Annotated in this window: 224 protein-coding genes and 5 tRNA genes (2 of these 229 only partly in view); 105 read left to right on the forward strand and 124 right to left on the reverse strand. The window is 60.7% G+C overall.

From position 1 onward, the window contains the following. Window positions 1-404, reverse strand: the beginning of a protein-coding gene (locus tag D1820_RS05125) for a LysM peptidoglycan-binding domain-containing protein (protein WP_118068092.1). Its footprint begins 1,282 nt before the window's first position; 404 of the gene's 1,686 nt are visible here — the first part of the coding sequence; the start codon lies at window positions 402-404; its stop codon lies beyond the left edge, outside the window. Window positions 405-569: 165 nt separating this feature from the next. Between D1820_RS05125 and D1820_RS05130 the strand changes: the two genes are divergently transcribed. Beyond that, window positions 570-1,112: a TIGR00730 family Rossman fold protein gene (locus D1820_RS05130; RefSeq protein WP_118068093.1), complete on the forward strand. Its 543-nt coding sequence runs from the start codon at window positions 570-572 to the stop codon at window positions 1,110-1,112. A gap of 110 nt (window positions 1,113-1,222) precedes the next feature. On the opposite strand, the gene D1820_RS05135 is transcribed toward D1820_RS05130, so the two are convergent. The 9 genes from D1820_RS05135 to D1820_RS05175 form a co-directional block, all read right to left on the reverse strand. Continuing rightward, window positions 1,223-1,675, reverse strand: a complete 453-nt coding sequence (locus tag D1820_RS05135) for a host attachment family protein (protein ID WP_024096933.1) — start codon at window positions 1,673-1,675, stop codon at window positions 1,223-1,225. Next, complete coding sequence (locus tag D1820_RS05140) at window positions 1,675-1,875, reverse strand: hypothetical protein (RefSeq protein WP_014880275.1); 201 nt, start codon at window positions 1,873-1,875, stop codon at window positions 1,675-1,677. Before D1820_RS05140 ends, D1820_RS05135 begins: the two co-directional genes overlap by 1 nt. Before the next feature lie 142 nt (window positions 1,876-2,017). Continuing rightward, a complete protein-coding gene (locus D1820_RS05145; RefSeq protein ID WP_096871535.1) occupies window positions 2,018-2,617 on the reverse strand; it encodes a superoxide dismutase in 600 nt (199 codons plus the stop codon). Between the two features lie 175 nt (window positions 2,618-2,792). Further along, entirely contained in the window at window positions 2,793-3,215 is a 423-nt protein-coding gene (locus tag D1820_RS05150; RefSeq protein ID WP_118068094.1) for a hypothetical protein, read from the reverse strand. 110 nt (window positions 3,216-3,325) lie between these two features. Beyond that, the gene (locus D1820_RS05155) at window positions 3,326-3,781 is read right to left on the reverse strand and encodes a hypothetical protein (RefSeq protein WP_118068095.1); all 456 of its coding nucleotides are present in this window, start codon (window positions 3,779-3,781) and stop codon (window positions 3,326-3,328) included. Window positions 3,782-3,959: 178 nt separating this feature from the next. Beyond that, the gene (locus D1820_RS05160) at window positions 3,960-4,532 is read right to left on the reverse strand and encodes a sarcosine oxidase subunit gamma (RefSeq protein WP_118068096.1); all 573 of its coding nucleotides are present in this window, start codon (window positions 4,530-4,532) and stop codon (window positions 3,960-3,962) included. Next, window positions 4,525-7,557, reverse strand: a complete 3,033-nt coding sequence (locus D1820_RS05165) for a sarcosine oxidase subunit alpha family protein (RefSeq protein ID WP_118068097.1) — start codon at window positions 7,555-7,557, stop codon at window positions 4,525-4,527. Before D1820_RS05165 ends, D1820_RS05160 begins: the two co-directional genes overlap by 8 nt. Before the next feature lie 58 nt (window positions 7,558-7,615). Further along, on the reverse strand, window positions 7,616-7,945 hold the full coding sequence (locus tag D1820_RS05170) for a sarcosine oxidase subunit delta (protein ID WP_040170784.1): 330 nt from the start codon (window positions 7,943-7,945) through the stop codon (window positions 7,616-7,618). 85 nt (window positions 7,946-8,030) lie between these two features. Then, window positions 8,031-9,275 (reverse strand): sarcosine oxidase subunit beta family protein, encoded by a 1,245-nt coding sequence (locus D1820_RS05175; protein ID WP_024096925.1) that lies wholly within the window; start codon window positions 9,273-9,275, stop codon window positions 8,031-8,033. 232 nt (window positions 9,276-9,507) lie between these two features. On the opposite strand from D1820_RS05175, the gene ccmI reads away from it, so the two are divergent. Genes ccmI through D1820_RS05190 form a run of 3 tightly spaced genes read left to right on the forward strand, consistent with a single transcriptional unit; the run spans window position 9,508 to window position 11,473 of the window. Beyond that, window positions 9,508-10,764, forward strand: coding sequence for a c-type cytochrome biogenesis protein CcmI (ccmI, locus tag D1820_RS05180; RefSeq protein WP_118068098.1), 1,257 nt, complete (start codon window positions 9,508-9,510; stop codon window positions 10,762-10,764). Further along, complete coding sequence (gene ruvX / locus D1820_RS05185; RefSeq protein WP_096789307.1) at window positions 10,761-11,234, forward strand: Holliday junction resolvase RuvX; 474 nt, start codon at window positions 10,761-10,763, stop codon at window positions 11,232-11,234. Before ccmI ends, ruvX begins: the two co-directional genes overlap by 4 nt. Window positions 11,235-11,239: 5 nt before the next feature. Then, window positions 11,240-11,473: a DUF1289 domain-containing protein gene (locus tag D1820_RS05190; protein WP_102849262.1), complete on the forward strand. Its 234-nt coding sequence runs from the start codon at window positions 11,240-11,242 to the stop codon at window positions 11,471-11,473. Between the two features lie 188 nt (window positions 11,474-11,661). Here D1820_RS05190 and D1820_RS19270 read toward each other — a convergent pair whose 3' ends face one another. The 5 genes from D1820_RS19270 to D1820_RS05220 all read right to left on the reverse strand — a co-directional run bounded on the left by D1820_RS19270 (window position 11,662) and on the right by D1820_RS05220 (window position 16,181). Beyond that, on the reverse strand, window positions 11,662-12,327 hold the full coding sequence (locus D1820_RS19270; RefSeq protein WP_118068099.1) for an HNH endonuclease: 666 nt from the start codon (window positions 12,325-12,327) through the stop codon (window positions 11,662-11,664). 39 nt (window positions 12,328-12,366) lie between these two features. Then, window positions 12,367-13,158 (reverse strand): hypothetical protein, encoded by a 792-nt coding sequence (locus tag D1820_RS05200; protein ID WP_205521397.1) that lies wholly within the window; start codon window positions 13,156-13,158, stop codon window positions 12,367-12,369. Between the two features lie 18 nt (window positions 13,159-13,176). Continuing rightward, a complete protein-coding gene (locus tag D1820_RS05205; protein ID WP_118068100.1) occupies window positions 13,177-14,043 on the reverse strand; it encodes a sulfite exporter TauE/SafE family protein in 867 nt (288 codons plus the stop codon). A gap of 212 nt (window positions 14,044-14,255) precedes the next feature. Further along, window positions 14,256-15,287, reverse strand: coding sequence for a tRNA dihydrouridine(20/20a) synthase DusA (dusA, locus tag D1820_RS05215; protein ID WP_118068102.1), 1,032 nt, complete (start codon window positions 15,285-15,287; stop codon window positions 14,256-14,258). Window positions 15,288-15,449: 162 nt separating this feature from the next. Next, window positions 15,450-16,181 carry a Crp/Fnr family transcriptional regulator gene (locus tag D1820_RS05220; RefSeq protein WP_118068103.1) on the reverse strand — a complete coding sequence of 244 codons (732 nt, stop codon included), beginning with the start codon at window positions 16,179-16,181 and terminating at the stop codon, window positions 15,450-15,452. An 89-nt stretch (window positions 16,182-16,270) separates the two neighbouring features. Here D1820_RS05220 and D1820_RS05225 point away from each other — a divergent pair, with 89 nt between their 5' ends. Next, on the forward strand, window positions 16,271-16,738 hold the full coding sequence (locus tag D1820_RS05225; RefSeq protein ID WP_254683357.1) for a hypothetical protein: 468 nt from the start codon (window positions 16,271-16,273) through the stop codon (window positions 16,736-16,738). 20 nt (window positions 16,739-16,758) lie between these two features. Beyond that, the gene (locus D1820_RS05230; protein WP_096871567.1) at window positions 16,759-16,932 is read left to right on the forward strand and encodes a DUF1328 domain-containing protein; all 174 of its coding nucleotides are present in this window, start codon (window positions 16,759-16,761) and stop codon (window positions 16,930-16,932) included. A gap of 221 nt (window positions 16,933-17,153) precedes the next feature. Here the strand turns inward: D1820_RS05230 and D1820_RS05235 are convergent, their stop codons facing one another. Together D1820_RS05235 and D1820_RS05240 are read right to left on the reverse strand one after the other, a co-directional pair. Beyond that, window positions 17,154-19,799 carry a PAS domain-containing hybrid sensor histidine kinase/response regulator gene (locus D1820_RS05235; protein WP_254683358.1) on the reverse strand — a complete coding sequence of 882 codons (2,646 nt, stop codon included), beginning with the start codon at window positions 19,797-19,799 and terminating at the stop codon, window positions 17,154-17,156. A gap of 50 nt (window positions 19,800-19,849) precedes the next feature. Beyond that, window positions 19,850-20,482, reverse strand: coding sequence for a molybdopterin-dependent oxidoreductase (locus tag D1820_RS05240; protein WP_118068106.1), 633 nt, complete (start codon window positions 20,480-20,482; stop codon window positions 19,850-19,852). Between the two features lie 302 nt (window positions 20,483-20,784). Here D1820_RS05240 and D1820_RS05245 point away from each other — a divergent pair, with 302 nt between their 5' ends. Beyond that, a complete protein-coding gene (locus D1820_RS05245) occupies window positions 20,785-21,399 on the forward strand; it encodes a response regulator transcription factor (protein WP_102896808.1) in 615 nt (204 codons plus the stop codon). A gap of 143 nt (window positions 21,400-21,542) precedes the next feature. Here D1820_RS05245 and D1820_RS19170 read toward each other — a convergent pair whose 3' ends face one another. Genes D1820_RS19170 through D1820_RS05260 form a run of 3 tightly spaced genes read right to left on the reverse strand, consistent with a single transcriptional unit; the run spans window position 21,543 to window position 24,153 of the window. Continuing rightward, complete coding sequence (locus D1820_RS19170) at window positions 21,543-21,710, reverse strand: DUF2474 family protein (protein WP_205521398.1); 168 nt, start codon at window positions 21,708-21,710, stop codon at window positions 21,543-21,545. After that, complete coding sequence (gene cydB, locus D1820_RS05255) at window positions 21,710-22,714, reverse strand: cytochrome d ubiquinol oxidase subunit II (protein WP_118068107.1); 1,005 nt, start codon at window positions 22,712-22,714, stop codon at window positions 21,710-21,712. The genes D1820_RS19170 and cydB overlap by 1 nt, the downstream gene beginning before the upstream one ends. 14 nt (window positions 22,715-22,728) lie before the next feature. Further along, window positions 22,729-24,153: a cytochrome ubiquinol oxidase subunit I gene (locus D1820_RS05260; RefSeq protein WP_118068108.1), complete on the reverse strand. Its 1,425-nt coding sequence runs from the start codon at window positions 24,151-24,153 to the stop codon at window positions 22,729-22,731. A gap of 276 nt (window positions 24,154-24,429) precedes the next feature. On the opposite strand from D1820_RS05260, the gene D1820_RS05265 reads away from it, so the two are divergent. From D1820_RS05265 to D1820_RS05275, 3 genes are all read left to right on the forward strand, one after another. Next, window positions 24,430-25,107, forward strand: coding sequence for a Crp/Fnr family transcriptional regulator (locus D1820_RS05265; RefSeq protein WP_371311712.1), 678 nt, complete (start codon window positions 24,430-24,432; stop codon window positions 25,105-25,107). A 106-nt stretch (window positions 25,108-25,213) separates the two neighbouring features. After that, window positions 25,214-25,426, forward strand: a complete 213-nt coding sequence (locus D1820_RS05270) for a DUF2892 domain-containing protein (RefSeq protein WP_102896804.1) — start codon at window positions 25,214-25,216, stop codon at window positions 25,424-25,426. Window positions 25,427-25,547: 121 nt separating this feature from the next. Further along, complete coding sequence (locus D1820_RS05275) at window positions 25,548-27,302, forward strand: SulP family inorganic anion transporter (protein WP_118068110.1); 1,755 nt, start codon at window positions 25,548-25,550, stop codon at window positions 27,300-27,302. Between the two features lie 91 nt (window positions 27,303-27,393). On the opposite strand, the gene D1820_RS05280 is transcribed toward D1820_RS05275, so the two are convergent. After that, entirely contained in the window at window positions 27,394-28,746 is a 1,353-nt protein-coding gene (locus D1820_RS05280; RefSeq protein WP_118068111.1) for an alginate biosynthesis protein, read from the reverse strand. A 239-nt stretch (window positions 28,747-28,985) separates the two neighbouring features. Between D1820_RS05280 and D1820_RS05285 the strand changes: the two genes are divergently transcribed. The 3 genes from D1820_RS05285 to D1820_RS05295 all read left to right on the forward strand — a co-directional run bounded on the left by D1820_RS05285 (window position 28,986) and on the right by D1820_RS05295 (window position 30,072). Further along, window positions 28,986-29,315, forward strand: coding sequence for a TfoX/Sxy family protein (locus D1820_RS05285; protein ID WP_118068112.1), 330 nt, complete (start codon window positions 28,986-28,988; stop codon window positions 29,313-29,315). A gap of 69 nt (window positions 29,316-29,384) precedes the next feature. Then, the gene (locus D1820_RS05290; protein WP_118068113.1) at window positions 29,385-29,555 is read left to right on the forward strand and encodes a YqaE/Pmp3 family membrane protein; all 171 of its coding nucleotides are present in this window, start codon (window positions 29,385-29,387) and stop codon (window positions 29,553-29,555) included. Beyond that, on the forward strand, window positions 29,548-30,072 hold the full coding sequence (locus tag D1820_RS05295; RefSeq protein ID WP_118068114.1) for a DUF4112 domain-containing protein: 525 nt from the start codon (window positions 29,548-29,550) through the stop codon (window positions 30,070-30,072). Before D1820_RS05290 ends, D1820_RS05295 begins: the two co-directional genes overlap by 8 nt. Before the next feature lie 104 nt (window positions 30,073-30,176). On the opposite strand, the gene ndk is transcribed toward D1820_RS05295, so the two are convergent. After that, complete coding sequence (gene ndk / locus D1820_RS05300; RefSeq protein ID WP_014874960.1) at window positions 30,177-30,599, reverse strand: nucleoside-diphosphate kinase; 423 nt, start codon at window positions 30,597-30,599, stop codon at window positions 30,177-30,179. 243 nt (window positions 30,600-30,842) lie between these two features. Between ndk and D1820_RS05305 the strand changes: the two genes are divergently transcribed. The 3 genes from D1820_RS05305 (at window position 30,843) to D1820_RS05315 (ending at window position 33,965) form a co-directional block, all read left to right on the forward strand. After that, window positions 30,843-32,696: an ABC-F family ATP-binding cassette domain-containing protein gene (locus D1820_RS05305; RefSeq protein ID WP_040170744.1), complete on the forward strand. Its 1,854-nt coding sequence runs from the start codon at window positions 30,843-30,845 to the stop codon at window positions 32,694-32,696. Further along, entirely contained in the window at window positions 32,696-33,316 is a 621-nt protein-coding gene (locus tag D1820_RS05310; RefSeq protein ID WP_024096902.1) for a MarC family protein, read from the forward strand. Before D1820_RS05305 ends, D1820_RS05310 begins: the two co-directional genes overlap by 1 nt. A gap of 67 nt (window positions 33,317-33,383) precedes the next feature. Further along, complete coding sequence (locus D1820_RS05315; protein ID WP_118068115.1) at window positions 33,384-33,965, forward strand: TIGR02281 family clan AA aspartic protease; 582 nt, start codon at window positions 33,384-33,386, stop codon at window positions 33,963-33,965. 20 nt (window positions 33,966-33,985) lie between these two features. Here the strand turns inward: D1820_RS05315 and D1820_RS05320 are convergent, their stop codons facing one another. Then, complete coding sequence (locus D1820_RS05320; protein WP_118068116.1) at window positions 33,986-34,459, reverse strand: DNA polymerase III subunit chi; 474 nt, start codon at window positions 34,457-34,459, stop codon at window positions 33,986-33,988. 34 nt (window positions 34,460-34,493) lie between these two features. After that, complete coding sequence (locus D1820_RS05325) at window positions 34,494-35,969, reverse strand: leucyl aminopeptidase (RefSeq protein ID WP_118068117.1); 1,476 nt, start codon at window positions 35,967-35,969, stop codon at window positions 34,494-34,496. A gap of 248 nt (window positions 35,970-36,217) precedes the next feature. Between D1820_RS05325 and lptF the strand changes: the two genes are divergently transcribed. The 6 genes from lptF (at window position 36,218) to rsmA (ending at window position 43,852) form a co-directional block, all read left to right on the forward strand. Next, entirely contained in the window at window positions 36,218-37,369 is a 1,152-nt protein-coding gene (gene lptF, locus D1820_RS05330) for an LPS export ABC transporter permease LptF (RefSeq protein ID WP_118068118.1), read from the forward strand. Then, a complete protein-coding gene (gene lptG / locus D1820_RS05335) occupies window positions 37,366-38,469 on the forward strand; it encodes an LPS export ABC transporter permease LptG (RefSeq protein ID WP_118068119.1) in 1,104 nt (367 codons plus the stop codon). Before lptF ends, lptG begins: the two co-directional genes overlap by 4 nt. Then, entirely contained in the window at window positions 38,453-40,660 is a 2,208-nt protein-coding gene (locus tag D1820_RS05340; RefSeq protein WP_371311713.1) for an LPS-assembly protein LptD, read from the forward strand. Before lptG ends, D1820_RS05340 begins: the two co-directional genes overlap by 17 nt. Next, entirely contained in the window at window positions 40,645-41,910 is a 1,266-nt protein-coding gene (locus tag D1820_RS05345) for a peptidylprolyl isomerase (RefSeq protein WP_118068121.1), read from the forward strand. Before D1820_RS05340 ends, D1820_RS05345 begins: the two co-directional genes overlap by 16 nt. Further along, a complete protein-coding gene (pdxA, locus tag D1820_RS05350) occupies window positions 41,907-42,884 on the forward strand; it encodes a 4-hydroxythreonine-4-phosphate dehydrogenase PdxA (protein ID WP_118068122.1) in 978 nt (325 codons plus the stop codon). Before D1820_RS05345 ends, pdxA begins: the two co-directional genes overlap by 4 nt. Window positions 42,885-43,006: 122 nt before the next feature. After that, window positions 43,007-43,852: a 16S rRNA (adenine(1518)-N(6)/adenine(1519)-N(6))-dimethyltransferase RsmA gene (rsmA, locus tag D1820_RS05355; RefSeq protein WP_102896791.1), complete on the forward strand. Its 846-nt coding sequence runs from the start codon at window positions 43,007-43,009 to the stop codon at window positions 43,850-43,852. Window positions 43,853-43,988: 136 nt separating this feature from the next. On the opposite strand, the gene D1820_RS05360 is transcribed toward rsmA, so the two are convergent. The 3 genes from D1820_RS05360 to prfA form a co-directional block, all read right to left on the reverse strand. Continuing rightward, window positions 43,989-44,723: a DUF4167 domain-containing protein gene (locus D1820_RS05360; protein ID WP_118068123.1), complete on the reverse strand. Its 735-nt coding sequence runs from the start codon at window positions 44,721-44,723 to the stop codon at window positions 43,989-43,991. Between the two features lie 224 nt (window positions 44,724-44,947). Then, window positions 44,948-45,805 (reverse strand): peptide chain release factor N(5)-glutamine methyltransferase, encoded by an 858-nt coding sequence (prmC, locus tag D1820_RS05365; RefSeq protein WP_118068124.1) that lies wholly within the window; start codon window positions 45,803-45,805, stop codon window positions 44,948-44,950. Then, window positions 45,802-46,857 (reverse strand): peptide chain release factor 1, encoded by a 1,056-nt coding sequence (gene prfA / locus D1820_RS05370; RefSeq protein WP_027247113.1) that lies wholly within the window; start codon window positions 46,855-46,857, stop codon window positions 45,802-45,804. Before prfA ends, prmC begins: the two co-directional genes overlap by 4 nt. Window positions 46,858-47,024: 167 nt before the next feature. Between prfA and D1820_RS05375 the strand changes: the two genes are divergently transcribed. Further along, window positions 47,025-47,318, forward strand: a complete 294-nt coding sequence (locus D1820_RS05375) for a hypothetical protein (RefSeq protein ID WP_231739507.1) — start codon at window positions 47,025-47,027, stop codon at window positions 47,316-47,318. Window positions 47,319-47,360: 42 nt separating this feature from the next. On the opposite strand, the gene D1820_RS05380 is transcribed toward D1820_RS05375, so the two are convergent. From D1820_RS05380 to D1820_RS05395, 4 genes are read right to left on the reverse strand one after another with little or no spacing between them, the layout of a single operon-like run. Beyond that, the gene (locus tag D1820_RS05380; protein WP_014874976.1) at window positions 47,361-47,783 is read right to left on the reverse strand and encodes a DUF1499 domain-containing protein; all 423 of its coding nucleotides are present in this window, start codon (window positions 47,781-47,783) and stop codon (window positions 47,361-47,363) included. Between the two features lie 44 nt (window positions 47,784-47,827). Then, window positions 47,828-48,775, reverse strand: coding sequence for an agmatinase (gene speB, locus D1820_RS05385; RefSeq protein ID WP_118068125.1), 948 nt, complete (start codon window positions 48,773-48,775; stop codon window positions 47,828-47,830). Then, a complete protein-coding gene (gene speB, locus D1820_RS05390) occupies window positions 48,768-49,736 on the reverse strand; it encodes an agmatinase (protein ID WP_118068126.1) in 969 nt (322 codons plus the stop codon). The genes speB (D1820_RS05385) and speB (D1820_RS05390) overlap by 8 nt, the downstream gene beginning before the upstream one ends. Window positions 49,737-49,795: 59 nt before the next feature. Then, window positions 49,796-50,989: a M20 aminoacylase family protein gene (locus D1820_RS05395; RefSeq protein WP_118068127.1), complete on the reverse strand. Its 1,194-nt coding sequence runs from the start codon at window positions 50,987-50,989 to the stop codon at window positions 49,796-49,798. A 64-nt stretch (window positions 50,990-51,053) separates the two neighbouring features. Here D1820_RS05395 and mazG point away from each other — a divergent pair, with 64 nt between their 5' ends. The 3 genes from mazG (at window position 51,054) to D1820_RS05410 (ending at window position 53,799) form a co-directional block, all read left to right on the forward strand. Continuing rightward, on the forward strand, window positions 51,054-51,890 hold the full coding sequence (mazG, locus tag D1820_RS05400; RefSeq protein WP_118068128.1) for a nucleoside triphosphate pyrophosphohydrolase: 837 nt from the start codon (window positions 51,054-51,056) through the stop codon (window positions 51,888-51,890). A gap of 46 nt (window positions 51,891-51,936) precedes the next feature. Beyond that, complete coding sequence (locus tag D1820_RS05405) at window positions 51,937-52,629, forward strand: M48 family metallopeptidase (RefSeq protein ID WP_118068129.1); 693 nt, start codon at window positions 51,937-51,939, stop codon at window positions 52,627-52,629. Between the two features lie 174 nt (window positions 52,630-52,803). Next, window positions 52,804-53,799, forward strand: coding sequence for an LLM class flavin-dependent oxidoreductase (locus D1820_RS05410; RefSeq protein ID WP_118068130.1), 996 nt, complete (start codon window positions 52,804-52,806; stop codon window positions 53,797-53,799). A 10-nt stretch (window positions 53,800-53,809) separates the two neighbouring features. Here the strand turns inward: D1820_RS05410 and D1820_RS05415 are convergent, their stop codons facing one another. The 4 genes from D1820_RS05415 to D1820_RS05430 form a co-directional block, all read right to left on the reverse strand. Continuing rightward, the gene (locus tag D1820_RS05415; RefSeq protein WP_118068131.1) at window positions 53,810-54,352 is read right to left on the reverse strand and encodes an RSP_2648 family PIN domain-containing protein; all 543 of its coding nucleotides are present in this window, start codon (window positions 54,350-54,352) and stop codon (window positions 53,810-53,812) included. Between the two features lie 21 nt (window positions 54,353-54,373). Then, window positions 54,374-55,588, reverse strand: coding sequence for an RSP_2647 family RNA methyltransferase (locus tag D1820_RS05420; RefSeq protein ID WP_118068132.1), 1,215 nt, complete (start codon window positions 55,586-55,588; stop codon window positions 54,374-54,376). Between the two features lie 120 nt (window positions 55,589-55,708). Further along, on the reverse strand, window positions 55,709-55,999 hold the full coding sequence (locus D1820_RS05425) for a hypothetical protein (protein ID WP_118068133.1): 291 nt from the start codon (window positions 55,997-55,999) through the stop codon (window positions 55,709-55,711). Next, a complete protein-coding gene (locus tag D1820_RS05430; RefSeq protein ID WP_118068134.1) occupies window positions 55,989-58,805 on the reverse strand; it encodes a glutamine-synthetase adenylyltransferase in 2,817 nt (938 codons plus the stop codon). Before D1820_RS05430 ends, D1820_RS05425 begins: the two co-directional genes overlap by 11 nt. Window positions 58,806-59,780: 975 nt before the next feature. Here D1820_RS05430 and D1820_RS05435 point away from each other — a divergent pair. The 4 genes from D1820_RS05435 (at window position 59,781) to D1820_RS05450 (ending at window position 63,209) form a co-directional block, all read left to right on the forward strand. Continuing rightward, the gene (locus D1820_RS05435; RefSeq protein WP_254683360.1) at window positions 59,781-60,260 is read left to right on the forward strand and encodes a DUF2867 domain-containing protein; all 480 of its coding nucleotides are present in this window, start codon (window positions 59,781-59,783) and stop codon (window positions 60,258-60,260) included. A gap of 4 nt (window positions 60,261-60,264) precedes the next feature. Next, on the forward strand, window positions 60,265-60,858 hold the full coding sequence (locus tag D1820_RS05440; protein WP_162894071.1) for a TetR/AcrR family transcriptional regulator: 594 nt from the start codon (window positions 60,265-60,267) through the stop codon (window positions 60,856-60,858). Between the two features lies 1 nt (window position 60,859). Beyond that, a complete protein-coding gene (locus tag D1820_RS05445) occupies window positions 60,860-61,279 on the forward strand; it encodes a hypothetical protein (RefSeq protein WP_118068136.1) in 420 nt (139 codons plus the stop codon). Window positions 61,280-61,718: 439 nt separating this feature from the next. Continuing rightward, entirely contained in the window at window positions 61,719-63,209 is a 1,491-nt protein-coding gene (locus D1820_RS05450) for a hypothetical protein (RefSeq protein WP_162894072.1), read from the forward strand. 778 nt (window positions 63,210-63,987) lie between these two features. On the opposite strand, the gene D1820_RS05455 is transcribed toward D1820_RS05450, so the two are convergent. The 5 genes from D1820_RS05455 to D1820_RS19075 are packed head-to-tail and all read right to left on the reverse strand — an operon-like array spanning window position 63,988 to window position 68,175. Next, the gene (locus tag D1820_RS05455) at window positions 63,988-64,914 is read right to left on the reverse strand and encodes an electron transfer flavoprotein subunit alpha/FixB family protein (protein WP_118068138.1); all 927 of its coding nucleotides are present in this window, start codon (window positions 64,912-64,914) and stop codon (window positions 63,988-63,990) included. After that, window positions 64,914-65,672, reverse strand: a complete 759-nt coding sequence (locus D1820_RS05460) for an electron transfer flavoprotein subunit beta/FixA family protein (protein ID WP_118068139.1) — start codon at window positions 65,670-65,672, stop codon at window positions 64,914-64,916. The genes D1820_RS05455 and D1820_RS05460 overlap by 1 nt, the downstream gene beginning before the upstream one ends. Before the next feature lie 32 nt (window positions 65,673-65,704). Then, on the reverse strand, window positions 65,705-66,550 hold the full coding sequence (gene proC / locus D1820_RS05465; RefSeq protein WP_162894073.1) for a pyrroline-5-carboxylate reductase: 846 nt from the start codon (window positions 66,548-66,550) through the stop codon (window positions 65,705-65,707). Beyond that, window positions 66,537-67,904 carry an FAD-binding oxidoreductase gene (locus D1820_RS05470; protein WP_118068141.1) on the reverse strand — a complete coding sequence of 456 codons (1,368 nt, stop codon included), beginning with the start codon at window positions 67,902-67,904 and terminating at the stop codon, window positions 66,537-66,539. Before D1820_RS05470 ends, proC begins: the two co-directional genes overlap by 14 nt. A 7-nt stretch (window positions 67,905-67,911) precedes the next feature. Further along, a complete protein-coding gene (locus D1820_RS19075; protein ID WP_162894074.1) occupies window positions 67,912-68,175 on the reverse strand; it encodes a hypothetical protein in 264 nt (87 codons plus the stop codon). Between the two features lie 23 nt (window positions 68,176-68,198). Between D1820_RS19075 and D1820_RS05475 the strand changes: the two genes are divergently transcribed. The 5 genes from D1820_RS05475 to D1820_RS05495 all read left to right on the forward strand — a co-directional run bounded on the left by D1820_RS05475 (window position 68,199) and on the right by D1820_RS05495 (window position 73,674). Beyond that, the gene (locus tag D1820_RS05475; protein ID WP_118068142.1) at window positions 68,199-68,861 is read left to right on the forward strand and encodes a GntR family transcriptional regulator; all 663 of its coding nucleotides are present in this window, start codon (window positions 68,199-68,201) and stop codon (window positions 68,859-68,861) included. A 50-nt stretch (window positions 68,862-68,911) separates the two neighbouring features. After that, window positions 68,912-69,892 carry a TAXI family TRAP transporter solute-binding subunit gene (locus D1820_RS05480; RefSeq protein ID WP_118068143.1) on the forward strand — a complete coding sequence of 327 codons (981 nt, stop codon included), beginning with the start codon at window positions 68,912-68,914 and terminating at the stop codon, window positions 69,890-69,892. A 67-nt stretch (window positions 69,893-69,959) separates the two neighbouring features. Then, window positions 69,960-72,554, forward strand: a complete 2,595-nt coding sequence (locus tag D1820_RS05485) for a TRAP transporter permease (RefSeq protein ID WP_118068144.1) — start codon at window positions 69,960-69,962, stop codon at window positions 72,552-72,554. Beyond that, window positions 72,547-72,972 (forward strand): universal stress protein, encoded by a 426-nt coding sequence (locus D1820_RS05490; RefSeq protein ID WP_118068145.1) that lies wholly within the window; start codon window positions 72,547-72,549, stop codon window positions 72,970-72,972. Before D1820_RS05485 ends, D1820_RS05490 begins: the two co-directional genes overlap by 8 nt. 54 nt (window positions 72,973-73,026) lie before the next feature. Further along, complete coding sequence (locus tag D1820_RS05495) at window positions 73,027-73,674, forward strand: GntR family transcriptional regulator (RefSeq protein ID WP_118068146.1); 648 nt, start codon at window positions 73,027-73,029, stop codon at window positions 73,672-73,674. Between the two features lie 1,505 nt (window positions 73,675-75,179). Here D1820_RS05495 and D1820_RS05500 read toward each other — a convergent pair. From D1820_RS05500 to D1820_RS05510, 3 genes are all read right to left on the reverse strand, one after another. Next, window positions 75,180-75,995 carry a hypothetical protein gene (locus D1820_RS05500; RefSeq protein WP_162894075.1) on the reverse strand — a complete coding sequence of 272 codons (816 nt, stop codon included), beginning with the start codon at window positions 75,993-75,995 and terminating at the stop codon, window positions 75,180-75,182. Between the two features lie 142 nt (window positions 75,996-76,137). Next, window positions 76,138-77,241, reverse strand: coding sequence for a DUF262 domain-containing protein (locus D1820_RS05505; RefSeq protein ID WP_118068148.1), 1,104 nt, complete (start codon window positions 77,239-77,241; stop codon window positions 76,138-76,140). Between the two features lies 1 nt (window position 77,242). Continuing rightward, entirely contained in the window at window positions 77,243-77,779 is a 537-nt protein-coding gene (locus D1820_RS05510; protein WP_118068149.1) for a hypothetical protein, read from the reverse strand. A gap of 811 nt (window positions 77,780-78,590) precedes the next feature. Here D1820_RS05510 and D1820_RS05515 point away from each other — a divergent pair. The 3 genes from D1820_RS05515 to D1820_RS05525 all read left to right on the forward strand — a co-directional run bounded on the left by D1820_RS05515 (window position 78,591) and on the right by D1820_RS05525 (window position 80,016). After that, the gene (locus tag D1820_RS05515; RefSeq protein WP_118068150.1) at window positions 78,591-78,848 is read left to right on the forward strand and encodes a YjhX family toxin; all 258 of its coding nucleotides are present in this window, start codon (window positions 78,591-78,593) and stop codon (window positions 78,846-78,848) included. Window positions 78,849-78,872: 24 nt separating this feature from the next. Continuing rightward, complete coding sequence (locus tag D1820_RS05520; protein ID WP_118068151.1) at window positions 78,873-79,379, forward strand: GNAT family N-acetyltransferase; 507 nt, start codon at window positions 78,873-78,875, stop codon at window positions 79,377-79,379. Window positions 79,380-79,494: 115 nt separating this feature from the next. Continuing rightward, window positions 79,495-80,016 (forward strand): GNAT family N-acetyltransferase, encoded by a 522-nt coding sequence (locus D1820_RS05525; RefSeq protein ID WP_118068152.1) that lies wholly within the window; start codon window positions 79,495-79,497, stop codon window positions 80,014-80,016. A 500-nt stretch (window positions 80,017-80,516) separates the two neighbouring features. On the opposite strand, the gene D1820_RS05530 is transcribed toward D1820_RS05525, so the two are convergent. Then, the gene (locus D1820_RS05530; protein ID WP_096706382.1) at window positions 80,517-81,092 is read right to left on the reverse strand and encodes an acyl-homoserine-lactone synthase; all 576 of its coding nucleotides are present in this window, start codon (window positions 81,090-81,092) and stop codon (window positions 80,517-80,519) included. Window positions 81,093-81,415: 323 nt separating this feature from the next. On the opposite strand from D1820_RS05530, the gene D1820_RS05535 reads away from it, so the two are divergent. From D1820_RS05535 to D1820_RS05550, 4 genes are all read left to right on the forward strand, one after another. Continuing rightward, window positions 81,416-81,886, forward strand: coding sequence for a DUF2852 domain-containing protein (locus D1820_RS05535; RefSeq protein ID WP_118068153.1), 471 nt, complete (start codon window positions 81,416-81,418; stop codon window positions 81,884-81,886). A gap of 125 nt (window positions 81,887-82,011) precedes the next feature. Next, window positions 82,012-82,443 (forward strand): RDD family protein, encoded by a 432-nt coding sequence (locus D1820_RS05540; RefSeq protein WP_118068154.1) that lies wholly within the window; start codon window positions 82,012-82,014, stop codon window positions 82,441-82,443. Window positions 82,444-82,669: 226 nt separating this feature from the next. After that, window positions 82,670-83,491, forward strand: coding sequence for an arginyltransferase (locus D1820_RS05545; RefSeq protein WP_096873151.1), 822 nt, complete (start codon window positions 82,670-82,672; stop codon window positions 83,489-83,491). 4 nt (window positions 83,492-83,495) lie between these two features. Next, a complete protein-coding gene (locus D1820_RS05550) occupies window positions 83,496-83,879 on the forward strand; it encodes a VOC family protein (protein ID WP_118068155.1) in 384 nt (127 codons plus the stop codon). Window positions 83,880-84,029: 150 nt separating this feature from the next. Here the strand turns inward: D1820_RS05550 and D1820_RS05555 are convergent, their stop codons facing one another. The 3 genes from D1820_RS05555 to D1820_RS05565 form a co-directional block, all read right to left on the reverse strand. Beyond that, window positions 84,030-86,387 carry a TRAP transporter large permease subunit gene (locus D1820_RS05555; RefSeq protein ID WP_118068156.1) on the reverse strand — a complete coding sequence of 786 codons (2,358 nt, stop codon included), beginning with the start codon at window positions 86,385-86,387 and terminating at the stop codon, window positions 84,030-84,032. Window positions 86,388-86,403: 16 nt separating this feature from the next. Next, entirely contained in the window at window positions 86,404-87,330 is a 927-nt protein-coding gene (locus D1820_RS05560; protein ID WP_096871608.1) for a TRAP transporter small permease subunit, read from the reverse strand. 181 nt (window positions 87,331-87,511) lie between these two features. Next, entirely contained in the window at window positions 87,512-88,594 is a 1,083-nt protein-coding gene (locus tag D1820_RS05565; protein ID WP_102896772.1) for a TRAP transporter substrate-binding protein, read from the reverse strand. Between the two features lie 252 nt (window positions 88,595-88,846). Here D1820_RS05565 and D1820_RS05570 point away from each other — a divergent pair, with 252 nt between their 5' ends. The 4 genes from D1820_RS05570 to ilvN all read left to right on the forward strand — a co-directional run bounded on the left by D1820_RS05570 (window position 88,847) and on the right by ilvN (window position 93,844). Next, window positions 88,847-90,280 carry a cache domain-containing protein gene (locus D1820_RS05570; protein WP_118068157.1) on the forward strand — a complete coding sequence of 478 codons (1,434 nt, stop codon included), beginning with the start codon at window positions 88,847-88,849 and terminating at the stop codon, window positions 90,278-90,280. 76 nt (window positions 90,281-90,356) lie between these two features. After that, window positions 90,357-91,001 (forward strand): response regulator transcription factor, encoded by a 645-nt coding sequence (locus D1820_RS05575; RefSeq protein ID WP_102896771.1) that lies wholly within the window; start codon window positions 90,357-90,359, stop codon window positions 90,999-91,001. A 464-nt stretch (window positions 91,002-91,465) separates the two neighbouring features. Then, entirely contained in the window at window positions 91,466-93,217 is a 1,752-nt protein-coding gene (locus D1820_RS05580) for an acetolactate synthase 3 large subunit (RefSeq protein WP_118068158.1), read from the forward strand. 66 nt (window positions 93,218-93,283) lie between these two features. Continuing rightward, a complete protein-coding gene (gene ilvN, locus D1820_RS05585) occupies window positions 93,284-93,844 on the forward strand; it encodes an acetolactate synthase small subunit (protein WP_040170609.1) in 561 nt (186 codons plus the stop codon). Window positions 93,845-93,983: 139 nt separating this feature from the next. Here ilvN and D1820_RS05590 read toward each other — a convergent pair whose 3' ends face one another. Continuing rightward, a complete protein-coding gene (locus D1820_RS05590) occupies window positions 93,984-94,463 on the reverse strand; it encodes a hypothetical protein (protein WP_118068159.1) in 480 nt (159 codons plus the stop codon). A 219-nt stretch (window positions 94,464-94,682) separates the two neighbouring features. On the opposite strand from D1820_RS05590, the gene D1820_RS05595 reads away from it, so the two are divergent. Beyond that, window positions 94,683-95,489, forward strand: a complete 807-nt coding sequence (locus D1820_RS05595; protein ID WP_118068160.1) for a helix-turn-helix domain-containing protein — start codon at window positions 94,683-94,685, stop codon at window positions 95,487-95,489. An 18-nt stretch (window positions 95,490-95,507) separates the two neighbouring features. Here the strand turns inward: D1820_RS05595 and D1820_RS05600 are convergent, their stop codons facing one another. The 6 genes from D1820_RS05600 to D1820_RS05625 all read right to left on the reverse strand — a co-directional run bounded on the left by D1820_RS05600 (window position 95,508) and on the right by D1820_RS05625 (window position 104,546). Beyond that, window positions 95,508-96,278: a DUF2189 domain-containing protein gene (locus D1820_RS05600; protein ID WP_118068161.1), complete on the reverse strand. Its 771-nt coding sequence runs from the start codon at window positions 96,276-96,278 to the stop codon at window positions 95,508-95,510. Window positions 96,279-96,301: 23 nt separating this feature from the next. Continuing rightward, on the reverse strand, window positions 96,302-97,726 hold the full coding sequence (locus D1820_RS05605; RefSeq protein WP_118068162.1) for an amidase: 1,425 nt from the start codon (window positions 97,724-97,726) through the stop codon (window positions 96,302-96,304). Window positions 97,727-97,868: 142 nt separating this feature from the next. Beyond that, window positions 97,869-98,993 (reverse strand): peptide chain release factor 2, encoded by a 1,125-nt coding sequence (gene prfB / locus D1820_RS05610; protein ID WP_040179317.1) that lies wholly within the window; start codon window positions 98,991-98,993, stop codon window positions 97,869-97,871. A gap of 178 nt (window positions 98,994-99,171) precedes the next feature. Beyond that, window positions 99,172-101,673, reverse strand: coding sequence for a penicillin-binding protein 1A (locus tag D1820_RS05615; protein ID WP_118068163.1), 2,502 nt, complete (start codon window positions 101,671-101,673; stop codon window positions 99,172-99,174). A gap of 224 nt (window positions 101,674-101,897) precedes the next feature. Beyond that, the gene (locus D1820_RS05620) at window positions 101,898-103,208 is read right to left on the reverse strand and encodes an N-acetylmuramoyl-L-alanine amidase (protein ID WP_118068164.1); all 1,311 of its coding nucleotides are present in this window, start codon (window positions 103,206-103,208) and stop codon (window positions 101,898-101,900) included. Window positions 103,209-103,397: 189 nt separating this feature from the next. Further along, the gene (locus tag D1820_RS05625; protein WP_118068165.1) at window positions 103,398-104,546 is read right to left on the reverse strand and encodes a pyridoxal phosphate-dependent aminotransferase; all 1,149 of its coding nucleotides are present in this window, start codon (window positions 104,544-104,546) and stop codon (window positions 103,398-103,400) included. Here D1820_RS05625 and D1820_RS05630 point away from each other — a divergent pair. Together D1820_RS05630 and D1820_RS05635 are read left to right on the forward strand one after the other, a co-directional pair. Then, window positions 104,545-105,933, forward strand: a complete 1,389-nt coding sequence (locus tag D1820_RS05630; RefSeq protein ID WP_118068166.1) for a M48 family metalloprotease — start codon at window positions 104,545-104,547, stop codon at window positions 105,931-105,933. The genes D1820_RS05625 and D1820_RS05630 overlap by 2 nt on opposite strands. Continuing rightward, complete coding sequence (locus D1820_RS05635) at window positions 105,930-106,703, forward strand: DsbA family protein (protein ID WP_118068167.1); 774 nt, start codon at window positions 105,930-105,932, stop codon at window positions 106,701-106,703. The genes D1820_RS05630 and D1820_RS05635 overlap by 4 nt, the downstream gene beginning before the upstream one ends. Before the next feature lie 208 nt (window positions 106,704-106,911). Here D1820_RS05635 and ispG read toward each other — a convergent pair whose 3' ends face one another. The 3 genes from ispG to hemA all read right to left on the reverse strand — a co-directional run bounded on the left by ispG (window position 106,912) and on the right by hemA (window position 110,792). Continuing rightward, window positions 106,912-108,033, reverse strand: a complete 1,122-nt coding sequence (ispG, locus tag D1820_RS05640; protein WP_118070051.1) for a flavodoxin-dependent (E)-4-hydroxy-3-methylbut-2-enyl-diphosphate synthase — start codon at window positions 108,031-108,033, stop codon at window positions 106,912-106,914. Between the two features lie 180 nt (window positions 108,034-108,213). Continuing rightward, the gene (locus tag D1820_RS05645) at window positions 108,214-109,437 is read right to left on the reverse strand and encodes a helix-turn-helix domain-containing protein (protein WP_118068168.1); all 1,224 of its coding nucleotides are present in this window, start codon (window positions 109,435-109,437) and stop codon (window positions 108,214-108,216) included. Window positions 109,438-109,568: 131 nt separating this feature from the next. Next, the gene (gene hemA, locus D1820_RS05650; RefSeq protein WP_118070053.1) at window positions 109,569-110,792 is read right to left on the reverse strand and encodes a 5-aminolevulinate synthase; all 1,224 of its coding nucleotides are present in this window, start codon (window positions 110,790-110,792) and stop codon (window positions 109,569-109,571) included. Between the two features lie 313 nt (window positions 110,793-111,105). On the opposite strand from hemA, the gene D1820_RS05655 reads away from it, so the two are divergent. Next, a complete protein-coding gene (locus D1820_RS05655) occupies window positions 111,106-112,497 on the forward strand; it encodes a M20/M25/M40 family metallo-hydrolase (RefSeq protein ID WP_118068169.1) in 1,392 nt (463 codons plus the stop codon). Window positions 112,498-112,634: 137 nt separating this feature from the next. Here D1820_RS05655 and D1820_RS05660 read toward each other — a convergent pair. From D1820_RS05660 to D1820_RS05695, 8 genes are all read right to left on the reverse strand, one after another. Next, window positions 112,635-112,711 (reverse strand) — tRNA-Asp (locus D1820_RS05660). Window positions 112,712-112,799: 88 nt separating this feature from the next. After that, a tRNA-Asp gene (locus tag D1820_RS05665) sits at window positions 112,800-112,876 on the reverse strand. A 50-nt stretch (window positions 112,877-112,926) separates the two neighbouring features. Beyond that, a tRNA-Asp gene (locus D1820_RS05670) sits at window positions 112,927-113,003 on the reverse strand. Between the two features lie 287 nt (window positions 113,004-113,290). Beyond that, the gene (locus D1820_RS05675; RefSeq protein ID WP_118068170.1) at window positions 113,291-113,662 is read right to left on the reverse strand and encodes a hypothetical protein; all 372 of its coding nucleotides are present in this window, start codon (window positions 113,660-113,662) and stop codon (window positions 113,291-113,293) included. Between the two features lie 239 nt (window positions 113,663-113,901). Beyond that, window positions 113,902-113,977: transfer RNA gene (locus tag D1820_RS05680), tRNA-Val, on the reverse strand. 77 nt (window positions 113,978-114,054) lie between these two features. Beyond that, window positions 114,055-114,624, reverse strand: a complete 570-nt coding sequence (locus D1820_RS05685) for a histidine phosphatase family protein (protein WP_118068171.1) — start codon at window positions 114,622-114,624, stop codon at window positions 114,055-114,057. 133 nt (window positions 114,625-114,757) lie between these two features. Next, window positions 114,758-114,832, reverse strand: a tRNA-Val gene (locus D1820_RS05690). 121 nt (window positions 114,833-114,953) lie between these two features. Continuing rightward, window positions 114,954-115,409, reverse strand: coding sequence for an Lrp/AsnC family transcriptional regulator (locus D1820_RS05695; RefSeq protein WP_096871624.1), 456 nt, complete (start codon window positions 115,407-115,409; stop codon window positions 114,954-114,956). Between the two features lie 129 nt (window positions 115,410-115,538). Here D1820_RS05695 and D1820_RS05700 point away from each other — a divergent pair, with 129 nt between their 5' ends. Beyond that, window positions 115,539-116,594: a Glu/Leu/Phe/Val dehydrogenase dimerization domain-containing protein gene (locus D1820_RS05700; protein ID WP_096871625.1), complete on the forward strand. Its 1,056-nt coding sequence runs from the start codon at window positions 115,539-115,541 to the stop codon at window positions 116,592-116,594. A 247-nt stretch (window positions 116,595-116,841) separates the two neighbouring features. Next, window positions 116,842-117,114: a YrhK family protein gene (locus D1820_RS05705; protein WP_118070055.1), complete on the forward strand. Its 273-nt coding sequence runs from the start codon at window positions 116,842-116,844 to the stop codon at window positions 117,112-117,114. A gap of 194 nt (window positions 117,115-117,308) precedes the next feature. Here the strand turns inward: D1820_RS05705 and D1820_RS05710 are convergent, their stop codons facing one another. After that, the gene (locus tag D1820_RS05710) at window positions 117,309-118,331 is read right to left on the reverse strand and encodes a bifunctional GNAT family N-acetyltransferase/class I SAM-dependent methyltransferase (RefSeq protein WP_254683361.1); all 1,023 of its coding nucleotides are present in this window, start codon (window positions 118,329-118,331) and stop codon (window positions 117,309-117,311) included. A 110-nt stretch (window positions 118,332-118,441) separates the two neighbouring features. Here D1820_RS05710 and D1820_RS05715 point away from each other — a divergent pair, with 110 nt between their 5' ends. Both D1820_RS05715 and D1820_RS05720 read left to right on the forward strand, forming a co-directional pair. Then, on the forward strand, window positions 118,442-118,852 hold the full coding sequence (locus D1820_RS05715; RefSeq protein ID WP_254683362.1) for a MarR family winged helix-turn-helix transcriptional regulator: 411 nt from the start codon (window positions 118,442-118,444) through the stop codon (window positions 118,850-118,852). Between the two features lie 64 nt (window positions 118,853-118,916). Beyond that, complete coding sequence (locus D1820_RS05720; protein WP_118068174.1) at window positions 118,917-119,324, forward strand: hypothetical protein; 408 nt, start codon at window positions 118,917-118,919, stop codon at window positions 119,322-119,324. 205 nt (window positions 119,325-119,529) lie between these two features. Here D1820_RS05720 and lon read toward each other — a convergent pair whose 3' ends face one another. From lon to tgt, 5 genes are all read right to left on the reverse strand, one after another. After that, window positions 119,530-121,944: an endopeptidase La gene (gene lon / locus D1820_RS05725; protein ID WP_096871631.1), complete on the reverse strand. Its 2,415-nt coding sequence runs from the start codon at window positions 121,942-121,944 to the stop codon at window positions 119,530-119,532. 293 nt (window positions 121,945-122,237) lie between these two features. Then, window positions 122,238-122,390, reverse strand: a complete 153-nt coding sequence (locus D1820_RS19080) for a hypothetical protein (protein ID WP_155805565.1) — start codon at window positions 122,388-122,390, stop codon at window positions 122,238-122,240. Between the two features lie 275 nt (window positions 122,391-122,665). Beyond that, on the reverse strand, window positions 122,666-123,016 hold the full coding sequence (locus D1820_RS05735) for a hypothetical protein (protein ID WP_254683363.1): 351 nt from the start codon (window positions 123,014-123,016) through the stop codon (window positions 122,666-122,668). A gap of 98 nt (window positions 123,017-123,114) precedes the next feature. Further along, window positions 123,115-123,810 carry a hypothetical protein gene (locus D1820_RS05740; protein WP_145958077.1) on the reverse strand — a complete coding sequence of 232 codons (696 nt, stop codon included), beginning with the start codon at window positions 123,808-123,810 and terminating at the stop codon, window positions 123,115-123,117. Between the two features lie 74 nt (window positions 123,811-123,884). Continuing rightward, window positions 123,885-125,015 (reverse strand): tRNA guanosine(34) transglycosylase Tgt, encoded by a 1,131-nt coding sequence (gene tgt / locus D1820_RS05745; protein WP_118068177.1) that lies wholly within the window; start codon window positions 125,013-125,015, stop codon window positions 123,885-123,887. 363 nt (window positions 125,016-125,378) lie between these two features. On the opposite strand from tgt, the gene D1820_RS05750 reads away from it, so the two are divergent. Both D1820_RS05750 and D1820_RS05755 read left to right on the forward strand, forming a co-directional pair. Further along, entirely contained in the window at window positions 125,379-126,272 is an 894-nt protein-coding gene (locus tag D1820_RS05750) for an SPFH domain-containing protein (protein WP_040179935.1), read from the forward strand. Continuing rightward, window positions 126,269-126,547, forward strand: a complete 279-nt coding sequence (locus tag D1820_RS05755) for an NfeD family protein (RefSeq protein WP_040170575.1) — start codon at window positions 126,269-126,271, stop codon at window positions 126,545-126,547. Before D1820_RS05750 ends, D1820_RS05755 begins: the two co-directional genes overlap by 4 nt. A 91-nt stretch (window positions 126,548-126,638) precedes the next feature. Here D1820_RS05755 and D1820_RS05760 read toward each other — a convergent pair whose 3' ends face one another. Continuing rightward, complete coding sequence (locus D1820_RS05760) at window positions 126,639-127,313, reverse strand: DUF1826 domain-containing protein (RefSeq protein WP_118068178.1); 675 nt, start codon at window positions 127,311-127,313, stop codon at window positions 126,639-126,641. Beyond that, a complete protein-coding gene (locus tag D1820_RS05765; protein WP_118068179.1) occupies window positions 127,310-128,521 on the reverse strand; it encodes a GTP-binding protein in 1,212 nt (403 codons plus the stop codon). The genes D1820_RS05760 and D1820_RS05765 overlap by 4 nt, the downstream gene beginning before the upstream one ends. A 236-nt stretch (window positions 128,522-128,757) precedes the next feature. Between D1820_RS05765 and D1820_RS05770 the strand changes: the two genes are divergently transcribed. From D1820_RS05770 to tpiA, 4 genes are all read left to right on the forward strand, one after another. After that, window positions 128,758-129,120 carry an SUF system Fe-S cluster assembly protein gene (locus D1820_RS05770; protein ID WP_118068180.1) on the forward strand — a complete coding sequence of 121 codons (363 nt, stop codon included), beginning with the start codon at window positions 128,758-128,760 and terminating at the stop codon, window positions 129,118-129,120. A gap of 343 nt (window positions 129,121-129,463) precedes the next feature. After that, window positions 129,464-130,723 carry a glycerophosphodiester phosphodiesterase family protein gene (locus tag D1820_RS05775; protein WP_118068181.1) on the forward strand — a complete coding sequence of 420 codons (1,260 nt, stop codon included), beginning with the start codon at window positions 129,464-129,466 and terminating at the stop codon, window positions 130,721-130,723. Between the two features lie 69 nt (window positions 130,724-130,792). Further along, entirely contained in the window at window positions 130,793-131,152 is a 360-nt protein-coding gene (locus D1820_RS05780) for an iron-sulfur cluster assembly accessory protein (protein WP_118068182.1), read from the forward strand. A 263-nt stretch (window positions 131,153-131,415) separates the two neighbouring features. Beyond that, window positions 131,416-132,168 (forward strand): triose-phosphate isomerase, encoded by a 753-nt coding sequence (gene tpiA, locus D1820_RS05785; RefSeq protein ID WP_040179940.1) that lies wholly within the window; start codon window positions 131,416-131,418, stop codon window positions 132,166-132,168. A gap of 204 nt (window positions 132,169-132,372) precedes the next feature. Here tpiA and D1820_RS05790 read toward each other — a convergent pair whose 3' ends face one another. From D1820_RS05790 to D1820_RS05810, 5 genes are all read right to left on the reverse strand, one after another. After that, window positions 132,373-133,776, reverse strand: coding sequence for a TRAP transporter large permease (locus D1820_RS05790; protein ID WP_118068183.1), 1,404 nt, complete (start codon window positions 133,774-133,776; stop codon window positions 132,373-132,375). Continuing rightward, window positions 133,776-134,453 carry a TRAP transporter small permease gene (locus tag D1820_RS05795; protein ID WP_040170569.1) on the reverse strand — a complete coding sequence of 226 codons (678 nt, stop codon included), beginning with the start codon at window positions 134,451-134,453 and terminating at the stop codon, window positions 133,776-133,778. The genes D1820_RS05790 and D1820_RS05795 overlap by 1 nt, the downstream gene beginning before the upstream one ends. Before the next feature lie 108 nt (window positions 134,454-134,561). After that, window positions 134,562-135,563 (reverse strand): DctP family TRAP transporter solute-binding subunit, encoded by a 1,002-nt coding sequence (locus tag D1820_RS05800; RefSeq protein WP_118068184.1) that lies wholly within the window; start codon window positions 135,561-135,563, stop codon window positions 134,562-134,564. A gap of 695 nt (window positions 135,564-136,258) precedes the next feature. Further along, complete coding sequence (locus D1820_RS05805) at window positions 136,259-137,494, reverse strand: sigma-54 dependent transcriptional regulator (RefSeq protein WP_118068185.1); 1,236 nt, start codon at window positions 137,492-137,494, stop codon at window positions 136,259-136,261. Further along, a complete protein-coding gene (locus tag D1820_RS05810) occupies window positions 137,491-139,293 on the reverse strand; it encodes an ATP-binding protein (protein ID WP_118068186.1) in 1,803 nt (600 codons plus the stop codon). The genes D1820_RS05805 and D1820_RS05810 overlap by 4 nt, the downstream gene beginning before the upstream one ends. Window positions 139,294-139,354: 61 nt before the next feature. Here D1820_RS05810 and D1820_RS05815 point away from each other — a divergent pair, with 61 nt between their 5' ends. Then, complete coding sequence (locus D1820_RS05815; RefSeq protein WP_096871652.1) at window positions 139,355-140,539, forward strand: cytochrome P450; 1,185 nt, start codon at window positions 139,355-139,357, stop codon at window positions 140,537-140,539. Between the two features lie 42 nt (window positions 140,540-140,581). Here the strand turns inward: D1820_RS05815 and D1820_RS05820 are convergent, their stop codons facing one another. Continuing rightward, window positions 140,582-141,799 (reverse strand): MFS transporter, encoded by a 1,218-nt coding sequence (locus tag D1820_RS05820; protein ID WP_118068187.1) that lies wholly within the window; start codon window positions 141,797-141,799, stop codon window positions 140,582-140,584. A 185-nt stretch (window positions 141,800-141,984) separates the two neighbouring features. Next, on the reverse strand, window positions 141,985-142,464 hold the full coding sequence (locus D1820_RS05825) for an Lrp/AsnC family transcriptional regulator (RefSeq protein ID WP_024096785.1): 480 nt from the start codon (window positions 142,462-142,464) through the stop codon (window positions 141,985-141,987). 146 nt (window positions 142,465-142,610) lie between these two features. Between D1820_RS05825 and cobA the strand changes: the two genes are divergently transcribed. From cobA to D1820_RS05865, 8 genes are all read left to right on the forward strand, one after another. After that, complete coding sequence (gene cobA / locus D1820_RS05830; protein ID WP_118068188.1) at window positions 142,611-143,444, forward strand: uroporphyrinogen-III C-methyltransferase; 834 nt, start codon at window positions 142,611-142,613, stop codon at window positions 143,442-143,444. After that, window positions 143,444-143,752, forward strand: coding sequence for a DUF2849 domain-containing protein (locus D1820_RS05835; protein WP_024096783.1), 309 nt, complete (start codon window positions 143,444-143,446; stop codon window positions 143,750-143,752). The genes cobA and D1820_RS05835 overlap by 1 nt, the downstream gene beginning before the upstream one ends. Continuing rightward, complete coding sequence (locus D1820_RS05840) at window positions 143,745-145,409, forward strand: nitrite/sulfite reductase (RefSeq protein WP_118068189.1); 1,665 nt, start codon at window positions 143,745-143,747, stop codon at window positions 145,407-145,409. The genes D1820_RS05835 and D1820_RS05840 overlap by 8 nt, the downstream gene beginning before the upstream one ends. Before the next feature lie 4 nt (window positions 145,410-145,413). Further along, complete coding sequence (locus tag D1820_RS05845) at window positions 145,414-146,193, forward strand: phosphoadenylyl-sulfate reductase (RefSeq protein WP_118068190.1); 780 nt, start codon at window positions 145,414-145,416, stop codon at window positions 146,191-146,193. A gap of 3 nt (window positions 146,194-146,196) precedes the next feature. Beyond that, window positions 146,197-146,595 carry a DUF934 domain-containing protein gene (locus D1820_RS05850; protein ID WP_040170555.1) on the forward strand — a complete coding sequence of 133 codons (399 nt, stop codon included), beginning with the start codon at window positions 146,197-146,199 and terminating at the stop codon, window positions 146,593-146,595. A 148-nt stretch (window positions 146,596-146,743) separates the two neighbouring features. After that, complete coding sequence (locus D1820_RS05855; protein ID WP_118070057.1) at window positions 146,744-147,622, forward strand: ferredoxin--NADP reductase; 879 nt, start codon at window positions 146,744-146,746, stop codon at window positions 147,620-147,622. Window positions 147,623-147,848: 226 nt separating this feature from the next. After that, window positions 147,849-149,141 carry an MFS transporter gene (locus D1820_RS05860; protein ID WP_118068191.1) on the forward strand — a complete coding sequence of 431 codons (1,293 nt, stop codon included), beginning with the start codon at window positions 147,849-147,851 and terminating at the stop codon, window positions 149,139-149,141. A gap of 291 nt (window positions 149,142-149,432) precedes the next feature. Next, window positions 149,433-150,086, forward strand: coding sequence for a metal-binding protein ZinT (locus D1820_RS05865; protein WP_118068192.1), 654 nt, complete (start codon window positions 149,433-149,435; stop codon window positions 150,084-150,086). A gap of 82 nt (window positions 150,087-150,168) precedes the next feature. Here the strand turns inward: D1820_RS05865 and D1820_RS05870 are convergent, their stop codons facing one another. After that, a complete protein-coding gene (locus D1820_RS05870; protein ID WP_254683364.1) occupies window positions 150,169-150,960 on the reverse strand; it encodes a hypothetical protein in 792 nt (263 codons plus the stop codon). Between the two features lie 310 nt (window positions 150,961-151,270). Between D1820_RS05870 and infC the strand changes: the two genes are divergently transcribed. Together infC and D1820_RS19275 are read left to right on the forward strand one after the other, a co-directional pair. After that, window positions 151,271-151,819 carry a translation initiation factor IF-3 gene (gene infC / locus D1820_RS05875; RefSeq protein WP_040170869.1) on the forward strand — a complete coding sequence of 183 codons (549 nt, stop codon included), beginning with the start codon at window positions 151,271-151,273 and terminating at the stop codon, window positions 151,817-151,819. A 201-nt stretch (window positions 151,820-152,020) separates the two neighbouring features. Further along, the gene (locus D1820_RS19275) at window positions 152,021-152,662 is read left to right on the forward strand and encodes a methyl-accepting chemotaxis protein (RefSeq protein WP_254683151.1); all 642 of its coding nucleotides are present in this window, start codon (window positions 152,021-152,023) and stop codon (window positions 152,660-152,662) included. 67 nt (window positions 152,663-152,729) lie between these two features. Here the strand turns inward: D1820_RS19275 and D1820_RS05885 are convergent, their stop codons facing one another. From D1820_RS05885 to phaC, 8 genes are all read right to left on the reverse strand, one after another. Continuing rightward, window positions 152,730-153,518: a xanthine dehydrogenase family protein subunit M gene (locus D1820_RS05885; RefSeq protein ID WP_118068194.1), complete on the reverse strand. Its 789-nt coding sequence runs from the start codon at window positions 153,516-153,518 to the stop codon at window positions 152,730-152,732. Between the two features lie 86 nt (window positions 153,519-153,604). Further along, window positions 153,605-155,968, reverse strand: a complete 2,364-nt coding sequence (locus D1820_RS05890) for a xanthine dehydrogenase family protein molybdopterin-binding subunit (protein ID WP_118068195.1) — start codon at window positions 155,966-155,968, stop codon at window positions 153,605-153,607. Window positions 155,969-156,122: 154 nt separating this feature from the next. After that, window positions 156,123-156,608 (reverse strand): (2Fe-2S)-binding protein, encoded by a 486-nt coding sequence (locus tag D1820_RS05895; RefSeq protein ID WP_118068196.1) that lies wholly within the window; start codon window positions 156,606-156,608, stop codon window positions 156,123-156,125. A 118-nt stretch (window positions 156,609-156,726) separates the two neighbouring features. Further along, complete coding sequence (locus tag D1820_RS05900; protein ID WP_118068197.1) at window positions 156,727-157,731, reverse strand: molybdopterin-binding protein; 1,005 nt, start codon at window positions 157,729-157,731, stop codon at window positions 156,727-156,729. After that, on the reverse strand, window positions 157,728-158,738 hold the full coding sequence (locus D1820_RS05905) for an XdhC family protein (RefSeq protein WP_118070060.1): 1,011 nt from the start codon (window positions 158,736-158,738) through the stop codon (window positions 157,728-157,730). Before D1820_RS05905 ends, D1820_RS05900 begins: the two co-directional genes overlap by 4 nt. A gap of 209 nt (window positions 158,739-158,947) precedes the next feature. Continuing rightward, window positions 158,948-159,508: a polyhydroxyalkanoate synthesis repressor PhaR gene (gene phaR / locus D1820_RS05910; RefSeq protein ID WP_040170544.1), complete on the reverse strand. Its 561-nt coding sequence runs from the start codon at window positions 159,506-159,508 to the stop codon at window positions 158,948-158,950. A gap of 273 nt (window positions 159,509-159,781) precedes the next feature. Next, the gene (locus D1820_RS05915; protein WP_040170543.1) at window positions 159,782-160,225 is read right to left on the reverse strand and encodes a hypothetical protein; all 444 of its coding nucleotides are present in this window, start codon (window positions 160,223-160,225) and stop codon (window positions 159,782-159,784) included. A gap of 132 nt (window positions 160,226-160,357) precedes the next feature. Beyond that, a complete protein-coding gene (gene phaC / locus D1820_RS05920) occupies window positions 160,358-162,187 on the reverse strand; it encodes a class I poly(R)-hydroxyalkanoic acid synthase (protein WP_118068198.1) in 1,830 nt (609 codons plus the stop codon). A gap of 145 nt (window positions 162,188-162,332) precedes the next feature. Here phaC and phaZ point away from each other — a divergent pair, with 145 nt between their 5' ends. Together phaZ and D1820_RS05930 are read left to right on the forward strand one after the other, a co-directional pair. Beyond that, the gene (gene phaZ, locus D1820_RS05925) at window positions 162,333-163,607 is read left to right on the forward strand and encodes a polyhydroxyalkanoate depolymerase (RefSeq protein WP_040179960.1); all 1,275 of its coding nucleotides are present in this window, start codon (window positions 162,333-162,335) and stop codon (window positions 163,605-163,607) included. Between the two features lie 74 nt (window positions 163,608-163,681). Next, the gene (locus tag D1820_RS05930) at window positions 163,682-164,254 is read left to right on the forward strand and encodes a DUF6151 family protein (RefSeq protein ID WP_118068199.1); all 573 of its coding nucleotides are present in this window, start codon (window positions 163,682-163,684) and stop codon (window positions 164,252-164,254) included. Window positions 164,255-164,274: 20 nt separating this feature from the next. On the opposite strand, the gene D1820_RS05935 is transcribed toward D1820_RS05930, so the two are convergent. The 3 genes from D1820_RS05935 to D1820_RS05945 all read right to left on the reverse strand — a co-directional run bounded on the left by D1820_RS05935 (window position 164,275) and on the right by D1820_RS05945 (window position 166,485). Further along, window positions 164,275-165,150 carry an alpha/beta fold hydrolase gene (locus D1820_RS05935; RefSeq protein WP_118068200.1) on the reverse strand — a complete coding sequence of 292 codons (876 nt, stop codon included), beginning with the start codon at window positions 165,148-165,150 and terminating at the stop codon, window positions 164,275-164,277. 6 nt (window positions 165,151-165,156) lie between these two features. Next, window positions 165,157-165,600, reverse strand: coding sequence for a VOC family protein (locus tag D1820_RS05940; protein WP_118068201.1), 444 nt, complete (start codon window positions 165,598-165,600; stop codon window positions 165,157-165,159). Window positions 165,601-165,705: 105 nt separating this feature from the next. Next, the gene (locus D1820_RS05945) at window positions 165,706-166,485 is read right to left on the reverse strand and encodes an alpha/beta hydrolase (protein WP_118068202.1); all 780 of its coding nucleotides are present in this window, start codon (window positions 166,483-166,485) and stop codon (window positions 165,706-165,708) included. A gap of 241 nt (window positions 166,486-166,726) precedes the next feature. Here D1820_RS05945 and D1820_RS05950 point away from each other — a divergent pair, with 241 nt between their 5' ends. From D1820_RS05950 to D1820_RS05975, 6 genes are all read left to right on the forward strand, one after another. Continuing rightward, window positions 166,727-167,731, forward strand: coding sequence for a DUF4105 domain-containing protein (locus tag D1820_RS05950; RefSeq protein WP_118068203.1), 1,005 nt, complete (start codon window positions 166,727-166,729; stop codon window positions 167,729-167,731). A gap of 187 nt (window positions 167,732-167,918) precedes the next feature. After that, a complete protein-coding gene (thrS, locus tag D1820_RS05955) occupies window positions 167,919-169,865 on the forward strand; it encodes a threonine--tRNA ligase (RefSeq protein ID WP_118068204.1) in 1,947 nt (648 codons plus the stop codon). A 234-nt stretch (window positions 169,866-170,099) separates the two neighbouring features. Beyond that, entirely contained in the window at window positions 170,100-170,405 is a 306-nt protein-coding gene (locus tag D1820_RS05960) for a DUF2282 domain-containing protein (RefSeq protein ID WP_014875093.1), read from the forward strand. A gap of 68 nt (window positions 170,406-170,473) precedes the next feature. Beyond that, entirely contained in the window at window positions 170,474-171,322 is an 849-nt protein-coding gene (locus D1820_RS05965; RefSeq protein ID WP_118068205.1) for a DUF692 family multinuclear iron-containing protein, read from the forward strand. Beyond that, window positions 171,319-172,074 (forward strand): DNA-binding domain-containing protein, encoded by a 756-nt coding sequence (locus D1820_RS05970; protein ID WP_118068206.1) that lies wholly within the window; start codon window positions 171,319-171,321, stop codon window positions 172,072-172,074. Before D1820_RS05965 ends, D1820_RS05970 begins: the two co-directional genes overlap by 4 nt. 3 nt (window positions 172,075-172,077) lie before the next feature. Further along, on the forward strand, window positions 172,078-172,614 hold the full coding sequence (locus tag D1820_RS05975; RefSeq protein ID WP_118068207.1) for a DoxX family protein: 537 nt from the start codon (window positions 172,078-172,080) through the stop codon (window positions 172,612-172,614). 79 nt (window positions 172,615-172,693) lie between these two features. On the opposite strand, the gene D1820_RS05980 is transcribed toward D1820_RS05975, so the two are convergent. Together D1820_RS05980 and D1820_RS05985 are read right to left on the reverse strand one after the other, a co-directional pair. Continuing rightward, entirely contained in the window at window positions 172,694-173,062 is a 369-nt protein-coding gene (locus D1820_RS05980; RefSeq protein ID WP_118068208.1) for a hypothetical protein, read from the reverse strand. Between the two features lie 40 nt (window positions 173,063-173,102). Continuing rightward, entirely contained in the window at window positions 173,103-173,423 is a 321-nt protein-coding gene (locus D1820_RS05985; protein WP_118068209.1) for an arsenate reductase family protein, read from the reverse strand. 219 nt (window positions 173,424-173,642) lie between these two features. On the opposite strand from D1820_RS05985, the gene D1820_RS05990 reads away from it, so the two are divergent. Beyond that, window positions 173,643-173,849, forward strand: coding sequence for a cold-shock protein (locus tag D1820_RS05990; RefSeq protein WP_014875099.1), 207 nt, complete (start codon window positions 173,643-173,645; stop codon window positions 173,847-173,849). A 97-nt stretch (window positions 173,850-173,946) separates the two neighbouring features. On the opposite strand, the gene D1820_RS05995 is transcribed toward D1820_RS05990, so the two are convergent. From D1820_RS05995 to D1820_RS06015, 5 genes are read right to left on the reverse strand one after another with little or no spacing between them, the layout of a single operon-like run. Then, on the reverse strand, window positions 173,947-175,413 hold the full coding sequence (locus D1820_RS05995) for an aldehyde dehydrogenase (protein WP_118068210.1): 1,467 nt from the start codon (window positions 175,411-175,413) through the stop codon (window positions 173,947-173,949). A gap of 11 nt (window positions 175,414-175,424) precedes the next feature. Continuing rightward, complete coding sequence (locus tag D1820_RS06000) at window positions 175,425-176,462, reverse strand: LLM class flavin-dependent oxidoreductase (protein WP_118068211.1); 1,038 nt, start codon at window positions 176,460-176,462, stop codon at window positions 175,425-175,427. A 13-nt stretch (window positions 176,463-176,475) separates the two neighbouring features. Continuing rightward, complete coding sequence (locus tag D1820_RS06005) at window positions 176,476-177,399, reverse strand: flavin reductase (RefSeq protein ID WP_118068212.1); 924 nt, start codon at window positions 177,397-177,399, stop codon at window positions 176,476-176,478. Then, window positions 177,386-178,204: an alpha/beta fold hydrolase gene (locus D1820_RS06010; protein ID WP_118068213.1), complete on the reverse strand. Its 819-nt coding sequence runs from the start codon at window positions 178,202-178,204 to the stop codon at window positions 177,386-177,388. Before D1820_RS06010 ends, D1820_RS06005 begins: the two co-directional genes overlap by 14 nt. Continuing rightward, window positions 178,176-178,778 (reverse strand): amino acid synthesis family protein, encoded by a 603-nt coding sequence (locus D1820_RS06015; RefSeq protein ID WP_118068214.1) that lies wholly within the window; start codon window positions 178,776-178,778, stop codon window positions 178,176-178,178. The genes D1820_RS06010 and D1820_RS06015 overlap by 29 nt, the downstream gene beginning before the upstream one ends. Before the next feature lie 100 nt (window positions 178,779-178,878). Here D1820_RS06015 and D1820_RS06020 point away from each other — a divergent pair, with 100 nt between their 5' ends. The 5 genes from D1820_RS06020 (at window position 178,879) to D1820_RS06040 (ending at window position 182,405) form a co-directional block, all read left to right on the forward strand. Continuing rightward, entirely contained in the window at window positions 178,879-179,589 is a 711-nt protein-coding gene (locus D1820_RS06020; protein ID WP_118068215.1) for a GntR family transcriptional regulator, read from the forward strand. After that, window positions 179,582-179,875, forward strand: a complete 294-nt coding sequence (locus D1820_RS06025) for a DUF1330 domain-containing protein (RefSeq protein WP_096789392.1) — start codon at window positions 179,582-179,584, stop codon at window positions 179,873-179,875. Before D1820_RS06020 ends, D1820_RS06025 begins: the two co-directional genes overlap by 8 nt. A 12-nt stretch (window positions 179,876-179,887) precedes the next feature. Continuing rightward, the gene (locus D1820_RS06030; RefSeq protein WP_118068216.1) at window positions 179,888-180,310 is read left to right on the forward strand and encodes a carboxymuconolactone decarboxylase family protein; all 423 of its coding nucleotides are present in this window, start codon (window positions 179,888-179,890) and stop codon (window positions 180,308-180,310) included. 51 nt (window positions 180,311-180,361) lie between these two features. Next, a complete protein-coding gene (locus tag D1820_RS06035) occupies window positions 180,362-181,156 on the forward strand; it encodes an aspartate/glutamate racemase family protein (protein WP_118068217.1) in 795 nt (264 codons plus the stop codon). Between the two features lie 91 nt (window positions 181,157-181,247). Then, window positions 181,248-182,405 (forward strand): Xaa-Pro peptidase family protein, encoded by a 1,158-nt coding sequence (locus D1820_RS06040; protein ID WP_118068218.1) that lies wholly within the window; start codon window positions 181,248-181,250, stop codon window positions 182,403-182,405. Between the two features lie 84 nt (window positions 182,406-182,489). Here D1820_RS06040 and D1820_RS06045 read toward each other — a convergent pair whose 3' ends face one another. After that, window positions 182,490-182,966 (reverse strand): dihydrofolate reductase, encoded by a 477-nt coding sequence (locus tag D1820_RS06045; RefSeq protein ID WP_096871699.1) that lies wholly within the window; start codon window positions 182,964-182,966, stop codon window positions 182,490-182,492. A gap of 12 nt (window positions 182,967-182,978) precedes the next feature. Beyond that, window positions 182,979-183,812 (reverse strand): thymidylate synthase, encoded by an 834-nt coding sequence (locus D1820_RS06050; protein WP_118068219.1) that lies wholly within the window; start codon window positions 183,810-183,812, stop codon window positions 182,979-182,981. A gap of 313 nt (window positions 183,813-184,125) precedes the next feature. On the opposite strand from D1820_RS06050, the gene D1820_RS06055 reads away from it, so the two are divergent. The 3 genes from D1820_RS06055 (at window position 184,126) to D1820_RS06065 (ending at window position 187,054) form a co-directional block, all read left to right on the forward strand. Beyond that, window positions 184,126-185,064 (forward strand): thymidylate synthase, encoded by a 939-nt coding sequence (locus D1820_RS06055; RefSeq protein ID WP_118068220.1) that lies wholly within the window; start codon window positions 184,126-184,128, stop codon window positions 185,062-185,064. A 4-nt stretch (window positions 185,065-185,068) separates the two neighbouring features. Continuing rightward, a complete protein-coding gene (locus D1820_RS06060; protein WP_118068221.1) occupies window positions 185,069-186,493 on the forward strand; it encodes a hypothetical protein in 1,425 nt (474 codons plus the stop codon). A 132-nt stretch (window positions 186,494-186,625) separates the two neighbouring features. Then, window positions 186,626-187,054, forward strand: a complete 429-nt coding sequence (locus D1820_RS06065; RefSeq protein WP_096706279.1) for a VOC family protein — start codon at window positions 186,626-186,628, stop codon at window positions 187,052-187,054. 533 nt (window positions 187,055-187,587) lie between these two features. Here the strand turns inward: D1820_RS06065 and D1820_RS06070 are convergent. From D1820_RS06070 to D1820_RS06080, 3 genes are all read right to left on the reverse strand, one after another. Next, window positions 187,588-188,085: a MarR family winged helix-turn-helix transcriptional regulator gene (locus D1820_RS06070; RefSeq protein WP_175304819.1), complete on the reverse strand. Its 498-nt coding sequence runs from the start codon at window positions 188,083-188,085 to the stop codon at window positions 187,588-187,590. 73 nt (window positions 188,086-188,158) lie between these two features. Further along, window positions 188,159-188,419, reverse strand: coding sequence for a succinate dehydrogenase assembly factor 2 (locus D1820_RS06075; RefSeq protein WP_118068222.1), 261 nt, complete (start codon window positions 188,417-188,419; stop codon window positions 188,159-188,161). Next, window positions 188,416-188,811: a helix-turn-helix domain-containing protein gene (locus tag D1820_RS06080; RefSeq protein ID WP_024096736.1), complete on the reverse strand. Its 396-nt coding sequence runs from the start codon at window positions 188,809-188,811 to the stop codon at window positions 188,416-188,418. The genes D1820_RS06075 and D1820_RS06080 overlap by 4 nt, the downstream gene beginning before the upstream one ends. 109 nt (window positions 188,812-188,920) lie before the next feature. On the opposite strand from D1820_RS06080, the gene D1820_RS06085 reads away from it, so the two are divergent. The 4 genes from D1820_RS06085 to D1820_RS06100 all read left to right on the forward strand — a co-directional run bounded on the left by D1820_RS06085 (window position 188,921) and on the right by D1820_RS06100 (window position 192,230). Next, on the forward strand, window positions 188,921-190,123 hold the full coding sequence (locus D1820_RS06085) for a pyridoxal phosphate-dependent aminotransferase (RefSeq protein WP_118068223.1): 1,203 nt from the start codon (window positions 188,921-188,923) through the stop codon (window positions 190,121-190,123). 14 nt (window positions 190,124-190,137) lie between these two features. Beyond that, window positions 190,138-190,560, forward strand: a complete 423-nt coding sequence (locus D1820_RS06090) for a hypothetical protein (RefSeq protein WP_118068224.1) — start codon at window positions 190,138-190,140, stop codon at window positions 190,558-190,560. Window positions 190,561-190,809: 249 nt separating this feature from the next. Beyond that, complete coding sequence (locus D1820_RS06095) at window positions 190,810-191,676, forward strand: delta-class carbonic anhydrase (RefSeq protein ID WP_118070062.1); 867 nt, start codon at window positions 190,810-190,812, stop codon at window positions 191,674-191,676. 191 nt (window positions 191,677-191,867) lie between these two features. Continuing rightward, window positions 191,868-192,230: a GNAT family N-acetyltransferase gene (locus tag D1820_RS06100; RefSeq protein ID WP_162894076.1), complete on the forward strand. Its 363-nt coding sequence runs from the start codon at window positions 191,868-191,870 to the stop codon at window positions 192,228-192,230. A gap of 186 nt (window positions 192,231-192,416) precedes the next feature. Here the strand turns inward: D1820_RS06100 and D1820_RS06105 are convergent, their stop codons facing one another. Next, complete coding sequence (locus D1820_RS06105) at window positions 192,417-193,811, reverse strand: MATE family efflux transporter (RefSeq protein WP_118068226.1); 1,395 nt, start codon at window positions 193,809-193,811, stop codon at window positions 192,417-192,419. Between the two features lie 167 nt (window positions 193,812-193,978). Between D1820_RS06105 and D1820_RS06110 the strand changes: the two genes are divergently transcribed. Further along, window positions 193,979-194,713, forward strand: a complete 735-nt coding sequence (locus D1820_RS06110) for a DUF2461 domain-containing protein (protein ID WP_118068227.1) — start codon at window positions 193,979-193,981, stop codon at window positions 194,711-194,713. A gap of 39 nt (window positions 194,714-194,752) precedes the next feature. Here the strand turns inward: D1820_RS06110 and D1820_RS06115 are convergent, their stop codons facing one another. Then, window positions 194,753-195,361: a peroxidase-related enzyme gene (locus tag D1820_RS06115; RefSeq protein WP_014880444.1), complete on the reverse strand. Its 609-nt coding sequence runs from the start codon at window positions 195,359-195,361 to the stop codon at window positions 194,753-194,755. 102 nt (window positions 195,362-195,463) lie between these two features. Further along, window positions 195,464-196,882 (reverse strand): pyridoxal-dependent decarboxylase, encoded by a 1,419-nt coding sequence (locus D1820_RS06120; protein WP_118068228.1) that lies wholly within the window; start codon window positions 196,880-196,882, stop codon window positions 195,464-195,466. A 232-nt stretch (window positions 196,883-197,114) separates the two neighbouring features. On the opposite strand from D1820_RS06120, the gene parE reads away from it, so the two are divergent. From parE to D1820_RS06145, 5 genes are all read left to right on the forward strand, one after another. Beyond that, window positions 197,115-199,073, forward strand: coding sequence for a DNA topoisomerase IV subunit B (parE, locus tag D1820_RS06125; protein ID WP_118068229.1), 1,959 nt, complete (start codon window positions 197,115-197,117; stop codon window positions 199,071-199,073). A 154-nt stretch (window positions 199,074-199,227) separates the two neighbouring features. Next, on the forward strand, window positions 199,228-200,160 hold the full coding sequence (locus D1820_RS06130; protein WP_118068230.1) for an IS5 family transposase: 933 nt from the start codon (window positions 199,228-199,230) through the stop codon (window positions 200,158-200,160). 480 nt (window positions 200,161-200,640) lie between these two features. Beyond that, window positions 200,641-201,393 (forward strand): hypothetical protein, encoded by a 753-nt coding sequence (locus D1820_RS06135; RefSeq protein ID WP_118068231.1) that lies wholly within the window; start codon window positions 200,641-200,643, stop codon window positions 201,391-201,393. A gap of 103 nt (window positions 201,394-201,496) precedes the next feature. Continuing rightward, on the forward strand, window positions 201,497-203,578 hold the full coding sequence (locus D1820_RS06140) for a molybdopterin-dependent oxidoreductase (RefSeq protein ID WP_118068232.1): 2,082 nt from the start codon (window positions 201,497-201,499) through the stop codon (window positions 203,576-203,578). 62 nt (window positions 203,579-203,640) lie between these two features. Further along, on the forward strand, window positions 203,641-204,327 hold the full coding sequence (locus D1820_RS06145) for a hypothetical protein (RefSeq protein ID WP_118068233.1): 687 nt from the start codon (window positions 203,641-203,643) through the stop codon (window positions 204,325-204,327). Between the two features lie 10 nt (window positions 204,328-204,337). Here D1820_RS06145 and D1820_RS06150 read toward each other — a convergent pair whose 3' ends face one another. Further along, window positions 204,338-205,054, reverse strand: a complete 717-nt coding sequence (locus D1820_RS06150; protein WP_118068234.1) for an ABC transporter ATP-binding protein — start codon at window positions 205,052-205,054, stop codon at window positions 204,338-204,340. After that, window positions 205,047-206,339 carry a lipoprotein-releasing ABC transporter permease subunit gene (locus D1820_RS06155; protein ID WP_118068235.1) on the reverse strand — a complete coding sequence of 431 codons (1,293 nt, stop codon included), beginning with the start codon at window positions 206,337-206,339 and terminating at the stop codon, window positions 205,047-205,049. Before D1820_RS06155 ends, D1820_RS06150 begins: the two co-directional genes overlap by 8 nt. Window positions 206,340-206,587: 248 nt before the next feature. Between D1820_RS06155 and D1820_RS06160 the strand changes: the two genes are divergently transcribed. Next, window positions 206,588-207,076 (forward strand): HPP family protein, encoded by a 489-nt coding sequence (locus D1820_RS06160; RefSeq protein WP_118070064.1) that lies wholly within the window; start codon window positions 206,588-206,590, stop codon window positions 207,074-207,076. Window positions 207,077-207,135: 59 nt separating this feature from the next. On the opposite strand, the gene proS is transcribed toward D1820_RS06160, so the two are convergent. Beyond that, a complete protein-coding gene (proS, locus tag D1820_RS06165) occupies window positions 207,136-208,491 on the reverse strand; it encodes a proline--tRNA ligase (RefSeq protein ID WP_118068236.1) in 1,356 nt (451 codons plus the stop codon). 229 nt (window positions 208,492-208,720) lie between these two features. Between proS and D1820_RS06170 the strand changes: the two genes are divergently transcribed. From D1820_RS06170 to D1820_RS06180, 3 genes are read left to right on the forward strand one after another with little or no spacing between them, the layout of a single operon-like run. After that, window positions 208,721-209,788 carry an AI-2E family transporter gene (locus tag D1820_RS06170; RefSeq protein WP_040170467.1) on the forward strand — a complete coding sequence of 356 codons (1,068 nt, stop codon included), beginning with the start codon at window positions 208,721-208,723 and terminating at the stop codon, window positions 209,786-209,788. Window positions 209,789-209,796: 8 nt separating this feature from the next. Next, complete coding sequence (locus D1820_RS06175) at window positions 209,797-210,579, forward strand: chromosomal replication initiator DnaA (protein ID WP_118068237.1); 783 nt, start codon at window positions 209,797-209,799, stop codon at window positions 210,577-210,579. Between the two features lie 47 nt (window positions 210,580-210,626). Continuing rightward, a complete protein-coding gene (locus tag D1820_RS06180; protein WP_118068238.1) occupies window positions 210,627-212,186 on the forward strand; it encodes a Ppx/GppA family phosphatase in 1,560 nt (519 codons plus the stop codon). On the opposite strand, the gene D1820_RS06185 is transcribed toward D1820_RS06180, so the two are convergent. The 7 genes from D1820_RS06185 to D1820_RS06215 all read right to left on the reverse strand — a co-directional run bounded on the left by D1820_RS06185 (window position 212,183) and on the right by D1820_RS06215 (window position 218,767). Continuing rightward, window positions 212,183-212,623, reverse strand: coding sequence for a hypothetical protein (locus tag D1820_RS06185; protein ID WP_118068239.1), 441 nt, complete (start codon window positions 212,621-212,623; stop codon window positions 212,183-212,185). The genes D1820_RS06180 and D1820_RS06185 overlap by 4 nt on opposite strands. 121 nt (window positions 212,624-212,744) lie before the next feature. Beyond that, window positions 212,745-213,740 carry an endonuclease/exonuclease/phosphatase family protein gene (locus D1820_RS06190; RefSeq protein ID WP_118068240.1) on the reverse strand — a complete coding sequence of 332 codons (996 nt, stop codon included), beginning with the start codon at window positions 213,738-213,740 and terminating at the stop codon, window positions 212,745-212,747. Continuing rightward, a complete protein-coding gene (locus D1820_RS06195; protein WP_040180006.1) occupies window positions 213,721-214,419 on the reverse strand; it encodes a molecular chaperone DjiA in 699 nt (232 codons plus the stop codon). Before D1820_RS06195 ends, D1820_RS06190 begins: the two co-directional genes overlap by 20 nt. Window positions 214,420-214,428: 9 nt before the next feature. Continuing rightward, window positions 214,429-214,953, reverse strand: coding sequence for a GNAT family N-acetyltransferase (locus D1820_RS06200; RefSeq protein ID WP_118068241.1), 525 nt, complete (start codon window positions 214,951-214,953; stop codon window positions 214,429-214,431). Continuing rightward, window positions 214,950-215,540: a VOC family protein gene (locus D1820_RS06205; RefSeq protein WP_118068242.1), complete on the reverse strand. Its 591-nt coding sequence runs from the start codon at window positions 215,538-215,540 to the stop codon at window positions 214,950-214,952. The genes D1820_RS06200 and D1820_RS06205 overlap by 4 nt, the downstream gene beginning before the upstream one ends. A 133-nt stretch (window positions 215,541-215,673) precedes the next feature. Continuing rightward, window positions 215,674-217,797: a methylmalonyl-CoA mutase gene (gene scpA, locus D1820_RS06210; RefSeq protein WP_040170452.1), complete on the reverse strand. Its 2,124-nt coding sequence runs from the start codon at window positions 217,795-217,797 to the stop codon at window positions 215,674-215,676. Then, window positions 217,760-218,767, reverse strand: a complete 1,008-nt coding sequence (locus D1820_RS06215) for a hypothetical protein (protein ID WP_254683365.1) — start codon at window positions 218,765-218,767, stop codon at window positions 217,760-217,762. The genes scpA and D1820_RS06215 overlap by 38 nt, the downstream gene beginning before the upstream one ends. A 130-nt stretch (window positions 218,768-218,897) precedes the next feature. On the opposite strand from D1820_RS06215, the gene D1820_RS06220 reads away from it, so the two are divergent. Then, complete coding sequence (locus D1820_RS06220) at window positions 218,898-219,503, forward strand: DUF4174 domain-containing protein (protein WP_118068243.1); 606 nt, start codon at window positions 218,898-218,900, stop codon at window positions 219,501-219,503. Window positions 219,504-219,591: 88 nt separating this feature from the next. Here D1820_RS06220 and D1820_RS06225 read toward each other — a convergent pair whose 3' ends face one another. From D1820_RS06225 to D1820_RS06255, 7 genes are all read right to left on the reverse strand, one after another. After that, window positions 219,592-220,116, reverse strand: coding sequence for a hypothetical protein (locus D1820_RS06225; RefSeq protein ID WP_254683366.1), 525 nt, complete (start codon window positions 220,114-220,116; stop codon window positions 219,592-219,594). 9 nt (window positions 220,117-220,125) lie between these two features. After that, complete coding sequence (locus D1820_RS06230; RefSeq protein WP_118068245.1) at window positions 220,126-222,171, reverse strand: acetyl/propionyl/methylcrotonyl-CoA carboxylase subunit alpha; 2,046 nt, start codon at window positions 222,169-222,171, stop codon at window positions 220,126-220,128. Window positions 222,172-222,371: 200 nt separating this feature from the next. Then, entirely contained in the window at window positions 222,372-222,575 is a 204-nt protein-coding gene (locus D1820_RS06235) for a hypothetical protein (RefSeq protein WP_040170447.1), read from the reverse strand. 552 nt (window positions 222,576-223,127) lie between these two features. Continuing rightward, entirely contained in the window at window positions 223,128-223,484 is a 357-nt protein-coding gene (locus D1820_RS06245) for a hypothetical protein (RefSeq protein WP_118068247.1), read from the reverse strand. Window positions 223,485-223,553: 69 nt separating this feature from the next. Beyond that, on the reverse strand, window positions 223,554-223,694 hold the full coding sequence (locus D1820_RS19085) for a hypothetical protein (protein ID WP_014880466.1): 141 nt from the start codon (window positions 223,692-223,694) through the stop codon (window positions 223,554-223,556). A gap of 283 nt (window positions 223,695-223,977) precedes the next feature. Then, the gene (locus D1820_RS06250) at window positions 223,978-224,361 is read right to left on the reverse strand and encodes a DUF6497 family protein (protein ID WP_254683148.1); all 384 of its coding nucleotides are present in this window, start codon (window positions 224,359-224,361) and stop codon (window positions 223,978-223,980) included. A gap of 416 nt (window positions 224,362-224,777) precedes the next feature. Next, a complete protein-coding gene (locus D1820_RS06255) occupies window positions 224,778-226,310 on the reverse strand; it encodes an acyl-CoA carboxylase subunit beta (protein ID WP_118068248.1) in 1,533 nt (510 codons plus the stop codon). A 217-nt stretch (window positions 226,311-226,527) separates the two neighbouring features. On the opposite strand from D1820_RS06255, the gene D1820_RS06260 reads away from it, so the two are divergent. Continuing rightward, the gene (locus tag D1820_RS06260) at window positions 226,528-227,757 is read left to right on the forward strand and encodes a M10 family metallopeptidase (RefSeq protein WP_254683367.1); all 1,230 of its coding nucleotides are present in this window, start codon (window positions 226,528-226,530) and stop codon (window positions 227,755-227,757) included. Between the two features lie 47 nt (window positions 227,758-227,804). Then, on the forward strand, window positions 227,805-228,392 hold the 5' end (the start) of the coding sequence (locus D1820_RS06265; protein WP_118068250.1) for a multidrug effflux MFS transporter. The gene runs 624 nt beyond the window's last position; the window shows 588 of its 1,212 coding nt (coding positions 1-588); the start codon lies at window positions 227,805-227,807; the stop codon falls past the right edge of the window.

Here is a 228,392-nt window from a genome sequence, read left to right on the forward strand (position 1 = left end):
AACCGCGCCAGATCCATCTGCGGCGCATTCAGGGCCAGCGCCACCTCCTCGTCCTCTCCCGCATCCGTCACAGCCTGCGCTGAGGTATCACCGCTGGCCACGTCCTCCGCAATACCCTCGCCATCGGGTGCAGCGACGTCAGCGCTGTCTGCCTCTGCAGTCACAGCGGGGGTCTGCGCAACAGGGGCCTCATTGGCGGGGGCAGGTACGGCGCGCGCGCCATCGGAGCTGGCCGAAGGCGAAATAACCGCGCTGTCCCCCGTGCCCGCAGTGCTGCGCGGCGCCTCTGTCTGCTCCGAGGCGCCCCATTGCAGGAAAATCACCCCGCCCAGCACCACGACCACCGCCGCAACCCCGCCGATGGCGGTTGCGGACAACCCGCCTTTGCCCGTTACTTCCGTCATTCTCTTCCTTCCCTTCCGACCCTCGACAGACCCTTTCCGGGGCGCCGTCGCTGTCGATCCTGCGGGATGTGCCCCCCGCTTGCTTGAGCCAGCCATTCAATGCCGCTATCAGGGACCAAAGGACGACTTATTTCCCCTCCGAACACAACAAAAAAGGTGACTGCCATGCGTATTCATTCCGTCTGTGTGTATTGTGGATCGCGCGACGGGATCCGCCCGGCCTATGCCGATGCCGCCGAGGCGCTCGGAACCGGGCTTGCAACGCAGGGTCAGCGATTGGTCTACGGCGCCGGTGACGTCGGTCTGATGGGCCGGGTGGCACGTGCGGCGCAGGCCGCAGGCGGGCACACCTTCGGCGTCATCCCCGAGCATCTGGTCCGCCGCGAGGTCGCTAAGACAGATCTTAACACCTATGTGGTCACCGAAACCATGCATGAGCGCAAGAAAGTGATGCTCTATAATGCCGATGCGGTGGTGGTGCTGCCCGGTGGCGCCGGTTCGCTGGACGAGCTATTCGAAGCACTGACCTGGCGCCAGCTGGAACTGCATGGAAAGCCAATTCTGATCCTAAATATCGATGGCTACTGGGATCCGCTGAAGGCCTTGGTCGAGCATGTGGTGGCCGAAGGGTTTGCCGGCACGGAAACCACTGAGGCGCTCACCTGGGTCAGCACTGTTGAGGATGCGCTGGCGATCCTGCGCGGCTGACGCCCAGATCCTGCAGGATCGCAACAGGCGCCGCTGCGAGACGCAAAAAACGCGGCGCCTCACAGCACCGCGTTTTCTAAATTCATAGTTCGTCGCTCGCTTGGCACCGATCAGGCAGCCAGCTCCTGCTGCACAATCTTTTCAATCTCATCAATCGGGTGATTGGTCAGCGTCTTGGGAATTTCCGCCGTGACCAGATCCTGCACCTCCTTGTGCAGCTTGCCACGCAGATTGCCCAGGACCTGCGGCGAGGCCACCAGCACGATGTTCCCCAGCTTGCCCTTGTGCGCCCGCTCATAAAGCAGATCGGCAATGTCATCGGCAAACCGTTCCTTGGCCAATTCATGCCAGTCGGTATCATCCAGCGCCGAGCGCTGGCCAGGGCCACCGTCATGCATCCGACCGGGCCGATTGGCGGATTGGTCAATGTCTGACGGGTTATCCTGTTCTTCCTTGCGGCGCACCTCCAGATGCGGGTTCTGCGCATCGGTGGTGTTCTGCAGCAGCAATGCCTTCTCGCTGTCGGTCACCAGCACAAAGGTGCCGTGGTCAAGCTGTGCCATTATTGGTCCTCCTGCTCGTTGGATTTGGTCACCCGTGTCGCACCTGCCGGGCGTTCCATGGCGCGCTTTTCCTCATCCTCGGTCGCGACCTCGCGGGCCAATCGACCACCGGTGCGCCCGCCATGCGAAACACTGCCTTCAGCGCCAAGGATCTCCTTGGTTTCCTGACGGCCATCTTTTGATCTGACGCGGTCTGCCATGTCGGTCCTCCATCTATTGTGGGTTCACCAATACAACCGCTGAGCGTGGGGATTTGTTCCACTGGATCCCGCGATCCCGGTACAAAAAAAGGCCCCGTCCGATAGCGGACGAGGCCCAAATTCTAATGCTGCTGCGCTGCGATCACATGCGCGATGCAACGTTTTCCCAGTTGACCAGATTGTCGAGGAAGTTGGTCAGATAGGCCGGACGCTTGTTGCGGAAATCGATGTAATAGGAATGCTCCCACACGTCACAACCCAGCAGTGCCGTCTGACCAAAGCAAACGGGGTTCACGCCGTTTTCGGTCTTGGTCACCTTCAGGCCACCATCGGTGTCCTTGACCAGCCAGGCCCAGCCAGAGCCGAACTGACCTGCGCCGGCAGCGGAGAACTCGTCCTTGAACGTGTCAACCGAACCGAAGCTGTCGATCAGCGCCTTTTCCAGCTCACCCGGCATCTTGCTGTCGCCCGGGCCCATCATTTCCCAGAACTGATTGTGGTTCCACAGCTGGGAGATGTTGTTGAAGATACCGCTCTGGGCGACCGCACCCGCGTCATAGGTGCCCTTGATGATCTCTTCCATGGACTTGCCGTCCCACTCGGTGCCCGCGATCAGCTTGTTGCCGTTGTCGACATAAGCCTTGTGGTGCAGGTCGTGGTGATATTCCAGCGTTTCGGCGGACATGCCTTTGGATGCCAGCGCGTCATGGGCGTAAGGAAGATCGGGAAGTTCAAAAGCCATCTGGGCCCCCTGTAGTATCTGTTGCGTTTCTAGGCAGATACATGCGGCTGGTGTCCCCTTTGGTCAAGACCAAGCCGGGGAAACACCAAAAAATATCCGCAGCATTTTGCAAGACACCGCTGCCTGAGACCCTGCCACACGATCCGCTTAACTGCGCCATTGGCGCACCCTCACGTCAGTTCAGCTTGATGTTGCTGCGCTTGCAAGGACCGCTGCCGGAGGGGCGGTTATCTGCGCCATGCACACGAGCAGAAATCGACAACTTCATACGCGGCTCGTCCATGGTCGCGGAATATGTGACTTTGGTTGATCCTTGGCTCGAACCCAAGTTTTTCAGTGTCCACTTCAACTTCAACCGCTGCTTAGAGCGCTGATCATAAGGCACAATCATCGGGGTTTTCTGACGAGTGGCAATAATGCCATCCATCACGCCACTGACTTTTTCGTCGTGGTCTACAAAAACAAGAACGCGCGACGCGATCCAGCCGTGTTTTTCATAAGACTGAATGGTGCAATCATAGGTCACCGGCGCCGCTGCAACAGGCGCTGCAGCAAACAGGGCGCCGAGGACGGCGGCGGTTTTGATCAGTGTTTTCATTGGTAAAGCCTGCGCTCTCTTTTGGACGTATACAAAATCAGACACTCGCCTGACAGTTGCGCTCCAGATTGTCAACGGCTATCGTTACGGCGCAGTCGCGACATCATCAGCTAACTGGTCACCTGGACGCATTGGCCAATCCCGCGTGGCGGCTTTGCCCCGCTATCAAGGGAGATCACCTGCACTGAGAGTTTCTTGTTCTGGGTGTTGAACACGGCGCGATAATGGGTCTTCACCGCCTCGGCCCCGTTGCCGACAGAGGCACTGACCACCGTCCAACTGACCCGATAAGACACATCACTGATGCGAAAAAAACCTGCTTTCAACGGGCGTCCGGACAGCGCGCTGACATTGCCCGAATGCACGACTTCGGCGGTCCATTCATCGTGAAAATGCAAACTGATTTGCGGCGGGATCCAGCCCCGCCCGGACAGCGAGGTGACCGCGCAGGTATACATGCCCTCCAGCGCCATTGCCGGGGTCGCAAGACCGGCCCCAAGCGCAACCCCGGCCACAAGGCCAAGTGCCCGCACTCTTGGAACCAATAGGTCAACGACCTTGGACATTTCGACCTCCCACCAGCCAGGGCAGCATGGCACCGCCACACCGCATCTCGACACTTCCGATTTAGGGATAATCGCGACTCAAAGTTGGGAAACAACCAACAAAACCAAATAAAAAGTGCCCCCGGAAATCCAGGGACACTGTAACTGGCCGTAAAACTTGCCACAAGGCTAAATTGCCTTAACCAGTTAACACGCCTACCTTAGATTGTGGATGGGCCGCAGCGGACAGCAAGTTGTAGACATATCCCGCCACAGAGCGGAAGCAGACGATGTGAAATGCGCCGTCGTGGTCCAGCCAGAAGGCCGCTGCCACCTGTGCCATGCGGGTGCGGCGGAACTGACCGGGTGTGAAGGCCTCAGCCGACAGATCCACCGGGCAAATCTTTGCCAGAACCTCCCGCGCGCCGTCACCGGACAGGCGGAACACACCGCGCGCATCTGAGACGTTGACCGCCAGCGCGTGCTCGCCTTTCAGCGCCTCGGACAACTCGGCAACCTTCGCCTCAACCTCGGCGTAGGGCACCAGCAGCAGCAGCTCATCCGGGGACATCCACGCGACACCGCCCACATCGGTCAGTGACACCTGACCGCTGGCTGGAACATCCGCCCCGGTGGCGGCTTTAACCGCCGCCTTCAGGGTGTCAGATGCCAGATCGCCGCGCAGGGTAATCATCCCCTGCAGCCCGCTGTCCTCGATCTGCGCCAGACCGGAGAACTTGGCACCATTCATTGCGCTGACAGGATCAGACATTCTGCTTCTCCCCTTCCTTGTCGTAAAAGACCTGATCGACGATCTTGGCCTTGTAGATTGTCCCGTCGGTGCCGGGGAATTCGATCACCTCGCCCATCCGTTTGGGACCATGCTTGACCAGACCCATGGCAATGCCACGGCCCAGGTTCGACGAGTAATAGGTCGAGGTCACGCGCCCGATGGTGTTTTTCTGCCCATTGGCATTCACACCATTGCCCACCGCATAGGCGCCATCCGGCAGCACCGAGCCATCGGTTGTTTCCAGACCCACTAGCTGCCAGCGGTCGGGATCGGCCATATGGCTGCGGGTATGCGCCCGCTTGCCGAGGAAGTCCTCTTTCTTCTTCGACAGCGCCCAGTTCAGGCCCAGATCCTGCGGAATAACGGTTCCGTCGGTTTCATCACCAATCATGATGAAGCCCTTCTCGGCCCGCAGGATGTGCAGACATTCGGTGCCATAAGGCATCACCCCGAATTCCTTGCCCGCTTCCATCAATGCGGTCCAGAACGCCTGCCCGTCCGAGGCCGCAACCGCGATCTCATAGGACAGCTCACCCGAGAAGGAGATCCGGTAGGCCCGCGCCTTGAAGCCGCCGATCTCCCCGTCACGCCATTCCATGAAGGGCAGCGCCTCCTTGGAGAGGTCCATACCACCGCCCGCGTTTTCGTTCAGCTTTTCCAGCACCTTGCGGGCATTGGGGCCAACGACGGCAACCTGCGCCAGCTGTTCGGTGACATTGGCAACATAGACCTTCCAGTCCCACCATTCGGTCTGCAGCCATTCTTCCATATGACCATGGATCCGCTCGGCACCGCCGGTGGTGGTGTGGCAAAGCCAGGTGTCCTCATCAATGCGCGCAACCACGCCATCGTCGATCAGGAACCCGTTCTCCGAACACATCAGACCGTAGCGGCATTTGCCGACTTTCAGCGTCGACATCATGTTGGTGTACATCATGTCGAGGAACTTGCCCGCATCCGGCCCCTTGACGACCAGCTTACCCAGGGTCGAGGCATCCAGCAGGCCGAGGTTCTCGCGGGTGTTCTTCACCTCACGGTTCACCGCGTCATGCAGGCTCTCGCCAGAGCGGACGTAGGCGAAGGGACGGCGCCACTGGCCCACCGGTTCCCAATCCGCACCATTGCTGTCATGCCAGCCATACATCGGCGTCTTGCGCAGCGGCTGGAAAATCTCGCCGCGGGCCTCACCGCCAATCGACCCCATCGAAATCGGGTGATAGGGCGGACGGAAGGTGGTGGTGCCCACCTGCGGAATTTCGGACCCAAGCGCATCAGCAAGGATCGCCAAGCCGTTGATATTCGAGAGCTTCCCCTGATCGGTTGCCATGCCCAGCGTGGTGTAACGCTTGGTATGTTCGACGCTCTCGAAACCTTCGCGCGCGGCCAGCTGCACGTCCGACACTTTGACGTCGTTCTGATAGTCCAGCCAGGTCTTCATGCGCAGCTTGATGTCAGCCTTGGCAGGCATCAGCCACACCGGCTCCATCGCCTTTTCAACCGGCGCATCTCCGACCGGCGCGGCCACCGCTTTGACCTTGCGGCCAGCGGCCTTCGCCGCCGCTTCCCCTGCGGCCTGCGCATCGCTCAACGCCGCCGCCAGACCGGCCGCGCCATTGGCGGCACCTGCTGCGATGACAAACCCATTGCCATCCGCACCCAGCGGCGGACGCGAGGCATCGGGACGGAAATTCGCATGGGCCTGATCCCAGACCAGCTTACCACCGCAATGGGACCACAGGTGCACAACCGGCGACCAGCCACCGGACATCGCGACCGCATCGGCCTCGACCTCCTCCTGCGCGCCGCCTTCGCCGTTCTGGGCGCAGATCGCCACGGATGTGACGCGCTTGCCGCCCTTCACCTTGGCGATGGCCCGGCCACATTCAACGCGGATGCCCAACTGACGGACCTCTTCCATCAGGGCCCCGCCGCCGCTGTCGCGGGCATCCAGCACACGGACCACCTCAACACCCGCGCCATGCAGGGCAATTGCCGTGCGATAGGCGTCGTCATTGTTGGTGGCAACCACGACCTTCTGGCCCGGGGTCACCCCCCAGTTCACCGCATAATCGCGCATGGAGGCCGCCAGCATCACGCCCGGCACATCATTCCCGGCAAAGGACAGGGGCCGTTCAATGGCACCGGTCGCCGTCACAATCTGGCTTGCGCGGATCCGCCACAGACGATGGCGCGGACCACCTTGCCCCGGCGCGTGATCGGTCAGACGCTCATACCCCAGCGCATAGCCGTGATCATAGACGCCTGCCCCCATGCAGCGATCGCGCAGGGTGACATTGTCCATGGCGCGCAGCTCGGCGAGGGTTTTCTCAATCCAGGCGCCCGGCTCCATCCCGTCGATGGTGCCACCGTCAACCGGCGCACGACCACCCCAGTGATTGTTCTGCTCCAGCAACAACACTTTGGCACCGGAGCTGGCCGCCGCCTTGGCCGCCTGAAGACCGGCCACACCGCCACCAATCACCAGCACATCGGCGAAATAATAAAAGTGCTCGTAGGTGTCGGCGTCCTTCAGCTCCTTGTCCGGCGCTTTGCCCAGACCCGCAGAGTGGCGGATGATCGGCTCATAGACATGTTTCCACAGGGGACGCGGGTGGATGAACATCTTGTAATAGAAACCCGCAGGCAGGAAGCGTGCCAGCGCGTTGTTGGCCACACCCACGTCGAACTCAAGGCTCGGCCAGTGGTTCTGCGACTGCGCCGACAGGCCCGAGAACAGCTCGGTCGTGGTGGCGCGCTGATTGGGTTCGAACCGGTCGCCGGTGCCCAGCCCCACAAGCGCATTGGGCTCTTCGGGACCAGCTGCAACCAGACCACGCGGGCGGTGATATTTGAACGAGCGGCCAACCATCATCTGGTCATTGGCCAACAGGGCAGACGCCAGCGTGTCGCCTGCATAGCCCTTCATCCGCTTGCCGTTGAAGGTGAATTCGATCGGTTTGGAGCGGTCGATCAACCGGCCGTTTTTGGCAAGGCGCGTGCTCATGTGGCGGACCTTTCGCAAGAGAGGGCGACGAAAAGGGAGGTGACGTTCAGAGAGGCGATCATTTCAGATCCCGCCATGTCCAACCGGGGCGTTTGGCCGTGACCGCATCCAGGATCTCCTGCGGCGGTTCATAGGTCTGTGCCGAATAGGTGCCAAAGACCTCAAGCGTGGTGGTGCAGCGGGCAGCATGGAACCACTTGCCGCAGCCATTGGCATGGCGCCAGCGTTCAAAATGCACCCCCTTGGGGTTTTCGCGCATGAACAGATAGTCATGAAACTCTTCATCTGACGAACCGGGGCCGAAACGCTTCAGATGCGCCTCGCCGCCTGCGGCCAGTTCAGTTTCTTCGGCTTTGACGCCGCAATAGGGGCATTCAAGGATCAGCATTGTGCGGACCTCTCCAACTGGGGGCCAAGGATTTTCGAAAATCCTCGGCAAAATTCTTCCAAGAATTTTGCGACGGTGCGCGGCATCAGTGTGCCACACCCGCTGCGACGCTCTCGTCGATGAATTTGCCTTCCTTGAAGCGCATCATCGAAAACTCTTCGGCCAGCGGCGAATGACCTGTGGCCATCAGTTCCGCCATCGCCCAGCCGGAGCCCGGGATCGCCTTGAAGCCACCGGTGCCCCAGCCTGCGTTGACAAAGATATTGCCAACCGGCGTCTTGGAGATCAGCGGCGACCGGTCGCCGGTCACATCCACGATCCCGCCCCACTGGCGCAGCATCTTCAGACGGCTGACCATCGGGAAGGTCTCATTGAGGGCGCGCACGGTTTCCTCGATATGATGGAAGGACCCGCGCTGGGTGTAGTTGTTGAACCCGTCGGTGCCGCCGCCGATGACCATCTCGCCCTTGTCGGACTGGGACATGTAGCCATGCACGGTATTGGCCATCACGACCACATCCATGCAGGGTTTGATTGGCTCAGACACCAGCGCCTGCAGCGCCACGCTTTCCACCGGCAGACGGAAACCGGCCATTTCGGAGAGATGCGAACAATTGCCCGCAACCACCATGCCCAGCTTGTCGCAGTCGATAGCACCCTTGGTGGTGTCAACACCGACGACACGGCCGTTTTCATTGCGCACGCCAGTGACTTCGCACTGCTGGATGATGTCCATGCCCATGTTCGAACAGGCCCGCGCATAGCCCCAGGCCACCGCATCATGGCGCGCGGTGCCGCCGCGTTCCTGCCAGAGCCCGCCCAGAACCGGATAGCGCGGCCCTTCCAGATTGATGATCGGCACCAGTTCCTTCACCCGCGCAGGCTCAATCCATTCGGTCTGCACGCCCTGCAGCGCATTGGCATGGGCGGTGCGCTTGTAGCCGCGCACCTCATGCTCGGTCTGCGCCAACATGATCACGCCACGCGGGCTGAACATCACGTTGTAGTTGATGTCCTGGCTCATCGTCTCATAGAGCGAGCGCGATTTCTCATAGATCGCGGCGGAGGGATCCTGCAGGTAGTTGGAGCGGATGATAGTGGTGTTGCGCCCGGTGTTGCCGCCACCCAACCAGCCCTTTTCCAGAACCGCGACATTGGTGATGCCGTAGTTTTTTCCAAGGAAATAAGCCGTGGCCAGACCATGGCCACCGGCCCCGACGATGATCACATCATAGTGGCGTTTGGGTTCGGGAGAGCGCCAGGCGCGTTCCCATCCGGTGTGGTAGCGCAGCGCCTCACGCGCGACAGCAAAGGCAGAATAACGTTTCATGGGCGAATCCGTGGTTCGAGACTGTTAACGGGTATGCACCACAGACAAGGCTGACCTGCGCCGTTTATCGTCGCAATCATGCATGGTTGCGACATCCGGCGGCAAAGACACCACAGGCTCACCGCACCCTTTGCGTCCTCAACGCCCGCCACCGGGACAGCGCGCCGCAGCAGATAGGCCTTTTTTCCGCCCCCCAGCCCCTATACATGGGATTGAAACTGCGGGAGCCCCCATGACCTTCTGGATCGTTATCAGCCTCATCACGCTGGCCACCGCCACGCTGCTGTCCCTTGTGCTGCTGCGCGGACGCGACAGCGGCGAACCGGCCGCCGCCTATGACCTGCAGGTTTACCGCCAGCAACTGCGCGATGTGGACAAGGATCTGGCGCGCGGGGTGCTGCAGGCCAGCGATGCCGAGCGTATCCGCACCGAGATCTCCCGCCGTATCCTGAGCGCCGACGCCCAGGTTCAGGCCGCCGCCAGCGGCCACACCCAGCCCCGCACCCTGACCAGCGCTGCCGCCATCGCGCTGATCGGGCTGATCTGCGGTGGCACCTACCTGATCTATGCCAATCTCGGCGCGCCGGGTTACAGCGACCTTGGCCTGCAACTGCGCATTGACGCCGCCGCGGAACGCGCCGCCACCCGTCCCACGCAGGCTGAGGCAGAGGCCGACGCACCGGAACGCCCGGCCCGCGTGGTAGAGCCGGGTTACGCCACGCTGGTTGATCAGCTGCGCGACACCGCCAGCAAACGCGTTGATGATGCGCAGGGTCAGGCACTGCTGGCCCAGCATGAGGCCAACCTCGGCAATTTCGCCGCCGCCGCCAAGGCCAAGGCAAACTATATCCGCATCATGTCCGGCGATGTTGAGGCCCGCGATTTCGGCGAGCTGGCAGAGCTGCAGATCATGGCCGCCGGCGGCTATGTCTCCCCGGAGGCGGAGGACGCCCTGCGCACCACACTGACGCTTGATCGTTTTGATGGCGGCGCGCGCTATTACTGGGGGCTGATGATGGCCCAGATCGGCCGCCCTGATGTCGCTTATGAGGTCTGGAGCGAAACCCTCGCCATGGGACCGGAAGGCGCGCCCTGGGTCACCGCCATCAGCGCCCAGATTGAAGATATCGCCTATCGCGCCGGTGTTGAGTACACGCCAATCACCCCCGGCAGCGTGCCTGCACCGGGCCGCGCCCCCGCCGCCGCCGCGACAGGTCCCAGCGCCGATGATATCGCCGCCGCGGAAGACATGAGCGCCGAAGACCGCCAGCAGATGATCCGTGGCATGGTTGAGGGCCTCTCAGACCGGCTCGCCACCACCGGCGGCACGCCGCAGGAATGGGCGCGGCTGATCAGCGCCCTATCGGTGCTGCAACAGACCGATCGCGCGCAAGCCATCTACGCTGAGGCGCAAGAGGTCTTCGCCGAGGTGCCCGAGGCCCTTGCCACCATCACCGCCGCCGCCAAACAGGCAGGACTGACCCAATGATCTATGATGACTTTGAAACCTTCGCAGCGGCAGTCCCGAATTTCACCCCGATTGCCGGGCTGGATTTTGGCGATAAAACCGTGGGCGTCGCCATCTCGGACCGGATGGGCACCGTGGCGACACCGCTCGAAACCATCCGGCGCAAGAAATTCACGCTGGATGCAGAACGCCTGTTTGAGATCGTCAAGACCCGCGAGGTTGGCGCGCTGCTGTTGGGCCTGCCCCGCAATATGGATGGCACCGAAGGCCCGCGCTGTCAGAAAACCCGCGCCTTTGCCCGCAATTTGGCCAAGCTGACAGAGCTGCCGATCGGCTTCTGGGACGAACGGCTGAGCACGGTTGCCGCCGAAAGAGCGCTTTTGGAGGCGGATACGAGCAGAAAACGTCGCGCAGAGGTGATCGATCACGTCGCTGCGTCGTATATCCTACAGGGGGCGCTGGATCGCATGCGCCACATCAAGGCAGGATAAAGCTGATGAGCGACGAGATCTGGAAACGTGACGAGGTGCAATCGCCCTGCATTCAAATCTGTGTCGTCCACCCGGAGGCGCGGATCTGCACCGGCTGCTATCGCTCCATCGACGAAATCACCCGCTGGTCCAAGATGAGCAACGATGAACGCGCTGAGCTGCTGGAGACCCTGCCCGACCGCGCCAAGGAACTGACCAAGCGCCGCGGCGGCCGCAGCGCCCGCCTAAAACGCAGCTAACGCGGCGCGCGGCGGATGTTGCGCGGCAACGCATAGCTGGCTGAAGACCCTCGGATTCTGCAATCAGAATCCGCGCACGCCCTCGTAACCTTATGATAATCATGCGGAATATCCCCTGACCTATTGTTTCGCACGCGAAACATTCAGGCAGGATTGCTGACCTTTTTACTGCCGCAAGCGACGCCTTCTCACCAATATCTCCGCGTCGACCCAAAATGTTCCTGCCGGTGACAATTGGGGCAGAGAGCCACCATATTCTCTATCGTATCAGCACCACCTTCGCTCAGCCATGTCTTGTGGTGGACCTCAAGAAACCAGTCTCCACTCGGTGTCTGAAAGGTCTTTCTATTGCAGGCATCACAAACCCCGTTTGCCGCCTGCCTGACCCTGCGACTGAATTCAGAATTCCGCACAAAAACGGAGCGGGTGACTGAATTAACCTCAGCCTTTGCGCTCTCAGCAGCGACAGGATCCGCAAACGTATTACGCTGCTCAATCATCGACGGGGACCAGAACACCCGATGCGGATCGGCAAGCTCATCGACATTAAATCCGCGCATCCCGAGCCGTCTCTGCCGCTTCTCATCAAAGCGGATGATATCGAATCCAAACGATGAAAGCTCACTCTGATAGCGTTGTGAGGTAAAATCATTCGGGTCGATAATCATGTCCACAAAACGTAGAGCCATACGAACGACTGGCTTCAAATCCCACAGTTCAAACGCAATCGGGCAACGAATGTACGTATTCATTGACGGCGTATAAGTAACACCGCCCAGATCCCGCGACTTAAAACGCTCCAGCGCCTGTTGGATATGTCGCTGCCCAACGCCGTATTCCCGCAGTGAGGTCATCCAGTTCTCCTGTTGGTATGCTGCTTGCGCCACAGCTGCTTACCGCTCCGCCAGCCACTCATTGGTCCACTCCGCCATCTCAGGTCGGAAATAGGCGATCATCCGACCCTCCTCCGGTGCGCTGGCGCCCTCTGCCCAGGGCGCAACACCGTGCAGACACAGCCGGTGCATCAGATAGGCCTGCCCCGGTTTTGCTGACACCGTGACACGCGGACAGGTTTCAAACACCTGCTTGCGGGCGGCCGTATAGGCGTCGGTCACATCAACCTCGCCCCATTGCTCCGATGGGATGCCGTCAAAAGCTGCCGCAAAGGCACGGCGCATGATCACATGGCTGCCCTCCCAGATCACCAATGGGGAGGCATCCGCGCTGCTGTCATTCAGCGGCAGGCCAAGCACCCAGGCATGCGGTTCCTCCACCTTGCGGCGACGGGCATCGCCGAACATCTTAACCCCGTCCACATGGGCCGCATCCCGTTTGATCCGGTAGCGCAGCGCCGCCTCCCCCTCCCCGGGACGCGGTCGTGGATAGCCGGGAAAGACGGAGGACACCTGCCCGCGATGCAGATCCGGCAGACCGCCCAGATGCGCCGTGATAAAATCAAGCGCGGGGCCCGCCAGCTCCGGCCCACCGGGCAGCTGACCCTGCGCATCATTGGGCAGCGCATCCACGCCAATGAACCAGGTCCCCTCGCATTGCAGCCAGTCAGCATTGGCCGGATCCGCTAACGCCTGAACGCCCGCCTCATGGGCATGTCGCGCCCAGGCCAGGGTGGCCGCATCAGCTGGGAACTCACACCAGCCACGGGTTAAGAAGTCCTGCCAGCCCATTGCGAATCCCTAACAAAATCAAAAGCCGAGCGACTTGCGCAGCATGTTCAGCGCCACAAGGATCAGAAACACTGCAAACACCCGTTTCAACGGTTTCGGGTCCATCGCATGGGCCAGCTTCACCCCCCAAGGGGCAGTGATCAGCGTCATCGCAATCACCACCACAAAAGCAACCAGATTGACCGCCCCAACATTGAGCGGCGGACGCACAGCGGCCTCAACTGGCAGGAACAGGAACCCAATCACAGAAGGCACCGCGATGATCACACCAAAGCCCGCCGCCGTGGCTACCGCCCGGTGAATGGGTGTTGCATGCAGGCTCATCAGTGGCACCCCGAAACTGCCACCGCCAATGCCCATCAGCACCGACAGAAACCCCACCATGGGCGACAGGATCATGCGCCGGGCGCCCTTTGGCATCTCCTGCCCCAGCCGCCAGTCCGCGCGCCCAAAAGCCATGTAAAGCCCGATCACCAACGCCAGCACGCCAAACAGCGCCTGCAACGTGGTGGAGCGCAGCGAGGACGCCACCGTGACGCCAATGATGGCACCAATGGCAATCCCCGGCCCCCAGCCGCGCAGGATCTGCCAATCCACCGCACCCTTCTTATTGTGGCTCATCACTGAGCGCAGGGAGGTCACGATGATCGTCGCAAGCGAGGTCGCCAGACACATCTGCATCAGCTGATCACCGCCATAGCCAAGCGTCTGGAAGACATAGAAAAACGCAGGCACCAGAACAATACCGCCACCAACCCCCAGCAGACCCGCCAGAACACCGGCAACAGCCCCTGTCACGATCAGCAGGCCGGCCATCTGGGCCAGCACCGCAGGCGCGGGCAGCAGGGCAGCAGTGGTCACAAGACTGGTGGTCAGGGCTGACATTGACGGCTCTCCTTCATGGCGGTCGTGATCCCGGTCGGCACCTTGCCCTCCTGTGGGCTGTGCGCGGCGCGCAGATCCAAACCCTCCCCTACAGGGTGAGCGCAATTTTGTCTCAGGATTTCTTGCAGGTCAGCCGATTGCAGCAGTGACCCGTGGTCGCAGGGCATCGCAGACCTGATGCTTGATCAGCCCATATTCAGGCCTCTGCCGGATCAGGCCGCGATCCCGGTCACCTGCTCCAGCGCGGTTTCCACCAACCGAGTGTCCGCTCCCGGCCGACTTGCGCCCTCTGACAACACCCGCCGCCAGTTGCGCGCACCGGGGCGCCCGGCAAACAGCCCCAGCATATGCCGGGTGATCTGATGCAACCGGGCCCCCTGCACCATCTGATCGTCGATATAGGTCAGCATCTGCCCCACAACGGCGACCGGATCCGTGGCACTGCCGGTGCCATAAATCAGCGGATCCGCCTGTGACAGGATATCAGCAGGCTGGTGATAGGCCGCGCGGCCAATCATCACCCCATCAAGCCCACGCTCCAGATGTGGCAGCGCCTCATCGAGACTGGCCACGCCCCCGTTGAGCGAGATATGCAGCTGCGGAAACTCCGCCTTCATCTGATGCACGATGTCATAATCCAACGGCGGAATATCGCGGTTTTCCTTGGGGCTGAGCCCTTTCAGCCAGGCTTTGCGCGCATGGATCGTCACCCGCGGGCACCCGGCCTCTGCGATGGCGGAAATAAACCCCGGCAACACCTCCTGCGGGTCCTGATCATCGACGCCAATCCGGCACTTCACAGTGACCTCGACATCCACCTTGGCCCGCATGGCCGCGACACATTCTGCCACCAGATCCGGCGATTTCATCAGCACCGCGCCGAAGGCGCCTGACTGCACCCGGTCACTGGGGCAGCCGCAGTTGAGATTGATCTCATCATAGCCCGCCTCTGCCCCCAAACGCGCCGCCTCCGCCAGCTCAACCGGGTCCGATCCCCCCAGTTGCAGCGCAACGGGATGCTCCTGCGCAGAATGATCCAGCAAATGCAGCGCGCCCCCCCGCACCAAGGCAGGTGCCGTTACCATTTCCGTATACAGCAACGCCTCTTTGCTCAGCAGCCGGTGCAGATAGCGGCAATGGCGATCGGTCCAATCCATCATGGGTGCAATGGATAGGCGCGCCGCTTGGTGAAGGGCGCTGGTGCCAGCGGGTTGGGGAAACGGGGCGTTGGTCTGATCGGTCATGTCAGGGTTCTTTTCGTCAGGACTCGTCTGAACTGGGCTCTTCTCGTCGGGGGCTGGTCGCCGCAATTCGGCGCACCAGGCAGTCTGCGCGCCGCATATCATCAATTCCTGTGGGATTTCCAGCACCCTCCCCAAAACGCAGGCAACACCACGGATCTGTGGTCAGATCAAGGGGCGGCGTTCTGGGTTTTCCAGATCAATCAAGGCGCGTTCCGCAAGGGTGTCCAGATCGCTGATCGACAACTGACCGTTCTGCCAGTCCGCCAACCCCTCATCGCGCAGTGCCTTCAGCCGTTTGTTGGTATGCACCAGTGACAGGCCAAGCGCATCCGCCAGATCCTGCTGGCGGTAGGCCAGCGGCACGGTGTGCCCCTCCTCCAGCCCAACCGCGCGCAGGCGCAGGTAGATCCGCACCAAAGCCCAGGCAATGCGCTGCGAGGCATCGCGTTGTCCCAGGGATGCAATCGTCTCCCCCAGAAAATGCTCCTCCACAGCGGCGATCCAGGTCAGATCATAGGCGCGCGCGGGATTCTGTTCGAACAGACGAAAGATATCGGACCGGCGAAACACACAGAGCGTCATGCTGGTTGTCGCCTCAACCGAGTGTTTCATCTCGCCCATAAGACCCGCTTGCAGACCGATGAAATCGCCTGGAAAGATGAAATTGATCACCTGCCTGCGCCCGTTTTCAAGCGTGGTGTACCGGGTCCCCATCCCCTTGAGCACGGTGTAGACCTGCGGACTGTTTGAACCTTCCAGCAAAATAGTTGTTCCGGGATCGACCACCAATTCGCCGGTCTTGAAGCCTTGGGTAAAGGCCAGCTCGTCCTTGCTCATCTGGTTGAAAATATCGCGGTTTCGCAGGGGGCAATCCTGACAGTCGGTGGTCAACAATGCGCAATCCCCTTCGGCGGTATGTCATAGATTAATGCAAGCCTAGACCAGTTCGACGCAAGATGCACGAAACGAAAGGCCACTTCCCTATGCAAGACAATCCGCCGGTCACCTCGACCACAGCAAAAGACGCTGTCTACATTGTTGCGTCGAAGGATTATCTGACCACCTGCGATATCTCCGACACAATTTTTGAACTTCACACCGATGCGAAGGTGATCTGCCATCTGTCGATCGAGGCCGCGATGGCCGACATCTGTCATCACAGCACGCTTGCCGTGGTGTTTGCCGAGGCCGGGGTCGCGTTGGTCGACCAGCTGCAGCTGGATCAGATCGTCCCGGCGCGCGGTGGCAAACTGATTCTGATGGGCACAGCAGCGGAGGCTGAACTGGAGGCCGCAGAGATCGGCTCCTACCCTTGGCCGGTGCTGTGCCGCCCGTTTTCTGCCGCAGTGATCAAAAGCTGGCTGCCCCCCCGGCATACTGCGCCGAAGGCCACCGCAGGGAACAATTCGGGACCTGACGCGTTACCTCTGCATCTACGCATTGTAGACTAACCTTTTGAAGGAGAGAGAAAATGCTTGGTTGGGCACTTACATTTCTGGTCGTCGCACTGGTCGCGGGCCTGCTTGGTTTCGGTGGCATTGCAGGGGCGTCGGCCGGTATCGCAAAGATCCTGTTCATCATTTTCCTTGTCCTCTTTGTTGTGGCGATGGTCATGCGCGCGCTGAAGGGAAAACCGCCGGTGTAACCCGCTGCGCATCCTGATGTCCGATTGAACACTTGGCCCGTCATTGGCTCCCTATTGGGGCTGTGGCGGGCCATTGGCGTTTTTACTGCGCCTTGAGGAAGAGAAGTCCCTGACGAGCCATGGCTGCCCCCTTGCCCCCCGCCATGGTCGGTGGGCGGCTCCGGCCTGCATGAGTGAGATCCGACGAAGTCTGGCCTATTTGAGCTTCGATCGCCTGAGGATCAGCCCGCGGCCTTGCCCGGACGGGCTGCCGCGATCTCTCGGCTGGCCTGCTCCCACGCACGCGCGAGGTCCGCCAGATCCGGCGTGTCCGCAGCCTCGGCATGCTCAATGGTCAGCAGCGCCTCGCGCAGCTCAGTAAAGCCAAGCACAGCTGCCGATCCAGCCAGCCGGTGCGCCTCCTGCCGGTGGACCGCATCCAGAGTGTGCGCCGTGCCCAGATCGTCAAGGAACTGATCCACCTCTTGGCAATATCCCCCAAGGAACTGCGCGCCGCGTTCAGCGCCCAGAGCATGAAAAAACTGCGTGATATCCGATCCCTGATCCCCGGTGCCCGCATGTATCTGCGCCGGTGCTGCGGCGGCCGCCTGCTGTGACATTGCGGTCGCCGACGGCGCAGATCCCGACAGTGGCTGATGCGCTGCAGCGGGTTTGTTTTCGTCAGGTCGATCCCGACTGACGTGGCGCGATATCACCTCCGCCAGAGTTGATTTGCTGACCGGCTTGGTGACCACTTCGACCAGCCCGGCGTCACGTATCCTCGCGTGATCACGGGCGGCCACATGCGCGGTAAGTGCGACGATCTGCGTGCCCTCTGCCAGGCGCTGCTCGCGGATCTGGCGGGTGGCCTCGATCCCGTCCACCTCTGGCATGCTGATGTCCATGAAGATCAGATCAAACCGTTCGGCGCGCGCGGCCGCAACCCCCTCAGCCCCGCCGGGGGCCAGCACCACCTGATGGCCAAGATTGGTCAGCATCCGCTCCACCAAAAGCCGGTTGATTTCATTGTCCTCGACCACAAGGATCCGCACCGGCGTGTCCTCAGACCGGCTGATGTCCACGCTTTGCTGCGGTGCCGGGGCGGGCGGCGCGGTCAGCACCGGGGCCGACTCGGCGGGCGCCGCACCCACCGCCCCCCCGGCATGGGAGGCCGGCAGCGGCAACGAGATGGTGAACAGGCTGCCCTCCCCCAGCTCACTCTCGCAGGAGATATCCCCGCCAAGCGCCACAACAATGCGGCGGGTGATCGCAAGGCCAAGCCCCGTGCCCTCGCTGCTGCGCGCATAGCTTGCGTCCAGCCGGATGAAATCCTCAAAAATCCGGTCGAGATCACGTTCGGCAATGCCGGCGCCGGTGTCGGCGATGCTGATCTCCACGGTGTCGCCCTGCCCGAGGCGCTGCACATCAACCGACACGGCCCCATCTGTGGTGAATTGCAACGCGTTCTCGATCAGATTGACCAAGACCTTCTTCAGCGCGACCGGACGCCCCAGCACGTCTCCGCTGGCGCCAAGACTGCAATGCAGGCTCAGATCATTGCGACCACGTCGGGCGGTGCTCTGATGTGTGTCGATCAGTTCCTGGACCAGATCGCTGAGGTTGAAAATGCGCTGATTCTCATAGTCGACCCCGGTGTCCAACTGCGACAATTGCAGGACGTCATTGACATGGGCCATCAAGCGGTCGCCGGAGGTGCGGATCGCCGACAGATAGCCGCGCTGATCCGGCGACAGGGCGGTGCCGTCCAACAGCTCAACCGCGCCGAGGACACCGGTCAGCGGCGTTCGCATCTCATGGCTCATCACGGTGAGAAGATCGGCCTTCGCCCGCTCGCCTGCCAGGGCCTCATCGCGGGTGCGGGTCAGCTCTTCCTCGGCCGCGATCCGGTCGGAGATATCGCGCAGATAGCTGACAAAGACGGTTTCTTCGGCGGATTGGCTGGCGGTGATCGACAGTTCCACCGGGAAGATCTCACCCGATTTGCGCTTGGCCTGCAACTGCACACGGCCCTGGCCGACGACCTTGGGCGTGCCCCCAGCCAGATAGGCCTGCATGCCCTGCTCATGGGCGTCGCGCAGGTGGTCAGGGATGATCAGTTCCGCCATATCGGCTCCCGTCGCTTCCCCCTTTGAGTAGCCAAAAATGGTCTCTGCCGCGCCGTTCACCTCCTGAATGCGCCCATCATCGCCAACAACCAGGATGGCATCCAGGGAGGAGGTGATCATGGCGCGCATCCGCGCGACCGCAAAACGGGTGCGTTCGGCCAGACGTTTGCCGCGCTGATACAGCCGCCCCATCATCAATGCGGTCAGCCCCAGCGCCACGCAGAGCGCCAGCACAACCCAGGCCAGCCGGGACAGGATCGCAAAGAGGCTGAGGCGTTTTTCCTCAGTCGTGCGTGCATGTTCAACAAGCCCCGCAAGCGCCAGCACCCGTAGGTCATCGCGGTTTGCCCGCAGGATCTCGCTCACCTGCGGCAGGCCGAACAGCAATGCCTCATCCGGGCCGTCGATATAGGTGATCAAAGTGTCAATCCGCGCCATGACCCGTTGCAGGATCTGGGCGTTTTCCGGCGCCTCGCGCACGGATTTGAAGGTCTGGCTTTCGCGGATGATGGCCACGCGGCTGTAGAGGATATCGAATTCGCGGCGCACCTGCGACAGATCCTGCGCGTTGCGCGCTGACAGAACTGCATTCTCCAGCTTCAGCTGTTCAATTTCGGCCTGAGACAGGGTCCACTGCAGGCTGTCGGTTGCGGCGGTTGAGAGAACCTCCAGGCGCACCAGCACCTCGCGTCCCAGCCGAACGGACTGTACCGCGAGCAAGGCAAGAACCAAGCCCACGGTGATCAGGACGCTGCGCGACACCAAAGGGTTCTCCCTGAGCCGCACCTATGAAGGGCCTCTGTCTGTGCCGGTCATTGGCCTACTGTGATCTCCTCAAGCTGCCAGATGCTGCGGGAATAAACCGCCTCTGTACGATATGTGGGGTCGCTATCATAAGGATAGACAATCCACAAAGGCCCCTTGTCGCGCACCGACATGGACGACCCGTTGCGCTCATAGGCGACCATCGGGCCGCCATTGGTGGCGTCAGAGACGGGAATTTCGACGGCGTAGTCATTGATCGCCCGGGCCACGACGACCCCCGACTGCCCCTCGGCGACGCCGACATGGGCCAGCAGGGCGGCCAGGCTCACCCCGGTGAAGGCCTGCTCCCCCGAGGTCCAGATGGTCCGGGTATCAAATTGGGCCACCGGCAGGCTGCGCAGCTCCTCCATGGAGAATTCATGCCGCTGCATGTCGCCGCCATTGGCAGGTTTGATGGCCACTGTCAGCACGGCCGCATCCGATTGGGACGCCTGCACGGCGCCGGATGGCAGACCGCAAAGCACTGTAACGACTGCAAACAATGCCGCGATGTGAAGGTGCCAGTGTTTCATAGCGTCTATCCTTTTGCCCGTGCATCCCGGCGGGTCGAAGTGGTGTCCCTGCGGTGCTGCACATCCCTGATCTGGTCCCAACCTGTCACAAACCACCGCGCCGGGCATCTGTTCCTGCGGATAGACTGCTATTCTTTGGTATAGGATTCGTAACCAGAACTGCGATTTTTTGCCACCTGAGGACGATTTTACGTGCGGTTGCGCCCGCAGAAGGGCAAAATAGGAGCTGGCTTACGGGTTTGGAGTGGCGGATTTGACCCCCTTGCCCCAGCCGCTGCCCCGACCGCCGCCCGAACCGCCGCCACACCCACGGCCAAAACCCATGGCGTCCCAGATCAGGGGCGATTGACATTTTATCAACCAAATTACGGTTATCCTAACAACAAAGCCGGTACCTAGCAGGAGCTTACATGCGTATTCTTTTGGCGGACGATCACGACATGGTTCGCGAAACAATATCCGCCTATCTGAAATCAGAAGGCGGTGCCGCCGTGACCTCGACCATCGATCTGCCCGGCGCGCTGAGCGAAATTGAAGAGAACGGGCCTTATGATCTGGTCCTGCTGGATTACAATATGCCTGGCATGCAGGGGCTGGCCGGGTTGGGCACCGCGTTGAAGGCCAATGGTGGCAAGGGCGTTGCGATCATCTCCGGCAGTGCGCCCAGCCGCACCGCGCAGGAGGCGTTGGATGCCGGGGCCATCGGCTTCATCCCGAAAACCATGGGCGCGCAGTCGCTTCTGAATGCCGTCCGGTTCATGAGCGCCGGGGAAATCTACGTCCCGGTTGAGCTGATGCGCAAGGAGGCAGAGGCGCCTGTCCATCCGCTCGCTGACAAGCTGAGCCCGCGCGAAATTGAGGTGCTGGACGGGTTGTGCCGCGGTCTGTCGAACAAGGAAATCGCCCGCGAGCTGGAGTTGCAGGAGGTCACGATCAAGCTGCATGTCCGCACGCTCTGCCGCAAGCTTGAGGCCAAGAACCGCACCCAAGCCGCGCTGACGGCCAAGGAGGCGGGCCTTTTTTAGCCGCCAGCCGGCCTCTACCATATCTGGTAACAGTCGCTTCAATCATGAAAGCGCGCCCAGCCGGTGGCTGAGTGCGCTTTTTTATCGTGAATATACCGTCCGGCGCGGATGATAGGCGTATGAACCCGCTCCGGCTGCCGAAATCAGGGAACCACCGCCCAGCGGATGACATAGGCCACGCAGCCCAGTGCCGCGACGCTGGCAATCCAGATCGTCGCGAACCACAACAGCCGCCCCATGGGGCGCCGCGCACCCGGTTCCGGCTGGGGGGACTGGCGCTCACGACGGGGTTTCACGGGTTTTCCCTGCATCAGTGGTAGCCTTCGTCCGGATTGATTTTGCCGCGAAACACCCAATAGGCATAAGCGGTATAGCCCAGGATCAGCGGCACCAGCACCGCGGCGCCGACCAATGTGAACATCAGGCTTTCATCCGGCGCGGCAGCCTCTGCGATGGTCAGGCCCGGTGGTACGATGAACGGGTAGAAACTGATACCGATCCCGATGAAGCTGAGAACAAACAGCCCAAGTGCGGCGAGGAATGGCTGCGCATCCCGCGTGCCCTTCAGCCCCTGAAACAGCGCGTAGCTGCACAGCGCGATCAGTCCTGGCACCAATAGGCTGAACAGGCTGCCGGGCAGGTTAAACCAGCGGCGGAAATACTCCGGATCCTGAAACGGCGTCAGCAGGCTGACCAGCCCGATTGCAGCCAGCGTCGCCGCCGCAAGCCAACGGGCGTAGCCGCGCATCTGGCCTTGCAGCTCACCCTCGGTCTTCATATTGAGCCAGGTCGCGCCCAGCAGCGCATAGCCCGTCAGCACCGCCAACCCGGTGAGGACCGAGAACGGCGTCAGCCAGTCCCACCAGCCGCCTGCGTAGGCGCGGCCCTCGATCTCGATCCCCTGCACCAACGCGCCCAGCGCGATGCCCTGCATGGTGGCGGCCACCACGGAACCGCCGAAGAACGCGCTGTCCCAGACGCCGCGCCAGCGGGTGGTGCGCCAGCGGTATTCAAAGGCCACACCGCGAAACACCAGCGCCAGCAGCATCAGAGTGATGGGCATATAGAGTGCTGGCATGATCACCGCATAGGCGAGCGGAAAGACCGCAAACAGCCCGCCGCCGCCAAGGACCAGCCAGGTCTCATTGCCGTCCCAGACCGGCGCGATGGAGTTCATCATGGTGGCACGGTCGCGCTCGGAGGTGGCGAAGGGGAACAGGATGCCGACGCCAAGGTCGAACCCGTCGAGGACAACATAGGTCAGCACCGCAAAGGCGATGATCCCGGCCCAGATGAAGGATAGATCAAACAACATAGTAAGGACCTCTGTCAGTTGCCTTGCGGTGTGGGATCATCGGTGATGTCAGGGTCGACCTGCTGCGCCGGGGTGATGCCCGCCGCCCGCACCGGCCCGTCACGCAGACCAAGGTTGCGGGTCGCCGGTGCCTTGTTCATCATCCGCAGGATGTAGAAGGTTCCGGCCCCGAAGATGAAGAAATAGACAATCACAAACGCCGTCAGCGAGGCCGCGACCGCAGGTGCGGACACCGGCGCCAGACTGTCGGAGGTGCGCAGCAGACCATAGACCGTAAACGGCTGGCGCCCGACCTCGGTGGTGATCCAACCGGCCAGAACCGCAACGAACCCCATTGGCCCCATCGCAATCGAGGCGCGGTGCAGCCAGCGACTGTCATAGAGCTGCCCACGCAGACGCCCCCAGAGCGACCAGAGCCCAAGACCCGCCATCGCAAACCCAAGACCAACCATCACCCGGAAGCTCCAGAACACGATGGCCACCGGTGGTTCATCCTCGTCGGGGATCGTGTCCAGCCCGGCCAGCGGCGCGTTCAGATCATGTTTCAGGATCAGGCTTGAGAGTTTGGGGATCTCAATGGCGTAGTCGATTGTTTTTGTTTCGGCATTCGGCAGGCCAAACAGGATCAGCGGGGCGCCCTCGGGGTGGCTGTCATAGTGACCTTCCATTGCCATCACCTTGGCCGGTTGGTGCTCCAGCGTGTTCAGCCCGTGCATATCACCGGCAAAGATCTGGAGCGGGGCGACCACGATCAGCATCCACATCGCCATGGAAAACATCCGCCGGGCTGCCACATCGGTTTTGTCACGCAGCAAATGCAAGGCACCGACGCCGCCCACCACCAGCGCGGTGGTCAGGAACGCCGCCAGAACCATATGCACCAACCGGTAGGGGAAGGACGGGTTAAAGACGATCTGCCACCAATCCTCCGGCACAAACTGACCGACCTCATTGATGCTGTAGCCTGCGGGGGTCTGCATCCAGCTGTTCACGCTGAGGATCCATGTCGCCGACATCAACGTGCCAAAGGCCACCATGGCGGTGGCGAACATATGCAGCCGATCCCCTACGCGGGCACGGCCAAACAGCATGATGCCGAGGAACCCAGCCTCAAGGAAAAACGCAGACAGCACCTCATAGGCCATCAACGGCCCCAGCACCGGACCGGTCTTGTCCGAGAACACCGACCAATTGGTGCCAAACTGGTAGGACATCACGATGCCGGAGACGACCCCCATGCCAAAGGCGACTGCGAAGATCTTTTTCCAGTATTCAAACAGGGTGTAGTAGGTTTCATCCCGGGTGCGCAGCCACTGCGCGTTCAGCACGGCCAGATAGCTGGCCAAACCGATGGAGAATGCCGGGAAGATGATGTGAAACGAGACGGTGAACGCAAATTGCATACGTGCCAGTGTCTCGGCTGTCAGGCCATCAAACATATCTGGTCTCTTTCCTAGAACTCGGTGCCGCCCCTGACCGGTTAGGAGTGCGAACTGTGGTGGCGCGGCCTTCTTCTTGTGACAAAGCTAATACCGAAGCGCAGAATTGCAGGTGGCAGAAAGCCGCAGCGCGGCGACAGGTCTCAGGTTTTCCGAACCGCACCCATTTATGCTATTTCCTGAGAATGCCGTTGCACAGCCTGTTTCAAGGGCTTGGGGCAACAGCGACCCCTCGGGGTGAGGTGAAGGTGGCAGAATGGCGCAGGCAGGAACGGAATGACAGTTATGACCCCGGCAGAGCCCCTCTGGATTGATCGTTTCGCCGGATTGGCCAGGCTGGATGCGAAGACCAAGGCGCATATCCTCGCGGAGGCCGCGTTGGTGAAGGTCCCAAAGGGCGCGGTGATTTTCGGTCCCGGCAAGTCGCCCGAAAACATGCTGTTCCTCTTGGCCGGCACGGTTCGGGTGCAGCAGGTCTCTGAAAGTGGGCGCGAGATCCTTCTGTACCGGATCAACGCGGGCGAAAGCTGTGTGCTGACCACCGCCTGCCTGCTCGCCTATGAAGACTACGCGGCAGAAGGCATTGCCGAGACAGATGTGGCCGCCGCAGCCCTGCCCCGGTCGGTGTTTGACGCGCTGGTCGCCACCTCGGCAGAGTTCCGCAGTTTTGTCTTTTCGGCCTTCTCAAAGCGGATCACCGATTTGTTTCTCGTAATTGACGAGGTCGCGTTTCAGCGCGTTGACGTGCGGCTGGCGCAGGGGCTTTTGGATCTGGCCGGAGCAGATGATCACCTGGCGGTGACCCATCAGCAACTGGCCGTGGATCTGGGCACCGCCCGCGAGGTGGTGTCGCGCCAGATGCAGGAGTTTCAGCGCCGCGGCTGGGTGCAGCTGGCGCGTGGCAGTGTTGCCATAGTGAACCGCGAGGCCCTGCGGCAGCTGGCCGGACGCTGAGGCGCGCCGGTTTTGGTGATAGTTTTGCGTCAGGGTGACTTTGTCACAGACAGAGCGGGGCTATCTGCGGTTTCTGGCGAGAAGATATCGCCAAGGAGTAGATAAGATGACCAGAAACGTCGGCACCCTAGACCGGACAATGCGCCTGATGCTGGGCCTGGCCCTCATTGCCGCGCCCTTTGTCAGCGGATTTGCCATTTTTGCCGCAACCTGGGCCACGGTGTTGTCGGTGGTTGTCGGGGCGGTGATGCTACTGGTGGCGCTGACCCGCAGCTGTCCGGTCTACACGCTTCTGGGCCTGCGCAGCTGCAAGCTTTGATCCCGGTCCTGTTGTCCGGCTGGTCGCTTGACCACGGCGCCGCGCTGTCGTTCAAGGTGCTGCGCCGGATTAAGACACGCCCCGCTGCAAGACGGCTTGTTACACGCAAAGAAAGACCTGAATGCCCTCTCTCCTGACCCGCTATGTCCCGCTGTTGACCTGGGGGCGGGAGTATGACCGCCTGACCCTGACCAATGACCTGATCGCGGCGGTGATTGTCACCATTATGCTGATCCCGCAGTCGCTGGCCTATGCCTTGCTGGCGGGTTTGCCGCCTGAGGCCGGGTTATATGCGTCAATCGTGCCGATCCTGCTTTATGCGGTGTTTGGCACCAGCCGCGCATTGGCGGTGGGACCCGTCGCCGTGGTCTCCCTGATGACGGCCGCGAGCCTGAGTGAGATCGCCGCACAGGGCAGCATGGGCTACGCGGTTGCGGCCCTGTCGCTGGCCGCGCTGTCGGGGACGATCTTATTGGCGATGGGGCTGCTACGGCTGGGGTTTCTTGCGAATTTCCTGTCGCATCCGGTGATTGCCGGATTTATCACAGCCTCTGGCGTGCTGATCGCCACCAGTCAGATCAAGCATCTGCTGGGGATCCATGCGGATGGTCACACCCTGCCTGAATTGCTCCTGTCGCTGCTGGAGCATCTGCCGCAGCTCAACTGGCCAACTGCGCTGATCGGCGGTGGCGCAACCGCGTTTCTGTTCTGGGTGCGGCGCGGGCTGAACCCGGCCCTGCGTCGGCTCGGGGTCGGGACGCGCATGGCCGGTTTTCTGACCAAGGCCGGACCGGTTGCAGCGGTTGTCGTGACCACGCTGGCGGTCTGGGGACTGGGGCTGGCGCAGAGCGGCGTGAAGATTGTCGGCGCGGTGCCGCAGGCGCTGCCGCCCCTCACCCTGCCAGATCTGTCACAGGATCTGCTGGCGCAGCTGCTGCTGCCTGCGGTGCTGATTTCCGTCATTGGATTTGTGGAATCGATTTCCGTGGCTCAGACCCTTGCTGCGAAACGGCGCCAGCGGATCGAGCCGGATCAGGAACTGATCGGTCTGGGCGCCGCCAATCTCGGCGCGGCCTTCACCGGCGGGTTTCCGGTGACTGGCGGGTTTTCCCGGTCGGTGGTGAATTTTGACGCCGGAGCGGAAACCCCGGCAGCGGGTGCCTTTACAGCGGTCGGGCTGGCGATTGCCGCCGTGGCCCTGACACCGTTGATTTATTTTCTGCCCAAGGCGACCCTTGCCGCGACCATCATCACCGCCGTCTTGGGGTTGGTGGATTTCTCTATCCTGCGTAAGAGCTGGGACTATTCAAAGGCAGATTTCGCCGCCGTTCTGGCCACCATCGCGCTGACGCTGTTAATGGGGGTCGAGGCGGGTGTTTCCGCCGGTGTGGTGCTGTCGATAGGGCTGCATCTTTATAAGTCCTCCCGCCCGCATATCGCCGAAGTGGGTCGGGTGCCGGGCACCGAACACTTCCGCAATATCCTGCGCCATGAGGTGGAGACCTACCCCGGCCTGCTGACCCTGCGCGTCGATGAGAGCCTGTTTTTTGCCAATGCGCGGTTTCTGGAAGACTGCATTCACCGGCGGGTGGCGGATGATCCGCAGATTGATCATGTTGTGCTGCACTGCGCTGCGATCAATGACATCGACCTCAGCGCGCTGGACTCGCTGGAGGAGATCATGCACCGGCTGAGCGAGATGGGCGTGACGCTGCATCTGTCGGAGGTGAAGGGGCCGGTGATGGACCGGCTGCGGCGCGGGGCGCTGTTGGATCACCTCACCGGCAAGGTCTTCCTGAGCCAGCACGACGCGGTGGAGGCCTTGCGGCCTGCTGGAGGCGAGACACGTCTCTCCGCGCCGTCCCTCAGGGACTAGGCGCAGTCCCGGCCAAACGCAAACCGGGCCGCAAGATACTGCGGCCCGTGGTGTTTCAGGTGTGGCGTCTGTCGGTGATCCGGCTGCCCCCCTAGGCGACGCCCGACAGGACCCTGCGTTTTGCCATCCGGATGCTGCGGGTCGGCGCCACTTCGATCAGGTGCAGCGGGCGGATGCCGATATTGTCGATCCGCTGGATTTCACCACCGCTGGTCAGGCTTTGATCCCGCCAGATCATCTGCACCCGTTCCTGCGAGGAGATCATCGCGGATCCTTCGACCACCCGCCAATGGGTGCCGAGCGTTGCCACCGAAAGCGGCAGGCTTTGCCCTGGCAGCACAGTCAGATGTTTGACAATGTGCTGCGCGCCCATATCGAGGGTCTCGCTGTGGCCCCAAGTTTCAGTGCTGCTTTGGCTGGCAGCGGCGGGGCTGCCCCCGTCGCGCAGCTGATCGCTATACCAGCTGGCCAACGTCGCTGCGTCGCTGCTCTCGCGCATTGTGGCGGCGGGTCGTTCGGCAGGCGTCCTGCGGCTATGCGGCAGGGTCTTGCACCAGCCCGCCTCGCCCGAGACGCTGCCGGACAGCCAGGCCTCCCACTCGGCATCGCTGGCCACCTCAGGCTCAACCTGCCAAGCATCAAGTTCATCCCAGCCTGCATCCAGTTCGACAACCGAAAGACCATCGAGATGGCGCAGGACCGCGTTTTCAAAGGAGCTGCCACGGGCGAGGCGATAGTTCTCAGGATCCAGCGTCAGGATGTCGTCAACCTGATGGCCGCGGGCCACCGCCGTTTTGCCGGGCATCAGGATCCGGGCGGCGTGTTTCTTGTAAGCGGCCAGCAACGTGTCCAGCCGGGCAAGATAAATGCCGGTGTTCCAGAGTTTTGCGGCCGGCTGTTCACGCCAGCCATCAAAGGCCGGGCTGCGCTGGTCGAGGAACGTGCTCACCGGGGTTGCGGTCTCCGCCGTGAGGCGCTGCGCACACTCGATATAGCCATGGCTGCGGCAGGCGCGATCCGTCTGCACCCCCAGCATCACAATATCACCCTGCTGTGCCGCCTGAACCCCCTGCGCCAAAGCATCCTGAAGCTGATTGGAGTCATCAAAATCCTGATCCGCAGGCAAGATCAGAACCAGACTGTCAGCCGGTGCGCGCAGGCTGTGCAGCGCCGCGATCACCCCTGCGGCAGTTTTGGTGGCGCCGGGTTCCAGCAGCAACCGGCCCGAGAGGCCTGCGGCCTCCAACTGGGTGCGGGCCACCGCAGCGAAGCTGTCGCTGCTCAGCACCGTCGGCGCATGAAATTCTGGCGCGGCAACAGCCGACAAGACGGTTTGATAGCGGCTCTGAATACCGGCGGCCTCTTCAAAATGCATCGGCACCGTATCCGCGCTGCTGGCGATATCGGCATCTGTGGCTCCGGCGAGAACAATGGGAAAGATCATGCTGCAGTCCTTTCGGCGTATCCTGGCGGTTCTGGGATGACCCAGAGCGGGCGTGTTGATCTCACATTAGGGAATTCAGCAATCACGATCTTCTATCCAGTGGGTGTTTCCGGGCGCGAAAAAGGATAGCGCCGGTACAACCTTAGCGTTCGAGCTCTGTGCAATTCATCATAGAAATAGTTCAAATTTCCCTAAAATCCCATCGTGACAGCGGCGCGCCCGGCGGATATGTTCCCGGTATGTCCACACCTGTTTCCTCCATCCGCAATCTTGGCCCCGCGTTTGAGGCGGCCTGTACCAAGGCGGGCATCCCCTCTGCCGAGGCGCTGCGCGCGCTGGGGGCAGATGCGGCCTATACCCGACTGTTGGAGGCGGGCAACCGGCCGCATTTCATCGGCTACTACGTCTTGGTGATGGCCCTTCAGGGGCGGCCCTGGAATGATTGCAAAGGCGCGGAGAAAGCGGCCCTGCGCAAACGGTTTGATGCGCTGAAGGCAGGCAGCTTTGATGACCGCAGATCGGAATTCGAGCGTGCGCTCAATGAGATCGGGGTGATCGAGCGGCGGTGAGGCGTGGAACCATTCCCAAGCTGCGCGAGTTGTATCTGTAACAGCAACCACGCAATTGGGAGAGCTATCATGGATCTTATTCGCATTATCGCCGCCGTTATTCTGCCGCCGCTGGGTGTCTTTTTGCAGGTTGGTCTGGGCAAGCATTTCTGGTTCAACATTCTTCTGACGCTGCTGGGCTATATCCCCGGTATCGTTCACGCCGTCTGGGTGATCGCACGGGAACCCCAGCATGCCTAATATCGAAACCCCGCATGAGGAGCGCTTGCAGTCGCTTGAGCGGCTGGCGCATGGCATGGACCGCGCCTTCCGCGTGCCTGTCCTGGGCGCGCGGGTTGGCTGGGACAGCATCCTGGGCCTGGTGCCGGGCGTTGGCGACGCGATGGCGCTGGCGCCTGCGGGATACATCGTGCTGTCCGGCTACCGGATGGGGGCCTCAACCGGGACGTTGGCGCGGATGGTCGGTAACATTGGCGTTGATGCGGTGATCGGCACAATCCCCCTGGTGGGTGATCTGTTCGACGTCGGTTGGAAAGCCAATCTGCGCAACGTTGCCATCCTGAGGCGGCATCTTGAAAAAAAGACGATGGCGGGCGAGCCTTTGGCCAAACGGCTGGCCCGCAGGGGGTTCGACCATATCAACGCCCCAACCCGCAAGACATTGAAGGCCGCCCGTAACCTGCCGCAACGCCTGCACAGTCGCGGTAGCAAAGTATCGACGACCGGTGCGGGCGAAGCACGTCTGCGTCACAGTTGATCGATATCACGGATGGTCGCGCCGAAAGGCGCGTCATGAGAAAGGCCGCCCCGGATGCTCCGGCGCGGCCTTTAGTCTTGCTCACATACTGAAACAGCGGTGGCTTAGCCGACCAGCTCCAGACCGGAGAAGAAATACGCGATCTCAACCGCTGCGGTTTCCGGTGCGTCGGAACCGTGGACGGAGTTTTCGCCAACGGATTCAGCGAACTCAGCGCGGATGGTGCCGGCAGCAGCGTCGGCCGGGTTGGTGGCGCCCATGACTTCGCGGTTTTTCGCGATGGCGTTTTCGCCTTCCAGAACCTGCGCAACGATCGGCGCGGATGCCATGAATTCGCAGAGTTCGTCGTAGAACGGACGCTCGGCGTGCACTGCGTAGAACTCACCCGCTTGCGCTTTGGTCAGGTGGATGCGCTTTTGTGCGACGATGCGCAGACCTGCGTCTTCGAACTTGGCGTTGATTTTGCCGGTCAGGTTGCGACGGGTTGCATCGGGTTTGATGATCGAAAAGGTACGTTCCAGAGCCATTAGGCATACTCCTGCATATTGGGCCGCGGAAAGGACCTCCCGGGGCCGGAAACTTCGCGCGCCGCCTAACATGGCTTGCGCCTCATGGGAAGGGGGTTGTTGCACTCCCCCTGCCCGGTCGGGACCATCAGTTGGCCAAAGTCGCGACATATATGCCCGATCGCGCGCATCGCGGCGCGCTTTGACCCGTCAGACGTCCTGAGGCCAATTGACAGCACCGGGTCCCTGGGCCACACCGCCCCTATGTTACGTATCAGCGATATCTCCTATGCGGTCGAAGGCCGTCTTCTCTTCGATGGCGCCAGCGCCACGATCCCCACAGGCCATAAGGTCGGTTTGGTGGGCCGCAATGGCACCGGCAAAACCACCCTCTTTCGCCTCATCCGCAATGAGTTGTCGCTGGAATCCGGCAGCATCTCCCTGCCCAGTCGCTCACGCATTGGGGGCGTCGCACAGGAGGCCCCGGCCTCGGATGTGTCGCTGATCGAGACGGTTCTGGCAGCCGACACCGAGCGGGCGGAACTGCTGGCGGAGGCGGAGACGGCACAGGATCCAAACCGCATCGCCGAAATTCAGACGCGGCTCAGCGATATCGATGCCTGGTCGGCGGAGGCGCGCGCAGCCTCGATCCTGAAGGGTCTGGGGTTTGACTATGAGGCGCAGCAGCGCCCCTGTTCGGATTTCTCCGGTGGCTGGCGGATGCGGGTGGCGCTGGCAGCGGTGCTGTTTTCGCAGCCGGATCTGCTGCTGCTCGATGAGCCGACCAACTATCTGGACCTGGAAGGCGCGCTGTGGCTGGAGGCCTATCTGGTCAAATACCCGCACACCGTGATCATTATCAGCCATGATCGCGAGTTGCTGAACCGCTCCGTGAACGGGATCCTGCATCTGGAAGACCTCGGGCTGACGTTTTATTCCGGCAACTACGATCAGTTTGCCCGTCAGCGCGCCGCAAACCGCGCCAATCAGGCCGCACAGGCCAAGAAGCAAGACGCCCGCCGCGCGCATCTTCAGGCCTTTGTGGACCGGTTCAAAGCCAAGGCGAGCAAGGCCAAACAGGCCCAGAGTCGCGTGAAGATGCTGGAGAAGATGGAAACCATCCGCGCCCCCGAAGATGCGGCGCGCACGGTCTTCACCTTCCCCGAACCGGAAGAGCTGTCGCCGCCGATCATCGCCACCGAGGGCGCATCAGTCGGCTATGACGGCACCACAATCCTGAGCCGCTTGGACCTGCGCATCGATCAGGACGACCGGATTGCGCTTCTGGGCAAAAACGGTGAGGGCAAATCGACCCTGTCCAAAATGCTGTCGGGCCGTCTGGATGTGATGACCGGCAAGATGACCCAATCCAGCAAGCTGCGGATCGGTTTTTTTGCTCAGCATCAGGTGGATGAGCTGCATATTGACGAAACCCCCTTGCAGCATCTGCAACGCGAGCGCCCGAATGAGGGACAGGCCCGGCTGCGCGCGCGGCTTGCGGGCTTTGGTCTTGGGTCGGATCAGGCGGATACAGAGGTCGGGCGGCTTTCTGGTGGGCAAAAGGCGCGTCTGTCGCTGCTGCTGGCCACCCTGCCCGCGCCGCATCTGTTGATCCTCGATGAGCCGACCAACCACCTGGATATTGAAAGCCGCGAGGCGCTGGTGGAGGCGCTGACCGCTTATTCCGGTGCGGTCATTCTGGTCAGCCACGATATGCACCTCCTCAGCCTTGTGGCCGATCGGTTGTGGCTGGTTTCCGGCGGCACGGTGAAACCCTATGAGGGGGATCTGCCCTCCTACCGTGATCTGCTGCTGACACGCGACAAACCGGCGGGTAAATCCAAGACCAAAGCCGAAAAGCCCAAACGCCCCTCGCGCGACGCGCTTCTTGCCTTGCGCGCCGAAGTCCGCAAAGGTGAGGCACGGCTGGAGAAGGTCAGTGAAATGCGGGACAAGCTGGCCAAGAAGCTGGCCGATCCGGCCCTCTATGACGAAGAGCGCAAGGATGAGGCCGTGGTCTGGCAACGCAAATACGCCGAAGTGATGGAAGCGCAGGACCGGGCAGAGGATCTGTGGCTGAAGGCGGTGGAGAAGCTTGAGAAAGCGGAGGCGCTGTGATGGATACGGCCTTTCTGATCACTTCTTTTGTCACCCTTTTTGTGATCGTGGATCCGATTGGCCTGACCCCCATCTTTCTGGCGCTGACGCAAGGCATGACACCAGCGCAGCGCCGGGCGATTGCCCTGCGCTCTACTGTGACGGCGGCGATCTTGCTGGCGGTATTCGCTGCCTTTGGCGAGGCGGTGCTGGGATTTGCCGGGATCTCCATGGCCGCCTTTCGTATCGCGGGTGGCGTCTTGCTGTTCCTGACCGCCCTCGACATGCTGTTTGAACGCCGCAACAAGCGGCGCGAGGACCGCAGCGAGGAAGATGATTTCGACGATCCTTCTGTCTTTCCGCTGGCGATCCCGCTGATTGCCGGCCCCGGCTCCATCGCGACGGTGATCCTGCTGACCGGGCAGCAGCCGGGGTTTGCCGGGTTTGCCATGGTGATGGGCGTCGTGTTTGCGGTGCTGGGTATCCTGCTGGTCATGTGCCTGTTCTCCGGTCTGTTTGAGCGGCTTTTGGGCAAGACCGGCATTACTGTCGTCACCCGCCTGTTGGGGATGCTGCTGGCGGCGCTGTCAGTGCAGTTTGTTCTGGACGGTCTGCGCGCCTTTGGCTTTGCCGGGGGCTGACCCCTCGCAAGTGGCCGAATGCTCCCCATATTGAATAGGGACGCGACTACCCCTTAGGAGACAGACATTGGACGCAATCGACACCCCACGGCTGATTTATCTGCTTCTGCTTCTGGTGGCCGTTGGCTCCTGGGTGTTCGTGCAGAACCGGCAGGGGCTGGGCAAGACCGTGCAGCAGCTGGCGATCTGGGCGTTCATCTTTCTTGGGGTGATTGCGGGCTATGGCCTCTGGGAAGATATCCGCAGCACCGTTCAGCCGCAGCAGGTGGTGATGCGCGACGCGGGCCGTGTGGATGTGCCGCGCGCCCGCGACGGGCATTATTACCTGACCGTGGATGTGAACGATGTGCCGGTGCAGTTTCTGGTCGATACCGGCGCCAGCGCCGTGGTGCTGAACGAGGAAGACGCCCGACGGGTTGGCCTGAACCCTGATGATCTGGCCTATCTGGGACGCGCACGGACCGCCAATGGCGAGGTGCGCACCGCATTGGCCAAGGTTGAGAGCATGTCACTGGGCGGCATCACGGACCGCAATATCACCCTCTCGGTCAATGAGGGGCAGATGGATCAGTCGCTCTTGGGGATGGATTACCTGCAACGCTGGTCGAGTATCGAGATCCGCAACGGATCGCTGATCCTAACCCGCTGAGGTTGGGGCCAACCTGCGCCTTAATCGCCGCCCGCTGTTTTCTCGGCCTTTTTCTCCCAGCGCCCGCTCTCTTCGGACCAATATTGTGCGGAACAGCCCGCATCGGTGAGGGATTTCCACTGCACCCGCGCGCGGGCGACCGCGTCGGGGTTGGTGCCGTCAAAGAGGATGCAGACGCGCTCCAATGCGGTGACCTCCTCCGCCGCGACCTCGGCCCCATCCACCGCCATCAGGCAGCTGGTGCCGGGCACCGGCGTGGTCTCATGGCTGAGCAGGACAGGCTGAAGCGCGTCATGGGGGCCGCCGACCAGGCCGTGGGGGAGGAACTGATCCTCCGCCCCCAGCCACAGCCGTTCGTCCAGCCGCGTGACCCGCGGCAGGTCCACGCCGCGCACGACAATGCGCCAGCCGGCGCCAAGCGCCTTCTCAAGCAGCACCGGCAGCGTCTCCTCAAGAGACCGCCGGGTCAGATGATAGAAATAGGCCGCACCCATGGTTTACGTCTCTGCCTGCCCCACGCTGCCTGTTTCACTCCGCTTCGAACATGTTCTGAACCAGACGGCTCAGCGCCATGACGCCCCAGCCGGTGGCGCCTTTGGGCGCATAATCGGTATCACTTTTGACCGAGGCCACACCGGCGATATCGAGATGGATCCAGGGGGTGTCGTCCTGCACAAACCGTTGCAGGAACTGGGCTGCGGTGATGGACCCAGCGGCGCGGCCACCGATGTTCTTCATATCCGCGATGCGCGATTTCAGCAGATCATCATAGGCCTTGCCCAGCGGCAGGCGCCATGCGCCCTCGCCCTCAGCCTCGGCAGCCTTGAGGAAGGCATTGCAGAGCGCATCATCGTTGGAGAACACACCGGCGTTTTCATGGCCGAGACCAATGATGATCGCACCGGTCAGGGTGGCGAGGTCGATCATCCCGGCCGGTTTGAACCGCTCCTGCGCGTACCACATCACATCGCAGAGCACCAAGCGGCCCTCGGCGTCGGTGTTGATCACCTCAACCGTGTCGCCCTTCATGGATTTGATGACATCACCCGGACGGGTCGCGTTGCCCGACGGCATGTTTTCCACCAATCCGACAAGGCCAACCACATTGGCCTTCGCCTTGCGCAGGGCCAAGGCGCGCATGGTGCCTGCAACGACGCCGGCGCCGCCCATATCCATGGTCATATCTTCCATGCCCGCCGCAGGCTTCAGCGAGATGCCACCGGTGTCAAAGACAACGCCCTTGCCGACCAGCGCCAGCGGGGCGGCATCGTCGTCGCCGCCGTTCCACTGCATCACAACCACCTTGGAGGGGCTGTCCGAGCCCTGCCCGACCGAGAGCAGCGTCCGCATGCCCAGCTCTTCCAGCTGGGCCTCTTCCAGTACCTCAACCTTGAGCCCGAGGCTCTCCATCTCGGCAAGACGATCGGCAAATTCTGTTGTGGTCAGCACGTTTGCAGGCTCGTTGACCAGATCACGGGTCATGTGCACGCCCTCGGCCACGGCTGCCAGCGGGCCATAGCTCGCCTCGATATCGGCGGGGGATTTATGGGCGATGACCACTTCTGCCTCGGACGGATCCTTGTCGGCGGTTTTGTGATCGTCAAAACGGTAGTCGCGCAGTGCCATTCCCAGCGCCAGATCTGCGGCGCGCGGCATGGAGCCTGCCATCACTGTCACCGGCTTGCCGCCGCTGCGGGCGGCCAGTTTGGCCCCGGCCTTGCGCGCCTCGATGGTGCTGATCCGGCGCGGGGTCACAAGGATGTCCAGCGCCTCGGCCTTCATGCCTGCGGGCCAGGCCAGCGAGATGACATCGCCGGATTTGGCCTTCTCAAAGCTCTTGGCCTCGACCAGACGCGCCAGCGCGCCTTTGGTCAGCCGATTGGCCGTGCGCGCAGCCTGCCCCAATGTCCCTTCGGGGGTGATCTGAACCACCACGCGGCCCTCGATATCGGAGAGGGTCTTGGGATCAAATTCGACAAAACGTGTGGGGGTCAGCGGACGCATATTCGGGGCTCCTGTCAGGGTCAATTCTCAGGGTCAATTCCTCAATGCCCAACAGGTAGCCTGCCTGTGCGGCGATGACTAGGGTCAGATATATTTTAGCGCCGCGCCCGGCACAGATGGCGTGGAAGCCGCCGCATATCAGACCGCCACCGGCTGACTGTCGCGCGCGTTCAGAATGCAGTTTTCCCCGGCAATGAAATCCTCTAAGGTCACTTCAAAACAAGGGCAGTAGGATCTGGGGGGATCGCGTGTCACGATACGACAGATATGTGCTGTCCCAATACCTGCTGTTTTTTGGGTTCTTTGCCTTGATTCTGGTGGCCGTGTTCTGGATCAACCGCTCTGTGGTGCTGTTTGACCGGTTGATCGGTGACGGGCAGTCGGCGCTGGTTTTCCTCGAATTCACCGCGCTGGCGCTGCCGAATCTGGTGCGTATGGTGCTGCCGGTTGCGGCCTTCGCCGCCTCAGTCTGGGTGACCAACCGGCTCAATAGCGAGAGCGAGCTGACCGTGCTGCGCGCCACCGGCACCAGCCCCTGGCAGATGGCCAAACCGGCGCTGGTCTTTGGCCTCATCACGGCTGCGATGATGTCGATCCTCACCCATGTGCTGTTGCCGGCGTCCATTGCGACGCTGGAGCAACGCGAATCTGAGGTTGCCCGCAATGTGACTGCCAAGCTGCTGAGTGAGGGCGATTTCCTGCATCCGGCGCGGGGCGTGACATTCTATATCGGGCGGATTGATCCTGATGGCACGCTGAACGATGTGTTTCTGTCGGACCGCCGCAACCCCGCCGAAAGTGTGACCTACACCGGTGGCAAAGCCTATCTGGTGCGCGACGGTGAGAAAACCCATCTGGTGATGGTCGATGGCATGTCACAGCGTATCAATGCGGAAACGCAGCGGCTCTCCTCCACCATATTCTCCGATTTCTCCTATGATATCAGCAGCCTTGCCAACAAAGCTGAAGAAAAGACCCGCAATATCCGTGCGATCCCCAGCTTGGAATTGCTGCGCGACCGGGCCACGCTGATCACCGATGGCCCCTATAGTGCGGGGGCGCTAGCGGAGGAGCTGCACCTTCGGTTTGCGCGGGCGCTGGTCTGTGTGGCGGTTGTGATGATCGGGTTTGCGGCGCTGATGCTGGGCGGGTTCTCGCGATTTGGGGTCTGGCGGCAGGCCCTGCTGGCCTTTGTCTTGCTGATCTTCGTTGAGGGGCTGCGCGGCGTGGTGTCGGAACCGGTGCTGCAGAACGCGGATCTCTGGCCGTTGATTTACCTGCCAACGCTGATCGGGCTGCTGGTCGGGCTGGTCTTCCTGCAACTGGCGGCGAAGCCACTGGGGCCGATCCTGGCGCGGGGCCGTCACAGCCGCCAAAGCCGCAGGGAGCGCGCGACATGACCCTCGACTTCTATTACGCGCGCCGGTTTCTTCAATGGTTTGCAGTGATTTGCGGGGTTTTGTTAACCCTTGTGATGCTGATCGACCTGAACGAGCAGATCCGCCGGTTCGAGGCGCAGGATCTGTCGCTGGGCCAGTTGTTTGGCCTGACATTGCTGAACACGCCCGCCGCGCTGAGTGAGTTTCTGCCGCTGATCATGATCCTCACCACCATTGTGCTGTTCATCGGGCTGGCCCGCAGCAGCGAATTGGTGGTGACCCGCGCCATTGGCCGCTCCGGCATCCGGGCGCTGGCGGCGCCGGTCCTGTTGGCGGCTCTCATTGGTGTGCTGGCGGTCAGCACGCTGAACCCGATCGTGGCAGCGACCTCCAACCGCTACCGCGACTTGGCGGAGACCTATCGCAACGGCGGCCCGGCGGCGCTGTCGCTCACTGGTGAGGGGCTGTGGCTGCGTCAGGGCGGCGCGCAGGGGCAATCCGTCATTCACGCAACCGGCTATAGCGGCGATACCGAAGATATCACGCTCTATGATGTGACGATCCTGTCCTACGGACCGGAAGGACGCCCGATCCGTCAGACGCTGGCGGAAGAGGCCGCGCTGGATGGCGGTGACTGGGTTCTGACCAAGGCCAAGGTCTGGCCGCTGATTGTCGGGGTGAACCCGGAAACCAATGCCGAACGTCACTCCACCCTGCGCCTGTCGACCACGCTGACCTCGGAACGGATCCGCGATACGCTGGGCACCGCGACGGGGATCTCAGTCTACGATCTGCCTGCCACCATTCGCGAACTTTCGGAGGCGGGGTTTTCTACCAAACGCTATGAGGTCTGGTTGCAGGTCGAACTGGCGCGGCCCCTGTTCCTGATCGCCATGGCGCTGGTTGGCGCGGCCTTCACCATGCGCCACGCACGGTTTGGCGGCACGGGGCTGGCGGTGCTGACGGCGGTTCTGTTGGGCTTTGGGCTTTATTTCCTGCGCAATTTCGCGCAGATCCTGGGGGAGAATGGTCAGATCCCCGTGGCGCTGGCCGGCTGGGCACCGCCGGTGGCCGCTATCCTGCTGACGATGGGGTTACTTTTACATGCCGAGGACGGATAACATGCGCCGCGCCCTGCTGCTCTCGACGGTTTTGCCCTGGCTGGCGGTGACCCAGCTGGCCGCCACCGATGCGGCCCACGCCCAGAATGCGCGACCGGGTGCTGCCAGCACACAATCACCGGAGGCCCCGGCCATCCTTGTGGCCGATCAGCTGTTCATCACCCCGGACCGCACCCTGGTGGCAGAGGGCAATGTCGAGGCGTTTCAGGGCGATGTCAGATTGACAGCGCGAAAGATTACCTTTGACCAGACGCAAGGCGCCTTGCAGATCGAGGGCCCCATTCGCATCGACGAAGGCGGCGATATCACTATTCTGGCGGATGCCGCTGAGCTGGACCGCGACCTGCGCAACGGTCTGCTTGTCGGCGCGCGAATGGTGTTCCAGCAACAGCTGCAACTGGCCTCCTTGCAGATGACACGGGTCGGCGGGCGCTATACCCAGCTCTACAAAACCGCTGTCACTTCCTGCCATGTCTGCAACGACGGGCGGCCGCCGCTCTGGCAGATCCGGGCCGAGCGGATCACCCACGACCAGCAAGAACGCCAGCTCTATCTTGAGAACGCTCAGCTGCGGGTGCTGGACACGCCGATCTTCTATTTTCCCGGTATTCGCCTGCCGGATCCGACGTTGGAGCGCGCCAACGGATTTCTGATCCCGTCCATCCGCACCACCTCCAACCTCGGCACCGGGGTGAAGGTGCCGTATTTCCTGACCATCGGCCCCCACCGCGACCTGACACTATCGCCGTACCTTTCGTCCCGCACCCGGACGCTGGATATGCGGTATCGGCAGGCCTTCCGGCGCGGTGAGATTGAGATCAACGGCGCCTATACCCGCGACGAGCTGTACCGGGGCGAGGATCGCGGCTATGTCTTTGCCGAGGGGACATTTGATCTGCGCAATGAATTCAAGCTGCGCTTTGACCTCAAAACCGTGTCGGATGATGCCTATCTGGTGGACTACGGCCTGCAGGATCTGGACCGGCTGCGCTCCGAGGTGGTGGTGTCCAAAATACAGCGCGACAGCCTGTTCCGCGCCAGCGCAATTTCCTACAAGACCTTGCGGGATAGTGAAAATCAGGATCTGATCCCCTCCTCCATCGGCAATCTCTACTATGAGAAGCGGTTCTTTCCGACCCGGATCGGTGGCGAGTTGCGGCTGTCGCTGGAAACCCATGGTCACAACCGCACCTCCGATATCAAGGGCACTCTGACTGATCCCGGCGGCCGCGATGTAGGGCGCGCCACCGTTGATGTGGACTGGCAACGCAGCTGGCGCTTTGGCAGCGGGTTGGTGGCGGAATGGTCGCTGGGGGCTGCGGCGGATGCCTTCGCGGTTTATGATGATGACGTATTTGCCAATAATACCTCACGCTTCAGTCCGCGCAGTGCGCTGACCTTCCGCCTGCCGATGACCCGGCGCGAACAATCCGGCGCGACGCAATATCTGGAACCCATCCTGCAAATCGGCTGGACCGATACCGGCGATACGGCCGTGCCCAACGACGAGAGTAACTTTGTCGAATTTGATCGCGGCAACCTGCTGGAGCTGTCGCGGTTTCCAGCCACGGATGCGCGCGAGGATGGGGTGACCGTGGTTTACGGGCTGAACTGGGCGCGGTTCTCCCCCAGTGGCTGGCAGGCCTCGGCCACGATCGGTCAGGTGTTTCGTGACAGCGACGACGGCCGGTTCACCAAAAGCTCCGGCCTTGGCGGCACCTCATCCGACCTGTTGATGGCGGCGCAGCTGAAGCTGAACGACGATCTGGCGATCACCACGCGCGGGCTGCTCAACGGCTCGCTCAACTTCTCCAAGGCAGAGGTGCGCGGCGACTGGATGACCGACCGCAGCCGCCTCACCGGCACCTATATGTGGCTGGGCACTGACCCCGCAGAAGGCCGCTCCGAAGAGGTCTCCGAACTCTGGTTCGACGGCGCCTATGAGGTCACCCCCGGCTGGACCGCAAGTGCCAGTCTGCGCTACGACATCTCGGATGCCCGCGCCACCCGCGCCGGGCTGGGACTGGTCTATTCCAATGAATGCGTGACGGTCGATCTTTCGGTCAACCGGCGCTATACATCGACAACAAGTGTTGAGCCGACAACGGATTTCGGCTTTACCATCGCGTTAAACGGGTTTTCCGTGGACAGCGGCAGCAAGAAGTACAGGCGATCATGCAAAAACACCTGAGTTTCCGGCCCCAAGATGCGGCCCCTTTCGTTCAGCGCCTAACCCAGAGCGCAGCAGCCATTGCCTTGGCAACGGCAGTCATGTTTGGCCCCGCGCCAGCGGCGGCGCAGGGGTTGTTTGCCCCGGCTGTGACGGTAAACGATGCCGTGGTCACCAATTATGAGCTGCAGCAGCGCGCCCGCTTTCTGACGTTGCTGCGCGATCCGGGCGATCCGCAGAAAAAGGCCCGCGAAGATCTGATCCTTGATCGGCTGAAGCTGGATGTGCTGGCCCAGGCGGGGATTGAACCGACAGAAGAAGAGATCGTCGAAGGCATGACTGAGCTGGCCGGGCGCGCCAATCTCAGCCTGCAGGAATTCCTGAATGTGCTGGGTCAGAACGGCGTGGCACCTGAAACCCTGCGTGATTTCACACGCGTTGGCATTGCCTGGCGCGAATATATCGCCGCCCGCTATCTGGCGCAGGCCCGCCCGAGCGAGGAAGAAATTGACCGCGCCATGGGGCTGTCCGGCTCTGGCGGGGTTGAGGTGCTTCTGTCTGAGCTGATCATGCCGATCAACGCCCAGAACGCAGCCCAGGTTGAAGACATCGCCCAACAGGTGAGCCGGATCACCACCACCGGTGCCTTCTCGCAGGCGGCGCAGCAATATTCCGCAACGGCCACCCGGCAGAGCGGTGGTCGGCTGCCGTGGATGCCGCTGACCAATCTGCCACCGCAGTTGCAACAGGTGGTTCTGGGCCTGCGTCCGGGTGAGGTGACCGCCCCGCTGCCGCTGGATGGGGCCGTTGCGCTGTTCCAGCTGCGCGATCTGCGCGAAACCTCCGGTGCGGCGCCAAGTTATGCCGCCATCGAATATGCGGCCTATTACCTGCCCGGTGGCCGCACCCCCGAGGCGCTGGCCGCAGGCACCAAGGTCATCAACTCCGTCGACACCTGTGACGACCTCTACGGTGTGGCCAAGGATCAGGATCCCTCTGTGCTGGACCGCGAAACACTGGCCCCGGCGGAGATCCCGCAGGATATCGCCATTGAGCTGGCCAAGCTGGATCCCAATGAGACCTCGCTGGCGCTGACCCGCAACAATGGTCAGACCCTGATGCTGCTGATGCTCTGTGGCCGCACCGCTGCGGTGAACGCCGAAGCCAGCCGCGAAAGCGTCGGCAACGCGCTGACCCAGCAACGGCTCGGGGCCTTTGCTGACAGCCTGCTGGAGCAGCTGAAAGCTGATGCACGGATCAGCGACGAATGAGCCGCCCTGCCCGCCCCTTGCCCATCGCGCTTAGCTGTGGGGAACCGGCGGGCATTGGCCCGGAACTGGCGGTGAAGGCCTGGCAGGAGTTGCGCGAGACCTGCCCGTTCCTGTGGTTGGGGGATCCGGCCCACCTGCCCACGGGAACCGACTGGCAAGAGATCGACCAAGCGGCTGAGGCCGCCGATGTCAGCGCCAGCGCGATGCCCGTGCTGCGGGTCGACTTTGCCGCACCGGCCGTGCCCGGACAGCTCAACCCCGACAATGCCGCCGGCGTCATCCGCGCCATCGAGACCGGTGTCGCGCTGGTGCAGTCCGGTAAGGCCAGCGCGCTTTGTACCGCACCAATCCACAAAAAGGCGCTGATGGATGGGGCGCAGTTTCCCTTCCCCGGCCATACGGAATTCCTCGCCCATCTCGGCAATGTGCAGAATGTGGTCATGATGCTGGCCAGTCCGGCGCTGCGGGTGGTACCTGCAACCATCCATATCGCCCTATCGGAGGTGCCAAAGGTCCTAACCGCCGCGCGTCTGCGGGCCACGATTGAGATCACCGCCCAGGGGCTGCGCGACCAGTTTGGTCTGGCGCACCCGAGAATTGCGATTGCAGGTCTCAACCCTCATGCCGGCGAAGAGGGCGCCATGGGCCGTGAAGAGCTGGATTGGATGCGCGGGCTGATTGCCGATATGCAGGGCGGCGCCTACACGCTGTCCGGGCCACATCCCGCCGACACCATGTTTCATGCGGCGGCCCGCGCCCGCTATGACGCGGCGATCTGCATGTATCATGATCAGGCGCTGATCCCGATCAAGACGCTGGATTTTGATCGCGGCGTCAATGTTACGCTGGGGCTGCCCTTCATTCGCACCTCGCCGGACCACGGCACCGCCTGCGACATCGCCGGTCAGGGCATCGCCAACCCCTCCAGCCTGATTGAGGCGCTGCGGCTGGCGCAGTCCATGGCGCGCAGTTGACCCAGCGCACGGCCCAGCGACTGAACGCCGGCACTTGAAACTTCTTCTGGCCGGAAATATCCCCGCCGGAGGCATGAAAACTATGGCGCGTCCCTCGCGCCCCGTCCCAAGGTACCGATGATATGAGCGCTATCGACTCCCTTCCTCCCCTGCGTGAGGTGATCGAGACTCACCAGCTTCTGGCGCGCAAATCGCTGGGCCAGAACTTTCTTCTGGATCTGAACCTGACCGCCAAAATCGCGCGGCAGGCCGGTGATCTCAGCGAATGCGATGTGCTGGAAATCGGCCCCGGCCCCGGCGGTCTGACACGGGGCCTGCTGGCGGAGGGCGCGCGCCGCGTCTTGGCGGTGGAGAAGGACAGCCGCTGCATCCCCGCGCTGGCGGAGATTTCCGATGCCTATCCCGGACGGCTGCAGGTGATCGAAGGCGACGCGCTGGAGGTGAACCCCCTCACCCATCTGACGCCGCCGATCCGCATTGCCGCTAATCTGCCCTATAATGTCGGCACCGAGCTGCTGGTGCGCTGGCTGACGCCGAAGGCCTGGCCGCCGTTCTGGCAGAGCCTCACCCTGATGTTCCAGCGTGAGGTCGCGGAGCGGATTGTCGCGCAGCCCGGCAGCAAGGCCTATGGGCGTCTGGCGTTGCTGGCGCAGTGGCGCGCCGATGCGCGCATTGTGCTGTCCCTGCCGCCCGAGGCGTTCAGCCCGCCGCCCAAGGTCCATAGCGCTGTGGTGCATCTGAAAGCGCTTGAGGCGCCGCGCTATCCAGCAGATGCCGGAACCCTGAACAAGGTGGTCGCCGCAGCCTTCAACCAGCGCCGCAAGATGCTGCGCGCCAGCCTCAAGAGCGTGAGCCCCGATATCGAGGACCACCTGAAGGCCGTTGGCATTCCGCCAACCGAGCGCGCCGAGCAGGTCGGGCTGGAGGCCTTCTGCGCCTTGGCCCGCAGCCTGAAGCCTCTGGACTAAGTCGCCATAGGTTGATCTGGCTGCGATACCGACGCGCAGCAAGCAGGCCTAGTGGTCATTACAGATAAAAAACCCCGGCCTGTAATCAGGCCGGGGTTTTTTGTCTGTCTATTGCAATACGGTATTTCGCGCTGCGTTATTCTGCGGCCTCAGGCGCATCCTCGGCCGAGGGTTTCGGCTTGGGCTTGCGACGGGGCGCGGGTTTGCGCTCCGGGGCCGGGGCAGCCTCGCCCGCGTCTGCTGGCGCGCTCTCCGAACTGGCAGCTGCGGCGGTGTCGTCGCCTTTGGGGGCGTCCGCCTTCCCGGCTTCAACCTTGCCACCATCAGCCTTGCTGCCCTCTGGCTTGGGCTTGCGGCTGCGCGGCTTGCGGGCCTGCGGCTTTGGCGGCTTGCTGTCACCCTCTCCTGCAGCCTGATCGCGGCTCTCGGGGGTTTCTACCAGACCGCTGTCACCATTGCTGTCGCGCGGGTCCATCACTTCCGGCTGAGGGGCTGCTGCCGGATCATCGCTGCGGCTGCCCGCCTCGCGTTCCTGACGCTCCAGCCGCTCTGCGCGTTCGCGATCCCGCTCCGCCTGGCGCTCGCGGTTCTGCCGCTCCTGCTCTTCGCGGCGCGCATCGATTTCGCGTTGGGCCTCATTCAGCATGCGCAGGTAGTGTTCGGCGTGCTGTTGAAAATTCTCGGTGGCAACACGATCATTGCTCAACTGTGCATCGCGCGCCAGTTGATTGTATTTATCGATGATCTGTTGCGGCGTTCCGCGAACCTTGCCTTCGGGGCCGGAGCTGTCGAACACACGGTTGACAACATTTGCGCCTTGCGGGCGATTCCGGTTCGACTTGGAACGCGAACGTGATTTGGACGATCTCATATGCCTAACGTCAGCCTTGATTGTATTTGTCGTGGACCCACATCGGCGCGCCTCTGCGCCGGATCATCGACCATTTTGGGCTTGATGTCGCCGGGAGGTATTCTTGACCTCGCCCGGAGGCGACCTCTTTGAGTAATCATGTTACGCCCGTTCAGACAAGGGGTTAGGCGCTATTATCCGTGCTTTTTCTTACGAAACTGCAAATTCGGGCGATTTTCACGGGTTTAGGAGGCGTTTTCGTCACAGCCGCGGCCACAAACCACCCGGTCACGTCCGTCGAGATCCTGAATGATACGGACCTCTTTTAGCCCAGCCGACAACAGCAGATCGCTTACCGCAGCGCCCTGCGTGGGGCCAATTTCCAGAAACACCCGCCCCTGCGGCGCCAGATGCCCGCCAAGCTGCGCCGCAAGGATGCGATAGGCGCCAAGCCCGTCGCCGCCATCGGTGAGCGCCATCTCCGGCTCATGGCCGCGCACCTCGTCTGACAGGTCGGACATTTCATCCAACGCGATATAGGGCGGGTTGGAGACGATCAGATCAAACTGGCCGTCCACCGCCGAAAACCAATCTGATTGCAGAATTTCAGCGCGCGGCTCGACCCGGTGCAGCACCGCATTGGCACTGGCCTGCAGACAGGCGGCCTCGCTCAGGTCAACGCCGACACCGGTTGCGTCGGTCTGCTCTGCCAGCAGGGTGACCAGAATGCACCCCGATCCAAGGCCAAGGTCCAGAACTCGCGAGAAGGGTTCAGCCAGAGCCGCCTCGATCAGGCATTCGGTTTCCGGGCGAGGATCCAAAACATCGCCGGAGACCTTGAAACGTCGCCCGTAGAATTCGCGCTCACCAATCAGATGCGAGACCGGCACACGGATGGCACGCAGAGCGATCAGCTGCTCATACCGTTCGGCAATCTCCGGCGCGAGATCTTCAGGTGCAATCAAGGTGACACGGCTGGCCTCGATCCGGGCGGCGTGGGCAAGCAGGACGCGCGCATCGCGCGCCGGGTCGGGCACGCCGGCCGCGCGCAGTCGCGCAGCCGCAGCGGCCATCGCCTGAGCGGCTGTCTGCGGCGCGTTCATTGGCCCATCTCGGCCAGAAGCCGCGCCTGATCATCCGCCGTCAGCGCGTCGATGATTTCATCCAGATCGCCCTGCATGATCTGATCCAGTTTATAGAGCGTCAGATTGATGCGGTGATCCGACATCCGCCCCTGCGGAAAGTTATAGGTCCGGATCCGTTCGGAGCGATCCCCGGAACCGACCTGACTGGCGCGATCCGCTGAGCGTTCGCTGTCAATCCGCTGCCGTTCCAGATCATAGAGCCGCGTCCGCATCACCTGCATGGCAATCTCGCGGTTGCGGTGCTGGGATTTCTCAGAGCTGACAACGATGATGCCGGTCGGAATATGGGTGATCCGCACGGCAGAATCGGTGGTGTTCACATGCTGACCGCCGGCGCCGGAGGCCCGCATGGTGTCGATCCGCAGGTCGCCGGGATCAATGCGCAGATCCACATCTTCCGCCTCGGGCAACACGGCGACGGTAGCAGCGGAGGTGTGAATGCGGCCCCCGGATTCTGTCACGGGCACCCGTTGCACGCGGTGGACACCGGATTCATACTTCAGCCGGGCAAAGACGTTTTCGCCCTTCACATGGGCCACCACTTCTTTCAGCCCGCCCAATTCGGTGGTCTGCTCTTCAATGATCTCAAACCCCCAGCCCCGTGCCTCGGCGTAGCGCTGATACATGCGTAGGAGATCACCGGCAAAAAGGGCTGCCTCATCGCCGCCGGTGCCGGGGCGGATTTCCAGCATAGCCGGGCGCGCGTCCGCCTCATCGCGGGGCAGAAGCGCCAGTTGCAGCGCGTGTTCCGCCTCAGGCAGGGCGGCGCGCAGCTGCGGCAGCTCCTCTTCGGCCAGCTCTGCCATATCGGGATCAGCCAGCATCTGTTCGGCCTCATCCAGATCGGAGAGCAAGCGGCGATAGGCGGTGATCTGCTCCGCAACCGGGCGCAGATCGGAATATTCCTTGGCCAAAGCCGCGATATCCGCACCGGCAACACCCTCGGCCATTGCGGCCTCAAGATACTGGAACCGTTGCAAAATCTGTTCAAGGCGGTCTTCGGGGATCATGCGTGCAATGTCCGTGTTGATCTGTCTTTGGCGGAAAGCTGCCCTTGTGATATGCTAGGGTCATGCAACATGCCAGTCCTCATATCGTGGGAACGGGCCGCCTGCAGCGCTGCGCCCTTGCCGTTACTCCCCCGGAACACACTGTTGTGCCGCCGGGCCGGCAGCTGATGCGGCTTCTTGGTCTTGTGCTGCTGTCTTATGCTGCCGCGACCACGGTCCAAGCAGATGTTACCGCCCCGAACGGGCGCACGATCGACTGCTATTGCACCGACAAGAGCGGCAGCCGGATCGAACTGGGTGAATTTATCTGCCTTCAGGTTGATGGGCGCATGTTCACAGCGCAATGCCAGATGTCGCTGAATGTGCCGATGTGGCGCGAGGTGCAGAAAGGTTGCCTTGCAGCTGAGGCCGATCCGGCACCCGGCCTGTCGGTTGCGACCGCCCCCCTGCCCCGGATCTGACCCTGCTGACAATCGCTTTGCCGACCTACCCCTGCCCGCGAACTATTGCGGCGCGGGCTCCATCTGCGCGATCCAACTGTTGATCCGGTCGTTATTCGCGCCCAGATCAGAGCGGCCAAAACGCAGCCGCGCATAGACCTTCAGCAATTCGCCATGCTGCCGCGCCGTGGTGTAATCGGGAAACCCCAGAAACCGGGTGCGGGTCACATAGGTAACCATCGCATCCTCGACCGAGCCTGCCAGAACACGGGTGCGCGGTGCGTTGCTGGCGACCGCGTGAAACCGCTCCAGCCCGTCCTCGCCGCTGCGCAGCACCCGAAACACACCCCCGCGAAAGGTCTTGTCCTCGCTGAACTCCGGCTGCGTGTTCCAGTCCAGCGGGTCGCTGGGCGCCAGCCGGATAAAGCCGAGCACCACGACAAGCGCCGCAATGCTCAGCCAGACAAATATCATCACTCGACCCATATGGTCCGCTCTCCCTCGTGGCGGCTGCCACTGGACAGCCTGCCTTATTTTGTTGTCACACCCGGCAGCACACAGAGCAGCTCATACAGCAGATTGGCCGCTGTCAGCGCTGTATTGCCCGATGTGTCATAAGGCGGCGACACTTCAACCATGTCGCAACCCACAATGTTCAGCCCCCGCAAGGCGCGGATCAGCTCCAACGCCTGCGGTGTGGTCAGTCCGCCGATTTCCGGCGTGCCGGTGCCCGGCGCATAGGCCGGATCAAGACTATCAATATCATAGGACACATAGACCGGCCTATTGCCGATATCGCGACGAATTTCCGCACCCATGCCGTGCAGCGAGCGGTTCCACAATTCGCTGGCCGGGAAGTGCTGGAAGCCCCAGCGCTGCGCCTCCTTGAAGTCGTCCGCGCCATAGCCAGTGCCGCGCAGCCCGATCTGATAGGTCTTGTCGGCGACGATCAGACCCTCCTCATAGGCGCGGCGGAACACGGTGCCATGGGTTTCACGCTCGCCGAACATATCGTCGTTCACATCCGCATGGGCATCGACATGGACCAGCGCAACAGGTCCGTATTTTCCAGCAATGGCGCGCAGGATTGGCAGGGTGATCGAATGATCCCCGCCCATCGCGACAGGTGTCACCCCGCTGGACAGGATTGCACTATAGCTTTCCTGAATGATGCGCAGGCTGTCGGACAGAGAGAACGTATTGATCGCCAGATCGCCGATATCGCCAATGTTCAGGCTGTCAAACGGTGCCGCGCCGGAGGTCATGTTGTAGGGGCGGATCATCGCGCTTTCGGCGCGGATCTGCTTGGGGCCAAAGCGGGTGCCGGAGCGCCAGGAGGTGCCGATATCCATCGGCACACCCAGAATGGCCACATCCAGCCCGTCAAGCGACGTCGCCTGCGGCAGCCGCATAAAGGTGTTCGGACCGGAAAACCGCGCCAGATCATTGCCGCTGATCGGTTGATTGAAATCAGTCATTGTCTCTCATATTCCAGCCAAGAAGGCAGATAATTTCGGTCGCCACATGGGCGCCTGCGATGGCGGTGGCGCCGGTGGTGTCAAACGGAGGGGAAACCTCCACCACGTCGCCGCCTTTGATGTTGATGCCTGCAATCTCGCGCAGGATACGGGCCGCCTGCGCCGAGGTCAGCCCTCCCCAGACCGGCGTGCCGGTGCCCGGCGCATAGGCCGGATCGAGACAGTCGATATCGAAGGTCAGATAGGTCGGCCGGTCGCCAAGGATCGCCTTGATCCGCTTCGCGGTCTCAACCGGGCCGATCTCATGCACCGTGGGCGCATCGATGATGTTCACACCCAATGTGTCGTCATTGGTGGTGCGGATCCCGACCTGAACGGATGTTTTGGGGTCCACAAGGCCCATTTTCACCGCTTTGTAGAACATGGTCCCATGGTCGATCCGGTCCATATTGTCATCGGGCCAGGTGTCGGTATGGGCATCAAACTGCAGCAGCGAGATGGGACCGTATTTCTCTGCATAGGCCTTCAGGATCGGGAAGCTGATATAGTGATCCCCGCCCAAGACGACCGAGGCCGTATCGGTGGCTAGAATACCACGAATATGCTCCGTCAGCGCGGCAGGAAAGGCCGGAACATCGGCGTGGTCAAAGGCCAGATCGCCATAATCGGCGATGGCCAGCGTGCTGAGCGGGCTATGCGGCCAGCCATAGGGTTCATCCGGGCTTTGCAGCGCTGAGGCCTCGCGGATGGCGCGCGGACCCAGCCGTGTTCCAGGCCGGTTGGTGACCGCCTGATCAAACGGCACGCCGGTGACCGCGATGTCCACCCCGGTCAGATCCTTGGTATATTTGCGTCGCAGGAAAGAAGTTGCCCCACCAAAGGTGATCTCAAAGCTGAGACCTTTCATATCCTCACGCGTAAAGGCGTGATCGATCATGTGCTTTGCGTCTTCTAGCGCCATTCTGCGCCTCCTTGTGATGCACCTGCTGTTTGATCAAATAGCGGGTCACATTGTCCTTGTCACCCGTCGTTGGATGCCTGGGCCATGGGCTGTGCTCTCTCGACCAGACGGGCGAAAAACGACGCCCCAATCGGCGCGATCTCATCGTTGAAATCATACTTCGGATGATGCAGCCCGGCGCTGTCGCCCTGCCCCAGAAACAGATAGGCACCGGGGCGGGCCTGCAACATGTAGGAGAAATCCTCCGCCCCCATTTCGCGCCCGGCCTCGGCCTCCACATTCTCAGGACCCGCAACCTCGCCCGCAACGCTGGCCGCGAAACCCGTCTTGGACGCGTCATTGATGGTGGCGGGGTAGCCGACCTCGTAATCCAGCTCAGCCTCAACACCGTAGCTTGCAGCCTGACCGGCGACGATCTCCTTCATCCGCCGCATCACCATCTCCTGCACACGCGGATCAAAGGTGCGCACGGTGCCATTGATATAGGCGGTGTCGGGGATCACATTATCGACGGTGCCGGTGTGGATCTGGGTGACCGAGACCACAAGATCATCCAGCGCATAGTGGTTGCGCGACACAATCGTCTGGATCGCCTGCGCCATGCCACAGGCCGCCATCACCGGATCGCGGGTTTCATGCGGCATCGCCCCATGGCCCCCGACGCCCTGAATGTGGATGTGGAAGGTATCTACCGCCGCCATCAACGGCCCCGGCGTGGTGGCAAAGGCGCCCACAGGCAGGCCCGGTGCATTATGCAGCGCATAGACCTCGCCAATGTTGAACCGCTCCATGATGCCCTCTTCGACCATGATGCGGGCACCGCCGATGGCCTCCTCTGCGGGCTGGAAGATCAGCGCCACGCGGCCTTTGAAGTTGCGCGTCTCCGCGAGGTATTTTGCAGCCCCCAAGAGCATGGTGGTGTGACCATCGTGACCACAGGCGTGCATATTGCCCGCATGATCTGAGACATAGTCGACACCGCTTTCCTCAGGGATAGGCAATGCGTCCATGTCGGCGCGCAACCCGATGGTTGGCCCATCGCCTGCGTCACTGCCCTGCCCGTTGATGATCGCCACCATGCCGCTGGTGGCGATGCCCTCATGCAGCTCATCCACACCAAATTCGCGCAGCCGCTCAGCCACGAAGGCCGCTGTTTTCGGCAGGTCCAGCGCCAGTTCGGGGATCTGGTGCAGATGCCGACGCCAGGTCTTCATCTCGTCGGCGTAATCGGCAATTCGGTTCACAACCGGCATGGGGGTGGACTCCTTGGTCAGACTCGGGATTGATGCATCTGACACTGGAACAAGAGCCGCCGCAATGCCCGAAACCGATCTCATCCACAATGAAACCGCCGGCATCGAACGGCTGCTGGAAATCATGCGCCGTCTGCGCGATCCAAAGGGCGGCTGCCCCTGGGATATCGAGCAGGATTTTGCCAGCATCGCGCCCTATACCATTGAAGAGGCTTACGAAGTTGCCGATGCAATTGAGCGTGAGGCCTGGGATGAGCTGAAGGGTGAGCTGGGCGATCTGCTGTTTCAGTCAGTATTTCATGCCCAAATGGCCGCAGAGGCCGGGCATTTCACCTTTCAGGATGTGGTCACCACCATGTCCAACAAGATGGTTTCGCGTCACCCGCATGTCTTTGGCGATGAGAACCGCGAGAAATCCGCCGACCAGCAGAGTGCCGACTGGGAGGCGATCAAGGCGGCGGAACGTGCAGGCAAGGCGCAACAGGGCACGCTGGACGGTGTCGCGGTCGGCCTGCCTGCGCTTCTGCGGGCTTATAAGCTGCAAAAACGCGCCGCGCGGGTTGGGTTTGACTGGCCCTCGGCTGCCAATGTCATTGCCAAGATCGCGGAGGAATCCGCCGAACTTGTCGAGGCGCGCGACAGTTTGAGCCAGGCGGAGGTCGAGGAGGAATTCGGCGATCTGATGTTTGTGATGGCCAATCTCGGCCGCCATCTGGGGGTTGAGCCGGAGGCCGCATTGCGCGCCGCCAATGCCAAGTTCATCCGCCGGTTTGAGGGGGTGGAGGCGAAGCTCGCAGCCCGTGGCAAACGTCCTGAAGACAGCGATCTGGCCGAAATGGATGCGCTCTGGGATGAGGTGAAGGCCGAGAGCCGCGCCGCCAAATCCGCCCATGGCAGCTAACCACCACGCCTTGCCCCTGCCCTGTCACAGCCCCATATCCTGACTCATGTTGCGTTTGACCCCCATTCTTCTGGCCGTGATCTACGGGTTGGTGATGTATCGCCTGTCGGTCTGGCGCACCCATCGTGCCCTTGATCAGCAATCCACCGAACTGGCCGATGCCCGCCTGCGTCAGTTGACGGACCGGATGGCAGCGGCACTCGGCATCAATCATATCCCGGTCTATATCTATGAGGTCGACCCGGTGAACGGGCTGGCCGCGCCTGATGGGCGGATCTTCATCACGCGCGGGTTTTATCGCAAATACCGCAATGGCGAGGTCAGCGATGCCGAACTCGCCTCGGTCATCGCGCATGAGCTGGGGCATGTGGCGCTGGGACATGCGAAGAAACGGATGATCGATTTCTCCGGCCAGAACGCGCTGCGCACGGCGCTGATGCTGATCATTGGCCGTTTTGTGCCCTTTGTCGGGCCGTGGATCGCCAATGTGCTCACCTCGCTTCTGGCCGCCCGGCTGTCACGCAGCGATGAGTATGAGGCGGACGAATATGCCGCCGCGCTACTGACCAAATCCGGCATCGGCATCGCCCCGCAAAAAAGCCTGTTTCGCAAGCTGGAAGAGCTCACGCAGGCCCGCAGCGGGATGGCCCCGGCCTGGCTGATGAGCCACCCGAAGACCGAGGAGCGCATTGCCGCTCTCGACCGGCTGGAAGCGAAGTGGGACAGGCCCAATGCATGAGCTTCACCTGACAATAGCCTGAAAAGCATGGTTAACGACAGTTAACCAACTTCAGAAAATCCTCACCTCTTGCCAAGACGGTAAACCTTCCCCACATGGGAAGGTAACAGTTGTCCTCCCGTCCTTTGCCAGCGGCCTCCCCCTGCAACGGGATTGAAATTTACCGGAGCCCCCATGCGCTACTCTGTTCTTGATCTTGCTCCCGTGCCCGAAGGCCAGACCATTGCCCAGTCCCTGCGCAACAGCACCGAGCTGGCCCAGAAGGCTGAAAGCTGGGGCTACCACCGCTATTGGCTGGCCGAACATCACAATATGCCGGGCATCGCCAGCGCCGCGACGGCGGTGCTGATTGGCCATATCGCTAGCCAGACTCACTCCATCCGGGTCGGGGCTGGCGGCATCATGCTGCCAAACCACGCGCCCTACATGGTGGCGGAGGCCTTTGGGACCTTGGCAAGCCTGCACGGCGACCGGATTGATCTGGGAGTGGGTCGCGCGCCCGGAACCGATATGCAGACGGCGCGCGCCCTGCGCCGTGGCATGGCCCATGACCATGCCTCCGGTGACAGCTTCCCGCAGGATGTTATTGATCTGATGGGCTTCCTGGGGGCTGATGATCCGGGGCGCGCGGTGCGTGCCTTTCCCGGACAGGACACCCATGTGCCGGTCTGGATGCTTGGCTCCAGCCTTTACGGTGCGCAGCTGGCGGCGCATCTGGGGCTTCCTTACGCCTTTGCCTCGCATTTTGCGCCCGCCGCATTGGGGGAGGCGCTGGAGGTCTACCGCCGCCAATTCCAACCCTCTGCCAACCTGTCTGCGCCCCATGCCATGATGGCGATCAATGTCTTTGCCGCCGAGAGCAATGAACAGGGCACCCGCCTGCGCACGACGATGCAACAGGCCTTTGCCCGTTTGCGTCTGGGTAAGCCCGGCAAACTGCCTGCCCCCGTAGATGATATCACCGACCATATCCCGGCGCCGGTGCTTGCCGGCGTGAATGAGGCGCTGCGGATTTCCGCGACAGGCAGCAGGGACAGCGTGCGTGCGGAACTGTCGGCCATTCTTGAACGATACCGCCCGGATGAGGTGATCATCACCGGCCAAATCCATGACCATGCAGCGCGGCTCAGATCCTTTGAGATCGCTGCCGAAATCCTAAGCGAGGTCTGACCGCCCCGGCCTAGCTGGCCAGAGCCTTCGCCACGCGCGGCAGCCGGGCCTTTTTCAGCAGCGGACGCAGCTCCCATCCGCCACCGGAGAGCCGGTTGGCCTCTGCAAGAACGGACGCCGCGACCGCCGACAGGCCGTCGGGATCTTTCAGCCACAACTCATAAAGCAGCTGGTCCGGCCCGATCCGCTCCAGCCCTTCCTCCGCCAGCGTGTGGCGGGGGAAATCCTTGTTGTTGACTGTCACAATTGCATCCGCATGGCCGACGATCGCCGACGCCAGCACGTGGACATCAGCGCTGTCAGGCAGCCAGAGGCGTGCCTCCACCGCGGGTGTGGGGGGGATGGCCGCCCTTGGCCAGGCGGCGGAGATCAGCGCAATTTCAGCCCGCGCCTGCGGCTCACCCGTGGGGCCAATCTTGCGCGCCGCCCGCGCCCATTCTTCCAGGATGCGCGGCGACCACAGTGGCGTGAAATGGCCGATCCGGGCCGCGCCCAGCAGCATCTCCCGCATCACCGTCGGATAGAGCACGCAGGCATCCAAAAGCAGTTTCATCGCCAGAACACCCGCGCCAGATCAGTCGAGCCGGAAGAAAACGGCTTTCAGATAGCCACTTTCAGCCAGCTGAGGCAGCTGTGGATGATCCGCGCCAGCGTAGCCGGTGTGCAGCAGCTGGCTGCGACGACCACCCCGCCCGATCCCGCGCGCAGAGGCATTGCGGAAGCGGCTGAGATCTGCCGCATGGGAACAGGAACACAGGCCCAGATAGCCCCCCGGTGCCACCAGAGGCGCCGCCAGTTTCGCAATCCGCTCATAGGCACGCAGACCGGCTTCAAGTGCTTGTTTTGAGGGGGCAAAGGCGGGGGGATCACAAATCACCACGTCAAACTGCGCGCCCTCCTCAGCCAGCTGTGTCAGCACCTCAAAAGCATCGCCCTGCCGCGCCGCAAACCGGGCCGCGAAACCACTGGCCGCAGCGCCCTGCTCTGCCAGATCCAGCGCCGGGGCGGAGCCGTCAACGCAGGTAGCCTCAGCCGCACCGGCGGCCAGCATCGCCAGACCAAAGCCGCCGACATGGGAAAACACGTCAAGCACCTTGGCGCCGGGTTTGACCAGTTTCGCGGCAAAGGCGTGATTGTCGCGCTGGTCGTAGAACAGTCCGGTTTTCTGCCCGCCAGTCAGATCCGCCATATAGGTGGCGCCGTTCATCGTGACCTCAACTGCGGCCTCAGGCGCAGTGCCGCGCAGGGCGGTGCTGATGTCATCCAGCCCTTCCAGGCTGCGCGCCCGGCCAGAGGCGTTTTTCAAAACGGTTGTAACCCCGGTGACCATCACCAGCGCCTCAGTCAGCGCGTCCAGATGCGCCTCGGCCCAGGCCGCATTGGGCTGCACCACGCAGGTATCGCCGAAGCGGTCGATCACCACGCCGGGCAACCCGTCGGATTCGGCGTGGACCAGCCGATAAAATGGCGCGTCGTACAGCTGCTCGCGCAGCTCCAGCGCGCGGCGCAACCGGGCTTCGAACCAGGCCGCACTCAGCTCGGCGGCGGGGTCGCTGTCCAGCATCCGTGCAATGATCTTGCTCTCGGGATTGACCGCGACCAGACCCATCTGCGTCATGCCGTCATCTTCCAGCACCGCCAGCGTGCCGGGGGCCAGTTTGCGGGTGCGCCGGTCGGTGACCAGCTCATTGGCATAAACCCAAGGGAAGCCGTGGCGCAGAGCGCGGGCATTGGCTTTGGGTTTCAGTTTTACGCGGGCGCGCTCGGGCGCGGAGGGAGAAGCTGTCATAGGCCCCTCTTACTCCCAACCTCTGCCCGTTGAAAGAGCCTGTTGAATTAGGCACAGATCGTCTGCGTCACGCGGCCTTGCGGCGCGCGCTGCGGCCGACCCTGCGCGGCGCCCGTCCGGTTACCGCGCGCGCGACCGCCAGCCGCCGCGCCTGCGGGGCTTGGCAGCGCTCTCCAGCCCCTCGCGCAGCACCGCCGTCATCGGATGATCCGGGTGATCTGCGGCCACCTGCTCAAGCAGGGTCGACATGGCCTGACGGCTATCAACCCCGTCGGGCAGGCTCAGCGCCCAGTCCAGAAAAATGCTGCGGCATTCCCCACTCTGAATGCCATCGATGCAAAAACTCTCCCGGATCAGCCCCTTGGGATCGAGCTGGGCAAGCGTTAGGTATGGTGTCGCCTCAGTCGTCATGGCCAGTGGCCCCTTCTCTCTCCAATGCGGCGGCGATGATGTCACCGCAGCGCGCATAGCGCGCCGTCAAATCCGCTTCCAATGCTGCAAGATCCGCATAGCCCGTGCTGCGGCAGAGGAACAATGCGCCGCCCTCTCCCAGGGTCTGCGCATCAATGGCCTTGCCCGAAACCAATCGCGCTGCGGTCTGCACGGCCCAGAATAGGTCATAGCCGCGCTGCAATTCAGCTGCATCTGCGGCATCCAGCCAGCCACAGGCGACAGTGCCCTCCAGACCAGCGGCCACATCCTGTCCGGTTGCCGCGCTGAGCAAGACCCCTGCCTGAGCGATCAACTCGATGTCCATCATCCGCCCGGCGCCGGTCTTGGCGTCCCAGGGGCCGCTTGGTGCCTTGGCAGCGGCGAGCCGCGTCCGCATGCTGGCGACATCAGGAAGAACCGTTTCGCGGCGACGTGGGGCGGCCAGAAATGACAGGCGAAACGCGCCGATATCCTCTGCGAGACCATCAGCGGACGGCGACGGCGCCGCAGCCACCACGCGCGCGCGGGTCAGGGCCAGATGCTCCCAGACCCAGGCATCATTGCGTTGGTACTGGCAGAAGCTTTCCAGACTGGTTGCCACTGGCCCCTGCGTGCCCGAGGGCCGCAGCCGCATATCCACCTCATAAAGCTGGCCCTGCGACATGCGGGCCGTCAGGGCGGTGATCAGCGCCTGCGTCAGCCGCGCATAATAAGGCCGTGTGGCCAGCGGTCGTGGCCCGTCTGAGGCCTCTTCGTCACCGGGATCATAGATCACGATAACATCGAGATCCGACAGCGCATTGATCCGCCCCGCGCCCAGCGATCCCATTCCCAGAACCGCCGCACCGCGCCCCGGCGGGGTTCCGTGTTTCTGGGCAAACTGCTGCACCACCACCGGTGCCAGCCCGGCGATCACAACCTCTGCCAATTCGGCATATTGCGCCCCGGCTGTTGCGGCATCGATCAACCCGCGCAGGTGATGCACGCCGATGCGGAAATGCCATTCCTTGCACCAGCGCCGGGTCGCGTCCAGCTGCGTCTCATAGTCGTCTTCCTGTGCCAGCACCGCCGCCAGCAACTGCGACAGTTCCCCTCGCCCGGGCCAGTCGTCGAAGAAAGATCCACCGATTACGGCATCAAATACGCTGGAGTTGCGCGACAGATAGCTCGCCAGCGTGCCGGAGGTGCCGACAATATCAATCAGCAGATCAATCAGCTGCGGATTGGCCTCAAACAGCGAAAACAGCTGCACCCCTGCGGGCAGGCCTGCCAGAAACCCGTCCAGCGCCACCAGCGCCTCGGCCGGTTGGGCGGTGCGCGACAGCCGCGCCAGCAGTTCTGGTTTCAGCCGTTCAAAGATCTGCGCTCCCCGCGCTGAGCGCAGCGCCGGATAGGTGGGCCAGCGGGCAAGGATATCCCCATCCAGCGCGTCCGGCAGGGTGTCAGGCGCGGCCTCCGGCGGTGCATCCGGCGCAAAGAACCCCTCCGTCAACTCATGCACCTCCTGCAACCGCGCCTTGGTCTCCGCCAACAGCGCCGCCGGGTCACGATCCATCAGGCAGGCAATTCGAGCGATGCCATCCTCGGACTGTGGCATCCGATGGGTCTGGGCGTCATGCACCATCTGGATCCGGTGCTCCACCTCGCGATGGGCGATATAATGCGCGCCGAGCTGGTCGCAGACATCCTGTGGCACCCAATCCTTGGCCGCCAAAGCGCGCAACCCGTCCAGAGTGCCGCGCGGACGCAGGCTTTCATCACGCCCCCCCGCGATCAGCTGCCGGGTCTGGGTGAAAAACTCAATCTCACGAATGCCGCCCCGCCCCAGCTTCATATCATGGCCGGGCACTGTCAGCGGGCCGCCGGTGCCTTTGTTCTCACGGATCCGCAGGCGCATATCATGGGCGTCCTGAATGGCCGCAAAATCGAGATGCCGCCGCCAGACGAAGGGGCGCAGCGTCTGCAAGAAATCCGCGCCCGCTTGCAGATCACCGGCGCAGGGGCGCGCCTTGATATAGGCGGCCCGTTCCCAGGTGCGGCCAAGGCTCTCATAGTAACGCTCTGCCGCCTCCATCGCCATGGCGACCGGCGTCACCGATGGGTCAGGCCGCAGCCGCAGATCGGTGCGGAAGACATAGCCATCAGCGGTGCGTTCACTCAGTACCGTGCACATATTGCGCGTGGCCCGAACCATGCCCTGGCGTGCCTCATAGAAATCATCAGGATCAAACCGCGTTTCATCAAAGAGACAGATCATGTCGATGTCCGAGCTGTAGTTCAGCTCATAGGCGCCCATCTTTCCCATCGCCAAGAGAGTCAGCCCGCCGGCGGTTTCGACGTCCGCTTCGGTCAGCCCCGGCAATTTCTTCCGGCGGATCAGCGCAGCGATTTCAGCCTTGATGGCGACATCCGCGCAGAGCTCTGCAAACTGCGTCAACGCCGTGGTCACCTGCATAAGGTCCCAGGCCCCGGCCAGATCACATAGCCCGCTCAACAGCGCCAGTTGACGCTTGGCCCGCCGCAGCCCCGGTTTCAGCTGATCCGGCGCCAAGGCCCGGACATCTGCGAAGATCCCGGCAAGAGCAGCCTGTGGATCCGCCAGTGCGGGCGCCAGCCAATTCGCCTCGCGGCTGATCAGTTCTTTCAGATAGGGGCTGGATCCGGCCGCACCGGCCACCAGACGGGCCTGATCGCCCTGAAGTGCGGGCGCAAGTGCCAGCGCATCCTGTCCCAGATCTGCATCAAATGCCCGCGGAAGGCGCTGAATTTCAATCGACTGTCCCATCTCGTGACACTGCGATCAGATGCAGTCGCCGTCAATCGGCGAAACCACACCAAAGCGCTGCCATATTGCAGAAGGTGACGTAAGGTAAGGAATACCAGAATAGCCCTCTGATTAACGGTAAGTTAAGTCTGACCCTGCGGCTGCGCTCATGTTCCGGGGGCCTGTCAGACAGTTTTGTAGTAACGAGTGGTACGGTGATCAGCGGCACGCGGACGCCCATAACAGGGCGGCATCGGCCTGTCGCGCGCATCAGGTATATTTCACATCGTCTGACGGCAAAGCGCAGCCGTATGCCCTCCCCCGCTCGCTTTTCGCCAAAAGTCTCTGTTAGGATTTGAGCACCGGAGCCGTCCTGGCCCACAGGACAACTGACAGCTCGGACCATGTCAGAAGACACTTCATGTTGCAGTCACCGGCAGAGGCCGGGGAAACCGGATCAGCCAAGATAAGGTCTGAAAAACTGAGCTTTCGAGACGATACTAAGAGGACATACCAAGTTGGCGCGTGTCTTGCACAACCTGAAAACCGCGCTGATAGCGGTCGGATATCAAAACCAAGACAGCTCGAGTTGCAACTTTTCCGACACCACTTGCCTCAGCGTTGCCTGGGCTCATATGGCGGGCCTCACAAAGCGTGACCCGCGCCCCAGCAGGGACATTCGTTCCCGCTAAAGCTAAGGTCGGCGTTGAGCCCACTTTACCGGATGCTGCGCCATGCGCGAATGTCCGTTACCGTGAGAACGATCATAAACCTTCAACAACCGCTCGATTTTTTGGACAGGGTTATTGGCACCGTCAATCGGTGTGTTTTTGCCTGAGCCACAAGCGAGCGCTTTTGAACACGACCAGAGGGCTGCGGTAGGGAGGAAGTGAGTGTTGATAAGCTTGCTACGTCCCCGCAATCGTTGATTGACATAGCGCGTCGAAAACTATACTATAACGTATAGTAAAATTCGATTGCGGATAGGATGTCTCATTGCAATCTCGACCATCAATATTTTTTTGCGCTCCTTATCCTGAAGAATCCTATTTGAAAGCAGTCCACACGGAAGGTGATTTTATCGACTGCTATTCAAGTAGTGCCAACGTCAGCCCTCGGGATGCACTGGAAGAAATCATATTGTTCCCCGGGTGGGCTCGCGCACTTTTGGCGGTTCGCAGGCTGACAACAACACCGTTTGGCTTGTCACAAGACGGACCCGTTGATGACGACAAAATAGGCTCCTTTCCGGTCGTCCATGAGACAAGCCAGGAGATCGTGGCAGGGTTTGACGACAAACACCTGAACTTTAGGGTGGCAGTCTTTGCCGATGGCAAAACCGTCTCCCTGACGACATGGGTCCACCCTCACGGCTTACCCGGGCGCATCTATCTTTCACTAATAATGCCATTCCACATTATGATTGCTCGCGATGCCGTTCGGCGTGTTGCTAATAAGTTTCCGACAGGATCTTGATCCCATGAATGACAGCACAGCGCGGTTTTCCAAAACTGCATCCGGCAAAGTGTCAAAAGACAAGTGGCTTGAGGTTGGGTTGGCCGTACTCTCCGAAATTGGAGCAAATGGCCTGACCATTGAACGGCTTTGTGCCATGACCGAGCGGTCAAAAGGCTCGTTTTATTTTCACTTCAGCTCTATCGAGGTCTATAAACTCGACCTCCTGTCCTACTGGGAGGGCAAGGCAACCGTCGAAACCGAAAACGGCGTTGTCGCCCACGATGATCCGATTGATCAGCGTCTTGCGATGCCACGTCTGGCGGCAGCGCTCTCCAATAGAGTTGAAGTTGCGATACGGGCTTGGTCGCATCATGACGCCAAGGCCAAAGCTGAAATACGCAAGGTTGACGCGCGCCGGATCGCGTTTGTCGCGGGTGTCATAGCGCAGACTGACGGCGTTCCGCTTGAGATTGCACAGAGGTTGGCCACAATCGAATACGCAGCATTCTTGGGCTTTCAACATCTTCTTGACGACGCCAGCCAGTCCGAACGTCAGAACATGTATGAAAGCACCCTCTTTCTTATTTCCCCCCACCTTCGAAGACCCGGAGAATAGTATGAAAACCTTCCGATTGATCTGCATCGTTTCAGGGCTTGCGCAGGCCGCACTTTTCTATGCCCTGATCACCGATCCGGAAGCAATGATTGGTTCCTTCGGCGTATCGACCAACGAGGCCGTTGCCTTTGTTGGGCGCAGAGCCGCTGTGTTATTTCTGGGTCTGTCCGTGATATCTTTCTATTCAGCGGCCGCCGCAAAAACAGCATTCCCGACAGCTATTGTTTTGAGCATTTCTTGGTTTGGGATCGCAGCAACAGGCATCTTTGAGTATCAACGGGGCTATGTAGGCAATGCCGCGTTTCCAGCCATAGGAACGGAGCTTCTGTTGGGAACGCTACTTTTGGGGAGCGGTATCATGAGCAAGCTTTCTCGAAAAAGTCATACAAGAGATCTGATACCGGAGGGAGTAGACTCCTAGGGTAAAGCGTCTGCAAGGGGCAGGTGAACCGTTCGCCGGGCTGATGCTCAGAAATCCCTGATAGAATGACCTTCTGAGTGCGGCATTTAGCTGGTACGATTTCAATATCAATGTCCGCCCCACAAACGCACGCATCGGAAAAATTCCAATTCCCCTTTTAAATTCAGTGATGAAATCTTGCCAGCGTAGGATTCTGCCCCACAGGCGCCAACTTAAGCGGTTGAATGCCGAAATGGAGCCGCCATCATGGCTTTATGATTGTTTGCAGCCATTCGGGTCGAGCGCGGCTAAGGTGTTAAATTGAGCCCGAAGCGACGGGTGCTGCACAGCTTGCAAATGTCTGCTATCAGAAATGTAAGCGATCAAGCCAGCCATTTCTGAAGCTGGTCGCATCTGATTTGCAAATCATGATTGGCAGGGATTTGAGAGGTGAGAACGCGTGTATAAACAGCTTCCCTTATTGATGATTTTTCTGGGGGCGACCATGGCCAATGCAGAGGAGTTCTGTGTTGTACCCGTAGCGGGAAGCGAGGCAAAGCTACCTGTGGAATTTGAGCAGCCGTACCGGATTGCAACGTCGCCACGCACCATTCCGGGTTTTGATGGGATGATAGTCAAGGCGGCCAATCGCCAAGAATTATATGAGTTCAATGGCTCGAGCCTGTCTTTAGTGGAGGATGATTTTCCGCATGTCTGGGGATTTGCGTTCGACCACGGTATCCACGTCGGGCCAGATGGAGAGGCTTTCGGGTTTGGGTCTCATCCGCGAGTGATTTTCCACCTTGGCTCAAATGCTTCGAGTTGGGAACCTATAGAAGCCACTCAAGGCTATGAGCACGCATTTTTTGACCAAGGTGCTGGCGAGGTTTATTGGCAGGCAACTTCGTCATACCCACTGAAGCGGATAAAAGCCAGCGGTGCCAGTGAGGAAGTTGATCTTCCGGTGTTCAACGGTGACCAGACAGTCTCCGTCCGAACCATCGCTGAGATCAATGGTGCTTTGGCCCTGACGGGACCACGCGGCTCAACAGTGCGAGCAAGCAGTTCACTGTGGTTCCGACCGTTTGCCGGGGAGTGGACCAGAACCTTAATAGACTTACCTGAAGGGCATCGTCTGCTTCCCACATTTCAGTATGCGCAAGTTGAGGTCGGCAACGGTATTATTCGGATATTTCCCTCCAACACCGCCTTTGCACCGCTGATCTTCCGTTTCTTCGAAGGCGAATTGGATTTTGTTAATAGTCTCCCCGCGGGGACTTGGGAGTATCATGCAGCAGGTCAGAATTGGGTCGGCAGGATTGGACCGTGGTCTCAATCGACAAAGACGGGCTTTGATTTTTGGAAGGAAACACCTGAAACGCTGCCGCCACATTTCTTAGTGCTTGGCCCAGATAAAACGGAGGCGCAACTCATTCCAGGCCTCACTTCACAAAGTGACGTGGCTGGCGAAACAATTTTTTATCACCCTCGCCCAATAACCTTTTCCGGCGAAACTCCAGTGTTCGTGCACGCAGACGAGGGAGTTGTGCTTCTTGATGGCGTATCGTTATCTCAAATGCAGGTGTTGTCCTATGAGGAGATTGGTGACCATCCCACCGTTAAATCCTTAGGGGGGCTGAATATCATCCAGTCTGAGATTGGGTTATTTTTCCTGGATGACAACCTCTCGCTCCACAGAGTTGCTAACTTTCCGGTGAAAGCTCCGTGGCCACATGAAGTCCGAATTGACTATGTCGAACCTTGGCAAGCCTACCTTGTCATCGACAAACGATCAGGTGAGATCCACGTTTCAAAGGATATGGGACGCTTCACAACCATCGAGTCCGATGAGCGGATCACCGGTCTCATAGGGGTGTTGCCTGAACCGACTTCGGTCTTGGTCATCGGAGAGGATCAGCTCTATGCGGTAAAGCAAGACTGTGACCCCTAATGGGCTCTCTCACAGGTTTGCACCGAGATCTGTTCGGCAAACTTGAAAGCAGTCATTGGCACACATGCAGCGCAAGCCTGCTTCGTCCCGATCCCGTTCGTTCGATGATGGTTAGCGGCTGCACGTGCGGCGAAGGTCTGTTCCTGCCATCGCTCATGCAGCATTGGATCGCCGCCCGACTGCCAGACCCCGAGACTTTGCAAAGGTCACTAACTGCGCGTCGCTGACGTCTACACTGATCGCAGCATCGCCTGGATCAATTGGACAGGCTTGAAGGTCCGCTTTCGGGAGCCCTTTCGCACTCGCAGCGGCGCTTGCGCTGCGCCCTGCCTGAAGGTCGCGTTTGGGCTGGCTGCGGTGATCCCATGATAGGCGTAGGTACGGGATCTACTGCAACTTTGGTGCTGCAACGCCGTAAGTCGGTAGTGAGCCCACAAAGCCGGATGCTGCGTCGATCACCAAAGACTGCATAGCGGAGTGCAGCTGACATTCCCAAGTTTAGCGGCCGGAAGCTACCGGGCATTCAAAAAACAGGAGGAGAATGTCTTAATTAGAGCTCGGTTAGCAGATTGAGTGGTTTAACCTTGAGTTATGAAAGTGATTTTGAAGCAAGCGAATAAACGCTCCTAAGCTTGATACCTACACTTCAGACTGATCACATTGATCCAACTTGACTGACGTTGCCTGCCGCTATGCTACGAAGCAGCCAACTGGTTGAGCCCAATATCTAAAAGAGCTGGCGCAACGGCGTGCGCCAGCCAAGTCTCAGGGGAGGTTCTTATACTTTGTCGGTCAATTCCGGCATGGCCTGGAAGAGGTCGGCGACGAGACCGAAGTCTGCGACCTGGAAGATCGGGGCTTCTTCGTCTTTGTTGATCGCCACGATCACTTTGGAATCCTTCATGCCCGCCAAGTGCTGGATCGCGCCGGAGATGCCCACCGCGATATAAAGCTCTGGGGCAACAACCTTACCGGTTTGACCCACCTGAAAATCGTTGGCCGCATAGCCAGAATCCACCGCCGCACGAGACGCGCCAACAGCCGCGCCCAGCTTGTCAGCCAGCTTTTCGATCAGCGCGAAATCTTCTTCAGACCCAACGCCACGACCGCCAGACACAACAATGCCCGCAGAGGTCAGCTCTGGACGATCGCTTTCCGCAACCTTGTCCTCAACCCACTCAGACAGACCAGGGTTGCCTGCTGCAGAGATGCTCTCAACAGACGCAGAGCCGCCTTCGCCTGCCGCATCGAAGGTCGATGTGCGGAAGGTGATGACTTTCTTCGCATCAGAGGATTTCACGGTCTGGATGGCGTTGCCCGCATAGATCGGGCGCTCAAAGGTTGCGCCGTCCACAACAGCCGTTGCGTCAGAGATCACCATCACATCCAGCAGCGCTGCAACGCGCGGCAGGATGTTTTTTGCATCCGTGGTCGCCGGGGCCACAATGTGCTCATAGTCGCCCGCCAGAGACGCGATCAGCGCCGCGGTTGGTTCCGCCAGACGGTGGCCCAGAGAGGCGTCTTCCGCCACCAGAACCTTGGCGACACCGTCGATCTTTGCAGCCGCTTCGCCCGCCGCTGCCGCAGAAGCGCCCGCCGCCAGAACCGTCACATCACCCAGAGCTTGCGCTGCGGTAACCGCTTTTGCAGTTGCGTCCAGCGCCAGTTCGCCGCCGGTGACTTCAGCCAGAAGAAGTACAGCCATCAGACAGCCCCCGCTTCGTTGAGTTTCTCGATCAGCTCATCGACAGAGCCCACTTTGATGCCAGCCGCACGCTCTTCTGGTTCAGTGGTCTTAACGACCTCCAGACGCGGAGCGACATCAACGCCATAATCGGCTGCCGTTTTCTCATCCAAAGGCTTTTTCTTAGCCTTCATGATGTTGGGCAGGGAGGCATAGCGTGGCTCGTTCAGGCGCAGGTCGGCCGTGACAATCGCCGGCATTTTAACCGCGATGGTCTGCAGGCCGCCATCCACCTCGCGGGTGATCTTGGCGCTGTCGCCTTCGATGTCCACCTCAGAGGCAAAGGTCGCTTGCGACCAGCCCAGCAGGGCCGACAGCATCTGGCCGGTGGCGTTCATATCATTGTCGATGGCTTGCTTGCCGCAGAGCACCAAACCCGGCTGTTCTTCATCCACAACCGCTTTCAGGATTTTTGCAACGGCCAGCGGTTCGATGTCGGTGTTCACATCCTCTGCTGCCACCACCAGGATGGCCCGATCCGCGCCCATAGCTAGGGCGGTGCGCAGGGTTTCCTGAGCTTGCTTCACGCCGATGGAAACAGCCACAATTTCATCCGCTTTACCCGCTTCTTTCAAGCGGATCGCCTCTTCGACGGCAATTTCGTCGAATGGGTTCATGGACATTTTAACATTCGCGAGATCCACACCGCTCCCGTCCGCTTTCACACGAACCTTCACGTTGTAGTCAATCACGCGTTTGACAGGTACCAAGACCTTCATTTGGGATTTCCCTTTGGATTACACTGCCGCCGTCAGGCGAGCTCGATTGATCTTTGATGTGCTGCTTTCAACGTGTCAGCAGCGAGGGTTTTCAAGGTATCGTCACGGGTCATCGCCTGAAGACCCGCGTGTGTCGTGCCATTTGGACTCGTCACGGTTTCACGCAAATGGGTTGGGTCAGAGGTCTGCTCCAGCAGACGTCCTGCCGCAATCACCGTGCCAATCGCAAGATCGCGGGCGGCAACAGCGGAAAGCCCCATGTCTTTCGCCGCTTCGATCATGGCTTCGCAGAGCGCGAAATAATAAGCCGGCCCACTGCCCGAGAGGGCCGTGACAGTATGCATATCATCTTCGCGATCAAGCCAGGTGAAGACGCCGATTGAGGCAAAGAGCGTCTCAATCAGCGCTTTCTGATCTGATGAGACGCTTGGACTCGCATAGCCCGCGCTGACCGCATGTCCGACCATGGCCCCAATGTTTGGCATGATGCGCACTGCAGCAAGATCACTTGGCAGCGCGCCTTCAATGGTTTCAGTGGATACGCCTGCGGCCACAGAAGCCAAAACTGTTTGCGGACCGATATGGGCTTGAACGGACTGGATTGCGTCGACCACCATCTGGGGCTTAGTTGCAAAGACAACGGCGTCCGCGGTGACGTCAGCGGGAATGACGCTGGCCTCTTTATAATACGAGTAGGTTTTGCCGGGCAGTGGCGTTTCCACCAGGTCTTCCAAAGTGGGTTCAATATGCGGATCAATCGCAATCAGATTCACCGGCATTTTCAATTCGGTCAGCCAGCCGCTGAGCATGGCGCTCCCCATGCGACCGGCACCTATAAGCATAATGGTTTTCATGAGCTCACCCTCAGAGAATGCCACGGTTGCTGGCGCGAAGTTTCGTCATGAACACCTCGTCGTCATAGCGTTCCAATGAGAACTTCTGGGCATAGGCCGGAAGTTCACCGTCGGCGACCCACGCTGCAGTCAATTCGCCGGAGCCGGTTGCCGCCATTGTGCCATAGCCTGATAGGGCTGCGTTCATAAAGGCACCCTTTGGACCCATTGGTCCGATCAAAGGCCAGTTCTCTTCGGTCATAGTGTAATAGCCACCATAGTGATGCATGGTGCGAGGCAAGTTGTCGTAATAGGCCTTGAGCGATGGGTTCAAACGCGCCGCACCTCGCAGGACGATCTCTGGGAAGTTGTCCATCAACTCAGGTTGCCAACTTGCCCGGGTTGGTTCTTCGTTAAAGGCCCAGCCGAGCTTGAGCCAGGTGCCACCGTCTCCACCATCGGGGCGGCAATGGATGCATCCGGGCATGGCTTCGGCCAACCAGCGATACCCTGGCTCTCCAAGCAGCATTTCGCGTTCTTCTTCGGTCCAGTCGATATTCTGACCATCGAGATCGATGGAAAACGGCATATCGCGCGGGATCGCTTTTTCGCGGTCGGCAAATGCGATCTTTTGTTGGAATGTGCAGTGAACTGGCAGAGACACACCAAGCATTTCAGCGACCTCTTTCGCAAATGGCCCGGCCGCATTCACAATTTTGTCTGCATGGACTGTTTTCGTGTTTCCGCCACTTAGCTCAATTGCATAGCTATCCGTCTGATCAATCTGATCAACAGAACCGATGATGCGAACAACGCCAACTTCTTTGAGATATTCAAGCATATACATGCCGAGCTGCTGACCACTTATATCGCCACCACGGCGGATGTGGACAATGGCCTGAACGTCATGGGCATAAGATGGGAATGTCGCACGGATCAGATCTTGGTTCTGCAGAATATCAACGCCATCTGGAACGCCCTCCCAATCCGGTTTGATCGGGCGGTGATAGGTGGGTGCCTCTGCATCCGTGTGATAGCGCAGAAGCGTATTGGCAGATTCTCCGAGACCATCGTGGAGCTGAGATACCAGCTCATCGATATCTGTGCTTCGCGTGATCAGCGTATAGCCTCGGCGGTTCATATTGATGCGATTGCCGCTGTCGCGCGCCACACCTTCCAGCAAATCGATAGAACGGTTGGTGAAATCGACCATCTCTGGATGGGGCCACCAGTTACGGTAGTTCTCGCCGGATTGCGCAGATGTGAACTCCATGGGTTGGCCGCGGTCTAACAGGGCAATGTTTGTGATGCCGTGGTTCTTTGCCAAGTAATAGGCGGTGGAGATACCGATGATCCCGGTGCCTATGATCGCAACATCGAATTTGGATTGTGGTGACATGTGTCGATTACCGATTTTCTGGTTTAGCGATTCTATGAGGGTGCATTTTTGCGGTTGGTGTCTGCGCCAAGCATAAAATTAATGCCCAAACAGATGATGTCCAAAAAGTGAGTCGAAGCATTTTGAAGTGCGGCCCACTTTCATCAAAAATCTCGAACGTCTTGATAACTCTGTTCATTTCTTCACCAACATTGAGCTGCAATGCGCGGATTTTTCTTTCTACCCGCCCCTTTTCGTATCCCTTGTTGACAAAATGGTATACGTTTTGCAACAAGAGAATCCATTGGAGGGAAGATGACAGAAGATTTGCAAAGCGTTGCACAAAGAGCGGCCGCACCGATTTATCAGGCGTTGAAGGCGGCTATTCTTGCATCTGAATTGCCCGCAGGTAGTGCCCTGCGGCAAATCGAAATCGCCAAGCAATTCGGTGTTAGCAAGGTGCCTGTGCGCGAGGCCTTGCAAAAGCTCGAGGCCGAAGGCTTTGTTCTGTTACTCCCAAACAAAGGCGCTTTTGTTCGTGAGGTATCTGCTTCTGAAGTGCTCGATCTCTTGGATATAAGAGCAGCCCTTGAAGGTCAGGCGGTAGAAAATGCCGTGCCAAATATGATTGAGACGGACCTGTCCGCACTCAAGGCAAATCTGGCAGCTTATTCTGAAGCGCCCGACATTCCGGCCTGGAGCCAAATCAACTTACAGTTTCACCGGATGCTGTGTGAGCCCTGCGGCAACGCGCAATTGATGCTGATGCTGGAAGATATCCAGCTTAAAATTGGCCCCTTCCTACGCTTGATTGTGACCGAAGCCAGCGGCATGGAGCGACCTCGCAAGGATCACGTGCAGATCGTGGAGGCCTGCCTGCGCGGCGACGCCAAAGAAGCAGCCTTGCTCGCCCGCAAACATATTGAAGAAACAAAAAAAGAAGTGGCCGCGTTCATGCGCAGGCGACCGTCCCGTTAATCCAAAACCTAACCAATCTTAATCACTCATACGACCAAAGGGAGTTTGACATGAGTAAACTGACAAAAATCGCACTGATGACCGGTGTAGCGCTGTCCATGGCAGCCGGTGCATCTGCGCAGGATCGCAAATTCGTCAATATTGGCACAGCCGGTATCGGCGGCGGTTATTACCCAACCGGTGGCTTCATCTGTAACGTGCTGAACAAAAGCCGTAAATCACAGGGTCACAACGTCCGTTGTACTGTTGAATCCACTGGCGGCTCTGTTGCGAACCTGCGCTCTATCCAAGCGGGTGAACTGGATGTGGCGATTGTACAGTCTGACTGGCAATATCACTCCTTCAACGGCACTTCCAAATTTGAAGAAGCGGGTGCCAATGAAGATCTGCGCTTCCTCTTCTCTCTGCACATGGATACAGCGCACCTTGTGTCCCGCGCAGATGCAGGCACCAAGGACTTCCCTGATCTGAAGGGTAAAACTGTAAACATCGGTAACGCCGGTTCCGGTACAGAAGCGACCATGACCTTTGCGCTGTCTCGCTATGACGAAACACCAGAGGACTACTTTGGCCAGGCAACACGCCTGACATCTCGCGAGCAGGCACAGGCGCTGTGTGACGGCAAGATCGACGCCTTCTTCTACACAACCGGCATCACAGCGTCTTCGATCACCGAAGCGACCAATACCTGTGACGCGGCGATTGTGAACTGGAGCGACGACACCATTGACGGCATGATCGGAGAATTCCCATATTATGCAAAATCCATCATCCCAGCAGGCACTTATCGTGGCCAGGATGAGGAAGTCACAACTTGGGGTCTCTCTGCAACCCTGGTTGCAACCGCAGCAGCGGACGAAGAGGTGGTCTACAATATGGTGAAATCTGTGTTTGACAACTTCGAAGACTTCAAAGCGCAGTCGACACTTTACACCCACATCAGTCGTGAAGGGTCTTCTGTGAACGGGCGTTCCGTGCCTTACCACCCAGGTGCAGAGCGCTACTTCCGCGAAGTTGGCCTGATCAAGTAATCGAAACAAATATTCGGCGGTCGCAGTGATGCGGCCGCCGATGTGCATCTAACTTTCGGGAGTGAAGATGACCGACAAGACTCATCAAGAAGAACTGGACGATCTGATTGCCGAGAATGACACCGGCGCGCGTGATCCTTCGGGTCTTGCAAAGAAAATCGTGCTGGGTGTGGCGCTGCTTTGGCCGCTATACCAGCTTTATATGGCGTCTCCGCTTCCTTTCGTGACAGGCTTTGGTCTGATTGACGATAGCCAACAACGGGCCATTCACCTGGCCTTTGCGCTGTTCTTGGGCTTTATGACCTTCCCAGCCTATGTGAATGCACCACGGTCCTACATTCCAGCCTATGACTGGATTTTTGGCATTCTGGCGGCTTGTTGCTCTCTCTATATTTTGGTCTTCTATCGCGACGTGGTTAACAATGCTGGCGGTATTCGCACTTCGGCAGAAACCTTTGTTTCCATTGCAGGCATGATCTTGGTTATGGAGATCACCCGGCGGGTGCTTGGTATCTCGCTTGTAATTGTGGCGACGGTGTTCTCGATCTACGTCTTTGTCGGTCCGATGTTGCCCGAACTGATCTCGCACCGAGGGTTCAGCCTGAACCGCTATGTCGACCATATGTTCCTCACCACCGAAGGTGTCTTTGGCCTACCGCTTGGGGTTTCAAACAGCTTTATCTTCCTGTTCGTTCTGTTCGGGGCGCTGCTGGATAAAGGCGGCGCTGGGAACTTCTTTATCAAACTGTCGTTTTCCATGCTCGGCCACCTGCGCGGCGGACCGGCGAAAGCGGCTGTTGTGTCTTCTGGCCTAACCGGTCTGATTTCAGGCTCGGCGATAGCAAACGTTGTGACCACTGGCACCTTCACCATTCCGCTGATGAAACGGATCGGGTTCTCCGGTGAAAAAGCCGGGGCGATTGAAGTGTCCTCATCCATCAACGGTCAGATCATGCCACCTGTGATGGGGGCTGCGGCCTTCTTGATGACCGAATTTGTGGGCATCACCTACTTCGAAGTCGTCGTGCACGCCTTTGTGCCGGCCATCGTCAGCTATGTCGGCCTGTTCTACATCGTGCATTTGGAAGCGGTTAAGGCGAATATGCCAATGCTTGCAAAAGTGCGCGAGTCCTCCATGTTGCAGAAAATCTGGAGCTTCCTCTTCGGATTCGGCTCCGTCGCATTGGTGAGCGGTATCGTCTATGTCGTGGCAACAGGCCTAGGCATAGTTGCGGACAGCTGGGCCACTCCGATTGCCGGCGTGATCATGGCTGTTCTTTACATCTGGCTCCTGAAAATTGCTGCGCGCTACCCAGAGCTTGAAATCGACGATCCAAACGCGCCGCTCGTCGAAATTCCTCAATTGAAGCCAACCCTGATGGCGGGCCTGCACTTTGCGCTGCCAATCGGTGTTCTGATCTGGTGCCTGATGATCATGCGCCTATCACCCGGCCTTGCGGTCTCCTGGGCGATTGTTGTGATGGTCATCATCATGCTGACCCAGAAAGCAATCCTGTCTTACTTCCGTGGTCAAAAGTCATCTGGCTTTGGAGCTGAGATGAAAGAAGGCTTTGCTGACCTCATCGAAGGCTTCATTGCAGGCTCTCGTAACATGGTGGGCATTGCCGTTGCCATGGGCGCGGCTGGTATCATCGTTGGCGTGGTGTCCCTGACAGGTCTTGGCCTCTTGATGACAGAAATCATCAATGCGGTCGCAGGAGGCAACGTGATGATCATGCTACTGTTTACAGCCATCATGTGTATCATTCTGGGCATGGGCCTGCCGACCACCGCGAACTATATCGTTGTGGCAAGCGTCATGGCTCAGCCTCTAGTGACCTTGGCCGCTCAAAACGGTCTGGTGATCCCGCTCTTTGCCGTGCACCTCTTTGTGTTCTACTTCGGCCTTATGTCTGGCACGACCCCCCCTGTGGCCGTCGATAGTTTCGCGGGGGCTGCGGTGGCGCGCTCTGACCCGATGAAAACCTGTATTCAGGCGTTTTACTACTCGCTGCGGACAGCCATCCTGCCGTTCATCTTTGTCTTCAACCCAGAGATGCTTTTGATCGGCGTTGAAAACTGGTGGAGTGCCGCCCTGATCATTGTCTCATCGACGATTGCGATGTGCGCCTTTGCGGCGGCAACGCAGGGTTATTTCCTGGTGCGAAGTTTCAAACTCGAAAGCGCCTTGTTGATTGTCATCGCGCTCTCCCTGCTACGTCCGGCCTTCTGGCTCGACATGGTGCAACCGCCGTTCACAGCGGTTGACCCAAAGTCGATCTATGAGATCGTCGAAAGGGCCGAGGATGATGCGCAGATCCAAATGTATATGCGGGGTGAGAACTTCTCGGGTGACATCGTCGAACGGAAGGTGGCCATTCCATTGGGTAAAACCGGAGAGTCTGGTGAAGACCGCCTGCAGACCGCCACCGGTATTACCATGCGGATCGATCCAGAGGGTGTGTTTGTCGACAATGTGGGCTTCAACAGCCCGGCCCAGAAGTGGGGTGTGGACTTTGACTGGGAGGTTCTGGAACTGAACCAGCCAAACACCCGCCTGGCCAAGGAATGGTTCTATATTCCGGCCTTTGGCGCGCTGGCATTGCTGATGCTGTTCCAGATATCGCGTCGCCGTAATCAAGGAGAAGCACAAAATGTATAATCACATCCTTGTTCCGATCGACCTTGATCAACCTGAAGCGAGTGAGAAGGCGGTGAAAACCGCCGCTCAAATCGCGCGGGACTACGGGGCCACGCTGCATTTCCTGAATGTGGTGGTTCCGGTGGGTACGCTGGCGTCAACATTTTTCCCGGATGGCTTTCAGAAAAAAGTGACCAAGGCCGCGATGGACCGACTGCATGAGTATTCAAAGGCTCAAAATGTGGAAGACATCACTTTGCATCATGTGGTCGCTGAAGGCTCGATCTATGATCAGATTCTGAACATATCAGAACGTGTCGAATCCGACCTGATTGTCATGGCCTCGCACCGTCCAGAGCTGAGTGATTATTTGCTCGGTCCCAATGCCGCACGCGTAGTGCGACATGCGAAGTGTTCCGTCATGGTTGTGCGTGAGTGAGTGCCCATCGGCTGAGAGCTTTTGCAGTCAGAAAAGCTGGGCTATAGCTTAGCTATGACCGACATTTCAAACAGTAAAAGTTCCAGCCAACCCATCTACGACCGGCTCAAGGAAGAGATCACAACAGGTCTGCTCACTCCCGGTTTGGCGCTAAGGCAACCTGAACTGGCAAAACGATTTGGAGTCAGCAAAGTGCCGGTGCGCGAAGCACTTCTGAAGCTCGAGGCAGAGCGTTTTGTCGAGTTTCGTAAAAACCGCGGTGCCATTGTGCGTGAAGTTTCAGACGAGGAAATTCTGGATCTCATTGATATTCGTGTTGCACTTGAATGTCTTGCCGTTGAATTGGCCGTTCCTAACATGATCTTCGCCGATTTCGCGAGGGCTGAGGGGATTTTGCAATCCTATGCAACCCAGACTGATCCCAAAGCATGGAGCGAACACAACATCGCATTCCACCAATGCATCTACGAACCATGCCACAACGATCACTTATTGCGCATGATCTCGGACTTGAGAGCCCGACTGGGGCCTTATTCCAACAAACTCGTTTCGGTGGCATCAGGCATCGAACGCCCTCATCAAGAACATTTGGCTATCTTGGCAGCGTGTAAAGAAGGTAATGCGAAAGAGGCGGCAGCTTTAATGCGCAAACATATTGTGACGACGAAGAAGGTCGCTGCTGCGTATCTAAGGCGGAAATGAAACCGTCGACGGTTTGTCGACGGTTTGATGACCCGGCCGATGTATTAATAACGCTTGTTTATGTCGAGAATGTATCTTGGAAATAGCATTTTCTATTGCGCACCCGCCAAGGATATCCTGCATCGGTGCCGCACGCAGCGGAGCTTTGATTATAACCTAAGTCGAATTTGGCTGATCCCAGCCTATTACAACGCTGGTGGAAAATCGTTTTGAACGAAGGTTTCTGGACCTCCCTGCCATTAATGCAGATCGCAACGAATGCCCGAAATCCGTCTGACGTAGATATCTGGCATGTCTGCTTTGTGCTAGGGACCGGACATACGGAGGCAGAGGTGGAACGGCGGGTTTGTCCCGCCCCCTTCCATTCGATGATGGTTGGCGGCTGCACTCGCGGCGAAGGTCAGCTTTTCCTCGTGCGGCTGCGGCATTGATCGCTCGTCATGGCACCAGATCCACCGACTTTGCAAAGGTCGCTATCTGCGCAGTGCTGACGTTGGGGCTACAAAACTGCGCTTGCGAAGAACTTTGGCGAAGTGTGCAAGTCCGTCAGAATCAGTTCCAAGTTAAGGGCGTTGAATAAGATAGTCGTATTCGGTCATCTATTTGATTTTATGTAACTAATCGCGTTCTAGGAGCTGGCCCTTCCGATAGTGCGCTAATTCCAAGTTCGGCGAACCAACTTAGCGGTTGGAAACTTAACATAAGTGCCCTTATTGGGTTTTTACGGCGCTGCTGTGGTGGCGCCGCTTTGGTTGGGGAGCTGTGCCCTCACAGCCTTACAATAAAGGCCGACAGGGCAGGTGGGCGCGGCTGTGCGCTACGATGGGGGGCCTGGGCAGCATAGAGGCAGGTAGCCCCGGATAATTTGAAGCTTGAACTGTCTCAATTTTCGACATCAGCCCCAAATTCGCCCGATTTTCAAGTTGTGCAAGACAAGCGCCATTTTGGCCCGAGCCTTTAAAACCCTCTTGAAAACCCAATTTTCTATGCGTCATCCGGGTTCGTCCGGCTTCCTCCGGTTTCTTCCGGTTACTGCAATATCAAGTGTCTCCTAACATGGGGCTGCAATACTGCTCTTGCGAAGAACTTCGGCGAAGTGTGCAAGTCCGTCAGAACCAGTTCCAGGTTAAGGGCTGTGGATAAGACAGTTGTGTTTGATCATCTATTTGATTTTATATAGCTAATCCCGTTCTAGGAACTGACCCTTCCGATGGTGCGCTAGTTCCAAGTTCGGTGGACCACGTGGCGGTTAGAAACTTAACGTAAGGGCCCTCATTATGTGCGCCAGCTGCAAAGCATCAGCCAGCGCATTAAGGACACAGCGGTTCAATCTGCCTGGTGCGAAGCAGAACTTTGGGGCGAATAGCTGAACCGGGAAGATCGGGACAGAGCTACCTTTCGTTGCGTCAGCACTAAAGTCCGCATTTAATCCCCGCCATAAATACCCGACCAAAAACAGCCGATACTGACGAGAAACTTGCTCAGGCTTGAGCGTTGTGGATGGGTCAGTCTGAATTTGACGACAAGAACAAGACCAGCGGTTTAGCACGCTCGTCTTCCGTGAGGTAGATCAAGTCTCCAATATCCTCGAAACAGATATTCATGGAACTTGGGTTTGCGTCCACAGGGTAGACGCTTTCACAGAGCTCACTGAGCTCCTGATCGCCGCAGGTAAGGCCAAGATTCTCAATATCGGCTATGTATCTCTCGGTTGTCTCTGGGTCGGTTTCTGGGCCTTCGAACCGGCCTCCGAGAGCGTAGTAGTTACTTCGCGCAATTTCTGTGAGTGCTGATTTGATTGCCGGTTTCGGCTCAATCACCGTGCTAATGACAGTGACTTGGCGACATGCGTATCCGGCACCTTGGTGTTGGAACGCCATCCAATTCCTTGTGATTGGCAGTACTGGCACAACGTCCGTGAACGCCAGCATTGCGACGACGCCATGATCGACACTGTCTGACAGCTCGTCGAAATAGTTCCAAGTGAACACAGTCTTGAGGCGACCATCCCGCATCAAGTTTGGTCGCTTTGCCGCCTCAGTAAGCGTTGCCAGCAGTTTCGGATAATCCGCATATCGGTATGGACCACCATAGTCTGGTTTCAAACGGCACAGGCCGTCATCGCCCCGATACTCCTTCAACATGTTTTCTTCGACTAGCATTCGAACTGGATATCTCGAAACTTCGGTTATGTCGAATGCGCCAGAGCGGCCATTCGTCGTTAGCGCAGCATTCGCTACTTTGGGCTCGTAGCGGCCTTGCGGCGCCCGCGGCACCGGGTTGCGGGGATGCCGCACCTCGTCATCGCTGCCAGATGACATCAGCCAGCCCATTGCCGACATTGAGCAATGAGCCGCGCGGTTCTCCGCCCCCCCCCTGAAAATGCGTGGCCTTAACTTTGTTGAGCTATCCCCTAAAAAAACGAACTAGGAGATTTTCTTCAAGAGTTTTTGGTGCCGTTTTTCAGTTGAATTCGTTAATCGGGCGCTCACCGTCTGGCAGCTCAAGAATTCTTGAGATAGCCTTGTGTCGGTCAATTCTTTGCTTCCTATTATTCACCCCTTCGCGCGCAGACAGCGCGTACTCGTCAGGTAAATTTTGCGAGAACTCAACTAATTTTTCTGCGACATCAAGCGGGTTTCGATCTTCCAGTTCAAAAATATGCCAGGCGCAAATTACCATCAAGGAAAATGAATTTGACTTATTCCACCACATTGAGTCGCTAGGGATTTCAAGACTCAATATGAACTTACTTGCTCTATCGAGGCGACTGACTAGCTCATCTCGTTTGGCGAAATTGCTATCCCCTGCCTCTAGAAACTCTCGCGTTCGGTCGTTTCTGGTGAAAAATCCAGACGCAATAGTCGAAAGCAAATTTAGAGTGTACATCAAGTGAACCACTCGGGCAAGTTCCTGGGCAGTAAATATATCTTTTTTCAAGACTAGCGCCTGAAAGCTATCAACTTTCTTTCCCCGTGCCCAATCAATGAATTCAGGTGGTTGAAGCGGGTATGTGCCTAATGGATCCTCATCGTCTTCCTGATTGCCTGGGTCAATCTCGAGTAGACCACACGCAAATTTGGCAATGAGCATTAAGTCGACAGTAGCAAATTCTGTCGACATCTTCTCAATCGCAGAAAGTGCATAAAAAGTTCGATTTAGTCGCTGAAAAATATCAATTATTTGAGAGTCGCTAGCCTTAATCTCTAGATCGATAACGGGAACTTGATAGCGAAGGAAGTCCTCCCGTGCTTCGGGGGGTAAATCAGAAAACTTCTTGCCTTGAACGGACAGGTTACCTCGGACGTATTCTGTAATTGCGTTCATCCGCTGCTGGCCATCCACTATACAAGCCTGACTGCGCATGGTCTCGACATCAATCTCACCTTGAGCGATGAAAATTTGAGGGAAAGGCAATCCCAGTAAAATAGTTTCCACAAAATCCCTTTTATGGACTTCTCGCCAGACCAAGTTCCTTTGAAAGTAAGGGCTCATGATAAGCTTTTTTTCCTCGACCTCTGTCACGAGGTTGATCAGATCTCTTGAGCGTACATGATAGCGTAACACTTTAACTTCCTCCAATTTTTTCTAAAGCGAAGGTTTGCTTAAGTGCAAAAGCGTCATCGCTGTCATATATGCACGTGGTGATCCTGGAGAAATGCTCTAGGTAATCTCCAGACACATGATGTGCAATTCTCTTCAATTTTTGCATGGTTGGCACATTGGGTAAGAAATCTGCGCGCAACATGCCCTTCTTTACAGCATATTGCCTGAAGGTCTCATAGGTATTTTCAGAGCCTTTGACCGGGAAGGGAGTTAGATCTGTAAATCCCGCACATATCTCTCTAATTTCTGTCATGCATTGAGAAAACAGTAGGGGGCTGACGATAGCAATATCGAGGTCTGAAACTCCTGGTTCGAAAGGCGTCTCATCTCGATACTTTTTACCCCAATACGCGCTTCCACATATGCGTATTGCAGAACCCGGTTGGCCAAGCGCTAACGCCATCTTGTTCTTTATAGAAAGATAAAGGTCTGGCTTGTCAATAAAGTATATTGCTTGATCCAATAAAAACTCATGCTTCGCTCTCTCATACTTTGACATCGATAGATAGAACCTTAAATTAGATTTTTTAGTAATTGGCGCTCAGTTATTGAGAAAGGAGATTCAAGGCTTTTCGCATCATTCCTGCTGACGTACCAGTTTACACCCTACGGTCGAGAGTGGACTTTGGTATTGTCCAGACTTTGTGTCAATGGAGTTCCATAGACTGCGAAGCGATCCATACAGCTAAAGCGGCCGTCACTCCAAGGTCACTTTGGCACTCTGTTAAAGCCAAATTTGCGAAGCCCGCTTTCTGCGCATCTCTAACCTTCGAGCGGGGTGCAGCATCGTCCTGGCCAGCTGAGCTAGCCTGAAGGTCCGCTCTCGGGAAGTCTGGCGGGATCCTTCGCGTCTGCAGCGAGGGCGTCGCAGGCCTCGTGCGAATGTCCGAATTGGGCTGGCTGCGGTGATCCCATGATAGGCGTAGGTACGGGATCTACTGCAACTTTGGTGCTGCAACGCCGTAAGTCGGTAGTGAGCCCACAGCTGCCGTCTATGCTCAACTTGGATGCTGCAGATGCAGCCGGCCACTTGCAGCCCATCTTGATCGAAGTGCTGCCCTGCAGAGAAGGTTTGCTTAGTTCGGTCCGCATTTTTTTCATCAAACCAGTTGACGTGTCGAAAGTCGAAGACTAGCTACGGAGAACGCTTGAGGCGAGTCGCTTCTAGCAATGGAGATTTTATGAAAGAGACCCGGGCCTAACGCCCGTTCCTGGCGAAACGAATTCAGGAACACCAGCAAAGATAGGCACACTCACGCGCGATGCTGAGTGACCCTGTTTATGTGCTTTCATAATATCGAGACATCCCAATGAACATCTCAAAGCACGAGCAGCGTGTTTTGCATGAACTCGCCCTGGGCGGCGAGATTAAATTCGCACGCGGCGACAACGGCAAAGTGCAATCCGTCCAGTGTTATACACGTGACGGCTTTGTCTTCTCAGCCTGCACGATGGACGTGTTCAAGCGCCTGAAAGACAAGCGCTTCATCAAGTCGAAGAACGGCGGCCCCTATCGCATCACGCATTTGGGAAACCAATCCGTGCGCGCGCAAATGAACCAACGCTAAATCAAACTAGAAGGAGGGTTTTCCATGAAAACGCCTTATCAAATCCAATATGAAGCTTTCGCTGCAGCCGGAGGCCTTTACGACGAACGCCACGCAAAATTGTATGCTGGCCTTGCCGACGACCTGATCGCAGATGGTAGCTTCTCCATCGTTTACGAAGGTGTTGCACACGCCTGCTATACGCCGATCACGATCGACAAGGCACCACTCTTGAAATGCTTTGTGCTCGCCCCGCTGGCAGTGCTCCCGGAGTATCAGAGAAGGGGCTATGCCACGCGCCTGATGGAAGAGGCCGAAAAGCAGCTGAATGCGGATGTGATTTTTGTTATGGGAGAGCCTTTCCACTACGGAAACCGCTACAACACACCCCACAAGGTCCTGCCGCCGGTAAGAACCCAGGCGCCGCTGGAGTGCTGGTTCGCACGCGAACTTAACCCGGGAGCGCTGGACGGTATCGGAGAATCCACATCCAGCGTGACCGGCCCGTATGCAGCCCCTTTGATGTGGGGCCACCCGAGCGAACAAGTGTAGAGCCGGGCTTTCAATAGATCAGACAACGCAAATTTGCTTCGCGAACCTGAAACAGAGCCTCCCGTGTTGCGGGGGAGATGGGTGCGCGCAAATAAACCAAAGATAGGAAAGAACCATGAACCACGCAGAAATCGATGCCATCCTGGAAGTTCACAGACTGGCCTTTGGAGAAGCAGAGGGCGAAGTAACGGCTCAACTCGCCAAGGACTTCCTCAGCCACCCGGAAACGATCTCGATCAGTGTCAAACGGGACGGGCAGGTTGCAGGCAACGTGCTATTTACACCGTTCGTGTTTCAGGACCATCCGGACACTAAATGCTACCTGCTCGCACCTTGCGGCGTGTCGCCGGTGTATCAAGGCCATGGAGTTGGCAAGGAGCTGATGGAAACCAGTATCGAACACCTGAAGTCTATTGGAGCGGATGCTGTGTTCGTGCTGGGGGTCCCCGACTTCTACCCCCGGTATGGTTTTGCTCCAACTGACAAGCAGACGCCCTACCCGGATCTGCTGACAGCACCGGTGGCATGGATGGCACTTGAGCTGACAGCCGGAACGGTCGACAAGCTGAGCGGCAAGACCAAGGCGATCCCACAGTTTATGCAACCGCATTGGTGGGACACGTCAGGGCGCGGGTAAAGTCCCCCGCATCCTAAACTCTAAAGCCAAAGCCAGACATTCGGCACTGCAAGTCGAGTGTCTGGTTCCCTGCAAGAGGGGCCAATCGGTCCTACCAATGTTGCACGCGCGGCGAATGACTGCAAGGTCCGCATCCCGTTCGTTCGATGATGGTTAGCGGCTGCACGTGCGGCGAAGGTCTGTTCCTGCCATCGCTCATGCAGCATTGGATCGCCGCCCGACTGCCAGACCCCGAGACTTTGCAAAGGTCACTAACTACGCGTCGCTGACGTCTACACTGATCGCAGTATCGCCTGGATCAATTGTACAGGCTTGAAGGTCCGCTTTCAGGAGACCTTTCGCGCTCGCAGCGGCCCCTGCGCTGCGCCCTGCCTGAATGTCGTGATTGGGCTGGCCGCGGCCTTTCACTCACTCCTCACAATAGGTGCCATTATATGGGTAAAGTGAGCGCCAGTTGACCCAACCCCACTCTACCCAACCTTTAGCCTAACTAAAGTCGTCTACTTGGCGAGAATAGTCATCATCGAGCAGTATGATTTACCACTGTAGTCGACGTCTCTGCCCAGTATGTCAGTTTCGTATCCGAGAGAGTTCAGTATCCCTGAGAAACTCCGACGGGTGAAGGTAATGGCCCGTTTTGCCCCTTGTGAGGTCAAAAATGCATTTGCCGCGTCGAACAAAGACACAAGGGACTTTCGCCCTTTGGCCTCCACTCTTGTCATTTCCCAGACATCGCTCGAACTCGGCGGATCTTGACCTTCAAGTATGTCGCTCGGAATGCCCGGCAACTTGCCTAAACAAGCGTCCCGCACCAGATAGCTAAAGCTGGTCGAACCATAGTTAACTCGTGCAGTCGTAGGCAAGAGACGTGCATATGCAGAGAGACAACCGGCCTCCTCAATGAGTATATAGACGGTTTCTGCCCTGTCGTACTGATCCCGCTCAATGTGGGCCGATCTAGGCACATCCCACTTTAGCTCTTCGGCGAACAAGGCATGGCGTTTCCTGAACTGTTCATGGAGCAGCCCCCCATAAAGTCCCATGTTCTTGTCATCAATAATCAACACGTTCTGCATTTGCCGTTCCTTGTGTAAAACGGCACATTAGCTCTGTTGCGCACAACTATTCAGCGACTAATTAGTCGATTATTCGCGACTTATATGCTCTAAGCACGGCAACGGCTAGCGTTGGTGCTGAAAGCTTTTCCATGACCCTCTCTCTCACCGACAGACACAACTAAATTTCAGATTAAAATCATACCCTTAAGCCAAAACAACACCCGTTATGTGAAAAAGATTTACATCGAACCTTGAAACCAAGTCCGGGGACTCCGATATTCCATAATGTGAAGCGCATTTACATAGACGCCGCACCTTGCAACGTTAACCTGGAGACCCCGATGACGAGTTATACCTCAACCGCCCCGCAGCCGTCCGAACAGGGCTGGTTTTCCCGCAGTGAATCCTGGCTCGACAGCAAGGGCAGAGGCGCCTGGATCGCAGCGATGGTCCTTGGCTTCGTGTTTTTCTGGCCGGTTGGCCTGGCCCTCTTGTTTTACATGATCTGGAGCAAGCGTATGTTTTCAAAATCCTGCAATACTCGTCGTAAATCCTGGGCTCGCCATGGCATGTCGGCGATGACCCCGTCTGGCAACAGCGCCTTTGACGCCTACAAGGCCGATACATTGCAGCGCCTGGAGCAGGAACAGCATGATTTTGAGGCCTTCCTGCAGCGCCTGCGCGCCGCGAAGGACAAATCCGAATTTGATGAGTTCATGCATGAGCGCGCGCTGCAGAACGATGATGAGGCTATCGAACTCGACGATGAAGATGACGACGATAGCAGCTCCCGTCGCAACAAGCGTCACTGACCTCCCTCCCCCCAGCCTCGCCCCATCCGGGGCGGGGCACCTACCGTTGCCAAAACCGCTGCCGTTTCTCGCAGGCCGCAGATCCATCCCCCACCCCCCCGAGAGAAAGCCAGAAGGAGGCTGTGATGACCGCCCTGCCCGACCCGGACTATCAGGCCGATTTCTACCAGTTTGTTGCCTCGAAGCGCCTGTTCGCCTGGCTGATCGACAGCGTCTTGATCACGCTTCTGGCCAGTGTCGCGGTGGTTTTCACCGCCTTTACCGGGCTGTTCATCTGGCCTCTGCTCTATCTGGTCATCGGCTTCATCTACCGCGCGGTCACCATCGCCGCAGGCTCCGCCACCTGGGGGATGGTCATCGCGGGAATTGAGTTGCGGGACCTCTCAGGGCGCAAGCTTGATGGTCAGGGCGCGTTGTTGCATACCGCCGGCTACTCGATCTCGATGGCCTTCCCTGTGCTGCAGGTGATCTCCATCCTGATGATGCTGATGTCTGCGCGCGGTCAGGGGCTGACGGATACGGTGCTCGGCACGGTGATGCTGAACCGGCGCAGATAATCCGCAACCAAAGCCCCAAGACGCAGCCCTGAATAGGGCGTCGAACAGATCCCAAAATCTGTAAACCTTAATCGGAACTGGCCCCTTGGCGCATGGCGGCGGCGTTGCTATCATCGACATCAACCTAGTGGCCAGAGTGCCCCGTTCTGTCAGCGCACCCGCATTGCAGCGCCCGCGCGACATCGGGGCCTTTTGCGCCAAGACCAAACGGACACCCACCCGCCTGATGCGCCATACTCTGCCGATTGCCCCACAGTTCTACGTGACTGCGCCGCAGCCCTGCCCCTATCTGGCAGATCGGATGGAGCGTAAGCTGTTCACTGCGCTTCAGGGCGACGGGGTTGAGCAGTTGAACAACAGCCTGTCACAACAGGGCTTTCGCCGCTCGCAGAATGTGCTTTATCGGCCCTCCTGCTCGGACTGCTCTGCCTGCCTGTCGGCCCGGATCAATGTCGCTGACTTCAAGGCCAGCCGGGGGCAGAAACGAACTCTGAAGCGCAATTCCGGACTGGAGCGGCGCGCCACCTCGCCCTGGGCAACAGAAGATCAATACGCGCTGTTTCGCACCTATCTGGACAGCCGCCATGCCGATGGCGGGATGGCTGATATGGATGTCTTTGAATACGCTGCCATGATCGAAGAAACACCGATCCGCAGCCGGGTGGTGGAATACAACGACCGTGAGACCAATGCCCTCACCGCTGTATCGCTCACCGATGTTCTCGAAGACGGGCTGAGCATGGTCTATTCTTTCTACCAACCCGATTTGCCACAGAATTCGCTCGGCACCTTCATGATCCTAGATCATATCGAAATCGCACGTGAGGCCGGGTTGCCATATGTCTACCTCGGCTATTGGGTCCCGGGCAGCGCCAAGATGGGCTACAAGGCAAAATTCACCGGGCTTGAGGTCTATCACCGGGGGGCCTGGCAGCCGATGACTGATCCCGACGCTTTCGATGACACGGCACATCCCCTGTCGACCGATCCGATTGCGGAACAGGTCGCCAATATCCACCTGCCGGATTCGCGCAACCACAGCAGGTAGTCCAGTGCAGACCCTCCACGCCGTCACCCTTGTCGTGCCCGACTACGATGCTGCGATTTCATTTTATTGCGGGACGCTTGGCTGGCAACTGGCCGAGGACATTGACCAGGGGCGCAAACGCTGGGTGCGGATCCTGCCGCCCGGCGCCAGCGCGGGCAGCCTCATTCTGGCACGCGCAGACAACACCGCGCAGCAGGCTGCTATTGGCAACCAATTTGGTGGGCGCGTCGGATTGTTCCTGAGCACAGATGATTTCGTCCGCGATCACGCGGCCATGCTGGCCGCAGGGGTCAGGTTCGAGGAGGCACCGCGCCACGAACCCTATGGCACCGTCGCAGTCTGGCGCGATCCTTTCGGCAATCGCTGGGATCTGCTTCAGCTTACCTGAGCAAACGCGCGCCCATCTTCTGGCCTGAAATACCCGGAGTGAATGCGCCCAGCCCATGGCGCAGAGGGGCCGCGCCCCTGCACCGCGCCCTTTGGCATGAAAAAGGGCCCTCCGTCTGGAGGGCCCTTTGATGTGACGATTGAGGCAGGATCAGTTCGGCATCAGCGCCGGAACAATGGTCACAATCGATGGGAACATCCACAGGATGCCCAGACCCACCACCTGGATCAGCACAAATGGCAGGATCCCGCGGTAGATATGGCCGGTGGTGACCTCCTTCGGTGCGACCCCGCGCAGATAGAAGAGCGCAAATCCGAAGGGGGGCGTCAGGAACGACGTCTGCAGGTTCACCGCCACCATGATGGTCACCCATTTCGGATCAAACGACCCGCCATAGATCACCGGCCCCACAATGGGGATCACGATGTAGATGATCTCAAGGAAGTCGAGCACGAAGCCCAGGATGAACAGCACCACCATCACAATGAGGAAAACCTTCAGCTCACTGTCAAAGCTCTTGAGGAACTGCTGGATATAATGCTCCCCGCCAAAGGAGATCACCACCAGGTTCAACAGTTGCGAGCCGATCAGAATGGTGAACACCATCGATGTCACCTTGGCGGTTTCGCGCACCACAGGTGTAAGGACGCCGCCCTTGAACAACACCCAGCACCCATAAAGCAGACCAAACAGCGCAAAGAGATAGGCGCCATAGGCCACGCCAAAGGCGATGACCGTTTCGGCCGACACACCGCTCTGACCATTGATGCGCAGATCGAAATTCACGCCAACCAGAATACAGATGGCCACTGCAAAGGTTGCCCAGATGATGATCTTTCCGGATTTGCCCTGATCCTGAAGCTTGCGGTAGGCCGCCAGCATAATGGCGCCACCGGCCCCCAGCGCCGCAGCCGGCGTCGGGTTGGTGATACCGCCCAGAATGGACCCCAGTACCGCAACAATCAGGATCAGCGGCGGAAAGACCACCCGGATCAGATCGTTTTTGGCACTGCGCCCCGCAGCGACCCTGCAGCCGTAAAGGGCCAGAAGCGTCGGCAGCGCAATCAGCACAACGGTGACACCCGGGCTGGTGGTCGGAGCAATCGCCACAACGTCCACCAACGCGATCAGCAGAACGCCAATTGCGCCAAGGATCAGCGGCTTAGGATCGGCCGAGGGCGAAACACCACGTCCCACCGTCAGAACCAGCCCCATCAGAACCATCAGCACGGTCAGACCGGTGCCAATCGGCGCTGCGGCGTCAATCTTGGCGATCTTGGCAGCTTCCAGCTCTTCCTCTGTCAGCTTGGTTGCCTGGGTCACGCCGCCAGCCGCATCAATGGCGTCCTGTTCGACCACTGCTGCATCCCAGGCTTCCTGACCATGCAGATCAATCATCGCGGCCTTACAGTCATCACCAACGTTGGTGCGCAGTGCTGCGGTCTGACCTGCGTCGGAGAAGGCAGAGACATTGACGTTCTGGCTGCCGATCAGATTGATCTGGCCAAGCAGCATAGCACCCGCAATCAACGCAACCGGCACGCCAAGAAACCAGGTCAGGCCTTCGCCACGGGTGATCGGCTCACCGGTGCCGCCTTCCAGAACCACCGCAGGAGCTTTTTCCGGGTTCAGCAGTGCATAGCCAAAGGCATAAAGCGCATAGAGCAACGCCAGCATGATGCCCGGCAACAGGGCTGCCTGAAACAGGGTGCCAACCGACACAACCGCGGGCTCGCCCAGATAGGTCAGCGCATCAGAGCAGCCAAATTCCTGCGCGCGGGCTTCCTGCGCGGTGGAGTAGAGATCCCCCGCCAGCGTGCCCAAGAGAACGATCACGATGGACGGCGGAATGATCTGGCCAAGTGTGCCAGAGGCCGCAATCACACCGGTCGCCAGTTCCGGCGAGTAGTTGTTGCGCAACATGGTTGGCAGCGCCAGCAGGCCCATGGTCACAACAGTTGCGCCCACGATCCCTGTTGAGGCAGCGAGGAAGGCGCCCACAACGACAATCGACACCGCCAGACCGCCGGGCAGCGGGCCAAAGACGCGCGCCATGGTGGTCAAAAGGTCGTTGGCGATCTTGGAACGTTCTAGTGTGATGCCCATCAGAACAAACATTAGAACTGCCAGCAGGGTCTCAATCGACGCCCCCGCCAGAACCCGTTCGTTCATCCGGTTCACAATAAAGGAGACGTTGCGGTCCATCGCAACTTCCCAGCCTTGCGGGAAGACGGCCTCGGCGACGCGTGGCAGATCGGGGTATCGGAAGACCGACACAGCATCCGGCTTCACGCCGGAATTCACCAGATCCCGATAGACCTGCGACGAGGTGTCGATGGCCTGGTGAACAAGGATCCCGGCGCTGTCGAGCGCCGCAATGATCCCAAAGGAGATGACCCCGGCTCCGCCGATGGCAAAGGCCACCGGAAAGCCGGAAAGAATACCGCCAAAGAGGCAGAAGAAGACAATGATCAGGCCGATTTCAACGCCATCAAGTCCGAATAGCATGGGGGCTGTCCCTTATTTAATGCGCGCCTTCATAGGCTTCTTCACCTTCACCAAGGCTGTCCTTGTCGAGGTGTTTGTTCTCGCTGCCGGGCCCTTCCACAAACTCAAGGAAGGAGCGGTAGAAAAACGCGATGGCATGCAGGAAGACGATACCGGCGAAGACCACCAGCAGGATCTTGAACAGGAAATACCCGTTGAACCCATTGGGGCTGAAGCCGATGGTTTCAACGTTCCAGCGCAGGGCCCGTGATTTCATCACCAGCCGGTCCAGAGTGTCAGAGGCGGAGGGTTTGGGCACAATCAGGTGGCGCCACAGGAAGAACCAGCCATACATCCACGTCAGCACTGCGGCAGGCATCATGAAGATCAGCGATCCCAGCATGTCCACTACCCGCTTGGCGCGGAAGCTGATACCGGAATAGATCAGATCGACCCGCACATGGCCGCCCTGCACAAACGTGTAGGTCACGCAAAGGCAGACGACCAAAGCATTGTAAAGCTTCAGTTCTTCTGCAAACCAGCTAATGTCTTTTTCCAGCGCGATGCCCAGACCAAAGCTCATGTCCGGGCGTGCAAACACCCGCTGCATGAATACGATCACGATCTGCTGCAGCACCATCAGCAGGCCCGCCCAAGCAAACAGTCGACCCAGCGTGTTGGCAAAGCCCTCCAGCCCGCGCACGACACCCCACATAATGGAATGCCGATAGATGCCGACAGCCGTCAGCACCAGAAACGCGGTAAACACCACAAAGAAGAACTCAACCGACCCGCCATAGTAGACAAACCGCATGACGGAGGCCTTGTCGGACCAATCGAGCCAGAGCTGCGGGTTGGCGACGGCATAGCCGAAATTATAAAAGGCGCCCGCGATGTTCTGGACCAGCCAGATCAGGCCGCCCAGTAAGGCTCCAAAAAAGGAAACGCCACTTTCGTCCTGCATTTTTCCCTCGAATAAATGCGTGCAGCGCAGGCCTTTTGATTGTCATCTTTGGGATAAAATCTGGCGCGCACGGATCATTGGACCCGATGGGCATAGATGGTCACGACCACCCCTGCCGGCTGCAATTGCGAAAGGATCCCCCGCCGCTGCGGAGGATCCGATTGAAACCACTCGAAGAGGGTTAGCCCAGAACGCGGTCGCGCTGAACGCGATAGGCACCTTCGGATTTGGTAATCCAGCCGGAGGAGGCCTTCATGGACTCTTCGACGCTGCCGCGGATCTTCGCAAACAGTTCGTCGCCCATGAACTCGTCCAGGGTTTCCTTGGTCGCGGCACCGAAGGCATCCCAGACGCTGTCAGGGAATTCCAGGGTCTTCACGCCACCGGATTGCAGGCGCTGCAGCGCTGCACCGTTGTTGTTCATGAACTGAGCCAGGCTCCACTGGTGGCCAGCAGCCGCTGCCATCTCGATGATCTTCTGGTGCGCAGGCGACAGGCCATCGAACACATCGCGGTTGGTGGCAACCGACAGCGCGGCACCCGGCTCATGGAAGCCCGCAGTGTAGTAGGTCTTGGTGATTTCCTGGAAACCGGCCTTTTCGTCCGCCCAGGGGCCAATCCACTCGGTGCCGTCAATCGCGCCGGAGGACAGCGCTTGGTACACCTCAGAACCGGGGATGTTCTGCACGGAGGCGCCCAGTTTACCCAGAGCCTTGCCGCCCAGACCCGGCATCCGGAACTTCAGGCCATTGAAATCTTCAGGGCCCTTGATTTCCTTGTTGTACCAGCCACCGGCCTGCGGGCCGGTGTTGCCGCCGATGAAGGACTTCAGACCAAAGATCTGGCCCAGTTCATCATGCAGCGCATGGCCGTCGCCATGGTAGTACCAGTTGGTCAGTTCCTGCGGCGTCATGCCAAAAGGCACGGCGGTGAAATAAGCATAACCCGGGTGCTGGCCGGTGAAATAATAGTCTGCACCATGGTACATGTCGGCCTGGCCTGCGGTCACGGCGTCGAACACTTCGAACGCGCCGACCAGCTCGCCTGCGGCTTTGACATCAACGGTCAGGTCGCCACCGGACATGGCAGTGATGGCATCGGCAACATACTGCGCCGAGTCATGCACACCAGCAAGGCCACGGCCCCATGTGGTGACCATGGTCAGGGTGCGTTTGCCCTGTGCATAGGCTGGTGCGGCCAGAGTGGTTGCTGCAGCGGCGCTGCCCCCCAGCGCGGATGTCTTCAAAAAGGAACGACGATCCATAGGTTTCTCCTCCCATTTAATTGGATTGCTCCGGGTCTGTGCCCGAAACAGGTCTTGTCGAGTGAGGCAAGCCTAGCCGCACCCTGCGTCATGTGAATACCTACTACTGCGTAGAAAACCGCAATTTGGCCAAATTTTTTGGCCAAAATCCGGGCAGGCCGTGATGGTCACATGGGGTGCGTCGGACTTTCGTGCCGTGACCGCACCAATGGGGGCTTTGATTCTCAAATCGGATTGCGTAACGATTCGACCATGCGTCTGATCCCCGATTTCCTGCGACCGAACTACGCCCAGAAACTCTCTCTGCTGGCCACCTTACCGCTCATTGTCGCCGGGGCGGCCATTGCCGTTCTTGTCGCCGTGCAATCGCGCGCACTGGCCGAACGGGAGATCAAGGCACTGGAGCAGCAGCTGTTGCAGGCCAAGATGGCCGAGCTGCGCAACTATGTGACCCAGGCGCGGAATGGGTTCTCGCATATCTACGGGCTGGCCGCCCCAGACGACGAGGCCGCAAAGGAACAGGTGACCCAGATCCTCAGCGCGATGATCTATGATCGGGACGGGTTCTTCTTTGTCTATGACTACGACGGCACCAATCTGGTCAGCCCGCGCCAGACGGAGTTTATCAACAAGAATTGGCGCGGCCTTACGGACAGTCGCGGCACGCCCGTGGTGGATGAATTCATCCGCCTGGCCCGTCAGGGGGCCGGCTGGCACACATTTATGTGGGAAAAACCCTCCACCGGCGAAGAGGCGCAGATGGTGGCCTATGTGCTGGGACTACAGGACTGGCGATGGGCGATCGGGACCGGGGTGTTTATTGACGATGTTCTGGCCTCCGTCGCGGCCTCCCGCGCCGAGGTGGAGACCCGCATTCGCCGCACATTCTATTATATCGGGGGGATCACCCTCTTTGCGCTGGGTCTGGTCTTTGCCTCTGGCATGGTGCTGAATATCCGCGAACGCCGGCTGGCCGACGCCAAGCTGAAAGAGCTGACTCAGCGGGTTTTTGACGCGCAGGAAGAAGAGCGCGGCCGCGTCGCGCGCGAACTGCACGACGGGATCAGCCAGCTTCTGGTCGGGGTGCGCTACGCCTTGGACAATGCTCGCAGGCGGCTGTCACGCGGCGATTTCGACCACGTCGATGATCCCTTGAATAAGGGCATCTCACATCTGGGCACCGCAATTACCGAGGTCCGCCGCATCAGCCGCGACCTGCGCCCCGGTGTGCTGGATGATCTGGGTCTGGGCCCGGCGCTGAAGGCGCTGACCGATGACTTTGCCGCCCGCACCGGCATTGAGACCCGGTTCAGCACCGTGGTGTTTCGCAACCGTCTGGATGCGGATGCCAAGATCGCGCTTTACCGTATTGCGCAGGAGGCGCTGACCAATATCGAACGCCACGCCGAGGCCACCGAAGTCAGCATGGATCTGCGCGGTCATGCCCGTGGCGCCACCATGCGGATCACCGATAATGGCCGCGGCCTGCCACCAGTGCAGGACCGCAGTGGCCCGGGCATCGGGCTGCGCAACATGCAGGAACGGATCGAACAGCTTGACGGCACCCTCAGGATTTTGTCATCACGGGGCACGCAAAGCGGCACGGTGATTGAGGTGCTCTTGCCGCTGAGCCATCTTCTGCCGCCCGGAGACGCGGCCAATGCGACCTCCAAACGGGTGTCCTGAGCCAAATTGCGCCCTGCCCGATCTGTCATCACAGCATAGGGCCACAGGAACCGCGCAAGCCACATGAGGGGCGATCATGCCAAACACCATTCGCGTTCTGATCGTCGACGATCACCCAATGGTCGCCGAGGGCATCCAGTCCATCCTTGAAAGCTATGACGACATCGAAGTTGTGGGCAGTCCCAGCAATGGCGAAGAGGCCGTGACCGAGGCGCGTGCGCTGACACCGGATGTGATCCTGATGGATCTCAATATGCCCAAACTTGGCGGGTTAAGTGCGACGGAAATCATCCTCGAACAAAGCCCTGCCACCCGCATCCTGATCCTATCGATGCACGACAGCCCGGAATATATCTCCAGCGCGCTGGCTCATGGCGCCATGGGCTATGTGCTGAAAGATGTCCCGACCGAGGAGATCCGTCAGGCCATCGACACCGTGATGCGCGGCGAGACCTATCTCTGCACCGGTGCCGAAGGCTCCCTGAAGCCCAAGGATGATCCCAACCGCGAGGCGCTCACAGGGCGCGAGCAGACCATCCTGCTGGAGCTGGCACAGGGCAAATCCAACAAGGATGTGGCCTTGGCGTTGGATATCTCCGTGCGCACCGTGGAAACCCACCGCAAGAATATCAAACGCAAACTGGGCATATCCTCGACTGCGGGGCTCACCCGCTATGCGTTGGAACATGGCGTGTTACAGGGCACCGGTCACAGTTTCTGACCCGCCCGCCGGGATTGTCGGATACTGAGCTGTCGCACCGCTGCGATGCAGCAACAATACCGGTAAATTAGGTCCAGAGCCGGACATATCGGTGGAGAAAAAGGCCTGATACCCTCTGATGCACGAGGCCTGACCTGCCCTAAACAGGGAAATCAGGACCGAAATGGCACGATCCACCCCACCCAAAACCGCAATAATGTCGCTACGCACCGACCTGACGCAATAAAATGTCCCAAACCGGGGTATTTTCGGTTCATTTCCCTGTTGACGCCCCCTGCCCCCGGTCCTAAGGTCCGCCTTAACGCTAGAGGAGCCAAGACGATGAAAATCCTAGTCGTAGTCGTAGGAACCACGCGCATGGGCCGGTAACGGTACACCATAATCGAACCCATGCGCCTCCGACCAGAAATCGGGGGCTTTTTTTATGCGAAACAGAACGATGCCGCCAATTGGAGCTAAAGCAGATGAAACGTGAGATGACCGGCGCAAAAATGGTTGTTCAGGCCCTGAAGGATCAGGGGGTGGACACGGTCTTTGGCTATCCCGGCGGTGCTGTTCTGCCGATTTATGACGAGATCTTTTTGCAGAATGATATCCGGCACATTCTGGTGCGCCACGAACAGGGTGCCGTGCACGCCGCCGAGGGCTATGCCCGCTCCACCGGCAAACCCGGCGTTGTTCTGGTGACCTCCGGCCCCGGTGCCACCAATGCGGTGACTGGCCTCACGGATGCCTTGCTCGATTCCATTCCGCTGGTGGTTCTGACCGGTCAGGTGCCGACCTTTATGATCGGCTCGGATGCCTTCCAGGAGGCCGACACCGTGGGCATCACCCGCCCCTGCACCAAACATAACTGGCTGGTGAAGGACACCGAGAAGCTGGCAGGCACCCTGCATGAGGCCTTTCATGTGGCCACGGCCGGGCGCCCCGGCCCGGTGTTGATCGACATTCCGAAGGATGTGCAATTCGCCACCGGCACCTATCAGGCCCCCAAACCCGCCGCATCGCACTACCAGCCGCCGGTTAAGGGCGATCTGGAGGCCATCACCGAGCTGGTTGCCGCGATGGAAACCGCCAAACGCCCGGTGTTCTACACCGGCGGTGGTGTGATCAACTCCGGCCCCGGCGCCAGCCAGCTGCTGCGCGAACTCGCCGAGGCGACGGGCATTCCGGTGACTTCCACCCTGATGGGGCTTGGCGCCTATCCGGCCTCCGGCAAGAACTGGCTGGGGATGCTGGGCATGCACGGGTTGTATGAGGCCAATATGGCGATGCACGACTGCGATCTGATGATCAATATCGGCGCGCGTTTTGATGACCGCATCACCGGTCGCCTCGATGCCTTCAGCCCGAATTCAACCAAGGCGCATATCGATATCGATCCCTCGTCGATCAACAAGGTGATCCGCGTGGACATCCCGATTGTTGGCGACATCGGCCATGTACTGGAAGACGTGCTGAAAGTTTGGAAAAGCCGCGGCCGCAAGGTCGACAGCGCCGCGATTGCGCAATGGCAGGAGCAGATCAGTGAGTGGCGCGATATCCGCTGCCTCGCCTACACCGCGTCTGAAAGCACCATCAAACCGCAATATGCGCTTGAGCGGCTTGAGGCCCTCACAAAGGATCGCAACCGTTACATCACCACCGAAGTGGGCCAGCACCAGATGTGGGCGGCGCAATACCTCGGCTTTGAAGATCCCAACCGCTGGATGACCTCCGGTGGCCTTGGCACCATGGGCTACGGCACCCCCGCCTCGCTTGGGGTGCAGGTCGCGCACCCGGACGCGCTGGTGATCAACGTCGCGGGCGAAGCCTCCTGGCTGATGAACATGCAGGAAATGGGCACCGCCGTGCAATATCGCCTGCCGGTGAAACAGTTCATCCTCAACAATGAGCGCCTCGGCATGGTGCGCCAGTGGCAGGAACTGCTGCATGGCGAGCGCTACAGCCATTCCTGGTCCGAAGCGCTGCCCGATTTCGTGAAACTCGCCGAAGCCTTTGGCGCCAAAGGCATCATCTGCAAGGACCCCAAAGATCTGGACGACGCGATCATGGAGATGCTCGACTACGACGGCCCGGTGATCTTTGACTGTCTGGTGGAGAAGCACGAAAACTGCTTCCCAATGATCCCTTCGGGCAAGGCACATAACGAGATGCTGCTGGGCGAAGCCGAAACCCAAGGCGTCATCCAATCCGGCGGCGCGGTGCTGGTTTAACCCAGGTTACGAACAGATTCTGCGGGGCGTCATCGCCCTGCCCCGGAATTTAGGAAAGGGACGTAAATGTCTGCCCTACACATCAAAAAAGGCTCCACCAGCCACTCCGCCTATAACCTGCGCCCGAATTTCTCGGATGTGCAGGAACGCCACACCATCACCATTCTGGTGGAAAACGAACCCGGCGTTCTGGCCCGCGTGATTGGCCTGTTCTCCGGTCGTGGCTACAATATCGACAGCCTCACCGTGGCCGAGGTTGATCACACAGGCCATCTGTCGCGCATCACCATTGTCACCACCGGGACCCCGCAGGTGATTGAGCAGATCAAGGCGCAGCTGGGGCGGATCGTCCCCGTGCATGAGGTCACGGACCTCACCGTGGAAGGTCCCTTCGTGGAACGGGAACTGGCCATTGTGAAAGTGGTTGGAGAAGGCGACAAACGCGTCGAGGCCATGCGCCTGGCGGAGATTTTCCGCGCCAAGGTTGTGGATACCACGCTGAACAGTTTCATTTTCGAACTGACCGGCGCGCCAGACAAAATCGACGCCTTTGCAGAAATGATGCGGCCCTTGGGGCTGACCAAAATCGCCCGCACTGGCGTAGCGGCGCTGCTGCGCGGCAACTGATCAGATCCGTCGAAATACCAGATAGGGGTTGCGTCCGCGCGGCCCCTTTTTGCTGGGGCAAACCTAGGTATTGACGGCGCTTGACCCAGGCGCAGCCAAAAGCCTCATCATGGCTTGCAGCGCCCCTGTGTCCCGAGCGTCAGCCGCTGCGCCGTTTTGCCTGCGCGCGGGCCTCTCTGGCTTTTTTGTCCGGGAAAGAGATCACCGTCGCCCCGCTCGGGCAATGATCGGACGCCGCATGAAGGCCATTGTCGGACGATCCATTCTCCTGCTGCTCCGCCCCGTCAGAGGTGGGATATAGCGGGTCACGGCGCGCGTCCTCCCAGGACATGACAGTCGCGTTGGAGCGGGACATTGGCGGGTGCAGATTTGCCTCATGCTCTGCCCGGACCAATTTGGCGGCCAGCTCCGGGCTCTGACTTTCCTCAATGATGCGCAGATCGCAGGCCAACCGCAGGGCGCCCTTCGTCTCGACATGAAATGCCACGCAATCCCCTTTGCTGAGCGCAACCGGCTCATCCAGAGAGGTCCAGCGATAATAGACCAGATCCCCGTGATCTTCACACCAGATCACAGCCTGCCGCAGGTCATAGTCAGTCCACAGGACGACACCAATCATATCATACCTCACATTGGCCCCGAACCATTTTGAGATAAATCACGTTGGAGGAACACCAAAAACATCTGAAAAGATCTGTACCAATTTGTGTCGTTTTATGCAGAATTGATGCTATATAGCGTCAGTTTCACGGCTATTATCTACAACTGTGATATGCCTTCCCTTGGGTAACCGCAAGATCTGGTATTGAGTCCACTTGCAAACATAGAGGAGACTTTCGTGAGCCAGCCCAGCCAGCCCGACCGCTCCCCTGCCGAGCTGCGCAATATGTTTGGCGCCAACCTGCGGCAACTGGCCAGGGACTACCCATCGATTTCGGAGCTGTCGCGGCGACTGGGTATCAACCGCACCCAGTTCAACCGATACCTGACCGGGGAGAGCTTTCCGCGCCCCGATGTTCTGGACAGGATCTGCAACTTCTTTGATGTGGATGCCCGCATCCTGCTGGACCCAGTCGCGCAGTTGTCCTGCAAGGGGCAGATCCTTCAGGGGCCCTTTCTGAACGATTTTCTCGGCCCCGGCGTCACCAATATGACCGAGGCGTTTTTCCCGTCCGGCCTTTATCAGTTTCTGCGCCGCAGCTTCGTGCGGACGGATCGCTATATTCTGGGGTTGGTGCGGGTATTTCGCAGCGAAGGGGTCACCTACATCCGCGGTTATGAGGCAAAATCCGCCATGCGCTACCAGGGGTTGCCATCCGATGCGAAGCCCCGCGAATTTCGTGGTTATGCCTCGGCTTACGACGATGGGGTCGCCTTCACGCTGGCGCGACGCGGCGGGCGCACCTCATCCTTCAACTATCTGGCCAATGTGCCCGCGATGGAGGCCAATGTCTGGGCCGGCTATGTCGCCCGTACCAGTCGCGAAAGCGAAACCGCTGACCGTGCCACGCGTATGGTTTATGAATATCTGGGACAGAACCACGGGGCCATCCTGCGCGCCGCGCGGCGGGCCGGGTTTGTGGAGCAACACGAACTCAGCCCCTTTCAACAGCGATTGCTGGGAGTGGGTACGCGGTTCAGATAGCGGGCGCGGAGGCCCATTTCAGGCCCGTGCCGCGATCAGCCGGTAGACATGCCAACTGGCGTGGCCCAGCAGTGGCAGCACCAGCAGCAAACCCAGAAATCCCGGTATCATCGCCACAAATGTCGCCGCAGCAATGCCAGCCGCCCAGAGGATCATCAGTACAAAATTGCTCTGCACATAGGAAAAACTGGTGATCATGGCGGTGACAAAATCCACCTCCCGGTCCAGCAATAGCGGCAGCGACAGCACCGTGATCATATAAAGGAGCAGCGCAAAAATCGCACCAACCGCGCTGCCAACAGCCAGCATGGTCATCCCGTTTGCGGTCAGGAATACCTCGGGCGAGCTGGAGATATTGGTCATCGTGGAATGCCCCAGAAACAGCGCAAAAATCATGTGACCAAGGAAGAACCAGAACAGAAATACGATAATGATAATGGCGCAGATCGACGGCAGCTGACGGCGACTTTGCTGCCAGACCACCCCCAATATGGCACCAAATCCCAGCGCCTCCCCCTGCTCCAAGCGATGCGACACCTCATAGAGGCCGACCGCCGCGAAGGGTCCAATCAGCGGAAACCCGATCGCCGCCAGCACCAACCAGAAGGTGGTCCCAGTCGCCACGGTGATCCAGGCCATGATCCATCCCGCCAGCACATACACGCTGGCAAAAAACAGCCCGTAGCCCGGTTTGGCGCGAAAATCACCCCAGCCGTACCGCAACGCCTGTCCCAGCGTCGACAATGTCATCGGCTGCAAATCGGGCACGCCAAAGGCTTTTTCTTCCATGAAAGATCTCCTGATGCCGCTGTTCAGTGGACGGCAGTTGCCGATGGCACCTGCGGCGGGCGACGCTCGGGCCAATGGGTTGCGCGGTGATACTGCTGTCCCAATGCCAGCAATTCACTGTCCCGCCCGTGGGCAGCGAAAACCTGCAGCCCGATTGGCAGACCGCCGGGTCCAAACCCCGCAGGGGCTGCCAGACAGGGCACCCCGGTCAGGCTAACGGGGGTCACTACTTCCATCCAGCGATGGTAGCTGTCCATTGCGGTCTGCCCGATCACCTGCGGATAATCGAGTGTAATGTCGAACGGCCAGCATTGCGCGGTCGGCAGCACCAACGCATCATATTGCGAGAACAGCCGTGCCGCGACCCGCTGCCAGTCCGAACGCAGGTCCGACGCCGCTTGGATCTCCTGTCCACTCAAGGCCAGTCCACGCTCAAGCTCCCATTGGGCGTTCTCTTTCAGCTGCTGCATCTGCCCGGCAAAAACCCGGAGCCCCGCGGCCACGGAGAAAGAACGCAGCGTGCTCCAGCTTTGCCAGATCCGCTCCGCGGCGAAGGGCGGCGACAGTCTCTCAACCTGATGACCCAGACCGCGCAGAACCTCCAACGCCGTCTCGCAGGTCTCCAGAATGCCCGGTTCCATCGGATAGGCCCCGCCCCAATCCGCCAGCCAGCCAATCCGCATCGGCCGCACCTCTGGCAAGGGCGAGACACGTTGCCCTGCCCCGGCTGTGGCCGCGAGCGGCTGGCGCGGATCCGGCCCTGACATCACATCCAGCAGCAGCGCCAGATCCTCAGGGGTGCGCGCCATCGGACCGTTGGTCGACAGCGGATGCAGAAACAGATCGCCACGCGGCTCCCCCGGCACCCGCCCCCAACTGGGCCGGAAGCCGTAGACATTGCACCACCCCGCCGGATTGCGCAGGGAGCCCATCATGTCGGAGCCATCGGCCAGCGCCACCATTCCGGTCGCCAGCGCCGCCGCCGCACCACCCGATGACCCGCCGCAGCTGCGGCTGCGATCATAGGGGTTCGCCGTGGCGCCGTAGACCGGGTTGTACGTGTGCGAGCCAAGGCCGAACTCCGGGGTATTGGTCTTGCCGATGATCAAAGCGCCTGCTGCCCGCAGCCGCGCCACCATCAAGTCATCCTGTTGCGGCACGAAATCGGCCAGCAAAGGCGAGCCTTGCGTCGCGGGCAGGCCCGCGACATTGGCCAGATCCTTGATCGCCATGGGCAGCCCATGCAACGGCCCCCGCGTCGTCGATCTGTCCGCCGCCGCCGCCTCCGCCAGCAGCACCTCGCGGTCCCGCAGTGCAACGATGGCGTTGACGCCAGGATTTATCGCATTGATGCGTGCCAGCGTCTCCGTCATCAGCGCAACAGCGGTGCGCCGACCGGCAGAGAGGTCCTGCAGGGTCTCGCGGGCGCTGGGTGTGGTCTCACTCATCGAAAGGCGCTCCTGGATGGCCGTTGGCCGCAGCCTAGCCGGGGCAAAACACAAAGAAAACCCGCTTGCCGGGGCAAACGGGTTTCTGTGAATTCAAAAGGTCAGTCTGGCGCGCGCAATCCGCGTCAGCGCGGTGATGCGATCAGTCGCCCTGTGCTTCCGAGCGGCTCTTGCCCGCCACATTCAGCGCCAGTGTTGCCGCCATGAAGCCATCGAGATCGCCATCCAGCACACCCTTGGTATCCGAGGTCTCGTGACTGGTGCGCAGGTCTTTCACCATCTGATAGGGCTGCAGCACGTAAGACCGGATCTGGTTGCCCCAACCGGCATCGCCCTTCGCCTCATGGGCGGCGTTGATATCCGCATTCCGGCGGTCCAGTTCCAGCTGATACAGTCGCGATTTCAGCGCCTTCATCGCGATGTCACGGTTCTGGTGCTGCGACTTCTCGGAAGAGGTCACCACAATCCCGGTGGGTTCATGGGTGATCCGCACGGCCGAGTCCGTGGTGTTGACGTGCTGGCCGCCCGCGCCCGAGGAACGATAGGTATCGATCCGGATATCCGAGGGGTTCACCTCGATTTCGATATTGTCATCCACCACCGGGTAGACCCAGACAGAGCTGAACGAGGTATGGCGCTTCGCCGCCGAGTCATAAGGCGAAATCCGCACCAGACGATGCACACCGCTTTCGGACTTCAGCCAGCCATAGGCGTTGTGGCCGGAAATCTTGTAAGCTGCGGATTTGATACCCGCCTCTTCGCCCGCGCTTTCGGACTGCAGTTCGACTTTGTAGCCTTTCTTTTCGGCCCAGCGGACATACATCCGTGCCAGCATTGAGGCCCAGTCGCAGCTCTCCGTACCGCCTGCCCCGGCGTTGATTTCCAGGAAGGTGTCGTTGCTGTCAGCCTCACCATCCAGAAGCGCTTCCAGCTCTTTCTCGGCGGCTTTTTCTTTCAGCGCTTTGAGGGCTGCCTCGGCGTCGGAAATGACCTCCGCATCCTCTTCCATCTCTCCCAGTTCGATCAGCTCCATATTGTCGCTGAGATCCTGTTTGATGGACTTATAGGTGTCGATCGCGTCCACCAGCATCTGACGGTCGCGCATCAGGGCCTGCGCCGCATCGGCATCATCCCACAGGTTGGGATCCTCAACGCGGGCGTTGAACTCTTCCAGGCGGAACTCGGCGGTTTCCCAATCCAGACGCTGCGCCAAAAGCTCCAGCGACTTTTCGATATCGGCCACGATGTTCTGAGTTTCGGCGCGCATGGCAATCCCTTGAAATCACGTATCAGGCCTGCGTGATAAACCACCCGCGCCCTGCGGGCAAGCCGGGGCAGCAGGCAGCGGGGCGATTGGCGCAGCCCGCCACCGCACAGCACAAAACGGGCGGGGTCATGATATCCACGCCCCGCCCCTCAGATAGGATCGCCCAACTCTGGCAGCGTCAGTAAAGCCCGCCGGAACTGATGGTGCCAAACGTGGCCTTTGGTCCCAGAACAGCGGTACCGCCATCCGACGTGGTCACGCGACGCGCCGACTGCGCGGCTTCCTCAAACAGCGGCAGGTTTGATCCCATCGCAAAGCCGCCGTCAAACGCCAGGCCAAAGATCGGCTCGGCGCCATCGCGGAAATATTCTGCCACCACATTGCCACCCGCGGCCGCATCGGCAAGGCGCGCGCCGGTATAGCGGTCGATCTTGATGAAATGACCGCCCTCGGGCACGGCGAATTTACCACCACCATATTTGGCTGTCGCCTTCTGCATGAACTGCTGGAACACCGGGCCGCACATGGTGCCGCCATAGGCGCCGCGTCCCATCGGGCGCGGCTGGTCAAAGCCCATGTAGCAACCGGCCACGATGTTGGAGGTAAAGCCCACAAACCACACATCGCGCGAGTCGTTGGTGGTCCCGGTTTTGCCTGCAGTGGGCACTGGCAGGTTGATCACGCTGGAGGCGGTGCCGCGGTCCACCACGCCCCGCATCATCGACGTGAGCTGATACGCCGTGATCGGATCCATGACCTGTTCGCGGTTGTCCACGATCCGGGGCGCCTGTCCCGCCGCCAGCGCGGGCGAGGCACAATCAACGCAGTCGCGGTCATCATGGCGATAGATGGTTTCCCCCCGGCGGTCCTGAATCCGGTCCACCAGCGTCGGCTGCACCCGTTCACCGCCATTGGCAAACATCGCATAGGCCGCCACCATCTTATAAAGGGTGGTCTCCTCCGCCCCGAGTGAGTTGGCCAGGAAGGCCCCCATGTTGTCATAGACACCAAAGCGTTCGGCATAGCCCGCAACCACTTCCATGCCGACTTCCTGCGCCAGACGAATGGTCATCAGGTTTCGGCTCATCTCGATCCCGGTGCGCAGCGGCGTCGGGCCATAGAATTTATTGGTGGAATTCTTCGGACGCCACAGCCCCTGCGGGGTGTTGATCTCAATCGGCGCATCCACAACGATGGTTGCCGGGCTATAGCCGCTGTCCAGCGCCGCCGCATAAACAAAGGGTTTGAAGCTGGAGCCGGGCTGACGCTGCGCCTGTGTGGCCCGGTTGAACACCGAATGCTGATAGGAGAAGCCCCCCTGCATGGCCAGAACCCGGCCGGTGTTCACATCCATCGCGACAAAGCCGCCCTGAACCTCAGGCACCTGACGCAGGGACCAGTGTTGCAGCGCGCCGTCTGTCTCCACCGCGCGGACCAGCACCACGTCACCAACGGAGATGTTGTCCTTGAAACTGCCCTTCATCCATTTGATGTCCGCACGTGGAACCGATCCGATCTCGGCCACATCTTCAATCCCCACACGCAAGCTCTGGTCGCCGACCTCCAGCGCCACTGCGGGGTGCCACTTGCCACCAAGATCAATGTCACGCGGCACAGAGGCGTCGCGCAATGCCGCACGCCAGCTCTCCTCCGAGGCCAGCGCCTCTGCATCAAGGGTCACGCCGGTGCCGCGCCAGTTCCCGCGCGATCGGTCGTATTTCTGAAGACCGGCACGCAGGGCTGCGGCGGCTTCTGTCTGCATTTCCTCGTCAATAGTGGCGCGCACGGTAAAACCGCCAGTGAAGAATTCCCCTTCGCCAAAGTCCTCCGACAGCTGGCGACGGATCTCATCGGTGAAATAGTCCCTAGGCGGCAGCGCTGTGCGGAAGCTGTCGAAATCGCCATTCTGAACCGAGCGCAGCGGCTGATCCACCTCAACCGCGTAGACAGCATCAGAGATATAGCCATTCTCACGCATCTCTCGCAGCACGTAGTTGCGCCGCGCCAGCAGGCGTTCGCGTTGCGACACCGGGTGATATTTCGACGGCGCCTTCGGCATGGAGGCCAGCGTCGCGGCCTCATGCGGGGCCAATTCGCTCAGCGTTTTGTTAAAATAGGTCTGAGCCGCCGCTGTCACCCCGTAGGAATTCTGCCCGAGGAAGATCTCGTTCATGTAGAGTTCGAGGATCTTGTCTTTACTCAGTGTTTCCTCAAGCCGGGATGCAAGGATCAATTCCTTGACCTTTCGCTCTGCCTTACGGTCACCGGACAGAAGGAAGTTCTTCATCACCTGCTGGGTAATCGTGGAGGCACCCCGCACGTTTTCCCCGCGCGAGCGCACAGCCTCAACCGCCGCAGCGGCGATGCCGCGCATGTCGTAGCCCTTGTGGCTGTAGAAATTCTTGTCCTCGGCGGAGATAAAAGCCTGCTTCACCAGATCGGGAATTTCCTCCGACGGGGTAAACAACCGGCGTTCCTGGGCAAATTCGTCGATCAGCTGCCCCTCACCGGAGTAGATCCGGCTGATGGTCGGCGGCTGATATTGCGCCAGGGATTCGTGGCTGGGCAGATCCCGGCCATAGATCCAGAACACCGCACCAATGGTCAGGGCAATCATTGCGATGCCCAGCGTGATGGTGCTGAAGATGGAACCAAAGAACGATAGAATAAATCTGACCACTGTAGAGCCTTTCTCGCGCAGTGCCGCCTATATAGGTGCAGCGGCGCGTGGGGTCAAAACGGGAAACGGCATATTGATGCCGCCGCCCCGGAGAAAACAGGGGGAAAGCGCGACAGGCTGTCCCCGGATACCAAACCTCCCATCCGCCTCATTGGTTCCGCTCTCACGCAGCCGACCGACATCGACAGAGGGTGTGACCAGTGGAAATGACCGACCAGCGGAGGTTATTGACGCACCAGCGGGCGAGTCGCCTCATCCGCGATGCGCCAGGACAACAGCCCGTTCAGAATGCCCCGCGCCGTGCGCTCACGCCAGTCCGGGTCCATCAGATTTGCAAGATCGCGGGGGCTGGACAGAAAACCAACCTCCACCAGAGCCGATGGGATATCGGCTGATTTTAGCACAGAAAACCCGGCTTCGCGCAGCGGTCGGCGGTTCATTGCTCCGCCTTGGCTTTTCAACCCTTCTACCAATGCACGCGCCAGCGCCTGACTGCGGGGATGGGTCTCTACCCGTGCCAGATCCAGCAACACATCCGTCACCCGGTCGTCCGCCTTGCTCAGATCGGTCCCCGCCAGCAGATCGCCCCGTTCCTGCCGCTCGACCAGCGTCGCAGAGGCCGCATCGGAGGCATCCTCAGAGAGCGTATAAACCGTGGTGCCATGGGCACGCCCCTCCGACAGGCTGTCCGCATGCAGCGACAGGAACAGATCCGCCTTGGCCTGATGCGCCAGCGCAATCCGCCGCTCTAGCGAGACAAAATAGTCGTCATCCCGCGTCAGCTGGACATTGAACTGCCCTGAGCGGACCAGCATCTCCCCCAGCTCAATGGCGAATTGCAGCATCAGATCCTTTTCCTGCACCAGCCCACCCTGAAGAAAGGCCTCTGCCCCCGGATCAATACCGCCATGCCCCGGATCGATCACGATCAACAGGGGCGCCAGCGAATCCTTGGCTTCGCGCGCGATCATCGGGGTGGGCGCAGGCAGATCCCAACGGGCATCGCGCGGCGCGCCGGTTGTGGCGGCAAATTCCTCGGCCGTGGTCTCGCGCAAGGCCACCGACAGTTGGGCCGCCGCTGTCACCGGATCAATATCCATCGCCGCGGTCTCAATCTGCATCGGCCGCGCCAGGGCCAACACCAGCCGCGACCACCCCGGCACATAGGTTCCGAATTGCGCCGCTGTGATGCCATCTTCCGTGATCAGCGCCTGCTCGCCCAGACCGCTCCAGTCGACCTCCTGAAAATCCAGCACCACACGCGGCGGCGCATCCAGCGTGAACAACCGATACGGCACGCCCTGGCTAAGCCCCAGGGTAACATCCGTCCCGGAGCGGCGGTCCTCCGCCCAGGTCTCCTGCGGTTGAATCCGCGCAAGGCCGCTGAACCCCTGTGCCGCCGGTGAGATCACCTCTGGCGCCGACGTATTGGTCGCTACGGACGTGTCCTGCGCCGCCAGCGGTGCCGCTATGAAGAGCGACAGCAGCGCTGCGAGGGCCATTGTTTTTCTACTCATGGCTATTCTTCTGCCCATTATGCTGTTCTGCATGCTGTACTGCCCGGATCCTGTTCTGCACGCCCCCCTTACGCCCGGTCCTGAGCATGGGAAGAGGATGCGCCGCCTTGGCTGCGCAGATATTTTGCCCGCAGACTAGGCCATTGCGGGACCGGATGGCCAGCCTCATCCTGTCGCCCCGCCTGCCAGATGTTCGGTGTCGGAGGGTCAGCCCCGACGTGCCGCCATAAAGGCGGTGAGCCGCGCCAGCCCTTCCTCGATATCGGCGGTGGAGCGCGCATAGGAAAACCGCAAAGTGGTCGCGCCGCGCTTGGGATCAAAATCCAGCCCCGGTGTCACCGCCACCCCTGCCTCGTCCAGAATCTCCTTGGCAAAGGCCCGGCTATCCTGGGTCAAATCAGAGACATCCGCATAGACATAAAACGCGCCATCCGGTGGCGCGATGCGGCTGAACCCGGCCTTGGGCAGACCTTCCAGCATCAACGCACGATTGCGGGCATAAACCGCCAGATTGCTCTCCAGTTCCTCACCGCAGTCCATCGCCGCCAAGGCCGCCACCTGACTGGCATGCGGCGCGCAGATGAACATGTTCTGGGCGATGCGTTCCACCACCCGCACATGATCCTCCGGCACAACCATCCAGCCCACGCGCCATCCGGTCATGGAGAAATACTTGGAAAACGAATTGATCACATAACAATCATCCGTCACCTCAAGCGCGGTGACTGCCTTCGCCTCATATTCGATGCCATGGTAGATCTCATCCGAGATAAAGGCCGCGCCCTGCCCCTGTGCCGCCTCAACCAAAGCCGCCATTGCAGGTTTGTCCAGCATGGTGCCGGTGGGATTGGCCGGTGAGGCCACCATCAGCCCGGCCAGATCCAGGCCGGTCAAATCCTGCGGCACCGGTTGCAGCCGGTGATCCAACGAGGTCTCAATATCCACCGGCGTCAGCCCCAACGCGTGTAGGATCTGGCGGTAAGATGGATAGCCCGGCGCACCGATGCCCACGCGGTCACCACTGTCAAACAGCGCCGTAAAGCTGAGCAGGAACGCCCCGGAGGAACCGGGGGTAATCACCACCCGCTCGGGGTTCAAATCAACATCATACCACTCGCCATACAACTGCGCGATCCGCTTGCGCAGCGCGGGAAGTCCAAGCGCCACGGTGTAGCCCAGGCTGTCATGATCCAGCGCCTTTGCCAGCGCCTCACGCGCGGCAACAGGCGCACCGGTAGAGGGCTGGCCCACCTCCATATGGATGATATGGCGACCTGCCTCTTCGGCGCGGCGGGCGGCCTCCATCACATCCATCACAATGAAGGGATCGACGTTGGACCGGCTTGAGTTTCGCATGTTGATCTCCCATGGTGCGGCCATGACCTTTGACCGCTTCTCCCGCCTCGCGTCAATCCCGGCTCTGGCTCTTGCTGCGCTCTGTTTCGTCGCGGGATCCCTGGCCTCATCCGCGCAGGCGGCCTCGATCTCGCTGCTGCGCGATCCCGATATTGAACGTGGGCTGAATGAGCTGGCCGCCCCGGTGCTGCGCGCCGCAGGTCTGAATGCCAAACGGGTGCGGGTGCTGGTGGTCAACGATGGATCCTTCAACGCCTTCGTCGTCGATTCCCAAACGATTTTCATACATTACGGGCTGATCCTAAAGGTAGATCGCCCCGAGATGCTGCAGGCCGTGATCGCGCATGAGGCGGCCCATATCACCAATGGCCACCTGTCACGGCGGATGCAGAACATGCGCTCTGCCCGCTCTGCCGCAGGCCTTGGCGCCGCCCTTGCCGTGCTTGCGGCCGCCGCGGGCGCCGGTGAGGCCGCTGCCGGTATTGCGCTTGGCACGCAGTCCTCCGCCCTGCGCGGGTTTCTCGCCCATACCCGCGCCGAGGAAGCCTCCGCCGACCGCACTGCTGCCGGTATTCTGCAACGGGCGGGGGTCAGCCCGCGCGGGCTGGTTGATGTCCATAAGATCTTTGCCGGGCAAGAGCTGCTGAGCCCGGTCAATCAGGATCCTTACATGCGCTCGCATCCGCTGAGCCGTGACAGGATCCGCGCTGCCGAAGCTTATCTTGCCAGCCACGGTGACAGCGCCAAACCCGACGCCAATGCAATCTATTGGTTCGCCCGCGTGCGCGGCAAGCTGTCGGCCTTTACCCGCTCCCCCAAATGGACCCTGCGCCGGATCGCGGATGAGCCTTACAAAGACGTCCGCCTGATGCGGGAAGCCGTCGCCCAGCATCGGCGCAACAACCTGCAAAAGGCGCTGCGCGCCATCGACGGTGCCCTCGCCCTGCGCCCTACCGATCCTTACTACCAGGAGCTTAAGGGCCAGATCCTGATGGAAAACCGCCGCTGGCAACCCGCCCTCGCCGCCTATGGCCGGGCCGTCCAGCAGGCCGGGCGTGACCCGCTGGTCCTCGCCAGCCTTGGGCGGGCGCAATTGGCCGCTGGCCAGCCCAAGGCGGCCATCAAATCACTGGAAGCCGCCCGCGCGCGGGATTTCCGCAATGCCGCCATGCTGCGTGATATGGCGCAGGCCTATGCGAAACTTGGCCAGTCCGGTATGGCCGCACTGGCCACCGCCGAACGCTATGCGCTACAGGGACGGCTGAAGGACGCCGGACTGCACGCCAAACGCGCCACCGCCCAACTGCCCACCGGATCCACTGCCTGGCGACGCGCCCAAGACGTGCTGATCGCCGCTGAACAAAACGAAAAAAGGAAATCGAGATGACCCGTTTGACCCGCCTCCCCGCCGTTTCTGCCGCGGCACTGGCCCTTGGGCTGATCGCCGCCCCGGCTGTTCAGGCGCTGGATCTGAGCAGCATGAGCCCAGATGAACGCGCCGCATTTGGCGAAGAGGTCCGTGCATATCTGCTGGAAAACCCGGAGGTGATCCTGGAAGCCGTCAACAAGCTGGAACAACAGCAGGCCGCCAATGAGGCCGCCCGCGATGATGCGCTGGTTTCCGAAAACCTGACAGCGCTGCATGACGACGGCTATTCCTGGGTCGGTGGCAATCCCGATGGCGATATCACCTTGGTGGAATTCATGGACTACCGCTGTGGCTATTGCCGACGCGCTGCCCCCGAGGTTGAACAACTGGTGTCAGGCGACGGCAATATCCGCTTGATCATCAAGGAATTTCCGATCTTGGGCGAAGCCTCTGTGCTGACCTCCCGCTTTGCCATCGCCACGCGACTGGTGGCCGGAGATGACGCCTATAAGGACGTTCATGACGCGCTGATCACCCTCAGCGGCGAACCCAATGAGGGCACCCTGCGCCGTCTGGCCGACGGGCTGGATCTCGATGCCGATGCGATCCTCGCGCGGATGTCGGATCCCGAGATCGCGCGCCAATTGCAAGACACCCGCGCGCTGGCCCAGCAGCTGGCAATTTCCGGCACGCCGACCTTCGTACTGGGGGAGGAGCTGCTGCGTGGTTATCTGCCTGCCGACCAGATGGAGATCATGGTCGCCGATATTCGCGACAAGCGCAGCTGACCAAAGGTAGGGTTTTTAGGTCAGCCCCAGACACAGACACAGACACAAGGCGAACTGGGGGCCAGCCCCCAGACACAGGGCAAACTGGGGGCCAGCCCCCAGACCCCCGGAGTATTTCGGGAAAGATGACCGGCGAAACAGACAACAGAAAAAGGGCGCTGATCTTACCTCAGCGCCCTTTATTGGTTGGAAATGGGTTCGGCCGGATCTATTCCGCAGCGGCGGCCTCGGCGTCAAGCTGAGCGGCCTTTTTCTCCACCTCTTCCACGATGTGATCCACCATCTGGTCATTGGACATCTTATGGCTGGCCTTGCCCGCCAGATAGACCATGCCGGAACCCGCGCCGCCGCCGGTAAAACCGACATCCGTCATCAGCGCCTCGCCCGGGCCATTCACCACGCAGCCGATGATTGAGAGGCTCATCGGGGTTTTCACATGCTCCAGGCGTTTCTCAAGGGTTTCAACCGTCTTGATCACATCAAACCCCTGCCGGGCGCAGCTGGGACAGGAGATGATATTGACGCCGCGGTGACGCAGGCCGAGGGATTTCAGGATCTCAAACCCCACCTTCACCTCCTCCACCGGATCGGCAGAGAGGCTGACCCGCAGGGTGTCGCCAATGCCCATCCACAGAAGCTGTCCCAGACCAATCGCCGATTTGATGGTGCCGGAGACAAAGCCGCCCGCCTCTGTGATGCCAAGGTGGATCGGCGCATCGGTGGCCTCAGCCAGCTGTTGATAGGCTGCCGCCGACATAAAGACGTCGGAGGCCTTCACCGAGATTTTGAATTCGTGGAAATCATGGTCCTGCAGGATGCGGATATGATCGAGGCCCGATTCCACCATCGCCTCCGGGCAGGGCTCGCCGTATTTGTCCAGAAGGTGCTTTTCCAGCGACCCCGCATTCACACCGATGCGAATGGAGCAATTGTGGTCCTTGGCGGCGCGGATGACCTCTGCCACGCGTTTCTCATCACCGATATTGCCGGGGTTGATGCGCAGGCAGGCCGCCCCCGCCTCCGCCGCCTCAATCCCGCGCCTGTAGTGGAAATGGATATCCGCGACGATCGGCACCGGGCTTTCGCGGACGATTTCCTTCAGCGCCTTGGAAGAGGCCTCATCCGGGACCGACACCCGGACGATATCAGCGCCGGCCTCGGCTGCGGCCTGAACCTGCGCCACCGTTGCCGCAACATCGGTGGTCGGCGTGTTGGTCATGGTCTGGACCGCAATCGGGGCGTCGCCGCCAACAGGCACATTGCCCACATGGATCTGGCGGCTTTTGCGGCGTTCGATATGGCGCCAGGGGCGAATATTGTTGATCGACATGAGGTCCGGTCCGCGCTGTTCAGGGTTCCGGGCATAGATACGCGCAGTCTGGCGCAGCTTCAATGGTGGCTGGGCATTCCTGCAAGGATCGGGCCAGATGTCGCAAGCGGCCAGGCACTCTGAACGACACCGCTGCTGAATTGGCCTGAACGCCTCATCGCCGGGTGAACCCCGGCCAGGTTACTCGCTGATGGCCTCGACCGGGTCGACGGACAGGCTGCTGGCCTGCAACTCCGCCACCAGCGTGGCCAGCGCGCTGTTGCGATCTTCGCTGAGATCGGCGAGCGCGAAACGCTCGGTGAGCGCATCTGAGGAGAGCACCACATTCTTGGTCACCTGCCCACGATCGCCGACCGGTCCGTAATGGGCGCCGTTCACGGCAAAATAGATCGCGCCACTTTCGCCTGTGCGCAGCAACGGAGCCTCTTCGGTGGCGGGGATTTCAAAATGCTGGCCCGGCTCCATAATGGTCTCGAAAATCACACTGCCATCCACGGCGGTGACCTGAACCCAGGAGGGGCGCACTGCAACCATCTGCAAGGCCGACGCTGTTTCTTCAACAACTTGCGGCATCGCGGGCAAAGGTGCCTCGGTGCTGAGGCTGGCATCCGCCAGCACAACCGATGGCAGTTCCGGCATGGCAAAGTTACCAAAGCCGCGCGGATCAAGCGTGGCAATCGGACCATCACGAGGCACCAGAACCGGCACATCCAGCGCCTGCGGACGATAGAGCCGGTCCAGCGCTTCCAATGCGGGATCCTCGTTCGAGACCTCAGCGTCGCGGGCGGCCCCCGCCAGCGGATCCAGATCAGCCAGCACAATGGGGGTTTGCTCAACCGGTGCCATCTGCACCTGCTGCACCTCCTTCAGGACGGCCCAGCCGCCATAGCCAATGCCCCCAATCAGTGCGACCAGCACCGCAAGGGAGCCGACCGCGCGCAGCTCAATCTGACTGAACACGCTGCTGGCCGTTGGCACAAACGGGGTATTGGGCGAGGTGAACGCGTCACTGCGCAGCCCCCCCATTCCGGTCGCAATCGGCGCACCGGCGGATTTGCGCACCGAGGCCTCCGCCGACATGCCATGCGCGACCTGAAACCCGCTTTCCTGACAGAAGCTGTCGAATGTGGTGTCGGGATCCATATTGAGGTAGCGCGCATAGGACCGCACATAACCCGCAATAAAACCCGGCGTGTCAAAGACAGTCGGGTCGGAATTCTCAATTGCGGCGATGTAGGAGGCTTTGATCCGCAGCTCACGTTGGACATCCAGCAGCGACTTGCCCATTGTGGCCCGCTCACCGCGCATGATGTCACCCAATCGGAGCTCATAATCGTCAAAGCTACGCGGCCCTGTCGATTCGTCGTGCGTCTTCGATTTGCGCTGAGTAAGGCGCCCGATCATGCCTGCTGTCCCATTTTAGCCTGCCGTATTCGACATTCAGGACGTCACGGACCCGCCTTATGCGATTCGCCTGCGCCCTTTGATTATGATCATACTACCATAATCTTACCAATTTGACACAGAGCTATGAATCAGCCGGCCATTTCGGCACGATTCAGCGCACAATGAGACCAGAGCGCGTCCATCGCCTTGACCAGCGCGTGGATCTCCTTCGGGCCATGCACCGGCGACGGGGTAAAGCGCAGCCGTTCGGTGCCGCGCGGCACTGTCGGGAAGTTGATCGGCTGGACGTAAATTCCGTGATCCGACAACAGCATATCGCTCAGCTTCTGGGTATGAACCGGATTGCCAACGATCACCGGCACAATATGGCTGCCATGGTCGATGATTGGCAGCCCGAGACCCTTCAGCCGCATTTTCAGGATGCGGGCCTGCAGCTGGTGCTGTTCGCGCAATTCGGGCGCGGTCTTGAGATAGGCAACCGAGGCCGCCGCCCCTGCCGCAACCGCCGGCGCCAGCGAGGTGGTGAAGATGAAACCGGGCGCGTAAGAGCGGATGGCATCACACATTTTTGCCGATGCGGCGATATAGCCGCCCATCACACCATAGGCCTTGGCCAGGGTGCCGTTCACAATGTCGATACGGTCAATCAGACCGTCCCGCTCCGTGACACCGCCGCCGCGCGCACCATACATGCCAACCGCATGGACCTCATCGATATAGGTGAGCGCGCCAAATTCCTCCGCCAGATCACAGATCTCAGCGATCGGACCAAAATCCCCGTCCATGGAGTAGACCGATTCAAACGCGATCAGTTTGGGCGCCGCCGGGTCCGCCGCTGCCAGCAACTCCCGCAGATGCGCCACATCATTGTGACGGAAAATACGCTTGGCGCCACCGTTGCGCCGCACGCCCTCAATCATGGAGGCGTGGTTCAGCGCGTCGGAGAAAATGATGAGGCCGGGAAACAGTTTCGGCAGCGTGCTGAGCGTCGCATCATTCGCGATATAGGCAGAGGTGAACAGCAGCGCCGCTTCCTTCTGGTGCAGATCGGCCAGCTCGGCCTCCAGCTGTTTGTGATAGACTGTGGTGCCGGAGATATTCCGTGTCCCGCCGGATCCCGCGCCAGTGGCATCAATCGCGCCATGCATGGCCTCCAGCACAACCGGATGCTGCCCCATCCCCAGATAGTCATTGCCACACCACACGGTGATGTCCTGTGCGCTGCCATCCGGACGGGTCCAGACGGCATGCGGGAACTGCCCGTTCTGCCGTTCAATGTCGATGAATGTCCGGTAGCGACCTTCCGTGTGGAGCTGATCAATCGCTTGGTCGAGTTTCGCGGTATAGTCCACCGGCATCTCCATGGCATAGTTGGCACCAACGGATCTGGTGCAAGCTGTGGTCAGGCTGATATATTCACGTTACCGAATAAATAACCCGAACCCTCCGTTTGATCAATCAAATACGCCGAAGAGGCCGAACCAGCCTTGATGCAGGTCAAATAGACCTTTGCGCCCCGGGCAGCAAGAATTGTAACGCCCGTTTGACGCTACAATCCGACGCATCCCCGCCTGCCCGGACCATTTTGCGCTGCTCTGGCCCCTGCCGACAGGCGCTGTTAGGGTCCGGCAAACAGCAATCAATAACAGCAGGAGCCTCCTGAATATGTCACTGAACGACGTCCTGGACCGCATTGACACCGATCTTGATGCCGCCACCCAACGGTTGATGGACTTGCTGCGCATCCAATCGATTTCGACCGATCCCGCTTACAAGGAAGACTGCGACAAGGCTGCCGACTGGCTGGTGGCGGACCTGCGCTCCATCGGGATCGACGCGGAAAAGCGCGTCACCCCCGGCCATCCAATGGTGGTTGGTCACGTCGGGCCGCAGGACGACTCGCTGCCGCATGTGCTATTTTATGGCCACTACGACGTGCAGCCGGTGGATCCGCTGGACCTGTGGAACACCCCGCCGTTTGAGCCGCAGCTGGAAGAGACCGCGCGCGGAACCGTCATCCGCGGTCGCGGCGCGTCCGATGACAAAGGTCAGCTGATGACCTTTGTCGAGGCCTGCCGCGCCTGGCAGGCGGTGAACGGCTCCCTGCCCTGCCGCATCACCTTCTTCTTTGAAGGCGAGGAAGAAAGCGGCTCGCCGTCTCTGGTGCCCTTCATGGAACAGCACGCCGCAGAGCTGAAGGCGGATCTGGCGCTGATCTGCGACACCTCCATGGTGTCACGTGGCGTGCCCTCAATCTCCTCGCAGCTGCGCGGCATGCTGAAGGATGAATTCACCCTGATCGGCCCCCGGATTGATCTGCACTCTGGTCACTATGGCGGCCCCGGCCTCAACCCCTTGCGCGAACTCAGCCGCATTGTGGCGTCTTTCTATGACGAGGACACCGGCAAGGTCGCGGTCGACGGCTTCTATGAAGGCGTGCATGAGGTGCCAGAGGAGCAACTGCGCCAGTGGGAAGGTTGCGGCTTTGAAGAGCAGGACTATCTCTCGAACGCGGGCTACACCCAGGCCCACGGCGAGAAGGACCGCTCTGTGCTGGAACAGCAATGGGCGCGCCCGACGCTGGAAGTGAACGGCCTCTGGGGCGGCTACAATGGTGCGGGTTCAAAAACCGTGATCCCGTCCGAGGCGCATTGCAAGATCACCTGCCGTCTGGTCGGGGACATGGATCCGGATGCGCTGCGACTGAAGATCCGCAAACATGTCGAGGATCGGCTGAAGCCTGACACCCAGGTCAAATGGGACAATGATCTGGAAGGGTCGCGCGCCTCGGTGATGAACATCTCCCGCCCCGAGTTTGAGGCCGCCCGAGGCGCGCTGTCGGATGAATGGAACCGGGAGGCTGTCTTCTGCGGCATGGGCGGATCGATCCCCATTGCCGGCTTCTTCAAATCCATTCTGGGCATGGACGCGATGCTGATCGGCTTTGCCAATGAAGACGACGCCATCCACTCCCCCAATGAGAAATACGATCTGGAGAGCTTCCACAAAGGCATCCGCTCTTGGGCTCGCGTGCTGGATGCTCTGACCAAGAAATAACAAAACCAGTGGTGTGCGCCCCGGCGCGCACCACAGACCTCCCCCCTTCAGGCAGATCGAAGACGCGAACAGATATCGCCACAAACGCAAAAACCCTTCCGAAGAAGGGTGCGTTCATCCAAAATTCTGGAAGAAAGTGGCGCGGTTGACGGGGCTCGAACCCGCGACCCCCGGCGTGACAGGCCGGTACTCTAACCAACTGAGCTACAACCGCGCATGGGCCTTTCGGCAGATCAGACGCAAGCGCCTGACATATATTCCCCTCCGGGGCGGACCCTGATCGTCAGGGCGACGTATGAAAGTGGCGCGGTTGACGGGGCTCGAACCCGCGACCCCCGGCGTGACAGGCCGGTACTCTAACCAACTGAGCTACAACCGCGCATTTACTTTCATTTGGACCCTTTAACCCGGATCCGGGGCGGACAGCAGTGGCGCGGTTGACGGGGCTCGAACCCGCGACCCCCGGCGTGACAGGCCGGTACTCTAACCAACTGAGCTACAACCGCTTGCTGTTCCATCCAACGTCGCCGCTGAATGTTGGGCTGTAATATTCGCAGCACCGAGGGATCGTCAAGCGGTGTTTTGGCATTTTCTCGGGTTTCCGTGAAAAAAAACACCTACCCCTCTACTTTATCGCTTAAGGTATTGTTTTTTCGACATTACCCTATGAAAACCTCGCCGATGCCTCCAACACGGCACAGGCAACGCGCGTTCTATGAGATCACATCAATACAGGCGCCACTGCCGCGCGCCACGGGCGTAGTCGACCCGCCCGTGGCGATCCTTGTGCGGATCAGTTGGAAATCACCATCACACCAGCCGTGCCCTTGCCCTGCTCCCGGATAAACTGCAGCTGGTTTCCCGAGATCCCGATTTTCTGACAATCGGTCCCCCGCTCCGGCTGCTTGCCAATTCGCACATTGCGGCACCACAAGCTGTCATTCCATTGCCAGGCGCCGACCAACTTACCTTGCTTGGTCTTTCCCTTAATCTTCCCATTGGGCAGAATCTGCATGCTCCCCCAATCGGCGCTCAGCGTCTTACCACTGACCAGAGCGAGGAAATCGGCCTCGGTCTTCACATGTTTGAAGGACCCCGCCTCCCCCGCGACCGGCATGGCCAGCAGGACAGATACCACAAATGAAAGGATTGCCTTATACGTCATCACAGAAACTCCAAATCATACAATTGTTACAAATTCTCCCGACAGAGCTGATAAAAACATCAAGGGAGCACCAGCAGCCTAGCGCGAGATCGCTTGACCGGCAAATCCAGCCGCCATGCGATGATCAATGGTCAAAAATATGATAGCTTACGGAAGTCAGCGATTGACCTCAGGCCACGCCCAAAACGCAGATAGTCAGGCGATGGCAGAGCGATATATGCGGATTTTCAAGGGGATAATGGTGGGTCGTGAGAGGCTCGAACTCCCGACATCTTCGGTGTAAACGAAGCGCTCTACCAACTGAGCTAACGACCCGGTGAGCGCGGATTTAGAGAAACCCCGCGCTGGACGCAAGAGGTAAATCGCAGAAATCTGCGAAAAAAGTCATCGCCTCAGCGCAGCACCTGCTCTTCCCCCTGCCACAGCTGATAGATACAGCCCTGTTCATTGGGCAGCGCCGCCATTTCCGCGCGCGACAGGCCACAGATCAGCCCGCGTAGCACCTGCCCCCACAGTCCATGCGCCACCACCACAGTCGGTTCGCTCAACCCGTTCAGAAAGGCCTCGATGCGGGCCTGAAACGCCGCAAACCCTTCGCCCTTTGGCGCGGCGCAGTACAGATCCAGGCTCAGCGGATTGGCGGCGTAGATTTCAGGATACTCAGCGGCGACCTGCTCACGGGTCATGCCCTGAAACACGCCGGCCTGCGCCTCGGCAAGCCGCGCATCGGTGGTATAGGGCTGACCGCCAAGCGCAATCTGCGCGGTCTGCTGTGCCCGCCCCAGCGGCGAGACAAAACAGGCCGGTCCCTGCGCCAGAATCGGCGCCATCAAACCGGCTTGCTGCTGGGCGTGTTCAATCCCCAGGGGGCTGAGTTTTGATTCCAGCTGGCCTTGGATGCGCCCTTCAGCATTCCATTCCGTCTGCCCATGCCGCAGAAACCAGATTTTCGGATATGCCATGCCTGCCCTCCTTGCTGCTTCGCCCTTCGGCGTTGCCGCAACATCTAGACAGGTTTTCCGAGACAGGGAAGAGCGCGCGCCATAGGACAAAGCGCCACCGAAAGGCGCGTTAAACCACTAGATTGAGAGAGAATGGTGGGTGATAAGAGATTTGAACTCCTGACATCTTCGATGTGAACGAAGCGCTCTACCACTGAGCTAATCACCCTTGTTGGCGGTCATACCGCCCGTCGCGCGCCACTGCAAGAGGGGCGGATCGAAAAAACCATCGGCGCCGTCATTTTTGCTCGATCCATGATATTGCCAGACCAACGCCCCTGCCCAAACCGCTAATCCAGCGGCAGCACATTGCGACAGATCATCGTGCGCAGGGTAAAGCTGGAGCGGGTGTTGCGGATCCCCGGCACCCGCATCAACCGGTGCTCGAGAAAGCGGTCAAAATCGGTCAGATCCTGCGCCACCACACGCAGCAGAATATCCCGGCTCCCGGTCATCAGATAGCATTCCATCACCTGATCAAAGCGCCGCACCGCCGCCTCAAAGGCCTGCAGCCCCTCGGTGGATTGACGCTCCAGCTCTACGGCGACAAAGATGGTGACCGGTAGCCCCACCTCGGTCTGATCCACCCGCGCCGAATAGCCCGAAATCACCCCGCTCTCTTCCAGGTTGGCAACCCGCCGGGCACAGGGCGTCGCGGAAAGACCGACCTTCTCCGCCAGTTCGGCGATCTTGATCCGCCCATTCTCCTGAAGAGCGGCCAGTATCTTGCGATCAATCTTATCCACGTCTTTCCCCTCATTAATTAGCACACATTAGTGATATCCTCTAAAATTCACAATCGATCCGCTGCATTTTGGAGGAAACCAGCGGTTCCCTGACGGTATTCTCTGGCGAAATGGAGGAGCAATCCAATAATGACAGCCACACTTACCCCCGTCGCCACCTCGACACATGAAGAAATCTACCGCGTCGAGGACGCCTCGGTCGGCCTCACGGGTTTTATCGCCGTGCATTCGACCCTGCTTGGGCCTGCGGCAGGCGGGTTGCGGATGCGCCCCTATGCCAGCGCCGAAGAGGCGCTGACCGATGTCAAACGCCTGAGCGAAGGCATGACCTATAAGAACGCGGCTGCAGGTCTCGCGCTTGGCGGTGGCAAGGCTGTGATCATGGGCGATCCTGCCACCCAGAAAACACCCGAGCTGCTGCGCGCCTTTGCCCGTGCCATCGACAGCCTGAACGGCCGCTACATCACCGCCGAAGACATGGGCATGAGCCCCGAAGATATGGCGATCCTGGCCGAGGAAACCACCTCGGTCGCCGGGCTGGCCGATGGGGAATACGCCTCCGGCGATCCCTCCCCCATCACCGCGCGCGGCATCTTCAACGCCATCCGCACCGCATGGGAGCACAAGACGGGTCAGATCGACCTCACCGATCGGGTTGTCTCCGTTCAGGGGCTGGGTCACGTGGGCTGGTACCTCTGCGACTTCCTCAACAAGGCCGGCGCCAAACTGATCGTCACCGATGTGAACAAGGCGCAGGTCACCCGCGCGGTCGAGACCTTCGGTGCCACAGCCGTTGCCCCGGATGAGATCTACGCCGTTGAGGCGGATATTTTTGCCCCCTGCGCGATTGGTGGCATCCTCAACAGCAACACCATCCCTCAGCTGAAGGTGGCTCTGGTGGCCGGTGGCGCCAACAACCAGCTGGCCTCGTCCCAGGACGCAACCGCCCTGCATCAGCGCGGCATTCTCTATGCCCCCGATTTTGTGGCCAATGGTGGTGGCATCATCAATGTGGCGACAGAGATCCAGAAAATCAGCAACCGCAACAGCTTTGTCGCGGACCGGCTGGAGGCGCTTGAGGTGACCATGGCTGCGATCCTGACGCAGGCGGCCGCAGATGATGTCAGCCCCGACGCGGTCGCCATCGCCACCGTGCAGGCGAAAATGACGCCAAAGGCCGCCTAAGCCACGGCAGCAACATTCGACGCGCCCCTTTCTGTGGGGCCGTCAACCAACCCCGCCACCAAAGAGCGGGCGCCAGACGGAAGCCCCCTATATAATCAGGGGGAGATACGACCAAACATAGAGGGCAGCCCAGATGGGTTGCCCTTTTTTGTGCCCAGCGGATCCAGCCTGCAGACAGGCGTTGAACCAAACCGCCATTCAGGCGTTTGATGACAGCAGCACAAAAGAACACCCCAAGGAGAACCGCATGCCCCTGTTCCATCCCGACAATCGCAACCGCAGTGATCGACACAAAAAGATCTACGCCTATTGCGAAATTGCCTACACCATTGTCGATGTCTCGGCTGCGGTGCTGTTCGTGGTGGGCAGTGTGTTGTTTTTTCAGGAGTCCACGACCTATGTCGGCACCTGGCTGTTCCTGATCGGATCAATCCTCTTTGGACTGCGCCCGACCATCAAACTCTACCGCGAATATGCCTACCTGCGACTAGGTGACTATGAGGACGTTACCCGCCAGTGACATCGCTCCGCGTTGCCCCGTCCTGACGTATTAAAATCCAAAACCACGCGCCTTGGGGACCATAGGCTCCGATGACGTCTCTGCGTGCAACCCGATGCGACGATGATCCCCGATTTGGGGATCAAACGCACCGGGCAGCGCCGCTCTCACCGCCGGTCCTCGACTGGCCGCTGTGAATGCCAATTCGCCCGCCATCAGGTGTCACGCCGTAGAATGAGATGGCCGTCGGTCTCCCGATGGAGGGACCAGGGCGCGTCACGTGCGTCAAAGACCTCTTTAAATGCTGCCATGTTTTCAGGCTCATCACTGATTATCACCCAACCTTGCAGGACAACATGGCCTATCAGACGCTTGAGAACCGCTACTCTGTTTTCAACAGGCAGGAGGTGCAGTGTACGATCGATGAGGAGCACTTCAAACTGCCCGACCGGCCGGAAATCCAAGATATCTGCAACGATCCCTTCGACCCTGAGGTTTTCATGGTTACCCGCAGCCACCAGATCTTTGATCCCATTTGGTGCGATATCAACACCAACGACAGAGTGCCCCAATCGGGCAATAAAAAGCGCGTCACGCCCCTGGCCGCAGCCAATATCCAGGACGCGCAAGTTGCCCTCAGTCAGCGCGCTGAAAAACCCAACAATCTCCGGCGATGGCGCGCCAAGCGCCTGCGCAGTGGAGCGATAGAGGCGATCAAAATCGAACTGCGTGTCCCTGCGAAACATCGTGGTGCCGGGGTCGGTATGGTCCGAGACCTGTTCAAAACCATTCTTCTCCAGCGCCTTTACGGACGCAATATTCTCAGGTGCAACACCGGCAAAAAGCTGGGTCCCCTCCCCCTGGTCCTGATACCAGGCAACCAATCCGCCTATCAGCTCCGATGCGAAGCCTTTGCCCCACATGATCTCGGAAAAGAGATATCCGATGTGAACCGTCGGGGGATATTCCGCATTGCCGGAGGCGGCCAGGATGAGGAGGCCAATCAGGGTCGTATTGTCATCACGAATCGTAAGCACATGGCTTTCTGCATGTCTGGCGGCAACCCAGTCGGAAATAGCCGCTTCAGTATCCGCGAGCTGCATCGGCTCCGGCAGGCTCCTCAGGACAGGTGGTGTCAGAATGACTTTCAGCTCCGCCACAAGTGCCTGCTTTTCTTGCTCAGAGCCAAAGACAGTATCCCAAGATTCCAGGCGAAGCCTGTCGGTTTCAAATGCCATTTCCCGGACCATTGCGCGCCCTCCAACCTTGGTGACGGTCTCCACGTATAGGCTTGACACGGCAGCGCTATACGTTAGTTAGGAAGACGTACTAATAGATGGATGTCAAGGTGACCCTCGAACATTTCCTCCAGTTGGCACATCGGCGCTGCCAGCGCGCATGGGCCGAACTCAGCGCAGATCTGCGGTTGAGCCATAACGAGTTCGAATACCTGCGTGCGATCAGAGATCAGGAAGACAAAACCACCGACAAGGACAATCATGGTCAACACCTTCAGGATGTTGTGAATGATCTGGGAGTAAGGAAGTCATCCGCCAGTGCGATGGTCCTGAAGCTGGAGGACAGAGGTTTGGTTGCCCGCTTCCCCTGCCGCTATGATGCGCGCGCGCAGCACATCATTTTGACCGAAGCTGGCAAGGCATTGTTGGCCAGCGGTGAAAGCGTCTACGAGGCTGTCGCACGTGAGCTGGCATCGGAACTCCCCGCTGATATCGCTGGGGCATTTGAACGAGGGCGCTGAAGCCGACGCCTCGCCATTTATTCAAATTAGCACGTCCTGCTAACTATCTATATTGAAACCTGAAATGACGTTTGAACTTACACTGTTGGGCACCGCCATTCACATCTTGATTTGGGAGAAACTTCCTGAATGGGGAACCTGGTTCAAAACCCTCATCTCCCTGCTGCCAGGCCCGTTTCGCAGGCTGTACGAGCAGTGGCACTGCCCGTTCTGCGCTGGTTTCTGGATCGCACTGGGTCTTCACTGGATGACAGGATTCTGGACACTTCCCGCGCTGAATGGGCTCTCCGACCGTCTGGGTACAACTGGGGTCCCTGTCGCATGGACCCTGGACGCTCTGGCAACAGCCACTTTGATCTATACCGCAATCATCACGCTAAAAGCCGTAGGCCTGCCCGCAATGAAAGCACATATGATGAAGGAGGATTTCATGGCCTCAGCTTTTGCGGATGGATCGGCGACCACAGACTGATGAGATAAAGCGGTTGGTCGACCGGCCTGCCCAGTCGCACCACATCAGCGCCGTCACGATCATAGGCGCGTCAGGTCGGGGCGCGCCTATGGTCACATTTTCTCAGCGGTATAAATGACGTCGGGCGACCCCAGCAGGGCCGCCCGTTTGTGATTGTCGAGTACAGACCAATGTCAGATCATACGGGCAGCGCCCGCTGCCCTGATCAATGGGCCGTGGCTCCCGCCGTGTCGTCGGGCGCGCCCAAGGCGGCCTTGGCTGCGGCGGCGGCTTCCTCTGCCGCCTCATCCCACTCCACCGGCTCCGGCGTGGCGGTCAGCGCATGTTTCAGCACCTCGGAGACGTGGCTGACGGGAATAATGGTGAGCCCTTCTTTCACGTTGTCCGGGATATCCGGCAGGTCTTTTTCATTCTCCTGCGGGATCAACACCGTCTTGATACCACCGCGCAGGGCCGCCAGCAATTTCTCCTTCAGGCCGCCAATGGCTGTCGCGTTGCCACGCAGCGTCACCTCGCCAGTCATGGCAATGTCCTTGCGCACCGGAATACCGGTCAACACCGACACAATCGCTGTCACCATCGCCAGACCCGCGCTTGGCCCATCCTTTGGCGTGGCGCCGTCCGGCACGTGCACATGGATGTCGATCTTGTCGAACTTCGGCGGTTTCACCCCCAGTTGAGGTGAGATCGACCGCACATAGCTGGACGCCGCCTCGATCGACTCCTTCATCACATCGCCCAGCTTACCGGTGGTCTTCATCCGACCTTTGCCCGGCAGGCGCAGGGCCTCGATGCTCAGCAGTTCACCGCCGACCGATGTATAGGCCAGACCGGTCACAACACCGACTTGATCCTCTTTCTCGGCGAGCCCGTAACGATACTTCGCAACACCAAGGAAATCATCCAGATTATCGCCTGTGACAGATACGGTCTCCGCCTCTTTCTTCACGATCTTGGTCAGCGATTTCCGCGCCACTTTGGCGATTTCCCGCTCCAGGTTCCGCACCCCCGCCTCGCGGGTATAGGTGCGGATGATCTCGGTCAACGCCTCATCGGTCAGCTCGAACTCCTTGGCCTTCAGGCCATGGTTTTTCACCTGCTTTGAAATCAGGTGCTGCTTTGCGATCTCGCGCTTCTCGTCCTCGGTATACCCCGACAGCGGAATGATCTCCATCCGGTCCAAGAGCGGCCCCGGCATGTTGTAGCTGTTCGATGTGGTCAGGAACATCACGTTCGACAGGTCATATTCCACTTCAAGGTAGTGGTCCATGAAGGTCGCATTCTGTTCTGGGTCCAGCACCTCCAGCATCGCCGATGCCGGATCGCCACGGAAATCCTGCCCCATCTTGTCGATTTCATCGAGCAGGATCAGCGGGTTGGTGGTTTTCGCCTTCTTCAGCGCCTGAATGATCTTACCGGGCATGGAGCCGATGTAGGTCCGGCGGTGGCCGCGGATCTCGCTCTCATCGCGCACCCCCCCAAGGGAGATGCGGATAAACTCACGACCGGTTGCCTTGGCGACAGATTTACCAAGCGAGGTCTTACCAACACCCGGAGGGCCAACGAGGCACAGGATCGGACCCTTCAGCTTGGCAGAGCGTTGCTGCACCGCGAGATATTCGACAATGCGCTCCTTGACCTTTTCCAGACCGTAGTGATCGGCGTCCAGAATGTCCTGGGCTCGGCTCAGGTCTTTCTTCACACGCGATTTGGTGCCCCAGGGCAGCGCCAGAATCCAGTCGAGGTAGTTGCGCACAACTGTGGCCTCGGCCGACATCGGCGACATGTTCTTGAGCTTCTTCAGCTCGGCCTCAGACTTTTCGCGCGCCTCTTTGGACAGCTTGGTTTCAGCGATCTTCGCCTCCAGCTCAGCCACCTCGTTGGAGCCGTCCTCGCTGTCGCCCAGCTCCTTCTGAATGGCCTTCATCTGCTCATTCAGGTAATATTCGCGCTGGGTCTTTTCCATCTGCGTCTTGACGCGGGTCTTGATCTTCTTCTCGACCTGCAGCACCGACAGCTCGCCCTGCATCAGGCCGTAGACCTTCTCCAAACGCTCAGAGACCGACAAGGTCTCCAGCAGATCCTGCTTATTGTCGACCTCGATCCCCAGATGACCGGCGACCAGATCGGCCAGCTTGGCCGGTTCTGTGGTCTCACCAACGGCGCTCAGCGCCTCTTCCGGGATGTTCTTGCGGACCTTTGCGTAGCGCTCGAACTCATCCCCGACAGTGCGCAGCAGCGCCTCAACGGTGGTCACATCGCCGGGCATCTCGGTCAGATACTCTGCGCGCGCCTCAAAGAAATTGTCGTTTTCCAGATATTCGGTGATCTTCACCCGCGCGTGGCCTTCGACCAGCACCTTCACAGTGCCGTCGGGCAGCTTCAGCAGCTGCAACACATTGGCCAGCACGCCAACATTATAAATGCCATCGGATTGCGGATCATCCTCCGCCGGGTCGATCTGACTGGACAGCAGGATCTGCTTGTCGTCGGTCATCACCTCTTCCAGGGCACGCACCGATTTGTCCCGCCCGACAAACAGCGGCACGATCATATGCGGGAACACAACGATGTCGCGCAGCGGCAGGACGGGGTAGGATGAATTGAGTGGCTCTTGCATACTCGGTCCTTCGATTTGGCAAGACGCCCCCGCCCCGATCAACCGGCAGCTTTGGTGCGTCTCCTCATTGGCTTTTTTATCTGGTGCAGCAGGAGAAGGATTTCAACCGCCGTGCCTCAATGTTTGGGATCACATTGCCCGCAGCGCGTCCGGACCACAAGGGCGCAAATGGGCACAAGGATACCAAATGATGAAAGGCGACCCCGAGAGGCCGCCCATTCACAAGATCTGTTAACTGATCTGCCCAAAATGCCATCGGTCAAGGGACATCCACACCGCGTTCCGCTGCAATGCTAGTCGATGGCCGTGACACTCAGATGGCCCAGACTACCGCCGCGCGCCACCGGATCCGAGCGGTCATCCATCAGCGCAAAAATCGCCACCCCCGTGGCCAGTAATATCATCAGCGAACAATGCGCCAGTCCAGTCGAAGCGGTGTCATTCATCGGATCTCTCCACTTGGGTCGTTATATGCCTGCCTCGCAGTTCACTGCTGATTTGTGGCGCAAAGGTGTTCAGGGCGGGTCCCGCTGATGAACATTCGCTCAAGTTTTCGACAACACGGACACAACACAAAGGGAACACAGGCAAACTCCGACGCGCGCCCCTCCACCTCAAATCACAACCGCTCAATATCGCCTTGCGCGCGGGTGTCGTGGAAGTCCTTTTGCCAGACCTCAAAGCGGCTCCTCGCCAGTGGTAAACGCGGTCTGCCCGCATCTCAAAACTCTGCGGGCCGTTTGTCCTTACGACGCACGTACGGGACCATGCCCGATGACAAGTTGTACACATCACCAGCCAACGCACCCTCAAGCGCCCCACCCAGAACGGTCTGCAACTGGCATTCTTTTTGACCACCGACAACACCCGTCACGGGATTGTAGGAGCTGTGAGGATAGGTGAAGCAGAGGTAATACTCGCCTGCGACAAGCTCTTGAACCCAATCCCCACGAAGCGCAGCCCTGTTGCCGGGATACCAAAGCCAGACATGCTTTTCGCTGTAGTAGGTCACTTGGTAGCCATGCCCCTTGTCCCAGTGCAGATAGGTTACTCCTGAGGAGGGATAGGTCAATCCCTCCTCAGAGATCCGGTCTACGGAGGGATTGAGTTTGGTAGTCTCCCGCCCGCCGCACGCGGCAAGACATAGCGCAATAAGCCCGACACTCCTCCCTAGAACAAGCATTTCATCCTCAGTAAGGCTGATTTGGTGCCGCTGTAGCGATAAGTTTTGTAGTAGAAATTCGGTACCGGTCTGGTTTCACGATTCAGGAGAAAGCCAATTCCGAGCCGGTCTAAGTCCGCTTTTTTCATCTCCAGAATTCGATCCAAACGACCGCCTAGCGCCGCATTCACACGGGCCTGTTGCTGGGGTGTCAACGGAACGTCCTCGCGGATCGGTCTGTCATCAAGGCTCACCGTGCCAGCGGCACAAATTGTCTGGCGTGCGGCCGTTTTTGCCAATCCCAAGACACGCCCTGACGTCCGGCCCGAAGTCAGGTCACTGTGAAGGGCAACCAGCTCAGGCTTTGATAGCCCGGCAAAAACGCTGCTCGGCAAATGCTCAGGCGGACGGAAGGTGCTTTCTGATGTGCCTACGGTAACTTGAAAGTAGACGGCGTTACCCTTGACGGCATCATGCCGCGCTGCACCACCCGGAACAAAAAGCACCGCAGCCGAGACTCTCTTGGCAGCAAGGCCACCATCAAAAAAGGGTCTATCGCCACCGCGCTGATAGAGCTCCATCGCGGCAACATCTTGAAAGCTCAGCTGTTTAGGCGGTCGGGATGATGAGCTGCCACCCTCCATGCATGCAGAGAGGCTCAATACAGTGCTCAAACAAACTGTGACGCGTGTCAAAAAATTCATCGGGTCAATTCCATACCAGTGAAAAAACATAACTTCAAATCCACTGCCAGTGCGCAGTCGATTTTGGTTTGTGATTACAACCGCTCAATATCGCCTTGCGCGCGGGTGTCGTGAAAATCCTTCTGCCAGGCCTCAAAACTGCACGCTGCGATCGCGTCGCGCATACCGCCCATGATCTCCTGGAAGTAATGCAGGTTGTGCCAGGTCAGCAGCATGCCGGAGATCATCTCGTTGGAGCGGAACACATGGTGCAGATAGGCGCGGGAATAGTTGCTGCACGCTGGGCAGGAGCACTTCTCATCCAAGGGGCGCGGGTCGTCCTGGTGGCGGGCGTTTTTGATATTCACCACACCGTAGCGGGTGAACGCCTGCCCCGTCCGACCAGAGCGCGACGGCAACACGCAGTCCATCATGTCGATGCCACGGGCCACCGCGCCGACGATATCATCGGGCTTGCCCACGCCCATCAGGTAGCGCGGCTTATCCTCGGGCAGGAAACCGGGGGCATAATCAAGGCAATCAAACATCGCCTCCTGCCCTTCACCGACCGCAAGGCCACCCACCGCATAGCCCTCAAAACCGATCTTGGTCAGTGCCTCGGCGCTCTCTTCGCGCAGATCCTGTTCCAGCCCGCCCTGCATAATACCAAACAGCGCATGGCCCGGACGGTCGCCGAACGCCTCGCGGCTGCGCTCGGCCCAACGCATCGACAGGCGCATCGATTCAGCAATGCGGTCGCGGTCCGCAGGCAGCGCCGGGCATTCGTCAAAACACATCACAATGTCGGACCCCAAGAGCTTCTGGATCTCCATCGACCGTTCTGGCGTCAGCTCGTGCTTGGAGCCATCCACATGGCTTTTGAAGGTCACGCCCTTCTCGGTCAGCTTACGCAGACCTGCCAGCGACATCACCTGAAACCCGCCACTGTCCGTCAGGATCGGTCGCTCCCAATTCATGAACTTGTGCAAACCGCCAAGGCGGTCGATCCGCTCAGCCGTGGGGCGCAGCATCAGATGATAGGTGTTGCCCAAGAGGATATCCGCCCCGGTCGCACGCACGCTCTCCGGCATCATCGCCTTTACGGTTGCCGCCGTGCCAACCGGCATGAAGGCAGGCGTGCGGATCTCCCCGCGCGGTGTATTGATCACCCCGGTGCGGGCCTTGCAATCGGTGGCTTTCAGGTCGAATGAGATTTTCGGCGCCATGATATCTTCCTCGGGGCTGTTTTATGCGGGGCCCGCCGCAGCAGGTCCATGTCCGACGGGATCACCTGACCCCGGCCTCCCTGCCGTCCGCAACCGGATCAACAGAACCTGCCGCATGTGCCCGATCCCGCCCCGGTTTTCAACCCTGTATGGCCGCAGGCCAACCAAAGATCAAAGCGCCCCAACTCAGCCTCAGCGTCTCATAATGCGTCCGGTCCTGACAGGTTCCCCGTCTCTCTTCCCTTGCCTGCCGGCCCCGCAAACGCCATAGAAGACAGGACTGGGCGGCGGCCCCGGCCTTGAAACCCGCGATGGCAGCCCTCAAATGAATACCATAGTATACAAATGATATTGTGAGGCAAAATGACCGAAGAACTCCTGCTCAGCCTTCTGACGCAGAACATCATCTACATTCTTGGCGCGATTTTCCTGATCATCCTGATCTTCAAGGGCATCCGCATCGTGCCGCAGTCCGAGAAATATGTGGTCGAACGCTTTGGCCGCCTGCATGCGGTGCTTGGGCCGGGGATCAATTTCATCGTGCCGCTTCTGGATTCCGTAGCCCATAAGGTCTCCATTCTGGAACGTCAGCTGCCCAATGCCAGCCAGGACGCCATCACCAAGGACAACGTGCTGGTGCAGATCGACACCTCCGTCTTTTATCGCATCCTTGAGCCGGAGAAGACCGTCTACCGGATCCGTGACGTGGACGGCGCCATTGCCACCACCGTGGCCGGCATCGTGCGGGCCGAGATCGGCAAGATGGATCTGGATGAGGTGCAATCCAACCGATCCCAGCTGATCGGTCAGATCCAGAACAGCGTCGAAAGCGCCGTGGATGATTGGGGCATTGAGGTGACCCGCGCCGAGATCCTGGATGTGAACCTCGATCAGGCGACCCGCGACGCCATGTTGCAGCAGCTCAATGCCGAACGCGCCCGCCGCGCCCAGGTGACCGAGGCCGAGGGTCAGAAACGCTCCGTCGAGCTGGCCGCTGACGCCGAACTCTACGCCGCCGAACAAACCGCCAAGGCGCGCCGCATTCAGGCTGACGCCGAAGCCTACGCCACCGAGGTCGTCGCCAAGGCGATCGCCGAAAACGGGCTGGAGGCCGCGCAGTATCAGGTTGCTCTGAAACAGGTGGAGGCGCTCAACACCCTTGGGTCCGGCGATGGCAAACAGACCATATTGGTCCCTGCCAACGCGCTTGAGGCCTTTGGCAATGCCTTCAACATGCTGAAAGGTGTCGGCAAATGACCGCCCTGCTCTCGGTCTGGTGGGTCTGGATCGCGATCGCGATCGGCCTCGCCATTGTCGAGATCCTGGCGCCGGGGTTTATGTTCCTCGGCTTTGCCCTCGGCGCTGTGGTGGTCGGGGTGCTCCTCGCCTTTGCGCCAGCAGGCAGCATTACCCTGCCCGTGCTCCTGTTGATTTACGCCACCCTGTCCCTGATCGCCTGGCTGGTCCTTCGCCACTTCTTCAAAGGACCAAAGGGCCAGGTGAAACACTTCGACCGCGATATCAACGACTGAGTAGACCCCGCCCGATAGACTTCGGGCGGGGGTGTCGACCTTGGTGGTCAGATCCCTTGCGTTTTAGAACACACGACAGACAGGCACCTCGCTAGTGCAGCGGCACCCCGGCGGGCGCAGCCAGATGGTTGTCCACCTCCTCCTCCGGGTCGGTCACCGGATCCAACACCAGCACCAAACGGGTTTCACCGGTGCCTTCAATCGGCGGGGACCGGTGCAACAGACCGGATACCGGTTGCGCAGGCCAGCGCGTGCCGCGCAGCAGCAGGGGGGATCCGGTCGCAACCGTCTGAACATGGGCCGGGGCCTCGCCCTGGTGAGACACCCCAAGCTGGGTTCCGGTGCCCCGGTAGGTGCAGACCAATCGGGCCGCGATAGCATCGACATGGAACTTACGGCAGGCGTTTGTGGTCACCACGTCCAGCCGGAACCGCAGATATCTGGTATCCATCAACGATGAAAACGCGCCCGCCAGCCGTGTGACATCCGCCTGAAGCCAATCCTGTTCCGGCCCCTGTGGCAGGCCGGACATGGCGCAGACCTCCGCAAAGACCCGCGCCACCATATCTGGCTGGACAATGACACGCCCCCGGGGCAGCCGGTCCGGGTCAACCCGGTCAAGCCAATGCTGCACATTGGCGGGCGCCTCCCGCTGCCAGATCAGCGCGGCGCAATCAGGGTCCAGAAACCGCCGCAGTCCGGCGTCATCCCGTGTCAGATCAAAGTGCTTCGCTACGTCCGGGGCGCTCTTGCGAAGCGCCCTCACGCCGCAGCCTCCGGCCGCCGCCAGATGGGAAAAGGATCCGTATAGCCGGGCAGTTGATCGGGGCCGGTGGCCACCTCCGCGGGCACAAGGCATCCATCCAGCTGTGCCTTCAGCCCGGCCCAATCGATACCGGATCCGATGAACACCAACTCCTGACGGCGATCCCCCCAAGGCTCTTGCCAATGGGCTTTTATGTAGGCACGCCCCTGCTCATGGGTTGGGTGCCGCTCCACCGGGACCGAGGCCCACCAGTTGCCGAGCGGTTTGACACTGGACAAAGCCCCGGCCAGCGAAAACTCCGCCACCCAATCCGGCCGAGTTGAGATCCAGAAATGCCCCTTGGCCCGGATCACCCCCGGCAAATCCCCATTCAGCAGCGCCAATATCCGCTCCGGTACAAAGGGTTGCCGTGCCCGGTAAACATAGGACGCGACGCCATATTCCTCGCTCTCCGGTACGTGATCGGCAAACCCGTAAAGCTCCTTCGCCCACATCGGGTGTTCATGCGCCTGTTCAAAGTCGAACAAGCCGGTATCCAGAATTTTCTCTGCCGCGACTTCACTATGATTGGCATCGATGATTTCAGCATCGGCATTCAGACTGCGAATGATCTTGCGCGCTGCATCGGCCTCATCCGGGCCTGCGTCCGCCACCTTGTTCAGGATCACCACATCGGCAAATTCGATCTGATCGGTCAGCAGATGCACCAGCGTACGCTCATCTTCCTCGCCCAGCGTCTCTCCCCGGTCCGCAAGGAAATCATGGGAGGAAAAGTTTCGGCGCAGGTTGACCGCATCCACCACCGTCACCATCGTATCAAGCCGCGCCACATCCGAAAGGCTTTCGCCCGCCTCATCGCGAAACTCAAAGGTTGCGGCAACCGGCAGCGGCTCGGAGATGCCGGTGGACTCGATCAACAGATAGTCAAACCGCCCCTCCGCCGCCAGACGCCGCACTTCCGCCAGCAGATCATCACGCAGGGTGCAGCAGATACAGCCATTGGACATTTCCACCAGTGTTTCATCGGTGCGGCTCAGCTCTGTATGCGCGCGCACCAGATCCGCATCAATATTGATCTCCGACATGTCATTCACGATCACGGCGACCCGGCGCCCGTCGCGATTGTTCAGAATACGATTGAGCAACGTCGTTTTTCCAGCTCCGAGAAACCCGGACAGGACCGTTACAGGAAGGCGATTATCTTTCATCGAAATAGATACCCAGTCTGATGCACAGCGCGACGGAGAAGAACGCCGCTGACACCGTCAGCAGGTCGATCCCTCATGAGTCGCAAGAAATGTTACGATATAACATTTCACTACCCTACTGCAAGATCCCCCCGCCACGCCTGCGACGCTTGATCACAAACCGCGTGCGATCCGCCACTGGACCCTCGCGCCCGGCTTCCCTATATAAACAGTCAGGAAACGAACCGAGGCCCTTAATGACCAACGCATCCGAACCATTGGAAGGCACACCGCTGATCGCCCCCTCCTCTGTCAGCCATGAACTGTACGAGCCGGTGGTGGACGCGTGCCGGTCTGTTTATGACCCTGAAATCCCTGTGAATATCTATGAGCTGGGCCTGATCTACACCATCGACATCACGGCGGAGAATGATGTGAAGATCATCATGACGCTCACCGCCCCCGGCTGCCCGGTCGCCGGTGAGATGCCGGGCTGGATCGTTGATGCGGTCTCTCCCATCCCCGGCGTCAAAAGCGTCGATGTCGAACTCACCTGGGAGCCACCCTGGGGTATGGACATGATGTCGGATGAGGCGCGGCTCGAACTGGGCTTCATGTAGCCGCATCGGCGGATGGCAGGGCCTGACCCTCGCCTGACCCGATCCTGTTCCAACAGACAGAACGCGGCACGGCCCCTCGCCTGCCGCGTTTTTCGTGACCCGCTGCACGGTGCAGGCGCAGGCACAGCCACCGGGCGCGCGCAGCCTAAGCGGGGCCGCACGCAGGCTGACGTCGCGCTCGACCGTGTCAAACCGCGCGCCCCCTCTTGCCCCGGAGAGGCAAGCCCCCGTAACATCCGAGATATAAACCGCTGCGGGGCATCCGCAGCCGCTCTTGGTGCGCCCCACGGAAGACTGTCGCACCCCCCCCAAGGGCGCCCCCAAATGATTTGGAGTTTCCCTATTGTCCCGCATATCCCCCTTCTGCGCGCGCCTGATCTCCCTTGCTCTTGCCGCGCCCCTATGTGCCAGCGCCGCCGCCGCGGACACCTCGCCTGCGGACTCCATCGCACTCAGCTACGGTCCGCGCCCGGCCTATCTGGTGGATGCCCTACCCGACGGCGCGCTGAAAACAAAACTGCAATCCTGTGCCGGGCAGGCACCTCAGCGCAGCGATTTTTCCATCGCCCACCGAGGCGCGCCGCTGATGTTTCCCGAACATACGGTTGAGGGCAATCGCGCCGCCGCCACCATGGGCGCCGGGATCATGGAATGCGATGTGACCTTCACCAGCGATCTGGAACTGGTCTGCCGCCACTCGCAGAACGATTTGCACACCACCACAGATATCCTCACCAGCGACCTAGCCGACCGCTGCACCCAGTCCTTTGCCCCGGCCACCGCCGATACCCCCGCAAACGCCGAATGCCGCACCAGCGATCTGACGCTGGCAGAGCTGATGACGTTGCACCCGAAAATGGACAGCCGTGACCCCACCGCCACCAGTGCCGCCGCCTTTCAGGGCGGCCTCGCCCCCTGGCGCAGCAGCCTGCATCAGGACGGCACAACGCTGCTCAGCCATGCCGACAGCATCGCGTTGTTCCGCAACCTCGGCGCAAAGTTCACCCCCGAGCTGAAGGCCCCAACCGTCGCCATGCCCTTCAACGGGATGACGCAGGAGGCTTATGCGCAGAAACTGATCGACGCTTATGTCACCGCCGGGATCCCCGCCAGCGATGTCTGGGTACAAAGCTTCGACCTCAGCGATATCAAATACTGGCTCACCCAGACGCCCGAATTTGGCCGTCAGGCCGTCTACCTTGATGCTCGCTTTGCCCGCCATGACGAGGATGAAGGCCAGGTCGATCCGATGGATCCCGCAACCTTCCGCCCCTCCATGCAGGAGTTGAAGGAGATGGGGCTCAACTATATCGCGCCGCCGATCTGGATGCTGCTGACACTGGAAGATGGCCGCATGGTCCCCTCTCCCTATGCCAAGGCCGCGCGTGCCGCCGATCTCAATATCATCACCTGGACCCTGGAACGCTCCGGCCCGCTGAAAAACGGCGGTGGCTGGTATTTCCAATCGGTCGCAGCTGCGGTGCAATCAGATGCCGCCACTTATCAGGTGCTTGACGTGCTGGCGCAGGATGTGGGGGTTGTCGGGGTATTCTCCGACTGGCCCGCAACCGTGACCTATTACGCCAATTGCATGGGGCTGTGACCGCAGCCCCTTGAGCCTGCGCCGCGCCCCCCCTAGATTAAGGGGTAACGCGCGATAGTGGAGACAGACATGTTCGGCATTCCCGGCAAACAAGCGGTGACCATCACCGATAAGGCAGCGGCCCAGATTGCCAAGCTGATGGACAAGGGCGGCCATTCCGGCCTGCGCATCGGCGTAAAGAAGGGCGGCTGCGCCGGCATGGAATATACCATGGAATATGTCGATCAGCCCGATCCCAACGACGAAGTGGTTGAACAGGATGGTGCCCGGGTGCTGATCGCGCCGATGGCACAGATGTTCCTTTTCGGCACCGAGATCGACTATGAGGTCTCGCTGCTGGAGGCCGGGTTCAAGTTCAACAACCCCAATGTCTCCGATGCCTGCGGCTGCGGGGAATCGATCAGCTTCAAGGATATGCCCGCAGGCTGATCTGCAACACAGCGCCCGGTCATCTCGCCGAGATTGCAACCAATGGCGCAGACCACAGCAGAAAAGAGGCAGCCATCTGCCTCTTTTTTTGCGCCCGGTTATCGGCGCACTTCGGTATTGTTCAACATGTGACGACCGCTGTCATTCGGTGAACAGGCGAATTGTTCCCTATTCCGAACAATGTTAGGACAGTCCCAGCAGCAAGCTGCCGCGCGCCAAAAGGTGACCGCAGGCAGCACCAGACGATTGAGGGAGATACGCAGATGCGTCGGAAACTGGCCGCAGGCAATTGGAAAATGAACGGCACCGCAAGTGCGCTGACCGAGCTGGGCAATCTTGCCTATAGCTGTAAATCCGCCAAGGCCGAGGTGCTGATCTGCCCGCCTGCAACCCTGCTCTACCGCGCGGCCAATGTCTGCGTCGACAGCAAGGTGGACATTGGTGCCCAGGATTGCCACAGCGCTACCTATGGTGCCCATACTGGCGATCTGAGCGCCGAAATGCTGCATGATGCGGGCGCCACCGCCGTGATCCTCGGCCATTCCGAACGCCGGGCCGACCATGGCGAGAGCGATGAAACGGTCCGCGCGAAGGCCAAGACCGCCATCGCTGCGGGGCTGACGGCGATCATCTGTGTGGGTGAAACCCTTGAGGATCGCGAGGCGGGCAAAACACTTGATGTGGTCCGAGCGCAACTGGCAGGCTCCCTGCCCGATGACACCAGCGGCACAACCGTCGTGGTCGCCTATGAACCGGTCTGGGCCATCGGTACCGGCAAGGTGCCCACAGTCGAACAGATCGCCGAAGTCCACAACGACCTGCGCGCCAGCCTGGTCAAACGCTTCGGCGGCGAGACCGCAAACGCCATCCGGCTGCTCTATGGCGGCTCGGTGAAGGCCAGCAACGCCAAGGAAATTTTCGCTGTGGCCCATGTCGATGGCGCGCTGGTTGGCGGCGCCAGCCTGAAGGCAGCAGATTTTGCCCCCATCGTCGCGGCCCTCGACGCCAGCGCATAAATGCACCTCACGGCGCAGCCTCCGGCGGGAGTATTTGGGGAAAGATGACAGCCCCCCTTTGCGCCCGCCGTCACCTTTCAAAAAATACTCTGGGGTGACTGCGCGCCAGCGCAGAGGGGCAAAGCCCCTGACTTAACGCCAGACAGAAAAAGGCCCGGGACTTGCGCCCGGGCCTTTTCATATTCTGAGGGGCGTTGCCGCCCGCTATTTGGTTATGATCTCCGGCCCCATCACCGCATTCGGCAGCACGGTTGAGATCCACGGAATATAGGTGATCATAATCAGGAACACGAAGAGCACCGCGAGGAACGGCAACGCAGCCCGCACCACCGCCATCATCGGCATTCCCGCAACCCCGGAGGTAACAAAGAGGTTCAGACCAACCGGCGGGGTGATCATGCCGATTTCCATGTTCACCACCATGATGATGCCCAGGTGGATCGGGTCGATGCCCAGTTCGATGGCAATCGGGAACACCAGCGGCGCCACGATCACCAACAGCCCCGACGGCTCCATGAATTGCCCCCCGATCAGCAGGATCACATTGACCACGATCAGGAACATCACAGGGCCAAAGCCCGCCGACAGCATCGCCGTGGCAATCTGCTGCGGCACCTGCTCATCGGTCAGCACATGTTTCAGGATCAGCGCATTGGCGATCACGAACAAGAGCGTCACGGTCAGCTTGCCCGCTTCAAACAGCGCGTGGCGCGTATCGGCGTGAAAGAAGGATGGGATGAAATAAACCACCGTCTGTCCCAGCATCTTGGGCAGCATGGACAGGAATTGCCCCATATCCTTGGGTTTGGGCGTAGATTTCAACGGCCCCATATCGCGGTAGACAAAGGTCGCCACAAAGAAGGCATAGACCGACGCCACCGCCGCGGCCTCTGTCGGGGTGAAAATCCCGCCATAGATGCCCCCCAGAATGATGCCAATCAGCAGCAGACCAACCGAGGCATTGCCAGCCGAGGCGGCAACCTCACCCCAGCCCAGCCATTCGCCCTTGGGCAGGTTCTTGACCTTGGCCATCACATAGATGGTGACCATCAGCATCAGGCCCGCCATCAACCCCGGAATAACGCCTGCGAGGAACATCCGCCCGACGGAAACCTCAACCGCCGCAGCATAGACCACCATCACGATGGACGGCGGGATCAGGATGCCCAGCGTGCCTGCGTTACAGATCACGCCGGCGGCGAATTCCTTGGAGTAGCCCACCTGCCGCATCCCCGCGATCACGATGGAGCCAATGGCAACCACGGTGGCCGGGGAGGACCCGGACAGGGCTGCAAACAACATACAGGCAAAGACGCCGGCAATCGCCAGACCACCCGGCAGATGGCCGACACAAGCGATGGAAAAGCGGATGATCCGCCGTGCCACACCGCCCGTCGTCATGAAGCTGGAGGCCAGAATGAAGAAGGGGATCGCCAGCAGAGTGAAATGCCCTTCAAAGGCTTCAAACAGCGTGCCCGCAACCGAGGCCAGCGAGCTGTCGGAATAGATTAGCAGGAACAATGTCGAGCTGAGGCCAAGCGCCACCGCAATCGGAACCCCGATCAGCAACAGCCCAATGACCATGGAAAACAATAGGACGACATCCATCAGTCGTGCTCCCCGCGCTGCGCCTGCACTTCGGCGATTTCATCTTCGACCTCATGGCTGGCCACCAGCCGGTCCACGTCACCGCGCAGAATTTGCAGACCCGCCTGCACAAACCGCAGCACCATCAGCAGCATCGACAGCGGCAGCACCACATAGGGCACCACCTTGGGCAGTTTCTCGTAGGAATCGCCGTAGTTGATCAAATCTTCCAGAAACCCAAAGAGCGCCACCATCGGCACATCCTGCACCTCGTAGAAACTCTGGCTCCGCGCCTTCATGTCGAAACCGGTGGGAAACCAGCGCCCGGAGGTGGGCGGCAGATCGGCAAAGACCGCCCAATAATCATAGGCGCCCTTCAGCAGCAGCAGCGAGAACACCAGACAGCAGCCGACCGAGATCAGCCCGATCACCCGGCGCGCACCCGGCGACACCATATTGAGGATCGCATCCACCCCCAGGTGGGCATGGACCTTCACCGCATAAGATGCGCCCAGCAGCACCAGCCAGGCGAACAGGAACACCGTCAGCTCCAGCGCCCATAGAATGTTGGAATTAAACACAAATCGCGCCACCACATTGGCAAATGTGATCAGGGTCATCAGCCCCAGAAGCAGCGCAATCAGCGTCTCTTCGAGTGTATTGATAAGCCCGGTCGGGCCAGGTTTTGCCCCCGCCATATCGCTCTCCCTCGATGTTTGGATAATGGGATACCGGCGCGGATGGCGCACCGTGCAAATTGGGGCGGCGCGTCGTCGCGCCTGCCCCGGATCTTCAGGCCGCAGCCCTTACATGCCCGCGTTGATCGCCTGGGCTGCGTCGATCATGTCCTGACCCACGTCGCCTGCGAACTGCTCCCAGACTGGCTTCATCGCCTCAACCCAGGCCGCACGCTGCTCAGGTGACAGTTCCCGCACAACGCCACCGGCATCGATGATCGCCTGACGGGCTTCGCCATTCACCTTGGTGGATTCCGAGTTCCGCGTCGCAGTGACCTCACCCAGGATGGTCAGGAACTGTTCACGCACCGCCGGATCCAGGCTGTCGAGCCAGTCCACCGAGGTCACCACCAAATAGTCCAGCGCGCCATGGTTGGTCTCAGTGACACCGTCCTGCACCTCGAAGAACTTCTTGCCGTAGATGTTGGACCAGGTGTTTTCCTGACCATCTACAACGCCCTGCTGCAGCGCGCCGTAAACTTCGGAGAAGGCCATTTTCTGCGGGCTGCCGCCGATCGCTTCCATCTGCGCCACCAGCACGTCCGAGGACTGCACGCGGAATTTCAGACCATTGGCATCGGACGGGTTGATCAGCGGCTTGTTGGCTGACATCTGCTTCATGCCATTGTGCCAGTAGGCCAACCCCTGCAGGCCACGGCGCTGCATGGAATCCAGCATCGCCTGACCGTTATCGGACCCTTGGAAGGCATCGACCGCATCAATGTTCTTGAACATGAACGGCAGATCAAACAGGCGGAATTGCTTGGTGAACTTCTCAAATTTCGACAGCGAGGGCGCGGCCAGCTGCACGTCGCCCTGCAGCATCGCTTCCAGCACTTTGTTGTCATTATACAGCGTGGAGTTCGGATAGACCTCCAGACACATGGTGCCGTTCATCTCTTCATTGATGCGCTTTTCCAGCAGCGAGGCAGCGATCCCCTTGGGATGCTTGTCGGTGTTGGTCACATGGCTGAACTTGACGACAATCTCACCGTCATCGCAGGCCGCCATTGCGGTCCCTGCACTCATGGTCAGCGCCACAGCGGTGGCAGCAGCAGTTACAAATTTCATGTCTTTCCTCCCGGAATTTCTCCATAGCCTCCGCCCAGGCGAAGGCCCCAGACGCAGCATCACGGGCAAAGTGGCCTTGCTCAAGCCTTTGTTACCCATCAAAAATAGGTATCATTTATCGTTAAAAAACAAATTATTACACAGTGACATTCACCTTATATGCTGGTGTGTCAGATTTTATGTGCGATTTTCCGCACAGGGTGATCGTTGGCCTGTGCGGAAATCCGCACACCCTGTTAGCGCCTGACAGTTCCTCAGGCGGAATCAACCCCCGTCACCTTTCTTCAAATACTCACATCCCGCCGCACGCGACCGGCCCCGACGCCGATACAGACATCGACATCGACACCGACCTGGGCCGTTGCACAGGCGGCGCACGGTGATCTCGCGTTCGCTTAACCCGGATCTGCCAGATTGGGCATGTCGCGACACTCGGGCCGCCTGACACGCAGCCCACCCATCCGGGGCATCTGGCATATGCCCCGGCAGGAGATCGGCCCGCCCCCGGATATCCTCCGCAGGCCGGGCGTTCAAATGACCGAAGTTGACGAAAAGGTCGACGAACATGGGGCCGGCTGACATCCGGTGCCCATCCCCCTCCGCCCTGCCCCCTTGCAGGGCGCCCGGCGGCGCCGCCACCTTACTGCCCCGCGCCCTCCCCTAAGACGCGGACCAGAACAGACACCAGACCGCCCTCAGCGGCGATAATCTTCGGGCCGGATGCCATAGCGAGCCAGCTTGTCATAAAACGTCTTGCGCGGCAGCTTCAGGGCTTTGGCCGCGGCAGAGGCATTGCCGTTCTGCCGTCCCAGTGCTGCAATGAGCAGGGACCGCTCCACCTGCGCCAACTGCTCCGCCAGCCCCAGCTCCGCCGATTGCGCGGCCTCCTCCGGCATCCCCAGCACAAACCGCATCGCCGCCGACATCAGCGAGCGCGCATTGCCGGGCCAATCCTGCGCCATCAGCGCCGCAAGATGGTCCTGCGAAATGTCCGGCGCAGCAATGCCTGCCTGCTCTGCGGCCTGAGCGACATAGTGGCTAAACAGCACGGGAATATCCTCGGGCCGTTCGGACAGCGCCGGAATGCGCACCCGCATCACGTCAAGCCGGTAGAAAAGATCGGCCAGAAACCGCCCCTCTGCCGCCGCCTCTGCCAGATCCGCGACTGAGCCGACCAGAACCCGCGCCTCCAGCGCCTGCTCCTGTTCCAGCGCTTCCAACATGGCATATTGCGTCTCGCTTGGCAGGGCGGCGATTTCATCCAGATACAGCGATCCGCCCGCCGCCGCGCGGCACAGATCCGCAAACCCATCCGGGCTGAGCCCTGCCGCCGGGCGTTTCACAAACGGGCCCTGCCCGCGCGGTGACATCAGGTGAATGACCTCCGCCACCTTGGAAATTCCGCCCCCCGGCGCGCCGGTCACCAGCACCTCTGCCCCGGTTGCGGCCACCGCACGCGCTCGCGCACGCAGCTCCTCCATCTGCGGCGAGGTGCCAAATATCATCCGCGCCGCCGGATCGCCGCTTTCCAGCCGCGACTTCAGCGCCCGGTTTTCCCGCACCAGCGCCCGCGTCTTCAGCGCCCGGCGCACCACCGCCATCAGATCCACGCTGGCGCAGGGTTTCTCAAGGAAATCAAACGCCCCTTCGGCCATTGCCTGCACCGCCATCGGGATATCCCCCTCGCCAGTCAGCAGGATCACCGGCAGATCAGCGTCCACCTCGCGCACATAGCGCAGCAGATGAAACCCGTCGCGTCCCGGCATCCGCATATCGGACAGGATCACCCCGTCAAAATCACGCGTGATCAAATCCTTGGCTGCCACAAAGGACCCCACCGTGATGGCATCACACTCCGCCAGCTCCAGCGTCTGGCCCAATGCGGCCCGCACGGCCGCATCATCATCCACCACCAAAACCCGATTGGTCATGCCACCTCATCCTGTTGCTGCGTGTCAGTGCCGCCCTGCGCCCTCCAGCGGTCCAGTTCCACCGTGAACTCTGCGCCATCACCGGTGTTGACCCCGCGGATATGGCCACCAAAGCTTTGCACCAACCCGTAGGAGATCGACAGCCCCAGCCCCATACCCTCGGAACTGCCCACCGCCTTGGTCGAGTAGAAAGGGTCAAAGATCTTTTCCGGCTCCTTCAGGCCGGGGCCGATGTCGCGCACACTCACCGCAAGCCGCGCGCCTGCATCCGTGCCTCCCTCACCCTCGCGTGTCTCAATCGCAATCCGTATCTCGCGCTGCTCCTGCTCCAGCATTGCATCTGCGGCATTGTTGATCAGGTTCACAAACACCTGCGACAGGCGCACCTCGCCGCCCCAGGCAAAGACCGGCTCCGCAGGTGGCTGCCAGATTAGATCGACCCGATCCTGCCGCAGGCGGGGTTCGGTCAGCTCAATCGCGGAGGCAATCACCTGCCCCAGATCCACCCGCCCCATCGGCTCGCTCTCGTTGCGGGCAAAGGCGCGCAGGTTCTTGATGATCCGCGCCATCCGCCCCGCCATCTGCGAAATCCGGCCAAGGTTCTCCCCCGCCCGCTCCGGCTTGCCGCGCGCCACAAAGGCCTCGCCGTTTTCGGCATATTGCTGGATCGCCATCAAGGGCTGGTTCAGCTCATGACTGATCCCCGCCGACATCTGCCCCAGCGCCGACAATTTGCCCGCCTGCACCAGATCCTGCTGCGCGCGCTTCAGCGCCGCCTCGGCCTCTTGGCGTTCCTGCACCTCGCGGGTGAGCCGCATATTGGTGGCCGACAAGGCCCGCGTGCGTGCCGCAACCCGGCTTTCCAGCACCGTATTCGCCTCCGCCAGCGTGCGCCTGCGTTCAAGCGCCAGGGCCAGCATCGCCCCAAGCGCCAGCACAATCGCCGCCATCGCTGCCGCCTGCAGCCCCGCCAGCCTCCGGGCCGGGGCCACGTCCACCAAGATCTCCCCCACCATGCCGATCTGCGGCAGGTTCACCGCCTGATGCAGCGCCCGCTCCGGCAGATAGGGCGACCAGCGCAGATCCCAGATCTCATGCGGACCCTCCAGCCAGGCCCGAAGCGCCACCTGCCGCCCATCCGGCGGCGACAGCCCCGGTCCTTCCGCGCTGCGCTGCCAGAACAACAATTCCCGCCGGTTGGCAATGAACACCTCGCCGCCGCGATTGGTGAAAAACACCGCAGGCAGCGACCCGCGCCAGGTCTGCTCCACATCCTCGACATCGGCGACCACCACCAAGGCACCGCGCACCCGACCATCCACATCGAAGTCCGGTGCCGCATAGATATAGGCGCGCCGCCCATCCGGTTGCAGTACCCCGTAGCCAGTGCCCAGCGCCCCCTGCATCGCCCGGTGGAAATAGCTGCTCTGGGTCACATCGCGCCCCATCACCCCTTCAGCGGCGACCACCACCCGGCCCGCCCGGTCGACAAAGAACACATCCAGCGCCGCTGTCTTGTCGGCCACCTCGCGCAACAGCCCCTGCGCCGCCACCCGCGCCTCGGCCCGGTCCAAACGCTTCAGCGTCGGGTGATCGGCCATCAAAACCGCCAGCTCCTGATAGACCTGCAACTGCGTGGTCACCCGGTCCGACGCCAGCGCCAGATCCGCCGCGCTGCGTTCGGCAAGCGAATCAAGCGCTTGGCGGTAGCCCAACCGATAGACACCGCCCGCAACAGCCGCCACCGCCCCCAGAAGAAGCGCCAGAATGATCCACCGATGTGTGTGAAATTGCGTCATTGGCCGCACAGTAGCAAAGCCCCCCTTGCATTGACCAGCCGCCTTGGCAAAAGCTGCGCGGATGAAGACATTGACCCAATCCCCCACCGATCCCGATTTTGTCCAATCGCCCTACGGATTTTACGCCGAGGCCCGCGCGATGGGACATCTGCATCATTGGCAGGACTACAATATGGTTGCGGCCTTTTCGCACCCCGCTGTGCATACCCTGCTGCGCGACCGCCGTTTTGGCCGCGAAATCCCGCCAGAGATGGCCCGCGAAAGCCCGGCCCATCTCGCCCCCTTCCTGCAGGTTGAGGCGCATTCGCTCCTGGATGCAGAGCCACCCCGCCACACCCGCCTGCGTCGGCTTGTGTTGCGCGCCTTCACCAGCCGCGAGATCAAGGCGCTGGCGCCGGGGCTCGAAACGCTCTGCCATGAGTTGATCGATGCCTTTCCCACGGATGCGCCCTTTGATCTCCTGACCACCTATTGCACGCAGGTGCCGGTGATCGCGATTTGTCGCCTCTTGGGCGTGCCCACCGCGATGGCGCCGCAGCTCTTGGACTGGTCGCACAAGATGGTGGCGATGTATCAGGCCTCCAAAACGGTCGAGACCGAACATGCCGCCGCCCGCGCCAGCCAGGACTTCATCGACTTCCTGACAACCTATGTGGACGAGCGCCGCAAAACCCCGGGTGAGGATCTGATCACCCGCCTCATTCAAGCCGAGGAAGACGGCGAGAGCCTCTCCACCGATGAGCTGATCGGCACCTGTATCCTGTTGCTCAATGCCGGCCATGAGGCCACGGTGCATTCGCTGGGCAATGGCGTGAAAACCATGCTGCAACAGGGCTGGGACCAAAGCTGGCTTGCCCCTGACGGCATCGACGGTCTGGTGGAGGAAATCCTGCGCTACGACCCGCCGCTGCATATGTTCACCCGCTACGCCTACGAGGAGATCGAGCTGTTCGGTCATACCTTCCAGCGCGGCGATGAAGTGGCACTGCTGCTGGCCGCTGCCAACCGCGACCCGGAAATGCTGGAGGATCCCGAACGCTTTGATCCCACGCGCCCAGCCAAAGTGAACACCTCCTTTGGGGCGGGCCTGCATTTCTGCGTCGGCGCGCCGCTGGCGCGGATGGAAATGCAGATCGCCCTGCCGATCCTGTTTGAACGCTGCCCGGACCTGAAACTGGCCGCCGCGCCGGAATACAACAACACCTACCACTTCCACGGGCTGACCCGTCTCATGGTCACGGTCTAACGCACCCTGCGGCGGGCCACCCCGGCCCGCCCCCACCATGGCTCAGACAGGCTGATGTCTGGGGGGACGCCCGACCATCAGCACAGCCCCCGCCACCACGGCCATCACCGACGCGCTACGGATCACCGTCTGAAAATCATAGGCCTGCGCGATCAGCCCCACAGCAGGGCCGGCCATAACCCCGCTCACCATCAGCGTATTCCAATACAGCGCGGTCGCCCGCGCCGGCATCGCCTTGGCAAAGGACTGCACATAGCTGATGCCGAGGCTTGCATAGAACCCGTAGTACAGCCCCTCCAGCGCCGCTGCCGCCAGCATCTGGCCAAAGCTCTGCACCATCGCCAGCAGCTGGATCGTCACAATAGCAAGGCCGGTGACCGCCAGAAGTGCCCGCCACATGCCAATGCGGGCAATCACCCACGGGGTTGAGAAGATGGCAAAGACCTCAACAAATGTCTTCACGCTGAAGGCAAATCCGGGCGCAGAACCAGGCAAGCCCACCTCCTGCACATAGAACACCGGCAAGGCGGAAAACGTCAGCGAATGCGCAGTGGAGAGGCAGAAGACAAACCCCACCGCCAGCCAGACCTCGCGCGGCAGCCGGGCCAATTGTCCCGGCACAGCCTCCGCCTCAGCTGTCGCAGCCTGTCCGCCCGCGCGCGCCGTGATATCGCGAGGCAGGCTGGTCCACCACAGCGCGATCCAGGCCGCAGCCGCCAGCAGCCCGGCGCCAAACACCGCCCGCAGCCCAAAGCCATCCGCAATCACAAATGTAAGCGCAGGCCCAACCATCCAGGCGGTGGAGGTGGTGGCCCGCATATGCGCATTAAACCGCACCCGGTCCATCGCCTGCCGCTCCGCGATACTGCCGCCGAGGCTGAACATGGTCGAAACCGCGCTGGAGCTGATCCCAAACCCCAGCACCCCAGCACTCAGCACCACCCAGAGCGTCGGCATCAGCGCCAGCGATCCGGCGGCAAACACAAACCCCGCCGCCGCCAGTCCGACCAGCGGAAACACCCGCGCGCCCGCATCAATGCGCCGGGCAAACTGCCGGTTGGCCACTAGGGTCAGGCTGATCGCCATCGCTGCATACACACTGATGATCCAAGGCTGATGCCCCAGCCCCTCGACCAGGAAATAGCTCATGAAAGGCACTATCATCGCGGTGCAGATCGTGCCGCAGAACAACAGCAGCAGAAACATCAGGCGCGCCACGACCGGGCGCCGCCCCTCAGACTGCTCAGACGATAAAGACATGTGCAAACCCGATCATCATCAAACGCCCCCGTTCTCCCAGACGCCCACCCATCGCGCAAGCCCAGACCGCCGTCCCGTCACCTTTCCCAAAATACTCCGGGGGATGTGACCTGTGCCGCAGGGACAGGTCACGAAAAAAGGGGGCAGCGCCCCCTTTCCTTTGGCAGCACCAGACCACCGCGTGCCTAGTCCTCGGCGATGGCCTCAAGCGGCAGCAGGGTGGTGGATTTGATCTCCTCCATCGACAGTAGGGCTGTCACATTATGCACCCGCACCTCAGAAATCAGCGCCTGATAGAAATTGTCATAGGCCCGCGCGTTCTTCACCCGCACCTTGAGGATATAATCGATATCCCCCGCCAGCCGATGCGCCTCCTGCACCTCCGGGCGGTCCTGCAACGCCTTCAGAAACTTGGCCTGCCACTCCGCCTCATGGGCCGAGGTGCGGATCAAGACGAAAAAACAGGCCTCAAACCCCAGCGCCTCAGCATCCAGCACCATGGTCTGCCGGCCAATGACACCGCCCTCGCGCAGCTTGCGAATGCGATTCCAGACCGGGGTCTTGGAACTGCCCACACGGCGGGCGATTTCGTCCAGCGACTGGCCTGCATCGCGTTGCAGCTCCGCCAGAATTTTCCGGTCCGTGCCGTCGATCCGCACTGTCATCCCTGTTTTCTCCTTGTTTGGGGATCAACCCGCCTGCATCTGCCGCCAGCTGGAACAATTTTCCTTATTTGCCGCGCCATATAGCGGATAAGGGGGAATATTTCCTATATCTAAGGGTAAGTCAAACAAACCAGATGAGGCCCCAGATGACCGGTCCAGACACCCTTGCCCCCCGCGCGCCGCTGCCGATGCAGACCGGTGCCTGCGGATCTGTCGCAGCCGCGCTGGTGGCGGGTGAGGTTGCCTTTGCAGGCTCCGGCCCCGGTGATCCTGATCTTCTGACCCTGAAGGTGGCGCGCGCATTGTTGCAGGCGGATGTGATCCTCTTTGACCGGCTGGTCAGCGATGAGATCATGGCGCTGGCGGGCCCGCAGGCCCAGCTGGAGGACGTCGGCAAGGAGGGCTTTGGCCCGCAGGTCAGCCAGGAAGAGATCTGCGCCCGCATGGTGGCCCATGCTCGCACCGGCAAAAAAGTCCTGCGCCTGAAATCTGGCGACCCCACCGTCTATGGCCGTCTCGATGAGGAGCTTACCGCTTGCGAGGAGGCCGGTATCGCCTATCAGATCCTGCCGGGTATCACTGCGGCCTCAGCTGCCGTCGCCTCCATCGGCCAGAGCCTGACACAGCGCGGGCGCAATGCCTCCGTGCGGTTTCTGACCGGCCACGACATGAAGGGCTTTGCCGATCACGACTGGGCTGCGCTGGCCCGTCCGGGTGAGGTGGCTGCCATCTACATGGGCAAGAAATCTGCGCGTTTCGTGCAGGGCCGCCTGATCATGCACGGCGCCGATCGCGCCACACCGATGACCATTGTCGAAAACGCCTCACGCGCCAATCAGCGGGTGATTGAAACCACGCTGGAGCGCCTGCCCACCGATCTTGCCGCCGCCGAACTGACCGGCCCGGCGCTGACATTCCTTGGCCTTGCCCCGCGCGCCAGCGCCCAGGCCCTGACAGATTTGAAACTGGAGCTTGCCTGATGCCCCGTCCCTTTACCCCGAAAATCATCACCGCCAACGACCTGCTTGAGGGTGACGTGATCTATTTCACCGACACCAACAGCTGGAGCCGTGAGCTGCAGGAGGCTGAGCTGATCGAGGATGAGGCCGAGGCGCAGCTGCGCCTTCTGGAAGCGGAGAAAGACGCCCTGCGGGTGGTCGGCATCTACCTCACCGATGCGAAATCCGGCGACAACGGCCCCGAGCCGACGCATTTCCGCGAAGACTTCCGCCGCACCGGCCCATCCAACTATCGCCACGGCAAACAGGAGGCCGCAGCAAATGTATAAGTACAACGACTTCGACACTGCCTTTCTGGCCGAACGCAACGCCCAGTTCCGTGCCCAGGTCGAGCGCCGCATTGACGGCTCTCTCACCGAGGATGAGTTCAAACCACTGCGCCTGATGAACGGCCTTTATCTACAGCTGCACGCCTATATGCTGCGAGTGGCGATCCCCTATGGCACGCTGAACTCTGACCAGATGCGCACCCTGGCGCTGCTGGCGGAGAAGTGGGACAAGGGCTATGGCCATTTCACCACCCGTCAGAACATCCAGTACAACTGGCCCAAGCTGCGCGACGTGCCTGATATGCTGGACGCGCTCGCCGAGGTTGGTCTGCACGCGATCCAGACCTCCGGCAACACCATCCGCAATGTGACCTCGGATCATTTTGCCGCCGCCGCCAAGGATGAGCTGACCGACCCCCGCCCCTATGCCGAGCTGATCCGCCAGTGGTCCACCGATCACCCGGAGTTCCAGTTCCTGGGGCGCAAATTCAAGATCGCCATCACCGGCAGCTCCACCGACCGCGCCGTGACCAAGGCCCATGACATCGGCCTGCGCATGGTTGAGCGCGACGGTGTTGCCGGGTTTGAGGTGATCGTGGGTGGAGGCCTTGGCCGCACGCCGCTCATCGGTAAGGTGATCCGCGATTACCTCCCGCAGGCGGATCTGCTGCCCTATCTGGAGTCGGTTCTGGCGGTCTATAACCTGCTGGGTCGGCGCGACAACAAATACAAGGCCCGCATCAAGATCACCGTGTTGGAAAACGGCATCGACACCATCCGCGAGATGGTGGAGGAGCGGTTTGAAGAGCGCCGCAAAGCCTTTGACGGCACCGATCAGCAGCTCTTGGAGGAGATCAAGACGCATTTCACCCCGCCCAAGCTGCGCGGAGGCAATGTGGAGACCTATCTGACCACCTATGATGCGGATCCGGTGTTCCGTTCCTGGGCCGATACCAATCTGGCGGCGCACCGGGATGACAACCACGCCATCGTCACCATCTCGATCAAGGCGCATGGCCAGACGCCGGGCGATGCCACCGCCGCGCAGATGCGCGGGATGGCGGACCTGGCTGAAGAATTCGGCTATAACGAGCTGCGCATCAGCCATGAGCAGAACGTGATCCTGCCGCATGTCCATAAATCGGACCTGCCTGCGCTGCATGCCAAGCTGAAAGAGCACGGGCTGGCCACCGCCAATGTCGGATTGATCTCCGATATCATCGCCTGCCCCGGCATGGATTACTGCGCGCTGGCCACTGCCCGGTCGATCCCAGTGGCGCAGGAAATCGCCAGCCGTTTTGATGAGCTGAAGCTGGAACATGACGTGGGCCATCTGCAGATCAAAATCTCGGGCTGCATCAACGCCTGTGGTCACCACCACGTCGGTCACATCGGCATTCTTGGCCTCGACCGGGCTGGGGTGGAAAACTACCAGATCACCCTGGGCGGCGACGCGACGGAGACCGCCGCGATTGGCACCCGCACCGGACCCGGTTTTGCCTATGATGAAATCGTACCTGCGGTGGAACGCCTGATCACCGCCTATCTCTCTCTGCGCGACAGCGCCGAGGAAACCTTCCTCCAGACCTATCGTCGCGTCGGCATGGATCCGTTCAAGGCCGCGCTTTACCCCGAGGCCCAGAAAAAGGTTGCTTAGCACCATGGTCAATGCAGCGGCACTACCGACTGACACACGCCAAGGCCCGAGCAGTGCCCATCTTGAGGCACTGGCAACACAGGTGGATGCGCTCAATGCGCGCTTCCGCCACCACTCTGCCACCTCCGTGATGGAGGGCGCACTCAAGGATGCGGGCCATATCGCGCTGGTCTCCAGCTTTGGCGCGGAATCCGTTGTGCTGCTGCATATGGCGGCGGTGATTGATCCGATGACGCCAGTGGCCTTTGTCGACACCGAGTTGTTGTTCACCGAAACGCTGGTCTATCAGCAGGAGGTGAGCGAGCGGCTGGGCCTGCGCAATGTGCAGGTGATCCGCGCCGCCGACATCGCCGAGAAAGACCCCTATGGCGCGCTGCGCTTCTCGGATACCGACGCCTGCTGCGCCCTGCGCAAGACCGCGCCGCTGCAAAAGGCGCTGGCGGGGTTTGACGGCTGGATCACCGGGCGCAAACGGTTTCAGGCGGGATCCCGCGCGGCTTTGGACTTCTTCGAGGTGGAAGAGACCGCCACTGGCCCCACCGGTCGGCTGAAGATCAACCCGCTGGCCCATTGGGCGCCGCAGGACGTGCGCGCCTATATGGATGAAAACAGATTGCCCCGTCATCCGCTGGTGGCCAAGGGCTACCCCTCAATCGGCTGCGCCCCCTGCACCTCGCCCGTCAAGGAAGGCGAAGACCCGCGGGCCGGACGCTGGCGCAACCAAGACAAGGAAGAATGCGGCATCCATGTGGTGGATGGCAAATTCATTCGCACAGGAGCCTGACAGATGAGTGTGATTGTGACCGATGCGGGCTTTGGCCCCGACAGCTGGACGGCGGGCTTTGACAGCGACACCGCCATTGAGATGCAGCCGGATGCCGATCCGGCGGCCCTGTCCAACCAATTGCCGGGGCTGGAGATGATCCGTATTCATTTCCCCAGCTTTGCCGATGGCCGGGGCTTTACCCTGGCGCGGCGCCTGCGGCTGGCGGGCTACACCGGGCGTCTGCGGGCCTATGGCCATGTGCTGGCGGATCAATATGCGATGGCGCGCCGCTCCGGCTTTGACGAGGTCGAGATCAGCGAGGATCTCGCTGCGCGTCAGCCGCAGGAGCAATGGCTTGCCCGTGCCAATTGGCAGGCGCATGATTACCAGGCCCGCCTGCGTGGCACCGCCGCACGCTAAGCCAGCCAGCCTCCGCTTCTCTGGAATTCCCCCCTCAGACCCGGTTCCGTTGCGCCCTGCGCGGAGCCGGTTTCTGAAAACAGGGGTTTTCCTGACCTGTATCAAAGATTAATCAGAGGTGCCGGATATTCCTCCGGTAATGGATCCGATGAACGAGATGACACCCGTGACCGAAGCTGTGACCGACACTGCAACCGACCCGAAACCGGCCAAGGCCGTGCCCGCCCTGCCCGACGCCCAGACCGTGACCGAGGTCAAGCACTGGACCGACCGGCTGTTTTCCTTCCGCTGCACGCGGCCTGCCTCCCTGCGCTTCCGCTCAGGCGAGTTTGTGATGATCGGTCTGATGAACGATCCCGACCCCAAGACCGGCAAGGTGAAGCCGCTCTTGCGTGCCTATTCCATCGCCTCCCCCAGCTGGGATGAGGAAATGGAGTTTTATTCGATCAAGGTCGAGGACGGCCCGCTGACCTCGCGCCTGCAGCACATCCAGCCCGGCGACGAAATCATCCTGCGCCCCAAGCCGGTCGGCACGCTGGTGCATGACGCGCTGGTCCCCGGCAAACGCATCTGGTTCTTTGCCACCGGCACCGGCTTTGCGCCCTTTGCGAGCCTGCTGCGCGAGCCGGAAACCTATGAGAAATTCGACGAGGTGATCATCACCCACACCTGCCGCGAAGCCGGTGAGCTGACCTATGGTCGTGAGCTGATCGAGAGCCTGAAGGACGACGAACTCTTGAACGAGGTGATCGGCGAAAGCTTCTGGAAGAAGATCAAATACTACCCGACCACCACCCGCGAAGAGAGCGCCAAGATGGGCCGCATCACCGACCTGATGCGCTCCGGCGAGGCATTTGCCGATCTTGGCGTGCCACCGCTGAACCCGGAAAGCGACCGCGCGATGATCTGCGGCAACCTGGCGTTCAATCTGGAGCTGAAGGATCTCTTTGAGAATACCTATGGTCTGGAAGAAGGCGCAAATTCCAAGCCCGCGCATTTCGTGGTGGAAAAGGCGTTTCTGGACTGATCCCAGGTCGGCCTATGCTCTTCAAGTGACAAAAAGCCCCCGTCATATTCTGATGGGGGCTTTTTATTTGGGCCGACTGGATCAGGCGTCATGACCTGTTCCGGTTGCAGCACGGAACATGGCCCCTTCGCTGCAACTGCGCGCGTGATTGGCTCTATGCCTGTTCAATCGCCCCTCCTACGGTCCCGCTATTGCGCAGGGAGGTGCAAAGGCACATGGTAGCGCCATGGCAACGGAAATTGAGTTCTCTTTCAAAACCTTGACCGGCACGGCACAACGCCACATCCGGGTGTTTCAGATCCACCAGTTTCTGGACCGGTTTGCCATGGGTCTGACTGTGGCCGTCGTCGCGCTTGCGCTGACGGACCGGGGCATGGATCTGTTGCAGATTTCGCTGCTCTTTGGGGTCTACTCGCTCACGACGATGGCGATGGAATTGCCGTTTGGCGGTCTGGCCGACAACATTGGCCGCAAACCGGTCTTTCTGGCAGCGGTCATCGCCAGTCTGATTTCGCTCGTGCTGTTTCTGTCATCGAGTGATTTCACTGTCCTGGCTCTCTCCTTCGCCTGCATCGGGTTCGGGCGTGCCCTGCGGTCAGGCACGCTTGATGCCTGGTTTGTTGAGACATTCAGGACCGCGGCGCCAAATGTGGATGTTCAGCCCGCTCTTGCAAAGGCGCAAGGGGCCAATGCCATGGGCCTCGCCTTCGGTGCAATTTTGGGAGGTTTGCTCCCAGATCTGTTTGGCATGACCGCGCTGAGGTATGGGATCAGCATCTATGATGTGTCCTATGTGGCAAGCTTTGCTGTGATGATTGCTGTGCTGATCTACACGATGTTTGCCATCACCGAAGAGCCACGCCCGTTGAATGCCCGCGCGTTGAGACAAGGGTTCACCAGCGTCCCGTCCGTGATCGCACAGGCGGGCGCGCTTGCCTTGCGGCACCCGACACTTTCCATGCTTCTGGCGGCACTGGCCTTGGTCCTGATGGCGACCAATCCGGTTGAGGTGATCTGGCCGACCTACGCAAAGCCCATGTTGGACGAGCGCTACGCCAACACCGCCATTGGCACCCTGACGGCGGGTTACTTTTTTGCAATCGCGTTTGGTGCGGCGCTGTCACCCTATATCAGCCGTGTCTTCAGGCGCCGCCATGCGGTCACGCTTGCGGCGCTTTTTTCCTGTCTTGCCGGTGTTCAGCTCATGCTGGCGATGCAGGGCGATATCATGGGATTTGTCGGCGTCTTCCTTCTGTTCTCCATCCTTCTTGGAGCAAGCGAGACGCCTGCAAGTAGCATCCTGCATGGCTGTGTGGATGATCGGCAGAGGTCGACGATGCTGTCCTTGCGATCTCTCATACAGCAACTGGGGGCGGCATTGGGACTGGTGCTGGCCGGAGCCGTGGCCGATGTCTATTCCACGCCTGTCGCATGGGGTGTTGGCGCCGTGTTCCTGCTCATAGCGACAGTGCTGAGTTTGCTGCTGGCCAAGCGATTGACGGCGGCGGCAGAGAGCTGACGTCTGTGCAGCGGGCAGCGCCAAACAGTTGACAGCCTTAACAGCCCGCGCCGGTAACTCTCCCCCGCTGACAAGCGAAACATGCTGGGCGCCATCTTACCCTTTCCGGTCCTCGGCGCGCCGTTTGGCTGCGCGGCAGAAATAACCCTGCGGCAGGCGGTAAAATACCGATCATGCCATGCCGCGCTCTGATGCTTTCGCGGGCCTTGCCAAACATCGGCTTTCAGCTTAAACGGTAACCGTTATGTTGTAACATTACATTCACTCATTCAAAAACCGCTGGAGACGTAAATGCTACGTACAATCCTCAAACGACCTGACCTCCTTGCCGTGGCCGCGCTGGTTGCCCTGTCCACGCAGGCCCCGGCCCAAACCGCGACCAGCTCCACCTCGACCCACAATCACAGCCATCAGGCCAAAGAACCTGTGCTGATCAACGAAGCAGAGATCCAGCCCCGTGACCTCTCTGACTGGGAGGCCGACTGGCAATCGGTCTATCCGTTTATGCAGGACGGCACTCTGGATCCGGTGATGGCGCACAAAGCAGAGAGTGGGGAAAAGACCGCCGAAGACTATCGCGCGTACTATGAGGCTGGCTACAAAACGGATGTGGAGCGTATTTTGATCGACGGCTCCAGCGTCACATTCTTCCGCAATGGCCAGCCTGTGCAGGGCCAGTACACCAACGACGGATATGAAATCCTGACCTACGCATCAGGCAATCAGGGGGTCCGATTTATCTTTGAAAAGTCAGGCGGAGACGCGGCGGCACCTCAGTTCATTCAGTTCAGCGACCATGAAATCGTGCCAACCAAAGTCGATCACTATCACCTATATTGGGGCGATGATCGCGCGGAACTGCTGACTGAGGTGACCAACTGGCCGACCTATTTCCATGCTGACTTGAGCGGCGCGGAGATTGCCGCCGGAATGATGGCCCACTAAGCCCCAGCGCTGTCGGCGCAAAAGAAAGGCCCCCGTCACTCTCTGACGGGGGCCTTGGTGTTTGATAGCTGTCTCAGTTCGCTTATTGCGGCAGCGCGTCCTTGATGCGGTTCAGCGTCGCTTCCAGCAGTGCCGGGTTGTCGCGGGCCTGGCCCAGGGTGGTGATCAGCAGCGCCTTCTGCGTCGCCTCGATTGAGGACTCCTCGATCATCGTGATCACCTTGTCGTAGTTGAAACCTTCCGGTGTCAGCAGCGCATCCTTGGCGGCCTCGGTGCCCTCTTCTGCGGCGGCGATGGCGTCACCGGCAGCATCCGCCACACCGTCTGTCGCGGCCTCAGCTGTCTCGCTCACGGTCTCCGCAGCGTCATTGGCGGTCTCTGCAACCTCATCGGCGGCGCCTTCTGCCGCATCCTCTGCCGCAGCTGCAGTATCCGCAACCGCATCGCCAGCCGCCTCCGCTGTCGCGGTGGCCTCCTCACTCAGCGCCGCTGCACCCTCGTTGGCCTCGTCGACCGCAGCCGCCGCGCTATCCTGCAGCTGGTTGGCACTGTCGGTCAGCCCCTCGGCAATTTCGTTCACGGTTTCCTCGGCCGTCTCGCTCACGGCGGCGGCGGCCTCATTCACCGCATCTGTCGCGGCCTCAACGGAGCTTTCGATTGCGCTTTCGGCCTCCTCAGCGGCGGTGGCGATATCGCTCTCCACCTCTGCGGCAACCTCGCCAGCGGTCTCGGCCGTCTCCTCTGCGGGGGTCTCGGCTTCTGGCGTCACGATAACGGTTTCCGGCGCCGGCTCGCTGGTCTCCATGGAGGAGACATAGAAATATCCGCCCAATGCGACGGCTCCCACACCCAGGCCAATGACGATCGGTTTCATGATAGATCTCCTTCTCTCTCCAAATGCTGCGCACATGGGCGCAGCTTGCGGCATAGCACTTGGGCTTAGGGGCCTGAAACTACAAGGGGAATAAACGCCAAACCGCCGCATCGGCCAAACCCTGCCAGTCTGGCATTACTGGTCTGCCAAGATCAGCGCAGCGCAGAATTAACCCTTTGCTGACGCTCTGAGGTGCAAACAAACCTTGAAAACCGCGATATGCGCGGTCATACCCGCAATTGACTTGAATCGCAGGCCCGGGACCGTTATTTTCCGGGCACTTTTCCGAAGTGACAGAAGGATAGACGTCATAGCCCGCAGACCCCATAATGCGCCGCCGCAACGCGACACCGGCCCGCGCACCAACGAAAAAATCCGTGCTCCTGAAATTCGCCTGATTGGCGCCGAAGGGGAAAACGTCGGCGTGGTTCACCCCGCCAAGGCGATGCAGATGGCAGAAGAGGCCGGTCTCGATCTGGTCGAGATTTCGCCCAACGCCACCCCGCCCGTGTGCAAGATCATGGATTACGGCAAGTTCAAATATGAACAGCAAAAGCGGGAAAGCGAAGCACGCAAGAAGCAGAAGATCATCGAGGTCAAAGAGGTCAAGTTCCGTCCCAACACGGACACCCATGACTACGACGTGAAAATGCGCAACGTGTACAAGTTCCTGGAAAACGGCGACAAGGTGAAGATCACCCTGCGGTTCCGTGGCCGCGAAATGGCCCACCAGAACCTGGGCCGTGAGCTGCTGCTGCGTGTTGCAGAGGATATCAAGGAACTGGGCAAAGTCGAAAACATGCCCAAGATGGAAGGCCGTCAGATGATCATGATGATCGGCCCACTGCCGCAGAAATAATCCCTGCCGCAACATCTGTTATGCAAAACCCCGCCCCCTCCGGTGCGGGGTTTTTTTGTGCCTGCGTCGCCCATGGGGAGATTTCCTCCGGAATTGTGTTTGGTGCATTCAATACTCACGTTTTCTTTACGCTCCCCCCTTAGCTCCTGAAGGGAGTTCGGTCGCTTCCGACACAAAACAACCGCAAATATGGAGCCTCCCTTGAAGCCTCTCAGCGACGTCCAAAACAGTGCCTTCATGGCCATCGCCCCCTGCCGTGCCGCCTCTCTGGCGCTGGTGGTTCTGGCCAATGAAGACAGCCAGCACGCCCCAGACACCATGAAGGAGCTGCTGGATCAGTCGGTACATCGGATCAGGGCCGCTTATGAGATGCTGACCGCCGGGCTCGATAAATTGCTGGCGGAAAGTGAATACGAATTGCCAGCTGATCTTGGCAGCCAGCGCAAGAAATCCATTGATGCGCTGGCCCCTTTCGCCGAGGTGCTGAGCACGCAATCTGATGGCCAGATCCTGGAGCGCGTGCGCGAGATGCCGTCGCTCACCGCGCAGGCGCTCTACAAGGTCGAACCAATTGTGTCGCAGTTCCTGATCGACATGACCAAGAATATGTTTGAGGCACAGAAATCCCGCGACAGCGCCCGCGACGAGGGGATGCGTGATGCCATTGAGAATGCAGAAACCGTGGGCCGTCATATTCAGCTGATTGCCTTCAATGCCTCAATCGAGGCGGCGCGTATTGGCGATCAGGGCAAAGGGTTTGCAGTGATCGCGTCGGAAATCCGCAACCTCTCGGGGCGCACGCAGACATTGCTCGACACCATGTCAGGCTATCTGCGCGCCTGACCCCTCCCGATAAAAGAACCAGCCCCGGCGCGGCGCCGGGGCTGGTGCGTGTTCCAAAATGGCGGGGTTATCCCGCAGCAGCCACCGCCCGTTTGGTGATCACCCCAACCAGATGCGCCCGGTAGGCCTTGGTGCCATGCAGGTCGCCGATCATCCCATCCGGATCCACACTGAGGCCCTCAATGGCATCGGGGGAGAAATTCGCCGATAGCGCCGCCTCTGCCGCGCTCCAGCGGAAGACACCTTCCTCGGAGGCGCCGGTCACGGCCACACGCACAACGTCGGCAAAGCGCGCGACAAACACCCCAACAAGGGCAAAGCGCGAGGCGGGCTGGACAAATTTCTCATAATGGGCCGCCTGTGGCACCGGTAGGCGGATATTGGTGATGATCTCCCCCTCCTCCAGCGCGGTGGTGAACAACCCCTGAAAATAATCATCCGCCGCAATTTCGCGGCTGTTGGTCACGATGGTGGCACCGCTGGCGAGTGCTGCCGCCGGGTAGCAGGCTGATGGGTCGTTATTGGCGAGCGAGCCGCCAATGGTGCCCCGGTTGCGCACCGCAGGATCGCCGATCTGCCCCGCCAGCGCCGACAGGGCGGGGTAGCTGTCAGCGGTGGCGGCTTCGACCTCGCCGTGGGTGGTGGCGCCGCCAATGGCCAGCCCGTCGCCATCCGGGCAGACGCCCCGCATCTCGGCAATGCCGCTGAGGCTCACCAAGGTGCTGGGCATCGCCAGACGCTGTTTCAGCGTTGGGATCAGGGTCTGCCCCCCACCAAGCGCCTGCGCGTCCTCCGCGCCCAATGCCTTCACCGCATCCGCGATGGTCGAGGGCTTCTCGAACTCGAATTCATACATGTCGTATCCTTTCCGAAAACCGGCTGACCGGCTGTCATCTTTCCGAAAATACTCCGGGGGTATGGGGGCAGCGCCCCCATGAACCCTTAGCCGTTCATCGCCGCCCAGACCCGTGCCGGGCTCAGGGGCATGTCGATATGAGTGACATCCTTGCTGGCCGATTGCAGCGCATCCACCACCGCATTGACCACCGCAGGCGGGGTGCCGATGGCGCCCGCCTCGCCGCAGCCCTTCACACCCAATGGGTTATGCGTGCAGGGCGTCTGACAGGAATGATCGACGGTGTAGAACGGCAGATCATCGGCGCGGGGCATGGCGTAATCCATGAAGGACGCCGACAGCAGCTGTCCGTCGTCATCATAGACACATCCTTCCAAGAGCGCCTGACCGATGCCCTGACCAATGCCACCATGCACCTGACCGTCGACGATCATCGGATTGACGATATTGCCAAAGTCATCCGCCGCCGCAAAGCTTTCGATGGTGACCTTGCCCGTGTCGGGATCAACCTCCACCTCGCAGGCATAGGCGCCCGAAGGGTAAGTGAAATTCGCCGGGTCGTAAAACGCAGTCTCCTCCAACCCCGGTTCGATATCCTCAAGCGGGTAATTATGCGGCACATAGGCCGCAAGGGTCACATCACCCCAGGCCAGAGATTTATCTGTGCCTGCAACGGTAAATTGACCGTCCTTCAGTTCGATATCCGCATCTGAGGCCTCCAGGATATGGGCTGCGATCTTCTTGGCCTTGGCGATGATCTTCTCGGTGGCGCGCACCATGGCAGAGCCGCCGACCGCCAGCGAGCGCGAGCCATAGGTGCCCATGCCCATCGGAGCCTTGTCGGTATCGCCATGTTCGATTTCGACCATATCCTCCGGGATACCGATCATATCGGCGATCACCTGCGGGAAGGACGTCTCATGCCCCTGCCCATGGCTGTGACTGCCGGTCATGACGACGATACCGCCAGTGGCATTCACCCGCACCGTCGCACTTTCATAGAGACCAGCACGGGCCCCCAGCTGCCCCACGAGGTTCGACGGCGCAATGCCACAAGCCTCGATATAGCAGTTGACGCCAAGCCCGCGCAGCTTGCCCTTGGCCTCGCTGCGGGCGCGGCGCGCAGCAAAACCGCTGAGATCAGCAATCTCTTCCAGCTTGTCCATCGTCGCCACATAGTCACCGGTGTCATATTCCACCGCAACCGGCGTGGCATAGGGGAACTCGGTGATAAAGTTCTGTCGGCGCAGCGCAATCGGATCCACGCCCAACTCGCGCGCGGCCTTATCAATGACCCGCTCCAGCTGATAGGTCGCCTCGGGCCGGCCAGCGCCACGATAGGCATCAACAGCAACGGTATTGGTGAACACCGCCTTCACATTCACATAGATCAGCGGCGTTTTGTAATTGCCGGCCATCAGCGTGCCATGCAGCCAGGTCGGGACCGAAGGCGCAAAGGTCGACAGATACGCGCCCATATTTGCATAGGTTTCGGTGCGCAGCGCGGTGAAGTTGTTGTCCGCGTCCAGCGCCAGTTCGATCTTGGTCACATGATCGCGGCCATGGGCGTCAGACATAAACGCCTCCGACCGGGAGGAGGTCCATTTCACCGCCCGATTGAGGGCCTTGGCGGCAAAGGTGCAGAAGGCCTCTTCGGCGTAGTGGAAGATCTTGGAGCCAAAACCACCCCCCACATCCGGGGCCACAACACGCAGTTTATGCTCCGGGATGCCCAGCACAAAGGCACCCATCAGAAGGCGGATCACATGCGGGTTCTGCGAGGTGGTATAAAGCGTGCTGTCGCCAGTGGCGCGGTTGAAATCCCCCACCGCGACGCGCGGCTCCATCGGGTTTGCGACCAGACGGTTGTTGACCAGTTCCAGCGTGGTGACATGGGCCGCATCCTTGATGGCCTTGTCCACGGCATCGCGGTTTTCTTCTACAAATCCCCAGTCATAGCAGAGGTTGGAGGTCAGATCGTCATGCACCTTTGTGGCGCCATCCTTGACCGCTTCTTTCATGTTGATGACCGCAGGCAGGTCCTCGATCTCAACGGCGATGGCCTCCGCGGCATCGCGCGCCTGCTCAGCCGTTTCGGCAACAACGGCCGCGATGGGATCGCCGACATGGCGCACCTTGCCCTGAGCGAGCACCGGATGGGCCGGCTCCTGCATCACCTCGCCGTGACGGTCAGTCACCTGCCAACCGCAGGGCAGCCCGCCGACACCTTCAAAATCCGCGCCGGTAAAAATCCGCACCACGCCGGGCATGGCGGCGGCATCAGCGGTGTCAACCGAGGTCAGCCGACCATGGGCCACATCCGAGCGCAGGAAATGCACATAGGCCTGGCCGTTCAGGTTAATGTCATCTGTGTAATTACCGGTTCCGGTCAGGAACCGCACGTCTTCGCGCCGTTTTGGGCTGGCGCCGATGCCGCTATCCTTTGGCATTGTCCAAATCTCCTCCCTGGACGGTCTGCGCGCGGCAGACCTCTTGGTCATGCTTTGGTTCTGAACTGGGTCGCCTGTGCGACCACCGTGCCCGCCTGTCTTCCCGGCCACAGTGCTGTGGCTCCCTTTGAGGCGGGGTCTGGGGGGGCTGGCCCTATTCTGCCGCGACGGCAGAGACGTCCTGACCCGAAGCCGCCATGATCGCCTTGACGATATTGTGGTAGCCGGTGCAGCGGCACAGGTTGCCCTCAAGGTATTCGCGGATTTCCTGTTCGCTGGGCTTTGGATTGTCCTTCAACAGCGCAGCTGCGGACATCACCATACCCGGCGTGCAGAAGCCGCATTGCAGCCCGTGATGATCCCGAAACGCCTGCTGAATTGTGTTTAATGTGCCATCCGGGGCGGCTTGCCCCTCGATCGTGGCAACTTCTGCGCCGTCAGCCTCTGCCGCCAGCATGGTGCAGGATTTCACCGCCTTGCCGTCCACATGGACGACGCAGGCGCCGCATTGGCTGGTGTCGCAGCCGACATGGGTGCCGGTCAGGCCCAGTTCCTCTCGCAGGAAACCGGACAGCAACGTGCGTCCCTCGACCTCTCCGCTGGCAGTCCGACCGTTTACGGTCATTGTGACTTTCACCATCAACTCCTCCCTTGGCTCGCGTAAACTCGCTGACAGAAGTTAAGCACGGCGCAACAGCCGGCGCGAAGCATTATTCGCAGGGCTTGGACTAAAGTCGCAGGGCGCTGCCAGACCTCGCTCAGACGTCGCTGCGGCGTGGGCGGGGCCGTGTGGGGATTTCTTTGAGGAGGCCACCAACCCCCATGGCGGCGATATCTGCGCTGCTCACATTGATACCGCAGACCAGCCGTTCCAGCACCCAATCGGCGCCGTTCAAGGCAGGCGAGCGCGCACAGCCCGGCAAGCCCAGCACCGGACGCCCCGCCAAATCACCCAGAAACAACAGATTGCCCGGATCCACCGGCATGCCAAAACGGGCGACCTCACCGCCAGCCGCCCGAAGCGCAGAAGGGGCCACATCCAGCGGATCCGAGGTGGCCGACCCGGTGAGGATCAGGATCAGATCGCTGTCTGCACCAACCGATTGCAGGGCGGTCGCCAGCTCTGCCTCGCGGTGCGCCACCACCTGCCGGGGGGCCATCGACATGCCGAACCGGTCAAGCCGCCCGATCATCGCGGCGCGCCCTTTGTCTGGCGGGGTTTCCGCGCTGGTGCGGGTTTCAATCAAGGTGGCGCGGCGCAGCTGAGGTGGGATCAGACGGATCGCCCCGGCCACATCGCAGGTGGCGGCTGCAAGCGCGGCCTCCTCCACCGCGTAGGAGATGATCTTGGCCGTGGCCACCATGCCGCCCGCATCTGCACGGTGATAATCGGGCACGGTCGCCAGCGTGATCATCGGATCGACCGCATTCAGCGCGTTGATCCGCGCAGCATCGACCCGGATCAAACCGGGGCCAAGCGCATGGAGGTTGACCCGCCCTGCCCCGGCACCAGAGATCCGCAGACCCAAGACTGCGGCGTCGGGCAGCAGCGCCTCTGCCAGCATCTCTGCCGCGCGATCTTCGTGGATATCGCCCGGTTCCAGCTGCACCACGGTCAGCTGACGATGCCCAGCGGCGGCAAGATCGGCCAGATCCTGCGCCGCCAGTCGGGTGCCCTTGGCGATACGATGCTCCGCGCCCTGCAGAGAATGCGCCAGATAGCAGCCAGCCGCCTCATTCAGGGGCACTGCACCAAAGATCATGACCTGCGTCCGCGCAGCACGGCCGTCATCTCGGCAATGATGGACACAGCGATTTCAGCTGGCCCAGCCGCACCGATATCAAGCCCGATGGGGCCATGGATGCGCTGCAAGGTGTCCTCATCAAGCCCGGCCTCCTGCATGCGGGTGATCCGTTTTGCGTGGGTGCGGGTTGATCCCAGCGCACCGATGTAAAAACAGTCAGAGTGCAGAGCGGCCTCCAGCGCGGGGTCGTCGATTTTCGGGTCATGGGTGAGCAGCACAACAGCGGTGCGGGCATCAAGACCGAGAGCCGCAATCGCCTCGTCCGGCCAATCCTCCACCAAGCTCTCCCCCGGGAAGCGTTCAGCGGAGGCAAAGGCCGCGCGCGGGTCGACAATCACCGGGTCATAGCCCGCAATGCGCGCCATCGGCACCAGTGCCTGCGCGATATGCACCGCACCCACCACGATCAGCCGCAGGGGTGGATTATGCACCGCAACGAAGGTCGCGCCGTCCGCCTCGGTCCCTGATTGGTCCATGCGTTTGCGATCAGTATAGCCCTCCGCGTCCAGATGCCCCGCGCCACTGTCGAGGTCCACCACATAAGACACCGCGCGGCGTTCGGCGCGGGCGGCGACCAGATCGGCCAGCGTGTCTTCGGCGAGTGTGCCGCCAATGGGTTCAACCAGAATGCGGATGGTGCCGCCACAGGCCAGCCCGACGGCAAAGGCATCTTCGTCGCTAACGCCAAATTCCAAGAGCCGGTGACGCCCGTCGGCGATGGCCTCCTGCGCGGCAAGGATCACCGCACCTTCGACACAGCCGCCTGAAACGGAGCCTTCGATCCGGCCATCGCTGGCGACCGCCAGTTGGGACCCGGTGCGGCGTGGGGCGGATCCCCATGTCTCCACCACCGTGGCCAATGCCGCGCCTCGGCCGCCTTGCTGGCCACTGTCCTTGCCTGCACGGTGCCAGTCGAGCGCCGTTTCAGGAATGTTATCAAAGCGCTGCAATCCGGGTGCCGACATCTGAAACCTCTGGGTTGGGGCGGTCGCCGCGTGGTGGTCCATAACCGGACAAGGCCCGCCGCAGATAGGGTGGGCAAGGCCGACGATAGACAGAACGGGCCGTGACCTGACGGGTTTAGTCTAGCGCCGGAGCGCAGCCAGCGGGATCAAAAACACGCGCGCGCCCTTGCGACTTTGGTCGCAGGATGGCGCGCGAGGTGTGCGTCGGATCACTTCAGCTTGGACAATTTATCCTGCAACTCGGCCAGCTGGCGTTTGATATCATCCAGCCCGTCGCCGTCCTCAGCGCTCTCGGCGTCGCCGGATGATTGGCTCGCCCCAGGCCAGCCGCCGGAGAACCCACCGGCCATCGCCTTCAGAAAAGCTTCCTGCTGCGCCTTGATCGCCTCAAACCCCGGCATCTGCGCCATCGGGTTCATCGCATTCATATTCTCAACCATCTTGCTTTGGTTCTCGCGCAGCATCTCGAAGGAGCTTTGCAGGAACTGCGGCATCACTCCGCCGCCCGGCACCATATAGCTGCGCACCAGATCATTGAGCACATTCACCGGCAGGATATTCTCGCCCCGGCTTTCGTGTTCGGCGATGATTTGCAGGAGATACTGACGGGTCAGGTCATCACCTGTCTTGAGGTCGACAATCTGAACCTCGCGCCCCTCCCGGATGAAGCCGGCGATATCCTCCAGCGTGACATAATCGCTGGTCTGTGTGTTATAGAGCCGTCGGCTGGCATATCGTTTGATCAACAAGGGTTTATCCTGATCCGACATGTCACTTCTCCCCAGACATGATGCGTTGCAGCAAAGCCTATGCGAGCGCAGAACAAAAGGGAAGCGTTACGCCAAGCAGCGCAACAATTGATCGTCGGATCCAATAAGCGGCCTACCCCGTTTCCGAAGCTGGGCTGCCGACCCCCTCGCAAGCCCTGATTGGGCAACCGTAATGGGACAACGAAAAAGGGCAGGTCCGATGACCTGCCCCCTTCGGTGCAAAGAGATTTTATTGGGAGGAGTATAAAACCCCTTTGCAAATGCGCGCGGCGCTTACTTAGCGGCGGCTTTTTTGGCAGCGGAGGTCACGTCGTTGGTGGCCTTCTTCACAGCGGCGGACGCCTCTTCGGACATGTCCTTGCCAGCCGACATCAGCAGCTCAACGGTGTCCATCTGAACCTTTTTCGCAACTTCAGCAAAGGCGGCCATGTTCTCGGCAGCCACTTCAGCGGAGGCGGACGCGAAATCGGTTGCCGCTTTGGCGTAATCCGCGGGCTCAGCCTGTGCCTTGGAGACGTCGCTCAGCTTGGTCAGGGTTTCTTTGGCCCAGCTGTTGGAAATCTCGGCGGACTTCTCAGCGGCCTGCAGGGCAACGTTGGACAGCTTTTCGTTCAGGGCTGCGGTGGTTTTGAACGCATCTTCCATCGCGGTTGTGTCAACCGGAAACGCACCCATCATGTCTTTCATCATCGCGGTAAAATCTTGGGTCTTAGCCATTGTACTGGTTCCTCTTGGTTACGCGGCCAGATCGTTCTGCCGCCTTCGCATGACCCCAATATTGTTTCTGCATCGCAGCATTTCAAGATTTTTATTGCTGCAATGCAGAATATTTTTAGGAACGACCTAAAATCAATCGCTTGCCTGACGGCGGGCCTTCACCCGCACATAGTCTCCCGGCGCTGGCGTCAGCGACGGATGCTGGGAATCGCCGGGATCACGGGCCGGGACCTGTTTGCCGGACCGTTTCTTGAGCCAGCTTTCCCAACGTGGCCACCAGGACCCTTCATTGAAGGTGGCCCCCTCCCGCCAGCTGTCGGCATCGACCTTCAGATCGGTATTGGTGTAATGGCCGTACTTGTTGCGGGTCGGCGGATTGACGATGCCCGCAATGTGACCCGACTGCGCCACCACAAAGGTCTTTGAGCGCGACCCCATCTGCTGCACGCCGCGATAGCAGTCTTTCCAGCGGGCGATATGATCGGTCTCACAGGTGATCGCCATCACCGGCACAGTCACGTCGCGCACATGCAGCGTATGGCCCATGAGATCAAACCCCTCGCGCACGAATTCATTGCGCTGGCACAGGCCGCGCAGATACTGCATCGCCATCCGTCCCGGCAGGTTGGCGCCATCGCCATTCCAATACAGCAGATCAAAGGCTGGGGGCGTCTCCCCCATCATATAGCTGCGGATGGCCGGGCCGTAGACCAGATCGTTGGAGCGCAGGAAGGAAAATGTCCGCGCCATAATATAAGAGCGCAGCAGACCGTTGTTGGTAATCTCCTCCTCGATCCCGTCGATGAAATCATTTTGCAGGAAGGGCGTGAACTCTCCCTGATCGGAGAAATCTGTCAGCGCGGTGAAAAACGTCGCCGATTTGATCGAGGTATCGCCCCGCTGTTTCAGCAGCGACAGGGTCAGGCTGAGAGTGGTGCCCGCAATACAGTAGCCGACAGTATTGACCTGTTTGACCTTGCAGATCGACTTGGCGGTCTCGATCGCGCTCAGATAGCCCTTCTCGATATAGTCTTCCAGCCCCAGATCGGCGTGCTCCGCGCCGGGGTTGAGCCAGGACACCACAAACAGCGTATAGCCCTGCTCGGTCACCCATTTGATCAGGCTATTCTGCGCCTTGAGGTCGAGAATATAGAACTTGTTGATCCAGGGCGGGAACAGCACGATCGGGGCCTCATGCACGGTCTCCGTGGTGGGGCGATACTGGATCAACTCCATCATCTCGTTGCGAAATACAACCTCACCAGGTGTGGTGGCGATATTGCGGCCGATTTCAAAGGCGCTCTCATCCGCCAGCCGCACCACCAGTTCGCCGTCATTGGCCTCCAGATCGGCAACCAGATTCTCCAGACCTTTAATCAGCGACTGACCTTCCGTCTCCACCGCCTTTTCCAGCGCGTCGGGGTTTGTCGCCAGAAAATTGGTGGGCGCCATCATCTGCACGATCTGGTCGGCAAAATAGCCGAGCCGCCGCTTGTCGATGTCGTCGATATCCTCAACCTCGGCCACGGCGTTGCGGATTGCCTCGGCATTGGTGAGGTACTGCTGCTTGATAAAGTGGAAATAGGGGTTCGATTGCCACATCGGATTGACAAAGCGGCGGTCGGCGGGAGAGCTAGGCGCGGTGTCCTCGGCACCGTCGCCGTCCATGGATTTGGCCAAAAGCGACTGAGCTTCGGCGAAATTCACCACCGCCTGGCCCCAATACGACACTTGTTTTTCGAGCAGTTTTGCCGGGTTTTTTGCCATTTCCGACCAATAGGCCGTTGCTGCGCGTGCAAAAATCTCTTGATTCGGACCATCCAGTGACGGGGGGTGAGATTTTTTCTGAGCCAGAACATCCATCAGACGTTTTGAAAGTTGCTCAACCTGCTCCATATTTTTTTTAATTCGTTCAATATGTTCCGGTGAGACGTCCGGATCCGTGCTCTCACTTGTTGTCATCTTAACAAATCCCCCGTAATCTTTCTGCTATGCAGAATACTGTCCGCCCATCATACGACAAAGCAGTGAAACGTCCGATGGGTTGTGACACAACCGCACGTGGATTCAGATCGGATCCAAGCGGCCAACGCAATGGAGATATAACATGCGTTACATGATGTCGTACGATCTGATGGAAACCATGCGCAACACCAACCAGTGGCTTGGCGCAACGGCCCTGTCGATGGCGTCGAACCCCGCCTTTGCCGCGATCCCCAATCCCGCGCTCAGCTGGATGGCCGCCTGGGGCGAGGTCACGGAACGCAGTTTCCAGCGCATGGTGACCAAACCGGACTGGGGCATTTACACCCAGACCTGCGCCGATGGCCGCGATCACGTGGTGGAGATCGACACGGTTGTGGAACGCCCCTTTGGCGATCTGATCCATTTCCGCGTGGCAGGCCGCGCCGAACAGCCGCGCAAGGTGCTGCTGGTGGCGCCGATGTCGGGCCATTACGCAACCCTGCTGCGCTCCACCGTCAAAAGCCTGATCGAAAACTGCGAAGTCTATGTCACCGACTGGCATAACGCGCGCGATATTCCGGTCTCCGCAGGCAAGTTCGATATTGAAGATTACACCCTCTACCTGGTTGATTTCATGCGCGAGATGGGGCCGGACACCCATGTGATTGCGGTCTGCCAACCAGCGCCGCTGACCTTGGCGGCCACCGCTTATCTCGCGGAACAGGATCCCGGCGCCCAGCCCTGTTCGCTGACGCTGATTGGCGGGCCGGTAGATCCCGATGCGACCCCCACGGATGTGACGGATTTTGGCCGCCGGGTCACCATGGGCCAGCTGGAAGAAACGATGATCCAGCGCGTCGGCTTCAAGTATAAGGGTGTGGGCCGCAAGGTGTATCCAGGCCTGTTGCAGCTCAGCTCTTTCATGTCGATGAACGGTGAGCGTCACTCAAAGGCGTTTATGGACCAGATCCAGCGCGTCAGCCGGGGTGAGGCGTCGGATCACGACGCCCACAACCGGTTCTATGACGAATATCTCGCCGTGATGGACATGACGGCGGAGTTCTATCTCTCCACTGTGGAGCGTGTCTTCAAAGGGGGCGAAATCGCGCGCAATGAATTTGTCGTCGCCGGGCACAAGGTGGATATCGGCAAAATCACCGATGTGGCGGTCAAAACCGTCGAAGGCGCCAATGATGATATCTCGGCGCCCGGTCAGTGCATCGCCGCGCTGGATCTCTGCACTGGCCTGCCGGAGACGAAAAAGGCCAGCCATGTGGAGCCGGGGGCGGGACATTATGGAATCTTTGCCGGGCGCAGCTGGCGTGACAATATCCGCCCGCTGGTGATCGAATTCATGAACGCCAACGCCCGCAAGGCAAAGAAACCGGCCGCGAAACGCGCCAAGGCAACCGCCTGACGCACTGCCAACAGCTGGACCGGGCTGGACCGGGGTTTGACCCAATCGGACGATGACACAAAGGAGCGCCCAGAATGGCCGATCCGCTGAGTTTCGCATGTGACTGCGGAAAAATCCGTGGCGAGCTGTCGCAAGAGGCGCGCAAGGCGGGCACCCGTATCGTCTGCTTCTGCGCCGATTGCCGCGCCAATGAAATCTATCACAATCAGCCCGACCCGGCCCCGGGCCCGGTTGATCTGTTTCAGGTCAATCCCGACGGGGTCCGGTTCCATCAGGGACAAGATCTGTTGCGGCTCATGCGGCTCAGTCCGAAGGGGCTGTTTCGCTGGTACGCGGGTTGCTGCGGCACACCAATGGCCAATACGCTGGCCAAACCCACGCTGCCCTTCGCCGGGCTGCGGTCGGATCGATTTGCCGATAAAGACGCGCTGGGCAAGATCCGCGCGCGGGCGTTTGTTCCGAAACAGGGCAAACAGCCCCGCACCGAAGGTGCCGCACGGATGGTCATGTCACTGCTGAGCCGAATGATCTCGGCGCGGCTGTCGGGCCGGTGGAGGGAGACACCGTTCTTCGACGTCGAAAGCGGTGAGCCGGTGTCAAAACCAGAGGTGATCAGCAAGGAAGAGCGCGCAGCCCTGCTCCGCTAACTTCCGTATAAATGGCTGAGTCAGCTGGTCTTTAGCGGGTTTGTCAGGGTCAGTGGCGGTAGCGACGGCGCTGCCGGTAGTGCCCCGCCCGCAGCGGTAGTTGCAGTCTCCCGCGGCGGGTCCGGTCTCTCGTCCTGATCCGGGGCAACCTCGGCCAGCCATGCGGCCATGGCACCGGTCACCTGATCCGGTTGTTCCAGCGTTGGCAGATGGCCTGCCTCCTCAATCACGCAGAGCCGGGCGTTGGGCATCAGGGCCGCCATAAATTCATGCCGTTTCAGCGGCGTCAGCCGATCCTGCGCCCCGCAGAGGATCAGGGTCGGCCCCTTGAAACGGCGCAGTGCCGCCTGCTGATCAGTGCGCCGCTGCAGGGCCCGCGCCTGCGCCACAAACAGCTCAGGTCCCAGACTGCAGCCCTGTTGGTAAATCATGTTGAGGATATCAAGCCGCTGCGGCGACGGCGCCAGACTGTCCACCGGCAGGCAGCCGCGCAGAACATCCTCCAGCCGACCACTGCGGGCCGCGATGATCAGCGGCTCCCACTCGGCGGCCTGCGTCGGCGTATCGGGCAAGGGGCTGGTCGACATCAGACACAACCGGCTGACCCGCTCCGGCGCGCGGCGCAGGATTTCCATCGCAACGATGCCGCCCATCGACAGCCCAGCCAGCGCAAACCGCGCTGGCAGCTGCGTCAGCAGATGATCGGCGATGCGCTCAATCCGGTCGCCGCCCAGAAGCGGCGCCACCATGGTTGGCAGCACGCCGGAAAGTGCCCGCAGCTGCGGCACGAAGACTTCCGCCGTGCCCATCAGCCCCGGAAGCATCACCAGAGGGGCATTACCCGGCCCGCCAGCGCGCGTCTCGGTCTGCCCTGCTCTGCCCAGTTGATCCGCCACCCGCGCCTATCCTCCTGCCTCGGTCCCGTAGCCGTTCCAGCGAAACGCGCCGTCGTCAGACAGCGGCGAGAACGGATTATGCGCGATCTCCCAGATATGGCCGTCGGGCGCGCGAAAATAGCCGATGGTGCCGCCCCAGAACACCTCCCCCGCCGGGCGCAGGATTGTGGCGCCTGCCGCCTCGGCCTTGGCCAGAAGCGTGGCCACATCCGCAGCACTACGGGTGTTGTGGCTGAGGGTCATCGCCCCGGTGCCGAGGTCTTCCACCGGCAGGCCGATATCCTCAGCGAGCGCCGCCAAAGGATACAGCCCCAATGTCTGTGAGATCAGGTCAAAAGCAATGACCCCATCAGGGCTCTCCGCCCGCTGCCAGCCAAGCGCCTCGTAGAAGGCGGCGGCCTGCGCCATGTCGGGCACCCCGAGGGTGATCAGGCTGATGCGTTGGTCCATCGGTTCCTCTCCTGCCCATGGCATCCCTGATGAGGGAGGCCTCGTATTTTTAACAACTCGTGGTGCGCGTTAGGATGCCCCTGCGAAGGGCGTTCTCCTTTCAGCTTAGCGGATCCCATCCGCGCCAGATAGCCCCAGAACCTCTGCAACAGCTGTTTCGATCAGGGCCAGACAGGCGGGGTCCGAAAAGCGGTGATCGGCATCTTTGACCAGTTGCAGGCGCATATCGGCGCAGCTGGCATGATCAAGCAGCCGCAGGGCGGTTTCCGTGCTGACGGCGGTATCAGCGGTGCCTTGCAGACACCGCACCGGCATCGCCAGCTCCAACGGGGCGCGCAACACCAGATGGTTGCGCCCGTCCTCGATCATGCGTTGGGTGATCACATAAGGCTCCATGTAGTCGCTGGGCAGTTCGACCTGCCCGCGCGTCTCCAGCTCCGCCTTCTGGGCATCGGTGAAATTGGCCCAATAGCCGTCCTCGGTAAAATCCGGGGCGGCAGCGATGGTGACCAGACCCGCCACCCGCTCCGGCAGGGTCCGCGCCAGCAAGAGCGCCTGCCAGCCGCCCATGGAGGAGCCGACGGGAACAATTTTGCCCGTGGTCAGCGCCTGAACCGCTGCCAGCGTGTCCTGATGCCAGTCGCCAATGCAACCGTCTTCAAATGTGCCGGAGCTTTCACCGTGGCCGGAGTAGTCAAACCGCAGAAAGCCTAATCCCCGCGCCTGCGCCCATGCTTCCAGATGTATCGCCTTGGTGCCCTCCATGTCGGATTTCAGCCCGCCCAGAAACACCACCGTCGGCGCCGCTGTCTCGCCGCTTGCGGGGGTCAGATGATAGGCCAGGCGGCGGCCGGTATCAGTGTCCAGAAATTGGGTTGCGGTCATACTGTCCCCCGTTGGTATCGTGCCAAATCACAGGCCTTCAGATCTGCCACGGCAACGGCGCGACGGCAATGGCGTGTTTCACCTCAGCCGCATGGGATCCCGGCACAGATCAGCCAAGGTGCAACGCGGCAACGCCTTCAGACTTGGCGACTTTTGACCGACGCAACACCCTTGCGACCCATCGCCGCCATGCCTAGGGTCCGCGCGATATCCCTCTCTGCCCCCGATCAGGAGCCAGCCCTTGCCCCGTGCCCTTCGTCTTTTCTGTCTCGGCCTCCTCTGTCTGCTGATCCTGCTGACCACCGTCTGGGGGGCCATGGCGCTGTGGTACCGGCTGCCCGTCGACAGCCTCTGGCGCACAGCCGCAGCTTCCGGCTTCGCCGGTCTTGGTCTGGCCACCCTCTGGGCGGTGATCCGGGGGCGGGCCTTGCGCGGGCTGTCGACCTTCTGTCTCGCGCTTGCGGCGCTGATCTGGTGGTGGGCGAGCCTCACACCTCCGGCAGAGGCCAACTGGTCGCCGGATGTCGCGCGGCAGGTCACCGGCACCCGCGATGGCGATATCCTGACGCTGACAGATGTGCGCAATTTCGACTGGACCACCCCGACCGAGTTCACCCCCCGCTGGGAAACCCGCAGCTATGACCTCAGCCAGCTGGAGACCGTCGATCTGTTCATGTCCTACTGGGCCGGGCCGGAGATGGCGCATATGGTGGTCAGCTTTGGCTTTGAGGATGGCGCGCATATCGCCTGGTCTGTGGAGGTGCGGCGCCAGGTCGGCGGTGGTTTCTCCCCCATCGCGGATCTGTTCAAGACCAATACGCTGGTGTTGATCGCAGCGGATGAGCGCGACGTGGTGGGCACGCGGACCAATACCCGCGGCGAGGACGTGCAGCTGTTTCGCATCGACACCGATCCGGACACCGCCCGCGCGCTGCTGATGCAATATGTCGATGCCGCAAACAGGCTGGCCGCGCAGCCCCAATGGTATAATTCACTGACCTCAAACTGCACCACCGTGGTGATGACGATGATCCGCACCATCGTTGAGGACGTGCCGCTGGACTGGCGGGTGCTGGCCAATGGCTACCTGCCGGAATACGCCCATGATCAGGGGGTACTGGCGACAGGCTACAGCACCGAGGAGCTGCGCAACCTTGGTAGTATCACCGCCAAGGCGCAGGCCCAGGGCATCACGCCAGACTACTCCGCCCTGATCCGCGAAGCTGTGCCAGCTCCTGCCCCCTAAGTCCGACCCGTGATCCAGGACCCTAATCCGGCTTTTGCGTCTTCTGGCACAAAATATCCAGGGGAGCGCGCGGGGCTGGCCGCTCGCCCGCTTGACAGCCTCGCGCGCCCCTGCCAAACGGGCAAAACACATATAACCCGCAACCGGGCGTTCAGTGGGCGCCAAACCGACGAGGAGCAGCCAGACAATGGCCCAAATCTCTCTCACCTTCCCCGATGGCAATGCACGATCCTATGACGCAGGCATCACCCCTGCTGAGGTCGCAGCCTCTATTTCCACCTCGCTTGGCAAAAAAGCGATCTCCGCCACCGTGAACGGCGCGCATTGGGATCTGCAGTGGCCGATTGACACCGACGCCTCCATCGCGCTTCACACCATGAAGGACGAAGAGCAGGCCAATGAGCTGATCCGCCACGATCTGGCCCATGTGATGGCGCGCGCGGTGCAGGAGATCTGGCCCGACACCAAGGTCACCATCGGCCCGGTGATTGAAAACGGCTGGTACTACGACTTTGATCGCGCAGAGCCCTTCACCCCCGAAGATCTCGGCACCATCGAAAAGAAGATGAAAGAGATCATCAACAAGCGGGACGAGGTGCGCACCGAGGTCTGGGACCGCCCCCGCGCGATCCAGCACTACACCGACAACAATGAACCCTATAAGGTCGAGCTGATCGAGAGCATCCCCGGCGATGAGCCGCTGCGGATGTATTGGCATGGCGACTGGCAGGACCTCTGCCGTGGCCCGCACCTGCAGCACACCGGCCAGCTGCCGGGTGATGCCTTCAAACTGATGTCCATCGCGGGCGCCTATTGGCGCGGCGACAGCGACCGCGCCATGCTGCAGCGGATCTATGGCGTTGCCTTCACCGGCAAGGAGAAGCTGAAAGCCCATCTCCATATGCTGGAAGAGGCCGCCAAGCGCGACCACCGCAAACTCGGCCGCGAGATGAACCTCTTCCACATGCAGGAAGAGGCCCCCGGCCAAATCTTCTGGCACCCGAACGGCTGGAAGATCTACACCACCCTGCAGGATTACATGCGCCGCATGCAGGACCGTGACGGCTATGTTGAGGTGAACACCCCGCAGGTGGTGGACCGCAAACTGTGGGAGGCCTCGGGTCACTGGGACAAATACCAGGAAAACATGTTCATCGTTGAGGTCGACGAGGATCACGCCCGTGAAAAGGCCGTGAACGCGCTGAAGCCGATGAACTGCCCCTGTCACGTGCAGGTGTTCAATCAGGGTCTGAAATCCTACCGCGATCTGCCGCTGCGCATGGCCGAGTTCGGCTCCTGTGCGCGCTATGAACCTTCGGGCGCGCTGCACGGCATCATGCGGGTGCGCGGCTTTACGCAGGATGATGGTCACATCTTCTGCGCCGAGGATCAGATCGAATCTGAAACCGCCAAGTTCATTGCCTTCCTGTCGAAGGTCTATGCCGATCTTGGCTTCCACGACTGGACCATCAAGCTCTCGACCCGCCCGGAAAAGCGGATCGGCAGCGATGAAAGCTGGGATCTGGTGGAGAAGGCGCTTGGCGATGCCTGCAAGGCGGCGGGCTATGACTATGAACTGCTGGACGGCGAAGGTGCCTTCTACGGTCCCAAGCTGGAATTCACCCTGACCGACGCGATTGGCCGGAACTGGCAGTGCGGCACCCTGCAGGTGGATCCTAACCTGCCGGAACGTCTGGATGCGAATTTCATCGGTCAGGACGGCAGCAAGCACCGCCCGTTCATGCTGCACCGCGCCACCCTTGGCAGTTTTGAACGCTTCATCGGCATCCTGATCGAAGAGCACGCAGGCAAGCTGCCGTTTTGGCTGGCGCCGCGTCAGGTGGTTGTCGCCTCCATCACATCGGACGCGGATGACTATGTGAACGAAGTGGTTGAGACCCTGCGCGCCGCCGGTGTGCGGGCCGAGGCGGATATCCGAAACGAGAAGATCAACTACAAGGTCCGCGAGCATTCCGTGGGCAAGGTGCCGGTCATTCTGGCCGTCGGCCACCGCGAAGTTGAAGAGCGCACCGTCTCCGTCCGGCGTCTGGGCGAGAAACAGACCAAGGTCGAAGCGCTGGACGCTGTAACAAAAACCTTGGCGATTGAGGCAACGCCGCCGGATCTTCTGTAACATTTCTGCGGTCTTTTGCTGATCTTTACCCATTTACCGGCCCCCACTTGCGGGGCCGGTTTCTTTTTGCGCATGGTTTTAAGGGTTCGGCAGCCAGAAGGTTGTAATATACGGTCACGGCTGCTGACGCCCGCGTGAGACACAGGCTCGTGAATTCAAAGACTTCCCGGCCTGAGCTAATGTCTGACTTGTAACACCGCCCTCGCAACCAATTTCCAAAGAAGGAAGACACCAATGTCCAACACTGCAAAATCCCTCGCCGTCGCTGGTGCCGTTGCTGCTGCGCTGACCTCTGCCATGGTCACCCCGGCTGCTGCCCAGTCCAAAGAGAAATGCTATGGCGTCTCCCTCGCCGGTCAAAACGACTGCGCCGCCGGTCCTGGCACCACCTGCGCCGGCACCTCGACCGTCGATTATCAGGGCAATGCCTGGACCCTCGTGGACGCCGGCAGCTGCGAAGGCATGGATCTGCCAGCGATGGCGGATGGCAGCGATCGCAAGGGCTCTCTGGAGCCGCTGGAGCGCGACCTGCCTGCATAAGCAATGGATTAAGGCCAAGGGCGGGGGCAGTCTCCCGCCCTTTTTGTAACCGGATCAGAGGACCTGCCATGCTGGACGCCGCCCCTTCCCTGCCCGCCGCAGCCGGTGTTGGCTACAAGCCGCAGCATTTTGCCGATATCCTTGCCGATGCTGGCCCGGTGAAATGGCTGGAAATCCACGCCGAAAACTACATGGGTGACGGTGGCCGCCCGCTGGCGCAGCTGCGCCACCTCTGCGAACAGTTTGCTATCTCCGTCCATGGCGTCGGCCTCTCCATCGGTGGCGAGGGGGCATTGGATGCCGATCATCTGGCACGGCTGAAACATCTGGTCGGCTGGCTCAATCCGGCGAGTTTTTCTGAGCATCTCGCCTGGTCCACCCATGACAGCCATTTCTACAACGACCTGCTGCCGCTGCCCTATACGGATGCCACGCTGGCGCGGGTTTGTGATCATATCAATCAGGTGCAAGACAGCATCGGGCGGCGGATGCTGCTGGAAAACCCGTCCAGCTACCTCGCCTTTGCCGAAAGCACATGGTCAGAGCCGGAGTTTCTGGCAGAGATCACCCGCCGCACCGGCTGCGGACTGCTGCTGGATGTGAACAACGTCTTTGTTTCTGCCATCAATCTCGACTTCTCGCCTCAGGGCTATATCGATGCCTTCGCGCTGGATCAGGTCGGCGAGATCCACCTGGGCGGCCATGATGAGGATGAGGACGACAACGGCAAGCCGCTGCTGATTGATAGCCACGGCGCTGAGGTGGTGGATCCTGTCTGGGCGCTGCTGGATTATACGCTGGCCAAATCCGGCCCCAAACCTGTCCTGGTTGAATGGGACACCGATGTGCCCGACTGGCCCGTATTGGCCGCCGAGGCAGAGCGCGCCGCATCCGCGCTGGAGCGCGTCCCGGCATGACTGTCTCGCAAACAGATTTCACCCGCGCCATGATCGATGCGGCGCAGCCGGTGCCGGAGGGGCTGCTGGATGCGACCGGCCAGCCTGCCGGGCGGCGGTTCAGCGTTTATCGCAACAATGTCGCCGTCTCCCTGACGGAGGCGATGCACAGCGCCTTTCCCCTGATCGCGAAGCTCTTGGGTAAACAGAACCTTGATGGGCTGGCGGGTCTGTATCTGCGCGCCCATCCGCCCTCCTCGCCGCTGATGATGCACTATGGAGCGGAGTTTCCAGATTTTCTTGCCGGGATGGAGCAGCTGAAACACCTCGGCTATCTGCCGGATGCGGCGCGGCTCGATCTGGCCCTGCGCCGGGCGTATCACGCGGGCGACGCCACGCCGGTTGACCCGGCGCGTCTGGCAGCCCTGCCCCCGGAGGCGCTGATGGCGACCCGGCTGACGCTGGCCCCCGCCGTTGCCCTGCTGCGCTCACCCTGGCCGATCTATGACATCTGGCGCTTCAATACCGAAGAGAACGCCCCCAAGCCCCGGCATATGGCGCAGGATGTGCTGATCACCCGGCCCGAATTCGATCCAGTTCTGCAGGAGCTGCCTGCGGGTGGTGCCGACTGGATCACCGCCCTCACCTCCGGTGCCACACTGGAAGAGGCGCTGACCAAGGTTCAGGCCGACCTCCCGGATTTCGACCTCTCACACCCGCTCGCCCTGTTGCTGCAAGGCGGTGCAATCATTGACTTAGATCGCAAAGGATAACCGATGCACGCGCTTGTTTCCTCCTACACCTCTCTCACCGGCAGGGCCGACAGATTGTCGGCGTTCATCGTCCCAACCCTGGCGCGGCTGGTCTTTGCGGCGGTCCTGTTGGTTTACTACTGGAACTCCGCCGGGCTGAAGACGGATGGGTCGATCTTCTCGCCTTCCGCCGGTGCCTTCGGCCAGATCTTCCCGCATGCGGCTGAGGCCGTGCTCTATGATGTCTCGCAGCTCAATATCTTTCAGCGGTTGGTGATTTTTGCCGGGACGGTGGCAGAATATGTTCTGCCCGCGCTGATCCTGGTCGGGCTGCTCACCCGGCTGGCCGCCCTTGGCACCATTGGCTTCATCTGGGTGCAGACCATCGTCGATGTGACCGGCCATGGCGTCAAACTGGGCAGTCTTTTTGACAATGCCATAGGTCTGGTGGATCAGCGGGTGATGTGGACATTCCTGCTGCTGGTTCTAGTGTTCAAGGGCGCAGGCCCGCTGTCGCTGGATGCGCTGGCACGACGCGCCACCGCGCCTGCCGCCGCCTGATCTGCCCTGCTTTCAAATCCAAAAAAGGCGCCCTGCATCCGCAGCGGCGCCTTTTTTCATGACCGTTATTCATGTCGGTTCAGAAATGCGCCTTCGGCTCATCCGGTTTGCCCGCCGCCAAGGCAAGCAACCCAGCCAGAAGCGCCAGTGAGATCGGGAAGGTGGTAAAGACATTCAACCCGAACCCGGCATAGAGCCCCGCCGCCGACGCAAGCAGCAGCACCCCGCCCCACAGCGCGCGGGACAGTGCCATCGCGCCGCCCGCCAGCGCCAGAATGGGCGAAATCACCGCCAAGAGCCGCAGCTGATCGACATTCTCGACCTGCCGGGCAATCCCGTCGACCTCGCCAAAATACTCGACGGCGGCGGTATAGCCATATCCCGCAAACCCAACCACCATGCCAATCAGCCCGGCCACGATGCCCAGCACCAGCGCTGCATTGCGCATTGCCGCTCTCCTCATCTACTCCGGAACTGACATGGGGATCCTAGCCCTCAACGCCAAGGGCCGCCTTGGTTTTGGCATCCCAGCCGAGGTGCAGATCGCCCCCTGATTTGATCAGCGGACGTTTCATCAGCGCCGGATGGACCTTCAGCAGCGCTATGGGATCCGTCGCCCGCTCCGCCTCGCTCAATCCGCGCCATGTGGTGGAGCGGGTATTGACCAGACGATCGCCAAACTGCGCCAAGGCTGCTGTGAGAACGGCCTCCGGCACACCATCGGCGCGCACATCGACCAGCTGCGCCTCCGGCAGCTGTTTCAGCGCCTTGCGGCAGGTGTCACAGGTCTTCAATCCATAAAGTTGCATGTTTTTCCTTTCCCGAGGGGGCGGCTCAGCACAATTTATGGTAGAGCCACACTGTTTTGCTTGATTTTTACATGGTCCGTGCAAAAGTTAAAACCGGGTTGGGACAATCTCCCCGGCCTGTTCTGTCAGCGCACTGCGGCGGAACCGATCATGTCGCCCGGAAACATGAAATTATCGTTTTTTCACGGCGGCTCACTAGAAGGAAGGAGACACGGGAACATGGCGAGTGGCACCGTGAAATGGTTCAATACAACCAAGGGCTATGGCTTTATCGAGCCGGAAGGCGGCGGCAAAGATGTGTTTGTGCACATCTCACAGGTTGAACGGTCGGGGCTGACCGGCCTGGCGGATAATCAAAAAGTTGATTTCGAGATGACCGAAGGGCGCGATGGTCGCCAGATGGCCAGCGACATTCGCCCCCAATGATCGCGATACGGCTGCGCCGAGGGTGACCCTCGGGCGCAGCCTGCCGCACCACCAAATGACCCCATCAGTATCCGCCTGTTCGTCGGCCGTCTGACGGTCACCGCATGACAAAGGGATCCGCAATGGGATCATCGCTGGTGCGCAGCCAGACCGTCTTGACCCTTGTGTAATCCAGCGCAGCCTGCAATCCGCCCTCGCGCCCATGGCCTGACAGCCCCTGCCCGCCAAAGGGCGCAATCGGGCTGACGGCACGATAGGTATTGACCCAAACAATGCCGGCCCGAATGCCCCGGATCATCCGATGCGCGCGGGTGAGATCTCGGGTGAAGACGCCAGATGCAAGGCCATGGTCAGTGTCATTGGCCAGCGCCAGCGCCTCAGCCTCAGTGTCGAACCCGCGCACCGACAGGACCGGGCCAAAGAATTCCTCCCGCAAACAGGGCGCCTCGGGTGCCTCAGAGCAATCGAGTATGGTCGGCGGAAAGAAATTCCCCCTTTGCTCCAGCCGCTGCCCGCCTGTGACAAGCTGCGCCCCAGCGGACAAGGAGGCAACGATCAGTTCCTCGGCCCGGCTGAGCTGGGCACCGGTGCAGAGCGGTCCAATCTCGGTCTCGGGTAGCTCTGGCGCACCGATCCGGATGTTCTCGGCTTTTTCCTTCAACCGGTGCAGAAACTGCGCCTTGATTTGGTTGGAAATGATCAGCCGAGACCCAGCCACGCAGCTTTGCCCTGTCGCGGCAAAGATGGCAGAGACCTGCGCATTGACCGCGCTGTCGATATCTGCGTCTTCAAACACGATGAAGGGGGATTTTCCGCCCAGTTCCAGAGAGGTGGAGGCGAGGTTCTCGGCTGAATTGCGCACAACATGGCGCGCGGTCTCCGGCCCGCCGGTGAATGCCACGTGATCAATCCCAGGATGGGACGTCAGCACCGCGCCGCAATCGGCGCCAAATCCGGTGATGACGTTCAAAACCCCCGCCGGAAACCCGGCCTGATCAAAGATCCGGGCAAACTCCAGCAGCGGTGCCGGCCCCTCCTCAGATGCCTTCAGCACAACAGTACAGCCTGCTGCCAGTGCCGGGCCGATCTTGACCGCCGCCAAAAACAACTGCGAATTCCACGGCACCACGGCTGCCACCACCCCAAGCGGTTCGCGGCGCAACCAGACCTCCATATCCGGTTTGTCAATCGGCAGATGGGCGCCTTCGATCTTGTCTGCAAGTCCAGCATAGTAACGGTAGTAGTCGGCCACATAGGCGATCTGGGCGGAGGTTTCGCGAATGATCTTGCCAGTATCACGGGTCTCCAACCGGGCCAGGGTCTCTGCATTTTCGGCAATCAAATCGGCCAGCCGAAAAAGCAGCTTGCCGCGCGCAGTGGCGGTCATGCCCGCCCAACCCGGCGCGTGGAAGGCCGCGCGCGCTGCTGCAACCGCGGCCTCCACATCCGCCTTGCGGGCCTCAGGCATCATCGCCCAAACCTCTCCGCTTGCTGGATCGCGGCTCTCAAAACGGGCAGAGCCGTCGGAAAACACCCCGCCGATATATTGCTGGAACTGCTGCATGGTGATCCCCTTCAGGCAAAGGCTGGCATAACATCGCGGATGAACCGCTCAAGCGAAGCTTTCTTACGCTCAAAGCTCATCCCGCTGTCGATCCAGAAACTGTATTCATCATACCCCAGCGCCTCATAGCCCCGGATCCGGGCAATCGCATCTTCGGCGGTGGCGATCACATTGTCACGCAGCATCGCCTCCGGCGAATAGAACGGATGGGCCGCGATTTCCGCCTCGCTCAACGGCGCGATCAGCCCCTGCGACACCGGGCGCTCGTTCTTGAACCAGGCGCCGAAGTAGCAATAAAACCGGTTGATTTCTTCCGCCGCCTGCTGCACATCGGCGGCATCTGCAGCAATATAGGTGTGGTTCAACAGCATGATATCCGGGCGCTGCAGGTCAGGGTATTTGGCGCAGGCGTCGTTGAACGTCTCAATCAGCCGGGTGATCTCCTCATCCCCTTGCCACAAGGGCGTCACCTGCACATGGCAGCCATTGGCGATGGCAAATTCATGGCTGTTGGGGTCGCGTGCTGCGACCCAGATCGGGGGGCCGTTTTCCTGTCGCGGCTTGGGTGAGGATGTCGTGGCCGGGAAGGAATGATAGGTGTCCTCTTGTGCGTAGTCGCCCCGCCACAACCCCTGGATCGCCGGGATCAGCTCCCGCATTCGCTGGCCTGCGTCCCAGGCATCCATACCCGGCACCATCCGTTCGTATTCGTAAATATAGGCGCCGCGCGCAATGCCAAGCTCCAACCGCCCCTCGGTGATCAGATCGGTCATCGCCGCCTCCCCCGCGAGCCGGATTGGATGCCAGAACGGCGCGATGATCGTGCCGGTTCCCAACCGCACATTTCGGGTCTGGCGGGCCAGATCGACAAGGTTCAGAAACGGGTTCGGCGCGATGGTGAAATCCATCCCGTGATGCTCTCCGGTCCAGACTGCGTGCATACCGCCCTCATCGGCAATCTTGGCCAAGGCGACGAACTCATCATAGAGCCGCTGTTGATCCTGGTCCGCCGAGGTCCGTTCCATATGAACAAAAAGAGAAAAGCGCATGTATCACCTATCGTTATGCGATCTGGCGGATTTCGCCGCTGCGTTGATTGCCGGAATAGATCCCGAAATCCCCCAATGCTGCCTCGCGGGCGAACCGCTCCAGCATGGTCAGGATCGACGGATCGCTGATGTCCTCAAGACCTGCTTCAGCCGCCCCGTCCTGCGCCAGCGGCACAAAGGTTCCGCGCGTCGGCGCACCTGCCCCTGCCTGACAGAGAAAGGCGATATGCTGGCGTTTGCGCGCGACATCCTCAAACACCGAATAGACAAAGCCCGGCTCAGCCGTGAGCCCGGTATCGGCAATCAACTGGCGCACCGTGGCAGCGGCCCCATCGGGACCAGCCAGCGCCTCTGGCAGCGTCGCGCCACCTTGCCCATCATCGACCAGCAGCACCTCTCCGTTGCGTTCGATCAGGGCGGAGACCACGAGATCAGGCCCGGTTCCGGCAGGTTCTGCAGTGGTCGCGGCCGTGACATAGGCGCCGCGCGCATAACCCAGCCCCGGATGCGGGCTGACGTCAAAGGCTTTCACCTCACCAATCAGGATCACATGATCGCCCGCCTCAACCGTCTTGTGCAGGCTGCAATCGAACCAAGCAGACACCCCGTCGATCAGCGGTGATCCCGCTGGCCCCTTGTGCCAGTTGACTCCGGCAAAGCGATCTTCGGCCGATCGGGCAAAGGTGTTGGATATCTCCGTCTGAGTTTCCGCCAGCACATTGACGGCAAACCCGTCGCCGTTGACCAGCGCATCATAGTTGCGCGACTGGTTGGCCAAGCACACCAGCACCAGCGGCGGATCAAGCGAGACGGAGGTAAAAGAGTTGGCAGTAAAGCCAATCGGCTGGCCGCTTTGATCATGGGAGGTCACAACCGTTACACCGGTCATGAAACTGCCAAAGGCATGGCGCAAGGCGCGCGGATCAAGCGATGTCATGATATGTCTCCTCAGGGGCGGTTGCCAGCCAGTCGCGCAGATGAGCGGTGATCACATCAGGCGCTGTCAGATTCACCATATGGCGATGGCCGGTGATGACGATGGCGCGTCCGTGCTGCGCCTGCGCGGCCATCTCCTGCGCCATGGCCGGGGTGGAATTGGGATCACCATCGCCGGTGACGGCGAGGAAGGGGCAGGCGATCTCTCTCAGACGGTGGGCATAGGTCGCATCCCCCCGCGCAAAAGCGCCGTAGGCGGTGGCATAGCCTGCTGGATCAACCGTCCCCAGCCAGCCCGCAACCCGGTCGCGGGCGCTGATGTCAGCAGGTGTCTCACCAAACCAGCGTGCCAACGGCGTTGCCAGATCCAGCTGACCAGCCCCGATTTCGGCAGCACGGGCGAGCACAGCCGCCCGTGCCTGCGGCGTGCGTCGGTAGACCCCATTCAGCAGTGCCACCCGGCGGGTCATTGCAGGGTGCTCTACAGCAAAACCAGTCGCGATTAACGCCCCCATTGAATGTCCTGCCAAACTGACAGAACCGAGATCCAGCGCCTGCACCACTGCCTTCAGCCAAGCGACAAAATCCGGCAGCTCACTCCCTATAGGCAGCGGATCACTGCCGCCATGTCCGGGGAGATCCAGCGCGATGACCCGGTGGCTCCGGCTCAGATCCGCAATCTGCGGCCCCCAGGCGGCGGATTGCATACCGACGCCATGCAACAGGACCAGCGGCGCGCCCGCCCCCGTATCCCGCAGGGCGACCCTGCGTCCAGCCTCAGACAGCTGCAGGATTGTCGACGTCATGGCCAAGCTCTTTCAAATCCTGATAGCGGTCGCCGATTCGGTGGTGCGGACGGCCCCCGATAGAGGCTCCCAGCGCAATCAGGATCTCATCAGCGGCTGGCGCATCCGCGACAGACGTCTGGATCGTCAGGTAGTGGGATCGCTTGCCCCCGTCGTTCTTGTCCATCAGCGGAATCATCAACGGCGCATTGGCAGGTCCGCGGGTGTTGCAGAATGACAGGTAGGATTTCGCCCCCACCGCGTTGCGATAATGGTTGCCGAATTGCAGCGTGTGGATCAGCGCCGAGGCGTGTTCGACCTCACCATTGAGGCCGACAATCGCGGATTTCCCATAGCCTTCGACCCGGTCGCCGCCGCCTGCCGCCTCCAGAATCATCTCCGTCAGCAAAAGGCCCAAGCCCGGCGCGCAGTCCCGGATCTGCGGCCCCAGATCCTCGACAAATCCCTGTCCGGCCCATGGGTTCTGAATCACTGTCATGGCCGCGATCATGGTGAGCGGGCTTGGCGCGGTCTTGCCCCCTTCGATCAATGTGTTTTCGACATGAAGCAGCGTTTTGCGAATGGCAGCGGGCATGAGCGTCTCCTAAGCGGCAATCTTCTGGTATCATGGTATACCATTATACGATATGTCAATCATACTTGCCGCAGCCAGAGTCGGTTGCTAAGAGAAAGTCATGGACAGCCCTCAGACAACGCTCCGAAAAATCGACAAGGCGCCGCAAACTCTGCGAGATATTGTGCAGGACCGGATGCGCGAGGCCATTATCGACGGACATTTTGCGCCCGGTGAACGGTTGGTAGAGCGCCCGCTCTGCGATCAGCTCGGCGTGAGCCGGACCGTCGTGCGCGAAACGATTCGCTATCTTGAGGCAGAGGGGCTGGTCGAGATCATCCCCAATCGCGGACCGGTCGTTGCGCGGCTCTCTTGGGATCAGGCCCGCCAGATCTACGACGTGCGCCGCCAGCTGGAAGGGTCCGCTGCTGCCGGCTGCGCCATGCAACAAAGACCGGCATTCGCTGGCAAGCTGACCCGCGCGCTTGATACGGTGGAGGCCACAATGGCCGATACCGAGTGGAGCAACCTGCTGCGCGCCACCACTGATTTTTATCAGCTTATCTTTATGGAGGCGGGCCACAGCATTGCCTGGGACATCGTGCAGCGCCTGAACGGGCGGATCAGCCGGTTGCGGGCCTTGACCATCGCGGCAAAGGACCGCGAAACCTCAGGGATGAGCCATATGACCGCGATCCATGATGCCATTCTCAGCCGCGACCCGGACAGGGCGCGCAAAGCGGTTGAAGCGCATATTGCCGACGCGGCCCAAACTGCGCAGCGGTTCCTGAAAGACCCTGCGCCAACAGCTGAAGAGACGCCAAATGGCTAAAGGATATTGGATCGCCTTTGTCACAGTCACCGATCCTGATCGCTATGCGGGCTATCAACAGCAGGCGCCTGCGGCCTTTGCCAGATATGGCGCGCGGTTTCTGGCACGGGGTGGCGCGGCGGAGACGCTGGAGGGGACAGCCTATCAGCGCCATGTCGTCATCGAATTCGACAGCAAGGCCACCGCCCTCGCCTGCTACCACTCGCCCGAATATCAATCCGCCCGCACCCACCGACAGGCCGCCTGCTCCGCGCAGATCGCTATCGTCGAAGGATTGGACACTTAAAGGACCGTCCCAATGAGCAACACGCCCTCTGACGCCGCGCCGCAAACCAGCAGCTTTGACGAAGACCTGTTCCTGAAAGGTCTGGAGCAACGCAAGGCGACCCTTGGTGCCGCGTATGTCGAAAACAACCTCGCCGCCGCCGATGACTTTACCCGCCCGTTCCAAGAAGCCATGACAGCCTGGTGCTGGGGGTTTGGCTGGGGCGATGAGACGATTGATGCCAAGACCCGCTCGATGATGAACCTCGCCATGATCGGCGCCCTTGGCAAGATGCACGAATGGGAACTGCATTGCCGGGGCGCGTTGAACAACGGTGTCAGCCGCGAAGAAATCCGCGCCATCATCCATGCGGTTGCGATCTATTGCGGCGTCCCGCAGGGTCTTGAGTGTTTCCGTGCCGCCAAAGAAGTTCTCGATCAACATGAGCAACCCTGAGCCACAGCGGCTAGCCCCTCATCCACCCCCACGCAGGAGCGTACTCTGCAAATGTTCAGATCCGGTCAAACCATCCAGTCCCGCTCCCGCACACCGCTGATGGGCAAGGGCACGGCCCATCGCGCCAGTCTCGGCTTCATTCTGATGTCCACGGATCTCGCCTGTGAGGCGGACCTCTTCGCCATGGCACCCGAAGGCGTCGGCGTCCATATCACCCGGCTCAGAACGGATGACTATACCACGAATGAAACGCTGGCGCGTCATATCGATCACATGGCCGACGCAGCCGGGCGGCTGCAACCGGACATGAAACCTGCGGTGATTGCCTATTGCTGCACCTCCGGGTCCATCGTCTGCCGGGAGGAAAACGTCTTTCGCGAGATCCACAAGGGCGCGCCCTATACCCGGCCCATGTCCATCGTCACCGGCGTGATGGATGCCCTGCGCGAGGTGGGTGCAAAACGGATCGTGGTGGGCACACCCTACCTTGATGATATCAACACCGCCGAGGCCGAGTATCTGCTGGCGGCAGGGTTTGATATCCTCGACATTCAGGGGCTGCAGCTGGAAACCGGTGTGGAATTTGGTCAGGTGGAACCCGCCTATTGGAAGGAATTCGCGCTGGAAATCGACCAGCCGGACGCGGAGGCGATCTTCCTCTCTTGCAGCGGCACGCGCACGCTGGAAGTGGTGGAGGAGATCGAACAGGCCGCAGGCAAGCCGGTGATCACCTCCAATCAGGCGCTGATGTGGTCCTGCCTGCGCCGGGCCGGGATCGCGGATCAGCTCAATGGCTTTGGCCAGCTGTTCAACCATCCGGGCCGGGCGCTGACGCCAACACTCTAGCCCGCTTTTCTCCCCTTCACGCTGGTCCCTCTTGCGGGGACAGCGCCCCGACAGGCAATCGCACCACTATCGCACCACCAATGAGGCCCCCATGACACCAGCCCCTGCCCTGCGCGGATTTCCCGAGGCCGAATACGCCGCCCGCACCCAGCTTGCCCAGAGCCGCATGGCGGAGGCCGGTCTGGACGCAATTTTGGTGATGAGCGAACCGGAGGTGCAGTATTTTACCGGCTTTCAGACCCTGTTCTGGCAAAGCCCGACGCGCCCGTGGTTCGTGCTGATCCCCGCCAGTGGCAAGCCGATTGCCGTCATCCCCGAAATCGGCGCCAGCCTGATGCGCCGCAGCTGGATCGACGATATCCGCACCTGGTCTGCGCCCGCCCCTCAGGATGATGGCATCAGCCTGCTCACGGAGGCACTGTCTCCGCTTCGCAGCTTGGGCGTAATGAAGGGGCATGAAACCCATCTGAGGATGCCGCTCGGCGATTGGGAACGGCTGATGGCCGCGCTGCCCGATCTGCATATCCACGATGCCACGCATCTCGTGCAGGGCCTTCGAATGGTGAAATCCGCAGCTGAGATCGACAAACTCGCCCGGATCTGCGCCATTGGCTCGGCCACCTTTGCCGCGGTGCCGGACTTCGCCCGCGAAGGCGTGCCGCTGGACGAGGTGTTCCGCGCCTTTCGCCGCGAGGCGCTGGCGCAGGGTGCCGATGGCGTGCCCTATGTGGTCGGGGCCAGCGCGCCGGGCGGCTACGCTGATGTGATTTCGCCCCCTGATGCCACGCCTCTGGCGGCAGGCGATATCCTGATGCTGGACAGCGGCATGGTGCTTGATGGCTATTACTGCGATTTCGACCGCAACTGGGCCATTGGCCGGGCCGATGACACCGCCCGGCGCGCCTATGACGTCTTGTGGCGCGCCACCGAAGCCGGGCTGGCTGCCGCCCGTCCCGGCAACAGGTGCCGCGATCTGTTTCAGGCGATGTCCGCCGTGATTGCGGAAATGGACGACAGCGGCGGTGATATTGGCCGTCTGGGCCATGGGCTGGGGTTGCAGCTGACCGAACAGCCCTCACACGCCGCCTTCGACACCACCGAGCTGCAAGAAAACATGGTGCTGACGCTGGAACCCTCGCTGTCATACGGCGACGGGCTGATGATGGTACATGAGGAAAACATCGTGGTGACACCAGAAGGGGGCCGCCTGCTCAGCACCCGCGCCCCCGCCGAGCTGCCGGTGATCTAACGACCACCCAACGGTAAACGAAGCTGGCCCAAACTTGGGCGGGTCAGAGGCCGCTGTCCCAGCGGCCTCAACGCCCGTCAGCCCTTAACGGCGCAGATATTCCACCACCACACAGGCCGGAGCCTCACTGCGGATCTGGGTCTGGCTGGCGATTCCCCATTCACCGGCTCGGAACTTGGGGAAATAGGTATCAGCGCCCGCCACCTCAGTCTCGACCTCTGTGATCAGCATCCTGTCGGCCATATCCATCATGCCCTTGTAAATGCCAGCCCCGCCAATGCCATAAATCCGGTGATAGCCCTGTGCGCGCGCCTCCGCCAGCGCCGCCTCAATGCTGGGATAGACCAGATCGGCGGCCTCAGGATCCGAGGACACCACCAAATTGAGCCGGTTTTTCAACGGCTTCACCGGCAGGCTATCCCAGGTATTGCGCCCCATGATCAATGCCCCGCCCAGCGTTTCGCGCTGAAAAGACTTCAGATCCTCCGGCGCATGCCAGGGGATCGTGTTGTCCTTGCCAATGGCGCCATTCTGGTCGCGGGCAACAATAAGCGTGATCATCTCAGTCCTTTCTCAAACCGCGACCGGGGCCTTGATGCCCGGGTCCGGGGTGTAATTCAGCACGTCGAAATCTTCGTATTTGAACTCAAAAATGGACGGCACATCGCGATTGATGCGCAGCTCCGGCAGCGGCTGCGGCTCGCGTGACAATTGCAGGTTCACCTGATCCATATGATTGGAATAGATATGCGCGTCACCGATGGTGTGAATGAAATCCCCCGCCTCATACCCGGTCACATGCGCCAGCATTTTCAACAGCAGCGCATAAGAGGCGATGTTGAAAGGTACCCCCAGAAACATATCCGCAGACCGCTGATACAGCTGAAGGTGCATCCGCCGCCCCTGCACCCGCACCTGCCACAGCGTATGACAGGGTGGCAGCGCCATATCGGGCACATCCGCAGGGTTCCAGGCAGTCACAATCAGGCGGCGACTGTCGGGGCTGTTGCGGATCATATCTACCAGATTGGCGATTTGATCCACTGTGCCCGCACGATAGAGCGGCTCCTCCCCGGTCGTGCCGTCCGCCAGCTCCAGCCGTGGGAAATGCCGCCACTGATGGCCATAAACTGGACCAAGATCGCCATTCTCATCCGCCCATTCGTCCCAGATCGACACCCCATTGTCCTTGAGGTAGCCGATATTGGTGTCGCCGGACAGGAACCACAGCAGTTCGTGAATGATTGAGCGCAGATGCAGCTTCTTGGTGGTCACAAGCGGAAACCCATCCGCCAGCGGATACCGGGTCTGCATCCCAAAACAGGATAGGGTACCGGTGCCGGTCCGGTCGCTGCTCGCCTCGCCGTGATCCAGTATATATTGCAAGGCCTCGTGGTACTGGCGCATGGTGACCTCCCCCTCGTGATCGTCTCCGCTGATCGTCTCCGCACGGGGTGCTGGCGGCACCCGCAAGGTCCTTCCTGTCTAGCCCGCCCGCGCCTCTGATCTCAAGGGCTGTCCGGTCGGATCACGGCGTCTTAACGCCCTATTGCGTCGCTGGAGCACAGCCTGCCAGTACCCGCCAGCGCGCCTGCGAAAAAAAGGTCACCGAACCGCCACGCTCCCCCGGCAACCGCGCGAGCGTGGCGGCAATTCAATTGACTTTCCGCAACCACGACAAGACACTGCCGCAAACAAAGAAAATTTGAGGTCACTACAAATGAAGCGGGCAATGCTAGGACTTGCGGCAGCCACCCTTCTGTCAGCCTGTGGCGGGGGGACAAACCCCTTTGACACCGATGACGGCACCGATGGGGGCACCACCACCGATCCGATTGTCCCCGAAGTCTTGGCCTCCGATGTCGACAGCGTTGCCTATGACGCGGCTGCGGGCACGTTGGTGATCTCCGGGCTCAGTCTCGATGACACCCCGTTTTCCGCCAGCTACCGCCGCCGCCCGGCGCTCGACCGGCAGGGCTATGAAGCCTACACCGCGCAGGACAGTTCGCTTGACCGTCACGTCACCGCCTATGTCCGCGAAATCGAAGACGGCGCCTTTGCCGTAGCGGTCGCCACCGGCGGTCAGTTCTCCTACTACTTCGCTGGTACCAGCTATGGCCGTCGCGGCGGCTATTCCGCCCCAACCGGTGATGTGGCCTCCGGCGGTGTGGTCAGCTATGCCGGCACCTATGTGGGCCTGATGAATATCGCAGGCGACGGCGGCGATCTGCTGCCTGTCACCCCCGGCACCCCCGCTGACGTGCGCCCGGCCCAGACCGCTGAGGTGACCGGCGATGCCTTCGTCAACGCGGATTTCGGCGACAACATCGTCAATGGCACCATCTACAACCGCCAGATTGAGCCAGTCGTCGATGGCGGCGCGCCGCAAACGCTGGTGACACTGGATCTGGCCCCCACCGCAATTGATGCCAATGGCACCTTCACCGGGACCGCATCGCAGGTCGTCAACAGCACCCGCACCAATGTCGGCACTTATGGCGGCATCTTTGCCGGGACCGACGCCACCTCCGTTGCCGGATCGGTGTTCGCCCAGAACCACGTCGAAGGCATTGACGGCATCGAGGAATACGGGATCTTCGTTCTGGGCCAATGCGGCACCGCCGACAGCTCAGCCGTCTGCGATCAGCCGGTTCCCTGATCCCATGCGGCACCCCCTGGCCGCAGCCCTCACTCTGGCGCTGCTTGCTGCGGCGCCAGCCGCTGCGGCAGAGCCGACCCCCGAACAGCATCTGAGCCTGGAGCAGGGTCGCCTGCTGGCGGCGCATTCCCTTGGCACCGGCAAACCCGAGCTGACGCTTGATCTGACCCGCGCCCTGTTGCGGGCGGACCGGCAGGATCATCTGGCGTGGTATCTGCGCGCCGCCGCCCAGGCGCAGCTGAAATTGCCCGGCGCGGGGCGCCGCTCCGCCGCGCGCGCCTACCGCTTTGCGCCGGACAGTGCCGGGAAATTCCGCGCCGCACAGCTGGCAGCGCGACTGGCCGTGCAGGACGCCCGCCCCACCCTCGCCCAGGTCTGGCTGCGCCGCACCGCTGTTCACGCCCCTGATAAGATTAGCGAAAAACGCATTGCCGCTGACTATAAGGTGCTGCGGCGCATCAACCCCTGGTCATTCCAGCTGCGCGGCGAGCTGAAGCCCTCCAACAACGTCAACAATGGCGCCGACAGCACGCTGGAGGTGATCGACGGGGTGCCGACGCTGGGCCGCTTTGGGCCGCGTTCGGTCGCGCTGGAGGGCACGGTGGGGGTGCTCGACATGTCGCTCAGCCGCCGCTTACAGCAAGGCAGCACCAGCCTCACCACGCTGAGCGCCCGCACCTATGTGCAGCGGGTGGCGCTGTCCTCGGATGCCAAGGCCAAGGCCGCCACCCTTGCGCAGCAATCCGGCACCACGGTGCCCCGCAACAGCGAGTTTGGTTCCACCTATGGCGAGATCTCTCTGACCCATGCCTTTGCTGTTGGCCCGCAGGAGCGTCAAGGCTCAGCCGCGCTTGGCCTCAGCTTTGGCACCGCCTGGTATGGCGGCGAAAAGAGTTACGATCTGGTCAAACTGACCGCCCGGCGCAGCTGGCAGCTTTCGGCCCGTACCGGCCTGACGCTGGATGGCATGGCAGAGCAGCGGCTGGATGCGCGCGGCCCCTCACAGGACGGCGAGGTGTTCGGCCTTGGCGCGCGGGTCAATCGCAAGCTGCTGAACGGCGACCAGATCAATCTGAGCGTCGCCCTCCGGGACACCCGTTCGGGCCATGTGAACACCTCCAATCGCACCGCGACGCTGCGACTGGGATATCAGTTTTCCAAACCTCTGGGACCGGCCAAAATCAGCACCGGGTTGATCCTGGGGCGCTCTGACTATCCGCAGTTTATTGCGGGCTTTCCCGCCCGCTACCTGCCTGACGGGCGCGAGGACACATCGCTCTATGCCGATGTGAACCTGTTCTTTGAGGAATATGATTACGCAGGCTTTGCCCCGACACTGCGCCTGCGCGCTGGCAAAAAAGACAGCAATCACAGCCGCTTCCAGTCCCGTGAATTGTCTCTCTCCCTCGGCATCCAGTCCAAGTTTTAAATTCTAATTCGCGCTTGGGTCCCGCAATCACTCTGGTCACTGGCAGCGGACGCATTATGGTCTGGGGCCTGAGATAGACGACACGGGCGCCGCGCCGCTTGGGCCAGCCGTCCTGACATGAGGAAGACACCTATGCCGCTGAAATATCTGCACACAATGGTTCGCGTCAAAGATCTGGAAAAATCCATGGCCTTTTACGAATTGCTCGGCCTCAAGGAGACCAAACGCTATGACAGCGAAAAGGGGCGCTTCTCGCTGATCTTCATGGCGGCCGAAGGCCAGGAGGACACCCCGATTGAGCTGACTTATAATTGGGATGGCGACGACGCGCTGCCCAGCGACAGCCGCCATTTTGGCCATCTGGCCTACGGTGTTGATGATATCTATGCCACCTGCCAGCATCTGATGGACAATGGTGTGACCATCAATCGCCCCCCGCGCGATGGGCACATGGCCTTTGTGCGCTCTCCCGACAACATCTCGATCGAGCTGCTGCAGAACGGCGACTCGCTGGACCCGGCAGAGCCTTGGGCCAGCATGGAAAACACCGGCAGCTGGTAAGTCTGACTGCTGGTCTGCTTAGAGCTGCTGATCACTGAAACCACAGGGCGGATCGCGCTTTCGACCTGCCCTGTGGTATCATGCACCGCGCTGTCACGGCTGCGATCGGCCACAGGCGCACCAGCGGATCAGGCCGGATACCCGTGCAGATCCTGATGATCCGAATCTGTCTGCCATCGCACTCTCAGCTCCTAAAATGCACCGCTAGGGCCAGATATCAGTCAGCACCTCACCGACACACTCAGCAAGGGCACATCACCCCACGCCAAAACGCACCAGCCGGTTGTCCCGGTGGTGTTTCAGCTACGCTGTGGTCACTCAAAACATAAGCCAAGCCTGATGGCCCTTCTGGTCCCGGATCCGGTCACATCCCCGGCGTTCTGCCTGGTCTGCGTCGGTGTGGCTTGGTCAGATCAGCTGCCCGGCAGCAAATCAAATGGGTCAGGCATATCGCAAAGATACGGCATTCTGCCGGTGCGAAATATGCGTTGCGACCGATAAGGTGCAAACCATTCAGGCCTGCAAACAAAGGCTTAGTAGATGTAACGGATCTGGTCAGACCAGTAGCGTTCCACACGCTTCAGCGAGGCTGTGATATCCGCGATCCCTTCGCTGCTGATTACATCCTTGCCTTCCAGCCCTTCGGCATGGCGCGAGAACAGGGCCGCGACGATATCGCGGATTTCGCGACCGCGCTCTGTCAGGCGCACCCGGACCGAACGGCGATCAATCTCGCAACGCTGGTGGTGCATATAGCCCATTTCGACCAGTTTCTTCAGGTTGTAGCTGACGTTGCTGCCCTGATAATAGCCGCGTGATTTCAGTTCGCCTGCCGTGACTTCATTATTGCCGATATTGAACAGCAACAGCGCCTGGACCGCATTGATCTCCAGCACGCCGACGCGCTCAAACTCGTCCTTGATCACGTCCAGCAGCAGACGGTGAAGACGCTCAACCATTGCGAGCGCCTCAAGATAGCCAGTCATGAACCCCTTGGTGTCCTGCTGGCCGATTGGCATTTCCATACTCATCCGCATCTCCGACTCGATGGTGTCTGCGAGCCACAATGCGGAAAATTCCCGAAAAATCCGTTAAGCTGAAATTTTATTCTTTTTGATGGGTTTGCGATATGTCGCCAACCAGCGCAGCGAACTGCGCCGGGGCGGCCACCTGACCCGTCACCCACTGGTAGAGATCCTGATCGTTTTCCTGCAACAGCAGATCATAGAGATCCAGCTCAGCCGGGGCCATCCCAGCCAGGTTCCGTTCGGCATAGGCCGACAGGAGAATGTCCATCTCCTTGATCCCCCGGCGCATGGACCGCATCTGCAACCGCTTCAGACGATGGGCGGGCAGCTCACTCATTGGGCGCTGCCTTCCATCACCAGACGCAGACGTTTCTCCAGCCGGGCCGCCCGGTCAGCATTGCCGCGCAGCTCTTCGCGCAGCTGGCGCAGTTCAGTCATGACCGCTGCCAGATCCTGCGGTACCTGTTCGCCTGCCGGGGCTTCCATGCCCTCGCCCTCACCGGTCAGAAGCCAGCGCATGGATACATTCAACAGCCCCGCCATCATCGACAGCTTGTTGGCACGCGGCTCCGACAGGTCCTGTTCCCAGCCTGCCAGCGTCGCCTTTTTGATCCCCAGCCGGCGCGCCAGCTGTGCCTGTGTCATGCCCGCAGCATCCCGCGCAGCCGCCACACGGTCACCAAAGGTTGCGGCCTCCGGACCATACCAATTCATGTCGTCGTTGCTCATTTGCCCGCTCCTGTTGGCCTATCGGTTTGCCTGCCCTTTGATCGCGCTTGATCGACAGTTAGCGGCACCCTATGACAGTTCTACATGACATTCAAACAGAGGTCTTTCCATGCAATTCCTGTCCGATAGCCTCGCCCGCGTCAAACCGTCCCCCTCCATCGCGATCACCACGCTGGCCGGGGAATTGCGCGCTGCGGGCCGCGATGTAATCGGGCTGAGCGCCGGGGAGCCAGATTTCGACACCCCCGACAATATCAAGGAGGCGGCGATCCGCGCCATCCAGGCAGGCAAGACCAAATACACCGCCCCCGATGGCATCGCCGAGCTGAAGCAAGCGGTCTGCGATAAATTCTCCCGCGACAATGGGTTGGACTATACCCCCGCGCAGGTTTCAGTCGGCACCGGCGGCAAACAGATCCTCTATAATGCGCTGATGGCGACGCTGAACCCCGGTGACGAGGTGGTCATTCCTGCCCCCTACTGGGTGTCCTACCCTGATATGGTGCGGCTGGCGGGCGGCACCCCTGTCTGCGTGGAATCCACACTGGAAACCGGGTTCAAGATCACCCCGGATCAGCTTGAGGCGGCCATTACGCCCAAAACCAAATGGTTCATCTTCAATTCCCCCTCCAATCCCACTGGCGCCGGGTATCACCCGAATGAGCTGAAGGCGCTGACCGATGTTTTGCTGCGCCATCCTCATGTCTGGGTGATGACCGATGACATGTATGAGCATCTGGTGTTTGACGATTTCACCTTCTGCACCCCGGCGCAGGTTGAGCCGCAGCTGTATGATCGCACGCTCACCTGTAACGGCGTCTCCAAGGCCTATGCGATGACCGGCTGGCGCATCGGTTATGCGGCGGGGCCAAAGCCGCTGATTGACGCCATGCGCAAGATCCAGTCGCAGTCCACCTCCAACCCCTGCACCATCAGTCAGTGGGCAGCCGTTGAGGCGCTGAACGGCACTCAGGATTATATTCTGCCCAATACCGCCGTGTTCCGCCGCCGCCGGGATCTGGTGATCTCGATGCTGAGCCAGATTGACGGCGTCGCCTGCCCGGTGCCGGATGGCGCTTTCTATGTCTACCCGTCGATTGCCGGGCTGATCGGGCGGACCTCGGCCGGGGGCGTTGCGATCACCGATGACGAGGCCTTTGCCAAGGCGCTCCTTGAAGAAGCCGATGTCGCGGTGGTGCATGGCGCGGCCTATGGGTTGTCACCAAACTTCCGCATCAGCTACGCCGCTGCCGATGAAACCCTGACCGAGGCCTGCCGCCGCATTCAGGCCTTCTGCGCCGCGTTGCGCTGACCGGAGGCCCCCACATGCCCGCCGCCCTGCCAGACTATTACTTTCGCGTGCGCGACAACGGCGCCTTTGTGTTCCGCGTCGACAGCGAAAACCACCAGCGGCGGCTGGACATGGATCAGATCGCCGTGGTCAAGCTGCGCAATGGCGAGATCCGCCCGCATGGTGACCGCATCCTCAGCGCCGAGGATCTGAGCGCCATTCGTGACTGGATGGCGCAACGCAGCCGCACCCTGGCAGCGCGGGATATGGATGACATCCACCGCGCCATCGACCACCTGAACCTCACCGCTCATTGGGCCCAGAGCAAGGCCAGCGACGCACAACTGGACGAAATCACCGACCAGATGCTGCTGGCAATGCATGATCTGCGCTCGGTTCTGGTGCGCAAGAAGGCCGACCGGCTGCTGAAAGCCGCCAAGGACAGCGACGGCTCCTGATCTGATCCCACCAGATCCAAGACCTCGCGTAACATCCTGCATCTTTGGCACAGCGATCCCGGACACGGCCGTCTGGCACGGCATTGATCTGCAACCATAGGCCGATTAAGACTATCGTCACACACTCAAACTAAGAAACAAAGGCGGCAATGCGGATTGTGACGTGATCACCTCGCCCCTGTTTGGTTTCGCGCCAGTCCACGCCTGCCGCCACCGTTACCAGTGACCTCAGTCAAAACAGGATTCATGATGCCATCATATCGTTTGATCGTTCCCGCCGTTGCCGCCCTGACCCTTTCCCATGGTGCAGCAATCGCCGCCGACACATCGGAAACAGCAAAAGATGGCGAGATGGACAGGCAACGCGCCGCACTGGCCATGTCCACCTTTGGCGCAGGCTTTGGCCCGCAATCGCCCCGCGATATCGACGACGCCGGGGGACATAACCTGCGCTTCTTCGCAGAGGCACCACCGGCATCGCAAATGAACCTCTGCAATATTCACTTTCATGAGAATGCCGAACATCGCGGCGGTGAATTCACCACCTACGCAGGCAATGGCGATGGCAAGGGGTATGGCAGCGGCTATCAATTCGACGGCACCCTGTCAGCGGCGGAACTGGCCCCGCTGGACAGCCCCATCGGGGCGGAGGGCGGCCATGGCGATCTGGTGCCCGGCGACACGATTGAGGTGCATTACGTCCACACCACCGCACAGGTGACCCCCGGCCCGACGCTTGGCGCCTGCCTGAGTGAGGCCATCGGCAACCCGCAACTGCGGGTAGAGGCACAGGTCTATGTCCTGGTCAACGACCCCAGCGCTGCCGATTTCGAGGAGCTGACCCGCCTGACCGTCCGCAACAACCTCTATCAGGCGCAGAACATCCCCAGCAACACCGGCACCCCGGTGCGCTATGCAGGCTCCACCACCGGGCCGGGCTACAACACCAAGGGTTCCCCGTTTCAGGTCACCTGGAGCGTCCGACCCAAGGTGATCCGGGTCAATATCCACAGCGTCGGCGCCTGGCTGGAGCACAATCATTTCGACGAAACCCACGCCCACGGCGTCCGCAATCTGGTCACCAACCCGGATCTGCTGTCCCCCATCAGCAACTGACCCATCGCAGCTGCCACCAAAGGCGGCAGCGAAACACCTTCCTACAAAGGGAACGCAGAAGAAGCAGCGTTTCACAGGATAGGACGCTGGGACATAACAGTCTGGGCTCAGAGCGCATTGTTGGCTTTGAGCCCGAAGCTGTCGTTGCATTGCGTGTTTTTAGGCCTGATAGTCACTTGCGGAGGGCCCACGTGACCGCATCAACAATCAGACCTTGTGACATTAGTGATTATCCCGCGCTCAAGGGTTTTGACGAGTTTATGGGTGATCGACGGATCGACATGCAGCAGGGCAGCCTCTTGGTCGCGACGCTGGAAAGTGCGGTAGTTGGCTACGCCAAGGTCGCTCATTCCGAGTTCATGGGGTGGCCGCTTCACTCGATTGTCTGTGTGGCCCCCTCATCGCGGAGGCAGGGCGTAGGTCGCGACCTAGTCGAGGGTGCTAGGCTGGCCGCACAATGGCTTCGGCTTTACACCTCTACCGAGGCATCCAACATCCCCATGCGAAACCTGCTGAAAAGCTGCGATGCCAGAGAAATCTGGCTTTACAGATGATCTCAACATGTCTGGCGAACGCGAGATACTGTTCAGACTGAAGTAGCGAACGGCAGCTTAGTCCGCACTTCCGACATTCAGCACATACGGCGCCCACAGGTCTCCTCGCAAGTTCAGCTCGAAATACCGGCGCGATGGCACAGGGGGCGCGCACCTTCACAGCACAGTGGCCTGATGCGCTGACCGCTACCGCGCGGCGGCGGTTTTCGATGTGCCGACCAGCTTGATCGAGCGGCGCCAGAACCGGATCATCAGGAACACCCCCGCCGCCGTCAGACCCAGCACCAGCCCCAGCCAGACCCCAAGCCCGCCCATGTCGAAGGTAAAGCCGAGGAGATACGACGCCGGGATCCCAACCGCCCAATAGCTGAGCGCCGCAATCACCATCGGCACGCCGGTGTCCTGCACCCCGCGCAGCAGCCCCAGCGCGATCACCTGCATCCCGTCCATCAGCTGAAACAGCGCCGCCGCCGCCAAGAGCACGCTGCCAATCAGCACGATTTCGGCCCGGTCCGGGTCATCCGGCGACAGGAACAGCGAAATCAGCGCCTCGGGCACCGCCAGAAACAGGATCATCCCCAGCACCGACAGCCCCAGCGACATCGCCATCACCACGCGCGCGCCGCGCGCCATATGGTCCCGGTCGCCACGACCAAAGGCATTGCCGGCCCGGATCGTCGCCGCATTGGAGAGCCCCAGATGCATCATGAACGCCAGCCCGCCCAGAGACAGCGCAATGCCATGTGCGCCCAGCGCCACGGTGCCAAGCCAGCCCATCATCATCGCCGAGGCGGCAAACAGGCTGGTCTCGCTGAGGTTGGTCAGACCAATTGGCAGGCCCAGACGCAGCACCCGGCTCAGCATCTCCCAGTCGGGACGCTGGAAATTCTTCAACAGCTCATGCTCTGGCAGCGCCTTCAGCGCGTATATCAGCACAAAGATGCAGGCAAAAACATTGGTCGCCAGCGAGGCCAGCGCCGCCCCGGTCACCCCCAGTTCCGGCGCGCCCCAATTGCCAAAGATCAGCATATAGTTGATGAGCGCATTCAGCGCCGCCGCCAGAACCGACACCCACAGCACGATCTGGGTCCGCTCCAGCGCGGCCAAGTAACTCTTCAGCACCATATAAAGCAGCGCCGGAAACAGCGCCCAGCCCGCGATCCGCAGATACTCCGCCGCGCCATGGGCCACCTCCGCCTCCTGCCCCAGCAGCAACAGGATCGGCTCCGACCACCACAACAGCGGCATCACCAACAGCCCATAGGCCAGCGACAGCCACAGCGCCATACGGGTGCTTCGGCGGATCTGGCGCTCCTCACCGGCGCCTGCGGCAGCGGCCACCATCGGCATCACCGCAAAGGCAAAGCCGGAACCCAGCAAAAAAATCGTGAAAAAATAGGTCGACCCCAGCGTCACCGCCGCCAGCGCCTCCACCCCGTACCAGCCCAGCATCACCGTATCGGTCAGGCCGATGGCGAACTGCGCCACATGGCCGCCGATCAACGGCAGCCCCAGCACCGCAATCGCGCGGCTGTGGCCAAGAAGGGTATTCGGGGCGGGCGGGGGTATTCTCTGTGTCATACCCCAGCCTTAGGCATCGACCGGCACAACGGCAAGTCTGATCTTACCGATGGTTGCTGTCGGCCTCTTGCTCTCAGCCGGTCCGGGATTGCAGTTTCCAATGCCCGCGCTGTGCCGCACCTGTGTTAGGCTTCTGCCAGAGCCAGCCCAACGCAAGGAGCCTTTGCATGTCCGATATCACACGCCAGCTGATCCCCGACGCACATGCCTTTCTCGCGGAGCTGGCGGAGAGTAACACGCGGGATTGGTTCCAGTCCCACAAGGCGCGCTACGACGCAGAGTTGCGCCATCCGGCTGAGGCGCTTTTGCAAGCGGTCGCGGATTATCTGCGCCCCCATCATCCCGGCATTCGAGGCAAACTCTTTCGCCCCCAGCGCGATCTGCGCTTTTCCAAGGACAAAACCCCATATCACACCCATCTGCATCTGCTCTGGCAGCTGCCACAGCATCCCGGGTGCGGGGTGTTTTTCGGCATTGATCCCGATGGCGCACGCATAGGTGGGGGCATCATGGGCCTGAAAGGCAGCGCGCTCACCCGTTGGCGAGATGCGGTTGCGGGGCAGCCGCTGACGCGGGCCTATCCCACCGCCGGGCTGGCGCAGGTCGCAGGGCATCCCAGCCCGCGCGACAGTGGCTTTGCCGATGAGCTGGCGGCCCTGATGGACATCCTCGCGCTCAAGGGGTTTCAGCCCAAGGCACCGGAGTTGAAACGCGTGCCCACTCCGCATGGGCAGAGCCATCCCCATGCCGATCTGCTGCGGCGCAAGTCACTGACGCTCTGGCGCGCGGTTGATCCGGTGCCGCCGCCCGATCCCGTGGCCACAGTCTGCAGCGCCGCCCTTGTGCTGGCGCCGCTGTTTGCGCTGCTGCAGCCGATCCTTGCCGATCCTGTTGCGGCCTAGCCCGGTCTGACGCGGTGCATGCCCGCCGACCAGACGCAATCAGCTGTGACCCCAGTCCTCCGGGTTTTCGCTGTTGTTGGGGCTGAGCCCCAGCACGTCGCCTCTGGTCGAACAGCCCAGCCCCAGCACCGTGCGATTGGCGTAGGAGAAATAAGCAGTGACCTGATTGATCTCCAGAATCTGCCCGTCATCCAGTCCCGCCGCGCGCAGGGCGTTGATATCCGCTTCAATCACAGCTGCAGGCGCCTCGGTCAGTTTGCGCGCATAGACCATGCCTGCCCGCTCTGCGCTTTCCAGCGGCGCCAGCTGCGGGTTGCGCGCCTCAATCGCGGCGCGAATGGCCTCCCCACGTGGCGCGTCCCGCAACAGCCGCTGCAGCCCGGCAAAGTGATGCTCAACGCAGTAGGCGCAATCATTCAGCGACGACACCCAGACGCCCAGCACCTCCAGATACCATTTCGGCAGGCTGTTGCCGCTGTGATGCAGAACCGCCTTATAAAGCGCCATATGCCCTTCCATCGACTGCGGGCGCAGGCTGTGCATCATCATGATGTTATCGACATTACCGCCCGGTCCGGTCACCCGGTCGTACAGCGTCTTCAGCTTGCCCGTTGCTGCGTCAAACGGAATGGTCTTGATCCAGGCCATGAGGCTCTCCCTGATTGTCTGGCGCGCAGAGTAGCGGCTGCCCTGCGCGATGGAAGCAAAAAACCAGTGATCCCCCCCGCCGATGTCTCAGGCGGCCGAACCCTAGACCCGCGCGGCCTCCCGTGCGACTGCGGCAATGGCAGCATCCACATCCGCCGCGCGGCTGCGGTGGTTGGTGATGGCCGCGCGCAGCATCACCCGCCCGTCCATCCGCGTGGTGGAGAACACCGCCTCGCCGCTTTCCTGCAGGGTCTGGGCAATATCCGCGTTCACCTGCGACTGTGCCGCCACCGGCAAATCGCTGCGCGCCGTAAACACGCAGATATTGGACACCACAGGCGCGCCAAGCGCCATCAGCGGCTGCGCCTCGACTGCGGCGGCCATCGCTGCCGCCAAATCACAATTGCCAGTGATCGCTTGCGCAAACGCCGCTTCGCCATAGGTCTCCAGCGCGGTCCAGACCTTCAACGCACGATTGCCACGGCTGAGGTCAATGCCGTAGTCGCAGTACCACGGCTCACCGCCTGCCAGCCCGCGCTCGGCCCCTTCCAAATACGATGGCCGCGCTGCAAAGGCCGCCCTATGTTCGTCCTCATTGCGCAGCAGCGCCATGCCGCAGTCATAGCCGACATACATCCATTTGTGGAAATCCAGCGCAATACTGTCGGCCCGCCCGATGCCATCCGACAGCGATCGGTACGGCTCCGCCGCAATCCGCGTCCAGGCGCCAAAGGCGCCATCCACATGCAGCCACAGGTCCAGCTCAGCAGCGACATCGGCCAGCGCGTTCAGATCATCAAACAGCCCCAGATCCACCGACCCCGCCGTGCCCACCACCAAAAACGGCAGCGCCCCTGCGGCCCTGTCCTCTGCCACCATCCGGGCCAGGGCTGCACAGTCCATCTGGCCATCAACCAAAGGCACCTTACGCAGATTGTCCGAGCCGATGCCCAGCAGCTCTACCGCCTTCAGCGTCGCATTGTGCACGCCCGCGCCGGCATAGGCCGTCAGCCGTACATCCCCCTGCCCCTCTTTGCGAAGATCCTTCAGCACCCGCAGCCGCGCCGCCTGAAAGGCAATCACCGTCGCCTGCGAGGTGCCAGTCACCAGAATGCCGCTGGCCCCCTCCGGCATCCCCATTTTGCGGCGGGTCCAGTCCACCACAGCGCGCTCCATATAGTTCGCGCCATGATCGCGCCCGCCCATATTGGCATTGACCGCCGCCGTCGCCAGCGAACTGATCAGATCCGTGGCCAGCCCCGAGCCCTGCACCCAGCCCCAGAACCGCGGATGAATATTGCCGCCGTGATAGGGCAGCACATCTGCGATGATCCGGTCCACTGTCTGCTGCGGCCCCTGCGCCTCGGCCCTGATGGCATAACGCGCGTCAATGTCGTCGGGCACGGGCTGCCAGGGGCGTTCCGCCGCCTGTTGCATCTGATCCAGCGCCGCCTCCAGCATCCGCTGCGCCTCCGCCCGAAACGCCGTCCAATCCTGCGTTTTGATCCCTGTCTCAGCCACCTGCGTTCTCCTCCTGCCTGCCTCTGGCCTGAGGTGTAGCCCGCAAGCCCCGGCACCGCACGGAGAATATCGCCGCAGGCTGAATACGGGAACTTATCATCGAAGGGCTGGTCACTCGGCGCCCTGCCGCGGCAGGCCCGCCTTATCCACAGCCCCTTGCGTGCCTCTTCCACCCGGCCCCAACACCTGCCATAATAGCCTTAACCAAAACCAAGCAAGAGCAGCCCCGCATATGGCCGACGACCTCCTCAGCACGCCTGCATCAGACACCTATGACGCCTCCTCAATTGAGGTCCTGGAAGGCCTCGAACCGGTCCGCCAGCGCCCCGGTATGTATATCGGCGGCACGGATGAGCGCGCGCTGCACCATATGGTCGCCGAAATCCTCGACAACTCCATGGATGAGGCGGTCGCCGGCCACGCCAACCGGATCGAGGTGACGCTGCACGCCGATTACGCCGTCACCATCTCCGACAATGGCCGCGGCATCCCGATCGACCCGCACCCCAAGTTCCCGGACAAATCCGCGCTTGAGGTGATCCTCTGCACCCTGCACGCGGGCGGCAAATTCTCCGGCAAGGCCTATCAGACCTCCGGCGGTCTGCACGGCGTCGGCTCCTCCGTGGTGAACGCGCTGTCGGATTCCATGGTGGTGCAGGTCGCCAAAAACAAGGAACTGTTCGAACAGCGTTTCTCGCGCGGCATTCCCCAGGGTCCGGTGGAAAAAATCGGCGCCGCCCCGAACAAGCGCGGCACCTTCGTGACATTCCACGCGGATGAGCAGATCTTCGGCTCCCACCGCTTCAAGCCCAAGCGCCTGTTCACTCTGGTGCGTTCCAAGGCCTATCTGTTCTCCGGCGTTGAAATCCGCTGGAAGTCGGAAATCGACGATGGTGAAACCCCGACCGAGGCCACCTTCCACTTCCCCGGCGGTCTCAAGGACTATCTGACTGAGGTGCTTGGCAAATCCTCCGTCTACGCCGATGCGCCCTTCGCCGGGAAGGTCGAGTTCCGTGAGAAATTCAACGCGCCGGGCTATGTCGAATGGGCGATCAACTGGACCCCCTCCCGCGACGGCTTCACCCAGTCCTACTGTAACACCGTCCCCACGCCGGAGGGCGGCACCCATGTTGCGGGCTTCTGGTCCGCCATCCTCAAGGGGATCAAGGCCTACGGCGAGTTGGTCGGCAACAAGAAGGCGGGCCAAATCACCCGCGACGATCTGATGACCGGCGGCTGCGCGCTGGTCTCCTGCTTCATTGCGGATCCCGCCTTTGTCGGTCAGACCAAGGATCGCCTGTCCACCGAGGCCGCCGCCAAGATGGTCGAAAACTCCGTCCGCGATCATTTCGACAACTGGCTGGCGGCGGATACCAAATCGGCCGGCGCCATCCTCGATTTCCTGATCCTGCGCGCCGAGGAACGCCTGCGCCGCAAGCAGGAGAAAGAGACCCAGCGCAAGTCCGCCACCAAGAAACTGCGCCTGCCCGGCAAGCTCACCGACTGCACCGCCAAGAACCGCGCGGGCACCGAGCTGTTCATTGTCGAGGGCGACAGCGCCGGCGGCTCCGGCAAGGGCGCGCGCAACCGGGTCAATCAGGCGCTGCTGCCGCTGAAGGGCAAGATCCTCAACGTGCTGGGCGCAGCCTCCAACAAGCTCGGCTCAAACGCCGAAATCAATGATCTGTGCGAGGCGCTTGGCGTCGGCCTTGGCAGCAAGTTCAACCTCGACGATCTGCGCTATGACAAGATCATCATCATGACCGATGCGGATGTCGACGGCGCCCATATCGCCTCGCTCCTGATGACCTTCTTCTTCACCCAGATGCGCCCGCTGATTGACGGCGGCCACCTGTATCTGGCCTGCCCGCCGCTGTTCCGCCTGACGCAAGGCGCGAAACGCGTCTACTGCCTGGACGAAGCCGAGCGGGATCTCTGGCTTGAAAAGGGTCTGGGCGGCAAGGGCAAGATCGACGTCTCCCGCTTCAAGGGTCTTGGCGAAATGGACGCCAAGGATTTGAAAGAGACCACGATGGACCCCGCCACCCGGAAATTGATCCGGGTGACCATCGACGAGGATGAACCCGGCGAGACCGGCGACCTGGTTGAACGTCTGATGGGCAAAAAGCCCGAGCTTCGCTTCCAGTATATTCAGGAGAACGCGAAGTTCGTGGAGGAGCTGGATGTTTGAGGAATGAATGATCGAGAATTACATTGACCACAGTGATGAAAAGAAAGCGCGTAAAGCACTTCTTGCCGTAAGCATTTCGACTATCCTTATGGGCTTTGTTGCACAAATCGGATTGAGGATTCCCTGTTTGAATCCAGAGAGGTAGCTGGCGTGGATAAGCAGCTGGTCCCCAACGAAGTACAGGACGACGAACTGCGCGTCCTATAATGATGCGCTGAAGCAGCGCGGCTCCCTGATCCTTTGGTTTGATCCGGCTATGTCGTGGGAGGCCGCGCCGAGCGGCAAGCGTGGACGGCAACCACGCTTCAGTGATGCAGCTATCCAAGTTTGCCTGACACTGAAGGTCCTCTTCGGGCTACCCTTACGGCAGACCACGGGCTTTGTCGCGAGCTTGCTTCAGCTGGCCGGCCTTGACTGGCCGGTGCCCGATTACAGCACCCTGTGTCGCCGCCAGAAGACCCTGAGCGTCGCCATCCCTTATCGGGGCAGCACCGGGCCGTTGCATCTGCTGATCGACGCGACCGGGATCAAAGCGGAAGGTGAAGGAGAGTGGAACGCCCGCAAGCATGGCGGGCCAAAAAGGCGCCTTTGGCGCAAGCTTCACCTTGGTATGGATGAAGAAACACTGGAGATCCGCGCAGTTGGCGTCACGACAAGCAATGTCGGCGACGCTCCGATGCTGCCCAACCTGCTGGAACAGATCCCGCCCGACCAGGAGATTGCCACGGTCACCGCTGATGGGGCCTATGACACGCGAAGATGTCACAATGTGATTGCCGCTCGAGGTGCCGCTGCCATCATCCCGCCGCGCAAGAATGCACAGGCTTGGAAGCCAACTACGGCGGGAGCCATCGCGCGAAACGAAGCTGTGAGGTCCTGCAAATATCTCGGACGGGCCCTGTGGCGAAAGTTGACCGCCTATCACCGACGAAGCCGCGCAGAGACGAAGATGCACTGCGTCAAACTCCTTGGCCAAGGCCTCATGGCCCGAGACTTCGACCGGCAGGTCGCTGAGCTCCAGATCCGGATTGCGGTGCTCAACCGTTACACCGCCCTTGGCATACCCGTCACTGAGCCCGTAGGATAAGTCCGTCCGGGGAAAGGGGAAGTGCGCTCAGACCACGATTTGTGCAACAAAGCCGCGCCCCTACCGAACGCCGCCGCCACCTTCGCTTAAACCCGATCTGCCAGACTGATCCGGTCGCGACATCCGGGGCGGATTGACACCCTGCCCCACCACTTGGAGATCGGACGCCACGGCCACCAACCGGGGCGGTTCGCAGATATCTCGCGAAGATGGGCAATCCCCATCCCACCCTCCGCCTCTGGCCCCAGTGGAGACATTGGGCCCTTGGCGGCGCCGCCTGCTCTTTGCTGCCCGCAGCACCGACCCCGATCCCGACAACGCGGGTGACATCACAATCAGGACATCCCCCACCGCGCCTCTGGGCATCACGGGCCGCGCGGTGATAGCGCTTGCCTGCAAGGCGCTGGTCTTTCTACACTTCCCCAACGCCAGCCCACCCCGGACCCACCCGCCCCCTACTGACCAACAGGAGCCGCAGCCATGATGACCATCGCCGACAATCAGCTGCTACTGATCCTCCTGTGTTTCGGGGCGGGCAGCCTCGGCACGGCGCTGCTGTTTCGCCACCCTGCCGGACACCGGGTCTGGCGGCTGGCGGATCTGGGCTGGGTGGTTCTGGGCGGCATCGGCGCGCTGGTCGCTGTGCTGGCGGGCATCTACAAGGCCGACACCGGGCGGCTCGAACGGCAGATCGACATTGCCTATGCCGCCACCGCCTCTTTTGACCGCGACGCCGCGCGGTTTCGCCTCAGGTTCTGCGATCCGGCCTATGACGCGGATATCGCCATTCTGTGCGAGAAGATCGAATTCCTCTCTGCCTCCACCGCCGGCAATGCTGAGCTGCCCCTGTTCATCGCTGTCACCGATCAGGTCACGCCGTTACAGGGGCTGCAGCTGATCTTTGGCCGCGCCGAAAACACCAGCGAGATGATGGAGATGGCCGCCAAGGCGGATGCGTTCGATCCTGCCGCCTTCACCGTTTTTACCGCGCTGGATGCCCCGACCGAAGCCGCCGTCGACAGCCTGCGTCGCAAAGTGCCGACCATTGCAGGCGATTTTCTGATCCTGGCGCGCGCCTATGATGCACTGATCACGCAGGTCACCCAGCTGAAGAGCGAATGGGAATATCTGCAGGACAATGCGCATATTCTGATCTTGCAGATCCTCGCGCTCTGCATGGTGGCCTTTGCCGCGCCATTCCGGTTGGGTAAATCCGTGGTCGATCTACGCTAAGGATTTTGGCCTTACCAAATTCTCCTTATCTGGCCATTTATACAAGGTCACATGGGCCGCTAGGCTAGGCGCAACAGACACTTTCAGATTTGCGAGCCCAGCCATGCGCGACACCCCTCCGCCCAACAGTCCATCGAGCCATAGCCCGACCACCCGGCTGCCCAGCGTCTGCCCGCTGGACTGCCCGGACACCTGCAGCCTCAGCGTCAGCGTGACAGATGATCAGATCACCGCCGTGCGCGGAACGCGCGCCAACCCGCTGACCGATGCGGTGATCTGCAACAAGGTGGTGCGCAGTTTTGCTGGCTTCGTGCATGGTCCCAACCGCCTGACCCAGCCCCTGCGCCGCAGTGGCCCACGCGGCAGCGGCAGCTATGAACCGATCAGTTGGGAGGAGGCGCTGGATCTGATCCATGCAGGCATCATGCGCGCGATTGAGACCCATGGCCCGCAGTCGGTGCTGCCCTTCAACTACGCAGGCCCCCATGGCGAGCTGGCAGGTGGATCGATGGACCGGCGGTTTTTCTACCACATGGGCGCCACCCGGCTGAACCGGGGACCGCTCTGTGGCGGGGTGCGTGGCGGCGCTTATGAGAGCCTCTTTGGTCCCGCCCCCGGCATGCCGCCGCAACAGGTGGTGCAGTCCGATCTGGTGCTGGTATGGGGCAACAATGTCACCGTCTCCAATCTGCATATGGCGCCGTTGCTGAAACAGGCACGGGCCAAGGGCGCGCGGCTGGTGGTGATCGACCCCAAGCGCACCAAGATTGCCGAACACTGCGACCTGCATCTGCAACCGGTGCCAGGCACCGATGTGGTGCTGGCCATGGCGCTGGCGGCGGAGCTGGAGCGCCGCGATGCGCTGGACTATGCCTTCATCACCCAATGGACCACGGGGTCCGCGCAATACCTGGAAGCGGCGCGCGGCTATACCCCCGATCAGGTGGCGGAGGTCTGCGGCATCCCGCTGGCACAGTTCCACCAGCTCGCCGATTGGATCACACAGGCACGCAACATGTCCACTTCGCTTGGCAACGGCATAGAACGGGGCCGCTCCGGCGGGTCCGGCCTGCGCGCGGCGATGGCGCTTCAGGCGCTGACTGGTCACCATGGGCGCCTGGGGGCTGGTGTGCTCGCCAAACCCGGCCTTGCCGCCCCAAAGACGACTGATCGCTTGCAGGCGAGCCACCTGATTGCCCCGGATACCCGTGTCTTCAACATCGTTGATGTGGCGCGCAAACTGCTGGATCGCAACATGCGCATCCCGGTGAAGGCGGTGATGATCTACAACCACAACCCGGTCGCCACCCACCCCGATCAGGCGCGGCTGATTGAGGCGCTGAGCCAGGAGGATATCTTCATCGCGGGCAGCGATGTGGCAATGACAGACTCCATGCGGATGTGTGACGTAATCCTGCCCGCCGCCAGCCATTTCGAATATGACGACGTCTATGGCGCCTATGGCCAGAACTACATCCAGCGCGCCGCACCGGTGATCCCCTTGGTGGGCGACAGCCTGCCCAATACCGAGATTTTCCGCCGTCTGGCGGCGCGGTTTGGCTATGATGATCCGCTGTTTCAGGTCAGCGACGCCGAGCTGATGGATCAGGCGCTGGACGGCGATCACCCCCAGCTCCAGGGTCACCGCCCCAGTGAGATCCCGCTGGACCGGGCGCTGGAGATCACCGCCCCTGAGGGCGCTGCACCGATCCTGTGTGATACGGTTGTACCGGCCACCGCCTCGGGCAAGATTGAGCTGTTCAGCGAAGACTACGAGGCCCGCTACGGCTTTGGCGTGCCGCGCTATGACCCGGTGCCGCGCAGCGCGCCCTTTGTGCTGATCACGCCCTCCTCCAGCAAGCGGACCAATGCCACCTTTGGCGATCAGCCGCCCTCCGACGGGGTTGAATTGGTCGAAATGCACCCCGAGGACGCCGCCAGCCGCAACCTCAGCGACGGTGCGCTGCTGGAGCTGTTCAACGATCAGGCCGTGGTGACCCTGCGGCTGAAAATCAGCGATGCCACCCGTCCCGGCGTGCTCTACAGTCCCAAGGGCACATGGCGCGCCAGCAGCGCCACCGGCTTCACCGTGAATGCGCTGATCCCTGCAGACATCCGCACCGATACCGAGGATGGCGCCTGCTATAACGAGACCTTCGTGGACCTGCGCCCCGCCACCAATTGACGCGCGACGCCACGCCTGCAAAACCGGTTCCCACCCTGGTCTAACTTACCTAGGGTGGGGCCATGATTGCGCGTCTCTGTCTCCTCCTCACCTGCCTTGCCCTCCTGTCCTGCGGGCGCCCGCCATCAGAGGGAGAGCGGCAGTTTCTGACCCGCATCCATGGGCCGGAGCTGGATCTGGATCGCCTGCGCATCGTCAAGGGCGCGCCGCTGTCGCAGGTCACATTCCGCCGCAAACCACGCCCGCGCGTCACCTGCCGCGAACGTATTCTGCCCCCGGTGAAGGAGGAGATCGTCACCTCCTCCCCGGCTGCATTGGCGCTGTTCAACCGCATCTTCTTTGTGCGGGACTGGTATATCGATGACTATATGCCCGCCTACCCGGACCGGCTTTATCTAGTGGAGGCGATGTTGCTCGCGCATGAGGCCACCCATGTCTGGCAATGGCAGCAACGCGCCAAGACCGGGTATCACCCGCTGCGCGCCGCCGCTGAACATCGTGTGAGCGACGACCCCTATCTATTTGATCTGAAAGGCAATGACCGCTTCATCGACTTTGGCTATGAACAGCAGGGCGCCATTGTTGAGGAATATGTCTGCTGCCGCGCGCTGGATCCCACCGGCGCGCGCACCAAACGGCTACACCGGATGCTGAAGGGCGCGATGCCGGTCTCTGACCTGCCGCAAAGCCGCGAAAGCGATGTTTACCTGCCCTGGAAAGATGTCGATGTGACCGGCATCTGCGCCTGAGCCGCGCCAGTCACATCCCGGCGTGCAGCTGGCCGCCCTCAAGCCGCACCACCCGGTTCATCCGCTGCGCCAGCTCAAGGTTATGGGTGGCAATCAGCGCCGCCATGCCCGTGGCCGCCACCAGCTCCATCAGCGCGGCAAAGACCTGATCTGCCGTGCCGGGATCCAGATTGCCGGTCGGCTCATCCGCCAACAGAAGACGCGGCCCATTGGCCAGCGCCCGGCAAAACGCCACCCGCTGCTGCTCGCCGCCCGACATGGCAGCAGGGCGATGCCCGGCGCGGTCCTGCAGACCAACCCGCGCCAGCAGATCCTGCGCGCGAGCCTCTGCTTTGGTCTGGCTGATACCATTTGCCAGCTGCGGCAGGACGATGTTTTCCAGCGCGGTGAATTCCGCCAGAAGATGATGGAACTGATAGACAAACCCTACATCCTGCCGCCGCACCGCCGTGCGCCGTCGCTCGGATTTGCCGGTCATATCCTGACCACCAATCCGCACGGTGCCGCGGTCAGGCGTGTCCAGCAAACCAGCCGTGTGCAGCAACGTCGATTTGCCCGCACCGGAGGGCGCCACCAGCGCCACGATCTCCCCCGGCTTCACCGTCAGATCAATGCCGCTCAGCACATCCACCTGCGTTGGCAAACCGTGATTGTAGGATTTGCCGACCTGGCTCAGCTGCAACACGGCGGATTGTGCGCCAGCGGTTTGCGTTTCAGGATTATTCATAGCGCAGCGCCTCCACGGGGTTCATGCGCGCCGCGCGCCGTGCCGGGAAAATGGTGATGACAAAAGACAGCGTCAGCGACAGCGCCACCGCCGACAGCACATCCGCCAGCCGCAGCTCCGCCGGCAGTGCATAGATGCCCCTGATTGCCGGATCCCAGACCCCGCCCCCCATCACAAAGTTCACAAAGGAAAAAATCGGATCGATATAGATCGCAAAGAGGCAGCCAAGGATCACGCCCAACAGGGTGCCAACAACACCCGTACAGGCCCCGCAGAGGAAAAACACCCGCATCACCGAGCCTTCGCTGAGGCCAATGGTGCGCAGAATGCCAATGTCGCGACCCTTGTTCTTCACCAGCATGATCAGGCCAGAGACGATATTCATCGTGGCAATCAGCACCAGGATCGACAGGATGATGAACATCACATTGTCCTCAACCTCCAATGCGCGCAGGAAGCCGCCGGAGGCATCGCGCCAGGTCCAGACCCCGATATTGGACGCCACCGCATCCCCCGCCTGCACCAGCGGCAACACCATGCGGTCCACGGTTTCGGGATCCTCCACCATCACCTCAATCTCATCGGCGAAGCCTTCGCGATTGAAATAGCTCTGCGCCTCGGCAAAGGGCATATAAAGCCGGGTCCGGTCGATGTCATAGCGCCCGGCGGTGAAGATATAGACCACCTCATAGGCGTTGACGCGCGGGCTGGTGCCAAAAGCAGTCTTGACCCCATCGGGGGAGATCAGCTTGATCCGGTCGCCCACCTGTACGCCCAGCTCACGCGCCACGCCGGAGCCCAGCGCCACGCCCTCGTCAAACCGCGACAGATCACCAATTGCGGCCTCGCTCTGGGCAACACCCGGCAGCGTCGCGATATTGGCGGCGGAGATGCCAAAGACCTCAACCCCGGCGCTGCGCTGCCTGAGGCTCGCCATCACCTGCCCCTTCACCAACGGCGCTGCACGGATCACACCGGGCACCGCTGCGGCGGCCTCGGCCAGCGCGTCATACTCTGTCAGCTTGCGGTCAATCCGCCCCTGATCGGTGACCGTGCCGTGGGAATACAGCGTCACATGTGCATTGGCCCCCAGAATGGTGCCGACAAATTCCGACCGGAACCCGGTGCGCACCGCAAGGGTCGCGATCAGCGCGAACACTGCCAGCGCAATGCCGATGAGGCTGATCCAGGTCATCACGCTGACGCCCCCTTCGGCGCGACGCGCCCGCAGATAACGCCAGGCGATCAGCCATTCGAAACGGGAAAAAGGGAGTGGTGTGGCCATGGTGGTCCTGCCCGGAAAATTTGTCTGCAACCTGTGCTGTGGAAGGTCCGGGGTCAAGGTGTGGTGGCGGATCTGCCCGATAATCCGCCCGTTCCATGGCTCCGCGCACATCGCAGGCTGCAAATCTCTTGGCGCGGGCCTGGATATGGCGTCACCGAATCGTGACCTGGTGCAATTGCCCGTTGCATTGCCCTTCCCCGGTGATATCGATTTGCCGAACCTCCTGCGAGGTCACAATGGGGATGACGATGGACCGATATTTCAAACGCGCCCTGCCACATCCGTCGCTGCGCGCGGTGGTCATGGCCGGGCTTGGTGCCTTTCTGGCGATTGCGGCGCTGTCGCTGCTGACAACCCATGCCAACCTCCTGCTGCTGATCGCCCCCTTTGGCGCCAGCTGCGTGCTGTTGTTCTCGGTGCCCGCCAGCCCGCTGTCGCAGCCCGCGCATGTGGTCGGCGGCCATATGCTGGCAACTGCCGTGGCACTGGCGCTGAACGCGTTGCTGCCGGAGACCTGGTGGGCGCTGGCCTTCGCTGTGGGGCTGTCAATCGCCCTGATGGCGGCGCTGCGGCTGACCCATCCGCCCGCAGGCGCCGATCCGCTGGTGGTCTTTGCCACCGACCCCGGCATTTCTTTCCTGCTGTTCCCGGTGCTGATTGGCGCCGTGGCGCTGGTGGCGATTGCAACGCTGTTCCACCGGATCTCCGGCCATGACTACCCGCTGAGACACGGCTGACAAAGAAAAGCCCGCCAGCGGGGCTGGCGGGGCTGTCTGTTTCAAACTGCCGAATGGGTTCAGAAACCGCGGCTGGAGGGGTGTTTGGCGTAGATCTCGATGATCTTCTGCACCGCCGCCTCAGGCGACAGTTCCTCGCTTTCGCCGCTGCGGCGGGAGGTCAGTTCCACCACACCGTTTTTCAGCCCACGCGGGCCCACGGTGATGCGCCAGGGCAGACCGATCAGGTCCATGGTGGCGAACTTGCCGCCCGCCCGTTCCTTGCGGTCATCGTAAAGCGGCTCCAGCCCGGCAACCGTCAGCGCCTGATAGAGCGCCTCGCAAGCGGCATCCGCCTCATCGTCGCCCTGCTTGAGGTTGACGATCCCGCAGTGGAACGGGGTCACGCCCTCGGGCCAGATGATGCCCTTGTCGTCATGGCTCGCCTCGATGATCGCACCCAGCAGGCGGGACACACCGATGCCATGCGACCCCATGTGGACCGGCGACTGCTTGCCATCGGGACCCTGAACATTGGCGCCCATCGCTTCGGAGTATTTGGTGCCGAAATAGAAGATCTGACCAACCTCGATACCGCGCGCGACGCGGCGGCGTTCCTCGGGGATCTCGTCAAACAGGGCCGCGTCGTGGGTCTCGTCGGTGCGGGCATATTTGGAGGTGAACTCCTCCAGCACGCCCTGGCATTGCTCCACACTGTCGTAATCGATCTCACGGTCGCCAAAGGTCAGATCGGTGACCGCGCTGTCATAGAACACTTCCGACTCGCCGGTATCGGCCAGCACCAGGAATTCATGGGTATAGTCGCCGCCAATCGGCCCGCCGTCGGCGCGCATCGGGATCGCCTGCAGACCCATGCGCTCATAGGTGCGCAGATAGCTGACCAGATGGCGGTTATAGGCGTGCAGCGCGTCTTCCTTGGTCAGGTCGAAGTTATAACCATCCTTCATGTAGAATTCGCGGCCCCGCATCACGCCGAACCGCGGGCGGATCTCGTCGCGGAATTTCCACTGGATCTGATACATGGTCAGCGGCAGATCCTTATAGCTGTTCACATGGCTGCGGAAGATATCCGTGATCAGCTCTTCTGCCGTAGGGGTGAACAGCATGTCGCGGTCGTGCCGGTCCTTCATGCGCAGCATTTCCTGACCATAGGCCTCGTAGCGGCCCGACTCGCGCCATAGGTCGGCGGATTGCATGGTCGGCATCTGCATCGGGATATGGCCCGCGCGGATCTGCTCATCATGGACGATGCCTTCGATTTTTTTCAGCACCTTGAAGCCCAAGGGCAGCCAGGAATAGATCCCGGCGGCGGATTGTTTGATCATGCCCGCCCGCAGCATATAGCGGTGGCTGACGATCTGGGCCTCGGAAGGGTTCTCTTTGAGAACAGGCAGGAAATAGCGGGACAGGCGCATGGCGGTCTCATTTGTCAATCTGGGTTCGCAAGCGGTCTAAGCCATCGGCGCGCCTTGGGCAATCGTGCTTTGTCTTTGTGGCTTTTGCGGCGGCAGAGCGGGGCCACAGGCCGCCGCCCATCGCGGTGATCCCCGCAACCGGTCATTGGGCTTGCATCGCGCCTGCGCATCAGCGAAGACTTCTGTCAAACAGACGCCACAGGATCGGGCTGAGAGCAGGGACCAACACATGGCACTTCCGGCACAGAAGCAGTTGAATTATTGGGGCATTGCCGCCGTTGTCTTTGCGGTCATCCTATGGGCCTTGGGCGATGTGCTGCTGCCCTTTGTGCTGGGTGCGGCGATTGCCTATCTGATTGATCCGATTGCCGACCGGCTGGAGGCGTTGGGCCTCAGCCGGACGGCCGCCACGGCTGTCATCACTGTGGCGGCGGTCTTGTTGTTCGTGGTCATGTTGCTGGTGGTGGTGCCGACACTGATCTATCAAATGATTGATCTGGCACGGGTTCTGCCGGAAGCGTTCCAGAACCTGCGTGACTTCGCCCAGAAACAGGCGCCCTCCCTGTTTGACGAGGGCAGCCGCGCGCAGCAGACCATCGTCTCCATCGCGCAAACCCTGCAGAGCAAGGCCATCAGCGTTCTGGAAGGCGTCGTGGGATCCGCTGTGTCGCTGGTCAATGTGATGGTGCTGTTCGTGATCGTCCCAGTGGTGGCCGTCTATCTGCTGCTGGACTGGGATCGGATGGTCGCCCGCATTGATGAACTGCTGCCCCGCGACCACGCCCCGACCATCCGCACATTGGCCAGCCGCATCGACAAGGTGCTGGCGTCGTTCATCCGCGGCATGGGCACGGTCTGCCTGATCCTTGGCACCTATTATGCCGTCGCGCTGATGGTGGTGGGGTTGAATTTTGGTCTGGCGGTTGGCTTCATCGCCGGGCTGGTTACCTTCATTCCCTATCTGGGCGCGCTGATCGGCGGCGCGTTGGCGATTGGTCTGGCGCTGTTCCAGTTCTGGGGCGACTGGTGGTCGATTGGTATGGTGGCCGGCATTTTCATGATCGGTCAGGTGATTGAGGGCAACCTTCTCACCCCCAAACTGGTGGGCAATTCGGTCGGGCTGCATCCGGTCTGGCTGTTGCTGGCGCTGTCGGTGTTTGGTGCGTTGTTCGGCTTCGTCGGCATGCTGATCGCGGTGCCGGTGGCGGCTGCACTTGGGGTGATTGCACGTTTCCTTGTTGAACAGTATCTGGACAGCCGACTCTATCAGGGCAAAGCCCATAACGACGCGGACTGAATGGACCCATGGCCCAGCAGCTGAGCTTTGATCTCCCGGCGAAACCGGCGCTGGGGCGGGATGATTTCTTTGTCGCGCCCTCCAATGCGATGGCGGTGGCGATGCTGGATCCCTCGTTTGCCTGGCCCGGCGGCAAGCTGGTGCTGAGCGGGCCCAAACGCTCCGGCAAAACCCATCTGGTGCATGTCTGGGCGAGCAATTCCGGCGCGCAGATCATCCCCGCCTGGCAGCTGACCAAGGAAGATGTACCGCATCTGGCCGATGGGCCGATCGCGGTAGAAGATGTGCCGGATATCGCCGATAGCGCGCCTGCGCAGGACGCGTTGTTCCACCTGCACAATCTGGTGCTGGCCAACGGCCACGCGCTGATGCTGACGGGCCGCGCGGCGCCGCATCTGTGGGGCATGTCGCTGCCCGATCTGCAAAGCCGGATCGAAGGCGCCCCCCACGCGCAGCTGCAACCCCCCGATGACGCGCTGTTGTCGGTGGTATTGGCCAAGCTGTTCAATGACCGCCAGATCACCCCGAAACCGGATGTGATCCCCTATCTGGTGGCCCATATGGACCGGTCTTTTGCCGCCGCCTCGCAGATCGTGGAGGAGCTGGATCGCCTCTCCCTCACCGAAGGGCGGATGGTATCGCGCATGCTGGCGGTGGAGCTGATGTCCGATCGCCCTGCCCGGCCAATGCCGACACCGGCAGAGGTCCCGGTAGAGGCGCGCGCCACCGCAGAGACCGATCCGAAAACAGATGCCGCAGATACTGCCCGCCCTGCCGCATCCGGCGATTGACCCGCGCCCTGCGATCCCCCATCCTGACGACACGTAACGGAGCCAACATGCACGTGACACCGGAGCCTGCCACCGCCGATTGGGGGCCATTTGAGCGCCCCTTGTTTGACGATCCGGGTGCCCGCGCCCTGTCGCGGGTGGGGGTTGTCGACGTCGGCTCCAACTCGGTGCGGATGGTGATTTTTGACGGTGCTGCCCGCAGTCCGGCCTATTTCTACAATGAGAAAATCATGTGTGCGCTGGGGGCTGGCCTGTCTGAGACCGGTCGCCTGAACCCCGAAGGGCGCGCTCGTGCGCTATCCGCGCTGCGCCGGTTTCAGCATCTGGCAGAGGGCATGGACATGCCGCCGCTCTCCGTGGTGGCCACTGCTGCGGTGCGCGATGCCAGCGACGGGCAGGAGTTCTGCGATGAGGTGCTGCGCGACACCGGGCTGAAAATCCATGTCATCGATGGTCAGGAAGAGGCGCGCCTCTCTGCGCAGGGGGTCCTTCTGGGCTGGCCCGGATCTTATGGTCTGGTCTGCGATATCGGCGGCTCCTCCATGGAGCTGGCAGAGATCCATGATGGCGAGGTCGGCAAACGCGTGACCTCCTCCCTTGGCCCGCTAAAACTGCGCGATATTCCCGGCGGCAGACGGGGCCGCAAGGCGCATATCACCGAGGTGATGGAAGGCTTGCGCGCTGAGATGGGCCAGCAGAACGACCGGCTGTTTCTGGTCGGCGGCAGCTGGCGGGCGATTGCGCGGATTGACATGGCGCGGCGGGGCTACCCGCTGCGGGTGCTGCATGAATACCGCATGAACGCGCAGGACGTGCGCGAAACCCTGCGCTATATCGAGACCCAAGATCTGGAAGCATTACGCAGCGAATGTGGTATCTCCACCGCGCGGATGTCGCTGGTGCCCTATGCCGCCGATGTGCTGTCACGGCTGGTCAAGACCTTCAAACCCAAGGATATTGCCGTCTCCAGCTATGGGATCCGCGAAGGGCTGCTGTATGAGCAGATGCCACAGCGCCTGCGCAACCGGGATCCGCTGATCGAGGCCAGCCGCTTTGCCGAGAAGAAGGACGCCCGCATCCCAGGGTTTGGCCGCACGCTCTATGAATTTGTGTCGCCCCTGTTCAAAGCCTCCGATCATGCGAAAACCCGGTTGGTGAAGGCTGCCTGCCTGCTGCATGACGTCAGCTGGCGCGCCCACCCCGACTATCGCGCCGAGGTCTGTTTCGACAATGCCACCCGCGCCAATCTAGGCGGGCTGAAGCATTCCGAACGGGTGTTTCTGGGTCTCGCGCTGCTGCACCGCTATCGCAACAAGCGGCAGGGCACGGCGTTTGAATACCTCTATGATCTGTTGGATGAGCGCGGCAAGAAAGAGGCCGAGATCCTTGGCAAGGCGATGCGGTTTGGCGCCATGCTGATGGTCAGCAAGGATGGCGACATCGGCAAGCTGGTCTGGCAACCGCGCAAAAAACATCTGCTGCTGGAACTGCCGCGCGAGGCGGAGCCGCTGTTTGGCGAGGTGGCCGAGGCGCGACTGACCTCCCTCGCCCGCTCGTTGGAGGCGGAAGTGCGGGTGAAGATCCGCAAGGGCGCCCCGGCACCCTAAAGGTCGGTTGTGCCCTCGGGCAAACCCTCATCCTGCTGCCCTTCGGGTGTGGCATCCGGTGTTTCATCCGGGGTGGTTTCCGGCTTTCGGCGCATGATGATATCACCATTGGGCAGGATTTCGGGGCGTTCATAGACGCTCCAATCCTCAACCTTGTTCGCGATCTCGGCCAGCGCGGGCCCCATTTCGGACAGGAACCCTTGCAGGCTTGGCCCGAAGTCATCCGCCAGCGCCTGTAGATCATCAAGTGCCGGGGCCATTTCCTGGCGCAGCCCTTCCCAGAACAGCTCTGCCCCGCGCTGCATCAGGCTGCTGCCTTCGTCGTTCTGTGTTGGCACAGTGTCCGCCTGTGCAGCTGGCGCCAGCGGCAGCATCAACAGCCCAGCCAACGCCAAAGCGCCGCGCAGCTGCGGTGTCATTCGGATCCAAGACCTCATGTGATTGCTCCCTTGTCGCTGAACAGGCATAATCTACTGCCAATATAGGTAAAACACCTCAGGATTGAATAGGCGCGGTTCAGTCGACATGCGCGACGTGTTGCGGTGCAGCGGACCATCGTCACTCCAGTGCCAGATCAAGACTGACCGGGAAATGATCCGAAGCCGCCAGCAGCGCCTCGCGCAGCGCCATATCTTCATAACAGGCGGCATCCTCAAACGGGTGCCAGATCCGCCAATTGCCTGCCGGTTGGCGCAGCCGGGAGGACACCATGATATAATCGAGCAAGGCACTGAAATAACGTTTGTTTGCCTTGTCATAGAAACGCGCGGAACTGGGCATCACCCGCAGCCGGGGTTGCAGCAGGCTTTGGGCGTTGGGATCGTAAAGATCGCTCTCCATCACGATCTCCACCGAGGAGCGGTTGAACAGCTGCTCATATTGATCCAGCCCCGGCCCATCGTTGAGATCGCCCATCACCACGACATCCCGTCCCTCGGCCAAAAGCTGCTCAACCCGGCGGCGCAGCCAGATCGCCTGTGCCAACTGCTTGCGCCGGTTCGCGATCGACAGGGTGACGGCGTGGTCCTCGGAGCGCGCGCCATGCGGCGCCTTTGACTTCAGATGTGCGCCAATCAGCGAGACCTCGCGGCCGCTCTGCATGGTCACGGTCAGCTCTAGCGGCGGTTTGGAAAACCGCACCGCGTCTTTCTGCGCATCGACATCCAGATCGATGTGGAACACGCCGTCAAACCGCGGTGCCTCTGTGCTGTCCCGCGGCGTATGGGCCACCGTCAGCACGTCGGGGTCGTAGAGGAAGGCAATCTCCTGCTGGGTGTCATTGGCAAAGCCAATCATCGCCTTGGTGCTGCGCAGACCAGCCTCCTGCGCGAAATACTCCAGTGCACGCAGGGTTTTGCGGCGGGTGCTGGTATCCGGCGCCTCAATCACCATGATGCCATCGGCGTCCAGATGTTTGAACACCTGCGCCAACGCGCGGGTCTGGCCCACGCGATCAACCCCGTGGCGGCCCGATGTACCACCATCCATCAGCAGCGTGTCGTCATCGCCAAACAGCGACGAGAACCATTCAACGTTATAGGTGACGAGCCGCATGGCCACCGCATCCGTTGATTTCGTCCCAGGCACGGTTGATGTCGATCATCCGCTTTTCAGCCAGGCGCACCGCCTCCTCGGGCACACCACGCGCCATCATGGAATCAGGATGGGTTTCGCGCACCAGTTTGCGCCAATGCTTGCGGATCTCATCGCGTGGCATATCCGGGGACACGCCCAGCACCGTGAAGGGATCACGTGGCGCATCGGCCACGAACCGCGCGCGCAGGGCCATGAACTGTTGTTCGCTCTGGCCGAAGATACGGCTAACCTCTGACAGGAATTCGTTTTCGCCTGGATGATAAAACCCATCCGCCATGGCGATGTGAAACAGCCCCTCCATCAGATCGCACAGCGTCTGGGGATCATTGGCAAACATCTTCTGAATGCGGGCGGCATAGTCCTGATAGCCCGCGATATCCGTCCGCGCGAGGTCAAAGACCCGCGCCGCCCCGGCCTCATCCTCGGCGGCAATCTGAAAGACCTCGCGAAAGGCGGTGACCTCATCACGGGTGACCTGCCCGTCTGCCTTGGCCATTTTGGCGCCAAGCGCGATCACCGCAATGGCAAAGGCAACGCTGCGTTCCGGCGGCGCGCGCAGACTGTCGAACACCTCGGAGAGGCTCTGACCGGAGGCCAGCGCAGAGAGCGCTTCGGTGATGCGGGTCCAGAGTGACATAACGGCAGACTATCGCGGTTTGGCCGGGCTGTCAGCGGCGCCAACCTCTTTGGGGGAGAGAATTTTCTGCATCAGCACAAGATCCAGCCACCGGCCCCGTTTGTAGCCCACTTCCGGCATCCGCCCCACCTCGGCAAAGCCCATGGCGGCGTGAAAGGCCAGCCCTCCGGGATTGGCCGCGCTGATGCCTGCAACCAGCACATGGATGCTATCGCGGTGCGCAACCTCTTCAATAGCGGCTATCAGCGCCCGCCCTGCTCCGCGACCACGAGCCGTTTCAGCCAGATAGATCGCGTGTTCACAGGTGCGCGCATAGCCGGGGCCACTGCGAAAGCCCCCAAGGCTGATGTAGCCGAGGATCTCACCCGCCTCCTCCGCCACCTGCATATGCGGACCTTTTGCGGTGATGTCAGCCGCGACCTCTGCCGCCGTCTTCTTATCGGTGGTGAAGGTGATCAGCGTGTCGCGGATGATCTGATTGGTGATCGCTGCGATGGCGCTGGCATCTGCCGGGCGCGCCTGTCGGACAATCATCGCAGCACCCGCCGCCCATGGGGGGTGTCAAACTCTGCCTCGAACCCGGCCGGGCCGCGGTGGATCTCCACCCGCGGATCATCAAGCGGCAGCGCGATGCTGCCCGGATGTGACAGATGCAGACGGCGCAGGGTGCAGCCCTGCTGGGTGAGCGCGGCAGCAGGATGGGGGCTGTGCCATTGCATCAGCGCTGGGAACATATTGTCGAAGGGGAGAACGCCATCCGCAGGCACCGCCATTTGCCAGCGCAGATTGCCGCGTTGCAGATCAACGATCTCGCCTGCCCCCTGCGGGGCGTTGTCCAGCGCCGCCGCCAGATCATCGCAGCGGCAGATCCAGTTGGTGATCCGCGCTGGCCCCGCACGGCGATCCAGATCGAACCAGCGCGGGCTGCGCTGCGGTGTCGCGGCGGGGGCAATGGCTATGGCTTCAAGGTAGAGCCCATCGGCAAGGCCAAGGAGCCGGTTGTGCGTGCCATAGACCGCATGGCTGCCGCCGGGTTGCATCGGCACGCCAAGGCTGTCTTCGACATGGGCGACGGCCGCGTCCAACGTGTCTGCGGCCACGGCCAGATGATCAAGCTCCATGACGTCTCCCCCTTGTTCCTGCGGATCATGCTGCGGGGAGACTAGCCTGCAGAGGCACAGGTGCAAGCGGGAAAGAAACACATCCGCCCCGGCAGTCCGGGACGGGTGTGTCATTGCCCAAACTGTAGGCAGATCAGCTCTGGCGGATCAGGTTCAGGATGTCCTGCGCCGCCTCGGGGATATTGGTGCCGGGGCCAAAGATTGCCTTGACGCCATTGTCATAGAGGAACTGGTAGTCCTGCTGCGGAATGACCCCGCCGCAGATCACGATGATATCCTCTGCGCCCTGCTCCTTCAGCGCCTTGACCAGCTGCGGGGCCAGCGTTTTGTGACCCGCCGCCTGTGACGAGATCCCGACCACATGCACGTCATTGTCGATGGCGTCCTGTGCGGCCTCATCCGGGGTCTGGAACAGCGGGCCGACGTCCACGTCAAAACCGATATCGGCAAAGGCTGTGGCGATCACCTTGGCGCCGCGGTCGTGACCGTCCTGCCCCATCTTGACCACCAGAAGACGCGGGCGACGGCCCTCTGCCTCGGCAAAGTCTTCGATGGATTTCTGAATGGCGGCAAAGCCTTCGTCGCCCTCATACGCGGCACCATAAACCCCGGCGAGGGTTTTGACCTCGGCGCTGTGGCGGCCGAATTCCTTTTCCATTGCCATGGAGATCTCTCCGACTGAGGCGCGCGCACGCGCGGCTTCGACAGCGGCAGCGAGAAGGTTGCCGCCTTCCTTTGCGACGCGGGTCAGATTGTCCAGCGCGGCCTCGCAGGCGGCGTTGTCACGGTCTGCACGCAGGGTTTCGAGACGGGCGATCTGGCTTTCACGGACGGCGACATTGTCGACATCCAGAATGTCGATCGGGTCTTCCTTCTCCTTGCGGTATTTGTTGACGCCGACAATCACCTCTTCGCCGCGGTCGATCATCGCCTGACGTTTGGCGGCGCTTTCCTCGATGCGCAGTTTCGGCATCCCGGAGGCGACGGCCTTGGTCATGCCGCCCATCTCCTCGACCTCCTCCATCAGCGCCCAGGCCTTTTCCACCAGCTCGTTGGTGAGGCTTTCGACATAGTAGGAGCCTGCCAGCGGATCGACCACATTGGTCACGCCGGTTTCCTCTTGCAGCACCAGCTGGGTGTTGCGGGCGATGCGGGCAGAGAAATCGGTGGGCAGCGCGATGGCCTCGTCCAGCGCGTTGGTGTGCAGGGATTGCGTGCCGCCCAGAACCGCCGACATCGCCTCATAGGCGGTGCGGATCACGTTGTTGTAGGGATCCTGTTCCTGCAAGGAGACGCCCGAAGTCTGGCAGTGGGTGCGCAGCATCTTGGAGCGGTCGTTCTGCGCGCCAAAATCGGTCATCACACGATGCCAGAGCGTGCGGGCGGCGCGCAGTTTGGCGATTTCCATGAAGAAGTTCATGCCAATGGCGAAGAAGAACGACAGACGGCCTGCGAATTTGTCGACATCCATGCCCGCCTCCATCGCGGCGCGCACATATTCGCGCCCGTCCGCAAGGGTATAGGCCAGCTCCTGCACCAGGTTCGCGCCCGCTTCCTGCATGTGGTAGCCGGAAATCGAGATGGAGTTGAACTTCGGCATCTCATTCGAGGTGTATTCGATGATATCCGAGATGATCCGCATCGAGGGTTCGGGCGGATAGATATAGGTGTTGCGGACCATGAACTCCTTCAGAATGTCATTCTGAATGGTGCCTGCCAGCAGCGATTTGTCGTGGCCCTGCTCTTCGCCTGCGACGATGAAGTTCGCAAGGATCGGGATCACCGCGCCGTTCATGGTCATGGAGACCGAGACCTGATCCAGCGGGATGCCGTCAAACAGGACTTTCATGTCCTCGACACTGTCGATGGCCACGCCGGCCTTGCCGACATCGCCGACAACGCGGGGGTGATCGCTGTCGTAACCACGGTGCGTGGCAAGATCGAAAGCGACTGAGACGCCCTGCTGACCGGCGGCGAGGTTGCGGCGATAAAAGGCGTTGGATTCCTCGGCGGTGGAGAAGCCCGCATATTGGCGGATGGTCCAGGGGCGGCCTGCGTACATCGTGGCCTTCACCCCGCGGGTGAAGGGGCCAAAGCCGGGCAAGGTGCCCATATGGGGCAGATCTTTGGTATCCGCTTCGGTATAGAGCGGTTTGACATCAATACCTTCCAGCGTGTTCCAGGTCAGCGCGTCCAGCGGGCGGCCGCGCAGTTCCTTTTCAGCCAGAGCCCGCCAATCGTCGGTTTTGGTCGTCATCGGAAGTTCCTCTTGTCAGGTCGTAGGGGGGCGGGTTCGAGCCCACCGCGTGTTTGTCAGGGTCGCGCATCAGCTCCGCCAGACCATCGGCGCCGCCTTGCAGCCACATCAGATCGTCGGCGTAGCGCTCGCGCAGCGCTGCGGATTGAATGTCGGAAAACGGGCTCCAACGGCCCTCCCCGCGCGGCAGATCGCGGGCCACATTGGCGGCCAGGCGATGGCGCAGGGTCGGCAGCCCGTCGGAACGGTTGAGCCGATCCGAGAGTGAGACCCGCGCCAGACGTGGACCGGCAAGCAGGGCCAGCTGCACCTCAGGGCGGTCGCCATAGGTTTCATAGGGCATCACCCGGATACGGGCGTTGGGCATGGCGCAGGCGATATCGGTGATGACGTCGCGCCAGCTGCGCGGATGGGCGGCGATTTGTCCCAGCACCGCAGCCGAGGGCAGAGGGTGCCCATTGGCCACCATCTGGGTCAGCAGGGAGGTCCAGAAACGATCCGGGCTGCGCAGGTTCAGCATCACATCGCGCACCTGCCCGTCAAAGGCGGCGTCAAAGCGGGCAAGACGCACGCCGATCCCGGCATAGAGCTGGCGCTGCTGCAGAAGGTCATGGGCGCCGCCCATCAGATCCGTGTCACTGATCAGCAGGCGTTGGGCGCCAGCGGCGGCCTCTGTCGCGATGCGCAGCCGCAGACGGCCCCGCGCGCGGGTTGCCAGATCACGACCGGTGACCGGCGCCGGGCCGGGTTGGATGCCATGGAACAGCCCGTCGCGGGTCTGCTCCGGCCCCCAGATCGCAAGCCCGTCCTGCCGCAGCCGCGCCGCGTGATGGGCGAGGAAGCCCTGAAAATACCCCGTCGCGCAGCGATGCGCGCCGATATGCAGCATGATATCCATGGCCAATGTCGTCCCGATGGTGGCGTCGCGCAGGGCAGACAGCCGGGTTTGCAGAGGCCAAGAGCGTGCCACAGGGAGGCTGACGATGCGGTTAATGCACCGTGCGCGGCTGTTGCGGGGACGCGTTTTTTTTGCCCCAAGCGCGGAATTGCCCATCGCAATTGCCGGGATGGGACATATATTCATCGCTACAGGAGAGCTGATGAAACACTTGTTTGTCTTTGGAAAAACCCCTTTGAGGTCGGCCGAGCCGCGGATTGGATCGGCTGGGATACTGGGGCTGACGGCTCTGCTTGCCATGGGGCTGCCGTCTACGGGCGTCGCACAACAGGCCGCTGCCGCCGCTGCGGAAGATACCGGGCTCATCACGGAAGAGACCACATCACCGGGGGCAAGCGACGCTGAGGCGCTGGTGGAGGTTGCGGATCCGCCTGCCGACCCTCTGGTGCAGCTGGTGCGCCCCGGCGCCAGTGTTGAGCTGGACGATCTGATGTGGCTGCACCGGCCCATCGTGGTCTTCGCCGACAGCTCTGCTGATCCCCGCTTCCATGAACAGATGGAGCGGTTGACGGACGGGGCCGAAGCCTTGCTGGACCGGGATGTCGTCGTGCTGACCGATACCGACCCCAGCGTAAAATCTGCGCTGCGCAAGAAGCTGCGGCCACGGGGGTTCATGCTGGTGCTGATCGGCAAGGATGGCGGCGTCAAACTGCGCAAACCGCAACCCTGGACGGTGCGCGAGCTGAGCCGGACGATTGACAAATTCCCCTCCCGCCTGCGCGAGGTGGAGGAGCGGCGCGGCAGCTGATCAGGCACGGTCCGATGCAAGTTGGCGCCGCCGTTGCGGGTGCCGCTGGAACTTCTATGCCGAGCACGAAGGGGAGAACGACAGCGCATCACGCCCCCCCGCCCTGCGCGTAGAACAGGCGGCGGTTGGTGCGATCTACCACCGCCATGAAGCGGGCGCGGGGTTCGTAGATCAGCACCGATGTGGGATCGAGAAGTGCGATGAGATAAGCGCGGCTGACCTCTTCCAGCATGCAGTCCTTACCGACAATGCCAGCGGCAAAGATACCGTTACCGCGGCCCTGATCCATCGTCATCACCTGAACCGAGACCATATTGGGCGACAGGCCATCAACCTCAAAGGCGACAGGTCGGTTGTTGTCGAGATGACGCAGCCCCGCGCGGATCGACCGCGCCTTGGTCAGCAGCGATGAAATGCGGGTCGCCTTCACCTCAAACACGCCAGCAGCGCAGTTGCGGCGGGAGAAATAGTATTGCGTCTCCCCCAGCTGTACCCAGTCGCCGACGGCGGCACGGGCCGCCGCCTCATCTTGCAAGGCGCAGCCCGCCAGCCCCGAAAGGGCCAGCGCCACACAGGCGACACGCGCCAGTTTGTGATATGACTGCACCGACATCATGTGGTGTTATTCGAATTCCATGATCACTTCGTCAACGGCGAGGCTGTCACCAGCGGCGGCGTTGATCGCGCTGACCACGCCTTTCCTCTCGGCGCGCAGGATATTCTCCATTTTCATCGCCTCAATCGTGCAAAGCGCCTGACCTTCCTGCACCTCATCGCCGACTTCGACCTCCAGTTTCACCACCAGACCCGGCATCGGGCAGAGCAGCAGCTTGGAGGTATCGGGGGCGATTTTTTCCGGCATCAGCTTGGCCAGTTCGGCCTGACGCGGGGTGCGGACATGGACCTTCAGATCGGCCCCACGCGAGCGGATGCGGAAACCGCCTGAGATCTTGCCAACTTTGACCACCAGACTGTCGTCGCCCACGGTGAGCCGCGCCAGCTGGTCTCCGGGCGTCCAGTCGGAGGCGACGCGCAGCGCGCTGCCATCGTCAAAGCGCACAGTGGAGCCGTCACGATCCGCATCAACAGTCACGTTGAAGGCGACATCCTGAAGGGTCACAACCCAGTCGCTGCCGACCTTGCGTTCATGGTTGTCCATCCGGCCCGATACGCGGGTGCGGCGGATTTCCGCAACCCGGTGCATGGCGGCAGAGGCGGCTGCAATCTTGCGCAGATCCTGTTCCGGCAGCTCGACCCCGTTGAAGCCTTCGGGATATTGCTCCTCGATGAAGGCGGTGGTCATGGTGCCCGCGATGAAGATCGGGTGATCCATCACCGCGCTGAGGAACGGCAGGTTGTGGCCAATGCCCTCAACCTCAAACCCATCGAGCGCATCCCGCATTGCCGCAATCGCCGCCTCGCGGGTGGGACCCCAGGTGCAAAGCTTGGCGATCATCGGGTCGTAATACATCGAGATTTCGCCGCCTTCAAAAACGCCCGTGTCATTGCGCACAGCAAGCTCACCGGCCGGGGCATCTCCCTGCCATTTGCCGCTGTCATGCAACGGGCCTGCGGCAACCTCCTGCGGCGGACGATAGCGGGTCAGACGCCCGATGGAGGGCAAGAACCCCCGATAGGGATCTTCAGCATAAAGGCGGTTTTCAATGGCCCAGCCGTTCAGCTTGACGTCGTTCTGGGTGATCGACAGCGGCTCCCCCCCGGCGATGCGGATCATCTGTTCGACCAGATCGACACCGGTGATCAGCTCGGTGACCGGGTGTTCCACCTGAAGGCGGGTATTCATTTCCAGGAAGTAGAAGTTCTTCTCACCATCGACGATGAATTCCACGGTGCCCGCGGAGGCATATCCAACTGCCTTGGCCAGCGCCACGGCCTGTTCGCCCATGGCGCGGCGGGTGTCTTCATCGAGGAACGGCGACGGTGCCTCTTCCACCACTTTCTGGTTGCGGCGCTGGATCGAACACTCCCGCTCCCCCAGATAGATGCCATTGCCGTGGGCATCGCAGAGCACCTGAATTTCAATGTGGCGCGGTTGCGTCACAAATTTCTCAATGAAAATCCGGTCATCGCCAAAGGAGTTCGCCGCCTCGTTCTTGGAGGACTGGAAACCTTCGCGAGCTTCGGCGTCACTCCAAGCGATCCGCATCCCCTTGCCACCACCGCCGGCGGAGGCCTTGATCATCACCGGATAGCCGATCTCGTTGGAGATTTTCACCGCCTCATCGGCGTCGGCAATCAGCCCCATGTAGCCGGGAACGGTGCTAACGCCAGCCTCCTGCGCGATTTTCTTCGAGGTGATCTTGTCACCCATGCTTTCAATCGCGCCGACCGGCGGGCCGACAAAGGCGACGCCTTCAGCGGCCAGCGCCTCGGCGAATTTGGCGTTTTCCGACAGGAAACCATAGCCCGGATGCACCGCCTGTGCGCCGGTTGCGCGGATCGCCTCCATCACCTTGTCGATGACAATATAGGACTGGTTGGCGGGCGGCGGGCCGATATGGACGGCTTCATCCGCCATCTTCACATGCAGGGACTGCTTGTCGGCGTCCGAGTAGATGGCAACGGTCTTGATGCCCATCTTGCGGGCGGACTTGATGACGCGGCAGGCGATCTCGCCCCGGTTGGCGATCAGGATCTTCTCAAACATTGGCTGTCCCTTGTCTTCGGTGTCTTCCGTGAGGTGCGAGGACATGCCCCGCCACGGTCTTGGCTTCGTCGGAGCACAAAAAAGGCCACGCCGGAGAGATCTCCGGGCGCAGCCTTTGTGCGGTGATGGATAGGCGGTTCTGGCGCATGCCCACGCGGGGCAAGCGGTCAGACGTCAGACCTGTCTGCGGGCAAGCGGCCTTAGCACTTGCGCGGATTTTCCTTGCAGTAGATGACATTGGCGGCGGCACCAACAGCTGCACCTGTGACCAGATTGCCGTTGAGAAGCGCCGAGCCAACCGCGCCGGCGCCGGCGCCATAGACGACCTGTTCGCCCGTGGTATCGCCACAGGCGGCAAGTGTGGTGCAGAGGCCAAAGGCCGCGAGAATGAGTTTTGCCTGCATGGGGGTGATCCTTCGTTGTGTGATCCAAGCTCTGCACAACTGTTTGCAGCCCCCCGGACAGGAGGCAAGGATATCCGATCTGCATCAAGGGGATGCGCAGAAGCCTGCCAAACACTGGGGGGCAATTGGCAAGCTTCCGCCTTTGCATCCAAGGAAAAAATGGGCAGGCCGCGATTGGGGGGGCAAACCTGCCCTTCCAGGCGAAGGGGCTGGATCAGATGCACGACAGGCTGACCTGTCCCAGTCAGATTGCCCCCAGCGCGGCGCAGAAACATCCCCTGAGTTGCAAACCACGCGGATTTGGCGAGAAGTCGCGCAAACCGGGAAGTCCCCTGCAGAATTACGCCGAAATCCGCCCAAAAAGGCCCATTTGACCGCCAGTTAGTGTCACCGCCCCGCAGTCCGGCAGGCCGTTTTACGGCCTGCGGAACAGCCAGAACCATAGATGACGCCAGCAACAGATTCGCCGGTTTCCTGTCGCCACCGCCGCGCCGCAACCGCCCTAAAAGGCGGTCACAGCAAAGAGGGCTATGGAGGATCCCGGCCAACATCCTAGCGGGCGCTTCCGTCGAAGACTTCGGGAAAGGACAGCTGGGCGGCATCGACGTCGATGACCAGCAGTGCGTCATAGCTTTCGGGATCAAACGGGTCTTCTGCCGCGATGACCTCACGGCCAAACAGCCAGCTGAGACGCCCCGCATCCAGATTGCCCCGTTCAAAGGGCTGATCGCCAAAGCAGTCCCATAGCGCCTGCATAAAGTCGGCATCGGCGCGCCGGTCCGCCGGTCGGCGGTCGCGAAACCGCTCGCGCCGGGTGATCGGCGTGACCCCCTTGGGGTTGGGACGACGGATGATGAATTGAAAATCGGTGCCCGGCAGACGACCGGGGAAGCCGCGGTGTTTTAGCATGATGGTGCCTCCGATCCGGCACCCCGCGGGACGGTGGAGTCCGGCCGCAGGGCCGGACCCCTGTAGTGATTACTTGTATTTGCCGGTGTAGACAGGCTCAGCCGAAATCGGCTCGGGCTCGACAACGACGTATTCTTCTTCCTGCTGTGCACAGGCTGCGGCGGCTGCAAGCAGGCCCGCGAGGGCAACGAGTTTGATGCTCTTGGACATTTCTGTCTCCCAATTGTGTCTTTGAAACCTGCGCGGGCCACGGCCGGCGCCTGCCTCATCCTCAAATAACAGATCACACGCATGTGATCTGACGCGAGAATAGCCGAGATGCGCGCGGTTTCACATCCCAAAGCCGAGCACGGCGGCAGTTCGCGGGATAAAGCTGCAAAAAAGCGCCAGTTTTCAGCCTTGATCGGCGTATTTGTGACGCCGGGCGCGACCAGATCGCGCCGCGGGGTCGCCATAGCGCGGATGGTTACATTCGGTGGCAAACAGGAGATCATCAGAAGGCCTCCCAGATGCAGTTGTCACCCTCGGGGCGGTAGCTTTCGAAGAACTGGGTTGCGGCGGAATCCGCCTGACCAAAAGGCACCGCGCGGTCCGACAGCGAAATCACTACGCGAGCGGGCGCCAGCTGGTGCTGCTGCAGATAGGTCAGGGCAAGTGTCTGGCAAAGGTGATCCATGTCCGGCGCCGCCTGCTCATAGCTGATTGCGGCCAGATCGCGCGCGATCTGTGGCGCCAGGAAACGGAAGCGCACCCAGAGTTCACCAGTGGTTTCATCCAGCAGCACCTCATGCAGATCGACGCTCTGCCCGGAGGGCACATCAAAGGTTACGGCATCCGCCCGCCCCGCAGTGCCAAGGCACAGGGCCGACGCGGTCAAAGCGGCGCAGGAAACAGATGTGATGACAGGCCCAATACCGCAGCCCCGACCCCAAAAACGATGGGCTCCTCCTGTCGGGGCTGCAGGCGCTGCACACGCGGTGCGCGCTGTCCGATATGAGCTGGCGCGGATCATGGGGCAGATTCGGTTCCGGTGTCAAACAAAGACGCAAATGTGGGCGCTAACGCATGTGGTCGCTCAAATTGATCGCATTTTGCGAACAATCCGCCCTGATTGCCGAGGATTGGTTCCAGACCCCTGATTTCCCACAGGCTTTCCCCGCCATCGCGGCAGCATATCCCGGCAAATCGTGGCGTTGACATCAGGGTTGCATCCTCATCTCCCCTCGCAACCAAGGCGATATTTACCTTTGGCCGCAAGGGTCTGGGTTCAGGAATTCCGGAATGGTTCGGAGCTCAAAGAGGGATATTGTCGTGTTTCTTCCACGGGTTTTTCAGCTGCTTGCCCCGCAGCGACGCAAAGGCGCGGCTGACGCGTTTGCGGGTGGATTGCGGCATGATCACCTCATCGATGAAGCCGCGCTCCGCCGCCACAAACGGATTGGCGAAGCGCTCTTCGTAGTCCTTCGTATGCTCGGCAATCTTGTCTGTATCCGCCAGATCGGCGCGGTGAATGATCTCGGTCGCCCCTTTGGCGCCCATCACCGCGATTTCTGCGGTCGGCCAGGCGTAGTTGAAATCGCCACGCAGATGTTTGGATGCCATCACGTCATAGGCACCGCCATAGGCCTTGCGGGTAATGACGGTCACTTTGGGCACGGTCGCCTCACCATAGGCAAAGAGCAGCTTCGCGCCATGTTTGATGACGCCGCCGTATTCCTGGCTGGTGCCCGGCAGGAAGCCCGGCACATCCACCAGCGTCAGAATCGGGATCTCGAAACAATCACAGAAGCGAACGAAGCGCGCGGCCTTGCGGCTGGAATCGATGTCGAGGCAGCCCGCCAGAACCATCGGCTGGTTGGCGACAACACCCACGGTCTGCCCCTCAAGGCGGATGAAACCGGTGATGATGTTCTTGGCGAAATCTTCCTGGATTTCGTAGAAATCCCCCTCGTCCGCGACTTTGTGGATCAGTTCCTTCATGTCGTAGGGCGTGTTGGGATTCTCTGGAATCAGGGTGTCGAGCGAGGTCTCAACGCGGCCCGGCTCATCAAAGAAGGGGCGCACCGGCGGTTTTTCGCGATTGTTCAGCGGCAGGAAGTCGACCAGTCGGCGGACCTCTGCCAAGGCTTCTACATCGTTTTCGAACGCCCCATCAGCCACCGAGGACTTCTTGGTGTGGGTCGAGGCCCCGCCCAGTTCTTCGGCTGTCACGACCTCATTGGTGACGGTCTTCACCACGTCGGGGCCAGTCACGAACATGTAGGATGTGTCTTTCACCATGAAGATGAAATCGGTCATCGCGGGGGAGTAGACCGCGCCGCCGGCACAGGGGCCCATGATGACGGAAATCTGCGGCACCACGCCGGAAGCCATGATGTTGCGCTGGAACACTTCGGCATATCCGGCGAGCGAGGCAACGCCCTCCTGAATGCGCGCGCCACCGGAATCGTTGATGCCGATGACCGGCGCGCCATTCTGAACCGCCATATCCATGATCTTGCAGATCTTTTGCGCGTGGGTCTCCGACAGGGAGCCGCCGAACACGGTGAAATCCTGGCTGAAAACATAGACCATCCGGCCATTGATAGTGCCCCAGCCGGTGACCACGCCATCGCCCGCGGGGCGCTGGTTTTCCATGCCGAAATCGGTGCAGCGGTGCGCCACGAACATATCGAATTCTTCGAAACTACCCTCGTCCAGCAGCAGTTCGATCCGCTCCCGCGCGGTCAATTTGCCGCGCCCGTGCTGGGCGTCGATCCGCTTTTGTCCGCCACCCAGTCGCGCTGCGTTGCGACGGTCTTCCAGCTCGGAAAGGATATCTTTCATGGCCATGCCCCCTGTTGAATTTCAGGCGACCATAGACGCTGAACACGCGAAGCCAAAGGCAATAATGGCAAATTTGCAAATTATTTGCGTAGAGGATGCGCTAATTTGCAAATCAGCGCAGAACCGCGCAGAAACTGCCGAAGCGGCGGGCGTTCTTGATGTGCTGACGGGGGAACTCGTATCACCGGGGTCGACTAACGGAAACGGAACACCCCCCATGTTACAACCTTCCCAGATTATTCAGGCCATGCAGTTCGACGGGTTCTACACCCGCAACCCGGTCAATACCGACAACGCACCCCGCCTCACCATCACCTATCAGTTCGCGGGCACCTCCGCGCCGGGCGACCTGCCCACAGGTTCGAGCTACTCCGGCTGGCAAAACTTCAGCGCCGCCGAGAAAGCCGCCTTCGCCGAGGCTTTCGACCATATCGAGACCTTTCTCAACGTCGATTTTGTCGAGGTCCAAGGCTCCAGTGACCCGGACCTCAACCTGGGCTCGGTAACGATACCGGGCAGCACCGTCGGCATCGGCGGCTACAGCATGAGCTTCCGCGGCGATGATATTACCCGCTGGGATGGCTATGCGGTGTTTGATAACACATTGGATATGTCACAAGACAATCGCGAGAGCCTGATCCTGCATGAACTGGGACATGCTCTTGGCCTGCAGCACACCCATGACTCAAACCTACCCGAGGACTATGACAGCAACCTCTATTCTGTGATGTCCTACCGGGAGAATCCGGTGAACGGTCAAGATAGCGATGCGATGATGCTGTTTGACGTGCTGGCCCTGCAAGACATCTGGGGGGCTGCGGATTTCAACACCGGCAACACCACCTATCGCGGATCGCGCACGGATACCGTGGATGTGGTTTGGGACACCGGAGGGACGGATACCTTCAACGCCAGCAACCGCACCACTGCGGTGGCGCTTGACCTGCGCGAGATGCATTTCTCCAGTTTTGATGCCGAAAGCGATGTGACCATTGCCGAGGGGGTCACCATTGAGAATGCCATCGGCGGCCGCGGACGCGATCGCATCACCGGCAATGATGCAAATAACCGGCTGGTGGGCGGCGGTGGGCGCGATACGCTGCGCGGCGACGGCGGCAATGACGCGCTGAACGGCAACAGCGGTGTGGATCTGCTGGTCGGAGGTGGCGGCAATGACCGGCTGAACGGCGCTGGCGGCAACGATCGGCTGGTGGGAAACAGCGGTGCTGATCTGTTCATCTTTGCCCGCAAAGGCGGCAATGACACCATCCGCGATTTTCAGGATGATATAGATACCCTGCGGATTGTCGGTCATGGCAGCAAAGCAGATGTGCTGGCCCGTGCCAGCGAGGTGGGGGATGATCTCTACTTCGATCTGGAGGGCAACCACAGCATCACCCTGCGCAATATGACGTTGGATCAAATCAGCGACGATCTGCTGGTCTGAGACCGCTGAATATGGACAATCGCCGCGGTGTGACCTAACTCGTTCACATGCGAACCATTCCGCGGCGATTTCTGGACCGTCGGTCCAACCCAAATATCGGCACGCTGATCCTGCTGTCAGGACTTTCGGCGCTGGCGATGAATATCTTTCTGCCCTCCCTTCCCGGGATGGCGCGGTATTTTGATGCTGACTACAGTCTCATGCAGCTTTCGGTCGCGCTCTACCTTGCGGTGAGCGCGATTGTACAGATCTTTGTCGGGCCTATATCGGACAAACTGGGACGGCGCCCGGTGATCCTCTGGGGGGTGGCGCTGTTCCTTCTGGCGACATTGGGCTGTCTTTATGCGCCCTCAGCCGAGATTTTCCTGTTGTTTCGGATGTGCCAGGCCATCGTTGCCTCGGCCATGGTGCTGAGCCGGGCTGCGGTGCGCGACATTTATGACAGCGATCAGGCTGCCAGCATGATCGGCTATGTCACCATGGGCATGGCCGTTGTTCCAATGATTGGCCCGATGATTGGCGGCGCACTGGAAGAGACCATCGGCTGGAAGGCCAATTTCTGGCTGTTGATGGCACTGGGGGCCGGCACATTTGCCATCGCCTATCTGGATCTGGGCGAAACCGCTCGCAAGAGT

Source organism: Phaeobacter sp. LSS9 (assembly GCF_003443595.1).
Lineage (GTDB): Bacteria > Pseudomonadota > Alphaproteobacteria > Rhodobacterales > Rhodobacteraceae > Phaeobacter > Phaeobacter piscinae.

Coding starts and splice junctions, on each gene's coding strand:
- D1820_RS05130 (WP_118068093.1), top strand. CDS start 570: ATGCGTATTCATTCCGTCTGTGTGTATTGTGGATCGCGCGACGGGATC.
- D1820_RS05135 (WP_024096933.1), bottom strand. CDS start 1,675: ATGGCACAGCTTGACCACGGCACCTTTGTGCTGGTGACCGACAGCGAG.
- D1820_RS05140 (WP_014880275.1), bottom strand. CDS start 1,875: ATGGCAGACCGCGTCAGATCAAAAGATGGCCGTCAGGAAACCAAGGAG.
- D1820_RS05145 (WP_096871535.1), bottom strand. CDS start 2,617: ATGGCTTTTGAACTTCCCGATCTTCCTTACGCCCATGACGCGCTGGCA.
- D1820_RS05150 (WP_118068094.1), bottom strand. CDS start 3,215: ATGAAAACACTGATCAAAACCGCCGCCGTCCTCGGCGCCCTGTTTGCT.
- D1820_RS05155 (WP_118068095.1), bottom strand. CDS start 3,781: ATGTCCAAGGTCGTTGACCTATTGGTTCCAAGAGTGCGGGCACTTGGC.
- D1820_RS05160 (WP_118068096.1), bottom strand. CDS start 4,532: ATGTCTGATCCTGTCAGCGCAATGAATGGTGCCAAGTTCTCCGGTCTG.
- D1820_RS05165 (WP_118068097.1), bottom strand. CDS start 7,557: ATGAGCACGCGCCTTGCCAAAAACGGCCGGTTGATCGACCGCTCCAAA.
- D1820_RS05170 (WP_040170784.1), bottom strand. CDS start 7,945: ATGCTGATCCTTGAATGCCCCTATTGCGGCGTCAAAGCCGAAGAAACT.
- D1820_RS05175 (WP_024096925.1), bottom strand. CDS start 9,275: ATGAAACGTTATTCTGCCTTTGCTGTCGCGCGTGAGGCGCTGCGCTAC.
- ccmI (WP_118068098.1), top strand. CDS start 9,508: ATGACCTTCTGGATCGTTATCAGCCTCATCACGCTGGCCACCGCCACG.
- ruvX (WP_096789307.1), top strand. CDS start 10,761: ATGATCTATGATGACTTTGAAACCTTCGCAGCGGCAGTCCCGAATTTC.
- D1820_RS05190 (WP_102849262.1), top strand. CDS start 11,240: ATGAGCGACGAGATCTGGAAACGTGACGAGGTGCAATCGCCCTGCATT.
- D1820_RS19270 (WP_118068099.1), bottom strand. CDS start 12,327: ATGACCTCACTGCGGGAATACGGCGTTGGGCAGCGACATATCCAACAG.
- D1820_RS05200 (WP_205521397.1), bottom strand. CDS start 13,158: ATGGGCTGGCAGGACTTCTTAACCCGTGGCTGGTGTGAGTTCCCAGCT.
- D1820_RS05205 (WP_118068100.1), bottom strand. CDS start 14,043: ATGTCAGCCCTGACCACCAGTCTTGTGACCACTGCTGCCCTGCTGCCC.
- dusA (WP_118068102.1), bottom strand. CDS start 15,287: ATGACCGATCAGACCAACGCCCCGTTTCCCCAACCCGCTGGCACCAGC.
- D1820_RS05225 (WP_254683357.1), top strand. CDS start 16,271: ATGCAAGACAATCCGCCGGTCACCTCGACCACAGCAAAAGACGCTGTC.
- D1820_RS05230 (WP_096871567.1), top strand. CDS start 16,759: ATGCTTGGTTGGGCACTTACATTTCTGGTCGTCGCACTGGTCGCGGGC.
- D1820_RS05240 (WP_118068106.1), bottom strand. CDS start 20,482: ATGCCCGGCGCGGTGGTTTGTGACAGGTTGGGACCAGATCAGGGATGT.
- D1820_RS05245 (WP_102896808.1), top strand. CDS start 20,785: ATGCGTATTCTTTTGGCGGACGATCACGACATGGTTCGCGAAACAATA.
- D1820_RS19170 (WP_205521398.1), bottom strand. CDS start 21,710: ATGCAGGGAAAACCCGTGAAACCCCGTCGTGAGCGCCAGTCCCCCCAG.
- cydB (WP_118068107.1), bottom strand. CDS start 22,714: ATGTTGTTTGATCTATCCTTCATCTGGGCCGGGATCATCGCCTTTGCG.
- D1820_RS05260 (WP_118068108.1), bottom strand. CDS start 24,153: ATGTTTGATGGCCTGACAGCCGAGACACTGGCACGTATGCAATTTGCG.
- D1820_RS05265 (WP_371311712.1), top strand. CDS start 24,430: ATGACAGTTATGACCCCGGCAGAGCCCCTCTGGATTGATCGTTTCGCC.
- D1820_RS05270 (WP_102896804.1), top strand. CDS start 25,214: ATGACCAGAAACGTCGGCACCCTAGACCGGACAATGCGCCTGATGCTG.
- D1820_RS05275 (WP_118068110.1), top strand. CDS start 25,548: ATGCCCTCTCTCCTGACCCGCTATGTCCCGCTGTTGACCTGGGGGCGG.
- D1820_RS05280 (WP_118068111.1), bottom strand. CDS start 28,746: ATGATCTTTCCCATTGTTCTCGCCGGAGCCACAGATGCCGATATCGCC.
- D1820_RS05285 (WP_118068112.1), top strand. CDS start 28,986: ATGTCCACACCTGTTTCCTCCATCCGCAATCTTGGCCCCGCGTTTGAG.
- D1820_RS05290 (WP_118068113.1), top strand. CDS start 29,385: ATGGATCTTATTCGCATTATCGCCGCCGTTATTCTGCCGCCGCTGGGT.
- D1820_RS05295 (WP_118068114.1), top strand. CDS start 29,548: ATGCCTAATATCGAAACCCCGCATGAGGAGCGCTTGCAGTCGCTTGAG.
- ndk (WP_014874960.1), bottom strand. CDS start 30,599: ATGGCTCTGGAACGTACCTTTTCGATCATCAAACCCGATGCAACCCGT.
- D1820_RS05305 (WP_040170744.1), top strand. CDS start 30,843: ATGTTACGTATCAGCGATATCTCCTATGCGGTCGAAGGCCGTCTTCTC.
- D1820_RS05310 (WP_024096902.1), top strand. CDS start 32,696: ATGGATACGGCCTTTCTGATCACTTCTTTTGTCACCCTTTTTGTGATC.
- D1820_RS05320 (WP_118068116.1), bottom strand. CDS start 34,459: ATGGGTGCGGCCTATTTCTATCATCTGACCCGGCGGTCTCTTGAGGAG.
- D1820_RS05325 (WP_118068117.1), bottom strand. CDS start 35,969: ATGCGTCCGCTGACCCCCACACGTTTTGTCGAATTTGATCCCAAGACC.
- lptG (WP_118068119.1), top strand. CDS start 37,366: ATGACCCTCGACTTCTATTACGCGCGCCGGTTTCTTCAATGGTTTGCA.
- D1820_RS05340 (WP_371311713.1), top strand. CDS start 38,453: ATGCCGAGGACGGATAACATGCGCCGCGCCCTGCTGCTCTCGACGGTT.
- D1820_RS05345 (WP_118068121.1), top strand. CDS start 40,645: ATGCAAAAACACCTGAGTTTCCGGCCCCAAGATGCGGCCCCTTTCGTT.
- pdxA (WP_118068122.1), top strand. CDS start 41,907: ATGAGCCGCCCTGCCCGCCCCTTGCCCATCGCGCTTAGCTGTGGGGAA.
- rsmA (WP_102896791.1), top strand. CDS start 43,007: ATGAGCGCTATCGACTCCCTTCCTCCCCTGCGTGAGGTGATCGAGACT.
- D1820_RS05360 (WP_118068123.1), bottom strand. CDS start 44,723: ATGAGATCGTCCAAATCACGTTCGCGTTCCAAGTCGAACCGGAATCGC.
- prmC (WP_118068124.1), bottom strand. CDS start 45,805: ATGAACGCGCCGCAGACAGCCGCTCAGGCGATGGCCGCTGCGGCTGCG.
- prfA (WP_027247113.1), bottom strand. CDS start 46,857: ATGATCCCCGAAGACCGCCTTGAACAGATTTTGCAACGGTTCCAGTAT.
- D1820_RS05375 (WP_231739507.1), top strand. CDS start 47,025: ATGCGGCTTCTTGGTCTTGTGCTGCTGTCTTATGCTGCCGCGACCACG.
- D1820_RS05380 (WP_014874976.1), bottom strand. CDS start 47,783: ATGGGTCGAGTGATGATATTTGTCTGGCTGAGCATTGCGGCGCTTGTC.
- speB (WP_118068125.1), bottom strand. CDS start 48,775: ATGACTGATTTCAATCAACCGATCAGCGGCAATGATCTGGCGCGGTTT.
- speB (WP_118068126.1), bottom strand. CDS start 49,736: ATGGCGCTAGAAGACGCAAAGCACATGATCGATCACGCCTTTACGCGT.
- D1820_RS05395 (WP_118068127.1), bottom strand. CDS start 50,989: ATGCCGGTTGTGAACCGAATTGCCGATTACGCCGACGAGATGAAGACC.
- mazG (WP_118068128.1), top strand. CDS start 51,054: ATGCCCGAAACCGATCTCATCCACAATGAAACCGCCGGCATCGAACGG.
- D1820_RS05405 (WP_118068129.1), top strand. CDS start 51,937: ATGTTGCGTTTGACCCCCATTCTTCTGGCCGTGATCTACGGGTTGGTG.
- D1820_RS05410 (WP_118068130.1), top strand. CDS start 52,804: ATGCGCTACTCTGTTCTTGATCTTGCTCCCGTGCCCGAAGGCCAGACC.
- D1820_RS05415 (WP_118068131.1), bottom strand. CDS start 54,352: ATGAAACTGCTTTTGGATGCCTGCGTGCTCTATCCGACGGTGATGCGG.
- D1820_RS05420 (WP_118068132.1), bottom strand. CDS start 55,588: ATGACAGCTTCTCCCTCCGCGCCCGAGCGCGCCCGCGTAAAACTGAAA.
- D1820_RS05425 (WP_118068133.1), bottom strand. CDS start 55,999: ATGACGACTGAGGCGACACCATACCTAACGCTTGCCCAGCTCGATCCC.
- D1820_RS05430 (WP_118068134.1), bottom strand. CDS start 58,805: ATGGGACAGTCGATTGAAATTCAGCGCCTTCCGCGGGCATTTGATGCA.
- D1820_RS05440 (WP_162894071.1), top strand. CDS start 60,265: ATGAATGACAGCACAGCGCGGTTTTCCAAAACTGCATCCGGCAAAGTG.
- D1820_RS05445 (WP_118068136.1), top strand. CDS start 60,860: ATGAAAACCTTCCGATTGATCTGCATCGTTTCAGGGCTTGCGCAGGCC.
- D1820_RS05455 (WP_118068138.1), bottom strand. CDS start 64,914: ATGGCTGTACTTCTTCTGGCTGAAGTCACCGGCGGCGAACTGGCGCTG.
- D1820_RS05460 (WP_118068139.1), bottom strand. CDS start 65,672: ATGAAGGTCTTGGTACCTGTCAAACGCGTGATTGACTACAACGTGAAG.
- D1820_RS05470 (WP_118068141.1), bottom strand. CDS start 67,904: ATGTCACCACAATCCAAATTCGATGTTGCGATCATAGGCACCGGGATC.
- D1820_RS05475 (WP_118068142.1), top strand. CDS start 68,199: ATGACAGAAGATTTGCAAAGCGTTGCACAAAGAGCGGCCGCACCGATT.
- D1820_RS05480 (WP_118068143.1), top strand. CDS start 68,912: ATGAGTAAACTGACAAAAATCGCACTGATGACCGGTGTAGCGCTGTCC.
- D1820_RS05485 (WP_118068144.1), top strand. CDS start 69,960: ATGACCGACAAGACTCATCAAGAAGAACTGGACGATCTGATTGCCGAG.
- D1820_RS05490 (WP_118068145.1), top strand. CDS start 72,547: ATGTATAATCACATCCTTGTTCCGATCGACCTTGATCAACCTGAAGCG.
- D1820_RS05495 (WP_118068146.1), top strand. CDS start 73,027: ATGACCGACATTTCAAACAGTAAAAGTTCCAGCCAACCCATCTACGAC.
- D1820_RS05500 (WP_162894075.1), bottom strand. CDS start 75,995: ATGTCATCTGGCAGCGATGACGAGGTGCGGCATCCCCGCAACCCGGTG.
- D1820_RS05510 (WP_118068149.1), bottom strand. CDS start 77,779: ATGTCAAAGTATGAGAGAGCGAAGCATGAGTTTTTATTGGATCAAGCA.
- D1820_RS05515 (WP_118068150.1), top strand. CDS start 78,591: ATGAACATCTCAAAGCACGAGCAGCGTGTTTTGCATGAACTCGCCCTG.
- D1820_RS05520 (WP_118068151.1), top strand. CDS start 78,873: ATGAAAACGCCTTATCAAATCCAATATGAAGCTTTCGCTGCAGCCGGA.
- D1820_RS05525 (WP_118068152.1), top strand. CDS start 79,495: ATGAACCACGCAGAAATCGATGCCATCCTGGAAGTTCACAGACTGGCC.
- D1820_RS05530 (WP_096706382.1), bottom strand. CDS start 81,092: ATGCAGAACGTGTTGATTATTGATGACAAGAACATGGGACTTTATGGG.
- D1820_RS05535 (WP_118068153.1), top strand. CDS start 81,416: ATGACGAGTTATACCTCAACCGCCCCGCAGCCGTCCGAACAGGGCTGG.
- D1820_RS05540 (WP_118068154.1), top strand. CDS start 82,012: ATGACCGCCCTGCCCGACCCGGACTATCAGGCCGATTTCTACCAGTTT.
- D1820_RS05545 (WP_096873151.1), top strand. CDS start 82,670: ATGCGCCATACTCTGCCGATTGCCCCACAGTTCTACGTGACTGCGCCG.
- D1820_RS05555 (WP_118068156.1), bottom strand. CDS start 86,387: ATGCTATTCGGACTTGATGGCGTTGAAATCGGCCTGATCATTGTCTTC.
- D1820_RS05560 (WP_096871608.1), bottom strand. CDS start 87,330: ATGCAGGACGAAAGTGGCGTTTCCTTTTTTGGAGCCTTACTGGGCGGC.
- D1820_RS05565 (WP_102896772.1), bottom strand. CDS start 88,594: ATGGATCGTCGTTCCTTTTTGAAGACATCCGCGCTGGGGGGCAGCGCC.
- D1820_RS05570 (WP_118068157.1), top strand. CDS start 88,847: ATGCGTCTGATCCCCGATTTCCTGCGACCGAACTACGCCCAGAAACTC.
- D1820_RS05575 (WP_102896771.1), top strand. CDS start 90,357: ATGCCAAACACCATTCGCGTTCTGATCGTCGACGATCACCCAATGGTC.
- D1820_RS05580 (WP_118068158.1), top strand. CDS start 91,466: ATGAAACGTGAGATGACCGGCGCAAAAATGGTTGTTCAGGCCCTGAAG.
- ilvN (WP_040170609.1), top strand. CDS start 93,284: ATGTCTGCCCTACACATCAAAAAAGGCTCCACCAGCCACTCCGCCTAT.
- D1820_RS05590 (WP_118068159.1), bottom strand. CDS start 94,463: ATGATTGGTGTCGTCCTGTGGACTGACTATGACCTGCGGCAGGCTGTG.
- D1820_RS05600 (WP_118068161.1), bottom strand. CDS start 96,278: ATGGAAGAAAAAGCCTTTGGCGTGCCCGATTTGCAGCCGATGACATTG.
- D1820_RS05605 (WP_118068162.1), bottom strand. CDS start 97,726: ATGAGTGAGACCACACCCAGCGCCCGCGAGACCCTGCAGGACCTCTCT.
- prfB (WP_040179317.1), bottom strand. CDS start 98,993: ATGCGCGCCGAAACTCAGAACATCGTGGCCGATATCGAAAAGTCGCTG.
- D1820_RS05620 (WP_118068164.1), bottom strand. CDS start 103,208: ATGGGCAGAAGAATAGCCATGAGTAGAAAAACAATGGCCCTCGCAGCG.
- D1820_RS05630 (WP_118068166.1), top strand. CDS start 104,545: ATGTTGATCTCCCATGGTGCGGCCATGACCTTTGACCGCTTCTCCCGC.
- D1820_RS05625 (WP_118068165.1), bottom strand. CDS start 104,546: ATGCGAAACTCAAGCCGGTCCAACGTCGATCCCTTCATTGTGATGGAT.
- D1820_RS05635 (WP_118068167.1), top strand. CDS start 105,930: ATGACCCGTTTGACCCGCCTCCCCGCCGTTTCTGCCGCGGCACTGGCC.
- ispG (WP_118070051.1), bottom strand. CDS start 108,033: ATGTCGATCAACAATATTCGCCCCTGGCGCCATATCGAACGCCGCAAA.
- D1820_RS05645 (WP_118068168.1), bottom strand. CDS start 109,437: ATGATCGGGCGCCTTACTCAGCGCAAATCGAAGACGCACGACGAATCG.
- D1820_RS05655 (WP_118068169.1), top strand. CDS start 111,106: ATGTCACTGAACGACGTCCTGGACCGCATTGACACCGATCTTGATGCC.
- D1820_RS05675 (WP_118068170.1), bottom strand. CDS start 113,662: ATGACGTATAAGGCAATCCTTTCATTTGTGGTATCTGTCCTGCTGGCC.
- D1820_RS05685 (WP_118068171.1), bottom strand. CDS start 114,624: ATGGCATATCCGAAAATCTGGTTTCTGCGGCATGGGCAGACGGAATGG.
- D1820_RS05700 (WP_096871625.1), top strand. CDS start 115,539: ATGACAGCCACACTTACCCCCGTCGCCACCTCGACACATGAAGAAATC.
- D1820_RS05705 (WP_118070055.1), top strand. CDS start 116,842: ATGCCCCTGTTCCATCCCGACAATCGCAACCGCAGTGATCGACACAAA.
- D1820_RS05710 (WP_254683361.1), bottom strand. CDS start 118,331: ATGGCATTTGAAACCGACAGGCTTCGCCTGGAATCTTGGGATACTGTC.
- D1820_RS05720 (WP_118068174.1), top strand. CDS start 118,917: ATGACGTTTGAACTTACACTGTTGGGCACCGCCATTCACATCTTGATT.
- lon (WP_096871631.1), bottom strand. CDS start 121,944: ATGCAAGAGCCACTCAATTCATCCTACCCCGTCCTGCCGCTGCGCGAC.
- D1820_RS19080 (WP_155805565.1), bottom strand. CDS start 122,390: ATGAATGACACCGCTTCGACTGGACTGGCGCATTGTTCGCTGATGATA.
- D1820_RS05740 (WP_145958077.1), bottom strand. CDS start 123,810: ATGAATTTTTTGACACGCGTCACAGTTTGTTTGAGCACTGTATTGAGC.
- tgt (WP_118068177.1), bottom strand. CDS start 125,015: ATGGCGCCGAAAATCTCATTCGACCTGAAAGCCACCGATTGCAAGGCC.
- D1820_RS05750 (WP_040179935.1), top strand. CDS start 125,379: ATGACCGAAGAACTCCTGCTCAGCCTTCTGACGCAGAACATCATCTAC.
- D1820_RS05755 (WP_040170575.1), top strand. CDS start 126,269: ATGACCGCCCTGCTCTCGGTCTGGTGGGTCTGGATCGCGATCGCGATC.
- D1820_RS05765 (WP_118068179.1), bottom strand. CDS start 128,521: ATGAAAGATAATCGCCTTCCTGTAACGGTCCTGTCCGGGTTTCTCGGA.
- D1820_RS05770 (WP_118068180.1), top strand. CDS start 128,758: ATGACCAACGCATCCGAACCATTGGAAGGCACACCGCTGATCGCCCCC.
- D1820_RS05780 (WP_118068182.1), top strand. CDS start 130,793: ATGTTCGGCATTCCCGGCAAACAAGCGGTGACCATCACCGATAAGGCA.
- tpiA (WP_040179940.1), top strand. CDS start 131,416: ATGCGTCGGAAACTGGCCGCAGGCAATTGGAAAATGAACGGCACCGCA.
- D1820_RS05790 (WP_118068183.1), bottom strand. CDS start 133,776: ATGGATGTCGTCCTATTGTTTTCCATGGTCATTGGGCTGTTGCTGATC.
- D1820_RS05795 (WP_040170569.1), bottom strand. CDS start 134,453: ATGGCGGGGGCAAAACCTGGCCCGACCGGGCTTATCAATACACTCGAA.
- D1820_RS05800 (WP_118068184.1), bottom strand. CDS start 135,563: ATGAAATTTGTAACTGCTGCTGCCACCGCTGTGGCGCTGACCATGAGT.
- D1820_RS05805 (WP_118068185.1), bottom strand. CDS start 137,494: ATGACCAATCGGGTTTTGGTGGTGGATGATGATGCGGCCGTGCGGGCC.
- D1820_RS05810 (WP_118068186.1), bottom strand. CDS start 139,293: ATGACGCAATTTCACACACATCGGTGGATCATTCTGGCGCTTCTTCTG.
- D1820_RS05815 (WP_096871652.1), top strand. CDS start 139,355: ATGAAGACATTGACCCAATCCCCCACCGATCCCGATTTTGTCCAATCG.
- D1820_RS05820 (WP_118068187.1), bottom strand. CDS start 141,799: ATGTCTTTATCGTCTGAGCAGTCTGAGGGGCGGCGCCCGGTCGTGGCG.
- D1820_RS05825 (WP_024096785.1), bottom strand. CDS start 142,464: ATGACAGTGCGGATCGACGGCACGGACCGGAAAATTCTGGCGGAGCTG.
- cobA (WP_118068188.1), top strand. CDS start 142,611: ATGACCGGTCCAGACACCCTTGCCCCCCGCGCGCCGCTGCCGATGCAG.
- D1820_RS05835 (WP_024096783.1), top strand. CDS start 143,444: ATGCCCCGTCCCTTTACCCCGAAAATCATCACCGCCAACGACCTGCTT.
- D1820_RS05840 (WP_118068189.1), top strand. CDS start 143,745: ATGTATAAGTACAACGACTTCGACACTGCCTTTCTGGCCGAACGCAAC.
- D1820_RS05845 (WP_118068190.1), top strand. CDS start 145,414: ATGGTCAATGCAGCGGCACTACCGACTGACACACGCCAAGGCCCGAGC.
- D1820_RS05850 (WP_040170555.1), top strand. CDS start 146,197: ATGAGTGTGATTGTGACCGATGCGGGCTTTGGCCCCGACAGCTGGACG.
- D1820_RS05855 (WP_118070057.1), top strand. CDS start 146,744: ATGAACGAGATGACACCCGTGACCGAAGCTGTGACCGACACTGCAACC.
- D1820_RS05860 (WP_118068191.1), top strand. CDS start 147,849: ATGGCAACGGAAATTGAGTTCTCTTTCAAAACCTTGACCGGCACGGCA.
- D1820_RS05865 (WP_118068192.1), top strand. CDS start 149,433: ATGCTACGTACAATCCTCAAACGACCTGACCTCCTTGCCGTGGCCGCG.
- D1820_RS05870 (WP_254683364.1), bottom strand. CDS start 150,960: ATGAAACCGATCGTCATTGGCCTGGGTGTGGGAGCCGTCGCATTGGGC.
- D1820_RS05885 (WP_118068194.1), bottom strand. CDS start 153,518: ATGTATGAATTCGAGTTCGAGAAGCCCTCGACCATCGCGGATGCGGTG.
- D1820_RS05890 (WP_118068195.1), bottom strand. CDS start 155,968: ATGCCAAAGGATAGCGGCATCGGCGCCAGCCCAAAACGGCGCGAAGAC.
- D1820_RS05895 (WP_118068196.1), bottom strand. CDS start 156,608: ATGGTGAAAGTCACAATGACCGTAAACGGTCGGACTGCCAGCGGAGAG.
- D1820_RS05900 (WP_118068197.1), bottom strand. CDS start 157,731: ATGATCTTTGGTGCAGTGCCCCTGAATGAGGCGGCTGGCTGCTATCTG.
- D1820_RS05905 (WP_118070060.1), bottom strand. CDS start 158,738: ATGTCGGCACCCGGATTGCAGCGCTTTGATAACATTCCTGAAACGGCG.
- phaR (WP_040170544.1), bottom strand. CDS start 159,508: ATGTCGGATCAGGATAAACCCTTGTTGATCAAACGATATGCCAGCCGA.
- D1820_RS05915 (WP_040170543.1), bottom strand. CDS start 160,225: ATGGCTAAGACCCAAGATTTTACCGCGATGATGAAAGACATGATGGGT.
- phaC (WP_118068198.1), bottom strand. CDS start 162,187: ATGACAACAAGTGAGAGCACGGATCCGGACGTCTCACCGGAACATATT.
- phaZ (WP_040179960.1), top strand. CDS start 162,333: ATGCGTTACATGATGTCGTACGATCTGATGGAAACCATGCGCAACACC.
- D1820_RS05930 (WP_118068199.1), top strand. CDS start 163,682: ATGGCCGATCCGCTGAGTTTCGCATGTGACTGCGGAAAAATCCGTGGC.
- D1820_RS05940 (WP_118068201.1), bottom strand. CDS start 165,600: ATGGACCAACGCATCAGCCTGATCACCCTCGGGGTGCCCGACATGGCG.
- D1820_RS05945 (WP_118068202.1), bottom strand. CDS start 166,485: ATGACCGCAACCCAATTTCTGGACACTGATACCGGCCGCCGCCTGGCC.
- thrS (WP_118068204.1), top strand. CDS start 167,919: ATGGCCCAAATCTCTCTCACCTTCCCCGATGGCAATGCACGATCCTAT.
- D1820_RS05960 (WP_014875093.1), top strand. CDS start 170,100: ATGTCCAACACTGCAAAATCCCTCGCCGTCGCTGGTGCCGTTGCTGCT.
- D1820_RS05965 (WP_118068205.1), top strand. CDS start 170,474: ATGCTGGACGCCGCCCCTTCCCTGCCCGCCGCAGCCGGTGTTGGCTAC.
- D1820_RS05970 (WP_118068206.1), top strand. CDS start 171,319: ATGACTGTCTCGCAAACAGATTTCACCCGCGCCATGATCGATGCGGCG.
- D1820_RS05975 (WP_118068207.1), top strand. CDS start 172,078: ATGCACGCGCTTGTTTCCTCCTACACCTCTCTCACCGGCAGGGCCGAC.
- D1820_RS05980 (WP_118068208.1), bottom strand. CDS start 173,062: ATGCGCAATGCAGCGCTGGTGCTGGGCATCGTGGCCGGGCTGATTGGC.
- D1820_RS05985 (WP_118068209.1), bottom strand. CDS start 173,423: ATGCAACTTTATGGATTGAAGACCTGTGACACCTGCCGCAAGGCGCTG.
- D1820_RS05990 (WP_014875099.1), top strand. CDS start 173,643: ATGGCGAGTGGCACCGTGAAATGGTTCAATACAACCAAGGGCTATGGC.
- D1820_RS05995 (WP_118068210.1), bottom strand. CDS start 175,413: ATGCAGCAGTTCCAGCAATATATCGGCGGGGTGTTTTCCGACGGCTCT.
- D1820_RS06000 (WP_118068211.1), bottom strand. CDS start 176,462: ATGCGCTTTTCTCTTTTTGTTCATATGGAACGGACCTCGGCGGACCAG.
- D1820_RS06005 (WP_118068212.1), bottom strand. CDS start 177,399: ATGACATCGCTTGATCCGCGCGCCTTGCGCCATGCCTTTGGCAGTTTC.
- D1820_RS06010 (WP_118068213.1), bottom strand. CDS start 178,204: ATGACGTCGACAATCCTGCAGCTGTCTGAGGCTGGACGCAGGGTCGCC.
- D1820_RS06015 (WP_118068214.1), bottom strand. CDS start 178,778: ATGCCCGCTGCCATTCGCAAAACGCTGCTTCATGTCGAAAACACATTG.
- D1820_RS06020 (WP_118068215.1), top strand. CDS start 178,879: ATGGACAGCCCTCAGACAACGCTCCGAAAAATCGACAAGGCGCCGCAA.
- D1820_RS06025 (WP_096789392.1), top strand. CDS start 179,582: ATGGCTAAAGGATATTGGATCGCCTTTGTCACAGTCACCGATCCTGAT.
- D1820_RS06030 (WP_118068216.1), top strand. CDS start 179,888: ATGAGCAACACGCCCTCTGACGCCGCGCCGCAAACCAGCAGCTTTGAC.
- D1820_RS06035 (WP_118068217.1), top strand. CDS start 180,362: ATGTTCAGATCCGGTCAAACCATCCAGTCCCGCTCCCGCACACCGCTG.
- D1820_RS06040 (WP_118068218.1), top strand. CDS start 181,248: ATGACACCAGCCCCTGCCCTGCGCGGATTTCCCGAGGCCGAATACGCC.
- D1820_RS06045 (WP_096871699.1), bottom strand. CDS start 182,966: ATGATCACGCTTATTGTTGCCCGCGACCAGAATGGCGCCATTGGCAAG.
- D1820_RS06050 (WP_118068219.1), bottom strand. CDS start 183,812: ATGCGCCAGTACCACGAGGCCTTGCAATATATACTGGATCACGGCGAG.
- D1820_RS06055 (WP_118068220.1), top strand. CDS start 184,126: ATGAAGCGGGCAATGCTAGGACTTGCGGCAGCCACCCTTCTGTCAGCC.
- D1820_RS06060 (WP_118068221.1), top strand. CDS start 185,069: ATGCGGCACCCCCTGGCCGCAGCCCTCACTCTGGCGCTGCTTGCTGCG.
- D1820_RS06065 (WP_096706279.1), top strand. CDS start 186,626: ATGCCGCTGAAATATCTGCACACAATGGTTCGCGTCAAAGATCTGGAA.
- D1820_RS06070 (WP_175304819.1), bottom strand. CDS start 188,085: ATGAGTATGGAAATGCCAATCGGCCAGCAGGACACCAAGGGGTTCATG.
- D1820_RS06075 (WP_118068222.1), bottom strand. CDS start 188,419: ATGAGTGAGCTGCCCGCCCATCGTCTGAAGCGGTTGCAGATGCGGTCC.
- D1820_RS06080 (WP_024096736.1), bottom strand. CDS start 188,811: ATGAGCAACGACGACATGAATTGGTATGGTCCGGAGGCCGCAACCTTT.
- D1820_RS06085 (WP_118068223.1), top strand. CDS start 188,921: ATGCAATTCCTGTCCGATAGCCTCGCCCGCGTCAAACCGTCCCCCTCC.
- D1820_RS06090 (WP_118068224.1), top strand. CDS start 190,138: ATGCCCGCCGCCCTGCCAGACTATTACTTTCGCGTGCGCGACAACGGC.
- D1820_RS06095 (WP_118070062.1), top strand. CDS start 190,810: ATGCCATCATATCGTTTGATCGTTCCCGCCGTTGCCGCCCTGACCCTT.
- D1820_RS06105 (WP_118068226.1), bottom strand. CDS start 193,811: ATGACACAGAGAATACCCCCGCCCGCCCCGAATACCCTTCTTGGCCAC.
- D1820_RS06110 (WP_118068227.1), top strand. CDS start 193,979: ATGTCCGATATCACACGCCAGCTGATCCCCGACGCACATGCCTTTCTC.
- D1820_RS06115 (WP_014880444.1), bottom strand. CDS start 195,361: ATGGCCTGGATCAAGACCATTCCGTTTGACGCAGCAACGGGCAAGCTG.
- parE (WP_118068229.1), top strand. CDS start 197,115: ATGGCCGACGACCTCCTCAGCACGCCTGCATCAGACACCTATGACGCC.
- D1820_RS06135 (WP_118068231.1), top strand. CDS start 200,641: ATGATGACCATCGCCGACAATCAGCTGCTACTGATCCTCCTGTGTTTC.
- D1820_RS06140 (WP_118068232.1), top strand. CDS start 201,497: ATGCGCGACACCCCTCCGCCCAACAGTCCATCGAGCCATAGCCCGACC.
- D1820_RS06145 (WP_118068233.1), top strand. CDS start 203,641: ATGATTGCGCGTCTCTGTCTCCTCCTCACCTGCCTTGCCCTCCTGTCC.
- D1820_RS06150 (WP_118068234.1), bottom strand. CDS start 205,054: ATGAATAATCCTGAAACGCAAACCGCTGGCGCACAATCCGCCGTGTTG.
- D1820_RS06155 (WP_118068235.1), bottom strand. CDS start 206,339: ATGGCCACACCACTCCCTTTTTCCCGTTTCGAATGGCTGATCGCCTGG.
- D1820_RS06160 (WP_118070064.1), top strand. CDS start 206,588: ATGGACCGATATTTCAAACGCGCCCTGCCACATCCGTCGCTGCGCGCG.
- proS (WP_118068236.1), bottom strand. CDS start 208,491: ATGCGCCTGTCCCGCTATTTCCTGCCTGTTCTCAAAGAGAACCCTTCC.
- D1820_RS06170 (WP_040170467.1), top strand. CDS start 208,721: ATGGCACTTCCGGCACAGAAGCAGTTGAATTATTGGGGCATTGCCGCC.
- D1820_RS06175 (WP_118068237.1), top strand. CDS start 209,797: ATGGCCCAGCAGCTGAGCTTTGATCTCCCGGCGAAACCGGCGCTGGGG.
- D1820_RS06180 (WP_118068238.1), top strand. CDS start 210,627: ATGCACGTGACACCGGAGCCTGCCACCGCCGATTGGGGGCCATTTGAG.
- D1820_RS06185 (WP_118068239.1), bottom strand. CDS start 212,623: ATGAGGTCTTGGATCCGAATGACACCGCAGCTGCGCGGCGCTTTGGCG.
- D1820_RS06190 (WP_118068240.1), bottom strand. CDS start 213,740: ATGCGGCTCGTCACCTATAACGTTGAATGGTTCTCGTCGCTGTTTGGC.
- D1820_RS06195 (WP_040180006.1), bottom strand. CDS start 214,419: ATGTCACTCTGGACCCGCATCACCGAAGCGCTCTCTGCGCTGGCCTCC.
- D1820_RS06200 (WP_118068241.1), bottom strand. CDS start 214,953: ATGATTGTCCGACAGGCGCGCCCGGCAGATGCCAGCGCCATCGCAGCG.
- D1820_RS06205 (WP_118068242.1), bottom strand. CDS start 215,540: ATGGAGCTTGATCATCTGGCCGTGGCCGCAGACACGTTGGACGCGGCC.
- scpA (WP_040170452.1), bottom strand. CDS start 217,797: ATGACGACCAAAACCGACGATTGGCGGGCTCTGGCTGAAAAGGAACTG.
- D1820_RS06220 (WP_118068243.1), top strand. CDS start 218,898: ATGAAACACTTGTTTGTCTTTGGAAAAACCCCTTTGAGGTCGGCCGAG.
- D1820_RS06225 (WP_254683366.1), bottom strand. CDS start 220,116: ATGTCGGTGCAGTCATATCACAAACTGGCGCGTGTCGCCTGTGTGGCG.
- D1820_RS06230 (WP_118068245.1), bottom strand. CDS start 222,171: ATGTTTGAGAAGATCCTGATCGCCAACCGGGGCGAGATCGCCTGCCGC.
- D1820_RS06235 (WP_040170447.1), bottom strand. CDS start 222,575: ATGCAGGCAAAACTCATTCTCGCGGCCTTTGGCCTCTGCACCACACTT.
- D1820_RS06245 (WP_118068247.1), bottom strand. CDS start 223,484: ATGCTAAAACACCGCGGCTTCCCCGGTCGTCTGCCGGGCACCGATTTT.
- D1820_RS19085 (WP_014880466.1), bottom strand. CDS start 223,694: ATGTCCAAGAGCATCAAACTCGTTGCCCTCGCGGGCCTGCTTGCAGCC.
- D1820_RS06255 (WP_118068248.1), bottom strand. CDS start 226,310: ATGAAAGATATCCTTTCCGAGCTGGAAGACCGTCGCAACGCAGCGCGA.
- D1820_RS06260 (WP_254683367.1), top strand. CDS start 226,528: ATGTTACAACCTTCCCAGATTATTCAGGCCATGCAGTTCGACGGGTTC.